This is a genomic window from Pseudomonas oryziphila (assembly GCF_003940825.1).
Lineage (GTDB): Bacteria > Pseudomonadota > Gammaproteobacteria > Pseudomonadales > Pseudomonadaceae > Aquipseudomonas > Aquipseudomonas sichuanensis.
In genome coordinates, this window is the sequence record NZ_CP034338.1 from 5790781 (window position 1) to 6016972 (window position 226192).

Sequence of the window (226192 nt, forward strand, 5' to 3'; positions counted from 1 at the left end):
ATCCGGCATGGTAACGGAAGCCAAGCCCGGCGCTCTAGTGAAGTCTGTGTCAGGTGATGGATCAGCTCCCCCGGCGCGGGTAGAGTGGCCGAAAACACAGGGGACAACCTATGTGCCTGATCGTATTCGCCTGGCGGCCGGGTACCGCCCGGCCGCTGATCGTCGCGGCCAACCGTGACGAGTTCCATGCCCGCCCGACCCAGGCCCTGGCGGCCTGGGCGGATGCGCCGGGGGTGTACGCCGGGCGCGACCTGGAGGCCGGCGGCACCTGGCTTGGCGTAGGGCCGCAGGGGCGCTTCGCCGCGCTGACCAATATCCGCGACCCGCGCCAGGCGCTGGGGCCACGCTCGCGGGGCGAGCTGGTGGCGGCGTTTCTGCAGGGCGAACTGGGGGTAGAGGCGTATCTGGATCAGGTCGCCAGCCGTAGCGGGCAGTACTCCGGGTTCAACCTGCTGGTGGGGGATGCCGGGCAGCTGGGCTACCTGCATGCCCGGGATGCGGCGCCGCGCTTGCTGGAGCCGGGGGTCTACGGGCTGTCGAACGCCGGGCTGGACACGCCGTGGCCCAAGCTGGTCAAGGCGCGCAGCGGCCTTCAGCAGTTGCTTGAATCAGCTGAACCGGAACAACTGATGAGTTTGCTGGCCGACGGTGAGCCGGCCGCGGACAGCGAACTGCCGGAAACCGGCGTGGGGCTGGTCACCGAGCGGCTGCTGTCGAGCGTGTTCATCGCCAGCCAGAACTACGGGACGCGGGCGAGTACGGTGCTGATTGTCGATGACCGGGGGCGGCGGCGCATGGTGGAGCGCAGTTTCGGGCCGTTTGGGGGGCATCTGGGGGAGGTGAGCCTGGAGGTCTGAGTACAGTCTGTACCGGCCCCATCGCCGGCAAGCCGGCTCCCACAGGGTTCACACCAAACCTGTGGGAGCCGGCTTGCCGGCGATGGGGCCGGTGCAGGCAATCCCAAATTCAGAGGGTCTTGTTGGCCCCAGGCCCGATCATCCGCGCCAGCCCCAGGTTCTTCAGCGCCAGCTGCAGCGAGCTGTGGATAACCTGCGGGTTGTCATGGCTCATGGCATCGACCAGCAACTCCTTGGCCTTGCTCATGTTGATCTGGCGCAGCATCCATTTCACTTTCGGCAAGTTGGTGGCGTTCATCGACAGGCTGTCGAAGCCCATGGCCATCAACAGGATCGCCGCTGCCGGGTCGCCCGCCATTTCGCCACAGATGCTCACCGGCTTGCCTTCGCCATGGGCGTCGCGCACCACGGTGTTCAAGGCCTGCAACACGGCCGGGTGCAGGTAGTCGTAGAGGTCGGCGACCCGCGGGTTGTTGCGGTCGACCGCCAACAGGTACTGGGTAAGGTCGTTGGAACCGACCGACAGGAAGTCCACCTGCCGCGCCAGCTCCTTGGTCTGGTACACCGCCGCGGGGATTTCCACCATCACGCCCACCGGCGGCATCGGCACGTCGGTGCCCTCGTCGCGGACTTCGCCCCAGGCCCGGTGAATCAGGTGCAGTGCCTCCTCCAGCTCGTGGATGCCGGAAATCATCGGCAGCAGGATGCGCAGGTTGTTCAGGCCCTCGCTGGCCTTGAGCATGGCGCGGGTCTGCACCAGGAAGATTTCCGGGTGGTCGAGGGTGACACGGATGCCGCGCCAGCCGAGGAACGGGTTCTCTTCCTTGATCGGGAAGTACGACAGCGCCTTGTCGCCACCGATGTCGAGGGTGCGCATGGTCACCGGCAGCGGGTGGAACGCCTGCAGCTGCTCGCGGTAGATCGCCAGCTGCTCCTTCTCGCTGGGGAAGCGCTGGTTGATCATGAACGGCACTTCGGTGCGGTACAGGCCGACACCCTCGGCGCCACGCTGCTGGGCGCGCGCCACGTCGGCGAGCAGCCCGGTGTTGACCCACAGCGGCATGCGGTGGCCGTCCGGGGTGATGCACGGCAGCTCGCGCAGGGCGTCGAGCCCCTGGGCCAGCTGGCGCTCCTCCTCGACCACGTCGCGGTACTGCTTGCGCAGCACTTCGCCGGGGTTGGTGTACACCTCGCCCTTGTAGCCGTCGACGATCAACTCGATGCCGTCGACTTTCGAATACGGCAGGTCGACCAGGCCCATGACCGTGGGGATGCCCATGGCCCGGGCGAGAATCGCCACGTGCGAGTTGCCCGAGCCAAGCACCGAGACCAGGCCGACCAGCTTGCCTTCCGGCACCTCGCCAAGCATGGCGGGGGTCAGTTCTTCGCTGACCAGGATGGTGTTGTCCTGGTACACCAGCGACTGCGAACGGGCTTCCTGCAGGTAGGCGAGCAGGCGACGACCGAGGTCCTTGACGTCGGAGGCGCGCTCGCGCAGGTAGTCGTCGTCCATCAGTTCGAAGCGGTTGACGTGTTCGCCAACTACCTGGCGCAGCGCACCCTGGGCCCACTGGCCGGTCTTGATGACCTCGGTCACCTCGCCACCAAGGGCGGCGTCCTCGAGCATCATCAGGTAAACGTCGAACAGCGCGCGCTCTTCCGGGCGCAGCTGGGTGGCCAGCTTGGCCGACAGCTTGCGCATGTCTTCGCGCACGCCTTCGAGGGCGTTGTTGAACAGTTTGAGTTCGTTGTCGATGTCTTCGACGGTCTTGTCCGGCACCACTTCCAGATCAGCCGGCGGCAGCATCACCACGGCGCGGCCGACCGCGGCCCCTGGCGAGCCCGGCACACCGACGAAGCGCGCCTCCTGGATGCCCTTGCCCTGGCGGCCCAGGCCGCGGATCGAGCCGGTAGCCTCGGCATGGGCGATAACCCCGGCGAGCTGGGCACTCATGGTGACCAGGAAAGCTTCCTCGCCTTCATCGAACTGGCGGCGCTCTTTCTGCTGGATGACCAGCACCCCGACCACACGACGGTGATGGATGATCGGTGCACCGAGGAAGGAGGCGAATTTTTCTTCGCCGGTCTCGGCGAAGTAGCGGTAGCGGGGGTGGTCGGCGGCGTTTTCCAGGTTCAGCGGCTCTTCCCGGGTGCCGACCAGGCCGACCAGGCCCTCGTTGGGGGCCATGCTGACCTTGCCGATGGAGCGCTTGTTGAGGCCTTCACTGGCCATCAGCACGAAGCGATTGGTCTCAGGATCGAGCAGGTAGACCGAGCAGACTTGGCTGCCCATGGCTTCCTTGACGCGCAAGACAATGATACCCAACGCCGTCTTGAGATCTTTGGCGGAGTTCACTTCCTGGACGATCTTGCGCAGCGTATTGAGCATGGCTCGGGGTCGGACTCCGTCGTCAGTCGCGCGTCAGCAGGCGCGGGGCTAGCTCTTTCAGGGCGCGTCGGTAGACCTCGCGCTTGAATGTCACCACCTGGCCCAGCGGATACCAGTAGCTGACCCAACGCCAGCCGTCGAATTCCGGTTTGCCAGTCAGGTCCATGCGCACCCGTTGCTCATTGCTCACAAGGCGCAGCAGGAACCACTTTTGCTTCTGGCCGATGCACAGCGGCTGGCTGTGGGTGCGCACCAGGCGCTGGGGTAAACGATAACGCAACCAGCCACGGGTGCAGGCAAGAATTTCCACATCGTCGCGCTCAAGGCCGACTTCTTCATTCAGCTCGCGGTACAGGGCGTCTTCCGGCGTCTCGTCAGGGTTGATGCCACCCTGGGGGAACTGCCAGGCATCCTGGTTGATCCGCCGAGCCCATAGCACCTGCCCGGCATCATTCGTAAGAATGATCCCGACATTGGGGCGAAAACCATCGGGGTCGATCACGGCAGCAACCTCGCAAACGCATGTCGCGGCATTGTTCCACAAAGCTTGCGAGCGCAGCAACGCGCCCGCCAAGCTTATGTGCAGCGAGGTGAAAACTCCGTATTGTGCGGGGCTTCCCGAGGGCTTCTGCGAGACATTCCCATGCGCCTGGCTTTATTCGATCTGGACAATACCCTCCTCGGTGGCGACAGCGACCACGCCTGGGGTGACTACCTGTGCGAACGGGGCATCCTCGACCCGGTCGCGTACAAGGCACGCAACGATGCCTTCTATCAGGACTACCTGAGCGGCAGCCTGGACCTTCAGGCCTACCTGGCCTTCTCCATGGAGATCCTTGCCGCTACCGAACCTGCACAGCTTGCGCAATGGCACCGCGAGTTCATGCGCGACTGCATCGAACCGATGATCCTGCCCAAGGCCCTGGCGTTGCTGCAGCAGCACCGCGAGGCCGGCGACCAGCTGGTGATCATCACCGCCACCAACCGCTTCGTCACCGCGCCCATCGCCCGCCGCCTGGGCGTGCGCGTGCTGCTGGCGACCGAATGCGAAACGCAGGACGGGCGCTATACCGGGCGCAGTACCGATATACCCTGTTTCCGTGAAGGCAAGGTGACGCGGCTGAACCGCTGGATGCTGGAGAACGGCTTCGACCTGGAAGACAGCTGCTTCTATAGCGATTCGATGAACGACCTGCCGCTATTGGAGCAGGTGACCCATGCCGTGGCGGTGGACCCTGACCCGAAGCTGCGCGCCGAGGCGCAGCGGCGGGGGTGGCCGGTGATTTCGTTGAGGGCTTGAGAATGCCGGGGCCGCTTTGCGGCCCAATCGCCGGCAAGCCGGCTCCCACAGGGGAAGTGCAAACCCGATCCTTGTGGGAGCCGGCTTGCCGGCGATTGGGCTGCAAGGCAGCCCCAAAAGGGCCTAGACCGGTTTGGCGCCCATCAGCCCGGCGATGGACAGAAAGCACACACCGCTGAACACCGCCAGCGCCAGGGTGAACTTCAACCCCACCACTTCGGCCTTGCGCAGCCGGTTCAAGCGCACCAGCAGCCACCACAGCGCAAACGCGCCAACGGTATAGATGACGCTGGACGCCAGCACCCAGGTCTGCCCCAGCGGCCAACCCACCAGGTGCACCAGCCACCAGCCGGTGAACGGCATGCTCACCAGGCACAGGCCCATCAGCAGCCAGACGAACACCAGCGGCCGGCGCAGCAGTTTGGCGTAGGCCTCGGCATCGCCCTTGCGACGGGCGTAGCCGGTCCAGATTGCCAGGCCAAGCGCGCCGAGCAACAGCAGCGCGGTGGCGAGGATGTGCAGGGTCTTGAGGGTGGTCAGGTGTTCCATTTCAAAGGTGTCCTTCAGCAGGCCTTGTTGCGCCGCCCTCTTCGCGGGTAAACCCGCTCCCACAGTTTCAAGGATGGCCTGTGGGAGCGGGTTTACCCGCGAAGGGCTCCTACGCCCAGCTTAGCCAGTTACCCCAAAAACAGCCGGTAAGCCGGGTTCTCGGTCTCGTCCCAATACGGGTAGCCAATTTTGGCCAGCGCCGCCGGCACCAGGTGACGCTCGTCTTCCGGCACCTGCAGCCCCGCCACCACGCGGCCATCGGCGGCGCCGTGGTTACGGTAGTGGAACATCGAGATGTTCCAGCGCCCGCCCAGTTTGTTGAGGAAGTTGAACAGTGCACCCGGCCGCTCGGGGAATTCGAAACGCAGCACGATCTCGTCGCGGGCCCCGGCCGAGTGGCCGCCGACCATGTGGCGGATATGCAGCTTGGCCAGTTCGTTGTCGGTCAGGTCGATGACCGGGAAGCCTTGCTCGGTCAACTGCTGCACCAGTGCCGCACGCGGGTCGGTGTCCGGATGGGTCTGCACGCCAACGAAGATGTGCGCCTCGTCCGAGGTGTGCTTGCGATAGTTGAACTCGGTGATCTGGCGCTTGCCGATGGCCTCGCAGAAGGCCTTGAAGCTGCCCGGGCGCTCGGGGATGGTCACGGCAATGATCGCCTCGCGTTTCTCGCCCAGCTCGGCGCGCTCGGCGACATGGCGCAGGCGGTCGAAATTGACGTTGGCGCCGGAGTCGATGGCCACCAGGGTCTGCCCGGTCACGCCCTTGAGTTCGACGTACTTCTTGATCCCGGCCACGCCCAGTGCGCCGGCAGGTTCGGTGATCGAGCGGGTATCGTCGTAGATATCCTTGATTGCCGCACAGATCTCATCGGTGCTGACAGTAATCACTTCATCCACATGATGGCGGCAGATGTCGAAGGTGTGCTGACCGATCTGCGCCACCGCCACGCCGTCGGCGAACAGCCCGACCTGCGGCAGCACCACGCGTTCGCCGGCAGCCATGGCGGCCTGCAGGCAGTTGGAATCGTCCGGCTCGACGCCGATCACCTTGATCTCCGGGCGCAGGTACTTCACGTAGGCGGCGATGCCGGCGATCAGGCCGCCGCCGCCGACCGGCACGAAAATCGCGTCAAGCTGGCCCGGGTGCTGGCGCAGGATCTCCATGGCCACCGTGCCTTGGCCGGCGATGGTGTGCGGGTCGTCATAGGGATGGATATAGACAAAGCCCTTCTCGTCGACCAGCTTCAGCGAATAGGCCAGCGCCTCGGGGAAGGAGTCGCCATGCAGCACCACTTTGCCGCCGCGCGAGCGCACTCCCTCGATCTTGATCTCCGGGGTGGTCTTGGGCATCACGATGGTGGCCTTGATGCCCAGCTCACGGGCGGCCAGGGCCACGCCCTGAGCGTGGTTGCCGGCCGATGCGGTGACCACGCCACGGGCCAGTTCCTCCGCACTCAATTGCGCCAGCTTGTTGTACGCCCCGCGGATCTTGAACGAGAACACCGGCTGCAGGTCCTCGCGCTTGAGCAGCACCGTGTTGCCCAGGCGCTTGCTCAGCTGGCCGGCGCTGTGCAGCGGGGTTTCGACGGCAACGTCGTAGACGCGCGAGGTGAGGATCTTCTTGACGTACTGTTCGAGCATCGGGAAAGCATCACTGGGCCGCGGGACAAGGCCTGGGAGTCTACCGCAGCGCTACGTCGGGCGACCACAGCAAAGCCGCGCGAGCCGTTATACTAGGCCCCTTTCGATTTCCGCCCAGCCCCTCCCGGAGCCCGCATGACCCAGGACCAACTCAAACAGGCCGTTGCCCAGGCCGCCGTCGACCTCATCCTGCCGAAACTGGATGAAAAGAGCGTCGTCGGTGTCGGCACCGGCTCTACCGCCAACTTCTTCATCGATGCCCTGGCCCAGCACAAGACCGCCTTCGACGGCGCCGTCGCCAGCTCCGAGGCCACCGCGCAGCGCCTGAAGGGCCATGGCATCCCGGTCTATGAGCTGAACAGCGTCAGCGAGCTGGAGTTCTATGTGGATGGCGCCGACGAAAGCGACGCCCACCTCAACCTGATCAAGGGCGGCGGCGCGGCCCTGACCCGCGAGAAGATCGTTGCGGCCGTGGCCAAGACTTTCATCTGCATCGCCGACGCCAGCAAGCTGGTACCGGTACTGGGCGCCTTCCCGCTGCCGGTCGAAGTCATCCCCATGGCCCGCAGCCATGTGGCGCGCCAGCTGGTCAAGCTGGGCGGCGACCCGGTGTACCGCGAGGGCGTACTGACCGACAACGGCAACGTCATCCTCGATGTGCACAACCTGCAGATCACCGACCCGGTGGCGCTGGAAAGCCAGATCAACGCCATTGTCGGCGTGGTCACCAACGGTCTGTTCGCGGCGCGCCCGGCGGATGTGCTGTTGCTGGGTACCGCCGAAGGCGTGAAAACCCTCAAGGCCGAGTAAACCTCGCGAGGGCGATGCCCTCGAATCGCTGGCAAGCCAGCTCCCACAGAGGCCGCTACGAACCCTGTGGGAGCCGGCTTGCCGGCGGGATGTGCCGTTGCTGGGTACCGCTGAAGGCATGAAGACCCTCAAGGCCGATTAAACCTCGCGAGGGCTATGCCCTCGAATCGCTGGCAAGCCAGCTCCCACAAAGGCCGCTACGAACCCTGTGGGAGCCGGCTTGCCGGCGATGAGGCCGTCAGGGCATTCAGTTGGCCGACTGCTTGAACACATAGAACAGGTTCGGCTCACTGACCAGGTAAAGGGTCCCGGCGTCATCCATGGCGATCCCCTCTGCCTGGGGCACGGTCTGCTGCAAGCCCTGGAAGCCTTTGCGCAATGACATCGTGCTCAGCGGCCTGCCCTTCACGTCCAGTTCCAGCACCAGCCGCGACTCGTCCGACAGCGCCAGCAGATGCCCACTGCGTTCGTCGTACTGCAGGCTCGACAGATCCCTCACGAACAACCGCCGGTCACGCTTGCGGTCCTGCACCACATGCACGGCGTAGGGTTTGTCGGGGTTGTCATGGGGAAAGCCATGCACCTCGTAGATCACCATCGGGTCCCGCTCCTTGGCCACGAACAGGCGCTTGCCTGCCGAGTCATAGGCCAGCCCCTCGAAGCCCTTGTTGCCATTGAGGCCGATACCCAGGCTGAGCTGCTCGGCGTCGTTGGCATCGAGGAACAGGGTGTCGTCATCCAGGCGCACACGGATCAAGCGCTGCTGGCGCTCATCGGTGATCACGTAGGTGCTGGGGCCCACATACTCCACCGCTTCGGGATCACCGAAGCCGGTCAGCGGAATTCGGCGCAGGATGCGCCCGTCCAGCGACAACTCGATCAGCTCGGACTTGGCATTGGTGACGGTGAACAGGCTCTTGCGGTCGGGATCGTAGGTCAGCGCCGAGATATCGTCGTCCAGCCCGGCGACAGGCTGGGCCTCGAGCACCACCTGGTAACGGTCCAGGCCCATGCTCTGTTGCGCGGGCTGCCACCAGGTCTTGAGGTTGAACCAGCCGCGCTCGAACAGGCGGAACTCGTGCCCTGCCGCGCCGGCGAAAAGCAGTAGAACAGAGGCGGTGACAGCACAAATCAGACGGCGGCTAGGGCGCATGGGGGCAAACTCGGCAAAATGAGCACGAATCTAACCACTACCAACTGAAGCAAAGCTTAATGCCTGCTCAGGGTTCCCCTGAGCGGGCTTCAGTGCTTCTTGAAGCGATAGAACAGGTTGGGCTCGCTGACAAAATACAGGTTGCCCTGCTCGTCCATGGCCACGCCCTCTGCCCGGGGGATGCGGTCCTTGAGGCCATTGAAACCGCCGAGCAGGGTCATGAAGCTGACCTGCTCACCCTTTTCGTCGAGTTCAAGCAGCATGTTGGAGTCCGCCGACAGCACCAGCAGGTGGCCGGTGCGCGGGTCGACACCCAGCGCCGAGAGGTTGCGCAGGTCGAGCTCGTCACTGGCCAGCGGCTGCTTGTCACCCTTCAGCGGGCTGCGCCCATCGGTGCTCCAGATGTACAGCTGCGGCGGCCGCTCTTCGCCAATCACCAGGCGCTGGCGCATCGGGTCCCAGACCACCGCTTCGAAGCCCTTGTTGCCTTTGCCTTCATCGCCCAGGTCGTAACTGTGAAAGTCGGCGCGGTTCAGCGACGTGGTGCTGGCGTCCACCTTGACCAGGGTCAGGTCATGGTTGCGCTCGTCGACGATGGCGATCTGGCCATCCTCCAGCACGGCTACGCCTTCCGGGTTCGACCAACCTACCAGCGGCATCTTGCGCAGCACATCGCCTTCAAGCGTCAACTCGACCAGGAAGGGGTGCTTGCCCATCACCGCGAACAGGGTGCGGGTGTGCGGGCTGTACGCCAGGTCAGAAGCCTCGTCCCGCTCCATGCCCGGTAGCGGTTTGGCGTCGATGTCCACCACATAGTCCGGCAGCCAGATGCTTTCCTGGCGTTCAGCCTGGGTCTCGAAGCGTTCCTTTATCCACAGCAACCCTCGGTCATCCCAGTGCATGGCCACGGCCAGGCCATAGCCGATCAGCGCCAGGGCAGCGAGCCAGGCCGGCCAACGCAGCAGCACGTGACGTTTACGGGTGGGCGGAACAGGAGCGGTGGACGGGATAGCCATTGGCGGGGTCCTGATGATGAGCCGTGATGTCTTCCTTAACGTCGGCAAATGAACATGAAACTGCGCATTATCCGGATCGTTTGTGAAAAAAACGACAAATGCCATCAGGTGATGGCCACACGACGGCAGCAGGGCTGCCGTCGCGCCTACGCAGTCAGAGCACGCGGCCTTCGAACCGGCTGACACCCGGAAGTTCCAGGACCAGCTCGTCACCGACATTGAACGGCCCCACGCCCGCCGGGGTGCCGGTGAGAATCACGTCGCCCGCCTGCAGCGAGAAGTTCGCCGCCATGTGCTGGATCATCGGCACGATCGGGTTGAGCATCATCGCGCTGTTGCCGTCCTGGCGCACTTCGCCATTGATGGTCAGGCGGATACCGATGTCGGTGAGGTCCTCGAAGGTACCGGCCGAAACGAACGGCGGCAGTACGCAAGCGCCGTCGAAACTCTTGCACAGCTCCCACGGCAGGCCCTTTTCCTTCAACTTGGCCTGCAGGTCGCGCAGGGTCAGGTCCAGCGCCGGGGCGAAGCCGGAGATGGCGTCGAGCACTTCCTCTTCGGTTGGGTGGGGCGACAGCGACTTGCCCAGCAACACGGCGATTTCCGCCTCGTAGTGCACCGAACCGCGCTCGGTCGGGATCTTGAAACCGCCCTCGAGGGGCACCACGCAACTGCCCGGCTTGATGAACAGCAGCGGCTCGCTGGGGATTGGGTTGTCCAGTTCCTTGGCATGTTCGGCGTAGTTGCGGCCGATGCACACCACCTTGCCCAGCGGGAAGTGGATGCGCGTGCCGTCTACGTACTGGTGCTGGTAACTCATGGCCGACTCCTGTGAACACTGCTTTTTATTCGGGAGCGAAGATCTTACCCGGATTCATGATGCCGTTCGGGTCGAACACCGCCTTGATCGCCTTCATGCAGGCAATTTCATCCGGCGAGCGGCTGTAGCCCAGGTAATCACGCTTGGTCATGCCCACGCCGTGCTCGGCGGAGATCGAGCCGTGGTAGCGCTGGACGATCTCGAACACCCACTTGTTGACCTTGGCGCACGAGGCGAAGAAGTCGTCCTTGCTCATGTGCTCGGGCTTGAGGATGTTCAGGTGCAGGTTGCCGTCGCCGATATGGCCGTACCAGACCACTTCGTAATCCGGGTAGTGCTCGGCGACGATGGCATCGATATCGCGCAGGAACGCCGGCACCTTCGACACGGTGACCGAGATGTCGTTCTTGTACGGGGTCCAGTGGGAGATGGTCTCGGACAGGTATTCGCGCAGCTTCCACAGGTTCTTCAGCTGCGTCTCGCTCTGGCTCATCACCCCGTCCAGTACCCAGCCCTGCTCGACGCAGTGCTCGAAGGTGGCGAGCGCTTCGTTGGCCACCTGCTCGGTGCTGGCTTCGAACTCCAGCAAGGCATAGAACGGGCAGTCCGTCGCGAAGGGCGCGGGCACATCGCCACGGCCCATGATCTTGGCCAGGCCTTTATCGGAGAAAAACTCGAACGCGGTGAGGTCCAGCTTGCCCTGGAAGGCGTGCAGCACCGGCATGATCGCGTCGAAATCCGGCGTGCCCAGCACCATCGCCGTGAGGTTGCGCGGCGCGCGGTCCAGGCGCATGGTTGCCTCGACCACAAAGCCCAGCGTGCCTTCGGCGCCGATGAACAGCTGGCGCAGGTCGTAGCCGGTGGCGTTCTTGATCAGGTCTTTATTGAGCTCGAGCAGTTCGCCCTTGCCGGTGACCACCTTCAGCCCGGCGACCCAGTTGCGGGTCATGCCGTAGCGAATGACCTTGATGCCGCCGGCATTGGTGCCGATATTGCCGCCGATCTGGCTGGAGCCGCTGGAGGCGAAGTCCACCGGGTAGTACAGGCCCTGGTCCTCGGCGAACTGCTGCAACTGGCGGGTAATCACGCCTGGCTGGCAGACCACGGTGCGGTCGAACTCATTGAAGGCGAGGATCTGGTTCATGTTGTCGAAGGCCACCACCACTTCGCCGTTGGCAGCGACCGCGGCACCCGACAGGCCAGTGCGCCCGCCTGACGGCACCAGGGCGACCTTGTGCCGGTTGGCCCAGGCGACGATGGCCTGCACTTGCTCGGTAGTCTTGGGGAAAACGATGGCGCTCGGCGCGGGCGGGTAATGCTTGGTCCAGTCCTTGCCATAGGCGTCGAGCGAGGCCGGGTCGGTAAGCACCTTGCCTGGGTCGACCAGGGTCATCAGCTCTTCAATCAATGCAGGCTGGGTCATCGCTGGAACCCTCGACTTATTCATAGTCACCCTGAGTACTCTTCACCTGTCGGGATAAGCTCAGATTGAGTCGCGTATGCTAGCATAGCCCTCCCGCTGTTCGTGCTAAGGCCGACGCCGCGCCGCTTCACCCCCCTCGCCATTTTTCTCCGGGATACAGGTTTACGCAGATGAGCAAGACTTCTCTCGACAAGAGCAAGATCAGGTTCCTTCTTCTTGAAGGCGTCCACCAGAATGCGGTGGATACCCTCAAGGCTGCCGGGTACAGCAACATCGAATACCTCACCGGCTCGCTGCCGGACGCAGAACTGAAGGAAAAGATCGCCGATGCCCACTTCATCGGCATCCGCTCGCGCACCCAACTGACCGAAGAGGTCTTTGACTGCGCGAAGAAACTGGTCGCGGTCGGCTGTTTCTGCATCGGCACCAACCAGGTCGACCTGGGCGCAGCCCGCGAGCGCGGCATCGCGGTGTTCAACGCACCCTACTCCAACACCCGTTCGGTCGCCGAACTGGTGCTGGCCGAAGCCATCCTGCTGCTGCGCGGCATCCCTGAGAAGAACGCTTCCTGCCACCGTGGCGGCTGGATCAAGAGCGCGGCCAACTCCTTCGAGATCCGTGGCAAGAAGCTGGGCATCGTCGGCTACGGCTCGATCGGCACCCAGCTGTCGGTACTGGCCGAGAGCCTGGGCATGCAGGTCTACTTCTACGACCCGCTGACCAAGCTACCGCTGGGCAACGCCACCCAGATCACCAGCCTGAACGAACTGCTGGGCCTGGCCGACATCGTCTCGCTGCACGTTCCCGAGCTGCCATCCACCCAGTGGATGATCGGCGAGAAGGAAATCCGCGCGATGAAGAAGGGTTCGATCCTGATCAACGCCGCCCGTGGCACCGTGGTCGAGCTGGATCACCTGGCCGCCGCGATCAAGGACAAGCACTTGATCGGCGCCGCCATCGACGTGTTCCCGGTCGAGCCGCGCTCCAACGATGAAGAGTTCGAAAGCCCGCTGCGTGGCCTGGACAACGTGATCCTGACCCCGCACATCGGTGGTTCCACCGCCGAAGCCCAGGCCAACATCGGCCTGGAAGTGGCCGAGAAGCTGGTCAAGTACAGCGACAACGGTACTTCCGTGTCGTCGGTCAACTTCCCTGAAGTGGCCCTGCCGGCGCACCCAGGCAAGCACCGCCTGCTGCACATCCACGAGAACATCCCGGGCGTGCTCAGCGAAATCAACAAAGTGTTTGCCGAAAACGGTATCAACATCTCCGGTCAGTTCCTGCAGACCGACGAGAAAGTCGGTTACGTGGTTATCGACGTCGACGCCGAGTACTCGGACCTGGCCCAGGAAAAACTGCAGCACGTCAAAGGCACTATCCGCTCGCGCGTACTGTTCTAAGTTTGCTGGCTGCATGAAAAAGGGAGGCCCTGGTGGCCTCCCTTTTTTATTGGCGATTTGAACTCGATCCTGTGGGAGCGGCTTCAGCCGCGAAACCGGCAACGCGATTGATGGCACCCGCTTTGCGGGTGATCGCGGCTAAAGCCGCTCCTACAGGCCCGACGCCGGCCTTACTTGACGTTGACGGTAATCTTCTGCGACTCGACGCTCGGCTTGAACGGCACGTGGTACTTGTCGCCCAGCACCAGTTGCAGGGTGTGCTTGCCCGGAGTAAGGGTAATGGTCGCCTCGGTCTGCGCCTTGCCGAAGTGCAGCACCTGCGGGCCGGCCGGCAACGGAGCATTGTTCTCGGGCATCAGGCTGGTAGGCAGCGGCATGTCGGCCACCGGCGCCTTGTCGACATCCACCAGCAGGTGGTGATGGCCGCTGTGCGCGGTCTGGTCACCGGCAGGCTTGAGGGCAATACCCTCGATGCCGAATTTGACGGTGAAGGTCTTGTCGACCGTGGCGCCGTCGGCGGGGGAAACGATGAAGACCTTGGCGCCTTCCGGTGGCTGCTCACTCTTCAGTGCATCCGCGGCACTGGCGAGTACCGACGCCCCCATCAACAGCCCGGCAACGGCAGCACGCGAAAATAGGCTTTTCATTCACATCTCCTTTCATTCACTTCAATTGACCGCTATCACTAAAACGAAGCAAAGCGGTAATTCACCATAGTTCATCTGCGCCGGCGAAGGTTCAGAAAAACGCTACAGAAATAGTTGCAGTGGCGTTAAACATTACCCAGGTCCTGGGGTCATAGGCTGCGTTCGACCGGGCGAGGAACAAGCTGCGGCGAATGACATTCACCTGCCATACAAATAAGGGGCTTTCATGCGTTTGACCATTGGCGTACTGCTGGCAGTACTGTTCTGCCCACTGGCCCAGGCCGAACTGATCGACGAAATCAACGACCGCGGCGAACTGCGCATTGCCGTGCTGAGCGACACACCGCCCTATGTGCTTAAAGAAGACCAGCACCTGACCGGCTTCGAAATCGAACTGGGCCAGGCCCTGGCCAGAGAGCTGGATGTGCGCGCCGAGTTCGTGGAAGCCACGCCTGAAGATGTCTTGCCAGGTGTCGTCAGCGGCAAGTACGACATTGCCTTCAACAAGCCTCAGCCTGAACTGGACCCTGAACTGGTAACCAGCCAGCCTTTCAGTACCCCGCACCTGGTGATCCCCTTCCAGAAAGGCAACCCGGCCTTCGAAAGCGCCGTGAACAATGCCCTGAAGCGGATCGAGAGCGATGGCCGGCTGGCAGCGCTTGAACAGAAATGGCTGCAGAGCCAAGCGCAGAAGTGAGCCCCCGCTGACGCTGGCGCCTACAACAGGCTTGCCAGCGCCCGTTCGGCCTCGGCCAGCTCCAGCTCGCTGAACACCTGCACCCCATCACGGCGCAACAACGCCGTGGTGACGCCCTCGCCCGCTACTTTCACCCCGGTGAAAGTGCCGTCGTAGGTCTGCCGGTTGCCGCACGACGGGCTGCCGGACTTGAGCACCGCCACCCGGATGCCATGCCGGCGAACCAGCTCCAGCGCCCGCTGCGCCCCGGCCATGAAAGCCGCGCTGACATCCTCGCCGCTGGCCGTGCGCACCTGGGCCTGCCCGTCCAGCACCTGGCCACCCTGCCCGCCCGGGATCTCCGCCGCAGGGCGGGGTGTCGGCAGGCCGCCGGCCACTTCCGGGCACAGCGGCACTACCCGGCCTTCGGCCTGCCAGCACTGCAACATGTCAGGGTGGCCACTGGCACGCCCGTCGTAGCGCACCGGCTGGCCCAGCAGGCAGGCGCTGACCAGGACTTTCGGCAACTCAGAACGGGTCATTGCCACGGCGGCGGAACCAGCCCGTCAGCGACAGGCGCTCGCGCCCGGCCGGGAGGACTTCATGGGGAATGGCGCCAGAAAGGAACACCACCAGGCTGCCAGCGATCGGCTGCACGTCATGCTCGACATCGCCGTCGAGGAACATGCGCAGCTGCCCGCCATCGTCCGGCTGCCAGCCTTCATTGAGATAGAACACGGCAGAAACGGTACGCCGGTCGTCGTCGCGGAAGCGATCCAGATGGCGGCGGTAGAAGGCCCCCGGTGGGTACAGGGCAAAATGGCATTCGAAATCCTCGAGCCCGAGGAACAACCCCTGGTTGATGGCCTGGCGCAGGCTGTCCATGGCCCCCAGGTAATGGTCGCAGGCCTCGGATTCACCAGGGTCGATCCACTGGATCTGGTCGCCACGGATCGCCTCGCGCACTTCCTGCGCGGCGCCGCGCCCCACCCCGGCAGGGTTGAGTTCGCCTTCGGCATAACGGCGCCGGCACTCGAGCGCGAGCTCACGCGACAGCCCGTCGGGTAGAAAGAGGGTTTGCTGCGACCAGCCACGGGTGGCCAGGTCGTCGACGATTGCCGACAGCATCGGATGTTCGCAAGGATTGTGCATGGCGCATCATAGCCATTCAGCCTGCCCGCGCACAGCGCCACTTGGTCAGGAAGCGCCCCTGGCGACTCGACAAAGCCCCGCCATGCCAAGGACAATGGCGGCCTGACGACAGGAGTCCTGAATGCGCCGTCTGTTTTCCCTGCTTCTGCTGATGATCTGCACCATGCCTGTCTGGGCAGACAACCTCGATCAGCTGTACAAGGCCGCCGGCTGGCCCGACCAGCGCGCCCATTTCAACGATGCCGTGAGCGCCGCCCAACAGCGCTACCGCAACAGCTTGCCGCCTGCGGTTTACCAGGCGTTGGTCAACAACAGCAACCAGCGTTTCCAGGCCCAGGCCATGGACCGCCGCGCCCAGGCGCAGTTGCGCAGCACCCTCAAGAACCCGGCACCGGCCCTGGCCTTCTTCCAGTCGCCGCTGGGGCGCAAGGTGGTGGCCGCCGAGCTGCTGGCCACGCGCAAGGACCAGTTGGCCAAGAACGCCAAGGGCCTGCCGAAGATCCAGGCCAGCGACAATCGCCAGCTGATCATCGGCCACCTGGCGCAGGCGCTGCCCGCGCGCGAGGCCGGCGCGGAAGTCAGCCTGGCCATCGCCGGGGTGGCCGCCGACAGCCTCAGCTCGATGATCCCCGGCCTGTTCGGTGGCGGTCAGACCCAGAGCCTGCTCGACGGCCAACGCCAGCGCCTGATGAACCAGGTCGGCGAAGACCTCGACAACACCCTGCTGTATGTCTATCGCGACCTGTCGGACGCCGAGCTGGAACAGTTCTCCACCTTCGCCGAGTCACCGGACGGCCAGGCCTACTACAAAGCAGCGGTAAGCGCGGTGCGCGCCGCCCTCGCCGTGGGCCAGAACGCCAACGACCTGAACTGATCAGCCCAGGCGCTGGCCAATGAAGTCGAAATAGCGCTGACGGATGCCCGGCAGCTCGTTGGCCAGGTGGTGCCGGGCCTCGGGCAGCATCAGGATCTGCGGCTCGGCGAACTTGGCCTTGAGCACCTTGAGGTTGTACGGCCAATCCACCGTGGCATCCGCCTCCCCCTGCACGATCAATGGCCGCCGCGCGCTCTGCGGCGCGGCCTCGATGCGTCTTACCCATTTCATCAATGCCCCGACCCAGGCGGTCGGCAGACGCCGTGGCTGTAGCGGGTCGGCCTCCAGGAACGGCAGGAACGCCGGGTCGTTGGTGTTCTCGCTGAAGCGCCGCTCGATGCCGTTGACGAAGTGGCGCAGCACCCGGTAGCTCAGCTTCGACCAGCCCCAGGCGCGCGGGCGCACCAGTGGTGCCAGCAAGATCACCTCACCATCGGCCGGGCTCTGCCCGGCGCAATGCAACAGGTGATCGACCACGATCGCACCGCCCGTGCTTTGCCCGCACAGGTGCCAGGGGTGCGGCAGCTCGAGCTGGCGCGCCTGCTCGAACAGCGCGTCGAGGGCCTGCTGGTAGAGGGCGAAGTCATCAATGCTGGCCCGCTCGCCGCTGGACAGCCCATGCCCTGGCAGGTCACAGCTGATCACCACATAGCCCTGCGCCAATGCCCACGCGATGACATGCCGGTACAGGCCCATGTGGTCGTAGTAGCCGTGCAGCAGGAACAGCGTCGCCACCGGCTGCGCGGGCATCCAGACCTGGCCGACCAGCTCGAACCCCGCCGTGCAAAAGCCGCCAAGCCAACTCGGCACCCCCAGGTCCAGGCCGTAAAAGCGCTGGTAATCGCGGGCTTGAGCGGACAGCGGTTGACGTTCGGCAAGCGGCGCCAGGCTGGCGCGCAACAGGTCGGGCTGGAAAGCGGCAGGCATCGGTACATCCACAACGAGGCGAGTATTGATCTGGGATATTCAGGTCTGCTTGATGTCATGGCAAGCTGCAACACCATTCAACGGGCGGCATGCCTCCCTTGTGGGAGCGGGTTTACCCGCGAATGCACTGGTGCTGCCACTGCCGCATTCGCGGGTAAACCCGCTCCCACAGGCGGCATGCGTTGCTCATAAGCGCTGCAGACAGCCCATGCCCATCCCAAATTCCAAGTCATTGCTCGGCGCCCTCGCCGCCCTGCTCTGCGCCGCCGCCCTGTGGTGGGCCTACGACAGCTTCCAGGCCCGTTACCTGCGCCCCTTCGACAACCAGGCCACACTGTTCGACGGCAGCCAGCTGCGCCTGCCGCCCGAACTGGCCGGCCCCGGCCCGATCCGCGTGGTGCACTTCTGGGACCCGGCCTGCCCGTGCAACGTCGGTAACCAGCAGCACCTGGGCGAACTGGTCGAGCACTTCGTCCCGCAGGGGGTCAGCTTCCACGTGCTGCAACGGCCCGGCAGCCACGGCCAGCTACCCGCCAACCTCGCTGCGCTCAAACCCCTGGCCGGGCTGCCCGGCAGCGAACAACTGCCGGCCACCCCCGCCGTGGCGATCTGGGACCGCAACGGCGACCTGGCCTACTTCGGCCCCTACAGCGAAGGCGCGGTGTGCAATTCGAGCAACAGCTTCATCGAGCCGATCCTCAAGGCCCTGAATGAAGGGCGCCGGGTGCAGGCCAGCAATACCCTGGCCGTGGGCTGCTACTGCCCCTGGGCCGGCTGACGCACCCGCGCCGGGTTACCCACCACCACCGCCCCCGCCGGTACATCGCGGGTGACCACGCTGCCGGCGCCGACCACGGCGTTATCGCCAATGGTCACCCCCGGCAGGATGATCGCCCCGCCGCCGATCCATACATTGTCGCCAATGGTCACCGGCCGCCCGCTTTCCAGGCCGCTGCGGCGCAGATCAGGGTCGAGCGGGTGATCGGCGGTGTAGATCTGCACCGCCGGGCCGATCTGGCAGTCGGCGCCGATGCGCACCGGCAGCACGTCGAGGATCACGCAGTTGAAGTTCATGAAGGTATTGGCGCCAACACTGAGGTTGTAGCCGTAGTCGCAGTAGAACGGCGGGCGGATCACCACACCGTCGCCGACGTTGCCGAAGTGCTCGACCAGCAACCCGTGGCGGGCCTCGTTGAGCAGCTCGACGCTGGCGTTGTAGCGGTGCATCCAGTGCTTGTTGGCGATCTGCTCGGCCTGAAGTTCCGGGCAGCCAGCGTGGTAGAGCTGGCCTTGCAGCATTTTCTGTTTTTCGCTGAGGGACATGGAAACTCCTTGTTGGGGCTATGCTCAGTGCGCGAATCCGCCGATGATCGGACCACATTTTTCGCTCGAGTGCACAAGGAGTCTCGATGAAGCGCAGCCTGACCCTGCTGGCCGTGGTGATTGCCGTGGCCGCTGCCGGCGCCGGTTACTGGTATGTGCAGGGCAAGCAGCCCCAGCGCGATGGCGAACTGGCCCTCGCCGGGCTGCAAGCGCCGGTCACCGCCCGCTATGACGCGCGCGGCGTGCCGCACCTGCAGGCGCAGAACGAACAGGACCTGTACCGCGCCCTGGGTTACGTGCACGCCCAGGACCGCCTGTTCCAGATGGAGATCATGCGCCGCCTGGCCCGTGGCGAGCTGGCCGAGGTGCTGGGCGACAAGTTGCTGCCCACCGACACCCTGTTCCGCAGCCTGCGCATCCGCGAGCAGGCCGCGCTGATGGTGCAGCGCCAGGACCGCCAGGCCCCGGCCTGGATAGCCTTGCAGGCCTACCTCGATGGCGTGAACCAGTGGCAGGCCAGCCATCCCAAGCCAATGGAGTTCGACCTGCTCGGCATCACCCCGCGCCCATTTACCGCCGAGGACACCCTGAGCATCGCCGGCTACCTGGCCTACAGCTTCGCTGCAGCCTTTCGCACCGAGCCCGCGCTCACCTACATCCGCGACCAGCTCGGCGCCGATTACCTGAAGATCTTCGACCTCGACTGGCAGCCCGAGGGTGCCATCGCCACGCCGCTGGCGGCCGCCGACTGGCGCAGCCTGGAGCAGCTGGCACGGCTCAGCCACGAGGCCCTGGGTGATGCCGGCATCCCCCAGTTCGAGGGCAGCAATGCCTGGGCCGTGGCAGGCAGCCGCACCCGCAGCGGCCGCCCGTTGCTGGCGGGCGACCCGCACATCAGCTTCGCGGTGCCGGCGGTGTGGTACGAGGCCGAGCTGTCGGCGCCGGGCTTCAACCTGTACGGCTACTTCCAGGCGCTCAACCCGTTCGCCCTGCTTGGCCACAGCCGCGACTTCGGCTGGAGCCTGACCATGTTCCAGAACGACGACGTCGACCTGATCGCCGAAAAGACCAACCCGGCCAACCCCGAGCAGGTGATGGTCGATGGCCGCTGGCAGCCCCTGGAAAAAACCGAGCAGCAGATCGCCGTCAAAGGCGAGCAGCCGGTGCCCCTCACCCTGCGCCGCTCACCCCACGGCCCGATCGTCAACACGGTGCTGGGCAACAGCGCCGGCGCCGCGCCCATCGCCATGTGGTGGGCGTTCCTGGAAACCGACAACCCGATCCTTGAAGGCTTCTACCAGATCAACCGCGCCGACACCCTGGGCAAGATGCGCGAAGCGGCAGCCAAGGTGCAGGCGCCAGGGCTGAACCTGGTCTGGGCCAACGCCCGTGGCGATATCGGCTGGTGGGCGGCGGCGCGCCTGCCGATCCGCCCGGACGGGGTGAACCCGGCGTTCATCCTCGACGGCAGCAGCGGCCAGGCCGACAAGCCCGGCTTCTACCCATTCAGCGTCAACCCGCAGCAGGAGAACCCGGCCAGCGGCTACATCGTCTCGGCCAACTACCAGCCACCGGCGGTGGTGCCGGTGCCCGGCTACTACAACCTGGCCGACCGCGGCCGCCAGCTGGACCGCCACCTGAACAACCCGGACATCAAGTGGGACACCCAGAACAGCCAGGCCCTGCAGCTGGACACCAGCAGCGACTACGGCCCACGCACCCTGGCGCCGCTGCTGGGCACCTTGCGCAGCGTGGCCCAAGGCGACGAAGAGAAAGAGCTGGTGGAGCAGCTGGCCGCCTGGCGCGGCGACTACCCACTGGACTCCACCAGCGCCACGCTGTTCAACCAGTTCCTCTACGAACTGGCTTTCGCCGCGCTGCATGACGAGCTGGGCGATACCTGGTTCCCGATCCTGATCAGCACCCGTGCCATCGACGCGGCCCTGCCGCGGCTGGCCGCCGACCCAGCCTCACCCTGGTGGAACCTGCGCGGCGGCAATGAACACACCGACCGCCGCGCCATCGTGCGACTGGCCTGGCAGCGCAGCCTCAAGCACCTGGACGAGACCTTCGGCAAGGACCCGGCCAACTGGCAATGGGGCAAGGCCCACACCCTCACTCACAACCACCCGCTGGGGGTGAAAAAGCCGCTGAACCTGTTGTTCAACGTTGGCCCCTTCGCCGCCCCGGGCACCCACGAGGTGCCGAACAACCTTTCGGCGAAGATCGGCCCGGCGCCCTGGCCGGTCACCTATGGCCCCTCCACCCGGCGGGTGATCGACTTCGCCGACGCCGGCGCGGCCTTGACCATCAACCCGGTCGGGCAAAGCGGCGTGCCGTTCGACAAGCACTATGGCGACCAGGCAGAGGATTACATCGAGGGGCGCTACCACAAGGCGCGCATGGGGGTGATCCCGGCGCAGAGCACGTTGCGGTTGGTGCCTGGCAATTAACACCTAGGTCGGGCCGCTTTGCGCCCCATCGCTGGCAAGCCAGCTCCCACAGGTGTGCATGTCCCCTGTGGGAGCTGGCTTGCCAGCGATGGGCTGCTCAGCAGCCCCAATAGCAACCCATGAGATAACCCATGCAAAAACACTTCATCGAAATCGACGGCGCGCGCATGAGCTACGTCGACCAGGGCCAGGGCTTTCCCGTCCTGCTCGGCCATAGCTACCTGTGGTCGGCCGCCATGTGGCAACCGCAGATCGACGCGCTGTCGAAGCACTTCCGGGTCATCGTGCCCGAGCTGTGGGGCCACGGCGATTCCGCCGCGCCACCGGCCACCACCACCGACATGAGCGCCTTGAGCCGCCAGCATCTGGCCCTGCTCGATGCGCTGGATATCGCCAAGTGCCACCTGGTCGGCCTGTCGGTCGGCGGCATGTGGGGCGCGCAGTTGGCCATCGAACACCCGGAACGGGTCGATCGCCTGGTGCTGCTGGATACCTACCTGGGGGCGGAGCCAGAGGCCACCCGGCTGAAGTACTTCGGTTTGCTGGATGCCGCCAGCGCCGCCGGCACCTTCGTCGACCCGTTGCTGGATATCGTGGTGCCGATCTTCTTCCATGCCGGCGGGGAAACCGTGCCTGAGGTGCGCGAGCAGTTCCGCGCGGGGTTGAAGGCAAGCAGCGCCCAGACCATCCGCGAAAGCCTGGACCCGATGGGGCGGGTGATCTTCGGGCGGCCGGATCTGCTGGCGCGCCTCGGCGAGCTACCTGCGGATCGGACCATGGTGATCTGTGGTGACCAGGACATTCCCAGGCCGCCGGCGGAGTCGAACGAGATGGCGCGGTTGATTGGCTGCCTGGCGGCGCAGATTCCGTTTGCCGGGCATATCTCCAACCTGGAGAACCCAGGTGTGGTGAATGATTTCCTGCTGAACTGGTTGCCGCGCAATAGCTGATATCGCTGGGGCTGCTGCGCAGCCCTTTCGCCGGCAAGCCGGCTCCCACAGGTGAGGCGCATGGCTTGAGGCTGGCACTGACCATGTGGGAGCCGGCTTGCCGGCGATTGGGCCGCAGAGCGGCCCCAAGATCAGAGGATCAACCCTGCCACTTGCCCCCTTCGACAATCACGCTCTCGGGCTTGGTGTCGTCGCTCAACTCTTTGCGCACGTACTGGTCATACAGCTTGAGCAAGAACTTCTCCTCACCCAGCTTGGCCAGCTCGGCATTCACCCAGTCGCGCAGCTCGGCATTGCCCTTCTTCACCGCCGGGGCAATCGGTGCTTCCTCGCCCAGCAGTTGCGGCAGCACACGGTAGCCCGGGTTCTGTTTGGCCCAGCTGAACAGGATCAGGTTGTCCTGGGCATAGGCATCGCCACGACCATTGGCCAGGGCGGCCAGCGACTCGCTGTTCTTCTCGAACTTGAGCAGCTTCCAGTCCGGGTGGTGCTTGGTCAGCCAGATATCAGCGGTGGTGCCGGTGGTGACGATGATGGTCTTGTCGGCCAGCTCGTCGAGCTTCTGCACCGGGCTGCCGTCGGCAACGATGGCCTGCACGGCCACGCGCAGGTTGGGGTTGGTGAAGTCCACCGCCTCTTTGCGCTCGGGGGTGACCGTCATGTTGGCGAGGATCAGGTCGACCTTGTCGCTCTGCAGGAAGGGGATGCGGCTGGCGGGCTCGACGGCGACAAACTCGACCTTGTTCTCGTCGCCCAGCAAGTCCTTGGCGAAGCGCCGGCCGATGTCGGTGTCGAAGCCGACGTAGCGGCCGCTTTCATCGACGAAGCCGAACGGCGGCTTGTCGGTGAACACGCCGACGATCAGCTTGTCGCGGGCCTTGATGGTTTCCAGGTAGCTGGTGGCGGGCGAGGCGGCAGCGGGCTTGGCCGGCTCATCGGCCTTGTTGCAGCCGGCCAGCAGGGCCAGGCCAAGCAGTGGAGCGAGCAGTTTGGCAAAGGGTGCGGTGTTCATGACAGTTCCTTGTGCAGTGTCTTGGGCAGGCTTTCGACGAAAGAGAATTTCTCCAGGAACTGCTGCGCGCGTGCGGTCTGCGGTTGGGTGAAGAAGCGCTCGGGGTGGTTCTGTTCAAGGATCCTGCCGGCCTCCATGAACACGATGCGGTCGGCCACCGCGCGGGCGAAGGCCATTTCGTGGGTAACGATGAGCAGGGTCATGCCGTCGCGGGCCAGGCCCTGGATCACTTGCAGCACCTCCTTGACCATCTCGGGGTCGAGGGCTGCGGTGACTTCGTCGAACAGCATCACCTGCGGGTTCATGCACAGCGAGCGGACGATGGCGATGCGTTGCTGCTGGCCGCCGGACAGCTGCCGCGGGAAGGCATCGCGCTTGTCCAGCAAGCCCACCCGCGCCAGCAGCGCTTCGGCCTGGGCCTGGGCTTCGGCGCGCTCGCGCTTTTGCACCTTGAGCGGGCCCAGCAGCAGGTTGTCCAGCACGCTCATGTGGCCGAACAGGTGGTAGCTCTGGAACACCATGCCTACCCGCTGGCGCACCTGGCGCCAGTCGGTGCCTGGGGCCAGCAGCTCTTGCCCGTCCAGGCGCAGGCTGCCGCTGTGGGCCTGTTCCAGGCCATTGAGGCAGCGCAGCAGGGTGCTCTTGCCGCAGCCGCTGGGGCCGAGGATCACCACCACCTCGCCGGCGCGAACCTGCAGGTCGACGTTGGCGAGCACCTGCTGCTCGCCGAAGAATTTGTTGAAACCGTGGAATTCGATCAATGCGCTCATGAGTGGGCCCAGCGGCGTTCCAGCACGCGCGAGGCGGCGGAAAGCGGGTAGCAGACGAAAAAGAAGAACAGCAACAGCACGCCGTAGATCAGCGCCGACTCATAGGTACGTTCGATGATCTGCTGGCCGGCCTTGATCACCTCGACCACACCGATCAGCACCGCCAGCGAGCTGGTCTTGATGATCCGCGTATAGATGTTGATGGTCGGCGGGGTCATGCGTTTGAGCGCTTGCGGCAGCAGCACATGGGCGTACAGCTGCCAGCCGGACAGGCCGATCGACAGCCCGGCCTCGCGCTGGCCACGGGGCAGAGAACCGAGCGCGCCACGCACCACCTCGCCGACTTCGCTGGCGCCCCACAGGCCCAGTACCAGCACCGCGCACCAGAAGCTGGGGATGCTCAGGCCGAAGAAGATCGGCAAGCCGAAGAACACCAGGTACAACCAGACCAGTACCGGGATCGCCCGGAACAGCTCCAGGTAAACCTGCAACAGCGCGTTCAGCAGCCGGTTGCCGAGGGTGGCCAGCACGCCGTAGAGCACACCGCCGAGGGTGGCAAAGCCGATGCCCAATGCCGAAATCGCTACGGTCTGCACGGCGCCGGCAGCCAGTTGCGGCAGCGACACCTGCAGCAGTTCAAATGCCGAACTGGCCATGTTGCAGCCTCCTTTCCAGGCGACGCAGCAGCAGCGACAGCGGCAGGAAGACCAGCACGCATAGCAGAGTCAGTACCGCGAGCATCTCGTAGGTCTTGTAGTACAGGGCGATGTAATTCTTGGTGGTGTAGAGGATCTCCGGCACCGCCACCGCCGAGACCACGGTGGTCTCCTTGAGCAGGAACACGAAGTTGGCGAACAGTGCCGGCAGGCTGAGGATGCCCGCTTGCGGCAGGATCACATGGCGCAGCAACTGGCCTTCGGACAGGCCGATCGAACGCCCGGACTCCAGCTGTGCCCGCGGCACCGCTTCGACACCGGCGCGCAGCACTTCGGTGAGGTAGGCGCCGCCCATGAAGGTCATGGTGATGATCGCCGCGGCAAAGCCGGAAATCTTCACACCCACGCTCGGCAGGGCAAAGTAGACGAAGAACAGCTGGATCAGCAGCGGCGTGTTGCGTGCCAGCTCCACGTAGCCCTGCACCAGGCGCCACAGGTACGGCGTGCGAAAGACCAGGATGGCCGAGTTGAGGAGCGCCACCAGCATCGAGGTGGCGATGGCGATCAAGCCGACCTGCAAGGTCACCCCCAGCGCCTTGAAGAACGCCGGCAATGTGCTAAGCATGAAGGCGGTGTCGAAACTCATGGATAGGGCCTCGACACAAGGTTACGGAGGTACGGCATGGGCAGGTTCCAGGTCGGCACGAGGGTCGCTCGGCGTCGTTCAACACATAGTGGCGCTGTGCCGGTAGGCACGATTTATAGACTCTAAAGGTATAAAAATATTTTTATAAATACCTTTATTGCATATCTATATCACCGCTTGTTTCCCTCGGAAATTTCCTGCTTCAACTTGGGACCTTTCCCGCGATCCGCCCCTCAAACAGATTCCAAACTGTGACTTGCATGGCCCATCAACTTACAAGGACGAGAACGATGAACAGCCCCTGCTCACCTGCTGCGAATGAACAATTGCTGTGGCTGCTGGCCCTGCGCCGGGCGCTGGGTGGCCAACCCTGAACTGTTGGCGATACAGGCACCACGCGGCATGGCACCGGCTTCGCCGGTAATCGCCGGCAAGCCGGCTCCCACATGGATCGTACCGCTCTCCCCAAGGCAAACGATGTACCTGTGGGAGCCGGCTCGCCGGCGATGAGGCCAGAAAACCAACACCAGACAGCTGCTCCCGGCAAAAACAAAAACGCCGACGCAAGATGCGTCGGCGTTTTTCGTTTCAGGCTTGGCTGATGCCGCGTATCAGAACGCCGGCAGTACCGCGCCCTGGTACTTCTGAGCGATGAACGCCTTCACTTCCGGGCTGGTCAGCGCTTTGGCCAGTTTCTGGATGGCCTCGCTGTCCTTGTTGTCCGGGCGGGCCACCAGGAAGTTCACGTACGGCGAGTCGGCACCCTCGATCACCAGGGCATCCTTGGCCGGGTTCAGGCCGGCTTCCAGGGCGTAGTTGGTGTTGATCATGTCCAGGTCGACCTGGTCCAGTACGCGCGGCAGCATGGCCGATTCCAGCTCGCGGAACTTGAGCTTCTTCGGGTTCTCGGCGATGTCTTTCGGGGTCGCCAGGGCGTTCTTCGGGTCTTTCAGGGTGATCAGCCCAGCCTTCTGCAGCAGGAGCAGGGCGCGGCCGCTGTTGCTGCCTTCGTTGGGGATGGCGACGGTGGCGCCTTCCTTCAGCTCGGCCAGGGACTTGACCTTCTTCGAGTAGCCACCGAAGGGTTCGACGTGCACGCCGATGACAGTCTCCAGGTGCGTACCTTTGCCTTCGTTGAAGTTCTGCAGGTACGGCAGGGTCTGGAAGTAGTTGGCGTCCAGGCGCTTCTGGTCGACCTGCACGTTGGGCTGCACGTAGTCGGTGAACACTTTGATCTGCAGGTCGACGCCTTCTTTGGCCAGGGTCGGCTTGATCAGTTCGAGGATTTCAGCGTGGGGTACCGGCGTGGCGGCGACCACCAGTTTCTCGGCGGCAGAGGCCAGGCCTGCAAACGAAAGGGCGGCGGCCAGGGCGGTGGTCAGCAGGGTCTTTTTCATGGTGATCCTTGTTATCGAGCTGGGCCATCGCAGATGGCTACGTCAGGTGCCCACCCGTTCGGGTGGGCGTGAAACGGACGATACCGGGATTTTTTATTCCGGAACAATATCTTTTATTTAGCTGCTTATTCCAAAAACAAATGGCCATCAACGCCTTTACTTATGAGCCGCCAGGCGCTGCTCTAAGGTGCGGGCTCATCCACCTGCGCCAGGCTTTCGCTCAGCAGCTGGCGCAGGGCCCGGAGGGTCTGCGCCTCGCGGCTGCGGCCCAACTGCCCAAGCTGGCGGGCCAGGCTGGCCAGCGGAGTGGCGTCCGGCAGGTCAAGGTGCTCGGGGAGTATCTCCTCACCGTCACTGACCAGCAGGGCGAAGTGGATGACGTTCTCCAGCTCGCGGGTATTGCCCGGCCAGGCATGGGCCTCCAGCGCCTGCTGGGCGGCCTCGCTGATCAATGCCAGCGGCCGGTCCAGGCGCACGCTGTATATACCGACGAAGTACTCCGCTAACGGCAGGATGTCACCGACCCGCTCGCGCAGCGCCGGCAGCTCCAGCTCGCCCTCATGCAGGTAATGGTAGAGCCGCTCGTTGAAACGCCCGGCCTGCACCGCCTTGGCCAGATCGATACTGGAGGCGGCGACCAGGCGCACGTCCACCGGCTGCGGCTGGGCGGCACCGACACGGGTCACTTCGCGGTTTTCCAGCGCCGCCAGCAACTTGCCCTGGATCGCCAGCGGCAGGTCGGCGATTTCGTCCAGGTACAAGGTGCCGCCGTTGGCCGAGCCAAACCAGCCCGCGCGGCTGCTGGCGGTACCGCCCTGGCTACCGGCGCTGTAGCCGAACAGTTCGGCGTCGGCATAGGTCGGGCTGATGGCGGCGCAGTTGACCGAGACGAACAGCCCCGCGCGATCACTGGCGCGGTGAATCTGCCGCGCCAGCAGCTCCTTGCCGGTGCCGGTCTCGCCACGGATCAATACCGGCAGCGGTTGCGGTGCCAGGCGTTCGAGGGCCTGGCGCAGCGCCTGTGAGCGCGGGTCGACGAACACCAGCGCCTTGGCGCGGATGCTCAGCGGGCTCTTGTCCAGTTCGGGGAAGGTCAGCAATGGCTGGCCGAAAGGGGTGTGAAAGCTCATGGAAAACTCCCGCCCCGGTCGCATGCAGCCGGGGCTCAAGGCATTCGTGGAACGGCCGGCGGATCAGGCGCGCCGCAGCGCGCGCTGGTCGATCCGGGCCTGCAGGCGGAAAAGGTAGGCGAAGCCCTGTTCCCAGCGCTCATGGCCGGACTTGACGTTGATATGCCCGGCATTGGCCAGCAGCCCCGCCTCGGCATCCCAGGCGCGCGCCAGGTGCAGGGCCCGTGGCACGCTCACCGCAGGGTCGTTGTCAGAGCTGACCACCTGGCTTGGGAATGGCAGCGCCTGCAACGGGATCGGCGCAAAGTTGCGCAAGGCCGGCGCGCAGTTGGGCCGCTCGACATCGGCCGGCGCCACCAGCAGCGCGCCACGCACCCGCCGCAGCAGGCTCGGGCTAGCCTGGGCGGCCCAGTGGGCGACCGTGATGCAACCCAGGCTGTGGGCAATCAGAATCACCGGCGAGCTTTCGGCGGCGATCGCCTGCTCCAGTGCCTGCACCCAATCGCGCCGCTGCGGGGTGTGCCAGTCCTGCTGCTCGACCCGGGCGCTGTTGGGCAGGCTGCGCTGCCAGTGACTCTGCCAATGGTTGTCTGGCGATCCTTGCCAGCCCGGCACAATCAGGTAACGAATCGACTCATTGCGCATGGGGACGCCTCCGAAAGTTTGCGTGCTTGGGGTGCAAGTATAAGGAGGCAGTTATATCCGTAAAGGAATAAGAAGCTATTTATTAATAACCAAAATCACATCCCGCTAAACGACGCCCATAAAAAAGGGCCGTCGAAACGGCCCAAAATCCCTGCTATGGCTAAGAGCATTACAACGAGGATTCACTTAACGGTTGGGTTGCGGCGTCAGGCGCAGATAAGGTTTCACCGCCCGGTAACCTTTCGGGAAGCGCTGCTTGATTTCGTCCTCGTCCTTGAGCGACGGCACGATCACCACCTCATCACCGTCCTGCCAGTTGGCGGGGGTGGCGACCTTGTGGTTGTCGGTCAGTTGCAGCGAGTCGATAACCCGCAGGATCTCGTTGAAGTTGCGCCCGGTACTGGCTGGGTAGGTGATGGTCAGGCGCACCTTCTTGTTCGGGTCGATGACGAACAGCGAGCGCACCGTGAGGGTGTCGCTGGCGTTGGGGTGGATCAGGTCGTACAGGTCGGACACCTTGCGGTCGGCGTCGGCGATGATCGGGAAGTTGACCACGGTGTTCTGGGTTTCGTTGATGTCATCGATCCAGCGGTGGTGCGAATCGACCGGGTCGACCGACAGGGCGATGGCCTTGACCCCGCGCTTGGCGAAATCATCCTTGAGCTTGGCGGTCAGGCCCAGCTCGGTGGTGCACACCGGGGTGAAGTCGGCCGGGTGGGAGAACAGCACGCCCCAGCTGTTGCCCAACCATTCGTGGAAACGGATCTTGCCGGCGCTGGAATCCTGTTCGAAATCGGGGGCGATATCGCCGAGTTTGAGGCTCATGGAAGCGGCTCCTGTGCTGTGTCTGGCCTTGATGGGTTCAATGTGCCTGCATTCGAATCAAAATAAAAAGAATAAATATCGATTTATTTATAACCAGAACGCATACGAAATAGCAGGCACAAAAAAGCCTCGCACTAGGCGAGGCTTCTTCTGCTGCAGCTACGACTTACATGAAGGCGTAAGTGTAGTTGACGATGAAGCGAGTTTGATCCTGGTCTTTGGTGAACTCGCTGGTCGAACCACCGCTGCCACGGTACACGCCCTGACGCAGGCTGAAGCCCAGGCCCTTGAAGGTACCTTGCTGGATGGTGTAGTCGACGCGAGCGTCACGCTCCCACTCGTTGTAGGTGCCATGTCCGCTCTTGTAGCGAATGTCATCACCGCGCAGGTAGGAAACGGACGCCTTCAAGCCCGGTACGCCCAAGCCCGCGAAGTCATAGGAATACTGACCGAAGTTGGTATTTTCGCCAGCACGGGCGAACTGGTTGATCATGCTGTCGGTGAACAGGTAGAAGCTGGAGCCGCCAGCGCCTTCAGGACGGTTGTTGCCGTTGCGCACAGCGCCCTGGTTCAGCCAGACGAAACCACCGTCGTCGCCGACTTGCTGGCGACCCAGCATGAGCGCGTGGCCGCCCAGGGTGTAGGTGAACATGGCGGACCAGGTCTTGTTGTCGACCTTGCCGGTGTTCTTGGCGTAGCCGCCGTTGTTATCGAAGCCGTAGATGCCAACGTCGCCATTCTTGCCGTCGCTGCTGCTGTCGAAGTAGCGCAGGTCAGTCTTGAACGATTGGTTGTCAGCGATCTTGAAGACGTGGGTCGCACCGAGGAAGTGCTGCTTGTAGAAGTCTTCCAGGTTCGAGTAGTAGTACTGCAGGGTCAGGTCCGGAGTGAGCTTGTAGTCCAGACCGCCGAAGCGGAATTTGTTGCTGTCGGCGAAGGCGCCGGAGACGGACAGACCGGTACGGTTGCTCGAAGCACGGCCCATGGCGTGGGTCAGCTGACCGGCGTTGATGGTCAGGTTGTCGATTTCCTTCGACTGGATGGTGCCACCCTCGAAGGTCTGCGGCAGCAGACGACCATCGTTGGCGACCAGGATCGGCAGGTTAGGTGCCAACGCGCTACCGAAGTGCGCTTCGGTCTTGGAGAAACGAGCCTTGGCGTTGCCGCCGACGCGAGCCCACTGGCTTACCGAGGAGCCATCGCTGTCGTCTGGGAGGAAGCCAGCCTTGTGGTAGCCCTTGCCGCCATCCAGGTGGATACCCCACACGGCCTGGGCGTCAACGCCGAAGCCTACGGTGCCTTCAGTGAAGCCGGAGATGTAGTCGAGCTTGAAACCTTGACCGGTCTCACGCTGGTCAGGACGCTTTGCAGTCCCGGTAGCGTGGGCTTCGCGGTTGTTGTTGTCGAAATACATGGTGCGCGAGCTCAAGGACACTTTGCTGTCCTCGATGAAACCTGCAGCGCCTGCTTGTTGGGCGAGAACCCCCAGTGCCACGGCCAGGGCCAGGCTGGACTTGTACATGTTTTGCTCCTCTACGTTCTAATTTTTGTGCGTCACAAGCGGCAGGATCTTTTGCCCCACTCGCCCGGGATTGGCGATTTAGCACCAATGCGTGACCGCCAAGTCAATGCTCAACGGTCGATTCGCGACTTTGGTCTAAGCCGTCGTCCTGCGCTACAGGATAATGACAATCCTATAAATCCAAAATGACCGTTTTATGAATCTGTAAGACTTTTACGGAATAACATTGGAACCTTTACTGCGAAAGGTTGTATCGACGCCGTCAATCATACCTTTAGGTTATGTGCAAACGTTTGGCGACCCTCTGCCACTCAGCCCCCCGACCGGAGCCGAAAAAGGCTAGCAGCCCTTTTCCATTCCGCCAGCCGCAGCCCCCGCGCCCTTAAAGCGTTTGGCTCCTAAGCTAATGCAAAAAAGTTATTTATTTCTAATTTCTTAGATCATCTAGTCTTCTCGCCATCCATAACCCAATTGCCTGACGAGAGGTTCACCATGATCCCGCATGCCCCGCTGCGCCTGTTCGCTGCCCTGACCCTCGCCGGCACCAGCTGGCTGGCCCAGGCCGCCGACCTGACCGTCGCCTACCAGACCACCGTCGACCCGGCCAAGGTGGCCCAGGTGGACGGCGACTACGAGAAAGCCAGCAAGGCCAGCATCGACTGGCGCAAGTTCGACAACGGCGCCGACGTGATCACCGCCGTGGCCAGCGGCGACGTGCAGATCGGCTACCTCGGCTCGAGCCCCCTGGCCGCCGCCGCCACCCGCAAGCTGCCGGTCGAGACCTTCCTGATCGCCACCCAGATCGGTGCCGGCGAGGCGCTGGTCGCCCGTGACAGCATCAAGACCCCGCAGGACCTGGTGGGCAAGAAAGTCGCCGTGCCGTTCGTCTCCACCGGCCACTACAGCCTGCTGGCCGCGCTCAAGAGCTGGAACATCGACCCCACCAAGGTACAGATCCTCAACCTGGCGCCGCCGGCGATCATCGCCGCCTGGAAGCGCGGCGACATCGACGCCACCTACGTCTGGGACCCGGCACTGGGCGTGGCCAAGGAAAACGGCAAGGTGCTGATCACCTCCGGCGAGCTGGCCGAAAAAGGCGCGCCGACCTTCGACGCCTGGATCGTGCGCAAGGACTTCGCCGCCAAGCACCCAGACATCGTCAAGTCGTTCGCCAAGGTCACCCTCGACGCCTATGCCGACTACCGCAAAGACCCGAAAGCCTGGCTGGCCAACCCGGACAACGTCGCCAAGCTGGTCAAGCTGTCGGGTGCCAAGGCGGCGGATATCCCGGTACTGCTGCAAGGCAACGTCTACCCGCTGGCGGACGACCAGGCCAATGCCCTCGGCGCGCCGACCACCCAGGCGCTGACCGACACCGCCACCTTCCTCAAGCAACAAGGCAAGGTCGATGCGGTACTGCCGGACTACTCGCCCTACGTCAGCAAGCAATACCTGCCCAACTAAGACCGGAGCCCGTCATGGCCTTGCTTGAACTGGAGCGCATCAGCGCACAGTACCCCGGCGCCAGCACCCCGGTGCTGGCCGACATCAACCTGAGCCTGGGCCCACGCCAGCTGCTGGTGGCCCTTGGGCCATCCGGCAGCGGCAAGACCTCGCTGCTCAACCTGATCGCCGGTTTCGTCGCCCCCAGCGCCGGGCGCATCACCCTTGATGGTGCCGCGGTGCAAGGGCCAGGCGCCGACCGTGGCGTGGTGTTCCAGGACGACGCCCTGCTGCCGTGGCAGGACGTGCTGGCCAATGTCGCCTTCGGCCTGCAACTGGCCGGCGTACCCCGCGCGCAGCGTGAGGCCAAGGCCCGCGAGATGCTGGCGCTGGTCGACCTGGCCGGCTTCGGCGAGCGGCACATCTGGCAGTTGTCCGGCGGCCAGAAGCAACGCGTGGGCCTGGCCCGGGCGTTGGCCGCCGACCCTCGGGTGCTGCTGATGGACGAGCCATTCGGCGCCCTCGACGCCTTCACCCGCGAACAGATGCAGGAGCTGCTGCTGCAGGTCTGGCAGCGCACCGCCAAGCCGGTGTTCCTGATCACCCACGACATCGAAGAGGCAGTGTTCCTGGCCACCGAGCTGGTACTGCTGGCGCCCAACCCTGGGCGCGTGGTCGAACGCCTGCAGCTGGACTTCGGCCAGCGCTACGCCGCCGGCGAGCCGGCGCGGGCGATCAAGTCCGACCCACGTTTCATCGAAACCCGCGAGCACGTGTTGGCGCGGGTGTTCTCGCAACGCGAAACCGCCCGCCGAGAGGAGTCTGCATGAGCAGCCTGGACCTGCCCGTCGCGGCCAAACGTGACGCCAAACCTGCCCTTGGCAAAAGCCGCCAGCCCCTTTCCACCCGCTGGATCAGCACCCTGACCCTGGCCACCCTGCTGCTGGCCTGGTGGCTGGTGACGGCCGCCGGTTGGGTCGAGCCGCTGTTCCTGCCGCCGCCCGCCGACATCCTGGCCAAGGCCTGGACCCTGCTCACCCAGGGCTACATGGACGCCAGCCTGTGGCAGCACCTGGGCGCCAGCCTCGGCCGCATCGGCCTGGCACTGGCGGCTGCGACCCTGACCGCCATCCCGGTCGGCCTGGCCATCGGTTACAACCGCGTGGCCCGCGGCATCCTCGACCCATTGATCGAGTTCTACCGGCCGATCCCGCCGCTGGCCTACCTGCCATTGATCGTGATCTGGTGCGGCATCGGCGAGCTGTCCAAGGTGCTGCTGATCTACCTGGCGATCTTCGCCCCGATCGCCATCGCCACCGCCACCGGCGTGCGCACCGTCGACCCGACCAAGCTGCGCGCCGCGCAATCGCTGGGCGCGACCAAGGCCCAGCTGATCCGCCACGTGATCCTGCCCAGCGCCCTGCCCGACATCCTCACCGGCGTGCGCATCGGCCTGGGCGTGGGCTGGTCGACCCTGGTCGCCGCCGAGCTGATCGCCGCCACCAGCGGCCTGGGCTTCATGGTGCAGTCGGCGGCGCAGTTCCTGGTGACCGATGTGGTGGTGCTGGGGATCCTGTTGATCGCCCTGATCGCCTTCGCCCTGGAGATGGGCCTGCGCGCCCTACAACGCAAGCTGGTGCCCTGGCACGGGCAGAGCCATTGACCCCAAAGATCGCAACTGTGGGAGCGGGTTTACCCGCGAAGCAGGCGCCACGGTGGATGGCACCGGCTTCGCCGGTGTTCGCGGGTAAACCCGCTCCCACAGGTCCGCGCCATATCAGAAAAGACTGCCCCCGCCCCTGGGATACGACATCCAAGCGAGACCAACCATGAGCCTGACCATCACCCCTCTCAGCCCGGCCCTGGGCGCGCAGATCAGCGGCGTCGACATCAGCCGCGATATCACCAAAGAACAGCGCGACGCCATCGAGCAGGCGCTGCTCGAGCACCAGGTGCTGTTCTTCCGCGACCAGCCGATCAACCCTGAACAACAGGCGCGCTTCGCCGCCCACTTCGGCGACCTGCACATCCACCCGATCTACCCCAACGTGCCCCAAACCCCGCAGGTGCTGATCCTCGACACCGCCGTGACCGACGTACGCGACAACGCCGTGTGGCACACCGACGTGACCTTCCTGCCGACCCCGGCACTGGGCGCGGTGCTCAGCGCCAAGCAGCTGCCGGCCTACGGTGGCGACACCTTGTGGGCCAGTGGCATTGCCGCCTTCGAGGCACTGTCGGCGCCGTTGCGCGCGATGCTCGACGGCCTGACCGCCACCCATGACTTCACCAAATCCTTCCCGCTGGAGCGCTTCGGCACCACCCCCGAAGACCTGGCGCGCTGGGAAACCACCCGGCGCAACAACCCGCCGCTGTCGCACCCGGTGGTGCGCACCCACCCGGTCAGCGGGCGCAAGGCGCTGTTCGTCAACGAAGGCTTCACCACGCGCATCAACGAGCTGAACGAGTATGAAAGCGAGGCGCTGCTCAAGCTGCTGTTCGCCCATGCGACGCGGCCGGAGTTCAGCATTCGCTGGCGTTGGCAGGAGAACGACGTGGCGTTCTGGGATAACCGCGTGACCCAGCATTTTGCGGTGGATGACTACCGGCCCAATCGGCGGGTGATGCACCGGGCGACCATCCTCGGGGATGCGCCGTTCTGAGACCTGCCGGTGCAGAGCGTGGGAGCGGGCTTGCCCCGCGATGGCTGTGCTGAATCCACCATCGCAATCGCGGGGCAAGCCCGCTCCCACGAACCCTGAACCTGGATCTCAGCGAACCAGATGCAGGTACTGCATGTGCCGCTCGTACTGGTCGAGGATGTCGTTGATGATCTGCTCCTTGCTGTAGCCCACCAGGTCGTAGTTCTGGCTGCCCTCGCTCAGGTGCACCTCGGCCCGGTAATAACGGCGGTTCTTCAAGTCCTGCGTACCCAGCCCACCGAGGGCGAACGACGGGGTGAAATACCCACGCATCTGCACCTGGTAGATGAACGGCTGCTCATCGCCATGGCCGATCTTCAGGCTGACGTTGTCATGGCTCGGGTCGTCCTGGGTGATCAGCACCAGGCCCTTCTGCTCGAACACCTCGCGCACCTCGGCAATCGCCGGGCGCACCACGTCGTCCATGAAGCGGTACACCTCGTCACGCGACGGGAAATGCACGGCCTGGCTCAGGCGCTGGCGCCAGCCGCCACGGCCGCGCCGCGACTGGGCGAACGGGGCCAGCGAATGCATCTGCGCGATCTGCCGCTGGCTCTCCAGGTAGAAGGCTTTGTGCAGCCCCCACATCATGCACAACAGGATCAGCGAGAACGGCAGCGAGGTCAGCACCACCGCAGACTTGAGCGAGTCGATGCTGCCGGCGAACAGCAGGGCACTGGTGATCAGCGCAGTCATCGCACCCCAGAAGATCCGCAGCCAGTTCGGCCCGTCTTCGTCAGCGCCGCCGCCCTTGGCCGACAGCGTCGACAGCACCACCGTGCCGGAGTCGGCCGAGGTGACGAAGAACACGAAGCTGATGAACACCGTCACGGCGATCACCGTCTTGCTCCACGGGTAGGTTTCCAGCAGCAGGTACAGGCTCATCGACGGGTTATCCAGTGCCGACTGGCCCAGCGCGGTCATGCCGTGGTTGATCACCTGGTCCAGCGCGCTGTTGCCGAAGATCGACATCCACGCCAGGGTGAAGCCCAGCGGGATCAGCAGCACGCCGAAGACGAACTCGCGGATGGTGCGGCCGCGCGAAATACGCGCGATGAACAGGCCCACGAACGGCGCCCAGGCAATCCACCAGGCCCAGTAGAACACCGTCCAGCCACCCAGCCAGTCACGGTTTTCACCATAGGCGTACACGTCGAAACTCTTGCGAGGCAAGGCGCCGAGGTAGTCGCCGAGGTTCTGGATCAGGGTGTTGAACAGGTGCTGGGTGGGCCCGGCGAACAGCACGAACAGCAGCAGCGCGCAGGCCAGGAACAGGTTGATGTCGCTCATCACCCGCACGCCCTTCTCCACCCCGGCGACCGCCACGGCCACCGCCGCGCCCATCATCAGGGTGATCAGCAGCACCTGCACCCACTGGCTGTGGCTGATGCCGAACAGGTAGTCGAGCCCGGCGTTCAGGTGCAGCACGCCGAAGCCCATGTCGGCCCCCAGGCCGAACACCGTGGCGATGATGCCGAAGCCGTCCACCGCGTAGCCGATCGGGCCGTTGATGCGCTTGCCGATCAGCGGGTACAGCGCCGAACGCAGCGCCAGCGGCAGGTTGTGGCGGTAGGCGAAGTAGGCCAGCGCCATGCCGACGAAGGCGAACACGCCCCAGCCATGCAGGCCCCAGTGCAGGAACAGGATCTGCATCGCCTGGCGCCCGGCCTCGGCCGTGCCCGCCTCGCCCTGGGGCGGCTGGAGCATGTGGGTCAGGGGTTCGGAAACACAGAAGAAGAACAGCGTGATGCTGATACCGGCGGCGAACAGCATGCCCGCCCAGGACAGGTAGCTGAACTCGGGTTCGTCGTGGTCGGCGCCGAGCTTGATCTTGCCGTAGCCGGATACCGCAGTGACCACCACGAACACCAGGTACAGGGTCATGGCCAGCATGTAGTACCAGCCGACGGTGTTGGCCGCCCAGTTCTGCGCCGCCAGCAACCATTCGCCGGCCGCTTGCGGCATGGCGATGACCACCAGGCCGAACAGCAGGATGAAACTTGCCGCGAAGTAGAACACCGGGGGGTTCATGCGGATCTTGCCATTGGCAAGAGCAGGCGTTGGTGCACTCATCGGGCGTGCACCTCGTCAAAGGACGTGAGGTTCGGATTGTACGGGTTCAGCAAAGGAATCCTCCTGTTGAACACCGGCAATGGACCAGCGTTTTTTCATTGAACAAGCGTTCAAGTTAAACATGGATCGGATTTCAATGCGACCCGATGCCGCTGGGCGGGGTCCTTGTGAGGGACAACGTGGGAGCGGGCTTGCCCCGCGATTGCAAGGGTTGGCCGGACACTGCAATCGCGGGGCAAGCCCGCTCCCACGCGCCATACACACGATGCTAGAGGGCTTTCTTGCCTTCGCAATCCAACTGCAAATTGGCCTGGGTAATGTTGCTCTCGGCCGGCACGCTGCGGGTCAGCCACACGTTGCCGCCAATGGTCGAGCCCTTGCCGATGGTGATACGCCCCAGGATGGTCGCCCCGGCATAGATCACCACGTCGTCCTCGACGATCGGGTGGCGCGCCAGGCCTTTGTGCAGGGTCCCCGACTCGTCGCTGGGGAAGCGCTTGGCACCCAGGGTTACCGCCTGGTAAATGCGCACCCGCTCGCCAATGATCGCCGTCTCGCCGATGACCACGCCGGTGCCGTGGTCGATGAAGAAACTCGGGCCGATCTGCGCACCGGGGTGGATGTCGATGCCGGTGGCCGAGTGCGCCAGCTCCGAGCTGATCCGCGCCAGCAGCGGCAAGCCAGCCTGGTACAGGTGATGGGCCAGGCGGTGGTGGATGATCGCCAGGATGCCCGGGTAACACAGCAGCACCTCGTCGACGCTGCGCGCCGCCGGATCACCGTGGTAGGCGGCCAGCACATCGGTGTCGAGCAGCACGCGCAAGGCCGGCAGGGCGGCGGCGAAATCCTGGATCAGGCGCAGGGCGTGGGCGTCGACGTCGGTGACGTCGGTCTTGCCATGGCGCGCCGCGTAACGCAGTTCCAGGCGAGCCTGGGTCAGCAGCGCGGTCAGTGCGGCGTCGAGGGTATGGCCGACGTAGAAGTCCTCGCTTTCCTCGCGCAGGTCCACCGGGCCCAGGCGCATGGGGAACAGCGCGCCGCACAGTTGCTCGAGGATCTGGCGCAGCGCCTCGCGCGACGGCAGCTCGCGGCCACCCTGCTCGCCGCTGCTGCGGCCATTGCTGCTGCGCCATTGCTCACGGGCGCTGCGCAGGCCGCTGACGATGCCCTGCAGTTGCCAATGGGCTGTTGATGGTTGTTCGCTCACGGTTATCTCCTGGCGGGGCATTTCTCTTCTTGTTCATCAGTGCTGGCTGCTTCGCGGGTAAACCCGCTCCCACAGAGATTGTGTGGTACCTGTGGGAGCGGGTTTACCCGCGAAGGGGCCAGCACCGACTGAATGCCATCAACGATACGACAAATCCCCCCCTTGGAAAAAACAACGCTTTATTCCATCCTGCGCTAAGTCAGGCATAAGCAACGCTGACGGGGTGTCCATTCGTGGCTACCCTCAACCCTGCCATGGGATGGCAATGTGCAGCCATGGAATAACAACCGGCTTTTTTATTATTTCCAGGCCTATACGGCCCAGCTTTATATTTGCCACCCACTACTTCCACAACAAGCGCGGGGCCACACATGTCCAAATTCGCCAAACCCCTTCTCAATGCCAGCCTGGCGCTGCTGCTCGGCGCCGGCCTGCTCGGCCAGGCCTTCGCCGGCGAGCAACTGAAGACCATCCAGGAAAAAGGCGTGATCAACGTCGGCCTGGAAGGCACCTACCCTCCGTTCAGCTTCCAGGATGAAAACGGCAAGCTGGCCGGCTTCGAAGTGGAACTGTCGGAACTGCTGGCCAAGGAGCTGGGGGTCAAGGTCAAGCTGCAGCCGACCAAGTGGGACGGCATCCTCGCCGCGCTGGAGTCCAAACGTCTGGACGTGGTGATCAACCAGGTGACCATCTCCGAAGAGCGCAAGAAGAAGTACGACTTCACCGAGCCCTACACCGTCTCCGGTATCCAGGCGCTGATCCTGAAGAAGAAAGCCGAAACCCTGAACATCAAGACCGCGCAGGACCTTGCCGGCAAGAAGGTCGGCGTTGGCCTGGGCACCAACTACGAGCAATGGGTCAAGCAGGACGTGCCGAAAGCCGAAGTACGCACCTATGAAGACGACCCGAGCAAGTTCGCCGACCTGCGCAACGGCCGCATCGACGCCATCCTGATCGACCGCCTGGCCGCGCTGGAGTACGCGCAGAAAGCCAAGGACACCCAGCTCGCCGGCGACGCCTTCTCGCGCCTGGAAAGCGGCGTGGCCCTGCGCAAGGGTGAGCCCGAGCTGCTGGCCGCACTCAACAAGGCCATCGACAAGCTCAAGGCTGACGGCACCCTGGCCAAGCTGTCCGAGAAATACTTCGGTGCCGATGTCACCAAATGATTGCTGAAAGCCTGCAACTCGTTGCCGATTCCACGCCCTTCCTGTTGAAGGGCGCTGGCTACACGGTGCTGCTCAGTGTCGGCGGCATGTTCTTCGGCCTAGTGCTGGGCTTTGCCCTGGCACTGATGCGCCTGTCGAAGATCCTGCCGCTGGACTGGCTGGCACGCATCTACGTCTCGTTCTTCCGTGGCACGCCGCTGCTGGTACAGCTGTTCGTGATCTATTTCGGCATGCCGCAGATCGGTATCGAGCTCGACCCGATCCCGGCCTCGCTGATCGGTCTGTCGCTGAACATGGCGGCGTACATCTGCGAAATCCTGCGTGCGGCGATCTCCTCGATCGACCGTGGCCAGTGGGAGGCCGCTGCCTCCATCGGCATGACCCGCACCCAGGCCATGCGCCGGGCGATCCTGCCGCAGGCGCTGCGCACCGCGCTGCCGCCGCTGGGTAACAGTTTCATCTCGCTGGTCAAGGACACCGCCCTGGCGGCGACCATCCAGGTGCCCGAGCTGTTCCGTCAGGCGCAGCTGATCACTGCCCGCACCTTCGAAGTGTTCACCATGTACCTGGCGGTTGCGCTGATCTACTGGATCCTCTGCAGCATCCTCGCGCACTTCCAGAACCGCATGGAAGCGCGGGTCAACCAGCACGACCAGGAGCACTGACGATGATCGTAGTAGAAGGCCTGACCAAGCGGTTCAAGGGCCAGACCGTGCTCAACGGCATCGACCTCACCGTACAACCGGGCGAAGTGGTGGCCATCATCGGCCCCAGCGGCTCGGGCAAGACCACCTTCCTGCGCTGCCTCAACCTGCTGGAAACGCCCGACGCAGGGCGCATCCAGATCGGCGATATCAGCATCGACGCCAACCGCCCCCTGGGTGGCCAGCAAAGCGCGATTCGCCGCCTGCGCCAGCAGGCCGGCTTCGTGTTCCAGAACTTCAACCTGTTCCCTCACCGCACCGCGCTGGACAACGTCATCGAAGGGCCGGTGATCGTCAAGAAGACCCCTCGGGACAAGGCCATCGAGTTGGGCAAGCGCCTGCTGGCCAAGGTCGGCCTGGCCGGCAAGGAAGACGCCTACCCCCGGCGCCTGTCCGGTGGCCAGCAGCAGCGGGTGGCCATTGCCCGCGCCCTGGCCATGGAACCGGAGGTGATCCTGTTCGACGAGCCCACCTCGGCGCTCGACCCTGAACTGGTGGGTGAAGTGCTGGCGACCATCCGCGGCCTGGCCGAGGAAAAGCGCACCATGATCATCGTCACCCACGAGATGAGCTTTGCCCGCGATGTGGCCAACCGGGTGATTTTCTTCGACAAGGGCGTGATCGTGGAGCAGGGTGAGGCCAAGGCGCTGTTCGCCAACCCCAGAGAGGAGCGTACGCGGCAGTTCTTGCGCAAGTTCCTCGGCACGACTGCCGCACAGGATTGATCCACCGCAATCGCGGGGCAAGCCCGCTCCCACGCTTACTCTCAGGTATGGCGTGGGAGCGGGCTTGCCCCGCGATTTTTTTCGACCCTTGAGTTCTTCTATTGATATTCCCAAACGTTAGTTCATAAAGGTTTTACAAACGAATAGGGTATATAGACCGGACCACCGGACCAGCAAACGTCTGCCGACCTCACCCCGAGGCGGCACAGTCAACTTTTGTGAGGTAAGGAATGGTCAGGATCACAATCACCCCAGTGGCCAACGCCAGGGCATTGAGTGCAGCCAAGGAGCGGCACTGATGTCCAGCCAGCCAACTACCCAATCGCACAGCGACACCGACAGCTCGCCCCTGCTGCTGCCCGCCAAGGTGCTGCAGAGCGACCAGGAGGCCCTGCAGGCCGCCCGTGAACTGGCCGACCTGGCCCGCCACAACGCCGCCAGCCGCGACCAGCAGCGCAAGCTGCCGTGGGCCGAGATCGAACAGTTCACCCGCAGCGGCCTGGGCAGCATCAGCATCCCCAAGGCCTACGGCGGGCCGGAAGTATCGTTCGTGACCATCGCCGAAGTGTTCCGCCTGATCAGCGCCGCAGACCCGGCGCTGGGGCAGATCCCGCAGAACCAGTTCGGCATCCTGCAACTGGTGCGCCTGACCGCCACCGAGGCGCAGAAGCAGCGGATTTTCCGCGCCGTGCTCGACGGCTGGCGCATCGGCAATGCCGGGCCGGAGCGCGGCACCAAGGACACCCTGACGCTCAAGGCGCGCATCACCCGCAAGGGCGACGACTTCAGCATCAGCGGCGAAAAGTTCTACTCCACCGGCGCCCTGTACGCCCACTGGGTGGCGGTCAAGGCGCTGGACGACGAAGGCCGCCAGCGCCTGGCGTTCGTGCGCCGTGGCAGCCGCGGCCTGCGCATCATCGACGACTGGTCGGGCTTTGGCCAACGCACCACCGCCAGCGGCACCGTGCTGCTGGAACAGGTGCCGGTGGACGCCGACCTGGTTGTGGATAACTGGCGCCAGCGCGATGTACCGAACATCCAGGGCGCAGCCTCGCAACTGATCCAGGCGGCCATCGACGCCGGTATCGCCGAAGCGGCGATCGAGGACGCGATCACTTTCGTGCGCGAGAAGTCGCGGCCGTGGATCGAAGCCAAGGTCGAGCGCAACAGCGACGACCCTTATGTGATCGCCGACATCGGCCGCCTGAAGCTCGACCTGCATGCCGCCGAAGCGCTGCTGCGCCGGGCCGCCAAGGTGCTCGATGAAGTCAACGCCGGCCCCATCGACGATGCCGCTGCTGCGCGGGCCTCGATCGCGGTGGCCGAGGCCAAGGTGCTCACCACCGAGATCTCGCTGCAGGCCAGCGAGAAGCTGTTCGAGCTGGCCGGCAGCCGCGCAAGCCTGGCCGAGTACAACCTCGACCGGCACTGGCGCAATGCCCGGGTGCACACCCTGCACGACCCGGTGCGCTGGAAGTACCACGCGGTCGGCGCCTACTACCTCAACGGCACCCTGCCAGCCCGCCATTCCTGGATCTGATTTTCGGCCCATCGCGGGGCAAGCCCGCTCCCACGCTGGAACCGTGGGAGCGGGCTTGCCCCGCGATGGGCCCACGGAGAGCACCATGACTGCATCCCTCATCACCAGCGACGCCCAGGCCCTGGCCGTCGCCGAAGAACTCGCCCACCACCTGCGCCAGGACAGCGCCGTACGCGACCGCGAGCGCCGCCTGCCCCACGCCGAACTCGAACGCTTCGTGCACACCGGCCTATGGGGCATCAGCGTGCCCAAGGCCTTTGGCGGCGCCGGCGTGTCCAGTGCCACCCTGGCCAAGGTCGTGGCGCGCATCGCCCAGGCCGACGCCTCGATCGGGCAGATCCCGCAGAACCACTTCTACGCCCTGGAAGTGCTGCGGGTGAACGGCACCCCGGAGCAACAGAAACGGCTTTATGCCGAAGTGCTCGCTGGCCGGCGCTTCGGCAATGCCCTGGCCGAAATCGGCACCAAGAACGCCCACGAACGCACCACGCGCCTGACCCGCGATGGCGAGCACTACCGCATCAACGGCCGCAAGTTCTACTGCACCGGCGCCATTTATGCCCAACGCATCCCGACGCTGGTGATCGACGAACAGGACCTGCAGCACCTGGCGTTCGTGCCCGCCGACAGCCAGGGCATCGAAGTGATCGACGACTGGAGCGGCTTCGGCCAACGCACCACCGGCAGCGGCTCGGTGGTGTTCGACAACGTGCCGGTACGCGCCGAAGACGTGGTGCCGTTCGGCAGCGCCTTCGAGCGCCCGACCACGGTCGGCCCGCTGGCACAGATCCTCCACGCGGCCATCGACACCGGCATCGCCCGTGCCGCCTTCGAAGACGCCCTGCACTTCGTGCGCACCCGCAGCCGGCCGTGGGTCGACTCGGGTGTCGACAAGGCCAGCGACGACCCACTGACGCTGAAGAGCTTCGGCCACCTGGCGATCCGCCTGCACGCCGCCGAAGCGCTGCTGGAGCGCGCCGGCGAAATCCTCGACATCGCCCAGGCCGACAGCACCGCCGACACCCTCGCCGCAGCCTCGATTGCCGTGGCCGAGGCGCGGGCGATCAGCACCGAAATCTCGCTGGCCGCCGGCACCACCCTGTTCGAACTGGCCGGCAGCCAGGCCACCCTGGCCGAGCACAACCTCGATCGCCACTGGCGCAACGCCCGGGTGCACACCCTGCACGACCCGGTGCGCTGGAAGTACCACGCCATCGGCAACTTCTACCTCAACGATGAGAAGCCGCCGCGTCGGGGGACCATCTGATGGCCAAGCAGATCCTGCTCAACGCGTTCAACATGAACTGCATCGGGCACATCAACCACGGCCTGTGGACCCACCCGCGGGACACCTCGACCCAGTACAAGACCCTCGACTACTGGACCAACCTGGCCCGCCTGCTGGAGCGCGGGCTGTTCGACGGGCTGTTCATCGCCGATATCGTCGGCACCTACGACGTGTACGGCCAGTCGCTGGACGTGACACTCAAGGAGTCGATCCAGCTGCCGGTCAACGACCCGCTGCTGCTGGTTTCGGCCATGGCATCGGCAACCCGGCACCTGGGCTTCGGCCTTACCGCCAACCTCACCTACGAGGCGCCCTACCTGTTCGCCCGGCGCCTCTCCACCCTCGACCACCTGAGCAACGGCCGGGTCGGCTGGAACATCGTCACCGGCTACCTCGACAGCGCCGCCCGGGCCATGGGGCTGGAGCAGCAACTCGAGCACGACCGCCGTTACGACCAGGCCGACGAGTACCTGCAGGTGCTGTACAAACTGCTCGAAGGCAGCTGGGACGACGATGCCGTGGTCGCCGACCGCGCACAGCGTGTGTATGCGCGCCCGGACAAGGTGCACAAGGTCAGCCACCACGGTGAGTTCTACGACGTCGAGGGCTACCACCTGTGCGAACCCTCGCCGCAGCGCACCCCGGTGCTGTTCCAGGCCGGCAGTTCGGCGCGTGGCCTGGCCTTTGCCGGCAACCATGCCGAGTGCGTGTTCATCAGCGGCCAGGACAAGGCCGCCACCCGCGCCCAGGTCGACAAGGTGCGTGCAGCGGCGCAAGCCGCGGGTCGCGACCCGCAGGCGGTCAAGGTGTTCATGGGCATCAGCGTGATCGTTGCCGCAACCGAGGACGAAGCCCGCGCCCTGCACGCCGAGTACCTGCACTACGCCAGCCCCGAGGCCGGCGTGGCGCACTTCGCCAGCTCCACCGGTATCGACTTCTCGCGCTACGGGCTGGACGAGCCGATCGGCTTCGCCAAGGGCAATGCCATCCAGTCCGCCACCCGCCAGCTGCAGGACAGCGCCTGGACCCGCCGCCGCCTGCTGGAGCAACACGCCCTGGGCGGGCGCTACGTCACCCTGGTCGGCAACCCCGAACAGGTCGCCGAGCAACTGATCGGCTGGCTCGACGACACCGGCCTGGACGGTTTCAACCTGACCCGCACCGTCACCCCGGAAAGCTTCGAGGCCTTCATCGACCTGGTAGTACCCGAACTGCAGCGCCGTGGCCGCTACAAGACCGCGTACGCCGAAGGCACCCTGCGCGAGAAGCTGTTCGCCAGCGACCACCCGCACCTGCCCGCCGATCACCCCGGATCCACCTACCGCAACACCCATACCTCTGCCCCGACTGGAGCCCTGCACCATGCTTGAGAAACTGTTCCGGCCCGTCGCGGCCATCGCCCTGGGCCTCGGCCTGTCCGCCGCCGCCTTCGCCGCCGAGCCACTGAAGATCGGCACCACCGCCGCCTTCGCCATACCGCTGGAAGCGGCGGTGGCAGAAGCCCATAAACAAGGCCTGGAAGTGAAGCTGATCGAGTTCAGCGACTGGATCGCGCCCAATGTCAGCCTCAACAGCGGCGACATCGACGTGAACTACTTCCAGCACATCCCCTTCCTGGAAAACGCCAAGGCCGCCGCCGGCTTCAACCTGGTGCCCTACGCGCCGGGGATCATCAACAACGTCGGCCTGTACTCGAAAAAGTACAAGAGCTTTGCCGAGCTGCCCGAAGGCGCCAGCGTGGCTATCGCCAACGACCCGATCAACAGCGGGCGCGGCTTGCAGCTACTGGCCAAGGCCGGGCTGATCACCCTCAAGCCGGGCGTGGGCTACAAGGCCACCGAAGACGACATCATCGCCAACCCGAAGAAGATCAACATTCTCCAGGTCGAGGCCGTGCAACTGGTGCGCGCCTACGATGACGCCGATCTGGTACAGGGCTACCCGGCCTACATCCGCCTGGCCAACACCTTCGACGCCACCTCGGCGCTGCTGTTCGACGGCCTGGAAAACAAGGAATACGTGATCCAGTTCGTCATCCGCCCGCAGGAGAAGAACGACCCGCGCCTGGCCAAGTTCGTCGACATCTATCAACACTCGCCCGCCGTGCGCGCAGCCCTGGACAAGGCCCATGGCAAGCTGTACCAGGCCGGCTGGGAAGGCTGACATGAGCCAGGCCAGCGCCCTCAGGGCGCTTCCCACGCAGCCAGTGCCGCTCAAGGCACCTGAACAAGTGCTGCGCCCGGAGGTGAACCAGGCCCATGTGCGCTTCATCGGCCTGGGCAAGACCTACCCGGGCCAGGCGCAACCGGCGCTGCAAGGCATCGACCTGAACATCCGCCGTGGCGAGATCTTCGGCATCATCGGCCGCAGCGGCGCCGGCAAGTCGTCGCTGCTGCGCACCATCAACCGCCTGGAGCAGCCAAGCCAAGGCCGGGTGTTGATCGACCAGGTGGATATCGCGCCTTTCGACGAAGACCGCCTGGTGGCCCTGCGCCGACGCATCGGCATGATCTTCCAGCACTTCAACCTGATGTCGGCCAAGACTGTGTGGCAGAACGTCGAGCTGCCGTTGAAAGTGGCCGGCGTGAGCAAGCCCGAGCGCCAGCGCAAGGTGCGTGAGTTGCTGGAGCTGGTGGGGCTGGCGGAAAAACACCACGTCTACCCGGCGCAACTGTCCGGCGGGCAGAAGCAGCGGGTCGGCATCGCCCGGGCGCTGGTGCACGACCCCGAGATACTGCTGTGCGACGAGGCCACCTCGGCGCTCGACCCGGAAACCACCGCATCGATCCTCGAACTGCTGCGCGACATCAACCAGCGGCTGGGCCTGACCGTGGTGCTGATCACCCATGAGATGGCGGTGATCCGCGATATCTGCCAGCGCGTGGTGGTGCTCGAGCGCGGCGAAGTGGTCGAGCAGGGCGAGGTGTGGCAGGTGTTCGGTGCGCCGCGCCACGAGGTCACCCGCACCTTGCTCGCGCCCTTGCAGACGCGCCTGCCCGCCGCCTTGCAGGCCAGCCTGCGGGCCAACCCGGCCAGCCGCGATGCAGCCGTGGTGCTGCGCCTGCAGCTGGTCGGCGAACCGGAGCTGAGCACGCTGTTCAGCGACCTGGGGGGCCGGGTGCGCCTGCTCCAGGGCGGCGTCGAAACCATCGGCGAGCATGCCCTGGGCCAGTTGATCCTGGCCGTGCGCGGCTCACCGCTGGACACTCATCAATTGCTCGAACGCGCCCGCCGCTGGGCTGCGGATGTGGAGGTACTGGGCCATGTGGATTGATCGCCTGCTGCAAGGCTTGCTCGATACCCTGCTGATGGTCGGCGTGTCCTCGCTGGTGGCGCTGCTCGTGGGGGTGCCGATGGCGGTGCTGCTGGTCACCAGCGACAAGGGCGGGATCTTCGAGGCGCCGGCGCTAAATCGGGTGCTGGGTGCCATCGTCAACCTGTTCCGCTCGATCCCGTTCCTGATCCTGATGGTCGCGCTGATCCCCTTCACCCGCCTGGTGGTGGGCACCACCTACGGCGTGTGGGCGGCCGTGGTGCCGCTGACCATCGCCGCCACGCCGTTCTTCGCACGGATTGCCGAGGTCAGCCTGCGCGAGGTCGACCATGGCCTGATCGAAGCGGCCCAGGCCATGGGCTGCCGGCGCTGGCACATCGTCTGGCATGTGCTGCTGCCCGAGGCGCTGCCGGGGATCGTCGGCGGTTTCACCATCACCCTGGTGACGCTGATCAACTCGTCGGCCATGGCCGGGGCGATCGGTGCGGGGGGGCTGGGGGATATCGCCTACCGCTATGGCTATCAGCGCTTCGACAGCCAGATCATGCTGACGGTGATCGTCATGCTGGTGGCGCTGGTGGCGGTGATTCAGTTGGGTGGGGACAGGTTGGCCAGAGGCTTGAACAAGCGGTGACTGCTTCGCGGGTAAACCCGCTCCCACAGAGACTGCGCATAACCTGTGGGAGCGGCGGTTCGCCGCTGCGATTTACCCGCGAAGAGGCCATCAGCCCCAATGCAAATCATCAGCTGGCACCGGCCGCCCGAACCAGTACCCCTGCCCCAGCTGGCACTGCTGCTCCAGCAGGAAGCGCGCCTGCTCGGCCTGCTCGATGCCTTCGGCGTGCACCTGCATGCCCATGCTGCGCGCCAGGGCGATGATCACCCGCACAATGGCAATGTCGTCATCGTCGAAGGGCAGGCCCGCGACGAAGCCCTGGTCGATCTTCAGTTTCTGCACCGGCAGGCGTTTGAGGCGCAGCAACGAGGAGTAGCCGGTGCCGAAATCGTCGATGGCCAGGGTCAGCCCCAGCTCGCGCAGGCGGTGCAGCTGCTCCAGCGCCACTTCCGGGTCTTCCATCACCGCGCTTTCGGTGACTTCCAGCTCCAGCAACGACGGGTCGAGGCCGGTGTCGTGCAGCACATCGGCCACCTGCCGATACAGCTCGCGCTGGCTGAACAGGCGGCTGGAAATGTTGACTGCGACGAACGCCAGCACCCGGCCGTCCTGCTGCCACTGCACCATCTGCCGGCAGGCCTGGCGCAACACCCAGGCGTCGATCTCGGCGATCAGCCCGGTGCGCTCGGCAATCGGAATGAACTCCCCCGGCGGCACCAGGCCCCGCTGGGGATGCTGCCAGCGCACCAGCGCTTCGACGCCGATCATCTTCGCGTTGAACAGGTCGTACACCGGCTGGAAGAACACCCGCAGTTCCTCCTGTTCCAGCGCACGGCGCAACTCGCCGGCGGTCTCGACCCGGTGCTGGGCGTGGGCGGTCAGCTCCTCGGTGTACAGCGCGTAGCAGGCGCGGCCGCTGCTCTTGGCCTTGAACAGCGCCGAGTCGGCGTTGCGCAGCAGCTGTTCGGCGCTCAGCGCATCGCTGGGGAACAGGCTGATGCCAATGCTGGCACTGATGAACAGGCGGTGGTCGTCGAACGTGAAGGGCTCACGCAAGCGCTCGATGATGCTCTGCGCCAGCTTGCCGGCCTGGCCGACCTGCTGGCAGTTCTCGGCCAGCACGCCGAATTCGTCGCCGCCCAGGCGTGCCAGGGTGACGCCACTGCCCACCACTTCGCGCAGGCGTTCACCCACCAGCTTCAGCAGCTGGTCGCCGATGGTGTGGCCAAGGCCGTCGTTGATGCTCTGGAAATGATCGAGATCGAGCAACAGCAAGGCGCAACCGCGTTTGTTCAGTTGCGCGGCAGCCAGCGCCTGCTCGGCACGGTCGTTGAACAACAGACGGTTGGGCAGGCCGGTCAGCGGGTCGTGATGGGCAAGGTAGGCGAGCTCCTGCTCGGTGTGCTTGATCGCGCTGATGTCGCTGAACACCGCCACATAGTGGCTGAGCTCGCCGCTGTCGTCGCGAATGGCGCAGATGGTCTGCCATTGCGGGTAGATCTCGCCGCTTTTGCGGCGGTTCCAGATCTCGCCGCTCCACTCGCCCTTCGCGTTGAGCGCGGCGTAGATCTGTTGGTAGAACGGCGCGCCATGGCGGCCAGACTTGAACTTGCTCGGGCGCTGGCCGATGACCTCGTCCTGCTGATACCCGGTGATGCGCATGAAAGCCCGGTTAACGTGCACGATCAGGCCGTTGCGATCGGTCACCAGCACGCCTTCGAGGGTGCTGTCGAACACCGCCGCGGCCATGCGCAGGCGTTCGCGGTCTTCGCTGCGCAGGCGTGCACCGATGCCGATGAAGTTCAACAGCCGGGCGCGCGAGACGAAGATCAGCAAGGCACTGAGCAGCACCCAGACCACCACATTGATCTGCCGGCCCACGGTCAGCGCCAGCGGGTCCTCGGACATGCTCTGCAAGACCAGCTCCGACAACGCCAGCCAGAGGATCGAAAGCAGCAGGTAGAGCCCGGCCATACGCAAGGCGTCGCGAACGGAAACAGACATGTCGGGTCGGTGAGCCCATGGAAAATGAGGGGGCATTATAAAGGCTGAAACACCCTGTGACTTCCTATCAAAAAGGCCGACTGGTTTTATTTGCCTGCCAAGGGATAATGCCAGCGCTGTTCCCCTGTGTTTGCGAGGGTTTTTCCCGCTATGTGGTACTACGGTTTGCTCGATCTGTCGGCCTGGCAACTGGTCGCCGTCACCCTGCTGATGACCCATGTGACCATCGTCAGCGTCACCATCTACCTGCACCGCTACTCTGCGCACCGGGCGCTGGAGCTGAATGCAGGCCTCAAGCATTTCTTCCGTTTCTGGCTGTGGCTTACCACTGCGCAGAACACCCGCGAGTGGACCGCCATCCACCGCAAGCACCACGCCAAGTGCGAAACCCCTGACGACCCGCACAGCCCGCTGCACAAGGGCCTGGGCACCGTGCTGCGCAAGGGCGCCGAACTCTATCGCGAAGAGGCGCGCAACGAAGAGACGCTGCGCATCTATGGCAAGAACTGCCCGGACGACTGGATCGAGCGCAATCTCTACACGCGCTACAAGCTCGGCGGCATCGCCCTGATGGCGGTCATCGACCTGCTGCTGTTCGGCACCATCGGCATCACCATCTGGGCGGTGCAGATGATGTGGATTCCGTTCTGGGCCGCCGGCGTGGTCAACGGCCTCGGCCACGCGGTGGGCTACCGCAACTTCGAATGCCGCGACGCCGCCACCAACCTGGTGCCCTGGGGCATCATCATTGGCGGCGAGGAGCTGCACAACAATCACCACACCTACCCCAACTCGGCCAAGCTCTCGGTACGCCGCTGGGAGTTCGACATGGGCTGGATGTGGATCCGCCTGCTGAGCATGCTGCGCCTGGCCAAGGTGCAGCGGGTGGCGCCCATCGCCCATCGGGTCGAGGGCAAAGCATCGCTGGACATGGACACTGCCATGGCCATCCTCAACAACCGATTCCAGATCATGGCCCAGTACCGCAAGCTGGTGATCGGCCCCTTGGTCAAACAGGAACTGGAGAAGGTCGACGCCTCGGTGCGCCACCGCTTCCGCCGCGCCAAACGCCTGCTGTCGCGTGAGACCAGCTTGCTGCAGGACCGTCATCACGTGCGCATCGAATCGATGCTGGCGCACAGCCAGTCACTCAAGACCATCTACGAGAAACGCCTGGCACTGCAGCAGATCTGGGCGCGCACCAGCGCCAACGGCCACGACATGCTCGCTGCCATGAAGGACTGGGTGCACGAGGCCGAGGCCAGCGGTATTCAGTCACTGCGTGATTTCGCCGCCCAACTCAAGACCTACTCGCTGCGCCCCACAGGCACCTGATAGCCGTTGATCGGCATGCCCCGCAATGGGGCATGCCGCCCGGAACTTCCCTCCCCGATACCACTCCAACGCGGCACATCGTCCGCGTGGCGGGCCGGTTCGTGGCCGCACGCCCCACGTCGAGAACCGTTTCGTGCACATGGCCAAAGACCTCCCGCCCACGTTTACCGACCCTCCCCGCCCCGAAGCGGCCCAGACGCTGCTCGCCCTGCTGCATGCCCAAGGCGAAGTGGCCCGCCTGAGCGAGCGCGAGCAGCTCTATTCATCGCTGCTCGACAGCGTCAACGCCGTGCTCTGGGCCTTCGACTGGGAAACCCGCCAGGTGCTCTATGTCAGCCCGGCCTACGAACGCCTGTTCGGTCGCCCGGCCAGCCTGGTGCTGGCCGACTACAACGAGTGGCGCGACGCCATCTACCCGGACGACCTCGAATACGCCGAGCGCAGCCTGGCCCAGGTGCTGGTCAAGGGTACCGTCGAGGACCGCGAGTACCGCATCCTCAATGGCGCCGGTGAAGTGCGCTGGGTCAGCGACAAGTGCTACATCAATCAGCAGCGCGAGGGTGATCAGCGGGTGATCATCGTCGGCATCGCCGAGGACATCACCGAAAAGAAGCAGCTCGAAGGCGAGTTGCATCGCCTGGCCACCACCGATGTACTCACGCAAAGCAGCAACCGCCGGCACTTCTTCGAATGCGCCCAACAGGCGTTCGACAATGCCCGGATACATGGCACGCCGCTGGCATTCCTGCTGCTGGACATCGATGACTTCAAGCTGATCAACGACAGTTATGGGCACCAGGAAGGCGACCAGGTACTGCAGCGCATCGCCGACAGCGGCAAGGCCGTGCTAAGGCGTGGCGACCAGTTCGGGCGGATCGGTGGTGAGGAGTTCGCCGCAGTGTTCCCCGGCTGCACTGCGCAGATGGCCGAGCAGATCGCCGAGCGCCTGCAGCGGGAGATCCAGTGCCTGAGTTTCAGCCACGGGCAGCAGACTTACGGCGTGACCGTTAGCCAGGGGCTGACCGGGCTGACTGATGAGGACGAAACGCTCGACAGCCTGTTCGCCAGAGCTGACGCGGCGATGTACCGCGCCAAGCGGCAGGGCAAGAACCAGATCGTAAAAGGCTGACCGGTTACCCGCCCGTAATGTGCAGCAAGTAGCTCATTTCATTTCGTAACGGCTAAGAGCCACTCGTAATCGATCCGGCCGCTACGTGGCCCGGCCATCACACCTCCAGGCTCTTTCTCCCGGCCCTCCCTGAACGCGACATCGAGAATATGACGCTCCAGATCGGTGATTTCGCCCGCAAGGGCGTCAGCTTCGGCAGTGTATCGCTTGATCAATGCAGCCTTCCTGGAACTTGTTGAATAGTTCATGGGTACCTCTGATATCTGGATAGTGGTCTGTTCATCAATCGCCCCTAGCGGCTTCACAAGACGGCCGGCAGGATCACGCACGAAACCAAGGGATAAGTACAAAGATTCGACACCCGGGTCGGGTTGTTGAACCTCGATTCGCGAGTACCTGAGCATCCGTGCGTATTCAATAACGGCCAACACCAACAGCGAGGCCACCAGGCCTCTCAATGGATTCTTCGGGCCTGGTTTGCCCTCCAGCAGAATGATCTTGATGCAGTGATTGCTTCTGCGGGGGCTGGCGTAGCAGAGACCGCAGAGCACATGCTCAGACCACAACGAAACGTCGAATCCCTTGAGATCTCGATCAGCCCAGCGTGAAACCTCCTCCCAGGGAAAGTGGTGAGTCTGCTCGTCCCAGGACTGCAAAGCTTCGATCGCCATGCTTCCAATAGGCTCGAAACGCACCTTTTCAACGTCGAGCTCAGCACCAGGCGTGCAGAACCTATTGGAGAATGCTTCATGGGCGAGTATTCGCGCCCTGGAACGACAGACCTGATAGCGCAGTTCACGGTATCTGTACGTATTCATCCTCAGGCGCAACCTCCCTGCCATTCCGTTGGTGGAGTGGCTGGAAAACTACGCCTGAAGTACTTCCATGGATACGAACGGACGTCCGCAACACCTGTAGGACCGATCCCAAGCCTGATGCAACCGCTGCGCGGCTCAGGCCTGGCGATCGTCTCCGTCCACGGGCTCGGCATCTGCTGCGGGAGTTACCAGCAAATCAACCTCCGGCTCACTCTCGTCGGCTTGTGCGGCCTGGCGCTCCGCCTCCTCCCGGGCCACCGCTTCGGGGTCCACCTTGCGCAACCGCGTCAACTCCGGCAACCCCAGCTTGAGCAACCGTGCCGTCTTGCCGCTGGCGACCTTTTCCAGCCCTTCGCTGGGTCTGAGCCGCGCCAGCTGGCCGGCCAGGCTCATGGCCAGGATCTCCCGCGAGTAAACACCGCCGCCCAGCTGATACACCGCAGCGATCAGCTCGCGCAGGTTCAGCGGCAAGCGCCAGCGGGTGCGCAGCGCCGAGCCGAACGGCGCGCCGAATTCGTTGAGCGACAACTGAACCTGGTCTTCATCCAGTTCGCCGCCCGCCAAGCGCCACTCCTGCAAGGTGCGAAGCACCGCCAGATCACCCAGGCAATGCAACAGCCCCGCGCAGTAGCAACGGCCTTCGTCCACCTCGAGCATGCGTGCCAGGGTGCGGCCGTACTCGGCGGTGTGCAGGGAAAAGTCCCAGTAACGGGCAGCGTGCCGCGCCAGCAAGGGGTCGCTCAAGCGCGCACTGCGCTTGAGCGTCAGGCCCAGAATGAGGTTCATGCTCTGGGTGCTGCCGAGCTTGTTCAGCGCTTGCATCAACGTCTGCACCGGCGCATCGCGGTGCATCGCGGCACTGTTGGCGGCGGCGATCAGTACCCCGGTGATCTGCGGGTCGTTGCGCACCTCCTCCTCGAGCACCTTGAGGTTCAGGCCCTCGGGGTTGAGGGCGCGCTTGATCGCCACCTGCACGTCGGCGAACAGCGGGCCGCCGTCGGCAGTAGCACGGCGCTGTTCGAGGAAGGCCGACAGCTTGAGCCCCGGCGGCAGCGCCGGGACCGGGCAGGCAATCTGCTCGCCGACATGCACCAGCAGGTCTTCCAGGCGCTTGCGCAGGTTATCCAGGTCGAGCGGTTTGCTCAGGTAGGCGGTGGGGTGCAGTGGCAACGCCTCGCGCACACTGGCGGTATCGGTGCGGTTGCTCATGAGGATGAACGGCATACCCGACTGTTCGCCCTGCTTGCGTACCTTGCGCAGCAGGTCGAGGCCATCGAGCCCGGCGAGTTCGCGGGCAGCGATGATCAGGTCGGGCTTGGTTGCCAGCGCGCTCAGCGCCTGGGGGCCATCGGCACAGACGTGCAAGCGTGCATCGCAACGCACGCTGAGCAGCATTTCGCTGAGCATGTCACGCACCCAAGGGTCGCCCTCGGCAATCAAGACACAAGGGGGGATGGGGTCGGCGGCGCTCATGAGCGAGTCTCCTGGTAATGGCGCGCGATCCTTCGCAGCTTCCACGGAATCCTCGTACAACCTTAGCGCCTGAAGCCGACAAACGGCATAAAAAAAACCCGCCTAGGCGGGTTTTTTCTGAAGCGTGTCACACTCAGGCGAGTTCGGCGAAGCACTCTTCGATGATCGCCAGGCCTTTGTCCAGCAGTGCGTCTTCGGCGGTCAGCGGCACCAGGATGCGCAGGACGTTGCCGTAGGTACCGCAGGACAGCAGGATCAGGCCCTTGTCACGCGCCTTGGCGACAACCTGGCCAACGGCGGCAGCGTTCGGGGTGTGGGTACCCTTCTCGAACACTTCCACAGCGATCATCGAACCCAGACCGCGGACGTCGCCGATGATCGGGTACTTCTTCTGGATTTCACGCAGGCCAGCGGTCAGGCGCTCGCCGACAGCCTTGCTGCGATCCAGCAGTTTCTCTTCCTCGAACACTTCGATTACGGCCAGGGCCGCAGCGCAAGCGATCGGCGAACCGGCGTAGGTGCCGCCCAGGCCGCCTGGGGCGATGGCGTCCATGTACTCGGCCTTGCCGCACACACCGGCCAGCGGGAAGCCGCCAGCGATGGACTTGGCGAAGGTGGTCAGGTCAGGCGCAACGCCCATCTGCTCCATGGCGAAGAAGGTGCCGGTACGGCCAGCGCCGGTCTGCACTTCGTCGGCGATCAGCAGGATGCCGTGCTGGTCGCACAGGGCGCGCAGGCGCTTCATCAGCTCTTTCGGCGCTGGCAGGAAGCCGCCTTCGCCTTGTACCGGCTCGAGGATGATCGCGGCGATGTCGCGCGGCTCGGCGTCGTTCTTGAAGATGCGCTCGACCGAAGCGATGGCGTCGTCAACGCTGACACCGTGCAGCTCGCTCGGGAACAGGGCGCGGAAGATGCCGCCCGGCATCAGGCCCATGCCAGCGGAGTACGGCACAACCTTGCCGGTCAGGCCCAGGGTCATCATGGTACGGCCGTGGTAACCACCGGTGAAGGCGATCACGCCAGCGCGGCCGGTGGCGGCACGGGCGATCTTGACGGCGTTCTCGACAGCTTCGGAGCCGGTGGTGACCAGCAGGGTCTTCTTGTCGAAGTCACCTGGGACCAGCTTGTTGATCTTCTCGCACAGCTCGACGTAAGGCTCGTAGGCCAGCACCTGGAAGCAGGTGTGGCTGACCTTGGTCAGTTGCTCTTGCACGGCCGCGACCACTTTCGGGTGCAGGTGGCCGGTGTTCAGTACTGCGATGCCGCCGGCGAAGTCGATCAGTTCGCGGCCTTCAACGTCGATCACCGTCGAGTTCTTCGCGGTATCGACGAAGATCGGGTGAATCTGGCCAACGCCACGTGGGACGGCGGCGACACGGCGTTGCATCAAGGATTCGTTGGTCTTGCTCATAATGCCCTCATTCGCGCCGACTCTGACGGCGCTGTTATTCGGGGGTGGCTGGGTGTGTTCACGTTCAGTATTCGTTGATCGACTGTCGTGAACGCCCTGGCCACCAGGTACTGCGGTGTCAAAAAGACCAGCGAGGCGTCGCTCTCGCGCCCCGCTGGCAGAGGTAAATACTGCTCTGTCAGTCAGCGATCAGACGCTGATGCACAGGTATTTGATTTCGAGGTAGTCCTCGATGCCGTACTTGGAACCTTCGCGGCCCAGGCCCGAGGCCTTGATACCGCCGAACGGCGCGACTTCGTTGGAGATCAGGCCGGTGTTGATACCAACCATGCCGTATTCCAGGGCCTCGGCAACACGGAACACACGGCTCATGTCGCGGGCGTAGAAGTACGAGGCAAGGCCGAACTCGGTGTCGTTGGACATGGCGATGACTTCGGCCTCGTCCTTGAAGCGGAACAGCGGCGCCAGCGGGCCGAAGGTCTCTTCTTTAGCGACAGCGGCGCTCGATGGCACGTCGACCAGGATGGTCGGTTCGAAGAAGTTGCCTTCGATCAGCTTGCCACCGGACAGCACCTTGGCACCTTTGGAGACGGCGTCTTCGATGTGTTCCTGGACCTTGGCGACAGCCTTGCCGTCGATCAGCGGGCCAGTGGTGGTGCCTTCTTCCAGGCCGTTACCGATCTTCAGCTTGGCCACGGCGGCCTTGAGCTTCTCGGCGAACGCCTCGTAGACGCCGTCCTGCACGTAGATACGGTTGGCGCAGACGCAGGTCTGGCCGTTGTTGCGGTACTTGGAGATGATCGCGCCCTCGACCGCCTTGTCCAGGTCGGCGTCGTCGAACACGATGAACGGCGCGTTGCCGCCCAGCTCCAGGGAAACCTTCTTGATGTCCTTGGCGCATTCTTCCATCAGCTGGCGACCGATTTCGGTCGAGCCGGTGAAGGACAGCTTGCGTACCAGGGAGTTGCCGGTCAGCTCGGAGCCGACTTCGCCGGCGCTGCCGGTGATCACGCTGAGCACGCCAGCCGGGATGCCGGCACGGGTGGCCAGCTCGACCAGGGCCAGGGCGGAGTAAGGGGTCTGCGAAGCAGGCTTGAGCACCATGGTGCAACCGGCGGCCAGGGCCGGGCCGGCTTTACGGGTGATCATCGCGGCCGGGAAGTTCCACGGGGTGATGGCCGCGGTAACGCCGATCGGCTGCTTGATGACGATCAGGCGCTTGTCTGGCTGGTGGCCTGGGATGACATCGCCGTAGACACGCTTGGCTTCTTCGGCGAACCACTCGATGAACGAAGCGGCATAGGCGATTTCGCCCTTGGCTTCGGCCAGCGGCTTGCCCTGCTCGGTGGTCATCAGGCGGGCCAGGTCGTCCTGGTGCTCGATCATCAGCTCGAACCAGCGGCGCAGCTTGCCGGCACGCTCTTTGGCGGTCAGTGCGCGCCAGGCCGGCAGCGCCTTGTCGGCGGCCTCGATGGCGCGGCGGGTTTCAGCGGCGCCCATCTTCGGCACGGTACCGATCACTTCGCCGGTGGCCGGGTTGGTCACCTTGATGGTCTGACCGCTGTCCGCATCCAGCCATTCACCGTTGATGAAGGCTTGCTGGCGGAACAACTGAGCGTCTTTGAGCTGCATGTCGGCTTCCCTTAACTGCGCTGCGGCACGGCGCGGCGCGAATTATTGATTGTTGAAAAGGCGCCCCCATGCGGGGGCGGCCGTCAGGAATTCGTGTACCCGGGTGTTCGACGCCTGGGTGCTGAGCGTTTGAAATCTCAAACGGAATGCTAAGCGGGGGCTGGGGTGTTGGACAATAGGCTGTTCGAAAAAAAGAACGAATGGTCGGAATTCAGATCAGCGGAAACGCATCGCGGGGCAAGCCCGCTCCCACGCAGTCTGTGCAATGACTGCGTGGGAGCGGGCTTGCCCCGCGATTAGGGCCCCGAAAGGTTAGCCCGTCAGAACGCCTTGTCGAGATCGATCACCAACGCCCGATAACCCACACTCCCCGGCTGGCGGCTGTGCACTTTCAACTCCACCACCACCTCCTGGCTCCCTCGGCGCACTTCATTGAGCACCGTGGTGGTGAGCTTCTCGGGCGTCAGGTAATTCACCGACGCGGAATAGATGAACTGGGTGTCGGTGTCCGCCCGGTAGGCCACCACCGAAGTGATCGGGCTGTACCACTCATCCCCTCGCTCCTTGCCGTACTGCCACACCTGCTCGACCGTGCCCTTGGCCTCGTCGACCTTGTACTCCACCGCCCGGCTGTAGTTGCCGCTGAGTTTGGTCGAGGCAAAATCCCGGCCCCAGCCATTGTCGAACACGGTCAGCGTGCCGTAGCCGGTCAGCCAGGCGGTGTGCTGGGTCCACGACCATTCGAAGCCCTCGCCCACCGGCTTGAGCACTTTGTCCTGCAAATGCGCAGGCCAGCCCTGGGGCGCGGCGAGAATCCACTTCACCTGCTTGTCGCGGCCGATCTTCACTACACCCTGGTGCCGTGCTGAAACGATGATGCTGTCGTCATCGGCGTCGTAGTCGATGGCATTGACGTGCGCCCAGTTGCGCCCGGTGCCCACCCCCGGGGTGTCGCCGAACGGCAGGTCGCCCTCGGCCAGCTCGTTGGCCAGACGGTCGTCCTGTTTCTGCACGCCATCCGGCAGCTGGATCGCCGCTTTGCCCAGGGTTTCCAGCAGCTCGCCGCGGTAGGGGTCGAGGATCTGGTTGAGGTCCCAGAAGTCCAGCACGTCACCGGCCTCGCTGACCTCGATGATGTGGTCGCGGATCGAGCGCACGCGCTTGCCGTCCGGGCGCCGGTAGTCGCTGGTACCTACCCGCAGCAAGTAGGTGCCGTTGGGTGTCTCGCGGATCTCGTGGGAGAAGTCGGCGAACTTGTCCGGCAAGTTGCGCTGCCAGACGCGCCGGCCGAGCAGGTCGTACTTGGAGTAGGTCTGGCCCTGGCCCCAGATCAGTTTGCCGTCGCGGGTCTGGTGGAAGCCCATGGTGCCGCCCAGGCCATCGCGGTGGTTGGAGTCGTGGATCTGCTCGATGTCCAGATACCAGCGCACATCGCCGTTGCTGTCGGCGATCCAGTTGTTGCCCACCGAATCCCACTCGGCAGCGCCGCCCAGGCCGTTCCACTTGAAGGCGCGCCCGCCGGGGATGTCCGCCAGCAGGTGGTTGAACAGGTACAGGCGCTGTTCGAAGCCTGGGGCGACCGTGACCGGCTCGACCTCGGGCAGGGCTGCCGTCTGCTTGGCCACCACCGGCAGGCGCACTGCCGGGGCATAGATTTCATAGCGTTCGCGGATGCGCTCACCGTCGAGCTTGTAGCTCACCTCCACTTGGTTGACGTGGTCGGGGTACAGGCCGAACACCGGGATGCCGCCGTAGGTCCACAGCGAGCGCTCGGACACGTCGTAGCTGATGGCCACACCGCGCTCGCCACGCCCCAGCACGCGCACATGGGCGGCGCTCAGGCTGCGGCCACCGTCGCGGATGATCGCGGTCAGCGGCGCCAGGCGGTAGGGGTTGACCACCACGTCGCCGAGCAAGGCTTGGTTGCGCTCGGGCACCTTGGCGGTCAGGCAGGCGCCTTCAGGCAGGTCGTGCGGTTGGGTCTTGGCATTCATGGCAAAGCTCCTTGTGCTCAGAAGTCGTAACGGGCGGTGGCGCCCACGGTGCGCGGGGTGCCCAGCACGCCGGCATAGCCGCCATTGGCGGAGTTCCACAGGCTGGTGAAGTAGGTCTTGTCGCCGGCGTTCTTCACCCACAGCGACAGGTCGAGCACGCCGTCGCCCTGGTCCAGGCGCACGCCGGTGGAGAGGTTGACGATGCCGTAGCTGGGGATCTGCCCGTAGTCGGAGTCGTCGATGGTGCCCACCGCTTTCGAGCGGAAGGCGTAGCTGGCGGTGACGTAGGGTTCGATCCGCTCGCCGAGCTGCCACTTGTACTGGCCGTTGAGGTTGGCGATGTACTTGGAGGCGCCGACCACCTGGTGGCCGGACAGATCGCAGGTGGCCGTGGCGCTGGCCAGGCTCACCTCCGGCGGGCACGGGGCATCGTCGTACTCGGTGTAGCGCACGTCGTTCCACGAACCGTTGACGTTGAGCGTCAGGCCGCGCACCGTCAGGGCCGTGGCTTCGAACTCCAGGCCCCGCGAGCGCACGCTGCCGGCGTTGGCCAGGTACTGCACGCGGTTGATCTGGTCGTAGACGTTGGCCTGGTAGCCGTGCACCTCGGTCCAGAACAGGTTGCTGTTGAGCTGCAGGCGGCCGTCCAGCAGGGTGCTCTTGACCCCCAGTTCGGCGTTGTTGGCGCGCTCGGTGCCCACCAGCAGCGAATCGGTGCCCAGCCGTGGCGCCGCGCCGACGGTGAGGTTGACCCCGCCGGACTTCTCGCCGTGGGACAGGCTGGCATAGCCGAGCACTTGATCATTGAAGCGATAGCTCAGGCTGAGCAACCCGGAAGGGGCAAAGCTGTACTGGTTGAGGTCACCCGAGTCATAGGCGCCCACCCTGCCCTGACGGGCTGCGGCCGCCGCACCGGTGACTGCCGCGCCCCCGAAGGGTGCATCGCGGGTCACCCAGGCGCTCTTCTCTTCATAGGTGCCGCGCACCCCGGCGGTGAAGTCCAGGCGCTCGGTGAGGTGCCAGGTGCCCTGGGCAAACAGGGCGTAGCTGTCGGTGTCGATATGGCCGTTGCCGATCGTGGTGACGTTGGCCAGGGCGCCGGCCGGGGTCAGGTTCCAGATATCCGCCTGCGGGCCGTTGTAGGTGAACGACTTGTTGTCCAGGTCCTGCTTGAAGTAATAGGCACCGAGCACGTAGTCGAAGAACTCCCCCGTTGGCGAGGCCAGGCGGATTTCCTGCGAGTACTGCTTGTCGCGCACCGACACCCCGGCGTTGTAGAACACCGGCACATTCAGGCCGTCATCGTTGCGCGGGGTGAAGTCCCACCAGCGGTAGGCGCTGATGGAGGTCAGGGTGAAGTCGTTGGGCAAGGTCCAGTTGGCCTCCACCGAGGTGCCGCCCTGGAACACCTTGACCATCTGGTCGGCGTCGAAATTGACCTTGCGGTCCTTGCCCGATACCAGCGTGGCGCCGGCCTGGCGGGCCAGGCTTTCGTAGCGGTTCACCCCATTGATGGTCGGCCCGGTGCTGTACAGGCTGAGCACGCCGTTGTCGGAGTCCTCTTCGTTGTACTCGCCGATCCAGCGCAGGTTGAAGGTTTCGCTGGGCTTGAACAGCAGCTGGGTACGAAAGCCCTGGCGCTTGCCGCCGTTGAGGTCGTGGCCGTTGTAGATGTTCTTCACATAGCCGTCGTCCTCGGTGTGGTAGGCGCTGATACGCCCGGCGAGGGTGTCGGTCAGCGGCCCGGAGAAACTGCCCTGGGTCTGCCAGTAGCCGTCCTCGCCCAGCGACGACTGCACGCTGCCCTCCTGGTGGAAGGTCGGCTTGCGGGTGGTGATGTTCAACACCCCGGCGGTGGTGTTCTTGCCGAACAGCGTGCCCTGTGGGCCACGCAGGACCTCCAGTTGCTCCACATCGAGCAGGTCGAACACCGCCATGCCCGGGCGCCCCAGGTAGACGTTGTCCAGGTACACGCCGACGCTGCCTTCCAGGCCATCGCTGGCCGGGTTGTTGCCCAGCCCACGGATCGAGATGCTCGACTGGCGCGCATGTACATAAGACACGTTGGTGCTCGGCACCAGTTGCTGGATGTCCTGCACCCGATAGATACGCTGGGTTTCCAGGGTTTCGCTGCTCAGCACGCTGATCGGCGTGGGTACGCTCTGCGCGCTCTCTTCGCGGCGGCGGGCATTGACGGTCACGGTGCCAAGCTTGGCGTCCTGCTGGGCGACGGGGGTGGCCGCGGCCGGCTCTTCGGCAAAGCTGCTGCCGGCAGCGGCCAGCAGCAGGCCGGCGGCCAGGGGTTGCAGGGCGAACAGCGACGCGCGTAACGGCCTTGGGGAAAGTCGGGACATGCAAATGCTCCTGGAGGCATGGGCCCTGGCGAGCATTTCCGTTGGCGGAACCGAATCGCGGTCAGAGGGGCTTTATTCTTTTAGGTGATATAAATATTTGTAATTCATATTTTGTGGAATAAGTGACTCCCTTTATAAGGTTCACAACCCTTCCCAGCAATTGCATTCCACCGAAAGTTTCCATGTAGAAAATGCATATCGACCTGCGCCAACTCCGCCACTACATCGCCCTTGTCGAGCACCGCAGCTTCGTCGCCGCGGCGGCCGCGGTGAACCTCTCGCAATCGGCCTTCAGCCGCAGCATCCAGACGCTCGAACATAACGTCGGCTGCCGCCTGGTCGACCGCGCCAGCAAGGAGCTGGCACCGACTCGCCAGGGCCTGCTGGTGCTGGAGCACTCACGGCGGCTGGTGCACGGCGCGCACAACCTGGTCAACGAGATCAATCAGTTCAATGGCGCCACCACGGGCGTGGTGCGCTTCGGCTCGGGGCCGGCGCCGGCGGGCGGGCTGGTGCCCCGGGCGGTGGCGCGCTTCGTCGCCGAATACCCGGCGGCGCGCACCTGCTTTCAGGTGGACAACTGGCAGGCATTGAACCGCCGCCTGATGGCCGAGGAAATCGAGTTCTTCGTCGCCGATACCCGCCAGTTCGAAGCAGACCCGGATTACCAGGTGCACAAACTGACGCCGCAACGCTGGCATTTCTGCTGCCGCGCCGGGCACCCGCTGACCGCGCAGGCCGAGGTGCGTGCGCGGGACCTGTTCGACTACCCGCTGGCGACGACTTTCCGCCCGCCCAACATCCGCAAGATCCTCAGCGACCTCAGCGGTCGGCAGGATTTTTTACCCAGCGTGGAATGCGAGCATGGCTACGCGCTGCTCAACGTGGTGCAGCACTCGAACACCATCGGGATCGCCTGCAGCGCCAACCTGCAGCCATACCAGCGCGAGGGGGGGCTGGTGGCGCTGAAACTGTCGGACCTGGCGCCCGAGCAGGAAGAGGCATGCTACACCCGCTATGGGGTGGTCAGCCGGGTGGGGTATGGTTTGTCACAACTGGCGCAGGGGCTGGTCAGGCAACTGATCGCCTGCGACAGCGCCATGTGATCAGCGCTTGGCCAAACGGCCGAGGATTCGATCCAGCGCGTTGGCAAACGCCTGCTTTTCCCGCTCGCCATAAGGTGCCTGGCCACCGCCCACCTGCCCCTGCTCGCGCAGCTCGGTGAACAGGTTGCGCACCGCCAGCCGGTCGCCCATGTTGCGCTCGTCGAACTCGCGCCCGCGCGGGTCCAGCGCCGCCACGCCCTTCTTGATCAGGCGATCGGCCAATGGCACGTCGCTGCAGATCACCAGCTCGCCGGGCACGGCATTGTCCACCAGATAATCGTCGGCCGCGTCCATGCCGCTGGGTACCACGATCAGCCGCACGCAGGCGAAGGCCGGCTTGATCTGCGGCTGCCCGGCCACCATCACCACCTCCAGCTTGCGCTTGAGGGCGAACTTGACGATCAGGTCCTTGGCCGCCTTGGGGCAGGCGTCGGCATCGATCCATATACGCATTTGGTTTGTTCCTGTGTGTCTCGAACGGCCATTGTCGCAGGTCTGGCCCCATCGCTGGCAAGCCAGCTCCCACAGGGTTCAGCGCTGACCCTGTGGGAGCTGGCTTGCCAGCGATGGGGCCAACACCTATGCCGCCGCCCGGCGCTTCTCGGCCAGCCGGCTACGCCCATACAGGAACACGATCGCCAGCAACGCCAGCGCCTGTGCGCCCAGCGAGTAGGCATCGGCATGAATGCCCAGCCAGTCGAACTCGAAGAACGCCACCGGCCGTGTACCCAGCACGCCGGCCTCCTGCAGCGCCTTGACGCCATGCCCGGCAAAAATCACCGACAACGCGCACAGCAAGGCCGCGTTGATGCTGAAGAACAGCGCCAACGGCAATTTCGCCGAGCCGCGCAGGATCACCCAGGCCAGGCCCACCAGCAGCACCAGCGCCGTGGCACCGCCCGCCAGCACCGCCTGGTGCCCGGCAGGTCCCGCCTGCAGCCACAGGGTTTCGTAGAACAGGATCACTTCGAACAGCTCGCGGTACACCGAGAAGAACGCCAGCAGGGCAAAACCGAAGCGCCCGCCACCGCTGACCAGGCTGCTCTTGATGTAGTTCTGCCAGGCGGCGGCGTGGCGGCGGTCGTGCATCCACACGCCCAGCCACAACACCATCACCGAGGCGAACAGCGCCGTGCAGCCTTCAAGCAGCTCGCGCTGGGCACCGCCCACGTTGATCACATAGGCCGCCAGGGCCCAGGTGGCGAAGCCGGCCACCAGCGCCAGGCCCCAGCCGATGTTGACGCTGCGCACCGCCGACTGCTGGCCGGTGTTACGCAGGAAGGCCAGCAGCGCCGCCAGCACCAGGATCGCTTCCAGGCCCTCGCGCAGCAGGATCAGCAGGCCGGAGATGTAACTCAGCGACCAGCTCAGGCCATCGCTGCCCAGCAGTTTGGAGGCTTGCTTGAGTTTGGCCTTCGCGGCATCCAGGCGTTGTTCGGCCTGGGCCAGCGGCAAGCCGTCCTGCAGCGACTGACGGTAGGCCATCAGCGACTTCTCGGTGTCCTTGCGCACCTGCGCGTCGATATTGTCGAGGGAGCTTTCGACCAGCTCGAAGCCTTCCAGGTAGGCCGCCACCGACAGGTCGTAGGCCTGGTCGTGGTCGCCGGCGCGGTAGGCCGCCAGGCTCTTGTCCAGGGTGCTGGCGGTGTAGTCGAGCAACTGCGCCGGGCCACGCTTGGCCTGCGGCGGCTTGGCACGCTGGGCACGGAAGGCCGCCACGGCATCGGGGCCCTCTTTTTCAGCCACTTCGGCGGGCGTCTGGCGGGCCAGGTCGGCAATGTTCCAGGCCTTGTCGCCCATGGCCACCTGCGGGTCGGCGCTGAAGCTGGCGATATAGGCCGCCACGTCCCAGCGCTGACGCTCGTCGAGCTGGTCGGCGAACGATGGCATCTCGGTGCCTTCGATCCCCAGGCCAAGGGTGTTGTACAGGTCGTACAGGCTCAGTTGGTCCAGCCGCGCAACGTTGCGCAGGTTGGCCGGTGCCGGCTCCAGGCCCAGGCCGGCCGGGCCGTCACCCAGCCCGGTATCACCGTGGCAGATCGAGCAGTTCTGCGCGTACAGCGCCGCACCGCGGGCCGGGTCGGGGGTGATGATCGGCGCCTGGCTGACCTCGTAGGCCACCGCCAGGCGGGCACCCAGCTGGCGGGCCTGGCGGGCGACACCAGCACCCTCCTGGCGCTGCTCGATGGCCTGGCGCAGCCCCAGCACACCCTGTTCCAGCGCCGCGCGCTCGGGGTTGTCCGGCAGGCCCTTGACCAGTTCGGCCAGTACCCCGCTGAACTCCTGCTGCTCGCGGTATTCGCTGGTGTCCACCACCTTGCCGTCACGCACCGTCGGTGGGTAATCGGCGCCAATGTAGTCCAGCAGATGCAGGGCCTTGGTCGCATCGGCGGGGGCCTCTGCCTGCGCCAGGGCGCTGCACAGCAGCAGCACCGGGGCGAGCAGCACGGCAAGCAGGCGGGAACGGGAATTCATGGCCAGTCTCGATGTAAATACGAAAGCGAACATTGTTCACTTCCACTCTGTATCCCTCAAGCTTCAGGGGCAGATTTCATGAAAAATCTTGCTACAAAATCTCGCGGCATCCTCGCCGTCCTCGCCAGGATCTTTACGACGGCGGGCCTGTCACAAGAGCAGTAAAGGCACATGGCCATTAAAACGCCGCCACTTTGCGTATAATGCCGCCCATTCGTAATAGCCATTGGCAATCAATGTGCCTTTACCCAAAGGATCTGGCCCGGCCAGAGGGCCCCGCCGCCCCGCTACAGCGGCTGCAACATGCTCCAGGGAATGAAAACCTCCGATGGCACCCCGCGTCCTGATCCTGGCAACCCTCTTCACCCTCCTGCAACTCAGCGGCTGCTCGGTGTTTCGCAGCTACGACAGCGAAATGCAGGCAACCAACCAGCAACTGGCCGCGGGCAATGTCGACGCCGCGCTGGCCCTGCTGGAAAGCCACAACACCCGCGAACAGAAGGACCTGCTCTACTACCTGGAGAAAGGTGAACTGCTGCGCTCGAAGGGCGACCTGGCAGGCAGCCAGGCAGCCTGGCGCTCGGCCGACAGCGTGGTAGTGCAGTGGGAAGAGGCTGTGCGCCTGGACACCGACAAGTACCTCAGCCAGTTCGGCAGCTACGTGGTCAACGACAAGGTCCGCCGCTACGAAGGCTACGACTACGAAAAAGTCATGCTGACCACGCAGATGGCCCTGAACCTGCTGGCCCAGAACGACTTCGACGGTGCCCGCGTGGCGATCCGCAAGAGCCACGAACGCGAAGCGATCATCGCCGAGCTGCGCGACAAGGCGTACCTCAAGCGCGAAGAGCAGGCACAGGAAGACGGCATCAAGACCGAAGTCGCCGACCTCAAGGGCTATCCGGTCGCCACCCTCGACGCCCCCGAGGTGGTCAACCTCAAGAACAGCTACCAGAGCGCCTTCAGCCACTATCTGGCCGGCTTCGTCTACGAGGCCCTGGGCGAAAAAGGGCTGGCCGCGCCGGGATACCGCATGGCCGCCGAGCTACGCCCGAAAACACCCCTGCTGGAGCAGGCCCTGCTGCAACTGGACGGCAACAGCGCCACCCCGGCAGAGAGCGACGTGCTGTTCGTGGTGCAGAGCGGCCTGGCGCCAGCACGCGATTCCATGAGCATCCCCCTGCCCCTGGTGATCGATGAAAACCTGGTGATTACCCCGCTGTCGTTCCCGATCATTCGCGAAGACCGCTCCACCGCGCACCTGGATGCCCTGCAGCTCGACGGCAGGCCCCTGGCCCTGACCTTGCTCAACAGCACCAGCGCCATGTCGCGCCGGGCCTTGCGCGATGACATGCCCGGCATCATCCTGCGCACCAGCGCGCGCGCCGTCTCGCGCACCTTGGCGCAGAAGAAGCTGAACGAGAAGGACCCGCTGGCCGGCCTGATCTTCGGCATCGCGTCGATGGTGCTGGAGAATGCCGATACCCGCACCTGGCGCACCCTGCCCGACCAGACCCAAGTGGCCCGCCTGCGGCTGAAGCCCGGCGAGCACCAACTGAGCCTGCCGGCCGTACTGGGCGGGGCCTCGATCAACGTGAAGATCGACCGCCCCTATCAAGTGGTCAGCCTGCGCGTGGTCGGCAACCAGGTGTTCGCCAGCGGCCCGGCCGTCCAGGTCGCGCCCACCACCACGGCCGCCACCGTGGTCAGCCTCAAGTAACCTCAAGGATCGAACATGCGCAGAACCTGCCTCGCCCTGCTCACCGCCGCCTTGCTGGCCGGTTGCTCCAACACCGAAACCGCCGCCAGCAAGGTCGTGACCATGGGCCAGCTGGACGATATCGAAGTCCATCAGATGCGGGTCGCCCGCGAGAATGGCTTCCTCACCGTCAACGTGGCGCTGAACAACACCAGCCGCAGCAACCAGACCCTGTTCTATCGCTTCGCCTGGCTGGACGACAGCGGCTTCCCCGTGGCCGACGAAGAAAGCTGGAAGGCCCTGCCGCTGTATGGCAAGCAGGCCAAGTTCCTGCCCGCCATCGCGCCGACCCCCAAGGCCACCGACTTCCGCTTCGAAGCCCACACCCGGTAACCCCTTTCAGGAGCACCCTGCATGTTTGCACGCCTTTCCCTCGCCGCCGTCGCCATCGCCCTGGTCAGCGGCTGCAGCACCCCGTCGCCGGTCCTCGGCGGCAAGAACATCAGCTACGGCGACAGCAAGGCGGTCGAGCTGATCACCAACGAGTTCGGCTCCACCGACCTGCAGATGATCGCCGAGAGCATGACCCGTTCCCTGGCCCAGTCCGGCGTGCTGCGCGGCCGCCCGGTGGTGCAGGTGTACGACGTGAAGAACAAGACCAGCGAGTACATCGATACCCGCGAGATCACCACCACCATCAAGACCCAGCTGATGAAGTCCGGCACCGCCCGCTTCGCCAGCGACAACACCGACATGCAGAGCCAGGTCGACCAGCTCAAGCTGCAGAACCAGAGCGGCCTGTACAAGAAGAACACGGTGGCCAAGACCGGCAACATGATCGCCGCCCGGTATCGCCTGGAAGGCTCGATCAGCTCCATCGTCAAGCGCAGCAGTGACTACAAGGACGTGTTCTACAAGTTCAGCCTGCAGCTGGTCGACGTGGAAAGCGGCCTGGCCGAGTGGATGGACGAAAAAGAAATCCGCAAGACCACGGAGCGCTGACCGATGCGTGCATGGATGGCAGTCATTGGCCTGGCTTGCGCCTTCGGCGCGCAGGCGGCCCCCAAGGTGGCGGTGACCGACCTGGCCTACGAGGCGCAGGTGGAGGAGTACATCCACAGCGTCAACGCCCAGAACAGCGGGCAGTCGAGCATGTACAACGCCAGCCAGTCGTCGAGCTACAGCGAGTACGAAAGCAGCAAGAGTTACATCCAGCAGACCGAGCTGCGCAGGTTTGGCGGCGACATCAAGGGTGAAATCCTCAAGACCGGCATGTTCGAGCTGATCCAGGGCAAGCCCTACACCGCCGAGGCCGAGGAAGACGTGTACGACGTGATCCGCCGGATCAAGAACGGCGCGTTTGCAGGCGCCGACTATGTGCTGTTCGGTACCCTGTCGGACATCGACTTCCAGGAGGACGTCAACGCCCTGGACCACACCGACAGTTATTCGAAGGTGCTGGGGCTGAGCGTGACCGCCGACTTCAGCCTGATCGATACCCGCACCTTGCAGATCACCTCGGCGTTCACCGCCATGGGTGAGGGGCAGGACATCAAGCTGATGAAAAGCCAGGACCGCCGCGTGAGCCTGAACCGCCCGAAGGTGGTGCGCGAAGTGTCGAAGGCGCTGGGGGAAGATGTGGCGCAGCAGTTGGCCGATCAGTTGGGCGGTGTCGGGCCAGGCCAGCCACGCCCGCCACGGTTGCGGGACAAGCTGCCGCCGGATGAGCCGGCGCGGATCTTGAACTGAGCCCTCTGTTAGCGTGAACCAAGCGCCCGGCGCCTTACGGCCCCGGGCGTTTTTTCTGCGCGCTGGCTCATCGAAACATGATGAAACTGCTCAATAGTTACTCAAATGTCAGAAACTCAACTATGCTTCTGACATTCTGCCGTTAGGTTGGCAATGTCGCTCATGAAGAAACTCCCCAAACAGATCCTCGAATTCAGCCAGGCATCACCAGAGGGTGAACTGATCTCGCCTAAACAATTTCTGCATGCGGGCAGCCGCGCCGCTATCGACCAGGCACTATCCCGCCTGGCCAAAGCCGGCCTGCTGATGCGGGTATCCCGGGGCCTGTACGTGGCCCCGGTGAAGAGCCGCTTCGGGACTCGGGCACCAGAGCCGGAACAGGTGATCGACTCGCTGGGCAGGCGGCTCAATGAAGTACTCACGCCCAGCGGTGCCGGTGCAGCCAATGCCCTCGGGCTCACCCAGCAGGTCCCCGTGCGCCAGGTGTTCTTGACCAATGGTCGCCAAAGGACCCTGACGATAGGAAATGCCAAAGTTGCCATTACCCACGCACCGCGCTGGGCAACGAGCCTGGGCGCAACCGCAGCGGGTGATGCTGTTCGGGCCCTGGCTTGGTTGGGAGAGTCGCAGGCCGCCCCGGCTGTCTCCCAACTGCATGAGCAGCTGGCGCACAGCGACTGGCAGCAACTGGTCTGCGCCATCCCTTCCCTGCCTTGCTGGATGGCCGCCTTGATCGGCAAGGAGGCGGCACTTGGCTGAGCACTTCTTCAGCCTTGCAGCGGCAGACCAGAGGGACGCGCTGTTGCAAGCTGCCTCCGATCTGGGTCGCCCTGCCTATTTGCTTGAAAGGATGTATGGGTTGTCTGGGCACTCCACGCACTGTTCGCGTCCGATTCCGGTCAGCACCTGACCTTCAAGGGCGGCACCTCGCTTTCCAAGGTGTACCGCCTGATCGACCGTTTTTCCGAGGATATCGACCTTACCTACGACATCCGCCAGATCATGGATGGGCAAGCGCAAGATGAGCTTCCGGCCAGCCGCGCGCAGGCCAGGCGTTGGAGTGATATTGCACGCGAGCGCCTGCCAGAGCACCTGGCTGCCGTTGTCTGCCCAATGCTCAGGCAGGCCATTGAACGCGATGGCGTACAAGCCGAACTCGTCCACGATGGCGACAGGATCTACCTCAACTATGTAACGCGCACACCTGCAAACATGTATATCCAGCCCCGGGTGATGCTTGAGTTCGGCGCACGTTCCAGCGGCGAGCCAAATGACATGCACACCGTAACCTGCGACATGGCGATTGCCCTGCAAGGTCTGGCGTTCCCTCAAGCAAAGCCTCGCGTAATGAACGTCGCCAGGACCTTCTGGGAGAAGGCAACAGCTGCCCATGTTTACTGCGCACAAGCGCGCCTGAAAGGTGAGCGCTTTGCCCGTCACTGGCATGATCTTGCAGCCATTGCCCGCAGCAGCCATTTCGAAGGAGTCGCCACCAATCGCGAGGTAGCGCAACGTGTTGCCGACCACAAACAGTGGTTCTTCCGAGAGCGCTCGCAGGCCATGGAGTGGATCGACTATCGAACAGCCGTGCAGGGAAACCTGCGTCTGGTTCCCGAAGGTGACGCACGGCTCCAGTTGCAAGACGACTACGGGCGAATGCTTGAAGGCGGCATGTTCGACAGTGAACCAATGGCCTTCGATGCGCTGATGGACGCCTGTGCAGCACTCGAGGCACGCCTGAATGCCACACAGGTTTGAACCATCATTACTGAAGGGCTGAGTGAGGCACTTCAGCTGCCTTTGCCAACACTGATCAGCCAGACCTGTTCACCCCCAGCTCTAGATCGTTGATCAGCGCCTTGGCCATATCGCTCAAGATACGGGCCGCACTTCCCGCCAGCAGGTCCCCTTCCATTTCCGCCTCGGTGGACAGGTGGCGGATACAGCCGAGCAACACCGAGACCTCATCCAGCACCCGCACCAGCGGAATGCCCGGCTGCACGCGGAACAGCTCCAGGCAGGTTTCGCGGCCCTCGGTGATGCAGGTTTTCAGGTCGTCGCTCATGGGCGTGGCTCCTGGGCGCCGTCGCAACGGGCCATCGTGTGTTCGATCAGGGCACGGACCATATCGGTGGCGTAGGCAGCGTTGCTCAGCATGTGCAGGCCCAGGTCGCCGGCGTGCAGTCGGCAGTGTTCGTCCAGGGTTTCGCTCACGCCGCGCAGCAGCTGGCTGGCGTGGGCCAGGGCGTCGGGGGTGGGCAAGTTGGATTGGAGGGTGAAATAGGGGATGAAGCGGGGTGGGTCGGGGACGTGTTTTTTCATGACGAATCTCCGTATGACGTAGTCAGGACTGCCGTCCTCCTCGTCTCACGGATTTGGGTGGCAGTCGTACACGGGGTGAGACCCGGGGCATACGGAAAACCCGGCCAGGCATAGCCTGCCCGTGCACGACCACCATCAAGCGGTGCTTCCGTATGCCAGCCGGGTGTCTCACGCCCGATCGCCGAAAAGCGACCCGAGGACGTTATTCCTGAGGCATTCCACCGACAACATCGAAGCTTCCGCAAGGCGCGTAGGATACGTCCCAAGCCATGCGGAGCTGTAGGATTTGGTTTCATTTTCGGAAATGTCGCACGGGTTTCTGGCAATTCCTCGCGCTGGACCGCATCAAGGCCACCAGGTGTTCGCCACAACCCTTGCAGCGCCTATCAGATCGAGCGCCGCCCGCGCGGCGCTTCGCGGGTAAACCCGCTCCCACAGTTTGTTTCGGGCCAGTCTCTCCTGGGCCATTACCTGGTCCGCCTTGTTGGCACGACGCGGTTTCAGCGTGTGCGTTGCCGCCGCCCCACATGGCTCAAGACATGCACCAAGGCAGGTGGCGGTACTTTCACAGGAATAATTGGCCCGAAACAAACTGTGGGAGCGGGTTTACCCGCGAAGCGCCGCGCGGGCGGCGCTCGATCTCATAAGCGCTGCAAGGGTTGTGGCGAGCACCTGTATGCCCTGATGCAATCAACAGCCAGGCACCTGGCGGCCCTGATGCAACCATCGGCCAGACATCTACCCACGCAGCCTACCTACATCAGTTGGTTGAGGCTTTCTCTAGAGGCTTGGCACTACCCTTCCACCCCCCACCCAACGCCAGAAACACCCCAATCTGACCCATCGCCACCTGGCTGTTCGCCGCCGCCAACTGCGCCCGCACATCGGTATAGGTCCGCGTCGCCTGCAGATCAGCCAGGAACGACTCACGCCCCACCTGGTAACGCAGATGCGTCTGGTCCGCCGACTCTTTCGCCGAACGCTCAGCCTCAGCCAGCGCATCACGCCGATCGAGCAAGGCGCTGTACTGCGCCAGCCGCGTCTGTGTCTCACGAATGGCGTTCAGCACCACCCCATCGAACTGCGCCAGCGCCGCCTGAGTCGAGGCTTCCGCCATGCGAATACGCGCACGGGTGCCGTTGGTGGGAATATTCCAACTGATCTGCGGGCCAAAACCCCAACGGTTGGTGGAAGGCTCACCGAGGTTTTCAAGAATACCGATGGTCCCCACCTGTGCCCCAATGCTGATGTCCGGATAAAGCGCACCAGTGGCCACGCCGATATTCGCGGTCGCAGCCGCCAACTGGCGCTCGGCCTGGCGCACATCGGGGCGGCGTTTGAGCAAGGCGGCGCCATCACCCACCGGGATCAGCTGCGCAAGGTGCGGCAGCTCGGCGCAATCGGCAGTACCCGCCGGCAACTGCTCGACCGGCCTGGCCAGCAACGCGGCCAGGGTGTACAGGCCCGTTTCGCGCTCGGCCTTGAAGCGCGGCAGTTCCGCCCGCAGCGACTTGAACTGGGTCTGCGAGCGGGTGACCTGGGTCTCGTCGCCACGGCCAGCGTCGCGCAAGCGCTGTGTCAGCTGCACGCCCTGCTGCTGCAGGTCCAGCGACTCACGGGCAATGTGGTACTCCTCGTTCGCCGAACACACCTGGGTGTAGGCCTTGACCACATCGGCCACCAGGGTGATGCGCGCGGTGTCGGCAGCGGCCTGCACCGCGTCGGCGTTGGCCTTGGCGGCCTCGGTGCCGCGCTTGAAGGTGCCCCACAGGTCGAACTGGTAGCTGACGCTCAGCAGCGCCTCGCCGATATTGGCCACCGGCACTTTCTCCGGCAGCAGGAAGGCTTCGCCGGACTCCTGCAAGCGCTGGGCACCGGCCTTGATGCCGCCATTGAAACCGCCCTGGGACTCGGCCACTTCCACCTGGGCACGGGCCTTGGCGATGTTGGCGGCGGCCACGCGCAATTCGGTGTTGGCGCTCAGGGCCTGGCGCACCAGTTCGTTGAGGCGTTGATCCTGGTACAGCTGCCACCAGTCCTCGGGCACCGGTGCCGACACCACGCTGTCGGCATCCTGGCGCAACGGGCCGTTGAGGTCGCTGCGCTGCACGGCGGCGTCCTTGGGCACTTGGTAGTTGGGTCCGACCATCATGCAGGCGCCGAGGGACAGGCTAAGCCCCACCAGGATCAGCTGTTTCATGGGCGCTGGCCCTCGATGATCGACACCGTGGCAGTGCGCCCGGCAATCATGCGGAAGTCCGCCGGCACCTCGTCGAAGGTGATGCGCACCGGAATCCGCTGGGCCAGGCGCACCCAGCTGAACGCCGGGTTGACGTTGGGCAGCAGGTTGGCGCCGCTGCTGCGGTCGCGGTCTTCGATGCCGGCGGACAGGCTTTCGACACGGCCGCGCAGGCGGGTGTTGTCGCCCATCACGCGGATGTCCACGGCATCGCCGATATGGATGCCGCCGAGCTTGGTCTCTTCGAAATAGCCATCGACGTGGTACGAGGCGCTGTCGACCACCGACAGCACCGGGCGGCCGGCGCTGACGAACTCGTGGGCGCGCGGGGCGCGGTCGTTGAGGTAACCGTCCACCGGGCTGCGCACCACCGAACGGTCGAGGTTGAGCTGGGCCAGGTCCACCTGCACCTGGGCCTGATTGACCGCCGAGCGGGCGCGGGCCTCGCGCGACTGGCTCTCTTCCAACTGCTCGGCCGCCACCAGGTTGCCCAGCTTGCGGTTGCGCTGCGCCTCGCGGGAGGCCTGGGCCAGGGTTTCCTGGCGCTCGGCCAGGGTCGCCTTGGCCTGGCGCAGGGCCAGGCTGAAGCGGTCCTGGTCGATGGTGAACAGCACGTCGCCGCGCTTGATGGTCTGGTTGTCGCGCACCTCGACCTTCTGGATCAGCCCGGACACATCCGGGGCGATCTGGATCACGTCGGCACGGATATGCCCGTCGCGGGTCCAGGGGGCGAACATGTAGTACACCACCATCTGCCACACGAGCACGGCGGCGAAGGTCACTACCAGCAAGGTCAGGACCACGCGGCCCAGGGTCAGCAAAGGTTTTTTCATGGCAGCATCAGGCTTCGGCAAAAGTGGTCGACCGCGCCCAGCAGCACGGCATACAGGGCAACGTTGAACAGCGCCCGGTGCCAGACCAGGCGGTAGAAATGCACGCGCACCAGCAGCGCGTGCACCCCCAGGAACAACAGGTAGGTCGCAAACATCATCACCAGCAGCGTGGGCAGGAACACCCCGCTGATATCCAGTTCACCTATCACAGGGGCGCTCCATCGAGGCCGGGGGGCAGTTGCGTTTGTTCAGTGGGTTCGAGCATCACCTCCACCCCCGGCAACAGGGCCAGGCGCAGGCCACTCAGGGCGTGCAGCAGGTGGGTGCGGGCATCGCCGCGCTCGTACAGTTCGTCCAGGTTCAGCGCCAGGCGCGCCCGCTCCATGTTGCGCAGCAGCGCTGCCGGGGCATGCAGGCGTTCGCCGGCGCGCAGGCAGGTGGCGTAGTGGCCGCCGACCTCTTCGATCACCGTCTGCAGGCGCTCGCGGGCCTGGCTGCCTGCGCGCGGCAGGTAGGCCAGCAGGTCGAGCAGGTTCAGCCCCACGCGCAGGTCGCGCAGCGCCACGCCGCTGTCCTGGCCGGTCTGTGACAGGCGCGGCAGGTGCTGCATCAGGCGGTCGAGCATCTGCACGCCGACCTGGCGGTGTTCGGCGAGGGTGGCCGGCGCGGTCATCTCGACGATGTCGCGCCAGGCGAAGCGGGTCATGCGCTTGGCCGCCAGCTCCACGCCGAACGGGCGCACCACGATGGTCCAGAGGAAGGCGAACAGCAGCCCCACCGGCCCCGCCAGGTTGGCGTTGAGGAAGGTGAAGAAGTCGGCGTCGTAGGCGCCCTGGATGCTGATGAAGGTCGAGGTGTTGACGATGGTCAGCAAGGTGCCCAGGTAGAAACGCGGCTGCACGGTGAGGGTGCCGACGCAGATGAACGGCACGGCAAAGGCCAGCACCAGCATGGCGAAGTCATGCAGGTTGGGCAGTACCAGGAACAGGTACAGGCTGGAGAAGATCACCGACATCAAGGTCCAGAAGAAGAACCGGTAGATCTGCGGCGCCGGGTCGTCCATGGCGGCGAAGAAACTGCACGACACGGCGGCGAGGATCACCGCGCTGGCGCCGTCGTTCCAGCCCAGGCCGATCCACAGGCCGCAGGCGACGACGATGGCGGTGACGGTGGAGAACACCGAGTAGAGCATCAGGCCACGGTCAAAGAAGGGGGTCAGCCGGCCCAGCCGCCAGTGCCGATACACCGCCCGCCAGGGCTTGGCGTCGTCGCTGCGCAGGGCGTGCTGCAGGGTGCAGCAGTCCTGCCACAGGTCGGCCCACTCGGTCAGGCGGAAGAGCGCATTGGACAACAGCAGCTCGGCGCGCTGGTCGAGGGCGGCGGCGCCGGGTTGCAGGCGATCGATCTGCTCGTGCAGGGCGGTCCAGCGGGCCACCGAGGCGCTGTCGGCGGTGCCCTTGAGCCATTCGCGGGCGGCCGTCAGCACCGGCTGCAACTGGGCGAACTGCACAGGGGCGCGGCCTTCAAGGGCGATCAGGGCGTCGTCGAGGGCATCGATCACCGGCAGCAGGTGGATCATCCGCCCGCGCAGTTCGCGGGCGTTCTTCAAGGTGTGCGGGCCGGCGCCTTCGTGGCCGAGCTGGCCGATCATCAGCTCCAGCGAGTTGAAGGTGGCGACCATCGCCCCGCGCATGCCGCCGACCTTGTCGGCGCTGGCTTCTCGGGCCAGGTAGGTATCGCTGTAGCGGATCGCCTCGCTGAACCAGCTGCCGGTCGCGCCGACCACCACCGGCGCCAGCCGGCGCGGCCAGAACACCGCGCCGACCACCGCCGCGCAGACGATGCCCAGGCAGATTTCCTGGGCCCGGGACGAGGCCACGTCGAACACCGCCAGCGGGTTGTCGACCACGGCCAGGGCGATCATCGGCATCGTGTAGCCGGCCAGCATCAGCACGTAGTTGTTGGCGGTGCGCAGGTTCAGCGAGAGGAACAGCAGGGTGCCGGTCCACAGCGCGACGGCGATGCTCAGCAGCAACGGCGACTGCACCAGCAGCGGCACGAAAAAGATCGCCGCACCCGCGCCCAGCAGTGTGCCGAGTGCACGGTACAGCGCCTTGGAGGTGGTGGGGCCGAGGAATGGGCTGGAGACGATGTACACCGTGGCCATCGCCCAGTACGGGCGCGGCAACTGCATCAGCAGGGCGATGTACAGGGCGATCATGGACGCGGCGAAGGTGCGCACGCCGTAGAACCAGTCGCGGGCCGGGGGCACCGAGCTGAAGAAGCCGTTCATGGGGTGAGGCCCGCGTCTTCGAACACGCGGATCACCCGCAGGGTGGCTTCCAGGTCGGCCTGGTCGATGCCCTGCAGCAACTCGCGGCGCAGGCGCACCAGTTCGCCTTCGATCGACTCGGCCAGGGCGCGGCCCGTGGCGGTCAGGCTCAGGGCCTTGGCGCGGCGGTCCAGCGGGTCCTCGCTGCGCAGCACCAGGCCCGCCTTGCACAGCTGGTCGAGCAGGCGCACCAGCGACGGGCTTTCCAGGCCGGCGGCCTGGGCCACCGCCACCTGGTGCACGCCATCGCCCAGGCGCACGATCATCAGCAACGGCACGGCGCAGGCTTCGGAGATGCCATAGCCGGTCAAGGCGCCCTGGCACAGGCGACGCCAATGCCGGGCGGCCACGACCATGCCGCTGCTGATTTTCATGTGCAGAGCGTCAAGTGACATAGGAGGAACCGAGGATATTCATAGTTTGCTAACTATCAATATACGCCCTGCCCTCCCCCTGCCGTCAACCGGGCCTGACCGCAGGCGAAGATGAAAAGTTGTTCATCCTCGCGCCAGACCCGCGCCGTCAGGCCATGTCGCTGGTGGCGAATTCCTCGGCCAGGTGGTCGATCAGCGCGCGCACCGACGGCAACAACCCGCGCCGTGACGGGAAGATCGCATGGACGATGCCGCAGCGCGGGTGCCATTGCGGCAGCAGCTCCACCAGCCTGCCCGCGGCCAGGTCCTCACGCACCGCCACCCGTGGCAGGTGGGCGATGCCCACCCCGGCCACCACGAAATGGCGCAGGGCAAACAGGTCGTCGCTGACCATGCGCGGCGTATGCGGGATGACCAGGCTGTGCTGCTGGTCCTCGCCCTGGAACAGCTCCCACTGGTATTCGCGCTGGGCGCCGCCCCAGTGCAGGCTGGGCAGCGTGCCCAGTTGCTGCGGGTCGAAGCCCGCCGGCAGTTGTTCGAGGAACGCGGGGTGCCCGACCAGGCACTGGGTGCTGTTGCTCAGCACCTTCATCACCATGTCGGTGTTCTCCAGCGGCGGGAAGCGCACCCGCAGCGCCAGGTCGAAGCCTTCGTGCAGCAGGTCGACGCGGCGGTTGGTGCTCTCGATGAACAGCTCCACCTGCGGGTACTTGAGCATGTAGCGGGTGAGCATCGGCCCGACCCAGGAATTGAGCAGGGTGGTCGGGCAACTGATGCGCACCAGCCCGCGCGGCTCGCTGCGGTTGCGCTCGATGATTTCGGCGGCGCCCTCGGCCTCCACGCGCATGGCCAGGCAACGGTTGTAGTAGGCCTGGCCGATCTCGGTCAGCGAACAGTGCCGGCTGGTGCGGTGCAGCAGGCGCACGCCCAGGCGCTCCTCCAGGTCGGCGATGCGCCGGCTGAGCTTGGACTTGGGCATGTCCAGCGCCCGCCCGGCCGGGGCGAAGCCGCCGTGCTCCACCACCTGGGTGAAGTAGTACAGGGAGTTGAGGTCTTCCATTGATCGTTCACCAAATAGAACGCTAGAGGCAATTTTTGCAGTCTACCGCGCCAAAGGTGATGAATCTAATCTTTGCTCATCAACGCGAAACACCCCACCCAGTGAACGACACACCCTAAGGAGCACGACCATGGCTAACTTCAAATACAACCGCCTGAACAAAGACGACGCCGCCGTACTGCTGGTGGATCACCAGGCTGGCCTGCTGTCGCTGGTGCGCGACATCGAGCCGGACCGCTTCAAGAACAACGTGCTGGCCCTGGCCGACCTGGCCAAGTACTTCAACCTGCCGACCATCCTCACCACCAGCTTCGAGCAAGGCCCCAACGGCCCGCTGGTACCGGAACTCAAGGCCCTGTTCCCCGACGCGCCGTACATCGCCCGCCCAGGCCAGATCAACGCCTGGGACAACGAAGACTTCGTCAAGGCCGTGAAAGCCACCGGCAAGAAGCAACTGATCATCGCCGGCGTGGTAACCGAGGTATGCGTGGCCTTCCCGGCGCTGGCGGCCCTGGAAGAAGAGTTCGAAGTGTTCGTGGTGACCGACGCCTCCGGCACCTTCAACGAAATGACCCGCGACGCGGCGCACGACCGCATGAGCCAGGCCGGCGCGCAACTGATGACCTGGTTCGGCGTGGCCTGTGAGCTGCACCGCGACTGGCGCAACGACGTCGAAGGCCTGGCCGCGCTGTTCAGCAACCACATCCCTGACTACCGCAACCTGATGACCAGCTACAACACCCTGACCGCCGGCAAGTAACCCGCCAGCCGCCTGGCGCCCTCGAGGCGCCAGGCGGCCCGGCACACCCCGTCAACGCAGCTCACGCCAGGGCCCGCCGATGAACACTCCGCACAACCGCAACGTCGTCACGCTGGTGATCCAGCACAAGGTCCGCGCCCAGGCGCTGGCGCCCTACGAGGCTTGGCTCAAGCATGCGGTGAGCACCGCACGCCAGCAGCCGGGCCACCTGGACGTCAACGTGATCCGCCCGGACGACGGTGGCCGGCAGTTCACCACCATCGTGCGGTTCGCCGACGCCGACCTGCTGCAGGCCTGGGTCAATTCGGCCGAGCGCCAGGCGCTGGTCAGTGAAGTACTGCCACTGCTTGAAGATGGCGACCAGACCCAGGTGCATGACGATCCGGAGTTCTGGTTCACCCCGCCCAGCACCCGCGCCGCGCCACCGCCGCGCTGGAAGCAGGCCGTGCTTACCTACCTGGTGATCTGCCCCATGACCCTGCTGATCCCGCAACTGCTGGCGCCGCTGTTCGCCCGCTACCCGCTGCTGGCTGGCCCTATCAGCGGCAACCTGATCACCAACCTGTTCGTCATCCTGCCCGTGGTGTTCTACATCATGCCCTGGGTGACCCGCCGCTGCGCCGCCTGGCTGCGTGGCTGAAAGTTTTCTCACTGCCTCACTCGAATTTCAGGAGATACCGACATGAGCACACTCGTTACCCGCGATGGCACCTCGATCCACTACAAGGACTGGGGCAGTGGCAAACCCGTCCTGTTCAGCCACGGCTGGCCACTGGACGCCGACATGTGGGATTCGCAGATGGAGTACCTGGCCAGCCGCGGCTACCGCACCATCGCGTTCGACCGCCGGGGTTTCGGGCGCTCCAGCCAGCCTTGGACTGGCTACGACTACGACACCTTCGCCGATGACATCGCCCAGTTGATCGAACACCTCGACCTGCGCGAGGTGACCTTGGTGGGCTTCTCCATGGGCGGTGGCGACGTCAGCCGTTATATCGCCAGGCACGGCAGCGAGCGCATCGCCGGCCTGGTGTTGCTGGGTGCGGTAACGCCGGTGTTCGGCAAGCGCGACGACAACCCGGACGGCGTCGACAGTGCGGTATTCGACGGCATCAAGGCCGGCCTGCGGGCAGACCGGGCACAGTTCATCGCCGACTTCGCCACGCCCTTCTATGGCATCAACCATGGCCAGCAGGTGTCCCAGGGCGTGCAGACCCAGACCTTGAACATTGCGTTGCTGGCGTCGATCAAGGGCACCCTGGACTGCGTGAGCGCTTTCTCCGAAACCGATTTCCGCCCGGACATGGCCAAGATCGATGTGCCGACCCTGGTCATCCACGGTGACGACGACCAGATCGTGCCGTTCGAGAGCACTGGCAGGAAAGCTGCAGAGCTGATCCGCGGTGCCGAGCTGAAGGTGTACGCAGGGGCGCCCCATGGCTTTGCCGTGACCCATGCGCAGCAGCTCAATGAAGACCTGCTGGCCTTCCTGAGTCGCTGAAAAGCGGGGGCCGCTTTGCGGCCCATCGCCGGCAAGCCGGCTCCCACAGGGGCTGCGCAGACTTGTGGGAGCCGGCTTGCCGGCGATGGGCCGGAGCAGGCAGCACAAAACCTGATCAAGGCTAACCTTCACCCGCCTGCCGCAGCCCGATGGAGAACACCATGTCCCAGGACCCTAACGACAAGAGCCGCCGCCAGTTCCTCGCCACCAGCACCGTGCTCGGCGCCGCTGGCGCACTCTGGTCGGCCCTGCCCTTCAGCGGCTACGCCACTGCATCCACCCAAGGAGGCTCCATGACCGCCGACCTCATCCTGTTCAACGGCAAACTGCACACCGTCGACCGTGAAAACCCCACTGCCACCGCCGTCGCCATCAAGGACGGCAAGTTCATCGCGGTGGGCAACGATGCCCAGGCCATGGCCCACAAAGGCGCCACCACGCAGATCATCGACCTCAAACAGCGCACGGTGATCCCGGGGCTCAATGACTCGCACCTGCACCTGATCCGCGGCGGCCTCAACTACAACCTGGAACTGCGCTGGGAAGGCGTGCCATCGGTGGCCGACGCCCTGCGCATGCTCAAGGACCAGGCGGCCCGCACGCCGACCCCGCAGTGGGTACGGGTGGTCGGCGGCTGGAACGAATTCCAGTTCGCCGAAAAGCGCATGCCCACCCTGGAAGAAATCAACCAGGCCGCCCCCGACACCCCGGTGTTCCTGCTGCACCTGTATGACCGTGCCCTGCTCAACCGCGCCGCGCTCAAGGCGGTGGGCTACAGCAAGGACACGCCCAACCCGCCGGGTGGCGAGATCCAGCGCGACAAGTTCGGCAACCCGACCGGCATGCTCATCGCCCGGCCCAACGCGATGATCCTCTACGCCACCCTGGCCAAGGGGCCGAAGCTGCCGCTGGAGTACCAGGTCAACTCGACCCGCCAGTTCATGCGCGAGCTCAACCGCCTGGGCCTGACCAGCGCCATCGATGCCGGCGGCGGTTATCAGAACTTCCCCGACGACTACTCGGTGATCCAGGAGCTGGCCGACAACAACCAGCTGACCGTGCGCATCGCCTACAACCTGTTCACCCAGAAGCCCAAGGAAGAGCTGGACGATTTCAAGAAGTGGACCGCCAGCGTCAAGCTGCACAGCGGCACCGACTTCCTGCGCCACAACGGTGCCGGCGAGATGCTGGTGTTCTCCGCCGCCGACTTCGAGGACTTCCTCGAACCGCGCCCGGACCTGCCGCAGACCATGGAAGAAGAGCTGGAACCTGTGGTGCGCCACCTGGTGGAACAACGCTGGCCGTTCCGCCTGCACGCCACCTACAACGAATCGATCACGCGCATGCTCGACGTGTTCGAGAAGGTCAACCGCGACATCCCGTTCAATGGCCTGCCGTGGTTCTTCGATCACGCCGAGACCATCACCCCGCAGAACATCGAGCGTGTTCGAGCGCTGGGCGGCGGCATCGCCATCCAGGACCGCATGGCCTTCCAGGGCGAATACTTCGTCGAGCGCTATGGCGCCAAGGCGGCCGAGCAGACCCCACCAATCCAGCGCATGCTCGACATGGGCGTGCCAGTGGGTGCCGGTACCGACGCCACCCGCGTGTCCAGCTACAACCCGTGGACCTCGCTGTACTGGCTGGTCAGCGCCAAGACCGTGGGCGGCATGGCGCTTTACCCCGAAGGCCTGAGCCGCGACACCGCGCTGCAGCTGTTCACCCAGGGCAGCGCCTGGTTCTCCAGCGAGCAGGGCAAGAAAGGCCAGATCAAGGTGGGCCAGCTGGCGGACCTGGCGGCGTTGTCGCTGGATTTCTTCAGCGTTGATGAAGAGGCCATCAAGGGCATCGAGTCGGTGCTGACGGTGGTCGATGGCAAGGTGGTGTACGGCGCTGCCGAGTTCGACAAGCTGGGCCCGCCACAGGTACCGGTGCTGCCCGAGTGGTCACCTGTGGCCAAGGTGCCGGGGCACTGGCGCGTGGGTACGCCATCGCTGGCGGCCGTCGTGCACCAGTGTTCAGGGCCATGCGGGGTGCATGCGCACAGCCATGAACAGGCGCGCCACTCCAAGGTGCCGATCAGCGACTTCCAGGGGTTCTGGGGGGCATTGGGTTGTTCGTGCTTTGCGTTCTGAGGTGACGGGATGCTCAGTTGAGCGATTTTGGGCCGCGCTGCGGCCCTTTCGCCGGCAAGCCGGCTCCCACAGGTACAGCGCATGCCTCAAGTTTGACGCGATTCCTGTGGGAGCTGGCTTGCCAGCGATGGGCTGCACCCATGCCCTCAACGCTGAACCTGGTCTTCCAGTTTCATGGTCAGCGCCAGGGTGCTGCCCAGCTGGATCGCCTGGTCACGCCAGCTCTGATAGCGCGCCGTGTCGCGGCTGCTGAAGTGCACCGCCAGTTCCTCGGCGGCCTGCATCACCCCGGTGGCCGCTGCCAGCTCCAGCCAGTACAGGGCAGCCCTGGTATCCGCTGCCACGTACAGCCCATGCAGCAAGCGATAACCCACCTCGAAACGGCAACGCGTCTCGCCGCGTTGTGCCCCGCGCAGGAACCAGTGGTAAGCCTCGAGCGGGTCCACCTGCCATGGCGGCTCACCGTCGCACACCTCTTCTTCGTACAGGTCGCCCAGCGCCGCCGCCGCATGCAGCATGCCGCGCTCGAAGGCATGGCGGTAATACTCGGCGGCGTTGGTATAAGACACTTCCACGCCCTTGCCGAAATAGTGCTGCTGGCCCAGGTTGAACCAGGCAACGGCATTGCCCTGCAAAGCCGCCATGCGCAGCAGGTGCCCGGCCAGCACGGTATCGCCGCGCCAATACTTGCCGTTGAGCCAGATCCAGCCCAGGTCGTTGAGCGCCGCCACGTTGCCGAGCAGCGCCTGGCTGCACAGGTCGGCGTACACCGCCTGCAGGTCGGCAGCTTCATCCAGCCGGTCGATCAGGCCGAAGCGCTCACCGCCCTGCAGTGCCTGGCTCGGCATGCCGACCCCGACGAACAGCCGCTGGCGCTGGCCCGGCAATGCCGGTACCGGCGCGATGCGCTCGGGCAGCAGCCGCGCGAGCAGCGAATGGATATTGCTGGCAGCAGACATGTTCATCCTCATTGAACGGCGCACAGCTCCGGGCTTTGCCGTGATGGGGCGTGATTCTGCGCGACGACACGACAAAACCTGTCGCGAACGATCCAGCGCCAGGCAACCAATTGTCTGTTCCTTGATCTGAGCAGGCCGTGGCCAATTGCCATGACCTGCCCGTGCCGCCATTCTATGGCGGCAAGCCTAGACAAGGACGTTTCCTTTGCCGTTCGCCACCACCCGCGCCACCCTTAGCCGCCAATGGGCACTTCTGCGCCAGTTGCCCAGCCGCTCCCCCGGGACCACCAGCGCAGAACTGGTGTGGCGCCTGCGTGACGTGGGCTTCAACGTCAGCAAGCGCACCGTCGAGCGCGACCTCAACGAGCTGTCGCTGATCTTCCCGCTGGAACGCAACGACAAGAGCATCCCGTTTGGCTGGCACTGGTCGGCCAATGCCGGCAGCGAGCTGCGCGGCAATTTCGATCTGCAGGGGTATTTGCGCAGCGATACGTTGCAACCGGCCCAGGATGAGGGCGTGGAACTGCAAGCCTGGGTCAGCGACCCGCTGGCGCGGCAACTGCGCGAAGCGCCGCTGACCGGCGATATGCAACTGACGGCGCTGGAGCAGGGGCACCGGCTAAGGGCAACGGTGATCGATGGCTGGCCGTTGCGCTGGTGGCTGCTGAGCCAGGGGGAAGGGTTGGTGGTGGAGTTGCCACTGGCGTTGCGTGAGGAAATTGGCCGGACCCTGGCCAATGCGGCGGCGCAGTACCAGGTGTAGTGGCCTGTAGCGGCCCTATCGCGGGGCAAGCCCGCTCCCACGGTATTCGTAGGAGCGGGCTTGCCTCGCGATAGGGCCGGCCCAGGACGACTACCGCTGCATGCCCCAACGCCGCACGGTCAGCCGCTCCAGGGTATTGAACACCAGCCCTTCCACCAGCAACCCGATCAGGATCACCACCGCCAACCCGGCGAACACCTTGTCGGTATACAGCTCGTTGCGGTTCTGGAAGATGTACCAGCCCAGCCCGCCCTTGCCGCTGCTGGCGCCAAACACCAACTCGGCGGCGATCAAGGTGCGCCAGGCGAAGGCCCAGCCGATCTTCAGCCCCGACAGGATCGACGGCAGCGCCGCCGGCACCAGGATATGCAGCACCAGGCGCAAGCCGCGCAGGCCGTAATTGCGCCCAGCCATGCGCAGGGTTTCGGACACGCCGAGAAAGCCCGCGTAAGTGTTCAGTGCCAGCGCCCACAGCACCGAATGCACCAGCACGAAGATCAGGCTGTTGTCGCCCAGCCCGAACCACAGCAACGCCAGCGGCAGCAGGGCGATGGCCGGCAGCGGGTTGAACATCGAGGTCAGGGTGCCCAGCAAGTCGCGCCCCAGTTGGGTCGACACCGCCAGGCTGGTCAGGCCGAAGGCCAGGACGATCCCCAGTACGTAGCCCTTGAGCAGCACCACCAGCGACACGCCGACCTTGGTGAATATCTCGCCGCTGAGCAGCCCCTCCGCCAACGCCGTAGCCGTCTGCACAAAGCTTGGCAACAGCAGGTCGTTGTCGGTGAAGCGCGCCACCAGTTCCCACACCCCGGCCAGCAGCACCAGGATCATCGCCTTGCGCAGCCAGCCTTGCTGCCACAGGCGCTGGGCCAGCGGCAGATCACGTTCCAGCGGCACCCCGGGCAGGGGCTGCAACTGCACTTCGTATTCCTGGCGAACAGCTGTCGTCGTCATGCCAAGGCTCCTGTCAGTAGGCGATGCGGATGTCGTTGAAGCCAAGGTCGCTGGCCTGTGCCGGCGCCTCGTCTTCGTCGAACAGCAAGCGGTGGATGCGCCGGGCACTGGCCTGGAAGTCGCTGCCGCCCAGGCTGCCGAGATCGTACTGGTGGCTGTGCACTTCGGCCCGCACCCGGCCCGGGTGCGGCGACAGCAGCAGGATGCGGTTGCCCACCACCAGCGCTTCTTCGATGGAGTGGGTGACGAACAGCAAGGTGAAGCGCACTTCCTCCCACAGCAGCAGCAACTCTTCCTGCATCTTGCGCCGGGTCAGGGCATCGAGCGCGGCAAAGGGCTCGTCCATCAGCAGGATCTTCGGCTGGGTCGCCAGCGCCCGGGCAATCGCCACCCGGGCCTTCATGCCGCCGGACAGGGTGTGTGGATAGGCATCGGCGAACGCCGCCAGGCCGACCTTTTCCAGATAGTGCAAGGCGCGCTCCTCGGCCTCGGCGCGCTTGAGCTGGCCGGACACCAGCAGCGGGAACATCACGTTCTGCTTCACCGTCTTCCACGGCGGCAGCTGATCAAACTCCTGGAACACCACGATACGGTCCGGCCCGGGGCCGCGTACCGGCTGGCCTTGCAAAAGGATCTGCCCTTCACGGGGCTCGATGAACCCGGCCACGGCCTTGAGCAAGGTGGACTTGCCGCAGCCGGAGGGGCCGAGCAGCACGAAGCGGTCGGCGCGGTCGACTTCGAAACTGACCTGGTGGGTGGCCCGCACCACGCGCTGCGCGGTGCGGTATTCGAGGCTCAGGTTGTCCACCGCCAGCAGCGGTGGGGTGGCGACACGGCTCAGGTTGCTGGCCGTGTGGCCTGGCAATGGGGCGGTCATGGTCGGTCAGCTCCCCTGCAACGGGCGTTCATCCTGGAAGAAGTAGTCCTTCCACGACGCCGGCTTGTTCTTGATCGCACCGACGCGGTAGAGGAAGTCGGCCAGCTTGTAGGTGTTCTTCGGGGTCACGGTGAATTCGTACTGCGGGTTGTCGATCAGCTTGATCAGCGCGTCGCGGTCGATTTTGGCCTTGGTCACGCGGATGTAGGTGTCGGCGGCGGCCGCCTTGTCCTTCTGGGCAAAGTCGGCGGCTTCGGCCAGGGCATCGACGAAGGCTTTGTAGGTCTTGGGGTTGTCCTTGCGGAATTTCTCGGTAGCGAACAGCAGGGTCGGCGAGTTGGGGCCGAGCAGGTCATAGCTGTTGAGCACCACGTGGACATTCTTGTTGGCCAGCACCTGGTCCTGGAACGGCGGGTTAGAGAAGTGCCCGTTGAGCTCGGTGCCGCCAGCCAGCAATGCGGCGGTGGCATCCGGGTGCGGCACGGCCAGGGTGTACTTGTCGAGGCGGTTGTACTCCTTGTCGCCCCACTGCTGCGCGGCGGCATATTGCAGGAAGCGCGATTGCACCGAAACACCCACCGCCGGCACGGCGATACGGTCCTTTTCGCTGATGTCGGCGATGGTCTTCACGTTGGGGTTGCTGCTGACCAGGTAGTACGGGAAGTTGCCCAGCGAGGCCACGGCCTTGACGTTCTGCCGGCCTTTGGTGCGGTCCCACACGGTGAGCAGCGGGCCGACGCCGGCGCCGGCGATATCCACCGAGCCGGACAGCAATGCGTCGTTGATCGCCGCGCCGCCCGAGAGCTGGGCCCAATCGACGGCGATGTCGATGCCCTGCTCCTTGCCGTGCTTTTCGATCAGTTGCTGGTCACGTACCACGTTGAGCAGCAGGTAGACGATGCCGAACTGCTCGGCGATGCGGATCTTGCCCTCGGCGTGGGCCACGGTCGGCGCCGCGAGGCTGCCTACAACCAGACTGGCGCCCAGGCCGATGCTTGCCGCCAGGCGGCTGATGGATTTGCGCATGATGTTTTTCCTCAGTCGTCAGTACGGGGCGTCGCCCTGGATGGTGGTGCGGTACAGCTTGCGCCGCAGGTGCGCGGGGCAGCCGGTGGCCAGGTGGATCAGCGAGCGGTTGTCCCAGAACACCAGGTCATGGGGCTGCCACTGATGGCGGTAGATGTTCTGTTCGAGCACGCTCAGGGCGTACAGCTGCTGCAGCACGTCGCGGCTTTCGTCATCGGGCAGGCCGACGATGCGGGTGGTGAAGCCTTCGCTGACGAACAGCGCCTGGCGCCCGTTCTCCGGGTGGGTGCGCACCACCGGGTGGATGACTTCCTGCACCTGGGCCAACTGCTCGGCGCTCAAGGTCGGGCGCCAGTTGCCTTCGAACTTGGTCTCGGCATAACGCGCGGTGTAGGAGTGGGCGGCGTCACGGCCCTTGATGACCTTGCGCAGGGCATCGGGCACGGCGTCCCAGGCCTTGTGCATGTCGGCGAACAGGGTGTCGCCGCCCTCGCTGGGCAGCTCCTGGGCATGCAGCATCGAACCCAGGCTCGGCAGTTCCTTGTACGACAGGTCCGAATGCCAGAACTTGCCGGCATCGCCCAGGCCGATGTTGGCACCGCCCTCGATGATGTTGGACACGATCAGGATCTCGGGGTGGCCGGCCAGCAGGAACTGTTTGAGCACGTGGATCTGCAGTTCGCCGAAGCGGCGGCTGAAGGCGATCTGTTGCTCGGGGGTGATGCGCTGGTCGCGGAACACCAGTACGTGGTGGTCCAGGTGGGCGCGATGGATTCGGTTGAAATCCTCGGCGTTGACCGGTCGGGTCAGGTCGAGGCCGACGATCTCGGCGCCGACGGCACCTGTGAACGGGCGGATTTCGAAGGTTTGCGGCAAGGCGCTGTCGATGGTCGACAAGGCGTTCGAGGCGGCTGGCATTGTTCACTCCCACGCAAGTGCGCGACTTCCAAGGCGCGCAACGATCAGAAACGCACGGGGATTGCCCGTGTGGGTTCGAGTCGTGCGGCGCGCCGATTGGTCGGCAGGTACGCAGTGGCAGTGACTATAAAGTCATAAGAACAATAATTTAAATACCTTTAATGCATATGCATATGAGGCTGTGCCGTGCCCGCGGGCCAACACGCCCGGCGAACTTTGCCTATGCTGCTGGCTACCCAAAGGAATCTTGATGACGAGGGACGACGCCATGTTCTACGTGCAACGCGACGCCGACGGCCAGTTGCTGCGGGTAGAAGCAGCCCCCTATCACGGCTACACGGAAATGCTGTCCGCCGACCAGGCGGAAGTCCAGGCATGGCTCGCCGAGGACGCCGTCGAGAACAGCCTGCAGCAGCTCAAGCAGAGCGACCTGGACATGATCCGGGTGCTGGAGGACCTGATCGAGGTGCTGACCGCCAAGGGCGTGTTCAGCATCACCGACCTGCCCCCAGGCGCCCAGGCCAAGCTGCTGAGCCGCTCCAGCGCGCGCAAGGCCCTGGGTGGCCTGAACAACCTGATCGAGGAGGATGAGCACGGCGGGCTGATCTGAGGCTTGCCAGCGCCCTGCCCGGCGCTGGGCTCAACGCCAGGGCGCCGGCCGCCCCACCCGTTGCCCCTGAATGCCCTGTACGCCCATCTCGCACAGCACCTTCAACTCCCCCTGGGTTTCCACCTGTTCGGCTATCAGTGGCAGGTCGATGCTGTGTGCCGCCCGTTGGATGGCCTCGATGAACAGGCGCTTGTGCTGCTCGTGGTCGATGTTGCGGATGTAACCACCGTCGACCTTGAGATAGGCCAGGCCCAGGTTGGCCAGGTTGCCGATCATGCTGAAGCGCCCGCCAAAACGCTGCAGGGCCAGGCTGAAACCCAGGCCGTGCAGGCGCCGGGTGAACTGCTCCAGCACGGCCTGTTCGGGCAACTGCTCTTCGCCAATTTCGAAGGTCAGCCGCGGCCCCAGTGCGCGGTGCTGGCCCAACAGCGCGTAGACGCGCTGCAAGGCCTGGGCATCGGCCAGGGTCGCGGCTGACAGGTTCAGCGCCAGCGCCGCGTGGTGCCGTGGCAGATGCTTGAGTACCCGCTCCAGCATCAGCGCATCGAGCCGCGCCATCCAGCCGAAGCGCTCCAGCCAGGGCAGGAAGCACCCGGCGGCCAACGGCTCGCCCTGGCCGTCCTGCAGCCGTGAGGTCACTTTGAAATGCAGGATGCGTTGCGGTGCCTGGCAGTCCACCACAGGCTGGAAGAACAGCTCGAACTGCCCTTTGCTCAGGGCCTGGTCGAGGCGGCTGTGCCAGGCTTGCTGGCTGCCGACGGTCTGGGCTGCCGGCCCCTGTTCCAGGCATATCCAGCTCGGCGTGGCTTGGCTCTCGGCCCGGGCAAGGGCCTCATCGGCCTGGGTGAGCAGGGCCTGTGGCTCATCACCCGGGGCATAGCTGACCAGGCCGATACAGGCCACCGGGGCAACATCGCTGGCACCGGTCTCGTGCAGGCTTTGCAGGCTGGCTTCCAGGGCCTGGGCCAGCTCGATCGCCTCGTCATGCACCAGGCCCGGCGCCAGCACGGCGAACTCGCCCCCGCGGCTGCGGGCGATCAGGTCATGGGTTTGCGGGTAGCGGGCGCAGGCCCGACGCAGCTGTTCGCCCACCGCCTGCAGCAACTGGTCGCTGCGCTGGCCACCCAGGCGCGCGTTGAGGCCGGTGAGATCCTGCACGCGCAACAGCAGCAGGTAACCGGCGCGGGCCTCCTCCAGGTTGCTGACCTGGGCACTGAGCTGCATCTCGAAGTATTGGCGGTTGGCCAGGCCCGTGAGGCTGTCCTGGTAAGCCTCATTGCGCAACTGCTCGCTGCGCTCGGCCTGCTCGCGGAACAAGGCTTCGAGCTTTTCGACCATCTGGTTCATCGCCTGCACCACCCGGCGCAGCTCAGGCGTGCGCGGCAGTTCTGGCAGGCTGAGGAATTCGCGCCGGGCAATGGCGTGGGACTGCGCCACCATGTAATCCAGCGGCCGCAGCTGGCGGCGCAGCAGCAGCGCGCCAAGCACCGCACTCAGCACGCCGCACAGCAACAGCCAGCCCAGGCTGCCCAGGGCGCTCTGCCAGAGCTTGGCCAGGGCGAACATCGGATGGCTGATCACCTCGACCCGCGCCGCCTGCTGCCAGCCACGGCTGACGATCGCATCGCCACCGGCCGGTTCCAGGTTGGCCAGCCGGATGAACCAGGCCGGCACACCTGCGCTGTCGGGTACGGCGTGGCGCTCGACCAGCACGGCGTTGGTGCCCTGCTCGATGACCTTGATGCTGGCGTAATAACCGCTGTCGAAGATCGAACTGACCATCAGCTCGACCATTGCCGGGTCGTCGATGTTCGGCGTCAGCGCCAGCGCCAAGGCGGTCGCGGCATCCTGGGCATGGGCGCGCAGCTGGTTGATGTACTGGCTGCGCGAGCTCTCCAGGCTGACCATGAAACTGCCGCTGAAGGCGACCACCAGGAGCAGGCAAATGGCAAGCAGCAATTGTTTGAACAGTGACATCTGTGCTCCTTCAGTAGACCGGCTCGGCCGGGAAGCCCTCGGCCTGCATTTTCTTCAGCAACCCCTGCCAGCGCGACAGGCGCTTGGTATCGCCGACCTTCTTGTTGCCGCCCGCCCCCGTCAGCCACAAGCCCTCGCCGTTGAAAGCGTACACCGGCAACAGGTCAGTACGCTGGCTGGCCGGCTTGATCGCGTCCATCAGGCTGTCGAGCACCAGTGGCTGGGCCTGTGGGCTTGAATAATAGGTCAGGACCATGTGTGCCCGGTTCTGCCGCAGGGCCTTGACGTAAGTGATGCGCAGTTTGTCGGCGGGAATGCCCAGGCGCCGCAGGCTGAAGTACTTGGCGATGGCGTAGTCCTCGCAGTCGCCGGCCCCCTTGATCAGCGACTGGACCGGCGTGGCCCAATAGTCGATTTCGCGCCACAGGTCGATGTCCTCGACATAGCGCAGCTGCGTGTTGAAGAACAGGTTGACCGCTTGTAGCTGGCTCAACTCGCTGCCCTGCTGGTGGCTCGCCAGCAGGCGCTGCCAGGCGTCGATGCGCCCCTTGCCGGCGCCAAGGGGCCCGTAGAGGGCCTGGGCACGGCTGCTGATCTGCGCGAAGTCCCAGTCCGCCTGCGTAGCGCCCAGCAACAGGCAGCCCAGCAGTGCGGCAGCACCGATTCGGCGTACAGTCCTTGTAATGGCCCAAGGTATCGCCACTGCGAACACCCGTTCAGAATCAGTTGGAAGCCGCGATGGTGCGGGCAGGTATGGCAAAAGACAATGGCAGGTTGTGGCCCGTTTGCCAGCCGTCGGCAAACAGGCTTCGTACGGGCTGCGGTCTTTTCGCCGACTTCCCAAGGCCTGCGACTTGCTTCACGATAGCCGCGTTTCTTCACCGGCTGCAGGCCTCGCCAAGCAAGCGGTTTGACAAGACCCCCGTTCCCTCACTAGGGTTATTGGATCCAATTTTCATGTTGCCGAGGCAAAACCCGCGTGGCTGAGAAACCCAAACTCCTGAGCACCGTGCTGGGCAGCGAGCAAGTCCCTGCGCACCTGGCCCGCAGTGTGATCGAAGAACGCCTGCGCAGCGCCATCCTCGATGGCCGCCTGCCCCCAGGCACCGCCTTGCGCCAACAGGAACTGGCCTCGTTGTTCGGCGTCAGCCGAATGCCGGTACGCGAAGCCTTGCGCCAGCTCGAAGCGCAGTCGCTGCTGCAGGTGGTGATGCACAAGGGCGCGGTGGTCGCACCGCTGATCGGCGAGGACGCCGTGGACACCTATGCCCTGCGCGTCATCCTCGAGACCGAGGCCCTGCGCCAGTCGATCCCGCGGCTCGACGCCGATGACATTGCCCTGGCCCGCAGTTACATCCAACAGCTGGAAAACGAAGCCCGCCACGCCGAGATCGGCCGCCTCAACCGGCTGTTCCACATGACGCTCTACAGCAAGGCGGGGAACCAGAAGCTGCTGCGCCTGATTGAAATCGAGCTCAATGAAGAAGAACGCTTCCTGCGCTTCCACCTGTCGTCCATGGGGCTCGGCAAGCTCACCCAGGACGACCACATCGCCCTGACCGATGCCGCCAGCGACAAACTGGTGGACGAAGCCGTCAGGCTGCTGGAAGCGCACCTGAACAATGCCGCCCGGACCATCAGGAAATACCTCGACAGGCAAACTGCCGGCTGATCCAGCGGCAGGTGTCCGGCAAGAGGAACGCCCGTGCACGAGCACACTCCACAGGCAGGGACTCCTGCGCAACTGCCCAGCATTCGCCTGATCTGCCTGGCCAGCGATCGCCAGCAGCTTATCCAGTACCGCACCTGGTCCCGTGCCTTGAGCGACCCCATCGAACTGGTCGCCGTCGACATCAGCGCCACCGTGCCCGCTGATGAACTGGCCGCCCCACAGTCCCTCCCTTCGCTGGCCCGGACCCTGGCCAGCCGCCTGCAACCCTTCCTGGCTCACCCCCACGCCCTGTTTGCCCAGGATCACGCCGCACACCTGGCGCTGGCCCTGACCTACCTGGCACAGCGCAGCAACCCTGGGCAAACCCGACGTTTGTTTGTTTCCAGCTGTGACAGCCCTGACGCCACCGAAGGTGGCCTGACCGAGCACCTCCAGGTGCCGGTGACCGCGTTCTATCCCCCCGACACGCTGACCGCCATGCTTGGCTGGCAGCGCCTTGCCCGCCGGGAGCTCGAGCTTGTCGAGCTGCCGGCCCACAGCCGGCCTGGCGAGCAACGCCTGATCAGCATCCTCAATGCCCACCTTGGGCTTCTCTGTTTCGCCTGACCCCACCTGTTTTCACGCCCGTTATCACGGCACCTGCAGCGCCCGGTCCATCGCAGACCATGGCGGTGCCAGCCTTTTGAGCACACTCTACACACTGCAGCGGCCGCTGATCTTCAGCGGACCTGGCCGTCTGCAGCCACTTCCACCCGCAGAAGGAGCCTGCCACCGGGGCCAGGACCGCAGCACGATCAGCCGCCCCTTAACAGTTCAACGTCTTCAACACCCATTCATCAGTGCTCCGAGTGAAGCATTCACTCCTTGTTTGTTTTTCTGATAGTTAATTATCGGAAGGAGCACCTTATTGCCAAATTAAAACTTTCAAATAAGTTTTAACGCACTCGCTCAACTTGCAAATAATCAAACTTTAAAATAATTAAAAAAACAATTGCAGCAAACTTTGTCATTGCTTTAAGTTCTGTCTCACCCCGTGCAACAGTGCGGCGGAAACCGTGAACAGAAGCCCGCAACACCCCATGCGGCCTAGGCTTATTGATCTGCAGCGAAACTTTATTCGGGGCACTTGCTCGCCCTGAATATAGTGAGCACGGACAACTTGCCACACTTAAACCAACATCCAATGGAGCCTCCATGAGCACATTGAAGCGCACACTCGACCATAAAAAACATGCACTTTCCCAGCACCCGCTGTTTTCTGAAATCGACTCGCTGGCAACCTTGCGACGGTTCATGGAAACCCATGTATTCGCGGTATGGGACTTCATGTCGCTGACCAAGCGCCTGCAGCAGGAACTGACCTGCGTCAGCCTGCCCTGGCTCCCCCCTGCCGACCCGGCCGCTGCACGGCTGATCAACGAGATCGTGCTCGGCGAGGAGTCGGACGACCGCCTCGACCACGGCCACTACAGCCATTTCGAGCTGTACCTGGACGCCATGCGCGAAGTCGGCGCCAGCACCCAGGCCATCGAGCGCTTCATCAGCCTGCAACAGCAAGGCGTCGATGCGCTCAGCGCCCTGGTGCGTTGCGAAGCCAGCGACGCCGCGCAGCGCTTCGTCCGCGATACCCTCGAAGTGGCCCTGCATGCGCCTGCCCACCGCGTGGCCGCGGCCTTCCTGCATGGCCGGGAAAGCGTCATCCCGACCATGTTCCAGCAGATCCTCGACGAGTGGGGCATCGGCAGCGAACAGGCCCCGACCTTCCGTTACTACCTGCAGCGCCATATCGAAGTCGACTCCGAGGACCATGGCCCCGCCGCAGAGCAGTTACTGGCCCGCCTGGTCGAGCATGACCCGGTGCGCCAGGAGGAGGTGCATGCCGCCGCCATCGCCGCCGTGGACAGCCGCATGGCCCTGTGGGATCGCCTGCGCGCCGCGCTGCAGGCGCCGGTCGCCGAGGTCAACCCATGAACGCCGTGGACTACCGCTCCTTCGCCGACGCCTGGGAGGCACGCGCAACCATCCGCACCCGCCCCCGGCGCCGGCTGGAGGACGACCAGCGGTTGATCTACCCGCTGAGCCGCCAGCCGCTGGTGCTGGGTGCCACCTTCCAGCGCGAATGCCCGCAGCTGCGCGACTTCGTGCTGGTGCAGAGCCTCTACAAGTTCATCAACGACGTGGTGATCTTCGAGACCGAGATCGTCGACCGGACCGCCCGGCGCATCGCCAAGGATCGCTTCGCCGTGCGCTTCCCGTTCGCCTGCCGCTACGACGCGATGACCGTGGTGGTCGACGAGGACTACCACGCCCTGGTGGCCATGGACTTCCTGCAGCAGACCATCGCCCTGACCGGCATCGCACCGATCGCCCTGCCCCAGGAGATCGAACTCAGCCGGGCGATCCCGGCGGCGCTGGAGCAGGTGCCCGAAGCGCTGCGCGACGCGTTGGAGCTGGTGTGCGTGGGCATCGCCGAGAACACCCTGACCGACGATGTCGCGGCGTTCGCCCGGGATGATTCGGTCAAGCCGTCGGTCAAGGGGCTGATGGCCGACCACCTGCTCGACGAAGGCCGCCATTCGAGCTTCTGGGCCCGCCTCACGCGGATCTACTGGCAGGCCGCGCCAGAGGCCGAACGGCAAGCGATCTCCAAGGTGCTGCCGGTGTTCCTCGGCCAGTACCTGACCAACGACATCCAGCAGGCCTTCGACTTCGCCCTGATCGCCGCGCTGCCGGTGGACGAGGCGGTGCGCGAGGCCCTGCGCGAGGAGGCTCGGGGCCTGGCCTACCCGATCAACCACCAGCACCCGCTGCTGGGCAACATCCTGCGTTTCCTGCGCAGCAGCTCGATGCTCGAATCGGCCTGCGTGCAGGACGCGCTGCGCGACTACCTGCCCTGAGGAACCGATCATGAGACGCCTCGACATACTCCTGGTGGGCACCAGCCCCGCCATCGGCGCCTTTGCCCGCCTGCTCGACGAACATGGCCATGGCACCACCACGGCGGACAGCCCGCAGGCCCTGCGCCAGCAACTGTCGCCCGCCACCGGGCTGGTGGTGGAGGACGGCAGCCTGGCCCTGGCCAGCGGCGACTGGCAGGCGCTGGGCAGCACGCCATTGCTCAGGCTGCGCCTGGGCGCCCGCTTGGGCGAAACCTTGCCGCACCTGGAAACCCTGTGCTGGTGCGGCAGTGCCAGCGCCCAACGCCTGATCGAGCGGCTGCCGGTGCCAGCGCCGGAATCGGGCAATGGCCAGCAACTGTACCAAGACAGCTTGCAGGCCTTGTGCGATCAACTGGCCCTGCACGTCACCCGCTTTGCCCGCAACCCGCAGCACCTGCAGGAGGCGCCGGCGGTCAGCCCCGGCGCCAGCGAACACGAGCACGGCCTGGGCTGGCTGGAGGCGTTGGCCTACCGGCATCCGTTCAACCGTGCGCTGCGTGCCGACCTGCTGGAGCAGGCCCAGGGCAGCCTGGTCGGGCAGCTGGAGCGGAGCCTGCGCCGGCACGCCGCATCCCCGGCATTGCATGACGCTGGCCAGCGCCATAGCTATCGCCAGCTGCACGCCCGCACAGCCGCCATCCAGCAAGCCCTGCTACCGCTGCTGGCCGGCGCCCACGCGTCCCCGCCGGTGGTGGCGGTCTGCATGGGCAAGTCGCCCGAGCTCTACGCCAGCCTGCTGGCGGTGCTGGGTTGCGCCGCCATCTACCTGCCGCTGGACCCGGCCACGCCAGCGGCGCGGCGCCAACGCATCCTCGACGATGCCGGCGCCTGCGTGCTGCTGCATGACGGCCAACTGCCTGCCGCCATCGCCCACCTGGACGTGCGTGACATAGCGCCCTTGGAGGGCCCTGAGCTGCCAAGCCTGGTACTGGGCGAAGCGCACGTCGGGCAACCCTGCGTGGCGATCTACACCTCCGGCACCACCGGCCAGCCGAAGGGCGTGCTGCTCAGCCAGGGCAACCTGACGCATTTCATGGCCTGGTACCGCGAGCACGTGGCGCTGGATCGGCACAGCCGGGTACTGCAGTTTTCCACCATCGGCTTCGACGCCTCCTTGCTGGACATCCTGCCGACCTTCGCCTGCGGTGCCGAACTGGTGCTGCCTGGCGAAGACCAGCGCCGCGACCCGCGGCAACTGCTGGCACTTATCCACAGCCAGGAAATCACCCATGCGTTCCTGCCGCCGGCCCTGCTGAGCATCCTGCCGCGCGACGAACACCTGGGCCTGCAGCACCTGATCACCGGGGGCGATGTCTGCGAACCTGAGGTGATCGCACGGCTGGCCGGGCAATGCCGGCTGCACAACATCTACGGCCCGACGGAAACCACGGTGCTGGCCACCACCCGGGTGATGGCGGCGGATGACAGCAACCGCAACCTCGGGCTGCCGATCGCCAACACCCAGGTGCTGATCCTCGATGAAGCCCTGCGCCCGGTGCTGGAGCAGGCCCCCGGCGAGCTGTACATCGCCGGGCCCGGCGTTGGCTTGGGTTACCTGAACAATCCGCTGCTGACGGCCGAGCGCTTTGTCGAGCTGGGCCTGCCCGATGGCCGCTCGCTCAGGGCCTACCGGACCGGCGATATCGGCAAATGGACCGCCCAGGGCATCGAGCTGTGCGGGCGACGCGACAACCAGGTGAAGATCCGCGGCTTTCGCGTGGAGCCCGAGGAGATCGAGCACTGCCTGCGCGACGCCCGCCTGTTCGCCCAGGTGGCGGTGGTGATCGACCCCCAGCGGCGGGTGCTGGCCTTCCTCGCCCACCCGCAAAGCGCCGAGGCCCTGGCGCTGCTGCGCGAGCACGCCGAAAGCAGCCTGCCCGACTACATGCGCCCGATGTTCTACCAGGTGCTGGAGCAGATGCCCTACACCGCCAATGGCAAGGTTGACCGCCAGGCGCTGCTGCTGCGGCCACTGGCCTTGCCGGCGCAGCAGCGCCTGCAACCGCAGACCGCCACCGAGCATCAGTTGCGCGAGGCGTGGAGCGAATTGCTGGAACTGCCCGAGGCCGATATCGCCATCGACGACAGCTTCTTCAACCTGGGGGGCCACTCGATCCTGCTGTCGCGCCTGCTGCTGGAAGTGCGTGAACGCTTCGGCCAGGGGGTGGCGATCAACCGCTTCATCGAGCAACCGACCGTGCAACGCCTGGGCGCGCTGCTCGACGGTGTCGAGGCCGTGCAGCAGGACCCTCTGGCCCGCCCTGAACAGGACGCGCAGCGCGAACTGGGCCTGCGGGTGCTGCCGGTGGAACGACTGGGCGATGTGCACAAGGTGATCGTCACCGGCGCCAACAGCTTCGTCGGCGTGCACCTGGTCGAGGCGCTGCTGGACTGGGGCGCCAGCGAAGTGGCCTGCCTGGTACGCAGCGCCAGCGGCCTCACGGCTAGCGAACGCTTCGCCCAGGCGCTGCGCGACAACCAGCTGGAGCTGGACATGGCCCGCGTGCGGGTGTTCGAAGCCGACCTGCGCCAGCCGCGCCTGGGGCTGGCCCAGGCCGACTACGACTACCTGGACCAACACTACGGCGCGCTGCTGCACAACGCAGCGCAGGTCAACCATGTGCTCGACTACCAGGCGCTGGCCGCCGACAACATCGAGCCGCTGTTCGAGTGCCTGCAGTTGTGCGAGGGCCGGCGCAAGAAAATCTTCAACTTCGTCTCGACCCTGTCCGCCTGCAGCGCAGTGGACAGCGCCGGCCAGGTGCTGGAGGCCGAGCCTGCGGCGACTCCGCCGCTGTACATCCGCAACGGCTACAACCTGAGCAAATGGGTCGGCGAGCGCATCCTGCAGCGCGCCCGCGCGCAAGGGGTGTGGGTCAACCTGTTCCGCCCCGGCAACATCACCTTCGACAGCCGCACCGGCGTCTGCCAGCCCCACAGCAACCGCCTGATGCTGATGCTCAAGGGCTCGCTGCAGTTGGGCCAGGTGCCGCGTCTGGAGATCGATTTCGACCTGATGCCGGTGGACTTCCTCGCCCGTTTCATCGCCTTCCACAGCAGCCGCCACCAGCCCGGCGAATGCGTGTTCAACCTGCACAACCCCGAGCCGCTGCGCTGGAGCGATTACCTGGCGTCGTTCCGCGAGCAGGGCCATGCCTTCGAGCTGGTCAGCGTCGAGCACTGGCAACAGCGCCTGCGCCGGATCGACCGCGACAACGCGCTGTATGACGTCCTCGGTTTCTACCTGGACGGCTTCGGCGAAGACATCGGCGACATCGGCGGCATTGCCCACGACAACGCCCGCGCCGGCGTGCGGCGCATGGGCAGCCATTACCCGAGCAAGAGCCCGGCGCTGCTGCGCCGGGGCTGCCGCTACCTGGCCGACATCGGCTTCATCTGACCTTTATCCACAACCGGAGCAACACGACATGCAAGCACTCAAGCCCGATACCCTGATCCGCAACCCCGAAGGCTGCCGCGTGGTGTCCAGCGTGGACATCGCCGCGCCCGCCGCCAGCGTCTGGAACATCGTCGGCAACTTCGCCGGCTTCCCGGTGTTCATCCCGGCACTGGCGCACATCGACATGACCGGCAGCGGCGTGCGTTCGGTGCGCAAGAAGCTGTTCAAGGACGGCAACGTGGTGATCGAACAGCTCAACGCCCGTGATGAGCAGGCCATGCACATGACCTGGAGCCTGATCTACACCAGCCTGAACATTGGCAACCTGTGGGCGGCGATGGCCGTGGAGGCGCTCGATGCCGGCCACAGCCGCGCCACCTGGACCATCCAGGCCGAACCCCAGCAAGGCGGTCCCGAGGCGCTGCCAGGCTTCCAGGCGTTCCTGCAGGGCTTTGCCGATGAGGCGATGAGCAATGTGAAAAACCTGCTCAGCTGACCCCGCCCAACGACAAAAAGCCGCGTCCCCTGGGGGCGCGGCTTTTTGTCGTTGGGCAACCCTGCCGGCGGCTTACAGCACCACGCGCAGGCACTGCCCGGCGTGATACAGCGAGAACCCCGACTCATAGAACGCCGTGCGCAACGATGGCGCACTCACCCCTTTCATCGGCGAGAACGGGATCGGCAGGCTGTCCGGATCGTCCTTGAGCAGGAACTCGGCGAACGCCCGGCCAATCACCGTGCCGGTGGTGTTGCCACGGCCGTTGTAGCCAGTCACCGCCACCAGCCCCGGCGCCGGCTCGAACAGGCGCATCAGGTGGTCGGGGGTGAAGTCGATGCAGCCGGTCCAGTGCATTTCCCACTCGACCTTGCCCAGCTCCGGGTAGTAGTGGCTCTGGATGCGGTCGGCCCAGCTGCGCACGAACCACGCAGGCTTGTTGTCGACCCGGCCCAGGCTGCCAAGCAGCAGGCGGCCCTGGTCGTCGCGGCGGATGCTGCTGAGCACGGTGCGGGTGTCCCACGAGCCCTGGCCATGGGGCAGGACCTTGTCGGCGGCCGCGCCCTGCAAGGGCTTGGAGGCCACCTGGTAGTAGTAGCCACGGAAGAACTGCTTCTGCAGGTTGCTCCAGTCGCCTTCGGTGTAGGCGCCGGTGGAGATCACCACTTTGTCGGCGCGCACCGCGCCGCGCGCGGTCTTCACCCGCCAGGCAGCGCCGTCGCGCTCCAGGCCCTCGACAGCGGATTGCTGGAACAGCTTGCCGCCCAGGCGGGCCACGGCGCCCGCCAGGCCCTGGGTGTAGCCCATGGGGTTGATGGTGCCGGCGCGGCGGTCGAGCAGCGCGGCGGAAATCTTGTCGGTACCGCAGTATTCCTGGCATTGCGCGCCGGTAAGCAGCTCGACATCGGCGCCACGGCGCGACCATTGCTGGTGGCGGGCTTCGAGGTCGGCGATGCCGGTGGCGTTGTGCGCCATGTGCAGGGTGCCTTTGTGCTGCGCCTGGCAGTCGATGCCTAGACGCTCGATCATGGCGAACACCTCGCCCGGCGCCTCGCCCAGCACCTTGTTCAGGCGGCTGCCTTGCTTGTGGCCGAGGGTGGCCTCGACATCATCGGGGCGGATCCAGGTGCCGGCGTTGACCAGGCCGACGTTGCGCCCGGAACCACCGTGGCCGATCTTCCAGGCCTCCAGCAGGATCACCGACTTGCCTTGCTCCAGCAGGTGGATCGCCGCGGACAGCCCGGTGATGCCGCCGCCGATCACGCAGACATCGGCCTTGTGCTCGCCGGCCAGGGCCTGGGCGGCGACGGTTGGCTGGGTGACGTGTTCCCACAGACATTCTTGACGCAGTTCGGACATGGCCCGGCTCCAGCAAAATTTTATTCTTGTTGCGGCCCTATCGCCGGCAAGCCGGCTCCCACAGGAATCGACGCGGTCCCTGTGGGAGCCGGCTTGCCGGCGATCCGGGGGCGACGCCCCCGGCCATACAGCATCAGTCGAACACAATACCCTGCGCCAGCGGCAGCTCGCGCGAGTAGTTCACGGTGTTGGTCTGGCGACGCATGTAGCCTTTCCAGGCATCGGAGCCGGACTCTCGGCCACCGCCGGTCTCTTTCTCGCCACCGAACGCCCCGCCGATCTCGGCGCCGCTGGTGCCGATGTTGACGTTGGCGATGCCGCAGTCGCTGCCCGAAGCACTCTGGAAGCGCTCGGCCTCACGAATGTCAGTGGTGAAGATGCACGACGACAGGCCCTGTGGCACTTCGTTGTTCAGGCGCAGGGCCTCTTCGAAGTCGTCGTAGGCCAGCACGTAGAGGATCGGCGCGAAGGTTTCGTGGCGCACCACGTCGCTCTGGGCCGGCATCTCGGCGATGGCAGGGGTCACGTAGTAGGCGTTCGGGTACTGCTCGGCCAACTGACGCTCGCCACCGAATACCTGGCCGCCCTCATCGCGAGCCTTGGCCAGCGCGCCTTGCATGGCGTCGAACGACAGCTTGTCGATCAGCGGGCCGACCAGGTTGTCCTTGCGTGGGTCGCCGATGCGCACCTTGGCGTAGGCGGCCTTGACCCGGGCAACCACTTCATCCTTGATCGAACGGTGCACGATCAGGCGGCGCAGGGTGGTGCAGCGCTGGCCGGCGGTGCCGACGGCGGAGAACAGGATGCCGCGCACGGCCAGGTCCAGGTCTGCGCTCGGGGCGAGGATCATGGCGTTGTTGCCACCCAGTTCGAGGATGCTGCGGCCAAAGCGTGCCGCCACCCGTGGGCCCACTTCACGGCCCATGCGGGTGCTGCCGGTGGCGCTGACCAGCGGCACGCGCGGGTCGTCGACCAGGGCTTCACCGGCTTCGCGGCCGCCGATCACCAGCTGGCTCAGGCCGGCCGGCGCATCACCGAAGGCTTTCAGGGCTTTTTCGAACAGCGCCTGGCAGGCCAGGGCGGTGAGCGGGGTCTTCTCGGACGGCTTCCACACCACCGAGTTGCCGGCCACCAGGGCCAGCGCGGTGTTCCACGCCCACACGGCGACCGGGAAGTTGAAGGCGCTGATCACGCCGACCACGCCCAGCGGGTGCCAGGATTCACGCATGTGGTGGCCCGGGCGCTCGGAGGCGATGGTCAGGCCGTACAGCTGGCGCGAAAGGCCGACGGCGAAGTCGCAGATGTCGATCATTTCCTGCACTTCGCCCAGGCCTTCCTGGGTGATCTTGCCGGCTTCGATCGAGACCAGCTCGCCAAGGTCGGCCTTGTGTTCGCGCAGCACTTCACCGAACAGGCGCACCAGCTCGCCACGGCGCGGGGCCGGCACGCTGCGCCAGGCTTCGAAGGCCTGCTGGGCCTGGTCGATGCGGGCGATGGTGTCGGCCTTGCCGAGCAGTTTCACCGAGGCGATCTGGCTGCCGTCGATCGGGGTGTGAACAGGGTAGTCGCCCTGGGTGTAAGCCGTGGCGGCAACGCCAAGGCGCTCGAGCAATCCAGCAACCATTGTGCTTCTCCTACATCGGGTGAAGGGTTGGAAAATGACGTGGGTCAGTATTAATCCGATTACACAAGTGCAACAAACGACCTTTATTCCGCATATCATTCCGGCAGGTAATGATTCGAGACGCAGAGACCGCTATGTCCAAACGCCTGGTACCGTCCATGACCGCCCTGCAGTGCTTCGAGGCTGCGGCGCGCCACCTGAGCTTCACCCGCGCCGCCGAAGAGCTGCACCTGACCCAGAGCGCGGTCAGCAAGCAGGTCGCGCAACTGGAGGAGATGCTGCGCCACCACCTGTTCCTGCGCATCCGCCGGCGCCTGCAGCTCACCCCCGCAGGCTCGTTGTACCTGGCCGAGGTCAACAAGATCCTCACCCAGGTCGACATGTCCAGCCGCTACGTGCAGACCTACGGCACGCAGACCGAAGTACTCAAGGTAGCCACTCAACCGAGTTTTGGCGTGCGCTGGCTGATCCCGCACCTGAAAGGCTTCGGCAAGCGCCACCCGAACATCCACCTGGACATCCGCAACGAGATGGAGCCGTTCGCCCTGCTGCAAGGGTCGGCGGACGTGGTGTTCTTCTACGGCCAGGGCACCTGGCCGGGGGCGACCTGCGTGGAGCTGTTCGGCGAGGAGGTGGTGCCGGTGTGCGCGCCGGAGTTGCTGCAGGGGCGCACGCTGGCGGACGCCGGTGCGCTGGCAGAGCTGGTGCTGCTGCAGAGCGCCTCACGCCCGGAGGCGTGGCATGAGTGGTTCCTGGAACAGGGGCTGCACACCGACAACAGCTACCACGGGCCGCGTTTCGATACGTTCTATATGGCCTTGAGCGCGGCACAGTCGGGGTGCGGGGTGGCGCTGGTGCCGCGCTATCTGGTGGCCAGGGAGCTGGCCGAGGGCAGCCTGGTGATGGCCTGGGACCACGCGATGAAGAGCAATGGCGCGCATTACCTGGCGTATGCCGAGCATGCGGCGGAGGTGCCGAAGGTGCGGGCGTTGGTCGAATGGGTTCGCGAGCAACTCTGAAGCCATCGCGGGGCAAGCCCGCTCCCACGCTATGTCAGACCGTGGGAGCGGGCTTGCCCCGCGATGGGGCCCTCAAGGTCGATCAAAAAAGGAATGAAACACTCACTTTTTTTCGCTTGTACGGCAACTCCATTCCCAGCTTTCATGTAAGCGTCCGAACCTAACCAGGAAGCTTGCGATGCCCGCCCACGATTTCGTCAGCCCCGACAGCATCCGCGCGCAGTTCTCTGCCGCCATGTCGCTCATGTACAAACAGGAAGTGCCCCTGTACGGCACGCTGCTTGAGCTGGTGAGCGAGATCAACCAGCAAGTCATGGCCGAGCAGCCCAAGGTGGCCGAGGCCTTGCGCTGGACCGGCGAGATCGAGCGCCTCGACCAGGAGCGCCATGGCGCCATCCGCGTCGGCACCGCCGAAGAACTCGCCACCATCGCCCGGCTGTTCGCGGTGATGGGCATGCACCCGGTCGGCTACTACGACCTCAGTTCGGCCGGCGTGCCGGTGCATTCCACCGCCTTTCGCGCGGTGCACGAACAGTCGCTGCACGTCAGCCCGTTCCGCGTATTCACCTCGCTGCTGCGCCTGGAGCTGATCGACAACCCGCAATTGCGCGAACTGGCCCAGGGCATCCTCAAGCAACGGCAGATCTTCACCCCGCGAGCGCTGGAGCTGATTGCCCAGTGCGAACGCGACGGTGGCCTGAACGCGAGCGACGCCGAGCACTTCGTCAACGAAGCCCTGCACACCTTCCGCTGGCACCAGGACGCCACGGTCACCGCCAAGCAGTACCAGCAGTTGCACGATCAGCACCGTCTGATCGCCGACGTGGTGGCGTTCAAGGGCCCGCACATCAACCACCTGACCCCACGCACCCTGGACATCGACGCGATCCAGGTCGGCATGCCGGCCAAAGGCATCCCGCCCAAAGCCGTGGTCGAAGGCCCGCCCACCCGTCGCCACCCGATCCTGCTGCGCCAGACCAGCTTCAAGGCATTGCAGGAAAAGGTCGCCTTCAGCGATGCCCAGGGCAGCCACACGGCGCGCTTCGGCGAGATCGAACAGCGCGGCGCGGCGCTGACGCCCAAGGGCCGCCAGCTGTACGACCGCCTGCTCGACGCCACCCGCGCCGCCCTGGGCGGCGTGCCGGCCGAGGCCAATGCCGAACGCTACAAAGCGCTGCTGGAGGCGCAGTTCGCCGAGTTCCCCGATGACCTGGCGCAGATGCGCGAACAGGGGCTGGCATATTTCCGCTACTTCGCGACCGATAAGGGGCTGGCCGCGCGCGGCCAGGCGGATCGCCCGACCACCCTGCAAGGGCTGATCGACGCTGGCCACGTGCATTACGAGGCGCTGGTGTACGAGGATTTCCTGCCGGTGAGTGCGGCGGGGATCTTCCAGTCCAACCTGGGCGACGAAGGCCAGGCCGAGTACGGCAGCAATGCCAACCGCGAGGCATTCGAGGCGGCGCTGGGGCTGGCCGTGCAGGATGAGCTGGGGTTGTATGCGCAGAGCGAACGGCGGTCGTTGCAGGCGTGTGCGCAGGCGCTGGATCTGGGCTCGATGTAAAGCTTCAGAATGCATCGCGGGGCAAGCCCGCTCCCACAAGTGCACTCAGGCCTGTGGACTACCCCCCAAGGGTTGGATTGGTGTCCAACTTCATGGGGGCAGTCCACTGCGTGGGAGCGGGCTTGCCCCGCGATGGCTTCAGCGCCCTACGCGGAACCGATCCACTTCCTGGCGCAACTGCCCCGCCAACCCTTCCAGCTCGCGGGCGGTATTGGCCAGTTCATTGGCCACATCACGCTGCTCACTGTTGGCCTGGGCAATGCTCTGCAGATTCCGGCTAAGCACCGTCGCGGTGCTGCTCTGCTCCTGGGTCGCCGTGCTGATCACCGCGAACTGCTCACCCGCCGTGCGGCTCTGCTCGTCGATGCGCGCCAGGGCCTCGGCCACCTTGTCGTTGCGCGCCAGACCTTCCTGCATCAGCTGGTTGCCCTGCTCCAGGGTGCTGATGGCATGGCCGGTCTGCTGCTGGATGCTGGCGATCATCCCGGAGATCTCATCGGTGGCCTGGCGGGTGCGCGCGGCCAGGCCACGTACCTCGTCGGCCACCACGGCAAAGCCACGGCCCTGCTCGCCGGCACGGGCCGCCTCGATGGCGGCGTTGAGCGCCAGCAGGTTGGTCTGTTCGGCGATCGCGGTAATCACCCCGACGATGCCGCCGATCTCCTGCGAACGGGCACCCAGGGTGTCCATTACCGTCGCGGTACCGCCCAACGCCTGGGCAATCTGCTTGAGCGAAGCCGAGGCTTCATCCATGGCATTGCGGCCGATGCGGGTCTGCTGGGCGTTGTCGCGGGCCATGCGTTCGGTGCCGGCCATGTTGTCGGCGATGTTCATCGAGGTGGCGCTGAACTCTTCCACCGCGCCGGCCATGCTGGTGATCTCGCCGGACTGCTGCTCCATGCCCTCGCAGGCACCGGATGACAGGCCCGACAGCGAACGGGCGCGGCCGCTGACTTGCTCCGAGGCCTCGCGGATATGCTCGACCATGGTCGCCAGGGCATCGGCCATCTGGTTGAACCCGCGCGCCAGCTGGCCGATCTCGTCATGGCTGGTGACGCTCAGGCGGGCATCGAGGTTGCCGGCCCCCAGCGCCTCGGCCTGGCGCACCAGGTCGCCCAGCGGGCGCAGCTTGCGGCGTAGCAGCCAGAGTGTGGCGACCACGGCCAGCAGCATGGCCAGCAGGCTGCCGATGGCCAGGCGCAGGCCGACACTCCAGGTCACCTCACGGATTTCTGCCTGCGGCATGCTCGCCACCACGGTCCATGGGCCCTCGGCGAACGGCATGGCGACACTGAACTGCGGCACGCCGGCGCTCTCCCAGAAGCGCCCCTCGCCGGCCTTGAGGCCTTTGATGGCTTGGGCCGCGGCCTCGCCGTCACGCACCTCGGCCGGCGGCACCAGCCACTTGCCCTGCTCGTCGAGCAGCGCCAGCGAGCCGGTCTGGCCGATACGGAAGCGCTTGAGGTTGGCGAACTGGGCGTTCTGCGCGTCGGTGTAGTCGAAGCCGACGAACAGCACCGCGATCACCCGGCCGCTGCCGTCACTGACCGGCACGTAGCGGGTCATGTAGTTGCGCTCGAACAGCACGGCGCGGCCGACGTAGGTCTGCCCGGCCATCAGCTTGGCGTAGGCCGGGTGCTGGCGATCGAGCTGGGTGCCGATGGCGCGGCTACCGTCCTGTTTGGTCAGCGAGGTGCTGATGCGCACGAAGTCGTCGCCGCTGCGCACGAACAGGGTGGCGACCCCGGCGGTCATCTGCTGGAACTCGTCGACCTGGCGGAAATCGTTGTTCAGCAGGTGTTCGCCCAGGTACAGCGCCGGGGTGGCGACCCCGGCCACGCTGACCGTCTCGCCCGCATGCAGGGCCAGGCCGGTGGCGAAGCGGCGCTCGAACAGCCCGCTGAGGCGCTGGGTGTTGTCCCTGAGCGAACCGTGGAAGGTGTCCAGCTGGTCGGCCAGCAGCCGCGCTTCGCTGCCCAGGTGGGCCTGGCGGGTGGTGAGGTTGGCGTCGTCCAGCGAACGCAGGGCGAACAGGGTACTGCCGGTGATCACCAGCGCCAGCACGATGGCGAGGGCGATACCGAGCTGCGAGGCGATACGGGCACGCGGTTGAGACATGGGAGAGCTCCTGGCAAGAGGCCGGGATCATCCTGATCACGCTGACCACCCGCTTCCTATCGACGGGGAATCGCGCCCTCTTCCGGGACGCTGGTGCCAGTGGATCGGCGTCGCGGGGGAATACTTGAGTGTCGGGCCGGGGTATTCGCAAACCTTTGCGTTCGGTGTCGGCCCCTTCGCGGGTAAACCCGCTCCCACAGGGCTTTCGCCTATTCCTGTGGGAGCGGGTTTACCCGCGAAGAGGGCCGGCCTAGGCACTCAGGTCGTCGAGAGGATGTGAACATCCGGCAAATCCATCGCAGCCGCTTCTTCCTGCAGGAACGCACTCAACCGCCGCAAACGCTCCCCGCCCGGCCGAGTACGCGGCCACACCAGGTAATAATCCAGCCCGCTGGCCACCGCCGTCGGCCAGGGCAGGCTCAGGCGCCGCTGGGCCACATCCTCGGCCACCATCAGCAGGTCGCCCATGGAGATCCCGTACCCACGGGCAGCGGCGATCATGCCCAGCTCCAGGGTGTCGAATACCTGCCCACCCTTGAGCGACACCTTGTCGGTGAGCCCCATGCGCGCCAGCCAGGCGCGCCAGTCACGTTTGTCGGGGGTGGGGTGCAGCAGTTCGATGCCGGCCAGCCGCCGCTCATCCCAGGGCGCATCGTCGAGCAGGTCCGGCGCACCCACCGGGATCAGCAGCTCGCTGAACAGCCGGCGGACCTCCCAGTCGGCCGGGAAGTTGCCGTCGCTGAGCAGCACCGCACAGTCGAACGGTTCCTGGTTGAAATCCACGTGATCGACGTCCATCCAGGCGCTGGTCAGCTGCACTTCGTTGCCCGGCTGCAGGTGGCGAAAGCGGCTCAGGCGCGCCAGCAGCCAGCGCATGGTCAGGGTGGACGGCGCCTTCATGCGCAGGATGTCGTCTTCGCCGCGCAAGGTCTCGCAGGCTCGCTCCAGCGCGGCGAAGCCGTCGCGCACGCCGGGCAGCAGCACCCGCGCGGCCTCGGTCAGTTGCAGGCTGCGGCCGCTGCGCACGAACAGGCGGCAGGCGAAGTGCTCTTCCAGCGTGCGGATATGCCGGCTGACCGCGCTCTGGGTGATCGACAGTTCGACACCGGCGCGGGTGAAGGAGCTCAGCCGCGCGGCGGCTTCAAATGCGCGCAGCGCATACAGCGGGGGGAGCTGGCGGGACATGGCGTACCTGGCATGCGGGGCCGTGGAGGCAGTGCACTGGATCATACATGCATGAGTCAGACTCATGGCAGTGATCGCATTTATCCTTTTGTGCAAAGCTGACCGAAGCCTCAGAATCGACCGCTCGCTCATTGCCCCACCCACAAGGACAAGCCCATGCACGTCGCGCCCACTACCGAACTGAAGGCTTTGCTGCGCCTGGCCGGGCCGCTGATCGCCTCGCAGTTGGCGCACATGCTGATGGTGCTCACCGACACCCTGATGATGGCCCGCATCAGCCCGCAGGCGCTGGCCGGTGGCGGGTTGGGGGCGGCGAGCTATTCGTTCGTATCGATCTTCTGCCTGGGGATAATCGCCGCGGTCGGCACACTGGTGGCGATCCGCAAGGGCGCCAACGACATCGAAGGCGCCACCCGCCTGGCCCAGAGCGGCCTGTGGCTGGCCTGGGGCCTGGCGCTGGCGGCAGCGCTGGTGCTGTGGAACCTCAAGCCGGCGCTGCTGCTGTTCGGCCAGCAGCCGGAGAACGTCGACGCGGCCATGCAGTTCCTCACCCTGCTGCCGCTGGCCCTGCCCGGCTACCTGACGTTCATGGCCCTGCGCGGCTTCACCAGTGCACTGGGGCGCTCCACGCCGGTGATGGTCATCAGCCTGGTGGGCACCGTGCTCAACTACCTGCTCAACCATGCGCTGATCGAGGGCATGTTCGGCCTGCCCAAGCTGGGCCTGATGGGCATCGGCCTGGTCACCGCGGTGGTGTCGATGGGCATGGCCATCGCCTTGGCGCTGTACATCCGCTGGCACAAGGCCTATGCCGCCTACCCACTGCGCAAGGGCCTGATGCGCCCTTCGCTGCCGGCGCTGCGCGAGCTGTGGCGCCTGGGCCTGCCGATCGGCGGTACCTACATGGTCGAGGTCGGGCTGTTCGCCTTCGCCGCGCTGTGCATGGGCGTGCTTGGCAGCACGGAACTCGCGGCGCACCAGATCGCCCTGCAGATCGTCTCGACCGCGTTCATGGTGCCGACCGGGCTTTCGTATGCGGTGACCATGCGCGTCGGCCTGTACTACGGCGCCGGCAACTTGCTGGCGGCGCGCAGTGCCGGGCGTGTCGGGATCGGTTTCGGTGCCACGCTGATGCTTGGCTTTGCCGCGCTGTTCCTGTTGCTGCCGGACAACCTGGTGGGCTTGCTGGTGAACCGTGACGACCCGGCCTTTGCGCCGATCTTCCAGCTGGCGGTGCAACTGGTGATGGTGGCGGCCTGGTTCGAGCTGTTCGACGGCGTGCAGACCATCGCCATGGGCTCGATCCGTGGCTTGAAGGATGCCCGCACCACCTTCCTGATCGGCGCGGTGTGCTACTGGCTGGTGGGCGCGCCGAGTGCCTGGTTGTTCGCCTTCACCCTCGGCGGTGGGGCGCCGGGGATCTGGTGGGGGCTGGCGCTGGGGTTGGCCTGTGCCTCGGTGGCGCTGACGTTTGCCTTTGAGTGGCGGATGAAGCGGATGATTGGCAAGGCGGGGATGGTGCAGAAGGCTACCGTCTCGGCCTGATCTTGCGGCCTCTTCGCGGCGGTGCGGCGAAGAGGCCTTAGAGGACTTCCGCCAACTTGGGCTCCGAGGCCTGCAACAGGTACTCGATCAACTCCGCCACCGGCAGCGGCCGGCTGACCAGGAAGCCTTGCACCTGGTCACAGCCGAACTCACGCAGCAATGCCATCTGCTCCTCGCTCTCGACCCCTTCGGCCACCACTTCCAGGTTGAGGTTGTGCGCCAGGTTGATCATCGCGTGCACCAACTTGCGATTCTCTTCGCGCTGCTCCATGCCGCCGACGAAACTGCGGTCGACCTTGAGCAGGGTGATCGGCAGGCTGTTGAGGTGCACGAACGAGGAGAAGCCCGTGCCGAAGTCATCCAGCGAGAAACGCACACCGAGGCGCCCGAGGGCATCCATGGTCTGGCGCACCAGCTCATTGCGGCGCATCACCGCCGTTTCGGTCAGCTCGAACTCCAGCCAGCGCGCATCGACGCCATGCTCGACGATCAGCCGGCTCAGGGTGGCCAGCAACTGGCTGTCCTGGAACTGACGGAAGCTCAGGTTGACCGCCATGTGCAGCGGCGCCAGGCCGCGTTCGCGCAAGGCCTGCATATCGCTAAGGGCACGGGAGATCACCCAGTAGCCCAGCGGCACGATCAGCCCGCTCTGCTCGGCCAGCGGCACGAACTCGCTGGGCGGCAGCAGGCCGCGCTCCGGGTGGTTCCAGCGCACCAGGGCCTCAAGGCCGACGATACGGCCGTCGGTGAGGTTCAGACGTGGCTGGTAGTGCAGCTCCAGCTCGTCGCGGCGCAGGGCGCGGCGCAGCTCGCTTTCCAGGTCGGCGAGGCTGCGGGCGTTGCGGTTGATGCGCTCGTTGAACACATGGAAGGTGCAACCCTGGCTGCCCTTGGCCTGGCGCATGGCGATGTGCGCATGCCACATCAGCGGGTCGGCGCCGGCCTGGGCGCGGGCGTGGGCAATGCCCAGGCTGCAGCCGAGCAGCAGGCTTTCGCCGTCGATCCAGTACGGTTCGGTCAGGGCCTCGGTGATGCGTTCGGCGATCCATTCGGCGCGGTTGGCGTCACGCCGGGTGTCGATCAGCAGGGCGAACTCGTCACTGCCCAGGCGCGCCAGCTGGTCGGTGGCTTCGAGCTGGCTCTTGAGCCGTGCCACCACCTGCAGGATCAGGCGATCGCCGCCCTGGTGGCCGAGGGCATCGTTGACGTGGCGGAAGTTGTCGAGGTCGAGGTGGCCCAGGGCCAGGCCGCGGCCTTCGTTTTCGGCCAGGCGCGTGGTCAGCAAGGCCTGGAAGCCCTGGCGGTTGGCAATGCCGGTCAGCGGGTCCTGCTCGGCCAGACGTTGCAGGGTGGCGACCAGTACGCCGCGCTCGCGCACATGGCGCAGGGAGCGACGCAGGGTGTCGGTGCCCAGTTGCGCCAGCACCAGCCAGTCGCTGACGCCCACCGGTGTAGCCGCAGGCTCCTGCTCTAGCAGCAGGATGGTCGGCAGCTCGCAGCGCCCGGGGGCTGGCTGCAGCTCGGGGGTGGCCAGCACCACGGCCTGGCGGTCGTTGGCGAACAGGCTGTCGACCGCCGCCCAGTTCGGCGCGGTCAGCAGCACCGCACTCCCACCCAGAGGCTGCAGGCATTCGCGCAAGCGTGCGGCCCATTCCGGCTCATCGGCCAACAGCAGCAAACGCAGGGGTTCGGCGGGCGTGGACAAGCGGGCTCCTTAGGCGTGGACGGTGGAACGGCGGGGGGCGGTGTATCCTACCGCAACAAATGAAAATGATTTTCACTTTTAGTCATGGCCGTCCTTGACCAGTGCCCCGTCGCATTTTGACGTGCATCCTGCGCGAAACCCGCGCAACCGGCAAACAGGATTTCGGGGATTTACATGGCGGTTGGCAGTATCGCCCTGCCAAGCCGTGAAAAACCCCGCCCGGCGGGCGGTAAAAGGTTGACTCACACGTCAGACGGTCGCGCCACAAACCCTGGATGCCTGTTAGAATGCGCGGCTATTTTCTGGCGACCCCCGGTTTCTAGCATGTCCCGACTCAATCCCCGGCAACAGGAAGCCCGAGACTACGTTGGCGGCCCTCTTTTGGTGCTCGCTGGTGCAGGCTCCGGCAAGACCAGCGTGATCACGCGCAAGATTGCCCACCTCATCCAGAACTGCGGCATCCGTGCCCAGTACATCGTGGCGATGACCTTTACCAACAAGGCCGCCCGCGAGATGAAGGAACGGGTCGGCACCCTGCTGCGTCCAGGGGAAGGCCGAGGGCTTACGGTGTGCACCTTCCACAACCTGGGCCTGAACATCATCCGCAAGGAGCACGAGCGCCTGGGCTACAAGCCGGGGTTCTCGATCTTCGACGAGTCCGACATCAAGGCGTTGCTGTCGGACATCATGCAGAAGGAATACGCAGGCGACGACGGCATCGACGAGATCAAGAACATGATCGGTGCCTGGAAGAACGACCTGATCCTGCCGCCCGAGGCCCTGGAAAAGGCGCGCAACCCGCGCGAGCAGACCGCCGCCATCGTCTACACCCACTACCAGCGCACGCTCAAGGCGTTCAACGCGGTGGACTTCGACGACCTGATCCTGCAACCGGTCAAGCTGTTCCAGGAGCACCCCGAAGTGCTCGAGCGCTGGCAGAACCGCGTGCGCTACCTGCTGGTGGACGAATACCAGGACACCAACGCCAGCCAGTACCTGCTGGTGAAGATGCTGATCGGCATGCGCAACCAGTTCACCGTGGTGGGCGACGACGACCAGTCGATCTATGCCTGGCGTGGCGCGCGGCCGGAGAACCTGATGCTGCTCAAGGAGGACTACCCCTCCCTGAAGATCGTCATGCTCGAGCAGAACTACCGCTCCACCAGCCGCATCCTGCGCTGCGCCAACGTGCTGATCGCCAACAACCCCCATGCGTTCGAGAAACAGCTGTGGAGCGAGATGGGCGTGGGCGACGAAATCCGCGTGATCCGCTGCAAGAACGAGGAAGCCGAGGCCGAACGCGTGGCCATGGAAATCCTCACCCTGCACCTGCGCACCAACCGCCCGTACAGCGACTTCGCCATCCTCTACCGCGGCAACTACCAGGCCAAGCTGATCGAACTGAAGCTGCAGCACCACCAGGTGCCGTATCGCCTGTCCGGCGGCAACAGCTTCTTCGGCCGCCAGGAGGTCAAGGACCTGATGGCCTACCTGCGCCTGCTGGTGAACCCGGATGACGACAACGCCTACCTGCGGGTGATCAACGTGCCGCGCCGCGAGATCGGCTCGACCACCCTGGAAAAGCTCGGCAACTACGCCACCGAGCGCGGCGTGTCGATGTATGCCGCCAGCGAGGAGCTGGGCCTGGGCGAGCACCTGGATGCGCGCTATACCGAGCGCCTGCAGCGCTTCAAGCACTGGCTCGACGGGGTGCGCCACAAGGTGGCGCTGGAAGACCCGATTGCCGCGCTGCACGAGATGATCCGCGACATCGACTACGAGAACTGGATCCGCCAGCAGACCGCCAGCGACAAGGCGGCGGAGTTCCGCATCAGCAACGTCTGGTTCCTGGTCGAAGCGCTGAAGAACACCCTCGAGAAGGACGAAGAGGGTGACATGACCATCGAGGACGCCATCGGCAAGCTGGTGCTGCGCGACATGCTCGAGCGCCAGCAGGAAGAGGAAGAGAACGCCGAGGGTGTGCAGATGATGACCCTGCATGCCTCCAAGGGCCTGGAATTCCCCTACGTGTTCATCATGGGCATGGAGGAGGAGATCCTCCCCCACCGCTCGAGCATCGAGGCCGACACCATCGAAGAGGAACGCCGCCTGGCCTACGTGGGCATCACCCGCGCGCGCCAGACCCTGGCCTTCACCTTCGCCGCCAAGCGCAAGCAGTACGGCGAAATCATCGACTGCACGCCGAGCCGGTTCCTCGATGAACTGCCGCCGGACGACCTGGCCTGGGAAGGCCTGGACGATGCGCCGGTCGAAGTCAAAGCCGCGCGGGGCAACAACGCGCTGGCCGATATCCGGGCCATGCTCAAACGCTGATCAACCATTACTCTTTAACTTTGCCGCTATTTGCGGCCACCTTTGCTACATCGAGGAAAACAAAGTGGAAGCACTGCATCAGAAGATTCGCGAAGAAGGCATCGTGCTTTCCGATCAGGTTCTCAAAGTCGACGCGTTTCTCAACCACCAGATCGACCCGGCGCTGATGCAGCTGATCGGTGACGAGTTCGCCCGCCTGTTCGCCGACTCGGGCGTGACCAAGATCGTCACCATCGAAGCCAGCGGCATCGCCCCGGCGGTGATGACCGGCCTGAAGCTCGGCGTGCCGGTGATCTTCGCCCGCAAGCACCAGTCGCTGACCCTGACCGAGAACCTGCTGACCGCCTCGGTGTACTCCTTCACCAAGCAGACCGAGAACACCGTGGCCGTCTCGCCGCGCCACCTCAACAGCAGCGACCGCGTGCTGGTGATCGACGATTTCCTGGCCAACGGCAAGGCGTCCCAGGCGCTGATCTCGATCATCAAGCAGGCCGGCGCCACCGTGGCGGGCCTTGGCATCGTCATCGAGAAGTCGTTCCAGGGCGGCCGTGCCGAGCTGGACAGCCAGGGCTACCGCGTTGAATCGCTGGCGCGGGTTAAGTCGCTGGAAGGCGGTGTGGTTTCGTTCATCGAGTAAGGCCACACACCTATCCTGTGGGATCGGGTTTACCCGCGAATATGATGTCGGATCCACCATCGCATTCGCGGGTAAACCCGATCCCACAGGGTTCCGTGCAGCCCGGCATCATCGAGTCGCCGCCAACCCCGCCAGCAACAACCGCTGGTACAGCTCTTCCTTCAGCCCCTTCGGCTGATCCAGTTGCATGCGCACCAGGTGCGCCTCATACCCCTCGGGCCCTGGCGCATCCAGTGCCGCCTTGCCCAGCTCCAGCACCTCGCTCAGCTTGAACTTGCTCTTCAACCAGTTCAGCGCCCGCAGCAGGTCGCGCTCCTGGGCCGTGAAGTCGCTGCCCAGCGGGTACTCCGGGAACAACCGCCCATGCCGCGCACGGATCGCCTCCAGGCGCTCGGGGGTGTTGTCGCGGTAGCGCTGGTCGAGCTCGAAGCCCTTTGCCAGCTTGCCCGCCGCCTTGGCCTGCGCCATCAGCTCAGCCTGGAAGCGTGAATCACTGATCGCCAGCAACCGCGCAATCACCTCGCTGTCGGTTTGCCCGCGCAGGTCGGCGATGCCGTATTCAGTGATCACGATATCGCGCAGGTGCCGGGGAATCGTGCAGTGGCCGTAGGTCCAGTACAGGTTGGAGCTGACCTCCCCACCCGCCTCGCGCCAGCTGCGCAGCAGCAGGATCGAGCGCCCGCCCTGCAGCGCATGGCCCTGGGCGACGAAGTTGTACTGCCCGCCCACACCGCTGAGCACCCGGCCATCCTCCAGCTGGTCGGCCACACCGGCGCCGAGCAGGGTCATGCCGAACGCGGTGTTGATGAAGCGTGCGTCGCGGCGCTGGCGGCGCTTCAGGTCTTCCTGGCCGTACAGCTCATTGATGAAGCTGATGCGGGTCATGGCGAACTGCGCGCGCTGCGCCAGCAGCATCTCGCGCAGGCGCTGGTAGAACGCCTGCGGGCCGAGGAAGAAACCGCCATGCACCAGCACGCCCTGCTCGTCCGCCGGGCGGCGCACCACACCGGCCTCGGCAAGGGCCAGCAGGCCGTTGACGAACATCTCGCTGCAGCCGTACAGGCCCTGGGCGAAGCTATCCAGGCCCCCTTCCCGTTCGATCAGTACCTGCCACGGGCCGATATCCAACGCCTCGAGCAGGGCCCGGTATCCGTCGTTGTCACCCTGGCGGGCCAGCAAGGCGGCGGCCACGGCATCGCCCATGGCGCCGATGCCGATCTGCAGGGTGCCACCGTCGCGCACCAGGCTGCTGGCGTGCAGGCCGATGCAGTGGTCCTGGGTGGAGACCGGCATGTTCGGCGTGGAGAACAGCCGGCGTTGCTCGGGTTCGTCGATCAGCAGGTCGAAGTCGGTAATGGCCAGCTCCGAGTCGCCGGGCATGTAAGGCAGTTCGCTGTGCACCTGGCCGAGCAGCAGGATGGTTTCGCCGGCCGCGCGGCGCTTTTCGATCATCGGCAGCAGGTCGAGGGTGATGTCGGGATTGCAGGCCAGGCTGAGGTGATCCGGGCGTTCAGGCGTGGCCGCCACCAGCTGCGCAACCAGGTTCAGGCCCTTGGCGTTGATGTCGCGGGCGGCGTGGCTGTAGTTGCTGCTGATGTAGTCTTGCTGTGCCGAGACGCTGTGCAGCAGGCTGCCCGGCTGCATGAAGAACTGCTCGACACGGATGTTCGGCGGGAGGCTGTCGGCGCGCAGGTCGGCGACGTAGGTGAGCTCTTCGTAATCGGCGAACACGCGCTCGACGAAGGGTTCGAGGAAGCGCCGTTGCAGGCCATCGCCCAGGGGTGGGCGGCCGAGGGACAGGGCGGTGTAGATGGTCAGGCGGCGCTGGGGCAACTCGCGGATGCGGGCGTAGAGGGCGTTGACGAAGGCGTTGGGTTTGCCAAGGCCCAGGGGCAGGCCCATGTGGATATGACTGGGCAGGCGCTTCAGGACTTCGTCCACGGCCTGGTCGATGGGGCAGCGCTGCATCGGGGCCTCCAGCGAGATCTGCGGGTTCAGGGGTTGGACATGAACCTTAGACCATGGGACTGTCAGATTTTTTGTGTGCGGGCCGGTAACGGCCTGCCGTTAGGCAGGCCCTGATTTTCACCAGGCTGGCCTGATGAACCGATCTCCGTACAGAATCGCAAATTGATTCATCGCGCTTTTCCAGTCATGGGCCGGTTTTCCCCAATTGGCTGTGATGTTGCGCAATCCCAGCCAAATCAGTTTGGTCGCTGCATCATCATTCGGGAAATGTCCGCGAGTCTTGATGACCTTGCGTAGCTGGGCATTGATGCTCTCGATGGCGTTGGTGGTATAGATCACCTTTCGGATGGCGGGCGGGAAAACAAAGAATGGAATCACGCGATCCCAAGCCCGTCGCCAAGCAGCCACCACCGTCGGATATTTCTCGCCCCACGGCCCGTTCTCAAACTCATCGAGTGCTTGCTCAGCCGCTTCGGCATTGATGGCTTGGTAAATCGGCTTCAGCTCCTTGGCCAGAGCCCGCCGCTTGTCCCAGGCCGCGTAGTCGAGGCTGTTGCGGATCAGGTGCACGATGCACGTTTGCAACGTCGTCTCTGGAAACACGGCACTGAGAGCCTCTGGCATACCTTTGAGGCCATCGGTCACGGCAATCAGCACATCTTCAACACCGCGCGTCTTGAGATCGTTAAAGACCTTCATCCAAAACTTCGCACCCTCGGTGTTCTCGATCCAGATGCCCAGGATATCGCGCGTACCGTCGGGGAGAACGCCCAGGGCCAAGTAAATGGCCTTGTTGCGAACCAGGCCTTCTTCGCGGATCTTCACCCGCAGTGCATCGAAGAAAATGACCGGGTACATCGGCTCCAGTGGCCGCTGTTGCCACGCGCCAATCTCTTCCATGACCTCGTCTGTCACAGAGCTGATGAAATCGGGTGAAACGTCGGTTCCATACTGCTCGGACAGGAAGGCCCGGATCTCTCTGACCGTCATTCCACGGGCGTACATGGCGATGATTTTGTCATCGAATCCGGTGTAACGGCGCTCATGCTTGGGGATCAGAATGGGCGAGAAGCTGCCGTCACGGTCCCGAGGGATATCCAGCCGTAGCGGGCCATCGCCTGTCAGCACTGTCTTGCCACTCGTGCCATTGCGCTGGTTGGTCTCATCCTCTGGGCGCTGCGCGCCCGGAGGATAGCCCAGGTGATGGCCAAGTTCGGCGTTCAGGGCCCGCTCGATCAGCGCTTTCTTGAAGGCGGCAGAGGCCTCTTCGATAGCCTCTGCGGTCATCAGTGGGGTTGCGGAAAACTGTTCAAGCAGCTCTTTCGGGACCTTCGGTAACTCTCGAAGCGGTTTCTTTTTGGTTGGCATACATGCACCTCTTACTCATGTTATGCCCGAACACAAAATTTCTGACACCCTCTAGACCATTGGTTGCCTGCACCGGCCTCTTCGCGGGTAAACCCGCTCCCACAGGACCTCCGCTCAACCTGTGGGAGCGGGTTTACCCGCGAAGAGGCCGGTGCAGACGACACAAAAACAAAAGCCCGCCATCGGAGGCGGGCTTTACGCGGATCAGTCAGGCCTACAGCCCGGACATCTTCTTGATCGCACCTTTGAGGTCATCATCCGAGCAATCCGCGCAGGTGCCTTTCGGTGGCATGGCGTTGATCCCGGTAATGGCCTTGGCCAGGATGCCGTCGAGGCCGCCCTGGTGGTCGGCGCGTTCTTTCCAGGCCGCGGTGTCGCCGATCTTCGGCGCACCCAAAAGGCCGCTGCCATGGCAGGCGTTGCAGTGCTTGGCGATGATGTCGTCCGGCGTCTTGGCACCGCCGCCGCCAGCGCTGGCGACCACTTCCATGCCCTTGCATTCCTGGCCCTGAACGCAGACTTGCCCAACCGGCGCCAGGCGCTTGGCGATATCGTCGTTGGTCGCAGCGGTAGCGCTCATTGCCCAAAGGGCGAATACGGCTGCTGGTACGGCCAGCATCTTCTTGATTTGGTTCACACGTACACCCTCATGGTGGCTAATCACGCTCGCGGCCACGGTATAGCGAGCGTTGAAAAGTATAGCGGCACTCCTGAAAGCGTGGAACGACCACACCCGGGGAAAGGGTATTGGCGAATCAATGCACTGCGCTGGATCAAAAGTTCGACGGGGTGGCCGCGCTGATCAACCGGGCAGGCTCTGCGAACGGGTTGCGGAAACGGTGCGGGCGGGTGCTTTCGAAGTAGTAGCTGTCGCCGGCTTCGAGGATGAAGATCTCGGTGCCGACCACCAGTTCCAGGCGGCCTTCCAGGAGGATGCCGGTCTCTTCGCCGTCATGGGTGAGCATCTCTTCGCCGGTATCGGCGCCGGGCGGGTAGACCTCGTTGAGGAAGGCGATGGCACGGTTGGGGTGCGACTTGCCGACCAGCTTCATGGTCACCGCGCCGTCGGAGATGTCGATCAGCTCGTGGGCCTTGTAGACGATCTGCGTCGGGCTTTCCGGGGCCAGTTCGACCGAAAAGAACTCGACCATGGACATGGGGATGCCACTGAGCACTTTGCGCAGGGAGCTGATGGAGGGGCTCACGCTGTTTTTCTCGATCATCGAGATGGTGCTGTTGGTCACCCCGGCGCGTTTGGCGAGTTCGCGCTGGGACAGGCCCTTGAGCTTGCGGATGGCTTGCAGTCGTTCACCGACGTCCAAAGCGTGGGCCTCCAGGAAGGGGTCAGGTGGGGAAATGTGTGAACGATATGATGGCAATGCCGTTCAGTATTTACAACACACCGCCCCGCAGCCTGTCCGCTTCGGCGCCTTATTCGCCGATATAGTCCCGCGGCACGCGCTTCAAGTTGCAGAAGATTTGATAAGGGATGGTACCGGCCTGCAGCGCCACGTCACTGGCCAGCACCTGTTTGCCCCACAGCTCGACCGGGCTGCCGACGGTGGCCTCGGGCACCTCGGTGAGGTCGATGCAGAGCATGTCCATCGACACCCGGCCGATCAGCTGGGCGCGCTTGCCGGCGACCACCACGGGCGTGCCGGTGGGGGCCTGGCGCGGATAGCCGTCGGCATAGCCCATGGCGACTACGCCGACCCGGGTCGGGCGAGGGCTGACGAATTTGGCGCCATAGCCCACCGGCTCACCGGCCGGCAGTTCGCGCACGCTGATCACCCGCGATTGCAGGGTCATCACCGGTTGCAGGCGGGCGGCCTGGGCCTGCTCCACCTCGAACGGGGTGGCGCCATACAGCATGATGCCCGGGCGCACCCAGTCGCTCTTGATGCTCGGCCAGCCCAGCACTGCCGGCGAGTTGCGCAGGCTGCACTCGGCGCTGAGGCCCTGGCGGGCAGCTTCGAACACCGCCACCTGCTGCTCGGTGGCCGTGGCGTCGAGTTCGTCGGCACGGGCGAAGTGGCTCATCAGCACGATGCGCGACACCTTGCCGCTGGCCAGCAGGCGCTGGTAGGCGTTGTGGTAGTCCTTGGGATGCACGCCGACGCGGTGCATGCCGGTGTCCATCTTCAGCCAGATGGTCAGCGGCTTGTGCACCTGGGTCTGTTCCAGCGCTTCGAGTTGCCACAGCGAATGCACCACGCACCACAGGTCGTGCTCGGCGATCAGTGCCAGCTCGCTGGCCTCGAAGAACCCTTCGAGCAGCAGCACCGGCGCCTTGATGCCGGCCGCGCGCAGCTCCAGGGCTTCCTCGATACAGGCCACGGCAAAACCGTCGGCCTCGGTTTCCAGGGCCAGGGCGCAACGCACCGCGCCATGGCCATAGGCGTCGGCCTTGACCACGGCCAGGGCCTTGGCACCGGTCAGCTCACGGGCCAGGCGGTAGTTGTGACGGAGGGCTTGGAGGTCGATCAGGGCACGGGCGGGACGCATGGCGGCAGCCTTCTGGCAGTTCTGGTTATGTAGAAATCCCCGGCGCGGCAGATGGGGGTAGGTACCCACCGCGCCGGGGTGAGGGAACAGGTCGATCAGTGTTTGCCCCTTCGCGGCTGAAGCCGCTCCCACAGAAATCGCGCTATCTGTGGGAGCGGCTTTAGCCGCGAAGAGGCCGGTACAGGCGCCCGCTTACTGGTGCGCCGGCGCCGGCTGGCCCTGGCTGGCTGCTTCGCGGCTGTTGCCGTAGCGCGAGATGTCCAGGCCTTCGGCGCTGATCTGCGGCTTCTTGCGGGCAATCAGGTCGGCCAGCAGGCGGCCGGAACCGCACGCCATGGTCCAGCCCAGGGTGCCGTGACCGGTGTTGAGGAACAGGTTACGGAACTTGGTGGCACCGACGATCGGCGTGCCGTCCGGGGTGGCCGGGCGCAGGCCGGTCCAGAAACTCGCCTGGCTCAGGTCGCCGCCGCGAGGATAAAGGTCGTTGACGATCATCTCCAGCGTTTCGCGTCGACGCGGGTTCAGCGACAGGTCAAAACCGGCGATCTCAGCCATGCCGCCAACACGGATGCGGTTGTCGAAACGGGTGATCGCCACCTTGTAGGTTTCGTCGAGGATGGTCGAGGTCGGCGCCATGTCGCCATCGGTGATCGGCACGGTCAGCGAGTAGCCCTTGAGCGGGTAAACCGGGGCCTTGATGCCCAGCGGCTTGAGCAGTTGCGGCGAGTAGCTGCCCAGGGCCAGCACGTAGCGGTCGGCGGTTTCCAGCTTGCCGTCGATCCACACGCCGTTGATGCGGTCACCGGCGAAGTCCAGGCGTTGGATGTCCTGGCCGAAGCGGAACTCGACGCCAAGCTTGACGGCCATGTCGGCCAGCTTGGTGGTGAACAGCTGGCAGTCGCCGGTCTGGTCGTTGGGCAGACGCAGGGCGCCAGCGAGGATATCCTTCACGCCGGCCAGGGCCGGCTCGACGCGGGCGATGCCGTCGCGGTCGAGCAGCTCGTAAGGCACGCCGGACTGCTTCAGCACGGCGATGTCCTTGGCCGCGGCATCCACCTGGGCCTGGGTGCGGAACAGCTGGGTGGTGCCCAGGCTGCGGTTCTCGTAAGCGATGCCGGTTTCGGCGCGCAGCTCGTCGAGGCAGTCGCGGCTGTACTCGGACAGGCGCACCATGCGCTCCTTGTTCACCGCGTAGCGGCTGGCGGTGCAGTTGCGCAGCATCTGCGCCATCCACAGGTACTGGTCGACGTCGCCGGTGAGCTTGATGGCCAGTGGGGCGTGGCGCTCCAGCAGCCACTTGATGGCCTTGAGCGGCACGCCTGGCGCGGCCCACGGCGAGGCATAGCCGGGCGAGATCTGGCCTGCGTTGGCGAAGCTGGTTTCCATGGCCACCGCCGGCTGGCGGTCGACCACCGTGACTTCGAAACCTTGCCGGGCCAGATAGTAGGCACTGGCGGTTCCGATCACACCGCTACCTAGTACCAGTACTCGCATTGTTCATCCCTCGCACGCGGCTCGCCGCAGTCTTTTGTTGATATGGCATGGATGCGCGCATTGTATGAAGGAGAGCCCAGTGCAATTCACTATATAAACGCCTATATTTGGCGAGAATTCTCGGCAAAATCGCCTTTGACGGAGGGGCATCCCCTATGAGAACCCAGCACCAGAGCAAGCGTGAACTGGACAAGATCGACCGCAATATCCTGCGCATCCTGCAGAATGACGGCCGTATCTCGTTCACCGAACTGGGCGAGAAAGTCGGGCTGTCGACCACCCCCTGCACAGAGCGCGTGCGCCGCCTGGAGCGCGAGGGGATCATCATGGGCTACAACGCCCGGCTCAATCCGCAGCACCTCAAGGGCAGCCTGCTGGTGTTCGTCGAGATCAGCCTGGACTACAAGTCCGGCGACACCTTCGAGGAGTTCCGCCGCGCCGTGCTCAAGCTGCCCCACGTGTTGGAGTGCCACCTGGTGTCGGGCGATTTCGACTACCTGGTGAAGGCGCGCATCTCGGAAATGGCCTCGTACCGCAAGCTGCTGGGCGACATCCTGCTGAAGCTGCCGCACGTGCGCGAGTCGAAGAGCTACATCGTGATGGAAGAAGTGAAAGAGAGCCTGTGCCTGCCGATTCCGGACTGAGGCGTCAGACCAGCACCTGGCGGGTGCTGGCGATATAGCTGTGAACCAGTTGTTCGGCCGCCGGGTCGATCGGCTGCTCAGGCCCGCGGCCACGCGGGCAGGCCAGGCGCGGGGTGGTGCCGAACAGGCGGCAGATCATCGGGCGTTCTTCGTAGACGGTGCAGCCGTCGGGGCCCAGGTGCACGCAGTTCAGGTGCTCCAGGGCCACTTCCTGTTCGGCCGGGGTCTTGCGCGGCAGGCGGGCCATTTCTTCAGTTGAAGTGGTGACCGGGCCGCAGCAATCGTGGCAGCCGGGTACGCACTCGAACGAGGGAATGAGTTCGCGCAGGAAGTGGATCTTGTGGCGGTTGCAGGACATGGGCGGCGTATCTGTAGGGTGTGCGGCGGATTATAGGGCCAATCGCCGGCAAGCCGGCTCCCACAGGGATCAGTGGTGGCCTGTGGGAGCCGGCTTGCCGGCGATGAGGCCAGTTGCCTATCCTCCCCCCTTTCGCCTCAGCCCCGGGAATCGACAGATGATCCACAGCGCGCAACACGCCGCCTCCTACTACGCCGCCAGTAGCGCGCCACACCCCGACCATCCCTACCTGCAGGGCGAGCACAGCGCCGACGTGTGCATCGTTGGTGGTGGCTATTCGGGCCTGAACACTGCCATCGAACTGGCCGAGCGCGGCCTGTCGGTGATCCTCCTGGAAGCCCGCAAGCTGGGCTGGGGCGCCAGCGGGCGCAACGGCGGGCAACTGATTCGCGGGGTCGGCCATGGCCTGGAGCAGTTCCTCCCGGTGATCGGCGAGGACGGTGTGCGCAGCATGCGCCTGATGGGCCTGGAGGCCGTGGAGATCGTCCGTGAGCGGGTCGAGCGCCACGCCATCGACTGCGACCTGACCTGGGGCTACTGCGACCTGGCCAACAAACCCGCCGAGCTTGCGGGCTTTGCCGAGGACGCCGAAGAACTGCGCAGCCTGGGCTATCGCCATGAACTGCGCCTGGTACAGCCCGGCGACATGCATTCGGTGGTCGGCTCCGACCGCTATGTCGGCGGCCTGATCGACATGGGCTCAGGGCACCTGCACCCGCTCAACCTGGCGCTCGGCGAAGCAGCTGCCGCCAGCCGCCTGGGCGTGCAGTTGTTCGAGCAATCGGAAGTCACCCGCATCGAATACGGCCCTGAAGTGAAAGTGCACACTGCCCAGGGCCGGGTCCGCGCCAAGACCCTGGTGCTGTGCTGCAACGCCTACCACAACGACCTCAACCGCGAACTGGGCGGCAAGGTGCTGCCGGCCGGTAGCTACATCATCGCCACCGAGCCGCTGGGCGAGGAGCGTGCACGCCAGTTGCTGCCACAGAACATGGCGGTGTGCGACCAGCGCGTGGCCCTGGACTACTACCGGTTGTCCGCCGACCATCGCCTGCTGTTCGGCGGTGCCTGCCACTACTCCGGGCGCGACCCGCAGGACATCGCCGCCTACATGCGGCCGAAGATGCTCAAGGTGTTCCCGCAACTGGCGGACGTGCGCATCGACTACCAGTGGGGCGGGATGATCGGCATCGGCGCCAACCGCCTGCCGCAGATCGGCCGCCTGGCCGGGCAGCCGAACGTCTATTACGCCCAGGCCTACTCCGGGCATGGGGTGAACGCCACCCACCTGGCCGGGCGTCTGCTCGGCGAAGCCATCAGCGGCCAGCAGAGCGGGCGTTTCGACCTGTTCGCCAAGGTGCCGCACCCGACCTTCCCCGGCGGCAAGCTGATGCGCTCGCCGCTGTTGGCATTGGGGATGTTGTGGTACAGGCTCAAAGAGCTGGTGTGATCGGGTATCGGGCCCTATCGCCGGCTTGCCGGCGATAGGGCCAACCCTGCCAACCAAATACCTTGATCCCTCAATCCCTCCAGAACGGCTTGCGCGCCTCGTGGCACGCCTGCTCCCAGGTCAGCCCGATATCGCGCAGCTGGTAGTCCTCCAGCTGCAGCAAGGCCCTGCGGGTGCGCCAACGATGCAGCATGAGCCCCCAGCGCCCGAGCCCCGCCGGAGCGCTGTAAACCTTGGGCCGCTGCCCCGCCTCCAGTTCCGTGGCCAACAGTTGCAACCGTACATCGCTCATGCCACCCATTACCGCACCCTCCAGATCACGTCATAGCGTGCAGAAAGCATGCGCGTGCGGGCCATGAGCAATACAGATCCAACACAGATTTATTATTTCCATACAGAATTGGCGGCAGGCCGGCTGAATGGAGTATTTTCCTACAATCTGTATCGGTCCCGCCCCACAAGATATTCAGGAGTATGCCGTGACCCTCTACCTCAACCTGGCCGAACTGCTCGGGTCGCGCATCGAGCAGGGCCTGTACCGGCCGGGCCAACGCCTGCCCTCGGTCCGCGCCCTGAGCACCGAGCACGGGGTCAGCCTGAGTACCGTGCAACAGGCCTATCGCCTGCTGGAGGACAACGGCCTGGTGTCGCCACGGCCCAAGTCCGGCTACTTCGTCGCCGAGGACCGCAACCTCCCTGCCCTGCCCGACATCAGCCGCCCGGCGCAACGGCCTGTGGATATCTCCCAGTGGGAACAGGTGCTGGAACTGATACGCGCCACCCCGCGCCCGGACGTGATCCAGCTGGGCCGCGGCATGCCGGATGTCGACAGCCCCACGCTCAAGCCGCTGCTACGCAGCCTGGCGCAGCTCAGCCGGCGCCAGGACATGCCCGGCCTGTACTACGACAACATCCACGGCAATGCCCAACTGCGCGAGCAGATCGCCCGGCTGATGCTCGATTCCGGCTGCCGCCTGGGCCCCGCCGACCTGGTGGTGACCACCGGCTGCCACGAGGCGCTGTCGTGCAGCATCCGCGCAGTGTGCCAACCTGGGGACATCGTCGCGGTTGACTCGCCGAGCTTCCACGGCGCCATGCAGACCCTCAAGGGCCTGGGCATGAAGGCGCTGGAAATCCCCACCGACCCGATCACCGGCATCAGCCTCGAAGCGCTGGAGCTGGCCCTCGAGCAGTGGCCGATCAAGCTCATCCAGATCACCCCCAACTGCAACAACCCGCTGGGCTACATCATGCCCGAGGCGCGCAAGAAGGCCTTGCTCACCCTCGCCCAGCGCTACGACGTGGCGATCCTCGAAGACGATGTGTATGGCGACCTGGCCTACACCTACCCGCGCCCGCCCACCATCAAGTCGTTCGACGACGATGGCCGGGTGCTGCTGTGCAGTTCGTTCTCCAAGACCCTGGCACCGGGCCTGCGTATCGGCTGGGTAGCGCCGGGGCGCTACCTGGAGCGGGTGCTGCACATGAAGTACATCAGCACCGGCAGCACCGCCTGCCAGCCGCAACTGGCCATTGCCGACTTCATCGCCGAGGGCCACTACCAGCCCCACCTGCGGCGCATGCGCAGCCAGTACCAGCGTGGCCGCGACCAGATGTGCGACTGGGTGACCCGTTATTTCCCGCCGGGCACCCGCGCCAGCCGGCCCCAAGGCGGCTTCATGCTGTGGGTGGAGCTACCGGAAAGTTTCGATACGTTGCGCCTGAACCGGGCTTTACTGGAGCAGGGCGTGCAGATCGCCGTGGGCAGCATCTTCTCGGCCTCGGGCAAGTACCGCAATTGCCTGCGCATGAACTTCGCCGCGCGGCCGACGCCGCAGATCGAAGCCGCGGTGCGCAAGGTGGGGGAAACCGCCCATCGTCTACTGGCGGCCGAACAGGCTGCCGGGTAACGTTGCGCCGCCCGCCACTGTCCAACCCCATAAGCCCCTGTCGCACAGGACCATTCACCCTTGAGACGCCAGCCAGCCCTGCCCCTGCTGCTGGTGCTGCTGCTCGGCCTGTCAGGCTGCGCCAGCACCGGTACACCCCGTGATGTCAGCCAAGCGCTGCCGGCCAGTGAATCGGCGTTCGGCCGCTCGGTGCAGCGCCAGGCCGCGCCCTACGAGGGGCGTTCGGGCTTTCGCCTGCTGCCCAACAGCAATGAGGCCTTCCGCGCCCGCGCCGAGCTGATCCGCAACGCCCAGGCCAGCATCGACCTGCAGTACTACATCGTCCACGACGGCCTCAGTACCCGCGCACTGGTGCACGAACTGCTGCGCGCCGCCGACCGCGGCGTGCGCGTGCGCATCCTGCTCGACGACACCACCAGCGACGGCCTGGACACCATCATGGGCACCCTGGATGCCCATCCGAACATCCAGATCCGCGTGTTCAACCCGCTGCACCTGGGCCGCAGCACCGGCGTGACCCGCGCCGCGGGCCGGCTGTTCAACCTGTCACGCCAGCATCGACGCATGCACAACAAGCTGTTCCTGGTGGACAACAGCATGGCCATCGTCGGCGGGCGCAACCTGGGCGACGAATACTTCGACGCCGAGCCCAACCTCAACTTCACCGACATCGACCTGTTGGGGGTAGGCCCGGTGGCCGAGCAACTCGGGCACGGCTTCGACCAGTACTGGAACAGTGCGCTGAGCCGGCCCATCGGCGATTACCTGTGGTGGCAGCCCGATGCCGAAGACCTGCGTGCCAGCCGCCAGCGCCTTGAGGTGTCCCTGGCCGAGGCACGCATCAAGCGCAAAGCCCTTTACGACCGGCTGATGGCCTACCAGGCACAGCCACGTCTGGAGGTATGGCGCAACGAGCTGATCTGGGCGCACAGCCAGGCGCTGTGGGACGCGCCGAGCAAAGTGCTGGCCGATGACGAACCCGACCCACAACTGCTGATGAGCCAGCAACTGGCGCCGGACCTGAACAGCGTGCGGCACGAGCTGATCCTGGTGTCGGCCTACTTCGTGCCGGGTGAGCCGGGCTTGCTGTACCTGACCAGCCGTGCGGACGCCGGCACCTCGGTCAAGCTGCTGACCAATTCGCTGGAGGCCACCGACGTACCGGCGGTACACGGCGGTTACGCGCCCTACCGCCGCGCCCTGCTCGAACATGGCGTGCAGTTGTACGAGCTGCGCCGCCAGCCCGGCGACCGCAGTACCCGGCGCGTCCTGAGCCTGCACGGCAGCTCCGACTCGAGCCTGCACAGCAAGGCGATGGTGTTCGACAGGCGCAAGACGTTCATCGGCTCGTTCAACTTCGACCCGCGTTCGGTGCTGTGGAACACCGAGGTCGGCGTGCTGGTGGACAGCCCGGAGTTGGCCGAGTACACCCGCGACCTGGCGGTACAAGGCATGGCGCCGGCGTTGAGCTACCAGCCAAAGCTGGTGGGCGGCAAGCTGGTGTGGGTCACCGAGGACAATGGCCAGCGGCATATGCTGCTGACCGAGCCTGGGGGGATATGGCGACGCTTCAACGCCTGGATCAGCAAGGCGGTGGGGCTAGAGAAGATGTTGTAGTTGAGGGCCTTATCGCCGGCAAGCCGGCTCCCACAGGAAACCGTACACCCTGTGGGAGCCGGCTTGCCGGCGATAAGGCTGCGCAGCAGCCGCACAATCGATCAGGCAGAAGCTGGCTCGAAGGCATCCTTGCGCCGGGTCAGCACCACCAACCCCGCGGCCCCCACCGCCATCAGCAGCAGCAACGCATGCCCACTGACCCACTGGCTACCCGCCCCGGCCAGCAGCGGCCCGAGCAGGCAACCGATGCCCCACAGCTGCGCCACGTGGGCATTGGCCCGCACCAGCTCATCATCGCGATAGCGCTCGCCGATCAAGACCAGCGATAGAGTGAACAACCCTCCCGCACTGGCCCCGAACAGCACCCACAAGGGCCAGATCAGCGGCGTGTGCAGCAGCAGCGGAATGGCCAGGCTCGAGACCAGCAGGGTCAGCGCACAGCCACTGAACAACGTGCGTCGCGACATGCGATCAGCCAGCGCCCCGATCGGCAACTGCAGCACCGCATCGCCCACCACCACGGTGCTGACCATGAACAGCGCCACTTCCGTGGTGAAACCCTGCTGCAGGCAATACACCGGCAGCAGGGTAAGGATCATGGCCTCGAAAGCGGCGAACAGGGCGATGGCCCAGGCAATGACCGGCAGCCGTCGGCAGAAGGCGAACAGGTCGAGGAAGGTAACGCTGCACGCCTCGGTGCTGGGTGCGCCGCTACGGCCCAGGAGGATCAGCGGGGCAACCAGCAGCAGCCCGGTCGCCGCCCAGAAACCGAAGTCATCGTTGGAACCGAGAAAACCCAGCACCATCGGCCCGGCCAGCTGGCTCAGGGCGTAGCTGCTGCCATACAGCGCCACCAGCCGCCCGCGCCATTGCTCGACCACCAACTGGTTGATCCAGCTTTCGCCGAGGATGAACACCACGGTCAGCGACATGCCGATCAGCAGGCGCAGCGCCAGCCACAGCGGGTAGCTGGGCAGCAAAGCCACCAGGCCGATCGACAGCGCCCCGCCCCACAGGCACAGGCGCATGGCGGCCGGTACGCCAACCCAACCGGCCAAGCGGCTGGCCACGGCGGCGCCGACCAACACGCCCAGCGCCGGCATTGCCGCCATCACGCCGATGGCGAACCCGCCGTAACCCCAGCCCTCCAGGCGCAAGGACACCAGCGGCATGCTCACGCCGAGCGCGAGCCCGACACTGAGCACCGACGCCAGCACGGCAAAATAGGTTCCCCAACGCATGGTGGCCTCCCGGGCAGTTGAATCAGGCAGAAAGCATCGCGGGGCAAGCCCGCTCCCACGTAACCAGGCGCTGATGATGCATCATCAAACCCTGGCGGCGTGGGAGCGGGCTTGCCCCGCGAAAAGGCGTTACCGGATTACAGCTTGATCCAGGTCGCCTTCAGCTCGGTGTACTTCTCCAGCGCGTGCAGCGACTTGTCACGGCCGTTGCCCGACTGCTTGAAGCCACCGAACGGCGCGGTCATGTCGCCGCCGTCGTACTGGTTGACCCAGACGCTGCCGGCACGCACGGCGCGGGCGGTCTTGTGGGCCTTGGAGATGTCCGAGGTCCAGATGCCGGCTGCCAGGCCGTATGGGGTGTCGTTGGCGATGGCGATGGCTTCTTCGGCGGTGTCGAAGGTGATAACCGACAGTACCGGGCCGAAGATTTCTTCCTGGGCGATCTTCATGGCGTTGGTCACGCCGTCGAAGATGGTCGGCTCGACGTAGGTGCCGCCGGTCTCTTCGAGGATGCGCTTGCCGCCAGCCAGCAGCTTGGCGCCGTCCTGGTGACCGGCGTCGATGTACGACAGCACGGTGTTCATCTGCTGGGTATCGACCAGCGCACCGACGGTGGTTGCCGGGTCCAGCGGGTTGCCCGGTTTCCAGGCCTTGAGGGCCTCGACCACCATGGGCAGGAACTTGTCCTTGATCGAACGCTCCACCAGCAGGCGCGAACCTGCGGTGCAGACCTCACCCTGGTTGAAGGCGATGGCGCTGGCTGCGGCCTCGGCGGCGGCTTGCAGGTCCGGGGCGTCGGCGAAGACGATGTTCGGGCTCTTGCCACCAGCTTCCAGCCATACGCGCTTCATGTTCGACTCGCCGGCGTAAATCATCAGCTGCTTGGCGATCTTGGTCGAACCGGTGAACACCAGGGTGTCGACATCCATGTGCAGGGCCAGGGCCTTGCCCACGGTGTGGCCATAGCCTGGCAGCACGTTGAGCACGCCCGCCGGGATACCGGCTTCGATCGCCAGCTGGGCGATGCGGATGGCGGTCAGCGGCGATTTTTCCGACGGCTTGAGGACGATGGAGTTACCGGTGGCCAGGGCCGGGCCGAGTTTCCAGCAGGCCATCAGCAGCGGGAAGTTCCACGGTACGATGGCACCGACCACACCCACCGGCTCACGGGTAACCAGGCCGAGCTGGTCGTGCGGGGTTGGCGCGACTTCGTCGTAGACTTTGTCGATGGCTTCGGCGTTCCAGTGCAGGGCACTGGCCGCACCTGGCACGTCGATGCTGGAGGAGTCGCCGATCGGCTTGCCCATGTCGAGGGTTTCGAGCAGGGCCAGCTCTTCGACGTGCTTGCGCAGCAGGTCGGCGAAGCGGATCAGCTTGGCCTTGCGCTTGGCCGGAGCCAGGCGCGACCAGACGCCGGATTCGAACACGGCGCGGGCATTTTCGACAGCGCGGTTGGCATCGGCCAGGTCGCAGCTGGCAACCTTGGCCAGGAAGCGTCCGTCCACCGGGCTCAGGCAGTCGAAGGTTTCACCGGATGCGGCATCGGTGTATTCGCCGTTGATGAAGGCGCGGCCTTCGATCTTCAGTTGCTGGGCACGCTGTTCCCAGTCCGCACGAGTCAGGGTGGTCATAGGAAACTCCTCTCTTGTTAAGGTGCAACGCCGCACTGAGGACTCACGGGCGCTGTCAGAAATTCTGGCCGGGTGACGAGGCACACGGGCACCTGCCACCCTAAACCAGGGCGGGGAAACTATCAATATATTTGACACGAACGGCTCAAATGCCTACTGATGTTCATTTTATTAAACAACAACAGGGTAACCACCATGAGTATCGCCAGCATCGTCGACTTCGCCCAGGTTCTGACCGAGGCCGAACGCTACCGCCCGGCGGCGGAGAAAATCCTCAAGGGCGAGCCTGACCAGGCTGTTTACAACCACTATTCCAGCCCGTGCGGGCAGTTCGCCGCAGGCGTCTGGGAAGGTGAAGTGGGCCAGTGGACGGTGAACTACACCGAGCATGAATACTGCGAGATCGTGCAAGGTGTGTCGGTGCTGCGCGACCAGGAAGGCAATGCCAAGACCCTGCGTGCCGGCGATCGCTTCGTCATCCCGGCGGGCTTCAAGGGCACCTGGGAGGTGCTGGAGCCGTGCCGCAAGATCTATGTGATGTTCGAGCAGAAGTAACGGACACCTGCTCCGACCTCATCGCCGGCAAGCCGACTCCCACTGACCCTGTGGGAGCCGGCTTGCCGGCGATGAGGCCAGTACAGGACACGAGGCTTGCAGCTTTGTCGCAGGCATAAAAAAACCCGCCACCTTACGGTTGCGGGTTTTTTCAGGTTGCCGATCAATTACTTGATCTTGGCTTCCTTGTACACCACGTGCTTGCGGACGACCGGATCGTATTTCTTGATCTCGATCTTGTCCGGAGTGGTGCGCTTGTTCTTGTCGGTGGTGTAGAAGTGGCCGGTACCGGCACTCGAAACCAGACGGATCAATTCACGCATGATGTTCTCCCTTAAACCTTGGCGCCAGCTTTGCGGATGTCGACCAGAACGGCATCGATGCCGCGCTTGTCGATGATACGCATGCCTTTGGCGGAAACGCGCAGACGCACGAAACGCTTCTCGGATTCAACCCAGAAACGGTGGTGCTGCAGGTTTGGCAGGAAACGACGACGGGTTTTGTTGTTTGCGTGGGAAATGTTATTCCCGGTTACTGGACCCTTACCAGTAACTTGACAGACTCTCGACATGCCTCAGCCCTCTAAAACCACATGCCCAACCCGGCATGGGTTGGCCGCTTAATCTCTCAGTCATTGGCGCCAGGCGCCGTGTTTCCGAGGGTCTTATCGACCGGAAGCGCTTACGCGACAGGCCGAGCCCCTAGAAAAGAGCGCTGCTTTATACCAGAAAGACTCAGCCGCAACAACAGAAGATGTGTCTTCAGGTCGTGCCGAGTGCGCCCGGGCAGCATAACGACTGGGGCGCCAAGGTGTCGACCGCCCGTCGCCGAATTAATGCGAAAGGGTGTGGTCATTTGCCCGTGCCCACACTAGGGTAGGACTTTTCCAGACTGCACCGGCAGATGGTGCCACAAACCCGCCAAGGAGCCACCATGCGTGCCGCCGCCCTTTCCCTGTTGTTCACCACGCTGTGCGCCGCCGGCCTCGCCCAGGCCGCGCCGCTGTCGGTGTGCACCGAAGCCAGCCCGGAAGGCTTCGACGTGGTCCAGTACAACTCGCTGACCACCACCAATGCCTCGGCCGATGTGCTGATGAACCGCCTGGTCGAGTTCGATGCAGGGCTTGGCAAGGTCGTGCCCAGCCTGGCCGAGCGCTGGACGGTGTCGCCGGACGGCCTGATCTACGACTTCACCCTGCGCCAGGGCGTCAAATTCCACACCACGCCCTACTTCAAGCCCAGCCGCGAGCTGGACGCCGAAGACGTGCTGTTCAGTTTCCAGCGCATGCTCTACCCCGCCCACCCGTGGCACAAGACCGCTGCGGGCGGCTACCCGCATGCCCAGTCGCTGCAGCTGGGCAGCCTGATCAAGTCGATCGAGGCCCCACAGCCCAATACCGTGCGCTTCACCCTCTCGCACCCGGATGCCACCTTCCTGGCCACCCTGAGCATGGGCTTCGCCTCGATCTACTCCGCCGAGTACGCCGACAAGCTGCTCAAGGCCGAGACCCCGGACAAGCTCAACAGCCAGCCTGTGGGTACCGGGCCGTTCGTCTTCCAGCGTTTCCAGAAGGACGCCGTGGTGCGCTACCGCGCCAACCCCGACTACTTCGCCGGCAAACCGTCGGTCGACCCGCTGATCTTCGCCATCACCACCGACGCCAACGTGCGCCTGCAGAAGCTCAAGCGCGGCGAATGCCAGGTGGCCCTGTCGCCCAAGCCGCTGGACATCGCCGAGGCCGGCAAGGACGGCAACCTCAAGGTGGCGACCACCCCGGCGTTCATGACCGCGTTCGTCGCCATCAACAGCCAGCACCCGCCGCTGGACAAACCCGAGGTGCGCCAGGCGATCAACCTGGCCTTCGACAAGCCGGCCTACCTGAAGGCCGTGTTCGAAAACACCGCCACCGCCGCCAACGGCCCTTACCCGCCGAACACCTGGAGCTACGCCAAGGACCTGCCGGGCTACACCATGGACCAGAAGAAGGCCAAGACGCTGCTGGCCAAGGCCGGCCTGGCAGATGGTTTTGCCACCACGATCTGGACCCGCCCGTCGGGCAGCCTGCTCAACCCCAACCCCAGCCTGGGCGCGCAGATGCTTCAGGCAGACCTGGCCAAGGTCGGCATCAAGGCCGAGATTCGTACCATCGAGTGGGGCGAGTTGATCCGCCGCGCCAAGGCGGGCGAGCACGACCTGCTGTTCATGGGCTGGGCGGGTGACAACGGCGACCCGGACAACTTCCTCAGCCCGCAATTCTCGTGCGCGGCGGTCAAGTCCGGGACCAACTTCGCGCGGTTCTGCGACAGCCGCCTGGACCAGCTGATCAATGCCGGGCGCACCACCAACGACCAGAGCGTGCGCAGCCGTCTGTACCAACAGGCCCAGGCACTGATCCAGCAGCAGGCGCTCTGGCTGCCGCTGGCGCATCCGACGGCGGCGACGTTGCTGCACAAGGGCGTCGAGGGGTATCAGGTGAGCCCGTTCGGGCGGTTGGATTTCAGCAAGGTCGCCGTAAACCGTTGAGGCCTCATCGCGGGGCAAGCCCGCTCCCACGATACCGTCGTGGGAGCGGGCTTGCCCCGCGATTGCTGTCAGCCTGCCAGCCACCCATGCTCGGCCATGGACAGTGGCTCGCCATCACCGACGATGACATGGTCCATCACCCGTACATCGATCAGCGCCAGCGAGCGCTTGAGCATCTGCGTGAGGTGCACGTCGTCCTGGCTGGGTTGGCAATGGCCTGACGGGTGGTTATGGCACAGGATCAGCGCCGCCGCGTTGTGCAGCAAGGCCCGGCGCACCACCTCCCGCGGGTAGATGCTCGCGCGGTCGATGGTGCCGCGAAACAGGATCTCGAACGCCAACGGCCGGTGCTTGGTATCCAGGAACAGGCAACCGAATACCTCGCTGGCCTCATGGCGCAGCATCGACTTCAGATAGCGCCGCACCGATGTCGGCGACTCCAGCGCCGACGCACGCTCGATGCCCTCATCCAGATACCGCCTGCCGATCTCCAGCAACGCCTGCAGCTGGGCGTATTTCACCGGCCCCAGGCCCGGCTCACGCATCAATCTGGCGCGATCGGCCTCGAGGAACGGCCTGAGCCCGCCAAACTTCGCCAGCAGCCCGCGCGCCAGGTCCAGCACATTACGCCCAGCGACCCCCGACCCCAGCAACACCGCCACCAGCTCGGCATCCGACAGCACCGCCGCGCCACGCTGCAACAACTTCTCCCTCGGCCGCTCGTCGGCCGGCCACTCCCTGATGTTCATCCCCCCTCCTCGCCTGCCACTACGGCCCGTTTGGGCGCTGTGTTAATCTAGTTCGCTTCGAAAATGCGACGATCTGCCGCAGGCAGTCACCGTCGCCGCCCGCTTTCACTGGAATAAGGCAAGGCCTATGCAGCGGTTGTATCGCAAGCGCATCGTTCTCGGCGTGGGTGGCGGCATCGCCGCCTACAAGAGCGCCGAGCTGATTCGCCGACTCCTGGAACACGGCGCGCAGGTGCGCGTGGTCATGACCCGTGGTGGTGCCGAATTCATCACCCCGCTCACCCTGCAGGCGCTGTCCGGCCACCCCGTGCACATGGACTTGCTCGACCCCGCCGCCGAAGCGGCCATGGGCCATATCGAACTGGCCAAATGGGCCGACCTGGTGCTGATTGCCCCGGCCACCGCCGACCTGATGGCGCGCATGGCCCAGGGCATGGCCGACGACCTGCTGACTACGCTGGTGCTGGCCACCGACGCTACCGTCGCCGTGGCGCCAGCGATGAACCAGGCCATGTGGCGCGACCCGGCAACCCAGGACAACCTCGAACTGCTCAAGCGCCGTGGTATCCAGGTGTTCGGCCCGGCCTCCGGCAGCCAGGCCTGTGGCGACGTGGGCCTGGGCCGCATGCTCGAAGCCACCGACCTGGCCTGGTGCGCCGCCGAGAGTTTCAAGCGCCAGGCACTGACCGGCAAGCACGTGCTGATTACCGCCGGGCCGACCCAGGAGAACATCGACCCGGTGCGCTACATCACCAACCATAGTTCAGGGAAAATGGGCTTTGCCCTGGCCGAGGCGGCCGCCGAAGCCGGGGCCCGGGTGACCCTGGTCACCGGCCCGGTACACTTGCCGACCCCGGACCGGGTCAGCCGCATCGACGTGGTCAGCGCGCGGGACATGCTCGCGGCCTGTGAAGCAGCCATGCCCTGTGACCTGTTCATCGCCTCGGCCGCGGTCGCGGACTACCGCCCGGAAGTCGTCGCCGCACAGAAGCTCAAGAAGGATCCCACCACCGGCGACGGCATGCTGCTGCAGATGGTGCGCAATCCCGATATCCTTGCGACCATTGCCGGCCGCGCCGATCGCCCGTTCAGCGTGGGCTTTGCCGCCGAGACCGAGCACCTGCTCGACTACGCCACGCGCAAGCTCAAGGACAAGAACCTCGACCTGATCGTCGCCAATGATGTGGCCAACCCCAGCATCGGCTTCAACAGCGAGGAAAACGCCCTGACCGTGATCGACCGGCAGCAGCATCAAACCCTCTTCGCGCAGACCAGCAAAGGCAAGATCGCCCGCCAGCTGGTTGCCTTCATCGCCGAACGGCTCAACCAGGTTCAATAAGTTACATGCACGCTCTTCAAGCCAAGATCCTCGACCCACGCCTGGGCACCGAATTCCCCCTGCCGCAGTACGCCACCCCCGGCTCTGCCGGCCTGGACCTGCGCGCCCTGCTCAAGGAGGACACCGTCCTCGAGCCTGGCCAGACCCTGCTGATCCCCACCGGCCTGTCGGTGTACATCGGCGACCCGGGCCTGGCGGCGATGATCCTGCCGCGCTCGGGCCTGGGCCATAAGCACGGCATCGTGCTGGGCAACCTGGTCGGCCTGATCGACTCGGACTACCAGGGCGAGCTGATGGTCAGCTGCTGGAACCGCGGCAGCACGCCGTTCACCATCACCGTCGGCGAGCGCATCGCGCAGCTGATCCTGGTGCCGGTGGTGCAGGCGCATTTCGACATCGTCGAGCAGTTCGACGAGACCCAGCGCGGCGCTGGCGGCTTCGGCCACTCAGGCACTCGCTGAGGCAACAGCAGACCGTTCGGGCCATGGATGGCGAACTCTCTGGCGAAACCGCCGTCCAAGCGTTCAGTTTGCGCCTGCCCAGAAGCCTTTGACTTATGGAGTCCCCAGAGATGAACGACATGGCCCACCTGGTCCCCGCACTGCCCGACAGCATCTTCCGCGCCTATGACATCCGCGGCGTGGTCGGCAAGACCCTGCACGCCGAAACGGCCTACTGGATCGGCCGCGCCATCGGCGCCCAAACCCTCGCCCAGGGCGAACCACAGATCTCGGTAGGCCGTGACGGCCGCCTGTCCGGCCCGATGCTGGTCGAGCAACTGATCAAGGGCCTGGTCGAGGCCGGTTGCCAGGTCAGCGATGTCGGCCTGGTGCCGACCCCGGCGCTGTACTACGCCGCCAACGTGCTGGCCGGCAAGTCGGGGGTGATGCTCACCGGCAGCCACAACCCGTCGGACTACAACGGCTTCAAGATCGTCATCGCCGGCGACACCCTGGCCAACGAACAGATCCAGGCCCTGCTGACCCGCCTGAAGACCAACGACCTGACCCGTGGCGATGGCCATGTGGAAAAAGTCGAGATCCTCGAGCGTTACTACCAGCAGATCGTCGACGACGTGAAGCTGGCCAAGCGCCTGAAGGTGGTGGTCGACTGCGGCAACGGCGCCGCTGGCGTGATCGCCCCGCAATTGATCGAGGCGTTGAACTGTGAGGTGATCCCACTGTTCTGCGAGGTCGACGGCAACTTCCCCAACCACCACCCGGACCCGGGCAAGCCTGAGAACCTGGAAGACCTGATCGCCAAGGTGAAAGAGACCGGCGCCGATATCGGCCTGGCCTTCGACGGCGACGGCGACCGCGTGGGCGTGGTGACCAACACCGGCAGCATCGTCTACCCCGACCGCCTGCTGATGCTGTTCGCCCAGGACGTGCTGTCGCGCAACCCGGGCGCCGAGATCATCTTCGACGTCAAATGCACCCGCCGCCTGACCCCGCTGATCGAACAGCACGGTGGCCGCGCGCTAATGTGGAAGACCGGCCACTCGTTGATCAAGAAGAAGATGAAACAGACCGGCTCCTTGCTGGCCGGCGAGATGAGCGGTCACATCTTCATCAAGGAACGCTGGTACGGTTTCGACGACGGTATCTACAGCGCCGCGCGCCTGCTGGAGATTCTCAGCAAGGCCGGGCAAAGCGCCGAAGACCTGTTTGCCGCGTTCCCCGATGATATTTCCACGCCGGAAATCAACATTGATGTGACCGACGAGGGTAAATTCAGCATCATTGATGCTCTGCAACGCGACGCCGACTGGGGCGATGCCAACCTGACCACCATCGACGGTGTGCGGGTCGACTACGCCCACGGCTGGGGCCTGGTTCGCGCCTCCAACACCACACCGGTGCTGGTGCTGCGCTTCGAGGCCGACAGCGCGGCAGAACTCGACCGTATCAAGGCTGTATTCCGCACGCAGTTGCTGCGGGTCCAACCAGGCCTGCAACTGCCGTTCTGACGACTATCCGTTCCTTACCTGGAGCCCTGCATGACCCTCGATCGCGATGCCGCTTCCCATGTAGCCGAGGTTTTGTCCGAAGCACTGCCTTACATTCGCCGCTTCGTCGGCAAGACCCTGGTGATCAAGTACGGCGGCAACGCGATGGAAAGCGAGGAGCTCAAGACGGGCTTCGCCCGTGACATCGTGCTGATGAAAGCCGTGGGCATCAACCCGGTGGTCGTGCATGGCGGCGGCCCGCAGATCGGCGACCTGCTCAAGCGCCTGTCGATCGAGAGCCACTTCATCGACGGCATGCGCGTCACCGACTCGGCGACCATGGACGTGGTGGAAATGGTCCTGGGCGGCCAGGTCAACAAGGACATCGTCAACCTGATCAACCGCCACGGCGGCAGCGCCATCGGCCTGACCGGCAAGGACGCCGAGCTGATCCGTGCGCGCAAGCTCACCGTCAGCCGCCAGACCCCTGAGATGACCCAACCGGAAATCATCGACATCGGCCATGTAGGCGAGGTCGAGAGCGTCAACACCGACCTGCTGAACATGCTGGTCAAAGGCGACTTCATCCCGGTGATCGCGCCGATCGGCGTGGGCAAGAACGGCGAGTCGTACAACATCAACGCCGACCTGGTCGCCGGCAAGGTCGCTGAAGCGCTGAAGGCCGAGAAGCTGATGCTGCTGACCAACATCGCCGGCCTGATGGACAAGCAAGGCCAGGTACTGACCGGCCTGACCACCGAACAGGTCAACGAACTGATCGCCGACGGCACCATCTACGGTGGCATGCTGCCGAAGATCAAGTGCGCGCTGGAGGCGGTGCAGGGCGGTGTGAACAGCTCGCACATCATCGATGGCCGCGTGCCCAACGCGGTACTGCTGGAGATCTTCACCGACAGCGGCGTGGGCACCTTGATCACCAATCGCAAGCGTCACTGATCCAGCTGTAACCCTGTTGCGGGGCAAGCTCGCTCCCACCTTGGCACCTCAAGGTGAGAGCAGGCTTGCCCCGCGATGCTTTTACTGGCCATCGCGGCCGGATCGCTACACCGCCCGCAGTGCATTCGATCGGATATACAAAAAAGATGGCCTTGAGCCATCTTTTTTCATTTTTCGCCATCAATTTACTGGTTAAGCTGTCGCATCAACGTGGCAGAATGCAGCCCTGTTGCAAATAGTTTTTATTTACCTGGAGAACACGCGTGAAATACGCATCACATGGACTCGTGCTGGCAGCCGCCCTGGCTGTCGGGTCCCTCGCCGGCTGTGCCACTGAAACCTCCACCGCTGTTGCCGTGCAACAGGTCGAAAGCGTCAACCGCCCTTACAGCGGCGTGCGCACCCCGATTGCCGTGGGCAAGTTCGACAACCGCTCCAGCTACATGCGCGGCATCTTCTCCGACGGCGTCGATCGCCTGGGTGGCCAGGCCAAGACCATCCTCATCACCCACCTGCAGCAGACCAACCGTTTCAACGTGCTGGACCGCGACAACATGGGCGAGATCCAGCAGGAAGCTGCCATCAAGGGCCAGGCTCAGCGCTTGAAAGGCGCCGACTTCGTGGTCACCGGCGACGTCACCGAATTCGGCCGCAAGGAAGTCGGTGATCACCAGCTGTTCGGCATCCTCGGCCGCGGCAAAACCCAGATCGCCTACGCCAAGGTTGCACTGAACATCGTCAATATCAGCACCTCGGAAGTGGTCTACTCCAGCCAGGGCGCGGGTGAATACGCCCTCTCCAACCGCGAGATCATCGGCTTCGGCGGCACCGCCAGCTATGACTCGACCCTCAACGGCAAGGTCCTCGACCTGGCCATGCGCGAAGCGGTCAACAAGCTGGTTGGCGCCGTCGAAGGCGGCCAGTGGAAGCCACAAGCCCAGTAACACCTGGATTGCGACAAGGAAGACGTACGATGAGCATCATCCCCCAAGGCCGGCGCACCGTCGCCGCCCTGCTGCTGGGCAGCGCGCTGCTGGCCGGCTGCAACTCGCACAAAACGCTGTATCAGTGGGAAAGCTATCAGCCCCAGGTGTACAGCTACCTCAAAGGTGACGCCAAGGAAGAGCAAATCACCGCCCTGGAGCGTGATCTGGAGAAGATCAAGGCCAAGAACGGCGCGGTACCGCCGGGTTACCACGCACAGCTGGGCTTGCTGTATTCCAGCCTCGGCAAGGATGACCAGATGATTCAGCAGTTCCGCACCGAGAAGGCGCTGTTCCCTGAATCGACGGCCTACATGGACTTCCTGATGAAAAACGCCAGCAAAGGGGCCAAACAGTGATCAAGCGCCTGACCCAACTGATCGTCGGTGCCTGTGTGCTGGCGTTGTTCGCTGGTTGTGCCGAGCGCAAGACCATCGACTATTCGGCTTACAAGCAGAGCCGTCCAAAATCGATCCTGATCCTGCCGCCGCTGAATGAATCGCCTGACGTGAAGGCGACTTACAGCATGCTCTCCCAGGTCACCTACCCACTGGCCGAAGCGGGTTACTACGTGATGCCGGTGGCACTGGTGGACGAAACTTTCCGCCAGAACGGCATGACCACGCCGGCCGACATCCACCAGTTGCCGACCGGCAAGCTGCACGAGATCTTCGGTGCCGACGCGGGCTTGTATGTCACCGTCAGCGACTACGGTACCCGCTACATGATCCTCAGCAGCGCGACCATCGTCACCGCCAACGCCAAGCTGGTCGACCTCAAGACCGGCGCCACCCTGTGGACCGGCAGCGCCACCGCGTCGAGCGAGGAAGGCCGGCAGAACCAGGGCGGCCTGATCGGCATGCTGGTGGCTGCGGCGGTCAACCAGATCATCAGCAGCGTGCAGGATGACGCCGGTTACCCGATTGCCGGCATGACCAGCGCGCGCCTGCTGTCGCCTGGTCCTAACGGCGGGATCCTGTACGGGCCTCGTTCGCCAAAGTACGGTACGGATTGACACAGTAAAGGCGACCCAAGGGTCGCCTTTTTCATCTCTGTGTAGCGCGCTGTTCAGCGGGAAAAGTCCTACTAAAACGACGGACGCATACTACAACCGCTGTCTTTATCGGCTGCCTATCATTGCCGCTTCCAACAAAGGAGATGCAGCTATGACGCAGAAAGCCCTGGTCAAATACGGCAGCGATGTATCCGCCGGCACGTACTCGTGCGCAGATTGCGGCCACAAATACTCCAACCAGAGCAAGACCTCGCTTCCACCTTGCCCCCACTTCAAGCCTGCTACCCACCCACTGCGTGGCTGGAAGATCTTGAGCGGCCAGGGCGACGCGGTGCAGGACCCTTACCCGAACGGCCGTTGAATGCGCGGAAATAAAAAAGGCGACCCTGAGGTCGCCTTTTCTTTGCACGTTCGCGTCAGATGCCGTACTTGGCGCGATACGCCTCGACCGCCGGCAAGTGCTGCTTGAGTTGCGGATCGTCGGCCAGGAACTCCAGCACCTGGGTCAGCGACACGATGCTGACTACCGGAATGCCAAAGTCGCGCTCGACTTCCTGAATCGCCGACAGCTCGCCGTTGCCGCGCTCTTCGCGGTTCAGTGCGATCAGCACGCCAGCGGCCTTGGCCTGCTGGGCGTTGATGATCTGCATCACTTCACGGATGGCGGTACCGGCGGTGATCACGTCGTCGATGATCAGCACGTCACCGGCCAGCGGGGCGCCAACCAGGCTGCCACCTTCGCCGTGGTCCTTGGCTTCCTTGCGGTTGAAGCACCATGGCACGTCGAGCTGGTGGTGCTCGGCCAGTTGCACCGCCGTGGCCGCCGCCAGAGGGATGCCCTTGTACGCCGGGCCGAACAGCACGTCGAACGGGATCTTGCTGTCGACGATGGCCGCCGCGTAGCAACGCCCCAGCTGCGCCAGGGCGGAAGCTGTGTTGAACAGGCCGGCATTGAAGAAGTACGGGCTGGTACGCCCCGATTTCAGGGTGAATTCACCGAAGCGCAGAACGCCGCGATCGATGGCAAAACGAATGAAGTCGCGCTGATACGGCTGCATAAAAGGTCCCGGACACCACGGATTTAGCTAAATGTGTTGAGCTCGGGTATCATACACGCACGAGATTTTTGGGGCCATTTATGCGGATCATCAGTGTGAACGTGAATGGCATTCAGGCTGCAGCCGAGCGTGGATTGCTCAGCTGGCTGCAAGCCCAGAATGCCGACGTCATCTGTCTTCAGGATACCCGCGCCTCGGCCTTTGAACTCGACGACCCAGCTTTCCAGCTCGATGGCTATTTCCTTTACGCCTGCGACGCGGAGGTGCCCACCCAAGGTGGCGTGGCACTGTACTCGCGCATGCAGCCCAAGGCAGTCATCACCGGCCTGGGCTTCGAGACAGTTGACCGTTACGGGCGCTACCTGCAGGCAGATTTCGACAAGGTAAGTATTGCCACGCTGCTCCTGCCTTCGGGCATGAACGGCGATGAAGACTTGAACCAGAAGTTCAAGTTGATGGACGACTTCGCCAAGTACCTGGACAAACAGCGTCGCAAGCGTCGCGAATACATCTATTGCGGCTCGTTCTACGTGGCGCAGCAGAAGCTCGACATCAAGAACTGGCGCGACAGCCAGCAGTCGGTCGGCTTCCTGCCGCCAGAGCGCGCCTGGATGGACGCGATCACCGGCGAGATGGGCTACGTCGATGCACTGCGCGAAGTCAGCCGTGAAGGCGACCAGTACAGCTGGTGGCCGGACAACGAGCAGGCCGAGATGCTCAACCTGGGTTACCGGTTCGATTACCAGATCCTCACCCCAGGCCTGCGCCGCTTCGTGCGCAATGCACGCCTGCCGCGCCAGCCACGCTTCTCCCGGCACGCGCCGCTGATCGTGGATTACGACTGGACGTTGACCATCTAATAAACCAATGGGGCCGCTTCGCGCCCCATCGCCGGCAAGCCGGCTCCCACAGCGACTGCGTAGACCTTAAGTCATGCGCCGTACCTGTGGGAGCTGGCTTGCCAGCGATGGGCCGCAAAGCGGCCCCACTTGCTATCTGTCAGTCGGCCAGTGCGGCGTTCTGCAGCTCGAAGATCTCGCCCATGCCTTTTTGCGCCAGCGCCAGCATGGCGTTGAAGTCTTCCGGCTGGAACGGCGCACCTTCAGCGGTGCCCTGCACTTCGATGAAGCCACCGGCGCTGGTCATGACCACGTTGAGGTCGGTCTCGGCGGCGGAGTCTTCCAGGTAGTCGAGGTCGAGCACCGCTTCGCCCTGGTACATGCCCACCGATACGGCGGCGATCATGTGCTTGAGCGGGTTACCGCCCTTCAGGCCGCCACGCTTCTTGATCACGGCCAGGGCATCGCACAGGGCGACCATGGCACCGGTGATCGAGGCGGTACGGGTACCGCCGTCGGCCTGGATCACGTCGCAGTCGACGTACAGGGTGATATCGCCGAGCTTGCTCATGTCCAGCGCAGCGCGCAGGGAGCGGCCGATCAGGCGCTGGATTTCCAGGGTGCGGCCACCTTGCTTGCCACGGCTGGCTTCACGCTGGTTACGCTCGCCGGTGGAGCGCGGCAGCATGCCGTACTCGGCAGTCAGCCAACCTTGGCCCTGGCCTTTGAGGAAGCGGGGAACACCATTTTCGACGCTGACCGTGCAGATGACCTTGGTGTCACCGAACTCGACCAGTACCGACCCCTCGGCGTGCTTGGTGTAGTTGCGGGTGATGCGGATCGAGCGGAGCTGATCGGCGGCGCGACCACTTGGACGTTTCATCTGGGATACCTGTACTGGGACTTTAAATCTGCCGAGCATTATAGAGCCCGTCGCCCCGCGAAGACATGCCTATCGTCGCACCCGGCGCAGCCTGTCGCCTTTTCCGACCACGGCGGCGGGGCAGCGGTAGCATGGCCGGATTGGGCGCCCGGGCCGCACTGCGCTACAATCCTGCGCCTTGCAGCCGTAAGGCTCCCCCGTTCACCCGATTACGCGAGGTACTCCCCATGGTGCACAGCATGACCGCCTTTGCCCGCGCCGAACGCGCCGGCAGCCAAGGCACCCTGGTCTGGGAGCTGCGCTCGGTCAACCATCGCTATCTCGAACCCCACCTGCGCCTGCCCGAAGCCCTGCGCGACCTCGAAGGCGCAGTGCGCGAAGGCCTGCGCCAAGGGCTGTCGCGGGGCAAGGTCGAATGCACCCTGCGCCTGAACGAAGACAGCACCGGCAAGCCGCTGCAGGTTGACCGTGAACGCGCCGCGCAACTGGTCGCCGCCGCCGAGACCGTCGCCAGCCTGATCAAGCAACCGGCGCCGCTCAACCCGCTGGAAGTCCTGGCCTGGCCGGGCGTGCTGGTGGCCGACGCCAGCGACCCCCAGGCCCTCAACGCCGAAGCCATCGCCCTGTTCGACGAAGCGCTGGCCGAACTCAAGGCCGGACGCCTGCGTGAAGGTGCCGAGCTGGCCCGGCTGATCAACGAGCGCCTGGACAGCATGGCCAGCGAAGTGGCCACCCTGCGCACCCAGGTGCCACAGATGCTGGCCGTGCAGCGGCAGAAGATCCTCGACCGTTTCGGCGACATGCAGGCTGAGCTCGACCCGCAGCGCCTGGAGCAGGAGATGGTGCTGCTGGCACAGAAGAGCGACGTTGCCGAAGAGCTCGACCGCCTCAGCACCCACGTCACCGAAGTGCGCCGGGTGCTCAAGTCCGGCGGTGCCGCCGGCCGGCGCCTGGACTTCCTGATGCAGGAGCTCAACCGCGAAGCCAACACCCTGGGCTCCAAGGCCTTTGACCCACGCAGCACGCAGGCGGCGGTCAACCTGAAGGTGTTGATCGAGCAGATGCGTGAACAAGTACAGAACATCGAGTAAGGCCACCCCCGACCATGAACCACAGCAGCGGCACCCTCTACATCGTTTCGGCACCGTCCGGCGCCGGCAAGACCAGCCTGGTCACCGAGCTGATCAAGCAGGATCCACACGTTCGCGTGTCGGTCTCGCACACCACCCGCGCCATGCGCCCGGGTGAGGCGCACGGGGTGAACTACCACTTCGTCGTCCACGAGGAATTCAAGGCACTGATCGCCCAAGGCGACTTCCTCGAGCACGCCGAGGTGTTCGGCAACTTCTACGGCACGTCGCGCAGCGCCCTGCAGGAAACCCTCGACCAGGGCTTCGACCTGATCCTCGAGATCGACTGGCAAGGTGCCCAGCAGGTACGCAAGCTGATGCCCGAAGCGCGCTCGATCTTCATCCTGCCGCCCAGCCAGCAAGCCCTGCGCCAGCGCCTGGACGGCCGCGGTCAGGACAGCGAAGAGATCATTGCCGGGCGCATGAAGGAAGCGGTCAGCGAGATGGAGCACTACGACGAATACGAGTACGTCATCATCAATGACGAGTTCGACGTGGCGCTGGATGATCTGAAAGCAGTGTTCCGCTCGAACCGGCTTCTGCTCAAGAAACAGCAACAGCGCCATGAGGCGCTGCTGAAACAGCTGATCGGCTGAAGATAGCCGGGGCCTCTGCGAGGCCCTATCGCTGGCAAGCCAGCTCCCACAGGGTTAATGCTGCTTTTGTGGGAGCCGGCTTGCCGGCGATGGGCTGCAAAGCAGCCCTGTCCTTATTCCTGCAACTGAATGGTCGCCTGCTGACGCAGGGTGGCCCCCAGGAAGTACGCCGGCGCCCGCAACCGCGAGAGCAGCATCAGCACGATGCCCAGCGCCGAGATGATCGCTGCGATCACGAACACCAGGCCCAACCCGCCGACATGCGAGCCGCTGCCGAAGTCCGGCGAAGCGCTGTCGATCGCGGTGCGCGCGAAGATCACCGACAGGATCACCCCACCCAACAGCGGGCACACGCCGCGCATGAAGAAGTGGCGCACGCTGGTGAACAGGCTGTGGCGGAAGTACCACACGCAGGCGAACGCGGTCAGCGAGTAGTAGAAGCAGATCATCATGCCCAGGGCGGTGATGGTGTCAGCCAGCACGTTCTCGCTCAGGGTGCGCATGGTCACGTAGAACAAGGCCGCGGCCACGCCGGCGCAGATGGTGGCGTAACGCGGGGTCTGCGAACGCGGGCAGACGCTGGCGAAGCGCTGTGGCACGGCGCCGTAGTAACCCATGGCAAGCAGGGTGCGCGCCGGCGACACGAAGGTCGACTGCAACGATGCGGCAGTACTGGCCAGCACCGCGATGGACATCAGGATTGCCAGCGGGCCCATCACCGGGCCGGCCAGGTGGGCAAACACGTTCTCCTGGATACGCGGGTTACCCAGGCCCAGGCCAGTGTCGCTGATCCCGGCGAACTGCAGGGTGGCGATGGCAGTGAGCAGGTACAGCATCAGGATCAGCAATACGGTCCAGGTGGCCGCCTTGCCCGGCACCTCGTCACTGCCGACGGACTCTTCGCTGACGGTCAGGCACACGTCCCAGCCCCAGAAAATGAAGATCGACAACGACAGGCCGGCGGCGAACGCCGAGAACGACTCGACCCCGAACGGGTTGAACCAGGCCAGGTCGAAGGCCAGCGGCGGAGGTGCCGTGGATTCGCTGAACGCGGCGAAGGCAAAGCCGATCAGCACCATCAGTTGCAGGGCCACCAGGCCATACTGCACCGTCATGGTCGTCGCCATGCCGCGACAACAGATCCACACCGCCAGGGCGATGAACACGCAACAGGTGGTGACGTTGATCAGCAGGTTGTCTGCCAGGGCCGCCAGCTCCTGGGTGCCGGTGATCTGGGCCAGGAACAGGTAGAAGAAGTCGACGGCCACGCCCGCCAGGTTGGACAGCACGATGGTGGTGGCGACCACCAGCCCCCAGCCGCCGATCCAGCCGATCATCGGGCCGAACGCCCGCGCCGACCAGGTGAAGGAGGTGCCGCTGTCCGGCTCCGCCGAGTTCAGCTCGCGGTAGCCCAGGGCCACCAGCAGCATCGGCAGGAAGCCGACGATGAACACCGCCGGCAGGTGGGCGCCGACTTCGCGCACGGTCGGGCCGAGGGCGCCGGTCAGGGTATAGACCGGGGCAATGGTGGAGATGCCCAGCACCACGCTGGCCAAAAGGCCCAGGCGGCCCTTGGCCAGGCCTTTGCTGGCGCCTTGGGTGTTGTTGCCCGAGTCGGCTGCCACATCAGGTGGGCGGCCGGCTTCTGTGTAATTGCTCATGAGTATTTGCCGTAACTATTGGAATTGTTCTCACAGGCCCGCCGTAGAGGGCCCGCTTTCACTCATTGAAAGCTTGCGGTGGGGGCACGGTCATCCTCGACCTTCGGCTAACGCCCGAATGTTTTCGAGCGCACACCCTCCCGTGCAGCGTGGGCAATGCAGGCCTCGCGGAACGCCTCGAACAGGCGCAGCGAAACCGGGTTTTCGGCGTAACGCCATTCCGGGTGCCACTGCACACCGAGCACCAGGCCCGGCGCGCCCGGCATCGACACCGCTTCGATCAGGCCATCCGGGGCCCGTGCCTCGACACGCAGGCCAGGGGCCAGACGGTCGATGCCCTGGCTGTGCAGCGAGTTGACCTCGAACTGCGCCGCCAGGCCCAGGCGCTCGAACAACCCGCCTGGTGCAACAGCGACGGGGTGACGAGGGCCGTATTGCACCTCCAGGGGTGCGTCCTCAGGTTCACGGTGGTCCAGGTAGCCGGGCAGTTCCTGCACCCGCTGGTGCAAGGTGCCGCCAAGGGCCACGTTCAATTCCTGGAAGCCACGACAAATGCAGAACACCGGTACCCCGGCGGCAATCGCCGCCTGCAGCAACGGCAAGGTCAGGCGGTCACGCGCAAGGTCGTGGCGGGTGCCTGCCGCGCTGGGCGCGCCATTGTAATGATGCGGCTCGATATTGGAAGGCGAGCCGGTAAACAGAATGCCGTCGAGTTGCGCCAGCAGCGCCTGCGTGTCGCTGCCGCCATCACGGGCCGGCAGGATCAGCGGCAGGCCGGCAAAGCCTGCGGCCTCGACATACTTGTCGCCCACCGTGTGCGACGAGTTCTTCCCCACCTGCTGACGGCAGGCGCTGACACCGATCAAGGGGACCGCAATTGCGCTCATGGGCTTACACCGTGTGCAGGTACCAGTTGTACTCGAGGTCGGAGATCGACACTTCGAACTCGGCCAGCTCGCTCTCTTTGCAGGCCACGAAGATATCGATGTAGTCCGGGCTGATGTATTGGTTGAGCACTTCACTGTCGTCCAGCGCGCGCAGGGCATCGCGCAGGTTGTTCGGCAGGCTTTGCTCCAGTTGCTCGTAGGAGTTGCCCTCGATCGGCGCGCCCGGCTCGACCTTGTTGGTCAGGCCATGGTGGATACCGGACAGGATCGCGGCGAGCATCAGGTACGGGTTGGCATCGGCGCCGGCCACGCGGTGCTCGATACGCACGTTGTCGCGGTTGTCGTTCGGCACGCGCACCGCCACCGTGCGGTTGTCCACACCCCAGCTCGGCGCATTGGGCACGTAGAACTGGGCACCGAAGCGGCGGTACGAGTTGATGTTCGGGCAGAGGAATGCCATCGACGCCGGCATGGTTTCCAGCACGCCGCCGACGGCGTGGCGCAGGGTGTCGCTTTCGAGCGGGTCGTCACTGGCGAAGATGTTCTTGCCGGTCTTCTTGTCGAGCAGCGAGATGTGCACGTGCAGGCCGTTGCCCGCCTGGCCCGGGTAGGGCTTGGCCATGAAGGTGGTGTCCATTTCATGGTCGTAGGCGACGTTCTTGATCAGGCGCTTGAGCAGGATCGCGTAGTCACAGGCCTTCAGCGGATCGGCGACGTGATGCAGGTTCACTTCGAACTGCGCCGGGGCGCTTTCCTTGACGATCGCGTCAGCAGGCAGGCCCTGCTCCTTGGCGGCTTCGAGCATGTCCTGCAGGCAGTCGGCGTACTCGTCGAGGTCGTCGATCAGGTACACCTGGGTCGATTGCGGGCGCTTGCCGGAGATTGGCGAACGCGGCGGCTGCGGGCGGCCGTTGAGGTTGTCCTGGTCGATCAGGTAGAACTCCAGCTCGAACGCGGCGCAGATATCCAGGCCCAGGTCGTCGAACTTGCTCACCACCTGGCGCAGCACTTCCCGCGGGTCGGCGAAGAATGGCGCACCGTCCAGCTCATGCATGGTCATCAGCAACTGGGCGGTCGGGCGCTTCTGCCACGGCTCGTCGGACAGCGTGCCGGGGATCGGGAAGCAGATGCGGTCGGCGTCGCCGATGTCCAGGCCAAGGCCGGTGCTTTCGACGGTCGAACCGTTGATGTCGAGGGCGAACAACGAGGCCGGCAGGTTGATGCCTTTCTCGTACACCTTGTGCAGGCTGGCGCGCTCGATGCGCTTGCCGCGCACCACGCCGTTCATGTCGGAGATCAGCAGATCGACGTACTGGGTGTCCGGATGGGCTTCCAGGAATTCATTCATCTCGCGGGAAGAACTGGCGCACGGGGAGACCGACGTCATGGCTGTACATCCTTTGATTCGGAGCGGCGATGTGGGGATACGGCTGACGCCTGCTAAGGCGACGATGGAATTACTGTTGTTCTTTTCACTGGCCCATCGTTGGGGGCTGGTTGCCGACCGGGTGCATTGATTCCTGGCGGCGGTTTCACTATAAAATGGCTTCAGCGCAACTAGACATTGGCAATTCGGCAAGCAGAGCGTGCACCAATGCAATATCAGATCAACCATGCGGACCTCTCACTGGTCCTGGCCCTGGAACGCGGCCGCTCCCTGGCAAAGGCTGCCGAACTGCTGAAGGTCGATGTTTCGACGGTGTTCCGCTCGATTCGCCGGCTGGAATCGGCGCTGGGCACCGCGCTGTTCGTCAAGAGCCGCAAGGGCTACCTGCCCACCGACACCGCCCAGGCCCTGGCCGAGCAGGCCGAGCGCGCCGAACAGGCGCTGGATGCCGCGCGCATCGCCCTGACCAGCGGCGAACAGGTGGTCAGCGGTACGGTGCGCCTGACCTGCACCGAGGCGGTACTGCACAGCTTGCTGCTGCCGGCACTGGCCGAGTTCATGCCCAACTACCCGGCGCTTTCGCTGGAAATGGGCACCTCCAACACCTTCGCCAACCTCAGCCGACGCGACGCCGACATTGCCCTGCGCCTGACCAACACACCGCCGGAGCACCTGGTCGGTCGCTGCCTGGGCTCGACCAGCTACGTGATCTGCGGCCGCCCCGAGCTGCGCGAGCGCCTCGACAGCTCGCCCACCAGCGTGCCGTGGATCGCCCCGGACGACTCCATGCAGGACCACGCCACCGTGGTCTGGCGCAACCAGCAGTACCCGGGGCTGAGCCCGCGCTACCAGTGCAGCGGCATGTCGACCATTGCCCAGCTGGTGAGCACCGGCCTGGGCGTGGCGGCACTGCCCGACTACATGGTCCACGCCCTGCCCGGCGTCGATGCGCTGAGCGGCCCGCTGCCCGGCTGCGATACCCAGCTATGGCTGCTGACCCGCCCGGATTGCCGCGCATTGCGCTCGGTGCAGACCCTGTTCGAGGAGCTGACCCCGCGGCTGCGCGACGCGATGCTGTGAGGCTGTTGTGTTCGTGGGCTGGGTGACGTTATTGTCAGCCTCCGGCTTGATGCTGTCTGTTCCGGCGCTTTCGCGGGACAAGCCCGCTCCCACGGGTGCTTGCGATAGGTCTCCAGAGAAAACAGTCCTTCCCTATTGGCTGGTGATTTTTTAAACTATCGAGTCCGCCTGCCCATTCATGGGCGCACGCCTACCGCATTTGCTACTGAGGAAGACCATGGCCCGCGTAACTGTTGAAGACTGCCTGGAACACGTGGATAACCGCTTTGAGCTGGTCATGCTCTCGACCAAGCGCGCCCGCCAGCTGGCTACCGGCGGCAAAGAGCCACGCGTAGCGTGGGAAAACGACAAGCCAACCGTTGTCGCCCTGCGTGAAATCGCCGAAGGCATCGTCACCAACGAATTCATCGCCGCCGAAGAAATCGTCACCGAGGATCCGGTATTCGCCGCGTTCGAGGACGAGAACAACGAGGCCGTCTGATTGATGCCCAGTCGACACCGTGCGGCGCAAGGCCCTCTTCTTTCGCAAGAGGTGAAACCATGCCGGGTATAGAAGCCCTCGCCGAACGGCTGTCGACTTATCTAGGCCCCGAACAGGTCAACCTGGTTCGCCGGGCCTACTTCTACGCCGAACAAGCCCACGACGGCCAACGCCGCCGCAGCGGCGAACCCTATGTGACGCACCCGCTGGCGGTCGCCAGCATCCTCGCCGACATGCACATGGACCATCAGAGCCTGATGGCGGCCATGCTGCACGACGTGATCGAAGACACCGGCATCGCCAAGGAAGCCTTGAGCCAGCAGTTCGGCGAAACCGTCGCCGAGCTGGTCGACGGGGTCAGCAAGCTGACCCAGATGAACTTCGAGACCAAGGCCGAAGCGCAAGCGGAAAACTTCCAGAAAATGGCCATGGCCATGGCCCGCGACATTCGCGTGATCCTGGTCAAGCTGGCCGACCGCCTGCACAACATGCGCACGCTGGAAGTGCTGTCCGGCGAAAAACGCCGGCGCATCGCCAAGGAAACCCTCGAGATCTACGCCCCCATCGCCAACCGCCTGGGCATGCACACCGTGCGCGTGGAGTTCGAGGACCTGGGCTTCAAGGCCATGCACCCGATGCGCTCCTCGCTGATCCACCGGGCGGTGAAAAGCGCCCGTGGCAACCGCAAGGAGATCGTCGCCAAGATCGAAACCTCGCTGGCCAACTGCCTGGCTGCCGACGGTATCGAAGGCGAGGTCAGCGGACGGCAGAAACACCTCTATGGCATCTACAAGAAGATGCGTGGCAAGCGCCGCGCCTTCACCGAAATCATGGACGTGTATGCCTTCCGCATCGTCGTCGACAAGGTCGACACCTGCTACCGCGTGCTGGGCGCCGTGCACAACCTGTACAAGCCGCTGCCGGGGCGCTTCAAGGATTACATCGCGATCCCCAAGGCCAACGGCTACCAGTCGCTGCACACCACCCTGTTCGGCATGCACGGCGTGCCCATCGAAATCCAGATCCGCACCCGCGAAATGGAAGAGATGGCCAACAACGGCATCGCCGCGCACTGGCTGTACAAGTCCAACGAGGAAGAGCAGCCCAAGGGCAGCCACGCCCGCGCCCGCCAGTGGGTCAAGGGCATCCTCGAACTGCAGCAGCGCGCCGGCAACTCGCTGGAATTCATCGAGAGCGTGAAGATCGACCTGTTCCCGGACGAGGTCTACGTCTTCACCCCCAAAGGCCGGATCATGGAGCTGCCCAAAGGCTCCACCGCCGTCGACTTCGCCTACGCGGTGCACACCGACGTCGGCAACAGTTGCATCGCCTGCCGAATCAACCGCCGCCTGGCGCCGCTGTCCGAACCGCTGCAAAGCGGCTCGACCGTGGAGATCGTCAGCGCCCCGGGCGCCCGCCCGAACCCGGCCTGGCTCAACTTCGTGGTGACCGGCAAGGCCCGCACGCACATCCGCCATGCCCTCAAGCAGCAGCGCCGCTCCGAGTCCATCAGCCTCGGCGAACGCCTGCTGAACAAGGTGCTGACCGGCTTCGACAGCAGCCTGGAGAAGATCCCCCAGGAGCGCATCCAGGCGATTCTCGCCGAGTACCGCCTGGAGCTGATCGAAGACCTGCTCGAAGACATCGGCCTGGGCAACCGCATGGCCTATGTGGTCGCCCGCCGCCTGCTGTCCGCCGACGGCGAGGAGCTGCCGGCACCGGAAGGCCCGCTGACGATCCGCGGCACCGAGGGCCTGGTACTCAGCTACGCCAAGTGCTGCACGCCAATCCCGGGCGACCCGATCGTCGGCCACCTGTCGGCGGGCAAGGGCATGGTCGTGCACCTGGAAGACTGCCGCAACATCAGTGAAATCCGCCATAACCCAGAGAAGTGCCTGCAGCTCTCCTGGGCCAAGGATGTCGCTGGCGAGTTCAATGTCGAGCTGCGCGTCGAGCTGGAACACCAGCGCGGCCTGATCGCCCTCTTGGCCAGCAGCGTCAACGCCGCCGACGGCAACATCGAAAAAATCAGCATGGACGAACGCGACGGCCGTATCAGCGTGGTCCAACTGGTGGTCAGCGTGCGCGACCGCGTGCACCTGGCCCGCGTGATCAAGAAGCTGCGCACCTTGACCGGGGTGGTCCGCATCACCCGGACGCGTGCGTAGTCCGCCAACCGCAAGGAGTCATCATGAGCAAGACTGTCATCACCAGCGACAAGGCCCCTGCCGCCATCGGTACTTACTCCCAGGCGATCAAGGCCGGCAACACTGTGTACATGTCGGGCCAGATCCCGCTCGATCCGAAAACCATGGAACTGGTTGAAGGCTTCGAAGCCCAGACCGTCCAGGTGTTCGAAAACCTGAAGTCGGTCGCCGAGGCCGCTGGCGGTTCGTTCAAGGACATCGTCAAGCTGAACATCTTCCTCACCGACCTGAGCCACTTCGCCAAGGTCAACGAGGTCATGGGCCGTTACTTCGAACAGCCCTACCCTGCCCGCGCCGCCATCGGCGTGGCCGCGCTGCCAAAAGGCGCCCAGGTTGAAATGGACGCCATTCTGGTCCTCGAGTAATACCCCCGGGTGACGGGCACCACGCCCGTCACCGCCCCTCCTGCCCCAAGGTTCTCCCCATGCGCCACGCATTGCCTCTGGCTTTGGCAGCCCTGCTACTGGGCGGCTGCGCCAGCCACAAACCCGAAGATTTCAACGGCACCTGGATCAACCAGGACGCCATCGACGCAGTCGTCAAAAGCGGCCGTGTGAGTGAGCCGCTGAACAAAAATGGCATCGAGCTCGAGTGGAAGCTGGATGTCGCCAGCCAGAAAGCCAGCTTCAGCAATGGCTTCGAAGCGGTCGACGGCCAACTCAGCGCCAACAAGAACAACTGGCAAGTCAGCTTTGCAGGTGGCCAGACCGAACAGTTGGTGCTGGATGGCGACGAACTTCGGGTCATCAACCCGGCAGGCGCAGAGCAGCACTTCGTACGCAGCGAAGCGGCAAGCAACACCCCGCTGGGTGGCAGCTTCGAAAAGGCGCTGTACAAAGCCTTCCTCGGCGGTGAATGGAAGATAGTCGAGGGCCAGGGCCAAGGCACTACCGTGCGCTTCAGTGACACCGGCAACGTCACCGGGTTGCCTGGGGTTGACCGCTTCGCCGTGTGCCTGGCAGGCGATTGCGCGACAATGGGCGGCGGCAACGACAGCATGTGGCTGGAACGCAACCAGCGCGGTGCGCCGTGGATCTTCAAGCGCGATGGCGACACCCTGGAGATCTTCCGGGCGGTAAACCGCGCCCAGTCGGACGAGATGCCCGAGCTGGCTGCCGGCGCCCGGCAGTGGGTGCTGGAGAAGAACTAACGCTCATCGCGGGGCAAGCCCGCTCCCACGGGCTTGCCTCAAGGGTTGGACTGGTGCCCAACTTCTGGGGGGGCAGTCCAGCCCGTGGGAGCGGGCTTGCCCCGCGATCAGGCCGGAAAATTCAATCGCGCCCTTGCAGGATCGCCGCATACCCTTCTTTGTAACTCGGATACTGCGGTACCCACCCCAACGCCTTCGCCCGCGCATTGCTGCAGCGCTTGCTGCCGGTACGCCGCACCCGCTGGTCATCCGACCATTCGGTGACGCCCATGTACTCACGCAGCCAGGCCACCACATCGGCCAAAGGCGCCGGGTCGTCGTCGACACCGATATAGCAGTCGTCCAGCACCACGCCACGGGCATCGGCCTGCAGCAGGTACGCCAGCAGGCTCGCCGCATCCTCGGCATGGATCCGGTTGCCATATAGAGGTGGTTCCTCGGCGACGCGATAGCCCTGCCGCACCTGGCTCAACAACCACTCACGCCCTGGGCCATAGATACCCGTCAGGCGCACGACACTGGCGGGGATGCCGCTGCCCAGGGCGAGCTGCTCGGCTTCAAGCATCACCTTGCCGGAATAGCCCTCGGGCTCGGTACTGGCAGTCTCGTCGATCCACTCGCCGTCCTTCTGCGCGAAAACGCTGCTGCTGGACACGAACAGCAGCCGCCGAGGCAGTTTGCCGCCGCGCTGCAGCCAGGCCAGTACATGCCGCAAGCCCGCGACGTAGGCCGCCTGATAGCCGGCTTCGTCATGCTGGCTGGCCGCCACGCAGTACACCAGGTAGTCCGGGTTGCGCTCGGGCCAGTCAGCCGGCATACGCTGGTCGGACAGGTCGGCGGCGATGGGTTCGACCCCTTTGGGCAACTGCTGGACCGAGCGCCGCAAGCCGCTGACCTGCCAGCCGAGGGCCAGCAGTTGGCGGGCCAGACGACTGCCGACATCACCACAACCTACGATCAAAGCAGATACGTCTGACATGCCAAAACTCCTATTCCTAAAGGGGCAGGCTATAGCGTTCTGGCGATAAACGGCTATACCAAGGTCAAAAAAAGCAATCACATTACTTTTGTTAACAAGAATTAATTGCAATAATGGCCGCCTTGTCTGTTCTCGGCCTGTTTCGAGGCCCTGGAGAACTCAATCTTTTCCTCTTCATCAGGTCCGGCCAGCATGACACGCACTCAACCTTCCGCTTCGCCAACCACGTCGCGCGCCTGGCGCGCCATTGCCGCGCTGATGTTCAGCCTGGTGCTGGCACCCGTGGCAATGGCCGATGAGCCAACCGCCACTGCCGCCACCCCGGCCGCCGCCACCGCCCCGGCTGCGCCAGCCGCTGAAGGCCAGGCACCGGTAGGCGCAACCGCGCCGGTTGACGCCCAGGCTCCGGTCGAAGAGAACGTGCAGCCGCTGGTCGAAGACACCTCGCTGGGCATGGCCCACGACCTGTCCCCATGGGGCATGTACAAGAACGCCGACGTGGTGGTGAAGGCCGTGATGATCGGCCTGGCCATCGCCTCGATCATCACCTGGACCATCTGGATCGCCAAAGGCTTCGAGCTGATGGGCGCCAAGCGTCGCCTGCGTGGTGAAATCGCGGCCCTGAAGCGCTCGGTGAGCCTCAAGGAAGCCAGCGAAGTCTCCAACAAGGAAGGCACCCTGGCCCACACCCTGGTGCACGACGCCCTTGAAGAGATGCGCCTGTCGGCCAACGCCCGCGAAAAGGAAGGCATCAAGGAGCGTGTCAGCTTCCGCCTCGAGCGCCTGGTGGCCGCCAGCGGCCGCACCATGAGCAGCGGCACCGGCGTGCTGGCCACCATCGGTTCCACCGCGCCGTTCGTCGGCCTGTTCGGTACCGTGTGGGGCATCATGAACAGCTTCATCGGCATCGCCAAGACCCAGACCACCAACCTTGCCGTGGTTGCCCCGGGTATCGCCGAAGCCCTGCTGGCCACGGCCCTGGGCCTGGTTGCAGCGATCCCCGCAGTGGTCATCTACAACGTCTTTGCCCGCTCTATCGCCGGCTACAAGGCGCAAGTATCCGATGCCTCCGCTCAGGTACTGCTGCTGGTCAGCCGTGACCTGGACCACCAAGGTGGCGAACGCGCCACCCCGCACATGGTGAAAGTGGGGTAAGCCATGGGCCTGCATCTGAACGAAGGTGGCGACGACCTCGCCGAGAACCACGAAATCAACGTCACGCCGTTCATCGACGTGATGCTGGTGCTGCTGATCATCTTCATGGTCGCCGCCCCCCTGGCCACGGTCGACATCAAGGTCGACCTGCCCGCCTCGACCGCCAAGCCGGCGCCAAGGCCGGAGAAGCCGGTGTTCGTCAGCGTCAAGGCCGACAAGAAGCTGTACCTCGGCGATGACCTGGTGGCCCAGCAGGACCAGCTTGGCGCGATGCTCGACGCCAAGACCAAGGGTGACAAGGAAACCACCATCTTCTTCCAGGCTGACAAAGGCGTCGATTACGGCGACCTGATGGAAGTGATGAACACCATGCGCGCCGCCGGCTACCTCAAGGTTGGCCTGGTCGGGCTCGAGACGGCAGCCAAGAAATGACGAAAACGCGCTCAAACATGGCGCGCTACGGCATCGGCCTGGCCATCGTGCTGGCCGTGCACGTGGTCGCCGTGGTGCTGACGCTCAACTGGTCGGTGCCCCAGGCCATCGAGCTGCCACCAGCAGCCATGATGGTCGAACTGGCACCGCTGCCCGAGCCCGCACCGCCGCCACCGCCGAAGGCCGCACCGAAACCGCCGACCCCGGTCGAGGAACCGCCACTGCCGAAACTGGCAGAAGCGCCAAAACCGAAAATCGCCATCCCCAAGCCGCCCAAGCCCAAGGCCAAGCCGCAGCCGCCCCAGCCTGAGAAAAAGCTTGAGCCGCCCAAGGACGAACCGCCGGCCAAGGACGACGTCGCGGATACCCCGCCGAGCAATTCGCCACCGCAGAAGTCGGCGGCACCGGCACCGAGCATCGCCTCGAACAGCAATGCCCTGCCGAGCTGGCAAAGCGACCTGCTGCGCCACCTGGCGAAGTACAAGAAGTACCCCGAGGACGCTCGCCGTCGCGGCTTGCAGGGCATCAACCGCCTGCGTTTCGTCGTCGACGCCGAAGGCAAGGTGGTCTCGTACTCGATGGCGGGTGGGTCGGGCAGCGCGGCGCTGGACCGGGCGACAATGGAAATGATCCGCCGGGCCGGCACGGTACCCAAGCCTCCGGCTGAGCTGCTGACCAATGGCACGATCGAAGTCGTTGCACCGTTCGTCTACTCGCTGGACCGACGCTGACGCTTTTGTTTCTGTCACAAAACGGCAAGTCTGATAACGTGCGTCTATCAATTGCAGCCGCTATGCTGGGGCCGCAACTTCATGGACGCACGTTATGACCCTCACCGAACTTCGCTACATCGTCACCCTCGCCCAGGAGCAGCACTTCGGCCACGCCGCCGAGCGTTGCCACGTCAGCCAGCCCACCCTGTCGGTCGGGGTGAAGAAGCTCGAGGACGAGCTCGGCGTGCTGATCTTCGAACGCAGCAAGAGCGCGGTGCGCCTCACGCCGGTCGGCGAGAGCATCGTCGCCCAGGCGCAGAAGGTCCTGGAACAGGCCCAAGGTATCCGCGAACTGGCCCAGGCCGGCAAGAACCAGCTGACTGCCCCGCTCAAGGTTGGCGCCATCTATACCGTCGGCCCCTACCTGTTCCCGCACCTGATCCCGCAACTGCACCGCGTGGCGCCGCAGATGCCGCTGTACATCGAAGAGAACTTCACCCACGTGCTGCGCGAAAAGTTGCGCAATGGCGAGCTTGACGCGGTGATCGTCGCCCTGCCGTTCAATGAAGCCGACGTGCTGACGATGCCGCTGTACGACGAGCCCTTCTGCGCGCTGATGCCGGCCGATCACCCGTGGACCGCGAAGAAGACCATCGACACCGCCATGCTCAACGACAAGAGCCTGCTGCTGCTGGGCGAAGGCCACTGCTTCCGCGACCAGGTACTGGAAGCCTGCCCCACCCTCAATAAGGGCGGCGAAGGCGCCAAGCACACCACGGTCGAGTCCAGCTCGCTGGAAACCATCCGCCACATGGTCGCCTCCGGCCTGGGCGTATCGATTCTTCCGCTGTCGGCGGTGCACAGCCACCACTACGCGCCCGGTGTCATCGAGGTTCGCCCGCTGACCTCGCCGGCGCCGTTCCGCACCGTGGCCATCGCCTGGCGCGCCAGCTTCCCGCGGCCCAAGGCCATCGAAATTCTTGCCGACTCGGTCCGCCTCTGCTCGGTGGCCAAGGCGCCCGTGGCACAACCGGCCTGACCCCATGACCGAGCTGTCGAATGTGCCGGTCACCGCGCTCAAGGGCGTTGGCGATGCCATGGCGGAGAAACTCGCCAAGGTAGGCCTGGAGAACCTGCAGGACCTGCTGTTCCACCTGCCCCTGCGCTACCAGGACCGCACCCGCGTGGTCCCCATCGGCCAACTGCGGCCAGGGCAGGACGCGGTGATCGAAGGTGTGGTCAGCGGCGCCGACGTGACCATGGGCAAGCGCCGCAGCCTGGTCGTGCGCCTGGGCGACGGCACCGGTGTGCTGAGCCTGCGCTTCTATCACTTCAGCAATGCGCAGAAGGAAGGCCTCAAGCGCGGCACCCACGTGCGCTGCTATGGCGAGGCCCGCCCCGGCGCCTCGGGGCTGGAGATCTACCACCCCGAGTACCGTGCACTGAACGGCGACGAGCCGGCAGCGCCGGTGGAACAGACCCTGACACCGATCTACCCGACCACCGAAGGCCTCACACAGCAGCGCTTGCGCCTGCTGTGCCAGCAGAGCCTCGGTCAGCTCGGGCCGCGCAGCCTGCCCGACTGGCTGCCCGACGAGCTGGCCCGTGACTACCAGTTGGCGCCACTGAGCGACGCCATCCGCTACCTGCACAATCCACCGGCTGACGCCGATGTCGATGAGCTCGCCGAAGGCCAGCACTGGGCCCAGCACCGCCTGGCCTTCGAAGAGTTGCTGACCCACCAGCTGTCCCAGCAGCGCCTGCGTGAAAGCCTGCGCAGCCTGCGCGCGCCGGTGCTGCCCAAGGCCACTCGCCTGCCCGCGCAGTACCTGGCCAATCTGGGCTTCAACCCCACGGGCGCCCAGCAGCGGGTCGGCAACGAAATCGCCTACGACCTCAGCCAGCCCGAACCGATGATGCGCCTGGTACAGGGCGACGTCGGCGCCGGCAAGACCGTGGTTGCCGCCCTCGCCGCGCTGCAGGCGCTGGAGGCCGGTTATCAGGTCGCGCTGATGGCGCCCACCGAGATCCTCGCCGAACAGCACTTCATCACCTTCAAGCGCTGGCTCGAACCGTTGGGCATCGAAGTCGCCTGGCTGGCCGGCAAGCTCAAGGGCAAGGCCCGCGCCAACGCCCTGGAGCAGATCGCCGGCGGTGCGCCGATGGTGGTCGGTACCCATGCGCTGTTCCAGGAAGAGGTGCGCTTCAAGCACCTGGCCCTGGCGATCATCGACGAACAGCATCGCTTCGGCGTGCAGCAACGCCTGGCCCTGCGCAAGAAGGGCGTCAACGGCGAGCTGTGCCCACACCAGCTGATCATGACCGCCACCCCGATCCCGCGCACCCTGGCCATGAGTGCCTACGCCGACCTGGACACCTCGATCCTCGACGAGCTGCCGCCCGGGCGCACGCCGGTCAATACCGTGCTGGTGGCCGACAGCCGCCGCTTCGAAGTGGTCGAACGGGTCCGCGCCGCGTGCGCCGAGGGGCGCCAGGCCTATTGGGTATGCACGCTGATCGAAGAGTCCGAAGAACTGACCTGCCAGGCGGCCGAAAGCACTTTTGAAGACCTCGGCAGTGCCTTGGGCGAATTGCGCGTGGGCCTGATCCACGGGCGCATGAAGCCCGCGGAGAAGGCTGCGGTGATGGCTGAATTCAAGGCTGGCAACCTGCAGTTGCTGGTGGCCACCACGGTCATCGAGGTCGGCGTGGACGTACCCAATGCCAGCCTGATGATCATCGAGAACCCCGAGCGCCTGGGCCTGGCCCAACTGCACCAGTTGCGCGGCCGGGTTGGCCGGGGCAGCGCCGTGAGCCACTGCGTGCTGCTGTACCACCCACCGCTGTCGCAGATCGGCCGCGAGCGCCTGGGCATCATGCGCGAAACCAACGACGGCTTCATCATCGCCGAAAAGGACCTGGAACTGCGCGGCCCCGGCGAGATGCTCGGGACCCGCCAGACCGGCCTGCTACAGTTCAAGGTCGCCGACCTGATGCGCGACGCCGACCTGCTGCCGGCCGTGCGCGATGCCGCCCAGGCCTTGCTGGCGCGCTGGCCACACCACGTCAGCCCGCTGCTCGACCGCTGGCTACGCCACGGCCAACAATATGGCCAAGTGTGACGGCCGTCCCAATACAGAACCAGCTTGCCGATCAGGCTGGTTATACTTCGCGTTCAAAGGAATTAGTGGATACAGGCCATGACTGAAGTTGCTCTGGATATCGCAACCCCACACGCACCGTCTGTCATCCGGCTGTTGCTCGAAAAACTCGGCGTACCCTATGTCGAAGTGCCAGAAAGCCCGAAGCAACTGCCCGCATCGAAGGTTCAGGCCATCCTGCTCGATGACGAAGTCGGTGCCCTGCTGGTGCTGTACCCGCAGAGCAAGCTGCTGGACCTCAACCGCCTCGAGGAGCTGACAGGCCGCAAGCTCAAGGCCGTGCCGTTGCCGCGCCTCAAGCAGATGCTCGACAAGCACCACCTCAAGACCCTGCCGGCCATTCCGGCACTCACCAGCTCGCCTTGCCTGTATGAAGGCAAGCTGCTCGAGCAGGAGCACCTGCTGATCCAGTCGGGCGAGTTGGGCATCCTGCTGTCGATCAAGCGCGACGACTTCAAGCGCATGTTGCACAAGTCCAGCGCAGGAAGCTTTGGCCAGCCGGTCCGCGAGATTCGCCCCAACCTCGACCGCCCGAACGACGACTCCAAGGAGATCACCCAGGCTGTCCAGGCTTTCACCGCTCGACGTATCCAGAAGCGCCTGGAAGAAACCATCGAGATCCCGCCACTGGCCGATACCGCGCAAAAAATCATCAAGCTGCGGGTCGACCCCAATGCCAGCACCGATGACGTCACCGGCGTGGTGGAAACCGACCCCGCCCTGGCCGCCCAGGTAGTCAGCTGGGCGGCATCGCCCTACTACGCCTCGCCAGGCAAGATCCGCTCGGTGGAAGACGCGATCGTGCGGGTGCTGGGCTTCGACCTGGTGATCAACCTGGCCCTCGGCCTGGCCCTGGGCAAGACCCTGAGCCTGCCCAAGGACCATCCGCAACAGGCCACCCCCTACTGGCAGCAGTCGATCTATACCGCTGCGGTCATCGAGGGCCTGACCCGTGCCATGCCACGCCCGGAGCGCCCGGAAGCCGGCCTGACCTACCTCGCCGGCCTGCTGCACAATTTCGGTTATCTGCTGCTGGCGCACGTGTTCCCGCCGCACTTCTCGCTGATCTGCCGCCATCTGGAGGTCAATCCGCACCTGTGCCACAGCTATGTGGAGCAGCACCTGCTGGGGATCAGTCGCGAGCAGATCGGCGCCTGGCTGATGAAGCTGTGGGACATGCCCGAAGAGCTGTCCACCGCGCTGCGCTTCCAGCACGACCCATCGTACGACGGCGAGCACTCGGCCTTCCCCAACCTGGTCTGCCTGTCGGTGCGCCTGCTGCGTTCGCGGGGTATCGGTTCGGGCCCGCAGGACGAAATCCCGGATGCCCTGCTCGATCGCCTGGGGCTGACCCGGGACAAGGCCGAGGAAGTGGTGAACAAGGTGCTGGAGGCGGAAGCATTGCTGCGTGAGCTGGCATCGCAGTTCCACGCGCCGCACTGATTTAGCCGGGCGCCTGTCCTGTGGGAGCGGGTTTACCCGCGAATGCGGTGGTAAATCCACAAGCGTATTCGCGGGTAAACCCGCTCCCACAGGTGCATTGTTCTGTGTTGTATATCAGCCCTTCTTCTTCGGCTTCAGGTATTTCATCAAGCCCTGGAACCAGATCACCAGCGCCGGGTTGCCCTTGATCTGGATGCTCTTGTCCTGAATGCCCTGCATGAACGCCAGCTGCTTGTTGCCCGCCTGCAGGGTGGCGAAGCCGTAGCCGGCATCCTTGAAGGCAATGGCGAACGCCGGTTGCGGGTGCAGGCCGCCCTTGCTGCTGATGCGTTGATCTTTGACCACGAAATGACGGGCCACCTTGCCGTCCAGCGTCTGCATCTGGAACACCAGGTCCTTGTCCTGCAGCTGCTGCTGGAACGCCGGGTTGTTGCGGCTGGCCTTGGCCATCAGCAGCCCCATGGCCCAGAGAAGAAAGCGAAACTTCATCAACGCGCCTCGATTGAAAAATGACTGAGTCGCGCAGTTTATCCGCTTCCTGGGCGGTTTATGCAAGTTCGCTGCATTTTCACCGCAGAAACACAACGGGCGCCTCAAGGGCGCCCGTTCGAATGACCGTTGTCGTTGCCGATCACTTCTTCTTGGCAGGCTTGGCCGGTACGTTGACGCTGTCGCGCAGGTTCTTGCCTGGCTTGAAGGCGACGGTGTTGCTGGCCTTGATCTTGACCGGCTCGCCGGTTTGCGGGTTCTTGCCGGTGCGGGCGCCACGGTGACGCTTTTCGAAGGTGCCGAAACCGACCAGGGTGACGGTGTCCTTGTCGAGTGCGCCGGTGATGCTGTCGAGAATCGCGTTCAAGACCTGATTGGCCTTTTCCTTGGTCAGATCGGCCTTGTCGGCGATGACGGCGGCGAGTTCTGGTTTACGCATAGTGAAGCCTCTTTGACGGAATTTCTTGTTGTTATGCCGTGCTGCCAAGGGCGGCAGCGTTCAAGGCACCGCAGGCTCTAGGCTGCGGTAGACGCCAGTGAGAATGGCACGCCGTCCGGGGCCGCGCCAGTACCTGGGCGGCCATTGTCGCGGCAAGAACAGGAGAAATCCGACAGAACGCCCGCCATTTACGCCATCAGCGGCGGTAACTGGCGATTCAGCGCCAGTTTCTCCATGACGGCCGCGCCCGTGAGGGCGTAGCCCAGCAGCTGGCCGTCAGCCCCGTGGCACAGCACTTTGAGGTCGGCGCCGCTGCCTTCCACCTGCCAGCTACCTTCCATGCCGGCGGGTGGCGGTGACACCACCAACGGGCAGGCTGGGGTCTTCACGGTGACGGGCATCGGCCCATAGGCGACCGCCGTGGGGTTGCCGGCCAAGGTCTGGGCCAGGGCACGGGCGCAGGTCATCAGGGGCATGACGTACAGCAGGTTGATGCCATCGACTTCGGCGCAATCGCCCAAGGCGAAGATATTGGCGTGGGAGGTGCGCAGTTGGCGATCGACCACCACGCCACGGTTCACCTGCAAACCGGCGGCGGCCGCCAGATCGGTGCGTGGGCGCAGGCCAATGGCTGAAACCACCAGGTCGCAGGGGATCACGCTGCCGTCGGACAGGTGCGCTTCAAGGGCCGCGCCTGCCTGCTGCAGGCGGGTCAGCACCGGCCCCAGGTGGAAGCGCACGCCCAGGCCCTCGAGGCCCGCCTGCACGGCGCTGGCGGCGGCGGGGTGCAGCAGGGTCGGCATCACCTGCTCGCAGGGGGCGACCACGTTGCACTGGTAGCCACCCAGAGTCATGTCGTTGGCGAACTCGCAGCCGATCAGGCCGGCGCCGAGGATCAGCACCCGCTGCTTGCCGGCAGCGGCAGCACGGAAGCGCGCGTAGTCCTCGAGGTCGTTGATCGGGAACACCTGATCGCCGGCATCGCCTTCAACCGGCACCTGCACGGTCTGCGCGCCCCAGGCCAGGATCAGGTCGCGGTACTCCACCGCTTCTTCACCGATCCACAGGCGTTTGTGCCCTGGGTCGATACCGCTGATCCGGGTATGGGTGCGAACTTCGGCCTTGAGCTGCTCGGCCATGGCGCCGGGCTCGGCCATGCACAGGCCATCGGCGTCCTTGCCCTTGGCGAAACCGGTGGAGAGCATCGGCTTGGAGTAGGAGCGGCCGTCGTCGGCGGTAATCAGCAGCAGCGGCGTTTCGCTGTCGAGCTTGCGAAACTCGCGGGCCAGGTTGTAGCCGGCAAGGCCGGTGCCGATGATCACCACGGGGGACGTCATGCAGGTGCTTCCTCTTCCAGTAGGGTTGCGATCAGCCGATGGCGATCATTTCGAAATCGCTCTTGCCCACGCCGCAGTCGGGGCACAGCCAGTCTTGCGGCACGTCTTCCCAACGGGTGCCCGGGGCGATGCCGTCATCCGGCCAGCCTTCGGCTTCGTCGTAGATCAGGCCACAGACAATACATTGCCACTTCTTCATGGGGGGTCGTTCCTCGGTCAGGCTTGATGTGTCGCTGCTGATGGCCTCTATCGCGGGGCAAGCCCGCTCCCACAACGCCAGTGGGAGCGGACTTGCCCCGCGATAGAGGCACCGCGCAATCTCGTCCGGGCTTTGTACTGTATGCAAGCCGCCAGGGCAATCATGCTAAGCTCGCCGCCTCTCTGGCTGTCACAAGCATACCGACGTGTCGTACGAAACCCCGCAAGCAGCCGCTGTCGCGTGGCTGCCGTATCCACAACTGGCGAGCGCGCTCGACCAGCCGACCCTCGACTGGCTGTTCGACCAAGGCTCCCTGACCCGCCGCCTGACCCAACTGTCCCACGACCACTTCAGCGTCACGCCCTTGTTCGAAGGCTGGCAACCGCTGCGCGATGACGAATGCGCAGCGCTCGGCCTTGCGCCTGGCGAAGAGGGCTGGGTGCGTGAGGTCTACCTGCGCGGCCATGGCCAGCCCTGGGTGTTCGCCCGCAGCGTGGCCGGGCGCAGTGTGCTGGAACGCGGCGGCCTGGACCTGGAAACCCTGGGCACCCGCTCGCTCGGCGAGTTGCTGTTCTGCGACCAGGCGTTCGTCCGCCACCCCATCGAGGTGTGCAGTTATCCACAGGCCTGGTTGCCTGCCGAGGCCGCCCATGCCGGGCTGTGGGGGCGGCGTTCGCGCTTCGAGCGTGCCGGCCTCGACCTGCTGGTGGCAGAGATTTTCCTGCCGGCACTGTGGCAAGCGGCCAAGGAGGCAACCTGCTGATGTACCTGCAACTGCTCAAATCGCTCAACCGCCTGCACCCACGGGCCTGGGACTTCGTCCAGCTGAGCCGCATGGACCGCCCGATCGGCATCTACCTGCTGCTGTGGCCGACGCTGATGGCCGTGTGGATCGCCGGCAATGGCGCACCCAGCGTGGCCAACGTGCTGATCTTCGGCCTGGGGGTGGTGCTGATGCGTGCCGCCGGCTGCTGCATCAACGACTTCGCCGACCGCAAGGTGGACGGCCACGTCAAACGCACCGCCGACCGGCCGCTGGCCAGTGGCCGGGTCAAGCCACGCGAAGCCTTGCTGCTGTTCGCCGTGCTGGTGGGGGTGAGCTTCCTGCTGGTGCTGTGCACCAACGCCCGGACCGTCTGGCTGTCGTTCGGCGCCGTGGCCCTGGCGTTCTGCTACCCGTTCATGAAGCGCTACACCTATTACCCGCAGGTGGTGCTGGGTGCCGCGTACTCCTGGGGCATCCCCATGGCCTTCACCGCCGCCGGCGGCGAGCTGCCGGCCGCCGCCTGGCTGTTGTACATCGCCAACCTGCTGTGGACGGTGGGCTATGACACCTACTACGCCATGGTCGACCGTGACGACGACCTGAAGATCGGGGTGAAATCCACCGCCATCCTGTTCGGCGAGGCCGACCGGGTGATCATCCTCAGCCTGCAGCTGCTGTCGCTGGGCTGCCTGCTGCTGGCCGGCAGCCGTTTCGAGCTGGGGGGCTGGTTCCATCTGGGGTTGCTGGCGGCAGCGGTGTGCTTCGCCTGGGAGTTCTGGTCGACGCGCAGGCTGGACCGGGACGCCTGCTTCAAGGCGTTCCTGCACAACCACTGGGCGGGGATGCTGATCTTTATCGGGGTGGTGCTGGATTACGCGTTGCGTTGAGAGTCAAAGCCCCTGTGGGAGCGGGTTTACCCGCGAATGCGTCGGTGAGCCCACCATGGCATTCGCGGGTAAACCCGCTCCCACAGGTTACAAGTCGCTCTTAAGGCTTGGCCACGTGCCAGACATCCTTCATGCCATCGCCGGTCATGTCCCCGGCTTTCTTGTCCTTGACGAAGGTGTACAGCGGCTTGCCATCGTAAGCCCACTGCATCGACCCGTCGTCACGCTTGATCTGCGTCCACTTGTCCTTTGGCGCCTCGTCGTCCTGCTTCACCATCAAAGGCGGCCAGTTCTTCGCACAATCACCGTTGCACATCGACTTGCCGCCTGCATCCTTGTCGAAGGTGTACAGGGTCATGTCGTTGTGGTCGACCCACATGCCATCCTTCTCCATGGCGTGATGAGCCGACGCCACCCCCGGCACTGCCAGCGCAGCGCAAAGGGCCATCCAGCTCAGCGTATGTCGTGTCATTGGAATCACCATCGTTTCGGGGGGTGGAAGGGTTCTGGTAGCCGCTGCAGCGGCCCTGTGAAGCCTAGCCCAGTCATGCAATGTCGCCAGAACTGCCCATGCCCTGTCACACAGCTGCAATAATTCCGTTATCTAATGCGGGCCAAGACACCGTTCCCGGGAGAGGTAATTGAGCATGGTTGGCAGAAACATTCTGATCGTCGACGACGAAGCGCCTATCCGCGAGATGATCGCCGTTGCATTGGAAATGGCTGGCTATGACTGCCTTGAGGCGGAGAACTCGCAACAGGCCCACGCCATCATCGTCGACCGCAAGCCGGACCTGATCCTGCTCGACTGGATGCTGCCGGGCACCTCGGGCATTGAACTGGCACGCCGCCTCAAGCGCGATGAACTGACCGGCGATATCCCGATCATCATGCTCACCGCCAAGGGCGAAGAGGACAACAAGATCCAGGGCCTCGAAGTGGGCGCCGACGACTACATCACCAAGCCGTTCTCACCGCGCGAGCTGGTGGCGCGCCTCAAGGCCGTGCTGCGCCGCACCGGCCCGAGCGACAGCGAAGCCCCCATCGAAGTGGGCGGCCTGCTGCTCGACCCGATCAGCCACCGAGTGACCATCGACGGCAGGCCTGCCGAGATGGGCCCCACCGAATACCGCCTGCTGCAGTTCTTCATGACCCACCAGGAGCGCGCCTACACCCGCGGCCAGCTGCTCGACCAGGTCTGGGGCGGCAACGTCTACGTAGAGGAGCGCACGGTCGACGTGCACATCCGCCGCCTGCGCAAGGCGCTGGGTGAAGCCTACGAAAATTTGGTACAAACCGTCCGCGGCACTGGCTATCGGTTCTCGACCAAGAGCTAGCTGCAAGCTGCAAGCTGCAAGAAAGAGCCTACAGCGCTTGGCTCGAAATAATGGACTAACCGCATCACCGATCCGCTTCTTCTTGTAGCTTGCCGCTTGCAGCTTGGAGCTCGGTCCGAAGGATCCGTCAATTGAACCAGAACTGGCACGCAACCCTGATTCGCCACATGTTGCTGCTGATCACCGTCTGCCTGATCGGCGGCCTGGTCAGCGGTTTCTACGGCTGGAGCCTGGCCATCGGCCTGGCGTTCTACCTGGGCTGGACGCTCAAGCAGCTGCTGCGCCTGCACGACTGGCTGCGCCACCACCAGCCCGATGAGGCACCGCCAGACGGCTATGGCCTGTGGGGCGAGGTGTTCGACAGCATCTATCACCTGCAGCGCCGCGACCAGCGCGTGCGTGGCCGCCTGCAGGCGGTGATCGACCGGGTGCAGGAGTCCACCGCCGCACTGCGTGACGCGGTGATCATGCTCGACAGCGAAGGCAACCTGGAGTGGTGGAACCGCGCCGCCGAAACCCTGCTGGGCTTCAAGACCCCGCAGGACGGCGGCCAACCGGTGACCAACCTGGTGCGCCACCCGCGCTTCAAGGAGTACTTCGAAGCGGAAAACTATGCCGAACCGCTCGAGATCCCCTCACCGATCAACGACCGCCTGCGCGTGCAACTGCAACTCACCCGCTACGGCAACAACGAGCACCTGATGCTGGTACGCGACGTGACCCGCATCCATCAGCTCGAACAGATGCGCAAGGACTTCGTCGCCAACGTCAGCCACGAGCTGCGTACGCCGCTGACGGTGATCACCGGCTACCTGGAAACCCTGCTGGACAACGTCGAAGGCGTGAACCCGCGCTGGGGCCGTGCGCTGCAACAGATGAGCGCGCAAGGCTCGCGCATGCAGACCCTGCTCAACGACCTGCTGCTGCTGGCCAAGCTCGAAGCCACCGACTACCCCTCGGACAACCAGCCGGTGCTGGTCGACGCCCTGCTCACTGCCATCAACAACGATGCCCAGGCGCTGTCCGGCCCGCGCAACCAGCGCATCACCCTGGAGGCCACACCCGGCATCCGTTTGAAGGGCAGCGAGTCGGAACTGCGCAGCGCGTTTTCCAACCTGGTGTTCAACGCCGTCAAGTACACCCAGGATGAGGGCACCATCCGCATTCGCTGGTGGGCCGATGACCAGGGCGCGCACCTGTCGGTGCAGGACTCGGGCGTCGGCATCGAGGCCAAGCACCTGCCGCGCCTGACCGAACGCTTCTACCGCGTCGACTCCAGCCGCGCCTCCAACACCGGCGGGACCGGGTTGGGCCTGGCGATCGTCAAGCATGTGCTGATGCGCCATCGCGGGCGCCTGGAAATCAGCAGCGTGCCGGGGCATGGCAGCACCTTCACCTGTCATTTTGCGCCGGCACAATTGGTGGCAAACAAAGCGTGACATCAACGAGGGCTGCTTTGCAGCCCTTTCGCCGGCAAGCCGGCTCCCACCCCGACCGTGCTGCTCTCAAGCCATGCGCTGTATCTGTGGGAGCCGGCTTGCCGGCGATGGGGCGTGTAGCGGCCCTTTGCTTTTGCGGCTTCAGCCGCTACATTGGATCCCCTGTGCCAGCAAAAGCTGGCACTTTTTTCTTACTTTTCAGCAGACGGACCCCGTAAAACTCCATCATGGACCCTTCCCCTGGTATCAGCCTCACCTCGTTGTTCGCCGATTTCGGCATGATTCTCTTTGCCTTGTTCCTGGTGCTGCTCAACGGCTTCTTCGTTGCCGCCGAGTTCGCCATGGTCAAGCTGCGCTCCACCCGCGTCGAATCCATCGCCGAGCTGCATGGCTGGCGTGGCAGCATCCTGCGCAAGGTACACAACCAGCTCGACGCCTATCTTTCAGCCTGCCAGCTGGGCATCACCCTGGCTTCGCTGGGCCTGGGCTGGGTCGGCGAGCCGGCGTTCGCCCACCTGCTCGAACCGCTGCTGGCCTATTTCGGCGTCGACTCTCCCGAACTGATCAAGGGCATCTCGTTCTTCGTCGCGTTCTTCGTCATCTCCTACCTGCACATCGTGGTCGGCGAGCTGGCGCCCAAGTCCTGGGCGATCCGCAAACCCGAGCTGCTGTCGCTGTGGACGGCGGTGCCGCTGTACCTGTTCTACTGGGCGATGTACCCGGCCATCTACCTGCTCAACGCCAGCGCCAACACCATCCTGCGCATCGCCGGGCAAGGCGAGCCCGGCCCGCACCACGAGCACCACTACAGCCGCGAGGAGCTCAAGCTGATCCTGCACTCCAGCCGCGGCCAGGACCCGAGCGACCAGGGCATGCGCGTGCTGGCCTCGGCAGTGGAGATGGGCGAGCTGGAAGTGGTCGACTGGGCCAACTCGCGCGAGGACATGGTCAGCATCGACGCCCATGCCCCGCTCAAGGACATCCTCGCGCTGCTGCGCCGGCACAAGTTCAGCCGCTACCCGGTGTATGACGCCGAGCGCGAAGAGTTCACCGGCCTGCTGCACATCAAGGACCTGCTGCTGGAGCTGGCCGAACTGGACCACCTACCGCAGACCATCGACCTGGACGACCTGGCCCGGCCACTGGAGCGGGTGTCCCGACACATGCCGCTGTCGCAACTGCTCGAGCAGTTCCGCAAAGGCGGCGCGCACTTCGTGCTGGTCGAAGAGGCCGACGGCAAGGTGATCGGCTACCTGACCATGGAAGACGTGCTGGAAGTGCTGGTGGGCGACATTCAGGACGAACACCGCAAGACCGAACGCGGCATCCTCGCCTACCAGCCCGGAAAGCTGCTGGTACGGGGCGATACGCCGCTGTTCAAGGTCGAGCGGTTGCTGGGGATCGACCTCGATCACATCGAGGCGGAAACCCTTGCCGGCTTGATCTACGAAACCCTCAAGCGCGTGCCTGAGGAAGAGGAAGTGCTGGAGGTCGAAGGCCTGCGCATCATCATCAAGAAGATGAAAGGGCCGAAGATCGTGTTGGCCAAGGTGCTCAAGCTGGATTGATCAGCATCTGCAACCTATCGCGGGGCAAGCCCGCTCCCACGCTGCTAGTGGTGCAGGCGTGGGAGCGGGCTTGCCCCGCGATGTTTTTCAGGGGTTGCCGGCAGTGAAATCCGGCATCCCGCCAATCGGCCGGTCGAACTGATAGGGGATCGACTCCAGCGCCAGCCCCACGTTGCGCTGCACCACGAAATGCAGATGCGGCCCACTGCTGTTGCCGGTATTGCCCGACTTGGCCAGCGCCTGCCCCACCACCACCTGCTGCCCCTCCGCCACCACCACCGAACCGCGCATCAGGTGCAGGTAGACGCCCATGGTGCCGTCCGGGTGCAGGATGCGCACGAAGTTGCCCGCCGGGTTGCTACCACGCCCGGTCTGGCTGTTCTCGATCCTGACCACCACCCCGCCCCTGGCGGCGATGATCGGCGTGCCCTCGGGCATGGCGATATCGATGGCGTAGCGCCCCTTCGGGCCGAAATGGCTGAAGCGGCCATTGGGCCCCTGGCTGATGCGAAACGGCCCGCCCTTCCATGGGAAGGGGTAGCGATAGCCCTGGGTACGCTGGATGGGATCGCCCATGGCGTATTCGAACTTGCTGACGTATTTCAACGGCCCGCTGGGCGCGGCCAGTATGACGCTGAGCACCTGGGTCGAACGCGCGGGCACCACACGCCTGACCAGGCGCGGGGCATTGCCGCCGAAGGCATTGGCCAGGCCATTGAGGCGCAGTTCGACCTCCATGGGCACATGCAGCTCGTTACGCGCCACGAAACGCACGCCGCCACGGAATGCCTCGGTCTGCAGGCGCACCTGGCCGTCGAGACGCTCGACCATGGGCTCGTGAACGATCAAGGGTTTTGCCCCTGGGCTGGGGCTTTCGGAATAGGAGGCCACACCGAAATCGTCGGTGGTTTTGTAGATGGTCATGCCCAGGCTCGACGCCGAGGCCGTGAGCAAGGCACAGAACAGCAGCAGGCGGGCGGGCGGCATGATAGTGGCTTTTTGACAGTTGAGTTCTGTCGAAGCCTAGCAGCCGATTTCAAGACGAGTTGCTACAGCTGGTCGGAAGACATGAGCTCACACCGACCTGCAGGAGCGGCCTTGTGCCGCGAAAGGGCTGCGCAGCAGCCCCAGATCTTGACCAGTGGCAAAGATCATTGGGGCCGCTTTGCGGCCCTTTCGCGACGCAAGGCCGCTCCTACAAAGGCAAGCCCTGCGCCTCAGGCGCCGGGCGTGAAGTGCTTCTGCGCAGTGCCACGGGCAATCAGCCGCGACAGGTAATCGAGCTTCTGCGCATCCTGATCGACGAACTTGAAGTTCAATTGCAGCCAGTCGCTGTCCGGCTTCGGTTCCAGCGCCGCAACGGCGTGCAGGTAGCCGTTCAGCCGCGCCACTTCGGCGTTATCACCTTGCTCAAGATCGAGCACCGCGCCTTCGAGCACCTGCGGCAGGTTGGCGCTGCGACGCACCACCAGCAACGCCTCCTTCAGGCTCAGGGCCTTGATCACGCAAGGTTGCGGACCGCTGGCCAGACGCAGCTGACCCTGCCCGCGGCCAGTCGGTGCTGCAGCTGCGGCCGCTTTCGGCGCAGGCGCATTGATCAACGGCTTGGCGGCCGTTGCTGCTGGCGCGGCAGGGGCGGCTACCTTGGCGGCTTCCGGGCGGCCCCCGGTCAGGGCGCTGAGCGAATCGTTGGCAAATGCCGAGTTTACCCGCGCCGGCCCACTCGCCATCAGGCTGTCGAGTTTGCCGATCTTGGTCAGCGACTTTTTCACCTTGGTCAGCAGCTGTTCGTTGGTGAACGGCTTGCCGACAAAATCGGAGACGCCGGCCTGGATGGCCTGGATCACGTTCTCCTTGTCACCACGGCTGGTCACCATGATGAACTGCATGGTCTTCATTTCTTCCTGCTGGCGGCACCAGCTCAGCAGCTCGAGGCCGGACATCTCCGGCATCTCCCAGTCGCACAGGACCAGGTCGAAACGCTCCTTGCTGAGCATGGCCATGGCTTTGCGGCCGTTGACCGCATCTTCGATTACCATGCCCGGGAAGGCATTACGCAGGCACTTCTTTACCAGATCGCGGATGAACGGGGCATCGTCCACGACCAGCACATTGACTTTACTCATCGATACTCCTCTTGAATCCCGACTAGCATACCGCCGACTGATGGCCATTTGCCAAAACACGGGTCACGCCGGGACTTCTCTTCACGTTCGCGGCTGCCTGCAGGGTGCTCGACCGCAAACGAAAACGCCCGGCGGATGCCGGGCGTTGTTGCTCGGGAGCAATTCTATTTATCGTCCGGTTCAGCCGGAACATTAGCGATTTCGCCCTCATCGAAGGCCTCGCCCTGCACTTCCGCTTTCATGCGCTTGAGGCCCATGTGACGCACGTCGGTCCCGCGTACCAGGTAGATCACCAGCTCCGAAATGTTGCGCGCGTGGTCGCCGATCCGCTCGAGCGAGCGCAGGGCCCAGATCACGCTGAGCACGCGAGTGATCGAACGCGGATCTTCCATCATGTAGGTGACCAGTTCGCGCAACGCGGTCTTGTACTCGCGGTCGATGGTCTTGTCGTACTGGGCCACCGACAGCGCCAGGTCGGCGTCGAAACGGGCGAAGGCATCCAGTGCGTCACGCACCATGTTGCGCACCTGGTCGCCGATGTGGCGCACCTCGACATAACCCCGTGGCGACACCCCTTCCTCGCACAGCTGGATAGCGCGACGGGCGATCTTGGTGGACTCGTCACCGATGCGCTCCAGGTCGATCACCGACTTGGAAATGCTGATGATCAGACGCAGGTCGGAGGCCGCCGGCTGGCGGCGGGCGAGGATGCGCACGCATTCCTCGTCGATGTTGCGCTCCATCTGGTTGATCTGTTCGTCGACTTCACGCACTTGCTGGGCCAGGCCCGAGTCGGCCTCGATCAGCGCGGTGACGGCGTCGTTGACCTGCTTCTCGACCAGCCCGCCCATGGCCAGGAGGTGGCTGCGCACCTCTTCGAGCTCGGCGTTGAACTGCTGGGAGATGTGATGGGTAAGGCTTTCTTTGTTGATCATGCTGTCGCTCCGCGAAGTTGCTAGCTATAAGCTGCAAGCTTCAAGTGGTTCGTGTCGTTCCCTGGCTCCGCGCTAACCGCTTTATCTTGCAGCTTGCAGCTCAAAGCTTGCAGCTGCGCCAACGGCGCCGTTAGCCGTAGCGACCGGTGATGTAGTCTTCGGTCTGCTTCTTCGCCGGGTTGGTGAACAGGGTGTCGGTATCACCGAATTCGACCAGTTTGCCCATGTACATGAACGCGGTGTAGTCCGAAACACGGGCCGCTTGCTGCATGTTGTGGGTAACGATGACGATGGTGTACTTGGATTTCAGTTCGTAGATCAGCTCTTCGACTTTCAGCGTCGAGATCGGGTCCAGTGCCGAGCACGGCTCGTCGAGCAGCAGCACTTCCGGCTCGACGGCGATGGTACGGGCAATCACCAGACGCTGCTGCTGGCCACCGGACAGGCCCAGCGCCGATTCGTGCAGGCGGTCCTTGACCTCATCCCACAGGGCCGCGCCCTTCAGCGCCCATTCCACGGCTTCGTCGAGGGTGCGCTTCTTGTTGATGCCCTGGATGCGCAGGCCGTAGACCACGTTCTCGTAGATGGTCTTGGGGAAGGGGTTGGGCTTCTGGAACACCATGCCCACGCGGCGGCGCAGCTCGGCCACGTCCTCGCCCTTGCGGTAGATGTTGTTGCCGTACAGGTTGATGGCGCCCTCAACGCGGCAGCCGTCAACCAGGTCGTTCATGCGGTTGAAGGTGCGCAGCAGGGTCGATTTGCCGCAGCCGGACGGGCCGATGAAGGCGGTCACGCGCTGCTTGGGGATATTCATGCTGACGTCGAACAGCGCCTGCTTGTCGCCGTAGAACAGGGACAGGCCGGGCACTTCGATGGCCACGGTCTCTTCAGCCAGGCGCAGGCTCTGCTTGTCGCGGCCCAGGGCCGACATGTCGATACCGTGGGTATGAGCTTCGTGTTGCATGTTCTTACTCCATTTGAAGCTGCAAGCTTCAAGCTGCTAGCTGCAAGTTTGGACAGAGCGGCAATCTGCTTGGAGCTTGCCGCTTGTGGCTTAAAGCTGAACTCAGCTGTCGAGGGCCTTGTACTTCTCGCGCAGGTGGTTACGCATCCACACCGCCGAGAGGTTGAGGGTGGCGATCACCAGCACCAGCAGCAACGCGGTGGCATACACCAGCGGCCGCGCGGCCTCGACGTTGGGGCTCTGGAAGCCGACGTCGTAGATGTGGAAGCCCAGGTGCATGATCTTCTGGTCCAGGTGCAGGTACGGGTAGTTGCCGTCCACCGGCAGCGATGGTGCCAGCTTCACCACACCCACCAGCATCAGCGGGGCCACTTCACCGGCGGCGCGGGCCACGGCGAGGATCATGCCGGTCATCATGGCCGGGCTGGCCATCGGCAGGACGATCTTCCACAGGGTCTCGGCCTTGGTCGCACCCAGGGCCAGCGAGCCCTCACGCACGGTGCGTGGGATGCGCGCCAGGCCTTCCTCGGTGGCCACGATCACCACCGGCACCGCCAGCAGCGCCAGGGTCAGCGAAGCCCACAGCAGGCCAGGCGTACCCAGGGTAGGCGCCGGCAGCGACTCGGGGAAGAACAGGCGGTCGATCGAGCCGCCCAGCACATAGACGAAGAAGCCCAGGCCGAACACACCGTAAACGATCGCCGGTACACCGGCCAGGTTGTTCACGGCGATGCGGATCAAGCGGGTCACCGGGCCCTGCTTGGCGTACTCGCGCAGGTAGACTGCGGCCAGAACGCCGAACGGGGTGACGATCACGGCCATGATCAGGGTCATCATCACGGTGCCGAAGATGGCCGGGAAGATACCGCCTTCGGTGTTGGCCTCACGCGGGTCATCACTGAGGAACTCCCACACCTTGGCGAAGTAGGCGCCCATCTTGGTCAGGCCAGACATGGCGTTCGGCTGGATCGCGTGGACCACCTTGCTCAGGTTGATCTCCACTTCGCGGCCGTTGCCGTCGCGGGCCACCAGGCTGTCGCGGGCGAAGGCCTGGTGCAGGCCGCTCAGGCGCTCTTCGATGGCCTTGTAGCGGTTGTTCAGCTCGGCGCGCTCGGCGTCCATGTCGGCCTGGGCGGCGGCATCGAGCTTGCCGTCCAGTTCCAGCTTGCGGCCATGCAGGCGCAGGCGCTCCAGGCCATGGTTGATGGCGCCGATGTCTTTCTTCTCGAGCTTCACCAGTTGGTCGTTGAGTTCGCTGGCGCGCTTGAGGCGGGCCTGCAGCTCGTTCCAGGCCTCGGGGCCCTGGGCAACCACCCGCCCTTCTTCCTTGACGCTGACCAGGTAGCCGTAGAAGTTGCCCCACTCGCGGCGCTCCAGGGCGATCAGCTCGGCGGGCTTCTGTTGGTCCACCAGCCACTCGCCGACCACCCAGGTGAAGTCGCTGCCGTTGAGGTCGCGGTTACCGATCTTGATCAGCTCGCGGGTCATGAACTCCGGGCCCTGGTCGGGCACCGGCAGGCCGGCACCCTTGAGGCGTTCGCGCGGTACTTCTTCCTTCTGTACCACTTCACCGATGATCACGTGGTCAGCCTGGCCAGGCACCTTGTAGGTGGCCTGAACCAGGTCGGCCGGCCAGAAGTGGCCCAAACCACGCACGGCGATCACGGCCAGCAGGCCGACGGTCATGATGACCGCCATGGCTACCGCGCCACCGCTGATCCAGACGCCGGGGGCGCCGCTCTTGAACCAGCCTTTGAGGGAATCCTTTTTCACGGATCTCTACCTTTCTATCAAAGCGACGAGTATTTCTTGCGCAGGCGCTGGCGAATCAGCTCGGCCAAGGTGTTCATGATGAACGTGAACATCAGCAGCACGAGGGCGGCGAGGAACAGCACACGATAGTGGCTGCCACCGACTTCCGATTCCGGCATTTCCACGGCCACGTTGGCGGCCAGGGTGCGCATGCCCTCGAACAGGTTCATTTCCATCACCGGGGTGTTGCCGGTGGCCATGAGCACGATCATGGTCTCGCCCACCGCACGGCCCATGCCGATCATCAGCGCCGAGAAGATACCCGGGCTGGCGGTGAGGATGACCACGCGGGTCAGGGTCTGCCATGGCGTGGCGCCCAGGGCCAGCGAGCCCAGGGTGAGGCTGCGCGGCACGCTGAACACGGCGTCTTCGGCGATGGAGTAGATGTTCGGGATGACCGCAAAGCCCATGGCGATACCGACTACCAGGGCGTTGCGCTGGTCGTAGGTGATGCCCAGGTCGTTGCTGATCCACAGGCGCATGTCGCCACCGAAGAACCAGCTTTCCATGAACGGGCTCATGTACAGCGCGAACCAGCCGATCGCCAGGATCACCGGGATCAGGATCGCCGCTTCCCAGCCATCCGGGATACGCAGGCGGATCGACTCCGGCAGGCGGCTCCAGGCAAAACCTGCGACCAGGATGCCCACCGGCAGGATCAGCAGCAGGCTGAACACGCCCGGCAGGTGGCCTTCAAGGTACGGCGCGAGGAACAGGCCGGCGAAGAAGCCGAGGATCACCGTCGGCATCGCTTCCATCAGCTCGATCACCGGCTTGACCTTGCGGCGCATGCCCGGGGCCATGAAGTAGGCGGTGTAGATGGCAGCGGCGATGGCCAGCGGGGCAGCCAGGATCATCGCGTAGAACGCGGCCTTGAGCGTACCGAAGGTCAGCGGCGACAGGCTCAGCTTGGGTTCGAAGTCGGTGTTCGAGGCGGTCGACTGCCAGACGTATTTAGGCTCGTCGTAGTTCTCGTACCAGACCTTGCCCCACAGCGCGCTGAAGGAAATCTCCGGGTGCGGGTTGCGCAGGCTCAGTGGCAGCAGCTTGCCGCCTTCTTCGATGATGATGCGGTTGGCGCGCGGCGACAGGGCCAGGATGCCCGCGCCTTCGGCGACCGGCTCGACCAGCAGGGTACGGTGCGCGGTGCTGTGGAACACGCCCAGCTTGCCGGCGCTGTCGAGGGCGATGAAGCCCTTGCGGCGCTCTTCGGCGTCGATCTGCACCACCGGGGCGTTGCCCAGCTGGAAGCTGCGGATCAGTTTCAGGCGCGACTCGCCATCCGGGTCGCGGGCCATGAACCACTGGCTCAGGCCGCCCTTGGAGTCACCGAAGATCAGCGAGATGCCGCCGACCAGTTGGCCGCTGGCGGTGATTTCGGCGTTGCCGTCCTCGAGCAGCTTGTAGCGGCCGTTGAGGCTCTTCTCGCGCAGGCTGAAGACGTCGGCGGTGGCACGGCCGTTGACCACGTACAGCCACTGCTGACGCGGGTCGATGAAGATGTTCTTCACCGTCTCGGTCATTTGCGGCAGCTCGATGCGGTTCTGCTCGACAGTGACCTCGTCGGTCATCATGTTCTCGGTGCGCGACAGTTCGATCACCTGCAGGTGTGCACCGGTGGAGCCGGCCAGCAAAAGGGTGTCGCCATTGACGTTGACGCTTACGTGTTCCAGCGCGCGGCCCTGGTCATCCAGGGTGAACAGGTCCTGACCATAGGGGTAGTCGATGCCCGCCTCGATGGTCTTCTTGTTGTCCGGATAGGTGATCTTGTAGGTGTGGTGGAACACCAGCGCCTGGCCGTTGGACAGGCCCAGCACCACCAGCGGGCTGCCCGGCTGATCGGTGCTGATCGAGCTGACCTGGGTGCCAGCGGGCACTGGCAGGTCGACGCGTTTGAGTTCGTTACCGGTCTTGGTATCGAAGAACAGGGCCTGGCCCTTGTCGGAAACGCGCATGCCCACGAGGTTCTGTTCCTCGAGGGCGATCATCAGCGGCTTGCCGGCATCCTGCTGCAGCCAGGTCGGCTCCAGCGCTTTCTTGCTGGTCAGCGTGGCGCCCTGGAACAGCGGCAGCACCACGTAGGCCAGATAGAAGAAGATCAGGGTAATGGCAGCCAGCACGGCCAGCCCGCCCACCAGGACGTACCAGCGGGTCAGGCGGTCCTTGAGGGCGCGCATGCGGCGCTTGCGTTGCAGCTCGGGCGTATTGAAATCAATGCGCACCGGCGGGGAATTTTGGGTCATGGTGGAGTTGGCCAGATCATTCATGCGCACACCCTAGCGGTCCCGTATGACAAAAACATGACAATGCAGTGACGCAAGAAAGCCCGCCGCGCAGGAACCCTGGCTTCGGACTGAGAGATTCGTGGACAAGGCCGGGCATCAGCACCGGCCTCATCCTCAGTTACTTACTTCTTTGCGACGTTACCGGCGTGGGACAGGCCCAGATCAGCCAGGGTCTTGTCGACCACTTTGGCCGGCAGCGGGATGTAGCCATCCTTCACCACGACCTGCTGGCCAGCCTGCGACAGCACCAGCTTGACGAACTCGGCTTCCAGCGGGGCCAGAGGCTTGTTCGGGGCCTTGTTGACGTAGACGTAGAGGAAGCGCGACAGCGGGTACGAACCGTTCAGGGCGTTGGCTTCGTTGTCTTCGATGAACTCGCCGCCTTCCTTCTTGGCCAGGGCCACGGTCTTCACGCTGGCGGTCTTGTAGCCGATGCCCGAGTAGCCGATGCCGTTCAGCGAGGAGCTGATCGACTGCACGACCGAAGCCGAGCCAGGCTGTTCGTTGACGTTAGGCTTGAAGTCGCCTTTGCACAGGGCTTCTTCCTTGAAGTAGCCGTAGGTGCCCGATACCGAGTTACGGCCGAACAGCTGGATTGGCTTGTTGGCCAGGTCGCCGGTCACACCGATGTCACCCCAGGTCTTCACGTCAGCCTTGCCGCCGCACAGGCGGGTAGACGAGAAGATGGCGTCGACCTGAGCCATGGTCAGGCCCTTGATCGGGTTGTCCTTGTGCACGAATACGGCCAGGGCGTCGACGGCAACCGGGATGGCGGTTGGCTTGTAGCCGTACTTCTGCTCGAAGGCCTGCAGCTCGACGTCCTTCATCTTGCGGCTCATCGGGCCCAGGTTGGCGGTGCCTTCGGTCAGCGCGGGTGGCGCGGTGGAGGAGCCGGCGGCCTGGATCTGGATGTTTACGTTCGGATATTCCTTCTTGTAAGCCTCGGCCCACAGGGTCATCAGGTTGGCGAGGGTGTCCGAACCGACGCTGGAGAGGTTACCCGATACACCGGTGGTCTTGGTGTAGGTCGGGATGGCTGGGTCGACAGCGGCGACCGCATTGGCGGTGGCAACGCCAGCGGCGGCAAAGGTCAGGGCCGCCATCAAACGCTTCAGTTTCATGCCTTGCTCCTAGCAGGAATATCGTAGGGGTTGTGATGGAACGGGCCCAAGTATCTGCAGGCCGCATGAACACGATATGACTCCAATATGACAATTGGATGAAAGGCCATCACCGGTTGCCCGGGATGGCCTTTCAAGATGTTTCAAGAAGGGTTCGAGCAGGTCCGTCCTCTTCGCGGGTAAACCCGCTCCCACAAGGCTTGCGCCCTGCCAGTGGGAGCGGGCTTACCCGCGAAGAGGCCAGCAGTGCCAGCCGCTTAGCGCTTGTTGGCGAGCAAGTAGAGACCCACGGCCAGACCAACGGCACACAGGCACGCCACGTAGTAAGCCGGTGCCATCGGGCTGAACTTGAGCAGCGCGGTCACCACCATCGGCGTCAAACCGCCGAAGATGGCGTAGGCCAGGTTGTAGGAGAACGACAGCCCACTGAAGCGCACCACCGGCGGGAACGCCTTGACCATCACGTACGGCACGGCGCCAACGATACCCACGCACAGCCCGGTCAAGGCATACAGCGGAAACAACAGGTCCGGGCGGGTCGGCAGGCTGTGGTAGAAGGCCCAGGACGAGGCCAGCAGCGCCAGGCTGCCGATCACGAACACGCGCCCGGCGCCGAAACGGTCGGCCAGGCTACCGGCGGCGACACAGCCCAGGCTGAGCAGCACGATGGCCAGGCTGTTGGCCTTGAGCGAATCGGTGGGGCTGACGTGGTAGAGGCTCTGCAGCAGGGCCGGGGTCATCAGGATGATCACCACGATGCCGGCCGACAGCAGCCAGGTGAGCAGCATCGACAGGATGATCGCGCCGCGGTGGTCGCGCAGCACCGCGCGCAGTGGCAGCTCCTCGGCCAGGGCCTTGCGCGCCTGCATCTCGGCGAACACCGGGGTTTCATGCAGCCAGCGGCGCAGGTAGACCGCGAAGAAGCCGAACACCCCACCCAGCAGGAACGGGATGCGCCAGGCGTAGTCCGCCACTTCTTCCGGGCTGTAGATCGTGTTGATCAGCGTCGCCACCAGCGAGCCAAGCAGGATGCCCGAGGTCAGGCCAGCCGTCAGGGTGCCGCAGGCATAGCCGGTGTTGCGCGCCGGCACGTGCTCGGAGACGAATACCCAGGCACCCGGCACTTCACCACCGATGGCCGCACCTTGGATGACACGCATCAACAGCAGCAGGATCGGTGCCCACAGGCCGATCTGTGCATAAGTTGGCAGCAGGCCCATGATCAGGGTCGGCAGCGCCATCATGAAGATGCTCAGGGTGAACATCTTCTTGCGCCCGAGCAGGTCACCGAAGTGGGCCATGACGATGCCACCCAGCGGCCGTGCCAGGTAGCCGGCGGCGAAGATGCCGAAGGTTTGCATCAGGCGCAACCATTCGGGCATGTCGGCGGGGAAGAACAGCTTGCCCACCACCGTGGCGAAGAACACGAAGATGATGAAGTCGTAGAACTCCAGGGCACCACCGAGGGCGGACAGAGAGAGGGTCTTGTAGTCGCTGCGGGTCAGCGGCCTGGAAGGCTGCTCGATACTGCTCGGCACGGAGGTCATCGCTGCTTGTTCTCTTGTAGTGTGCAGGCCGCTTGGCATGCGGCTTCTGGATTGGCTGGCGGGTGAAGATAACAAATTGCCGAGCAGCGCTCATAGCGGTACAAAATCCGTACAGATATTCATGAATGTGACGTCGTCGCTGGCTGTAAGGGTCTATATACTGCCCGCTCGTAGGAAAAGGTTGATTCTGGTGCGGGATGTTGTGCGAAAACGTCGGTCTCTATTGTCAGACTGTTTCGCAGAGTCTCCCCTTTGGCCGCCCCCGAAGCGAAATCAGCGTAGTATGCGAGCAGCTGAATCGTTTTTACGGCGTCCTTCACTGCGCCACCCACGAAGCGTCACGGGTCAGAGGCCCCACGGCATGATTGAGCTCGAACAAGAAGATCCTATCCCGCAGGGCGATCTGGCCTTGCAGATCACCGCGCTGCCGCGCGAAACCAACGGTTTTGGCGACATCTTCGGCGGCTGGCTGGTCGCGCAGATGGACCTGGCCGGTACCGCCATGGCCAGCCGCGTTGCCGGTGGCCGCGTGGCCACGGTGGCCATCGACCGCATGGCCTTCCTGGTGCCGGTGGCCGTGGGCGCGCAGCTCTCCTTTTATACCCAGACCCTGGAAATCGGCCGCAGCTCGATCCAGATGATGGTCGAAGTGTGGAGCGACGATCCGTTGTCCAGCGAATGGCGCAAGGTCACCGAAGCGGTGTTCGTGTTCGTCGCCATCGACGGCAGCGGTCGCACCCGCTCGGTGCCTCGTCGCTGAGCCAGGCGAGCGGTAAACTCATTGCAGGCTAACGGGTCCAACGGCCCGACAGGCATTCAATGAGACGAGCGCAATGGCTACCTATCAGGTCGACACCGAGCAACACGGCGAACTCAACTGCTGGCGCATCACCAGCGACCGTGCAGAACTTCTGATCGCCCAGCAGGGCGCGCAGGTCCTCAGCTACCAGCGCATCGGCGAGCCGCCTCTGCTGTGGCTGAGCGACCAGGCCATCTTCCGTCAGGGCAAGTCAGTGCGTGCCGGGGTACCGGTGTGCTGGCCCTGGTTCGGCAATCTGCAGCGCAACCCGCAATCGGTCCAGGACATGTTCCAGGGCGAACAGGCACCGGCCCACGGCTTGGCCCGTGGCCGCGACTGGCAGTTGCTCGGCATGGAAGAGTCCGGCAACAACCTGCTTATCGAATTCACCCTGCCCGAAGCCCAGGGCGAACTGCCAGGCTGGCCCCATGACGTCGAGCTCAAACTGCGGGTGGAGCTGGGCGATCAGTTGCAACTGACCCTCACCAGCTACAACCTCGGCAATACCAACCTCACCCTCAGCCAGGCCCTGCACAGTTACTTCGCCGTGAGCGATGTGCGCCAGGTGCAGGTGGAAGGCGTCGATGGCCTGGGCTATATCGAAACCCTGGCCGACTGGGAGCAGCGCCAGCAGCAGGGCAACCTGGCGTTCACCGGCGAGACCGACCGCATCTACCTGAATGCACCCCAACAGCTGGCCATCGTCGACCAGCACTGGAACCGGCGCATCACCCTGCAGGCCAGCGGTTCACGCAGTGCGGTGATCTGGAACCCTTGGACCGACCGCGCCCAGGAGCTGCCGGACATGGCCGACGATGGCTGGCAGCGCATGCTGTGCATCGAGACGGCGAATGTGTGGGATGACGTGGTGGAGCTCAAGCCTGGGGCGAGTCATTCGCTGAGCGTAGTGATCGGTAGCGAAGCGCTCTGATCTGAAATTTTCAAAGTCAGTGCCGGCCTCTTCGCGGGTAAATCGCAGCGGCGAACCGCCGCTCCCACAGGTTATGCGGCGGCCTGTGGGAGCGGGTTTACCCGCGAAGAGGCCGGCCCAGGCAAGTCAAAGATCGGCATCCTCCACCACCCTCACCTTACCGGCATCCAGCGCATAGGCCGCATCGGCCAGGTCATTGCTGACCTTCTCCACCTTCAACTGTCCAGTCACCCACAGCGGTGTGTAGATATCGTCGATTTTCAACCCTTTCGGATACCGCACCAACACCAGCTGGTTCGGCGGCGGCGGCGGCACATGGATGCAGGCGCCGGGGTACGGCACCAGGAAGAACAAGGTGCTGTTGCCCTTGGCATCGCTCTCCAGCGGCACCGGATAGCCGCCCAGGCGGATCTGCTTGCCGTTCATGGCGGCCACGGTCTTGGTCGAGTACATCACCGCCGGCAGGCCCTTGCTCTGCTTCAGGCCACCCTTGGCAGTGAACACGCCCTGGGCTTCGGGGGAGTTGTGGTCGATCTCGGGCATCTGCTCGAGGGCCTTCTGGTCCGACTTGGGCATCAGCTCCAGCCAGTCGGTCTCGGGCAATTCGGCATGGGCCAGGGTGCTGGCAAGCAGCAGGGGGATGAGGAAAAACGCACGCATGGAAATGCTCGGCAACTCAGGTTTGAATTGCCGAGCATTCTAGCCTGTGTTCAGTTCTTCTTGATGAAGCCGTAGATCACCAGAAGGATGATGGCGCCGACCAGGGCCCCGAAGAAGCCCGCGGCCTGCCCGGCCTGGTAGATGCCCAGGGCTTGCCCGCCATAGGTGGCGGCCAGGGAACCGGCGATGCCGAGGAGGATGGTCATGATCCAGCCCATGCTGTCGTCCCCAGGTTTCAGGAAGCGCGCCAGCAGGCCGACGATCAGGCCGATGAAGATGGTTCCAATGATGCCCATGGCAATCCCTCTAAGGTGAAAGTGGAACAAGCCAAAGCCTAGTCAGCGCTTTGGCTTGTTGCCATCTCAGAGGGTCGGTTGCCTCAGGAAGTTCGCTCAGCCAGCGATCAATGCCTCTACTTCGGCGATCTTGGCCTTGAGCGTGGCCATGTCGGCGCAACGCAGGGTGGCGTGGCCGACCTTGCGCCCGACCTTGAAGGCCTTGCCGTAGTGGTGCAGGTGGCAATCGTCGATGGCGACAACCTTGTCCACTGCCGGCACTTCGCCGATGAAGTTGAGCATGGCGCTCTCACCGACCTTGGCGGTCGAGCCCAGCGGCAGGCCGGCAACGGCACGCAGGTGGTTCTCGAACTGGCTGCACTCGGCGCCTTCGATGGTCCAGTGCCCGGAGTTGTGCACGCGCGGGGCGATTTCGTTGGCCTTCAGGCCACCGTCGACCTCGAAGAACTCGAAGGCCATCACGCCGACGTAGTCCAGCTGCTTGAGCACGCGGCCGACGTAGTCTTCGGCCAAGGCTTGCAGCGGGTGCGCGTCGCTGGCCACCGACAGCTTCAGGATGCCGCTGTCGTGGGTGTTGTGCACCAGCGGGTAGAAGCGGGTTTCGCCATCACGGGCGCGCACGGCCACCAGCGACACTTCGCCGGTGAACGGCACGAAGCCTTCCAGCAGGCACGGCACGCTGCCCAGCTCGGCGAAGGTGTCGATTACGTCTTCGGGTTTACGCAGGACCTTCTGGCCCTTGCCGTCATAACCCAGGGTACGGGTCTTGAGCACGGCCGGCAGGCCGATGCTGGCCACGGCGGCGTCGAGGTCGGCTTGCGAGAGGATGTCGGCGAAGGCTGGGGTGGGGATCCCCAGGTCACGGAACATGCTCTTCTCGAACAGGCGGTCACGGGCGATGCGCAGGGCTTCGGCGCTCGGGTACACCGGCACGAACTGCGACAGGAAGGCGACGGTTTCCGCCGGCACGCTTTCGAACTCGAAGGTCACCAGGTCGACTTCGTCGGCCAGCTGGCGCAGGTGGTCCTGGTCGCCGTAGTCGGCGCGCAGGTGCTCGCCCAAGGGGGCGGCGCAGGCGTCCGGGGCCGGGTCGAGGAAAGCGAAGTTCATGCCCAGCGGGGTGCCCGCCAGGGCCAGCATGCGGCCCAGCTGGCCGCCACCGATTACACCGATCTTCATATCGTCAGCCTCAAGCCTGGCGCGGGTCTGGATTGTCCAGCACGGTGTCGGTCTGCTCCGTGCGGAACTGCTTGAGCGCCGCGTGGAACTGCGGGTGCTTGGCACCGAGGATGCTCGCCGACAGCAGGGCCGCGTTGATCGCGCCGGCCTTGCCGATGGCCAGGGTGGCCACCGGGATACCGGCCGGCATCTGCACGATCGACAGCAGCGAATCGACGCCCGAGAGCATCGACGACTGCACCGGCACGCCCAGCACCGGCAGATGAGTCTTGGCGGCGCACATGCCCGGCAGGTGGGCGGCGCCACCGGCACCGGCGATGATCACCTCGATGCCACGGCCTTCGGCCTCATCGGCATACTGGAACAGCAGATCCGGGGTGCGGTGGGCGGAAACCACCTTCACTTCGTAGGGAATGCCGAGTTTTTCCAGCATATCGGCGGTGTGGCTAAGGGTGGACCAATCGGACTTGGAGCCCATGATCACGCCAACCAGTGCACTCATCGTCGAGCCTCTTCGCTTGTGCGCCCGCAGGCGCGTCAAAAAACAACAAGCCACGCGGGACGACCGGCGTGGCTTGTTTGCTGATCTGGACCGGAGCTATCCGGTCGAAAGGCCGCGCAGTATAACGTAACGCAGGCCCATCACGGCACCCCCGGCGACCAACTGTCGCCCTTATTTTTCGGGGCTTTGGCTGACTTTCGGGTCAACTGAACCGCCTTCCAGCTTGCGCCATAGCAAACGCACGTTGGCCTTGCGCACCAGGGCACAGCGATAGAGGCGGATTTCCAGCGGTACATGCCACTGGCTGGCGCCACAGACCACCAGCTCGCCACGCTCCAGCTCGCCGCGCATGGACAATTTGGGCACCCAGGCGATGCCCATGCCTTCCAGCGCCATGCTTTTGAGACTGTCGGCCATGGCCGTTTCATACACCGTGGTATAGCGCAGGTTGCGTTGGCGCAGCAGCAGGTTGACCGAGCGGCCGAGGAAAGCACCGGCGCTGTAGGCCAACAACGGCACGCTGCCCTCGCCTTCCAGGTCGAACAACGGCTTGCCATCGGGGCCCACCGCACACACCGGGAGCATTTCGGTGTTGCCCATGTGCAATGAAGGGAAGATTTCGGCGTCCATCTGCAGCGCGGCGTCCGGGTCGTAGAACGCCAGCATCAAATCGCAGCCGCCCTCGCGCAATGCATGCACCGCATCACCCACGTTGGTGGCCACCAGACGGGTGGCGATGTTCAAACCGTCGTTGCGCAACTGGGCTACCCAACGCGGGAAAAACCCCGAAGCCAGCGAGTGCGCCGCCGCCACCTGGATCACCTCGCCCTGCCCGCCTTCAAGATGATGCAAATGCCGAAGAACTTCGCTCAACTGGTCGACAACAGTACGCGCGGTGACGAGAAACAGCTGCCCGGCCTCGGTCAGTTCGATGGGGGTGCGGGAACGATTCACCAAGGTCAGCCCCAAGGCCGCTTCCAGGCTGCGGATGCGCCGGCTGAAAGCTGGCTGGGTGACGAAGCGGCGCTCGGCCGCTTGCGAGAAACTGCGGGTTGAGGCCAGGGCACTGAAGTCCTCCAGCCATTTGCTTTCGAGGTTCATCGACTACTCCGCAACGCGTGCACCAAAATGGAACACGCTCGATTGTCAATCGGCGTCACATCAAACCGTATGCCGTTTGTGCATAGGTTAGCGTGCAACAGCATTGGCCGCCAAATCTGCCCAGCCCTAGCATTGGCGGCATTCCGGCAGGTGCCGGGTCAAAATCGAGATGATATCCATCATGTCCTCCGCTGCATCGTTCCGCGTCGAAAAAGATCTGCTTGGTACCCTTGAAGTCCCTGCCGATGCCTACTACGGCATCCAGACTCTGCGCGCTGCCAACAACTTCCACCTCTCCGGTGTTCCGCTGTCCCACTACCCGAAACTGGTAGTCGGCCTGGCGATGGTCAAGCAGGCAGCTGCTGACGCCAACCGTGAGCTGGGGCACCTGAGCGATGCCAAGCACGCCGCGATCAGCGCAGCCTGCGCACGACTGATCAAGGGCGACTACCACGAGCAGTTCGTGGTGGACATGATTCAAGGCGGTGCTGGTACTTCCACCAACATGAACGCCAACGAAGTCATCGCCAACATCGCGCTGGAGGCCATGGGCCACCAGAAGGGTGAGTACCAGTACCTGCACCCGAACAACGATGTGAACATGGCGCAGTCGACCAACGACGCCTACCCGACCGCGATCCGTCTGGGTCTGCTGCTGGGCCACGACGCCCTGCTGGCCAGCCTCGACAGCCTGATCCAGGCCTTCGCTGCCAAAGGTAAAGAATTCGACCACGTACTGAAGATGGGCCGCACCCAGCTGCAGGACGCCGTGCCTATGACCCTGGGCCAGGAATTCCGCGCCTTCGCCACCACCATGACCGAAGACCTGCAGCGCCTGCGCTCGCTGGCTCCGGAACTGCTGACCGAAATCAACCTGGGCGGTACCGCCATCGGTACCGGCATCAACGCCGACCCGGGCTACCAGGCCCTGGCCGTACAGCGCCTGGCAACCATCAGCGGCCAGCCGCTGGTTCCGGCTGCCGACCTGATCGAAGCCACCTCCGACATGGGCGCCTTCGTGCTGTTCTCCGGCATGCTCAAGCGCACCGCGGTCAAGCTGTCGAAGATCTGCAACGACCTGCGCCTGCTGTCCAGCGGCCCACGCACCGGCATCAACGAGATCAACCTGCCGGCGCGCCAGCCAGGCAGCTCGATCATGCCAGGCAAGGTCAACCCGGTTATCCCGGAAGCCGTCAACCAAGTCGCCTTCGCCATCATGGGCAACGACCTGGCCCTGACCGTTGCTGCCGAAGGTGGCCAGCTGCAGCTGAACGTGATGGAGCCGCTGATCGCCTACAAGATCTTCGACTCGATCCGCCTGCTGCAACGCGCCATGGACATGCTGCGCGAGCACTGCGTCGTCGGCATCACCGCCAACGAACAGCGCTGCCGTGAACTGGTCGAGCACTCGATCGGCCTGGTCACCGCCCTGAACCCTTACATCGGCTACGAAAACGCCACCCGTATCGCCCGCGTTGCCCTGGAAACCGGCCGCGGCGTACTGGAACTGGTGCGCGAAGAGAAGCTGCTGGACGAAGCGATGCTCAACGACATCCTGCGTCCGGAAAACATGATCGCTCCACGTCTGGTTCCGCTGAAGGCGTAACCCGACCGTAGCAAACAGTCTCACCAGGTCGAGGGACTAGACACCTCTCAACCTTTCAAGGGCCCGAGCGCACGCATCGGGCCCTTTTTTTATGCGAGTTTCACCCCCTTTGTGGGAGCGGCTTCAGCCGCGAAGCAGGCGACGCAGTACATGGCACCGGCTGCGCCGGTGTTCGCGGCTAAAGCCGCTCCCACAGTGGGCAACACTCTCCGGCACACAACTTGCTCCATAATGCCCCTCAGCCCCACGGGACACCGAGCATGCTGCATAGCCACCTCACCACCCTCAATGCCGTTTCGCTGATCCTCCAGGTGTTCCAGGAACAAGACGTGGACGCGCAGCTGCTGCTTGCCGGCAGCGGCATTGGCCTGGCAGACCTTGAGCACCCGGACGCGCGCATCACCACCCAGCAAGAACTGCAGGTGTGCGCCAACGCCCTGGCCCGGCGCGAGGACATCGGCCTGGAACTGGGCCGGCGCATGCATGTGTCGTGCTACGGCATGCTCGGTTACGCGCTGCTCTCCAGTGCCACTTTGGGTGACGCCCTGCGCCTGGCGCTGAGCTTTCCGGCACTGCTGGGAACAGTATTCCAGTTGCGCCTGGTGGATGATGGCCAGCGTGTCTGGCTCAGCGCCAGCGACCACTACGACGCGCCAGGGCTGGCTGCCTTCAATGCCGAGTTCTGCCTGGTGTCGCTGAAAGTGATCTGCGACGACCTGCTCGGCCGCCCGCTGCCCTTGCTGGCGGCACGCTTCGAACACCCCCGCCCCGGTTACCACGCGCTCTACGCCGGTGCATTCGCCTGCCCGCAGGGTTTCGATGCGGGCGACAACGCCTTCGCCTTCGAACGCCGCTGGCTGGACATGCCACTGCCGCTGGCCGACCCGATCACCCACAAGGCGATGAGCGAGCGCTGCCGGCGTTTGAACCTGGAATTCACCGGGCGCCAGGCCTGGCTGGGGCGGATTCGCCAGCTGCTGCTCCAGCAGCTGGATGCGGCGCCCGGGCTGGAGGGCCTGGCGCGGCAGATGAACTGTTCGTCGCGCACCTTGCGCCGGCACTTGCAGGCGCTGGGCAGCAGTTATCAACAGCTGCTCGACGAGCTGCGCTTCGAGCGGGCCAAGCAATTGCTGGCCGAGGACCAGATGCCGATCTATCGGATTGCCGAAACGTTGGGGTTCAGTGAGACCGCGAGTTTCAGGCATGCCTTCCAGCGTTGGAGCGGCGTGGCGCCGAGCCATTTTCGCGGTTGACCTGTACTGGCCTCTTCGCGGGTAAACCCGCTCCCACATGGACCGCGCTAACCTCGAGGCAAGCATCGTACCTGTGGGAGCTGGCTTGCCAGCGATGAGGCCAGCACTGACAACATAAGACAGTTGCTCCCACAGGATCACCGCAGGTCTCGAGGCCTGCATCACCCTGTGGGAGCGGGTTTACCCGCGAAAGGGCCGGGTCAGGATGACTTGGCCACATTGATCCCCTTTTGGCCGTTTGCAACGTCCCCCGGTCTGCCGGCCGCCCACCAGAATGGGCCCACGCCAGTGATTACCCGGAGAACAACAAATGCTGACGATCTATTCCGATGACCATCGCCTGCACCACGGCCGCTGCGAGCTGATCGACGGCAAGCTGATGCCCTGCTTCGAGATGCCCTCGCGCGCCGACCATGTGCTGGAGCAGGTGAAAAAGCGCAACCTTGGCGACGTCCAGGGCCCGACCGACTTCGGCCGCGCCCCGCTGCAGCGCATCCACAGCGCCGACTACCTGAATTTCTTCGAAGGCGCCTGGGCACGCTGGGCCGCGCTCGGCCACGACGGCGACCTGCTGCCCTTCACCTGGCCGGCACGCACCCTGCGCCAGGTCAAACCCACCGGCCTGCATGGCGAGCTCGGTTACTACAGCTTCGACGCCGGCGCACCGATCACCGCCGGTACCTGGCAGGCCGCCTACAGCGCCGCGCAAGTCGCGCTCACCGCCCAGGCGGCGATCCAGCAAGGCGCCCACTCGGCCTTCGCCCTGTGCCGCCCACCAGGGCACCACGCCGCCGCCGAAGTGATGGGAGGCTATTGCTACCTGAACAACGCCGCCATCGCCGCCCAGGCCTTCCTCGACCAGGGCCGGCGCAAAGTGGCCATCCTCGATGTCGACTACCACCACGGCAACGGCACCCAGGACATCTTCTACCAGCGCAACGACGTGTTCTTCGCCTCGATCCACGGCGACCCGCAGGACGAGTTCCCGTTCTTCCTCGGCTATGCCGACGAGACCGGCGAAGGTGCAGGCGTTGGCTGCAACATCAATTACCCACTGCCCGCCGGCAGCGACTGGGCGGCCTGGAGCGCCGCGCTGGAAGCGGCCTGCCAGCGCATCGCCGAGTACGACGCCGACGTACTGGTGATCTCCCTTGGCGTGGACACCTTCAAGGACGACCCGATCTCGCAGTTCAAGCTGGACAGCCCGGACTACCTGGAAATGGGCAAACGCATCGGCCAACTCGGCAAGCCGACCCTGTTCGTGATGGAAGGTGGCTACGCTGTGGAGGAAATCGGCATCAACGCGGTCAATGTGCTGGAAGGCTTCCAGCGCGCCCAGCCAGGAGCCTGAACATGGTCCGACTCAAGCGTCTGCTCGCCCCACTCATCGCCGCCAGCCTGTTCACCGGCGCCCTGCAGGCCAACGCCGCGCCGGGCACCCTGCGGGTGTACAACTGGTTCGACTACATCACCCCGCAAACCCTCGTCGATTTCCAGAAGGACAGCGGGGTCAAGCTGATCTACGACATCTTCGACACCAACGAGGCGCTGGAAGCCAAGCTGCTGACCGGCAACTCCGGCTATGACGTGGTGGTGCCGTCCAACGTGTTCCTTGCCAAGCAGATCGAGGCCGGGGTGTTCCAACCCCTGGACCGCAGCAAGCTGCCCAACTGGCAGCACCTGGACCCGGCGCTGATGAAGCTGATCGAAGCCAACGACCCGGGCAACAAATTCGCCGTGCCTTACATGTACGGCACCGTGCTGATCGGTTTCAACCCGGCCAAGGTCAAGGCGGTACTCGGTGACAACGCGCCGGTGGACAGCTGGGACCTGATCTTCAAGGAAGAGAACATCGCCAAGCTCAAACAGTGCGGCGTGGCGCTGCTCGACTCGCCGTCGGAGATTATGCCGTTGGCGCTGTCGTACCTGGGCCTGGACCCCAACAGCGGCAAGCCAGCGGACTACCAGAAGGCCCAGGACCTGCTGCTGAAGATCCGCCCGCACGTGACCTATTTCCACTCCTCCAAGTACATGGCCGACATCGCCAATGGCGACATCTGCGTGGCGGTGGGCTATTCCGGCAGCTTCTCCCAGGCTGCCAACCGTGCGCGCGAAGCCAAGAACGGCGTGGTGGTGGACATGCGCCTGCCGAAGGAAGGCGCACCGATCTGGTTCGACATGCTGGCGATCCCGAAGAACGCGGCCAACCCGGAAGATGCCCACACCTTCATCAACTACCTGCTGCGGCCTGAGGTGATTGCACCGATCAGTGATTTCGTCGGCTACCCGAACCCGAACAAGGATGCGACCGACAAGGTCAGCCCGGCGATCCGCAACAACCCCAACCTGTATCCGACGGCCGAGGCGATGGCCAAGCTGTATACCCTCAAGCCGCTGCCACGGGATGCCGAGCGGGCAAGGACCAGGGCCTGGACCAAGATCAAATCCGGCACTTGATCATGTAGACATCGGGGCTGTGTTGCAGCCCATCGCCGGCAAGCCGGCTCCCACACCGATCGCATTAGTCCAAGTTATGCGCTAACCCTGTGGGAGCCGGCTTGCCGGCGATGGGCCGCAGAGCGGCCCCAGCTATCGCCAGGCCTTGCGCAGGCGCATCAATGCATCCGCAATCTGCGCCTCCGGCACTGCCGCAAACCCCAGCACCAGCCCCGCGCGCTTATCCACAGGCACCTCGCTGTCTTCCAGCCAATACCCACTCAGCGGATTGACCTCCACCCCCACCGCCTCGGCCCGGGCAACCAACGCTTGTTCCCGCGCAAAGTTATCCACAGCCACTTTCACATGCAGCCCCGCCGCCACTTCCGGCATTGCCCCCAGCCCCGGTACATCCACCGGCCAGCCAGCCTTCAACACATTCCTGCGCGCCAACGCCGCCCGGCGCATGCGGCGGATATGCCGCTGGAAATGCCCCTGGGCCATGAACTGCGCCATGACACACTGGCTACCCACTTCCGAATGGCGCACCGCCAGCGCCTTGGCCTGGCTGAACACTTGCACCAGAGATTTGGGCAGCACCAGGTAGCCCATCCGTAGCGCCGGGAAAGCGATCTTGCCGAAGGTGCCGACGTACAACACCCGACCCTGCCGATCCAACGCAGCCAGCGGTGCCAGGGGCGCGCCGCTGTAGCGGTACTCGCCGTCGTAGTCGTCCTCGACGATCCACCCGCCCTGGCGCTCAGCCCAGGCCAGCAACGACAGGCGCCGGGCCAGGCTCATGGTGACGCCGGTCGGGTACTGGTGGGCTGGGGTCACATAGGCCAGCCGACAGTCCGCCAGCTCGGTCAGGCGCGCGCAGTCCATGCCCTCTTCATCCACCGGCACGCCGCTGACCCTTGCCCCCGTCAGGGCGAAGGCGTGCCCGGCGGCGCGATAGCCTGGGTTTTCCACAGCCACCCCGTCACCGGGCTGTAACAACAGCTGTGCACAAAGGCTGATCGCCTGCTGTGCGCCACTGGTGATCACAATTTGTTCAGCCGTGCAGGAAAGCCCCCGCGAGCGACGCAGATAGGTGGCGATCAGCTCACGCAACTGCACTTCTCCCGCCGGGTCGCCATAACCGAGCAGCGCCGGGTCGGGATTTCGCCAGAAACCCGCTTGCAGCTTGGCCCAAACCTCGAAAGGAAAGAGGTCGAAGGCGGGCAGGCCGACCCTGAAAGCCTTCGGCGAGCCGCTTCTGGGAGGCGGCAGGTGGTGATTTTTCAGACGCTGCAATGGTTCGCTACACGCGATGAAACTGGATGAATCCTCAGTGTCAGATGCCTGAAATGTGGATAACCCTGTTGATAAACCCCGGGATAACCCTGTGGACAGTTGTGTGGATAGTTTTCCCAGCCGGCTCACGTAAGTGCCATCGCCTACCCGGCTTTCGATGAAGCCTTCGGCATACAGCTGGTCATAGGCGCGCACCACGCTGTTGCGCGACAACGCCAGCATCGCCGCCAGGTCGCGGGTAGCCGGCAGCCGTGTGCCGCCTTCCAGGCGCCCATCCAGCACGCGGGCGCGCAATGCCTGATAGAGCTGCTGGCTGAGCCCGCGGCGGCTGCGGTCGAGAACGATGCCGGCCGGGTCGAAAGGCAACGCGTGGGTACGTTCGCTCATGGTATTGGACCTATCAAAACAGTCATTAATGGCTCTTACACAGAGCCAATAGCCTGCCTAGGATGAAGCCACAGCACAAGGATCCCCCGGCATGTACAACAGCAAACCGCACCAGGAACACGACCTCGGCCGCCTGCACCAGCACATGCTGCAAACCCGCCTGGCCACACTGGTCAGCCACGGCGAACAGGGGCTGCTGGCCAGCCACTTGCCGGTGCTGGTCGCCACCGACGAGGGCGAGTTCGGTACGGTCTATGCCCACCTCGCCCGGGCCAACCCGCAATGGCAGGACCTGGCGCAAGGCGCCGAAGCGTTGCTGGTATTCCCCGGCGCCGACGCCTATGTGAGCCCTGGGTTCTACCCGAGCAAGGCCGACAATCCCAAGGTGGTGCCCACCTGGAACTACACGGCGGTGCATGCCTGGGGCCCGGCGACGGTTATCCACGAGCCCGCCTCCTTGCTCGACATCGTCAGCCGCCTGACCGACCGCCATGAGCAAAGCCGCGCAGCGCCGTGGCGGGTGGCCGATGCCCCTGCGGACTACCTCGACAGCATGCTCCGCGCCATCGTTGGCATCCGCCTGCCCATCAGCCGTTTGCAGGGCGCACGCAAACTCAGCCAGAACCGCTCGGCACAAGACATCGCCGGGGTACGCGAAGGCCTGGCCGCCAGCGCCGACCCTGCGGATAACCAACTCGCCGCGCACATGCGCGACCTCTGAAGGAAAAGGCCCATGACCAGCATCACCCTGCGCCCGGTGGGCGCCAACGACCACGCCGCCTGGCTGCCCCTGTGGCAGGCCTACCTGCGCTTCTATGAAACCGAACTGCCCGAAGCGGTCAGCGCCAGCACCTGGCAACGCCTGCTGGACGGGCACGAGCCGACTCATTCGGCGCTGGCCTGGGTCGATGGCAAGGCGGTGGGGATGGTCAACTTCATCTACCATCGCTCCAACTGGAGCATCGAGTCTTCCTGCTACCTGCAAGACCTCTACGTGGACAGCGCAGTGCGCGGCCTGGGCATCGGCCGGCAGCTGATCGAGCATGTCTACGCCACGGCCAAGGCCGACGGCTGCGCCAAGGTGCACTGGCTGACCCACGAAACCAACGCCACCGCCATCAGCCTGTACGAGCAGGTTGCCGAGCGCCCCGGCTTCATCCAATTTCGCAAAGTACTGTAGGCCGCCCATGACCGACGCATTGAACTGGAAACCCGCCGGTACGCCCAAGGCCGCCCCCCTCGAGGGCCGTTTCATCCGCCTGGAGAAGCTCGACCCGGCGCGCCATGGCGCCGACCTCTGGGACGTGCTGCAAGGGCCAGGCTCGGACCCGGTGCTGTGGGACTACCTGCCCTATGGCCCGTTCGTCGAACGCGCCAGCTTCGACCGTTGGCTCGACGGCAACGCCGCCAGCCGCGACCCGCTGTTCTACAGCGTGATCGACCGCGCCAGCGGCCAGGTGCAGGGCATCCTCAGCTACATGTCGATCGTGCCGGAACAGGGCCGCTTCGAGATCGGCCATATCGCCTTCGGCGCCGCCATGCAGCGCACGCCCAAGGGCACCGAGGCGGTCTACCTGCTGAGCAAGCTGGGCTTCGCCCTGGGCAACCGCCGCCTGGAGTGGAAGTGCAACAACGCCAATGCTCGCTCCAAGCGTGCGGCGCTGCGGTTCGGCTTTGTGTTTGAAGGGGTGTTCCGTAACCACATGGTGGTCAAGGACCGCAATCGGGATACGGCCTGGTACTCGATCACAGATGCCGAGTGGCCGGCCGTGGCGGCGGGGTTCGAGCGTTGGTTGAGTGAGGAAAACCAGCAGCCTCAGGGGCAGGTGCGAACGCTCGAGGCATGTCGCCTGGGTTGAAGCAGTCGCGGGGCAAGTCGCATCGGCGCCCCGCGATGCAGTCAACCGATCTGCCGGTTACGACTGACCACGCCCATCTTCAACCCGAACGGCTTGAACACTGCATTCAGCGACTTGAGCGTGGGGTTGCCTTCCCCCTGCTCGATCTGAATCAGCGTGCGAACCGAAATCTTGCACATCTTCGCAAACTGCGCCTGCTGCATCTTGGCCACCTCGACACGCAAGCGTCGCACTGCCGCGCCGAGTTCCAGGCTGCCGTCGGCGATACCTTCGCGCACAGCATCGATCAACAAGCCGCGCACATCGATGGAAACTGTCATGCCAGCCCCCAGGCGGTCAGCCGCCGTTGCAGTGAGCCGAGGGCAATGGCCGGATGGTTCATTACCGCATCAGAGAGCCCCATACCGGACAGGATGTCCGGCAATGCCTGCAGGTTGCCGGCATCCTGGCGCAGGCGCTGGAAGGCCTGCTCCGGATCCATCAGGGGCGCCAAGGCATCACAGGCCGCCCGCCAGTCGATTTCGCCAGCACGCTCGATGGGTGTCGGCCATTTGGTCGTCCGAGTTATTCCTTCCTGGTCCATCACCATTGGCGCCAAGTCATAGATAGGCGCCAGGCGTACCGCATCACGCGTGCGGATGATTGCCGTGTTGCGCCCATGGTTATCAGCGTTGCCCAGAATCTTGTTGATCAGGTCTCGACGTAAATAATCCGCAATCATTTCAGGCACTTCACCTTTCTGCCCTGCTTCTTTCCACAGCCCGACCAGGGCCGCTATCACCTCCAGATGCCCCATTCGGCTACCGGCTTCGGTCACGCCGCACAATGAATACACCGACTCCACCGCGAACCGCTCTACCCCTTGGGCTGTGACCTGGCGGTCGAAGCGTTCCATCCACAGGCTGGGCTTGCTGCCTTCTTCCAGCGCCATGTGCGAGCTGGCCACCGTTTCCAGGCCAAGCTGTTGCAAGGCTTTGTAGTACAAGTGCTCAGCACGCAGGATTTCCTGGTCGTTGGCCAAGGCCTGATTTCTGGCGAACTTGATGAACCAGTGACGCTGGGCGCGTTCATCGGCAAGCACCGCATCCGGATAAAGCCGGCCATCAGCGTCTTCGGTCATCAACAGCTTTGGCGCTTCCCCGCCGGCACCTGTTGCGCCGCCGATCGCCGCTCCCTGCTCATAGGCGTACTCCAGAAAGCGTTGATCCCGCGTGACAACGTCCTCCCGGGTAAAGCCCAAGGGATCTGCCAGATCCAGCTGCTCGATCGACTCCTTGATACGCAAGTTGCCAACTGGTGCGGGAGTACAGCGCCCCAACAGAAAAAGGTCATCGCCGATATCTGCCGGTTTCTCACGGCCTATGTGCTTGAGCAGAAAGCGCTTGGCCGCGCCCGCAGGGGCGATGTCATGTAGGAATGCAGGGGCGTGTGCCAGCCGATGAGCACCAAAATCGACGGGTAGCCTGGCGCTTACCGCTTGGCAGAACAGGCTGTCGTAGGCGTCTGTATGGTTTTTTACGTAATCGGAGGTGTAGGCGAACTCGCAGGGGCTGAGCAAACTTTGCTCAGGCGCAGCAAAATTCAAAGCCATGGCGTCATGCCATTGGCCGTTGGTGTATAGCTGGAGCGTCAGTCTGCTCATTGAACACCTGCAATTTACTGCACTTTTTGCATCGAGACCTGGAAATGTCTGCAGTATAGTGCAGATTCCGACGACTACATCGTTCTAATCTGCATTTAAATACACTTATCGGTCGAGCGATGACAAAAAACTGCAGTAAAGTGCAGTTTAAAAAGCATGGGGATACTTGTCCCATTGGCCCGTCCTTAGCGGCAGGCCACGATCTACCTGGTCAAACCAGCTTCGCCTTGAGCTCGGCAATGTGCTCCGGGCCGATCCCGCAGCAACCGCCGAGCAAGCTGGCACCGCGCTGGCGCCAGTTCTGTGCCCAACTCAGGTAGCCCGGTGGGTCGAGGTCTTCACGCAGCTCGTCCAGGCCATCATTGGCCGTTGCATCCTTGGGCTGGGGCGGGAAGGCGTTGGCGTAGGCACCGATGGCGATATCAGCCCCCAGGCGCTCGAATGCTGCCTTGGCGGCATCGATGGCATCACCGATCACTTCGGGCTGGCTGCAGTTGAACAGCAACACCTGCGCACCCAGTGCGGCAACGGCTTCGGCGGCTTGCGCGACCGGTTCACCCGAGCGCAACCGTGGCACGTCATCGACGTCTTCATCGCGCAGGGTGAACGACACCCAGAACGGCTTGCCATCGCGCGGCAGCTGCGCGTGGATGGCTTGCACTTCCGCGATCGAACTCTGGGTTTCCGCCAGCCACAGGTCGACATGCTCCGCCAGGCCTTCAAGCAACGGCGTCAGCACTGCGGCGACCTGTTGCGGCTGGAACAGGTCCGGGCGATAGGAACCGAACAGCGGCGGCAAGGAACCGGCAACCCGCACCTTACCCCCGGCAGCATCGGCAGCCGCCCGTGCCAATTGCCCTGCGGTTTGTGCCAGGGCGTAACCTTCTTTGGCAAAGCGCGCTTCGCCGATATGAAAGGGCACCACCGCATAGCTGTTGCTGGTGATCACTTCGGCACCCGCCGCGATGTAGGCGGCATGGACGGCCACCACGGCCTCCGGCGCTTCGCTCAGCGCCAGCGCCGACCACTCCGGCTGACGAAACGGCGCACCCCGGCGCTGCAATTCCCGCCCCATGCCGCCATCCAGAATAACCAACGACCGTTCGCCCATATGCCATTCACTTATATTGATATGAATAAAATTCACTAGTTAGTACATGCTTATAACTATTAAATATCAAACATCCTTTATTCAAGCACTTTTTCAGGTATCTCCATGCGTATACCAACCTTGCTGGGCGCCGGTCTCCTTGCCCTGAGCGCTGCCACTCAAGCCTTCGCAGGCGCCACGCTGGAACGTGTGGAAACCCGCAAGGAACTGGTCAATGTGCTGATGGAGAGCTACCCGCCGTTCTCTTTCCTCAACGAGCAGAATCAACTCGACGGCTTCGATGTGGACGTGGCCAAGGCAGTCGCCGAAAAACTGGGCGTGAAGCTGCGCCTGGAAACACCCTCCTGGGACGTGATCGCTGCTGGCCGCTGGAGCGGCCGCTACGACATCTGCATCTGCTCGATGACACCGAGCAAGGCGCGCGCCGAAGTGTTCGACTTCCCGGTGGAGTACTACGCCTCGCCGGCGGTGATCGTGGTCAATGCCAAGGACGAGCGCATCCACTCGGCCAAGGGCCTGGACGGCCGCAAGGTCGGCCTGACCAGTGCCTCCAGCTACGAGAGCTACCTGAACAAGAACCTGGTGATCGAAGGCGCCGAAGACCGCAAGATCGACTACCCCTTCGACTTCGTCCAGGCCGCCCCGTACGACACCGACAACGTTGCCTTCCAGGACCTCGGCCTGGGCGCCGGCGTGCGCCTGGATGCAATCCTGACCAACCTGGTGACCGCGCAACCCCGCCTGGACCAGGACAAGCGTTTCAAGCTGGCCGGAGCGCCGTTGTATGAAGAGCCAAACTCGGTGGCCATCGAAAAAGGCGACCCAGAATGGGATGCCAAGGTGCGCCAGGTGTTCGCCGAGCTGAAAGCCGAGGGTACGCTGGCGAAGCTTTCGCAGAAGTGGATCGGCGCCGACATCAGTAAATGAGTGCACATCAAACTGCTCCCAAACCCGTCGCCACAACGACGGGCTCGCGCCTGCTGGGCTTTCGCAGCCGGCTGTACCTGACGTGGCTGGTATTGTTGCTGCTGTTCGTGGGCTTTTTCTTAAACTTTGATCTGAAATTTTCGATCATCGTGGAGAAATTCCCCAACCTTGCAGGCTTCCGGCTTGGCCCCAACGGCTTTTTGCAAGGCGCCGCGCTGACCCTGTTCCTGTGCATCTGCTCGATGTTCACCTCGGTGCTGCTGGGCTTTGCCGCCGCCTTGGCAAGGCTGTCCAGCAGTGCGGTGCTGTTTGGCGTGGCGAGTTTCTACACCTCGTTCTTTCGCGGCACACCGCTGTTGATCCAGATTCTGCTGATCTACCTGGGCCTGCCACAGCTGGGCCTGGTGCCGGGCGCCATCGCCGCCGGGATCATCGCCCTGTCATTGAACTACGGCGCCTACCTGAGCGAGATCTTCCGCGCCGGCATCATCGGCGTCGCCGTCGGCCAGCGCCAGGCGGCCCTGGCCCTGGGCATGCGCCCGGCAGCGATCTTCTGGCACATCACCCTGCCCCAGGCCATGCGCACCATCATCCCGCCGAGCGCCAACCAGTTCATCTCGATGCTCAAGGACTCGTCGCTGATTTCGGTGATGGGGGTCTGGGAAGTGATGTTCCTGGCCCAATCCTACGGCCGCTCGAGCTATCGCTACCTGGAGATGCTGACCACCGCGGCGGTGATCTACTGGGTGCTGTCGATCCTGCTGGAGCTGGTGCAGGCCCGGCTGGAGCGGCATTTCGGCAAGGGTTACCAACGCTGAACGGCAGGCGAAAAAAAGGGGAGCATTCGCTCCCCAGAGGTTAACCGCTTGTAGATGAAGGCTTATCTCAGCCTTCGATCTCGATCAGGATCTCGCCCGGGGTGACCCGGTCGCCCTTGGCCACATGGATGGCCACGACCTTGCCGGCGATCGCCGCCTGCACTTCGGTCTCCATCTTCATGGCTTCGGTGATCAGCACCGCTTGACCGGCCTTGACCACGTCACCTTCCTTGACCAGCACATCGACGATGTTGCCCGGCATGGTGGTGCTGACGTGGCCAGGGGCGCTGGCCTGCTTGCGCTTGCTGCTGCCACCGCCGACGAACTCGTTGAGTGGCTCGAACACCACTTCTTCCGGCATGCCGTCGATGGACAGGTAGAAGTGACGCTTGCCTTCGGCCTTGACGCCCACGCCGGTGATATCGACGCGGTAGGTTTCGCCGTGCACGTCGATAACGAACTCGGTCGGCACGCCCTCACCGCCCACCGAGCCCACCGCGCCGGCTTCCGGAATCGGCAGCAGGGCTTCGGGGGTGAGGGTGCCGGCTTCGCGCTCTTCGAGGAACTTGCGCCCGATATCCGGGAACATGGCGAAGGTCAGCACGTCTTCTTCACTGCGCGCCAGGGCGCCGATGTCACTGCGCAGCTTGGCCATTTCCGGCTTGAGCAGGTCGGCCGGGCGCACGTCGATCACTTCTTCGCTGCCGATGGCCTGGCGGCGCAGCTGCTCGTTGACCACGCCCGGGGCCTTGCCGTAGCCGCCCTGCAGGTACAGCTTCACTTCGTTGGTGATGGTCTTGTAGCGCTCGCCGGCCAGCACGTTGAAGAACGCCTGGGTGCCAACGATCTGCGAGGTCGGGGTGACCAGCGGCGGGAAGCCGAGGTCTTCGCGCACCCGTGGGATCTCTGCCAGCACTTCGCCCATGCGGTTGAGCGCACCTTGCTCCTTGAGCTGGTTGGCCAGGTTGGAAATCATCCCGCCCGGGACCTGGTTGACCTGCACGCGGGTATCCACGGCGGTGAACTCGCTCTCGAACTGGTGGTACTTCTTGCGCACGGCATAGAAATACAGGCCGATTTCCTGCAGCAGCTCCAGGTCCAGGCCGGTGTCGAACTCGCTGCCCTTGAGCGCGGCGACCATCGATTCGGTGCCCGGGTGGCTGGTGCCCCAGGCGAAGCTGGAAATGGCGGTATCGATGTGATCGACACCGTTTTCAACGGCCTTGAGCTGGCACATTGCGGCCAGGCCGGCGGTGTCGTGGGAGTGGATGAACACCGGCAGCGACTGCTCGGCCTTGAGTGCCTTGACCAGCTCGCCGGTGGCGAACGGGGTCAGCAGGCCGGCCATGTCCTTGATCGCCACCGAGTCGCAACCCATGGCTTCCATCTGCTGGGCCTGCTTCACGAAGGCATCGATGGTGTGCACGGGGCTGGTGGTGTAGGCGATGGTGCCCTGGGCGTGCTTGCCGGCGGCCTTGACCGCCTCGATGGCCACGCGCAGGTTACGCACGTCGTTCATGGCATCGAAGATGCGGAACACGTCGATACCGTTGACCGCAGCCTTGGCGACGAAGGCTTTGACCACGTCGTCGCTGTAATGGCGGTAGCCCAGCAGGTTCTGGCCGCGCAGGAGCATCTGCAGGCGGGTGTTGGGCAGTGCGCTGCGCAGCTTGCGCAGGCGCTCCCACGGGTCTTCTTTCAAGAAGCGCACGCAGGCGTCGAAGGTGGCGCCGCCCCAGACTTCCAGCGACCAGTAGCCGACTTTGTCGAGCTTGTCGCAGATCGGCAGCATGTCTTCGGTGCGCATGCGGGTGGCCAGCAGGGACTGGTGGGCGTCGCGCAGGATCGTGTCGGTAACAAAGATTTTCTTGGACATTATTCTCTCCTCGTAGCGACAAGCTTCAAGCTACAAGCCGCAAGAAAAAGCCGATCCGCTTTTACTTGCAGCTTGCCGCTGACAGCTTGCAGCTGCATTCAAAGGCCTGCGTGGGCGGCGATGGCAGCGGCGATGGCCAGGGCCAGCTCTTCGGGTTTGCGCTTGATCGAGTAGTTGGTCAGTTCGGGGTGGCTTTCGACGAAGCTGGTGTTGAACTGGCCGCTACGGAATTCGGGGTTGCGCAGGATTTCCTGGTAATACGCGGCGGTGGTCTTCACCCCCTGCACACGCATGTCGTCCAGAGCCCGCAGGCCGCGGTCCATGGCTTCTTCCCAACTCAGCGCCCAGACCACCAGTTTCAGGCACATGGAGTCGTAGAACGGTGGAATGGTGTAGCCGGTGTAGATCGCCGTGTCAGTGCGCACGCCCGGGCCGCCGGGGGCGTAGTAACGGGTGATCTTGCCGAAGCTGGGCAGGAAGTTGTTCTTCGGGTCTTCGGCGTTGATGCGGAACTGCAGGGCGAAGCCGCGGTGCTGGATGTCTTCCTGCTTGATCGACAGCGGCAGGCCCGAGGCGATGCGGATCTGCTCGCGGACGATATCGATGCCGGTGATTTCCTCGGTGATGGTGTGTTCCACCTGCACCCGGGTGTTCATTTCCATGAAGTACACCTCGCCCTCGGCGAGCAGGAACTCCACGGTACCGGCGTTCTCGTAGTTCACCGCCTTGGCCGCGCGCACGGCCAGGTCGCCGATGTAGGCGCGCTGCTCAGGGGTGAGCTGCGGGCTGGGGGCGATCTCGATGAGCTTCTGGTTGCGGCGCTGGATCGAGCAGTCGCGCTCGAACAGGTGCACCACGTTGCCGAAGCTGTCACCGAGGATCTGCGCCTCGATGTGCTTGGGGTTGACGATGCATTTTTCCAGGAACACTTCTGCCGAGCCGAAGGCCTTGGTGGCTTCGGAAATGACCCGGGGGAAGTTCTGTTCCAGCTCTTCACGGCTGTTGCAGCGGCGAATGCCTCGCCCGCCACCGCCGGAAGTGGCCTTGAGCATCACCGGATAACCGATGCGGTCGCCTTCCTGCAGAGCTTCATGGATGTCGGCAACGTTGCCTTCAGTGCCCGGGGTCACCGGCACACCGGCCTGGATCATGGTGCGGCGCGCTTCGGTCTTGTCGCCCATGCGGCGAATCACGTCAGCGGCCGGGCCGATGAACTTGACCCCGCGTTCGGCGCAGATCTCCGCCAGCTCGGCGTTTTCCGACAGGAAACCGTAGCCCGGGTGCAGGGCATCACAGCCGGTTTCCACAGCCAGGTTGACCAGCTTGCGCGGGTTCAGATAACCGGCCAGGGGCTCGGCACCAATGCTGTAGGCCTCATCGGCGCGCTTGACGTGCAAGGCGTGACGGTCGGCGTCGGAGTAGATCGCCACAGAGCGAATGCCCATCTCGGCGCAAGCGCGCACGATTCGAACTGCGATTTCACCCCGGTTGGCGATCAGGATTTTTTTTATCACTGGAGTCTTCCCAAAGCCGTAGGAACAGACGATCCGGTTTCACCGGTCGGCGCGTGACCAGACGTCGCTGGCCAGTCGCACAATCACCCTAGCGTTGTAGGTCGATAAACAAAAATCAATATTTGTTAGGGCCAGTATTAGCAAAGGCTTATAGTTCGGTAACAAGGTTTTGCCAAAACAGGTGAAAAAATGCGTAAGTCATTGATGCGTATGACATTGCGTCAATTGCAGATCTTCAATGAAGTGTGTGATTTGCGCTCCTACAGCCGGGCGGCCGAGGAAATGGCACTGACGCAACCCGCCGTAAGTCTACAAATACGTCAGCTCGAAGAACTGGTGGGCCAGCCGCTGTTCGAGTACGTCGGCAAGAAGCTCTACCTGACCGAGGCCGCCGAAGCGTTGCAACGCGCCAGCCGGGATATCTTCGGGCGCCTGGAGAACCTCGACATGCAGCTGTCGGACATGCAGGGCTCACTGCAGGGTCAGCTGAAACTGGCGATCGAATCCAGCGCCAAGTACTTCGTGCCACACCTGTTCGCCGCCTTCAAGCAGCGCCACCCGGAGGTCAACCTGACCTTGACGGTGGTCAACCGGGCCCAGGCGATCAGGCGCCTGTCGGACAACCGCGACGACCTGATCATCATGTCCATGGTGCCCCAGGACATGGGGCTGGAGTTCCTGCCCTTCCTCAACAACCCGATCGTCGCCGTGGCGCCGCCGGACCACCCGCTGTGCAAGCTCGAGAGCCTGCGCCTGCAGGACCTTGAACCTCATACCCTGCTGGTCCGCGAGCAAGGCTCGGGCACGCGCAAGGCCTGCGAGGAGTTCTTCAAGGACAAGCGCGTGCACTTCACCCAGACCCTGGAGGTAGCCTCCACCGATTCGCAGCGTGAATGCGTGGTGGCGGGCCTCGGCATAGCCCTGCTGACCCGCCATGCGGTCAACCTGGAACTGGCCACCGGCCTGCTCAAGGAGCTGCCGGTCGAGGAGCTGCCGCTGTACCGCAGCTGGTGCATCGTGCAGGCTAAAGCCAAGCGCCAGTCACCGGTGGCCTTGGCGTTCCAGGCATTCATCCGCGGCGAACGTGCGCAGATCAGCGCGCTTGTTGAGCGTTTTTCGGGGAAGTTGCCGCCGATACCTGCCACACCGTGATGTCCTGCAGCTCGGGGTAGTCGGCCAGCGAGCGCAGCAGCTCGCGGCGGTCGCAGTAGCTTTCGATCGCGCGGCGGAACTCCATGCGGCGCTGGTCCTTTTCCTGCTGCTTGCGAGCCTTGGCGTTGGGTTGGTACGAACCGTCGTGTTCACGTGCCATTGCCTGTCTCCCAGATAGGATGGGGGGAGTTTCAGACTGGCGCTGCAGGTTTACCGTTTGGCGGTGGAAGGGTGACAGATTTATGAATCTTCGCTGTCTTTACCGACCATATCGCAGGCTTTGACCGCTCCCACAGGCCTGGCGCCTATCCTGTGGGAGCGGCTTTAGCCGCGAAGCAAGCGACAGGGTGCATGGCACCGGCTACGCCGGTGTTCGCGGCTGAAGCCGCTCCCACAGAGCCGGTGTCGCTTCAGAGGTTGGCGATGTGGCCCGTGCAGGTCAGTCGTCTGTAGCCTTGATCGACTTGGGCGACAAACGCAGGCTGCGCAAGCTGCGCTTCACGCTCTTGAGGTGGTTGACCAGGCTCGGGCCACGGGCCATGGCCACGCCCATGGCCAGCACGTCGATCACTACCAGGTGAGCAATGCGCGACGTCAGCGGGGTGTAGATTTCGGTGTCTTCGTGCACGTCGATCGCCAGGTTGACCGTCGACAGCTCGGCCAGCGGTGTCTGGCTGGGGCACAGGGTGATCAGGTTGGCACCGCTCTCGCGCACCAGGTTGGCGGTGATCAGCAGGTCCTTGGAACGCCCCGACTGCGAGATGCACACTGCCACATCACCCGGCTTCAAGGTAACCGCCGACATCGCCTGCATGTGCGGGTCGGAATAGGCCGCCGCAGTGAGCAGCAGACGGAAGAACTTGTGCTGGGCGTCGGCGGCCACCGCGCCGGACGCGCCAAAACCATAGAACTCTACGCGCTGCGCCTGGGCCATGGCACTCACCGCTTGCTGCAGGGCCTGCGGGTCGAGGTGCTCACGCACTTCCATCAGTGTGTGCAAGGTAGTGTCGAAGATCTTCAGGCTGTAGTCGGCAACCGAGTCGTCTTCATGGATGGCGAACTGGCCGAAACTGGCCCCGGCGGCCAGGCTCTGCGCCAGCTTGAGCTTGAGGTCCTGGAAGCCCGAACAACCGATCGCCCGGCAGAATCGCACGATGGTCGGCTCGCTGATCCCCACGTTGTGCGCCAGGTCGGCCATCGAACTGTGCATGACGGCAGCCGGATCGAGCAGCACGTGGTCGGCCACTTTGAGTTCCGATTTGCGCAACAGGTGGCGCGATTGGGCGATATGTTGCAACAGATTCACGGTCTGGACTCGGTTATGATCGGCTGGCCGGGATGTAGCTTTCTTGTAGTTATACTACATGCTCGCCAACCCGCCCAGTTAAACGAACGTGGAGAGTGGTGGTTTGACTATACCTTGCGACATCCTGGTCTTCGGCGGCACCGGCGATCTGGCCCTGCACAAGCTGCTTCCGGCGCTCTACCACCTGTATCGCGAGGCCCGCCTGCACAATGCCGTGCGGATCATCTCACTGGCCCGCCGCCCGTTGCCGCGCAACGACTACGTCAAGCTCGCCGAACGCCACTGCCGCGCACAGATCGCCCGCCAGGACTTCGACGAGGAGGTCTGGCAGCGCTTCTCGGCGCGCCTGGACTACTTCCCCATGGACGCCGCGCAAAGTGCCGACTTCGGCCGCCTGGCGCGCTACCTGGGCGAGCCCGGCGGGCTGACACGCATCTACTACCTGGCCACCGCGCCCCAGCTGTTCGTGCCCATCGCCAACCACCTGCGCATCGCCGGCCTGGCCGACAACGAGGCGCGCATCGTGCTGGAAAAGCCCATCGGCCATTCGCTGGAGTCGGCCACCGCGATCAACGAAGCGATCGGCGAAGTGTTCGACGAGTCCCAGGTATTCCGCATCGACCACTACCTGGGCAAGGAAACGGTGCAGAACCTCATGGCCCTGCGCTTCGCCAATGCCCTGCTGGAGCCGGTGTGGCGCAACAGCCAGGTGGACCATGTGCAGATCAGCGTCTGCGAAACCCTCGGCGTGGAGAGCCGCGGCGCCTACTACGACCGCGCCGGCGCCACCCGCGACATGTTGCAGAACCACCTGCTGCAGCTGCTGTGCCTGGTAGCCATGGAGCCGCCGGCGCAATTCGACGCCGAAGCCGTGCGGGACGAGAAGGTGAAGATCCTGCGCGCCCTCAAACCTATCACTGGCCAGGACGTGCAGGACAAGACGGTGCGCGGCCAGTATGGCGCCGGCAAGATCGGCGGCCAGGAAGTACCCGCCTACTACTTCGAGAAAGATGTCGACAACGACAGCGACACCGAGACCTTCGTCGCCGTCCAGGCGCACGTCGACAACTGGCGCTGGGCTGGGGTGCCGTTCTACCTGCGCACCGGCAAACGCATGGCGCGGCGCTCGTCGCAGATCGTCATCCAGTTCAAGCCGGTGCCCCACGAGCTGTTCAGTGGCGGCCAGGTCAACCAGTTGCTGATCCAGCTACAGCCGGACGAGCACATCAGCCTGCGCATGATGACCAAGAGCCCCGGCAAAGGCATGCGCCTGGCGCCCGTCGAGCTCGACCTCAACCTCGCCCAGGCGTTCGCCCAGACCCGCCGCTGGGACGCCTACGAGCGCTTGCTGCTGGATGTAATGGAAGGTGACTCCACGCTGTTCATGCGCCGAGACGAGGTGGAGGCCGCCTGGGCCTGGATCGACCCGATCCTGCAGGGCTGGGAAGAACACTTCCAGGCACCACGCCCTTACCCCGCTGGCAGCAACGGACCGGAGCAGGCCAACAGCCTGCTCGCGCGCCATGGCCAGGCCTGGCACCTGTAACGGCGCTGCAATCGCCTGGACAACGGCAGCGCCGCTCCCAGGCTAGCGCAACAGGTCGGCGGTCGGACGCTCAAGCAATGCCTGGAACGAGGCCGCGTCCACCGGCCGGCTGATCAGGTAGCCCTGCACCTCGTCGCAACCCTGCTCGCGCAGGAACTGCAGCTGCTCGGGGGTTTCCACACCCTCGGCCACCACTTGCAGTTGCAGGCTCTTGGCCATGGCAATGATCGCCCGGGTGATCGCCGCATCCTGGTTGCCGTCGTGCAGGCCACGGATGAATGCCTGGTCGATCTTCACGTAGTCCACCGGGAAGCGTTTCAGGTAGCTGAGCGATGAATAGCCGGTGCCGAAGTCGTCGATGGCCAATTTCACCCCCAATTCATGGAGCTGCTCGAAAGTGGCGATGATGTGCTCGACGCTGTCCAGCAACTGGCTTTCGGTGAGTTCCAACTCCAGCAGGTGCGGCGCCAGCCCCGACTCCTGCAGCACCTGGCGCACCAGGCTGACCAGCTTGCCCTGGCGCAGCTGGTACACCGACAGGTTGACCGAGACCCGCACTTCCAGCCCCTGGCGCAACCACTCACAGGCCTGCCAGCAGGCCTGGCGCAACACGAATTCGCCCATCGGCGCGATCAGCCCGGTCTCTTCCGCCAAACCGATGAATTCGCCCGGCGGCACCATGCCCCACTCCGGGTGCTGCCAGCGCACCAGCGCCTCGGCAGCATGCAGCTGGCCGGTGCGCAGGCACAATTTTGGCTGGTAGTAGACCAGCAGTTGGCCTTCGTCGATGGCCTTGCGCAGCTGGTTCTCCAGTTGCAGGCGCTCCAGGGTGCTGGCGCGCAGGCTCTCGGTGTAGAACTGGAAATTGTCGCCGCCCAGGTGCTTGGCGTGCTGCTTGGCCATGTCGGCCTGGCTGACCAGCGCATTGAGGTCGAAGGTGGCGTCCGATAGCACGCTGATACCCACCGACGCGCTGATCACTACTTCATGCCCACCCAAGCGCTGCGGCACCCGCAGCTTGTCGAGCAGGCGCGTGGTGACCCGCACCAGGCTGGAAAGGTTGGTGTAACCGTCGAACAGGATGGCGAACTCGTCACCCGACAGCCGCGCCACGGTATCGGCCTCCGGTACCGCGTTGGCGATCCGCTGGGCCGTCTTCTTGAGTAACTGGTCGGCCAGCTCATGGCCGAGGCTCTCGTTGAGCAGCTTGAAGCGATCCAGGTCGATGTGCAGCAAGGCCAGGCTGCGCCCATTCAAGCGGATGCGCTGGGCGGCCTCGTGCAGGCGCAGGCGGAACAACGCCCGGTTGGCAAGCCCGGTCAGATCGTCGTAGTGCGCCAGGTAGCGCAAGCGCTCCTCTGACTCGCGGCGGGCCGATAGATCGGTATAGAAGCCGACGATGTTGGCGATGCGGCCGCGCGCATCACGCACGCTGTTGAGCTGCAACCACTGCGGGTAGAGCTCGCCGCTCTTGCGCGCCTCGACCAGTTCGCCCTGCCAGCGCCCCTGCTGCTCCAGCGCCTGATCGATGGCCTGGCTGTGCCGCCGCGCATCGCGACTGCAGGGCAGTTCCAGGGCGTTGCGGGCGATCAGCTCGGCACGGCCGTAGCCGGTAACGTCGCAGAACGCCTGGTTGACCGCCAACAACTGGAAGCTTGCGTCGAGGATCGCGATGCCTTCGCTGGCGGCCTCGAATACTGTGGCGGCCAGGCGTTGCTGTTCTTCCTGCTCCTTGTGCGCGGAGATATCACGACGGGTGCCAAGCATGCGCACCACCTTGCCGTCGACATCGCGCTCTACCGCCCGGCCGCGGTCCTCGATCCAGCACCAGTGGCCCTGCGCATGGCGTACCCGGTACTCGACCCGGTAGTCCTCGGTGCGCCCTTTGAGATGCTCGACCAAGGTGCGCCGCAGCAGCGGCAGGTCATCGGGATGCAGCCGGGGCTTGAGGTCGGCGCGTACCGAGCGGACCTGGTCGCCATCGAGGCCGAACAGGGCGTGCAACTGGGTGTGATGAACCTCGTCGCTTTCCAGGTTCCAGTCCCAAAGGCCCAGCTCGCTGGCCTGCAGCGCCAGGGCCAGGCGTTGCTCGCTCTTGCTCAGCGCCTGGTTGGCCAGGTCCAGCTCATGGCTGCGCTGGGCCACGCGCTGTTCGAGGCCGTCATGGGCCAGGCGCAACTCGTCCTCGGCCTGGCGGCGTTGGCGAACTTCGGCGCTGAGCTGGTGGTTGAGGTCCTCGGCGTGGCGCTGGGTGCTTTGCAGGTGCTCGATCAATGCCTGGTTCTGAAAGCGCCGCAGCAGGCCGCGCTCGATCAGCCGATTGACCTGCCAGGCCACCACCATCAGGGCGCCCAGCAGAATCAGCCCCAGCCAACCCCAGCCACGCTGGTGGCCGGCGTCATAAGCGAACAGGAAAAGGGTCGGCGGCAACAGGCACGGCAAGGCGAAACTCAGAAATGCCGGCAGGCTGACGGCATAAGCAACGCTGGCCGACAACACCGCAGTGCCCAGCAGGCCGAACACCCAGGCCTGTTGCTCGAAGTTGTCCACAGGCACCAGGGCAATCGCCGCGCTGGCCAGCGTCAGCCCGCTGAAGGCGGACCCGGCGAGGAACATGCGTCGCCAGTTTGGCCTGGCCTGGCGCGAGGGGGTCGCCGCCTCGAACGCCGCCACCTGGATCACCCGCAGGGCGACCAGCGCCAGCAGCCAGGCCAGCCATACGCTCACCAGCAGATAGCGCGCAGGGCTCCACAACAACCAGGCGCAGAGCGTACCGGTCAGCAGCATGAACAGCGTGGGCAACAGGGAGCCCTGGTACAGCAGGCGGGTGCGCTCGATAGACAGCTGAGTGGCGAATTGCCTGCGAACGCTCCGTGTCGTCTCTGGCGATGCTCCGATCGCCATGCAATCCTGGGTCATAGGGCTGGTTTCTTGTTGTGTTTTTGTTATGGCAGACCACAAATGTGCAGGGAGAATACACAAGCGCCGCGCCGGACCAAACTGCTCCAGGTCATGATTTTGAAATTGTCCCGCCCGTCCAAATGCGACCGCTCAACCACGCAGGCTGGCGAGCCATGCCGATGAACGGTAAATCGCCCGCCTGGTGATTTGCGTCGGCGGCGTTTGCCCCTGCCCCCTGCCCGGCCCTAGAATGGCCGGATGCGCAATGATGACCTCTCCCTCCTGCTGAACTCCCTCAACGACGCTCAACGCCAGGCCGTAGCGGCCCAGGTCGGGCGGCAATTGGTCCTGGCCGGTGCCGGCTCGGGCAAGACCCGGGTGCTGGTGCACCGTATCGCCTGGCTGATCCAGGTCGTAGGGGCCTCCCCACATTCGATCCTGTCGGTGACCTTCACCAACAAGGCGGCGGCGGAAATGCGCCAGCGGATCGAGCAACTGCTGGGCATCAACCCGGCCGGCATGTGGGTCGGCACGTTCCACGGCCTGGCCCACCGCCTGTTGCGAGCGCACTGGCAGGAAGCGGGGCTGGTGCAGAACTTCCAGATTCTCGACAGCGACGACCAGCAGCGCCTGATCAAGCGGGTGATCCGCGAGCTCGGCTTCGACGAGCAGAAGTGGCCGGCGCGCCAGGTCCAGTGGTTCATCAACGGCCAGAAGGACGAGGGCTTGCGCCCACGCCACATCCAGGCGGGCGGCGACCTCTACCTGACCACCATGCGCGACATCTATAGCGCCTACGAACAGGCCTGCGAGCGCGCCGGGGTCATCGACTTCGCCGAGCTGCTGCTGCGCGCCCTCGACCTGTGGCGTGACCAGCCGGGCCTGCTCGAGCACTACCAGCGCCGCTTCCGGCACATCCTGGTGGACGAGTTCCAGGACACCAACGCCGTGCAGTACGCCTGGTTGCGCCTGCTCGGCGCCGGTGGCGACAGCCTGATGGCGGTGGGCGACGACGACCAGTCGATCTACGGCTGGCGCGGCGCGAAAATCGAGAACATCCACCAGTACACCAGCGACTTCCCTGACGCCGAGATGATCCGCCTGGAGCAGAACTACCGCTCCACCGGTGGCATCCTCAAGGCCGCCAACGCCCTGATCGCCAACAACAGCGGGCGCCTGGGCAAGGAGCTGTGGACCGACATGGGCGAGGGCGAGCCGATCACCCTCTACGCCGCGTACAACGAGCACGACGAAGCGCGCTACGTGGTCGAGACCATCGAAGGCCTGATCAAGCAGGGCAATGCGCGCAACGAAATCGCCATCCTGTACCGCTCCAACGCCCAGTCACGGGTGCTGGAAGAGGCCCTGCTGCGCGAACGTATTCCCTACCGCATCTACGGCGGCCAGCGCTTCTTCGAACGCGCCGAGATCAAGAACGCCATGGCCTACCTGCGCCTGCTCGAGGGCCGCGGCAACGACGCCGCCCTGGAACGGGTGATCAACGTGCCGCCGCGCGGCATCGGTGAAAAAACCGTCGAGGCCATCCGCGACCATGCCCGCCACAGCCAGGTGTCGATGTGGGAAGCGATGTGCCAGCTGCTCGCCGGCAAAGCGCTGAAGGGCCGCGCCGCCAGCGCCCTGGGCGCGTTCATCGAGCTGATCGAGCAGCTTGCCGCCAAGGTGCTGGACATGCCGCTGCACCTGATGACCCAGACGGTCATCGAGCAGTCCGGCTTGATCATCTATCACCAGGAAGAAAAAGGCGAAAAGGGCCAGGCACGGGTAGAAAACCTTGAAGAACTGGTCAGCGCCGCACGCAACTTCGAGACCAGCGACGAAGATGCCGACCTGACGCCGTTGTCGGCGTTCCTCGGCCACGCTTCGCTGGAGGCCGGCGACACCCAGGCCGACGAGCACGAGGACAGTGTCCAGCTGATGACCCTGCACAGTGCCAAGGGCCTGGAATTCCCCTACGTGTTCCTGGTGGGCATGGAAGAAGGGTTGTTCCCGCACAAGATGAGCCTGGAAGAGCCTGGCCGTCTGGAAGAGGAACGCCGCCTGGCTTACGTGGGCATCACCCGGGCCATGCGCCAGCTGATCATGACCTACGCCGAGACCCGTCGCCTGTACGGCAGCGAAACCTACAACAAAGTGTCGCGTTTCGTACGCGAAATTCCGGCCGGTCTGGTTCAGGAAGTACGCCTGTCGAACTCGGTCAGCCGCCCGTTCGGCGGCGCCAAGGCCCCGGCCAGCAACCTGTTCGCCAACGCCAGCATTCCCGAGACCGCCTTCAACCTCGGCCAGCGCGTGCAGCACGCGGTGTTCGGTGAGGGCGTGATCCTCAACTTCGAGGGCGCAGGCGCGCAGGCAAGGGTGCAGGTGAACTTCGCTGAAGGCAGCAAGTGGTTGATGCTGGGGTATGCGAAGCTCGAGGCTATCTGAGCCAGATCGCGGGGCAATCCAACTCCCATGAAAGCTCGTGGGAGCGGGCTTGCCCCGCGATGATCTAGCAGGCTTGGAACATCGAAACTCGATACCTGTCAGGCAAAAGCTCGAAACATCTTGTCGCTAGCCATGTCCACAGCTTCATGTGCACCATGACGCGCGTGCAATCCACAAAATGGGAACCCCCAACTTATGCAACGTTTTCTTAGCATCGCTCTGGCGCTCTGCGTCGGCTTGACGCTGAGCCTCGACGCCAACGCCAAGCGCTTCGGCGGCGGCAAGAGCTCGGGCGCAGCGCCCATGCACCAGACTCGCCAGGCCGCACCGACCACACCTGCCGCCGCACCGACCGCTCCAGGCCGTGCACCGGCCGCCGCCAGCGGCGCTTCGCGCTGGCTGGGCCCTCTGGCCGGCCTCGCCGCCGGTGGCCTGCTGGCTTCCATGTTCATGGGTGACGGTTTCCAGGGCATGCAGATCATGGACTTCCTGATCATGGGCCTGATCGCCTTCCTGGTGTTCCGCTTCATCGCCGCGCGCCGTCGCCAGCAACAGCCGCAACACGCTGCTGCCGGCCACGCCCCGTACCAGCGCGAAGCCCAGCCGCAGGCCGCCCCGCAGTCGATCTTCGGCGGTTCCGCCGCGCCAGCCGCTGCCGCGCCGACCATCAACGCCCCGGCCTGGTTCAACGAAGCCAGCTTCCTCGCCGCCGCCCGTTCGCACTTCCAGTCGCTGCAGCAGCACTGGGACGCCAACGAGATGGACAAGATCGCCGAGTTCGTCACCCCGCAAATGCTCGACTTCCTCAAGCGTGAGCGCGCCGAACAGGGTGAAGGCTTCCAGTCCACCTACATCGACGACCTCGATGTACAGCTGGAAGGCGTCGACGACCGCGCCGACAAGACCATCGCCACTCTGACCTTCCGTGGCGTGTCGAAGACCTCGCGCTTCGACCAGGGCGAGGCTTTCAACGAGAGCTGGCACATGGAACGCGCCCAGGGCGAAAACCAGCCTTGGATGCTCGCCGGTATCCGCCAAAACGGTTAACCCGCGCACGTTGCAACAAAAACCCCGGGCCTGTCCCGGGGTTTTTGCTTTTGCCGGAGTCGACTACTAGGGTATAACGCGCAGCGTTGTCATAAAGGTCAGAGGATGTGAACCGTGGAAGAAGTGATCGAACAACTGCGTGAAGCCAACGAGCCGGTACCGGTGCCGCTGGAGCTGCCCGACGAAGACCAACTGGTCGAAATCGAGGAACAGCTGTTCATCAACATCCCATTCGTGTTCAAGGAGTTCCTGCTGACCGTAAGCGATGTCGTGTACGGCTCGCTGGAACCTGTGACCGTCACCGACCCGCAGTCCCACACCTACCTGCCGGACGTTGCCTCCAATGCCTGGGACGCCGGTGTACCGCGTGACCTGATCCCACTGTGCCAGGACGGCGACGACTACTACTGCGTCGAGGAAGACGGCACTGTTGTGCTGTGGTCCGCCGAAGAAGAAATCGTCACCGAAGAGAGCTGGGAATCAGTGTGGCACTGGGCACGGGATGTCTGGCTGGAAAGCTGAATGAGAAATACCCGCATAAAGTAATGGCTCATGGCCATTGAATACCCGTAAAATCGCCAGGCTTTCTGCGCCTGGCGACATCGCTACCGCTCCATCCCCTCGGACGACGATGAAATCTCGCGCAGAGAGCGTTCCCTCGCTCAGTGCGAATGATCGCGGTTGTTCTCCAGCGTCTCCAGCAAGGCGATCTGCATCCGCGTATGAACGCGGATGAACCAGCGCCACAGCAACGCCACCACCCCCGCCGCCACCACCGCAATGATCAGCAGTAGCTCGCTGGTTGGCAGGATGCTTGCCGACAGTGCCGACAGCAGCAGGAAAATCACCAGCAACGACAGCAACGGGATCACTTCGGCGACCACCCTGCGCACACGTTGCGTGTGCCGCCCGGCCATTTCCGGCTTGACCCCCATCTCCGCCAGCAACATCGACAGCGCCTTGAGCTTGCGGTACGCCGCAATCAGGAACGGCAGCGACAACAGCAGCGCCGCCCCCCAGATCAGTGCCTTCTGCTGGCTGACATCCGCCACCCACTCGCTGAGCCATTCGCCGATGCGCCCGGCGAAATAACCGCCACTGAAGAAGATCGCGATCACCAGCGCCAGGTTGACCCCTACCTGCAACAGGATCCGCCGAATCATCGCCGCCAGCATCGCGCCCTCGCCCTGGGGCTGGATGCTGCGCAACCACTCGCCATACAGCGACAGCACCCGTGACAGGCGGCTCGGCATCACCTTGCCCAACTTGATCGACAGCGGGTCGGCCGCGCGGATCAGGTAGGGCGTGAGCAGCGTAGTGATGGCCGACACCGCCACCGCGACCGGATACAGGAAGTCACTGGTGACCTGCAGGGTCATGCCCAGCGCCGCGATGATGAAGGAGAACTCTCCGATCTGCGAAAGGCCCATGCCCACCCGCAGCGAAGTGCGCCCGTCATTGCCGGCGATGAATGCGCCCATGCCGCAGGAGAGCATCTTGCCCAGTACCACTGCCAGGGTGATCACCACGATAGGCCAGGCGTACTCGAGCAGAATCGAGGGGTCGATCATCAGGCCGATGGCAACGAAGAAGATGGCGCTGAACAGGTCGCGAACCGGCTCAATCAGCCGCTCGATCTTCAGCAACTGGCGCGATTCGGCCATGATTGCGCCGATCAGGAAGGCCCCCAGCACCATGCTGTACTCAAGCTTCACCACCAGCAGGCAGAAACCGAAGCACAGCCCCAGCACGGTGATCAGCAGCATTTCGTTGCTTTCGAATTTCGCCACATAGGCCAGCAGCCGCGGCACCAGCAGGATGCCGATGACCAGCGCGACGATCATGAACAGCGACAGCTTGCCCACCGTCGAGAACACTTCCCCGGAACTGACCGAGCCACTGACGGCGATGCCCGACAGCAACGCGATGATGCCGATGCCCAGGATGTCCTCGACGATCAGCACGCCGAAGATCAGCTGGGCGAAGCGCTCGTTCTTCATCTTCAGGTCGTTGAGCGCCTTGACGATGATGGTGGTCGAGGAAATGGCCAGGATGGCGCCGAGGAACAGCGAATCCATGGTGTTCCAGCCAAACCAGCGGCCGATCTCGAAGCCGATCCAGATCATCAGCACGATTTCCAGGAACGCGGCTATGAACGCCGTGGCCCCGACCTTGAACAGCTTGCGCAGGCTGAACTCAAGGCCCAGGCAGAACATCAGAAAGATCACCCCCAGTTCAGCGAGGGTCTTGATGGTGTCTTCGTCGTGGATCAGGCCGAAGGGAGGCGTGTGCGGGCCGATGATGAAGCCGGCAACGATGTAGCCCAGCACCACGGGCTGCTTGAGACGATGGAAGAGGATGGTCACCACCCCGGCGACCAGCATGATCACCGCCAGATCCTGGATGAAGCTGATGGCATGCATGGCGCGAGTACTCCTTGTGTCAATGCACGTGGCGGACCACTCCTCCGTCGGAAACGTCTGACGCAGAAAGCAGGCACATACTGTTGTAATAGATGGAAAAGCCCACGTTGCATGGGCCCCGTCAGGTTAACATCGCGCCTTGCCGCAAAATGCCGATGCAATATGCAGAAACAGATCGGCCGAACCGGCGCCGCTGATGGCAAGATCGGCGTGACGATGGAGCGTCAGCCGACGTCCCGTACCAGGATGGGAAACCTCTATGAGGGGAACAGAAGTGTCAGCAGATACCAGCCCCGCTTCAGCGCAACTTCACCGTGAGCTCACTATGGAACCTGGAAACGCCCAGTTGACTATGACTGTCCTGATGACACCGGACATGGCCAACTTCTCTGGCAACGTACACGGCGGCACCCTGCTCAAGTACCTCGACGAAGTCGCCTACGCCTGCGCCAGCCGTTATGCCGGCACCTACGTGGTCACCTTGTCGGTGGACCAGGTGATTTTCCGCGAGCCGGTGCACGTCGGTGAGCTGGTGACCTTCCTGGCGTCGGTCAACTACACCGGCAATACCTCGATGGAGGTGGGCATCAAGGTGGTCACCGAGAACATTCGCGAGCGTTCGGTGCGCCATTCCAACAGCTGCTTCTTCACCATGGTCGCCGTGGACGATGATCGCCGCCCGGTGAAGGTGCCGCCGCGCCAGCCGCTCAACAGCGAAGAGAAGCGCCGCTTCCTGCAGGGCCAGCAGCGCCGCCAGATCCGCCAGGAGCTGGAGCAGCGCTATCAGGACCTGAAGACCGACGCCAACTAATAAGCCAGGCGCTGCGCCTCGAAGCGCACGCGCGGGTGAGCAATGCGGTCCTGGGCCCGCACCAGCTGCAGTTCGTAGCTGGCGCAGGCCTGGGTTTCCAGCAGCACCTCATGCACCGCGGCCGCTGCGAACTCGAACGCCTGCACCCAGCTGTCGCCAAGCAGCACCCGAGCCAGGAACAGCCCTGAGGTGAGGTCGCCCACCCCCACCGGCTGACGCGGGAAGGCCAGCAGCGGGCGACGCAGGTGCCAGCTTTCCTTGGCCGTCACCAACAGCATCTCGAACGCATCCTCCGCGCGCCCCGGGTAACTCAGGTGCTTGACCAGCACCACCTGCGGCCCACGCTCCAGCAGCCCACGGGCCATGCCGACGCAATCTTCAAGGGACTGCGCCTTGCGCCCGCAGAAGCTGTCCAGCTCCAGCTGGTTGGGGCAGAGGATGTCGGCCTGGGCGGCGGCCTGCTCGAGCAGGAATTCGCTCACCTCGGCGGGCACGATGCAGCCTTTCTCGGCGTGGCCCATGACCGGGTCGCACAGGTACAGCGCCTTGGGGTTGACCGCCTTGATCCGCGCGACACCGGCCAGGATTGCCCGCCCTTGCTCGGCACTGCCCAGGTAACCCGACAGCACCGCATCGCAATGGCCCAGTTCGCCGATGTTGGAAATGCCTTCCACCAACGCAGGAATTTGCGCTGGAGCAAGCACTTCCCCCGACCACTGTCCATACTGAGTGTGATTGGAGAACTGCACGGTGTTGAGTGGCCAGACGTTGACCCCGACCCGTTGCATCGGAAACACCGCGGCGCTGTTGCCGGCATGTCCAAAGACCACGTGGGACTGAATGGCGAGCAGATGCGGTGTACGTTTCATGCAGGACGATTCCGAAACTGTGTGAACAAATGTGCGGCCCGCAGTATGAACCCGAATGCCATCTGTACGACAGGCCAGCGGCACAGTTAAGCTGGCTCGACCTGTCTGGAGCTTACGCAAATGCTGACCCTCGAAAACGTCTTCGTCCTGATGCTGGTGGCGACCGCCGGCGCCTGGCTGTGGCACAACCACGGGCTGCGCGAAAAAGCCCTGGCCCGGGTCAAGCAGCATTGCGCAAAGCTCGACCTGGAGCTGCTGGACGACGCCGTGGCGCTCAAACGCATCGCATTCGTGCGTGACGCCAATGGCCGCAAGCGCCTGGCACGCATCTACAACTTCGAGTTCACCGTCACCGGCGAGCAACGCCACCCGGGTACCGTCACACAGTTCGGCGCGCACAGCGTACAGATCGAGCTGGCGCCCTACCCCTTCGAGATCAAGACCCCGCCACGCACCGATAACGTCATCGAGATGCAGCAGTGGCGCCAGGAGCACAACCGCTGGCACAACTGATCAGCCATCCAGGCGGCACGCCGCCAGCGCGGCCTGCAGCTCGGCCAATGGCTGGGCCTCGGCGAAGATCAACTCCAGGCGTGAATCCCTGCGCCACTCGCTTGGCTGCCACTCGGGCTCGTGGCCTTCAAGGCCGTTGAATGACTGCCAGCCCTGTGGGCTGTGGATAACCCCTTTGGCCCGGCGCCATGGCCAGGCATGCAAAAAGGCGTTCAACTGCGCGGGCTCGAAACGCTGACTGGGGTGCCAGCGCCATCCCACGCTCCAACCCCCTTCACTCTCACTGGCCTGGCAGATCGGCTCGGATGGATCTGTCCACAGCGCTGACGCTGCGGCGATAGAGTTGCCCACAGCCAGCCGCTGCAAAGCCGCGTCGACGTCAGCGACTGTGGACAAACCTGGCAGGCGGTCCAACGGCAATGCCCCATGATCCGTCCAGACTGCAGGCAACCCGGGGAATCGCGCAGTTATCAACAGGCGCTTGGCTTCATCCACAGATGCCGACTTGTTGAAAACTAAAAGTGCAGTTGCCGATAAAGCCGCCTGCTGCGCTTCAGGCAGCAGTTCTTCCCTGGCCAGTGCCTGGGCATCCAGCACCATCAGCAGCGGCTGCACGGCCAGCACAGCCTGCCACGGCGCCTGCCCCAGTTGCTGCAGCAATTGCCGGGGATGGCCCAGCCCAGAGGGCTCGATGAACAGCCGGTCCGGGCGCGCCTTGCGCAGCAAGCGGCCAAGACCAACCTGGAACGGCATGCCGTTGACACAACACAGGCAACCCCCCGCCACTTCACCAATGGCAATGCCATCGTCATCACGCGCCAGCAGTGCCGCGTCCAGGCCGATCTGCCCGAACTCGTTGACCAGCACCGCCCAGCGCTCGTTGGCCGGGCGCTGCGCCAGCAGCTGGCGGATCAGGCTGGTCTTGCCGGCGCCCAGCGGGCCTGCGATTACATGGGTGGGAATGTTCTGCAACATAGGTAGGTATCGAGCAAGTGCGTGGCCCACTATGCCCCGTCAGGCCAGCCAGTCAAGGCTGAGCAGCAGGCGTCGCTCGCCGGGCGCCGTCAGCGGCGAGCGGTGGATAAGGCCTGCACCTTCATTGCCAATCCATTTCTCGCCCTTGAGCAGCGCTACGTCACCCGCCGCCAGCTGGCGGATGTTATCCACAGCAGGTTGATCGAGCTGCAACCTTGAACGGTCTATCACACCCTCCTCCAGCCATTGACTGCCGCTACCGGCATAGGTGGTGAGCAGGCGCACCGGCACGTTATCCACATGGAAGCGCGGGCACATCGCGCCATCCAGTACCCGCAGGCGCAAACCGATGCGCCGTGCACCGAGCAGGCAGGTGTAGGCCGCCACCAGCCACGCCACATCGGCGACGAAACCTTCGTAGCCATGCAGATCGGCCGCTTCCCTGAGCAGCCCCGGCAGCTGTGGCGGATGCTGCTCGTCGACATCGATCACCCGCTCGTCCGCCAGTGTCTGGCCAAGGCTCAGCACCAGCGCGCAGAAATCCTCGACCTGGGCGGGTAACTGGCGCTGCCAGACGGCCAGGTTGACGCCATCCTTGAGCATGTCGGTCATCACCTTGGGTGACGGCCCGAAGACCTGGCAGATATCCACAACCTGGGGCGCCAGCTTCATGCCGCCTGCTCCTCGATCCAAGGGCCGAACGGATCTTCCAACCGTAGCCAGCCCATGGGCCCCAAGGCCATTTCTTCCTCACTCAGCAGGCAGGCGTCCAACGCTGTGGATAACTGCGCAAAGTCGATGTTCTGCCCGATGAATACCAGCTCCTGACGGCAGTCACCGGTGTCCACCGACCATTGCTTGAGGATCGCCGCCATATCCGCTTCGTCTTGCGGCCATTGCTCGCGCGGGACGAAACGCCACCAGCGCCCGGCCAGGCCATGGCGCATCATGCCGCCCGCCTGTGACCAGCTACCGGCCTCCTGGTACTTGCTGGCCAGCCAGAAAAAACCTTTTGAGCGCAGCAGCCGGCCATTGCTCCAGGGCGTGTGGATAAAGTCGAAGAAGCGCTGCGGGTGAAACGGCCGGCGGGCCTGCCAGGTGGTCGCGGCGATGCCGTACTCCTCGGTTTCCGGCACGTGTTCACCACGCAGCTCCTGCAGCCAGCCCGGCGCTTGCGCCGCCTGGTCGAAGTCGAACAGGCCGGTATCGAGGATTCGCGACAACGCAACCTGGCCCATGACCATCGGCACGATCTGCGCCCGGGCATTGAGGCTGCGCAGGATGGCGATCAACTCTTCACGTTCGTGCTGGCCGATCAGGTCGATCTTGCTCAGCAGCAACACGTCGGCGAACTCGACCTGCTCGATCAGCAGGTCGCTGATCGAACGTTCATCCTCTTCACCGAGGGTCTCGCCGCGGCTGGCCAGGCTGTCGGCAGCCTGGTAATCACGCAGGAAGTTGAGCCCGTCGACCACGGTGACCATGGTGTCCAACCGCGCCATGTCCGACAGGCTGCGCCCTTGTTCGTCACGGAAGGTGAAGGTCTCGGCTACCGGCAGCGGTTCGGAGATCCCGGTCGACTCGATCAAGAGGTAATCGAAGCGGCCCTCACGCGCCAGGCGCGCAACCTCTTCCAGCAGGTCTTCGCGCAGGGTGCAGCAGATGCAGCCGTTGCTCATCTCCACCAGTTTTTCTTCCGCGCGGTTGAGGCTGACGTTGCGCTGTACTTCGCTGGCATCGATGTTGATTTCGCTCATGTCGTTGACGATCACGGCAACCCGCAGATTGTCGCGGTTGCGCAAAACGTGATTGAGCAGCGTGCTCTTGCCGGCGCCGAGGAAGCCGGACAGCACGGTGACAGGAAGACGGTTGGGCATGACGGACCTCATCGGGCAGGCGCATTCGAAACGATGCATTGCGTCACGTTATATTATAACAATACAATTTCGCCAAGCCGTCTCGACCGAAGGGTTGCCTGGAGTGCCTCATCGATGAAATTGCCCCGCGCCAGCGCATTGCTGCTGATTGCCCTGCCGACCTCTTTGCTGGCCATGCCCCGCACCGACCTGGCGCTGTGTACTCGCAGCGCCACGCTATTGGCCTGCCAGGACAGCAAGGGCAACTACTACAGCGTGCGCAGCGCAGGCAGCACCTTCTACCTGCGCGGTTACGAAGTGCAGGGCAAACGGTTGTGGGCACAAACCAACAGCCGCTACGGCGCGCTCACCTTCTTCACTGGCCTGGCCAGCGATGGCGAAGCCTGGGTCGGTTACAGCCGGCGTATCGGCTGGACCACCCTCAATCGCGTCTCGAGCTCCAGCGGCCAGCGCTTCGATCTGCACTGCAGCCTGCTCGGTGGTTGCCGTTGAGCCCTACTTTTTCAGGACACCATTCATGACCAGCCTTAGCCTTTCCCTGCCCGACATCGCCACGCAAAGCAGCCAACACAGCTTGCCGCTGGACTGGGTAGGCATGTGCGGTATCGCCCTGCCGCTGCAGGTGGAAGGTCGCAATCTGAGCGCCCATGCCAGCGCAGGCGTCAGCCTGGACGAAGGTGCTGCGCGTGGTATTCACATGTCGCGCTTGTACCTGGCGCTGGAAGCACTCGAACACCAGCCCTTGAGCCTGCCGCTGATGCGCCAGACCCTCGATCAGTTTCTCTCCAGCCACCAGGGCCTTTCCAGAGCCGCATACCTGCGGCTGGAATTCGATCATCTGCTCAAACGCCCAGCCTTGATCAGCCCTCTGGCCGGATGGAAACGCTACCCGGTGCGGCTCGATGCACAGCTGAAAGATGAAATGTTCCACGTGGAACTATCCGTGGATATTCCCTATTCCTCCACGTGCCCCTGCTCGGCCGCACTGGCCAGGCAACTCATCCAGGCGCAGTTCGACCAGGATTTCGTCAGCCAAGCGCTGGACCGGGACAGCGTGCGCCAATGGCTGGGCAGCAGCAGTGGCATCGTCGCCACACCTCACAGCCAACGGAGCATGGCCAAGCTACAGGTGCGGCCAGGCACTGATGCGTGGCCACTGACTGAATTGATCGACCAGGCTGAGCAAGCCTTGGGAACCGCCGTGCAAACCGCCGTGAAGCGTGCCGACGAACAGGCCTTCGCCCTGGCGAACGGGCAGAACCTGATGTTCTGTGAGGACGCCGCGCGGCGCCTGCACCTGGCGTTGCGCCAGTTGCCGTGGGTGAGCGCGTTCAGCGTGCGCGTGGAACATGCAGAGAGCCTGCATGCCCACGACGCAGTCGCCGTCAGCCGCTGGCGGTGGTAATCAGCTGCGGGGTTTCACGGTGCCGCAGTCGTTGCCCAACCATACCGCCCGTGTGTCCATGCTGCCCTGCTGCTGCACACCCGATGCGTTGAAGGTGCCGTTGACCTTGGTCAGGAACTCTTTGTCGCTGAGGAAGGTGGCCTGGCCCTGCCCCTGGGCTTTCGGGCAGCTGAACTGGAACTTCCAGACATTGCCGGTGCGGTCGGTGATCTTCTGGGTGCAGCCCGATTGAGGGTCTTGCAGCGGGATGTCGTTGGTCTTGACCTGCTCCGGGGTCAGGCATGAACGCACGCCCTTGCCACCCACGCTGATACCTTGCTTGGCCAAGGCGCCTTCCATCATCGCCCGCTGCTCCGGCGGCAGATTCTTCAACTGGCCGAGCATGAACTGCATGTCGGGTAACGGCTTGCCATCGACCTGCATGTTGCTGGTGGTCAGCTCCCACAGGCCGGGTTGCAGCATCTGCGCGTGAACCAACGGGCTACCCAGGCCCACGACCAGGGCAAGCAGTGGCAGACGAATCTTCATGGATGAAAGCTCCTCGAATTACCGGCTCTGGCCGGACTGTGCCGTTAGACGTCATTTTCCCTTGCAGGTTGCAGCCACCCCCACGAACGTGGTCTGTTAGCGACAGTGCTAACGGCAAGCAGGATGCGTATGGATTACCACAGCCCCTACTTCTTCGGTTACGTGCTCGGCCTGATTCATCTGCTCGGCATCATCGCGGCGCTGCATGCCGTGTTCACCGTGCGTACAGCCCAAGGTGCGATCGCCTGGGCCATGCCCCTGTTCTTCATCCCCTACTTTGCGCTCATCCCCTACCTGATCTTCGGTGCCCGTTCGTTCTATGCGTACATCAACGCGCGCCGGCATGCCAACCAGGAGATGCACGTGGCCATGGCCAATCTCAACTGGCGGCCGTGGGTGGAGGAAGCCCTGACCGCCCGCGAGTCCGACAGCTATGCGGCGCTGCGCGCCATGCCCAAGCTGGGGCGCATGCCATGTCTGGCCAACAACGAGGTGAAGCTGCTGATCGATGGCGAAGCCACCTTCAAGGCGATCTTCGCTGCCATCGACAAGGCCCGTGACACCGTACTGGTGCAGTTCTTCATCATCCACGACGACGTGCTCGGCCGAGAGCTCCAGCAGTTGCTGTTGCGCAAGGCGGCGGAAGGCGTAAGGGTCTTCGTGCTTTACGACCGGGTCGGCAGCCACGCATTGCCGGCCAGCTACAGCCAGGTGCTGCGCGACGGCGGTGTGCAGATACAGGCATTCGCCACCCGCCGCGGCTTGTTCAACCGCTTCCAGGTCAACTTTCGCAACCACCGCAAGATCGTCGTGGTGGATGGGCTGCTGGGCTTTCTCGGTGGGCACAACGTGGGCGACGAGTACCTCGGCGCGCACCCGCGCCTGTCGCCGTGGCGCGACACCCATGTGCAGATCAGCGGCCCGGTACTGGCTTGCCTGCAGGAATCGTTCGCCGAGGACTGGTACTGGGCCACGCGCCAGCTGCCTCCGCTGATCCTGCCCGACACCTACCCTGAAGATGGCGTGCTGTGCCAGGCCCTGGCCAGTGGCCCGGCCGACCCCCAGGAAACCTGCGCGCTGTTCTTCCTCGAAGCCATCCACTCGGCCACTCGCCGGGTCTGGATCACCAGCCCGTATTTCATCCCCGACGAAGCGATCTTTGCCGCCTTGCGCCTGGCCGTGCTGCGCGGCGTCGATGTACGCATCCTCATCCCCGCACGCCCCGACCACCGTATCGTCTACGCCGCCTCCAGCCTGTTTGCCTTCGAGGCGGTGCGCGCGGGCGTGCGGATGTTCCGCTATCAGCCGGGGTTCCTGCATCAGAAAGTGGTGCTGGTGGATGATGAGGTCACGGCCATTGGCAGCGCCAACCTGGATAACCGTTCCTTCCGCCTGAACTTCGAGATTACCCTGCTCACCGTGGACCGCGCCTTCGCCGACCAGGTCGAGCAGATGCTGGTGAACGACTTCGAACAGGCCAGGGAGATCACCGCCGAGGACAGCCGCGACACCCATCGCCTGCAGCAACTGGGGATGCGTATTGCGCGTTTGATATCGCCGATCCTGTAGCGCCTCGACGTGCCCCACAGGGGCACGCCGGGCAGCCCGTCAGCGATAGAGGTCCTCACGCGTCCACGGCAGGTCGTGATGGCCATCGGCGAAAGGTTTCACGGCGAGGATCTGGTGCAGGTTCATCCAGCCCTTGCTGAAGGCATAGGCGCAGCCGGCCAGGTACAGGCGCCAGATCCGCAGGGTCTTCTCCGGCACCAGCGCGGCGGCGCGGTGCAGCTGGTTCTCAAGGTTCTCGCTCCAGTGGTTGAGGGTCTTGGCGTAGTGCAGGCGCAGGCTCTCCACGTCCACCACCTCCAGCCCCGCTTCACAGATGCGCGCGCTGATCATCGAGATGTGCGGCAGCTCGCCGTGGGGGAATACGTAGCGGTCGATGAACGCACCCGCGCCACGGCCCACCGGGCGACCGTCCACGTGCTTGGCGGTGATGCCGTGATTCATCACCAGCCCGCCTTCGCGCACCGCACTGAACAGCTTGCGGCAATAGAGTTCGAGGTTGGCGTGGCCGACGTGCTCGAACATGCCGACGCTGACCACCTTGTCGAAGCGGCCATCCTCGGGCAGGTCACGGTAATCGAGAATGTGCAGGTCGACCTTGTCGGCCAGCCCCTCCTCCTTGACCCGCTGTCGGCCAAGTTTCAGCTGCTCTTTGCTCAGGGTGATGCCGTACACCTTGGCGCCGTACTCACGGGCGGCAAAACGCGCCAGCCCGCCCCAACCGCAACCAACGTCCAGCAGGTAGTCACCGCCCTGCAGGCGCAACTTGCGGCACAGGTGATCGAACTTGTCCTGCTGGGCCTGGGCCAGGGTGTTGTCCGGCTCTTTGAAATAGGCACAGGAATAGACCATGTCCGGGTCCAGCCACAGTTGGTAGAACGCATTGGACAGGTCGTAGTGGTAGGAGATGGCTTCGGCGTCGGTGCTCTTGTCGTGAGAGGTGCGCTGCGGCAGCACGTCGTCCTCGTCCTTGAGCAGCGTTTGGCTAAGCTCGTCACACACCCGGATGACTTCACCGATATCGCCTTCGAGCTCCAGTTTGCCTTCGACGAAAGCCGAACCCAGTGCTTCCAGGTTGGGGTGGGTCAACTGGGCGATCAGCTGGGGGTCCTTGACCACGATGGTGACCTGCGGACTGGGCCCCAGATCGAACTGGTTACCGTCCCACAGCTTGACCCGCAACGGTATGTCCAGGCTCTGCAAAACGGGTGGAAGTTGCGCAAGCATTCATGACCCTCCCTTTCACGGATTCGGAACGCCACGTCTTATCAAGTCGGACGCTACCGCATGAGGGTAGTTCATTCGTGCGAAGTTTCCGTTAACCGCGACCATGGTCTAGAACTATCTGGCACGGCCAACGCAGCAGATTGTATACAATCCTCCGCGCTCAGACTAACCTTATGCCCCTCTTCGCTTCCTCACCCTTGGAGTAACTAACCCATGAAATCCTATGACGTGGTGATCATCGGCGGCGGCCCCGGCGGCTACAACGCAGCTATCCGGGCCGGCCAGCTGGGCATGAGCGTGGCCTGCGTGGAAGGCCGATCGACCCTCGGCGGCACCTGCCTGAACGTCGGTTGCATGCCCTCCAAGGCATTGCTGCACGCCTCCGAACTGTTCGAGGCGGCCAGCGGTGACGAGTTCGCGCACCTGGGCATCGAGGTCAAGCCGAGCCTGAACCTGGCGCAGATGATGAAACAGAAGGATGAAAGCGTGACCGGCCTGACCAAGGGCATCGAGTACCTGTTCCGCAAGAACAAGGTCGACTGGG

At 64.4% G+C, this 226192-nt stretch carries 209 protein-coding genes and 2 pseudogenes (1 of these 211 cut by a window edge); 103 read left to right on the forward strand and 108 right to left on the reverse strand.

Annotated features, from left to right (window positions below; translation table 11 throughout):
• Positions 1 to 110 precede the first annotated feature (110 nt).
• A complete protein-coding gene (locus tag EJA05_RS26890; protein ID WP_125860962.1) occupies positions 111 to 857 on the forward strand; it encodes an NRDE family protein in 747 nt (248 codons plus the stop codon).
• A gap of 109 nt (positions 858 to 966) precedes the next feature.
• Here the strand turns inward: EJA05_RS26890 and ptsP are convergent, their stop codons facing one another.
• The gene (ptsP, locus tag EJA05_RS26895) at positions 967 to 3246 is read right to left on the reverse strand and encodes a phosphoenolpyruvate--protein phosphotransferase (protein ID WP_110992113.1); all 2280 of its coding nucleotides are present in this window, start codon (positions 3244 to 3246) and stop codon (positions 967 to 969) included.
• Between the two features lie 22 nt (positions 3247 to 3268).
• Positions 3269 to 3748 carry an RNA pyrophosphohydrolase gene (locus EJA05_RS26900; protein ID WP_003249017.1) on the reverse strand — a complete coding sequence of 160 codons (480 nt, stop codon included), beginning with the start codon at positions 3746 to 3748 and terminating at the stop codon, positions 3269 to 3271.
• 141 nt (positions 3749 to 3889) lie between these two features.
• Here EJA05_RS26900 and EJA05_RS26905 point away from each other — a divergent pair, with 141 nt between their 5' ends.
• Positions 3890 to 4546, forward strand: coding sequence for a histidinol-phosphatase (locus EJA05_RS26905; RefSeq protein ID WP_125860964.1), 657 nt, complete (start codon positions 3890 to 3892; stop codon positions 4544 to 4546).
• 123 nt (positions 4547 to 4669) lie between these two features.
• Here the strand turns inward: EJA05_RS26905 and EJA05_RS26910 are convergent, their stop codons facing one another.
• Positions 4670 to 5095 carry a DUF2269 family protein gene (locus EJA05_RS26910; RefSeq protein WP_125465966.1) on the reverse strand — a complete coding sequence of 142 codons (426 nt, stop codon included), beginning with the start codon at positions 5093 to 5095 and terminating at the stop codon, positions 4670 to 4672.
• Between the two features lie 128 nt (positions 5096 to 5223).
• A complete protein-coding gene (gene ilvA, locus EJA05_RS26915; protein WP_125860966.1) occupies positions 5224 to 6738 on the reverse strand; it encodes a threonine ammonia-lyase, biosynthetic in 1515 nt (504 codons plus the stop codon).
• 135 nt (positions 6739 to 6873) lie between these two features.
• Here ilvA and rpiA point away from each other — a divergent pair, with 135 nt between their 5' ends.
• Positions 6874 to 7548: a ribose-5-phosphate isomerase RpiA gene (gene rpiA, locus EJA05_RS26920; RefSeq protein ID WP_110992109.1), complete on the forward strand. Its 675-nt coding sequence runs from the start codon at positions 6874 to 6876 to the stop codon at positions 7546 to 7548.
• Between the two features lie 247 nt (positions 7549 to 7795).
• Here the strand turns inward: rpiA and EJA05_RS26925 are convergent, their stop codons facing one another.
• The 4 genes from EJA05_RS26925 to EJA05_RS26940 form a co-directional block, all read right to left on the reverse strand.
• Positions 7796 to 8701, reverse strand: a complete 906-nt coding sequence (locus tag EJA05_RS26925) for an SdiA-regulated domain-containing protein (RefSeq protein ID WP_125860968.1) — start codon at positions 8699 to 8701, stop codon at positions 7796 to 7798.
• An 89-nt stretch (positions 8702 to 8790) separates the two neighbouring features.
• Positions 8791 to 9717 (reverse strand): SdiA-regulated domain-containing protein, encoded by a 927-nt coding sequence (locus tag EJA05_RS26930; RefSeq protein ID WP_407692086.1) that lies wholly within the window; start codon positions 9715 to 9717, stop codon positions 8791 to 8793.
• Between the two features lie 154 nt (positions 9718 to 9871).
• Positions 9872 to 10537 (reverse strand): fumarylacetoacetate hydrolase family protein, encoded by a 666-nt coding sequence (locus EJA05_RS26935; protein ID WP_125860970.1) that lies wholly within the window; start codon positions 10535 to 10537, stop codon positions 9872 to 9874.
• Between the two features lie 25 nt (positions 10538 to 10562).
• On the reverse strand, positions 10563 to 11960 hold the full coding sequence (locus tag EJA05_RS26940) for an FAD-binding oxidoreductase (RefSeq protein ID WP_125860972.1): 1398 nt from the start codon (positions 11958 to 11960) through the stop codon (positions 10563 to 10565).
• Positions 11961 to 12130: 170 nt separating this feature from the next.
• Here EJA05_RS26940 and serA point away from each other — a divergent pair, with 170 nt between their 5' ends.
• Positions 12131 to 13360 carry a phosphoglycerate dehydrogenase gene (gene serA, locus EJA05_RS26945; RefSeq protein WP_110992105.1) on the forward strand — a complete coding sequence of 410 codons (1230 nt, stop codon included), beginning with the start codon at positions 12131 to 12133 and terminating at the stop codon, positions 13358 to 13360.
• A 170-nt stretch (positions 13361 to 13530) separates the two neighbouring features.
• Here serA and EJA05_RS26950 read toward each other — a convergent pair whose 3' ends face one another.
• Positions 13531 to 14007: a DUF4399 domain-containing protein gene (locus EJA05_RS26950; RefSeq protein ID WP_125860974.1), complete on the reverse strand. Its 477-nt coding sequence runs from the start codon at positions 14005 to 14007 to the stop codon at positions 13531 to 13533.
• Between the two features lie 226 nt (positions 14008 to 14233).
• Here EJA05_RS26950 and EJA05_RS26955 point away from each other — a divergent pair, with 226 nt between their 5' ends.
• Positions 14234 to 14704 (forward strand): transporter substrate-binding domain-containing protein, encoded by a 471-nt coding sequence (locus EJA05_RS26955; RefSeq protein ID WP_125860976.1) that lies wholly within the window; start codon positions 14234 to 14236, stop codon positions 14702 to 14704.
• Positions 14705 to 14724: 20 nt separating this feature from the next.
• Here the strand turns inward: EJA05_RS26955 and EJA05_RS26960 are convergent, their stop codons facing one another.
• Both EJA05_RS26960 and EJA05_RS26965 read right to left on the reverse strand, forming a co-directional pair.
• On the reverse strand, positions 14725 to 15225 hold the full coding sequence (locus EJA05_RS26960; RefSeq protein WP_125860978.1) for a DUF523 domain-containing protein: 501 nt from the start codon (positions 15223 to 15225) through the stop codon (positions 14725 to 14727).
• A complete protein-coding gene (locus EJA05_RS26965; protein WP_125465974.1) occupies positions 15212 to 15835 on the reverse strand; it encodes a 2OG-Fe(II) oxygenase in 624 nt (207 codons plus the stop codon). The genes EJA05_RS26960 and EJA05_RS26965 overlap by 14 nt, the downstream gene beginning before the upstream one ends.
• Before the next feature lie 121 nt (positions 15836 to 15956).
• Here EJA05_RS26965 and EJA05_RS26970 point away from each other — a divergent pair, with 121 nt between their 5' ends.
• Positions 15957 to 16709 carry a DUF2059 domain-containing protein gene (locus tag EJA05_RS26970; protein WP_110992100.1) on the forward strand — a complete coding sequence of 251 codons (753 nt, stop codon included), beginning with the start codon at positions 15957 to 15959 and terminating at the stop codon, positions 16707 to 16709.
• Here EJA05_RS26970 and EJA05_RS26975 read toward each other — a convergent pair whose 3' ends face one another.
• Entirely contained in the window at positions 16710 to 17636 is a 927-nt protein-coding gene (locus EJA05_RS26975) for a phospholipase BipL (RefSeq protein ID WP_125860980.1), read from the reverse strand. It lies immediately after the preceding gene.
• A gap of 208 nt (positions 17637 to 17844) precedes the next feature.
• On the opposite strand from EJA05_RS26975, the gene EJA05_RS26980 reads away from it, so the two are divergent.
• Positions 17845 to 18414: a DUF6436 domain-containing protein gene (locus EJA05_RS26980; protein ID WP_125860982.1), complete on the forward strand. Its 570-nt coding sequence runs from the start codon at positions 17845 to 17847 to the stop codon at positions 18412 to 18414.
• Here the strand turns inward: EJA05_RS26980 and EJA05_RS26985 are convergent.
• Positions 18393 to 18959, reverse strand: coding sequence for a sugar O-acetyltransferase (locus tag EJA05_RS26985; protein WP_125465977.1), 567 nt, complete (start codon positions 18957 to 18959; stop codon positions 18393 to 18395). The two genes, EJA05_RS26980 and EJA05_RS26985, sit on opposite strands and share 22 nt — an antisense overlap.
• A gap of 86 nt (positions 18960 to 19045) precedes the next feature.
• Between EJA05_RS26985 and EJA05_RS26990 the strand changes: the two genes are divergently transcribed.
• Together EJA05_RS26990 and EJA05_RS26995 are read left to right on the forward strand one after the other, a co-directional pair.
• Positions 19046 to 21412, forward strand: a complete 2367-nt coding sequence (locus tag EJA05_RS26990) for a penicillin acylase family protein (protein WP_125860984.1) — start codon at positions 19046 to 19048, stop codon at positions 21410 to 21412.
• A 131-nt stretch (positions 21413 to 21543) separates the two neighbouring features.
• Positions 21544 to 22362, forward strand: a complete 819-nt coding sequence (locus tag EJA05_RS26995) for an alpha/beta fold hydrolase (protein ID WP_125860986.1) — start codon at positions 21544 to 21546, stop codon at positions 22360 to 22362.
• Between the two features lie 139 nt (positions 22363 to 22501).
• Here EJA05_RS26995 and EJA05_RS27000 read toward each other — a convergent pair whose 3' ends face one another.
• From EJA05_RS27000 to EJA05_RS27040, 9 genes are all read right to left on the reverse strand, one after another.
• Positions 22502 to 23374 carry a transporter substrate-binding domain-containing protein gene (locus tag EJA05_RS27000; RefSeq protein ID WP_110992094.1) on the reverse strand — a complete coding sequence of 291 codons (873 nt, stop codon included), beginning with the start codon at positions 23372 to 23374 and terminating at the stop codon, positions 22502 to 22504.
• The gene (locus tag EJA05_RS27005) at positions 23371 to 24144 is read right to left on the reverse strand and encodes an amino acid ABC transporter ATP-binding protein (RefSeq protein WP_125860988.1); all 774 of its coding nucleotides are present in this window, start codon (positions 24142 to 24144) and stop codon (positions 23371 to 23373) included. The genes EJA05_RS27000 and EJA05_RS27005 overlap by 4 nt, the downstream gene beginning before the upstream one ends.
• Positions 24141 to 24800 (reverse strand): amino acid ABC transporter permease, encoded by a 660-nt coding sequence (locus tag EJA05_RS27010; RefSeq protein WP_125860990.1) that lies wholly within the window; start codon positions 24798 to 24800, stop codon positions 24141 to 24143. Before EJA05_RS27010 ends, EJA05_RS27005 begins: the two co-directional genes overlap by 4 nt.
• The gene (locus EJA05_RS27015; protein WP_125860992.1) at positions 24781 to 25446 is read right to left on the reverse strand and encodes an amino acid ABC transporter permease; all 666 of its coding nucleotides are present in this window, start codon (positions 25444 to 25446) and stop codon (positions 24781 to 24783) included. Before EJA05_RS27015 ends, EJA05_RS27010 begins: the two co-directional genes overlap by 20 nt.
• A 611-nt stretch (positions 25447 to 26057) precedes the next feature.
• Positions 26058 to 26843: a MetQ/NlpA family ABC transporter substrate-binding protein gene (locus EJA05_RS27020; RefSeq protein ID WP_125465983.1), complete on the reverse strand. Its 786-nt coding sequence runs from the start codon at positions 26841 to 26843 to the stop codon at positions 26058 to 26060.
• A gap of 182 nt (positions 26844 to 27025) precedes the next feature.
• Entirely contained in the window at positions 27026 to 27973 is a 948-nt protein-coding gene (locus tag EJA05_RS27025; protein WP_125860994.1) for a sigma 54-interacting transcriptional regulator, read from the reverse strand.
• 63 nt (positions 27974 to 28036) lie between these two features.
• The gene (locus EJA05_RS27030; RefSeq protein WP_125860996.1) at positions 28037 to 28618 is read right to left on the reverse strand and encodes an alpha/beta hydrolase; all 582 of its coding nucleotides are present in this window, start codon (positions 28616 to 28618) and stop codon (positions 28037 to 28039) included.
• 186 nt (positions 28619 to 28804) lie between these two features.
• On the reverse strand, positions 28805 to 29443 hold the full coding sequence (locus EJA05_RS27035; RefSeq protein ID WP_125465985.1) for a peroxiredoxin: 639 nt from the start codon (positions 29441 to 29443) through the stop codon (positions 28805 to 28807).
• A gap of 166 nt (positions 29444 to 29609) precedes the next feature.
• On the reverse strand, positions 29610 to 30965 hold the full coding sequence (locus EJA05_RS27040) for an OprD family porin (protein WP_125860998.1): 1356 nt from the start codon (positions 30963 to 30965) through the stop codon (positions 29610 to 29612).
• Between the two features lie 492 nt (positions 30966 to 31457).
• Between EJA05_RS27040 and tauA the strand changes: the two genes are divergently transcribed.
• The 4 genes from tauA to tauD all read left to right on the forward strand — a co-directional run bounded on the left by tauA (position 31458) and on the right by tauD (position 35071).
• On the forward strand, positions 31458 to 32429 hold the full coding sequence (tauA, locus tag EJA05_RS27045) for a taurine ABC transporter substrate-binding protein (RefSeq protein WP_125465987.1): 972 nt from the start codon (positions 31458 to 31460) through the stop codon (positions 32427 to 32429).
• 14 nt (positions 32430 to 32443) lie between these two features.
• Positions 32444 to 33238: a taurine ABC transporter ATP-binding subunit gene (tauB, locus tag EJA05_RS27050; protein ID WP_125860999.1), complete on the forward strand. Its 795-nt coding sequence runs from the start codon at positions 32444 to 32446 to the stop codon at positions 33236 to 33238.
• Positions 33235 to 34071, forward strand: coding sequence for a taurine ABC transporter permease TauC (gene tauC, locus EJA05_RS27055; RefSeq protein WP_125861001.1), 837 nt, complete (start codon positions 33235 to 33237; stop codon positions 34069 to 34071). The genes tauB and tauC overlap by 4 nt, the downstream gene beginning before the upstream one ends.
• 166 nt (positions 34072 to 34237) lie before the next feature.
• Positions 34238 to 35071 carry a taurine dioxygenase gene (tauD, locus tag EJA05_RS27065; RefSeq protein ID WP_125465990.1) on the forward strand — a complete coding sequence of 278 codons (834 nt, stop codon included), beginning with the start codon at positions 34238 to 34240 and terminating at the stop codon, positions 35069 to 35071.
• 108 nt (positions 35072 to 35179) lie between these two features.
• Here the strand turns inward: tauD and betT are convergent, their stop codons facing one another.
• Both betT and epsC read right to left on the reverse strand, forming a co-directional pair.
• Positions 35180 to 37141: a choline transporter BetT gene (gene betT, locus EJA05_RS27070; protein WP_167409787.1), complete on the reverse strand. Its 1962-nt coding sequence runs from the start codon at positions 37139 to 37141 to the stop codon at positions 35180 to 35182.
• 310 nt (positions 37142 to 37451) lie between these two features.
• On the reverse strand, positions 37452 to 38390 hold the full coding sequence (gene epsC, locus EJA05_RS27075; RefSeq protein ID WP_125861005.1) for a serine O-acetyltransferase EpsC: 939 nt from the start codon (positions 38388 to 38390) through the stop codon (positions 37452 to 37454).
• A gap of 371 nt (positions 38391 to 38761) precedes the next feature.
• Between epsC and tcyJ the strand changes: the two genes are divergently transcribed.
• From tcyJ to EJA05_RS27120, 9 genes are all read left to right on the forward strand, one after another.
• On the forward strand, positions 38762 to 39556 hold the full coding sequence (gene tcyJ / locus EJA05_RS27080; RefSeq protein ID WP_125861007.1) for a cystine ABC transporter substrate-binding protein: 795 nt from the start codon (positions 38762 to 38764) through the stop codon (positions 39554 to 39556).
• The gene (gene tcyL / locus EJA05_RS27085; RefSeq protein WP_125465993.1) at positions 39553 to 40221 is read left to right on the forward strand and encodes a cystine ABC transporter permease; all 669 of its coding nucleotides are present in this window, start codon (positions 39553 to 39555) and stop codon (positions 40219 to 40221) included. Before tcyJ ends, tcyL begins: the two co-directional genes overlap by 4 nt.
• A gap of 2 nt (positions 40222 to 40223) precedes the next feature.
• Positions 40224 to 40985: an L-cystine ABC transporter ATP-binding protein TcyN gene (gene tcyN / locus EJA05_RS27090; protein ID WP_125465994.1), complete on the forward strand. Its 762-nt coding sequence runs from the start codon at positions 40224 to 40226 to the stop codon at positions 40983 to 40985.
• Between the two features lie 298 nt (positions 40986 to 41283).
• The gene (locus EJA05_RS27095; RefSeq protein WP_125861009.1) at positions 41284 to 42525 is read left to right on the forward strand and encodes an SfnB family sulfur acquisition oxidoreductase; all 1242 of its coding nucleotides are present in this window, start codon (positions 41284 to 41286) and stop codon (positions 42523 to 42525) included.
• 85 nt (positions 42526 to 42610) lie between these two features.
• Complete coding sequence (locus EJA05_RS27100; protein ID WP_125861011.1) at positions 42611 to 43792, forward strand: SfnB family sulfur acquisition oxidoreductase; 1182 nt, start codon at positions 42611 to 42613, stop codon at positions 43790 to 43792.
• Positions 43792 to 45183: an LLM class flavin-dependent oxidoreductase gene (locus EJA05_RS27105; RefSeq protein ID WP_125861013.1), complete on the forward strand. Its 1392-nt coding sequence runs from the start codon at positions 43792 to 43794 to the stop codon at positions 45181 to 45183. Before EJA05_RS27100 ends, EJA05_RS27105 begins: the two co-directional genes overlap by 1 nt.
• Complete coding sequence (locus tag EJA05_RS27110) at positions 45176 to 45976, forward strand: MetQ/NlpA family ABC transporter substrate-binding protein (RefSeq protein ID WP_125861015.1); 801 nt, start codon at positions 45176 to 45178, stop codon at positions 45974 to 45976. Before EJA05_RS27105 ends, EJA05_RS27110 begins: the two co-directional genes overlap by 8 nt.
• A 1-nt stretch (position 45977) precedes the next feature.
• Complete coding sequence (locus tag EJA05_RS27115; RefSeq protein ID WP_125861017.1) at positions 45978 to 47087, forward strand: methionine ABC transporter ATP-binding protein; 1110 nt, start codon at positions 45978 to 45980, stop codon at positions 47085 to 47087.
• Positions 47077 to 47721 (forward strand): methionine ABC transporter permease, encoded by a 645-nt coding sequence (locus EJA05_RS27120; RefSeq protein ID WP_125861019.1) that lies wholly within the window; start codon positions 47077 to 47079, stop codon positions 47719 to 47721. Before EJA05_RS27115 ends, EJA05_RS27120 begins: the two co-directional genes overlap by 11 nt.
• Positions 47722 to 47811: 90 nt before the next feature.
• Here EJA05_RS27120 and dibA read toward each other — a convergent pair whose 3' ends face one another.
• The gene (dibA, locus tag EJA05_RS27125; RefSeq protein ID WP_125861021.1) at positions 47812 to 49707 is read right to left on the reverse strand and encodes a phosphodiesterase DibA; all 1896 of its coding nucleotides are present in this window, start codon (positions 49705 to 49707) and stop codon (positions 47812 to 47814) included.
• A 150-nt stretch (positions 49708 to 49857) separates the two neighbouring features.
• Between dibA and desA the strand changes: the two genes are divergently transcribed.
• The gene (gene desA / locus EJA05_RS27130) at positions 49858 to 51042 is read left to right on the forward strand and encodes a delta-9 fatty acid desaturase DesA (protein WP_125861023.1); all 1185 of its coding nucleotides are present in this window, start codon (positions 49858 to 49860) and stop codon (positions 51040 to 51042) included.
• A gap of 139 nt (positions 51043 to 51181) precedes the next feature.
• The gene (locus tag EJA05_RS27135) at positions 51182 to 52171 is read left to right on the forward strand and encodes a GGDEF domain-containing protein (RefSeq protein ID WP_125861025.1); all 990 of its coding nucleotides are present in this window, start codon (positions 51182 to 51184) and stop codon (positions 52169 to 52171) included.
• Between the two features lie 38 nt (positions 52172 to 52209).
• Here the strand turns inward: EJA05_RS27135 and EJA05_RS27140 are convergent, their stop codons facing one another.
• The 6 genes from EJA05_RS27140 to EJA05_RS27165 form a co-directional block, all read right to left on the reverse strand.
• Positions 52210 to 52989 carry a hypothetical protein gene (locus EJA05_RS27140; protein ID WP_125861028.1) on the reverse strand — a complete coding sequence of 260 codons (780 nt, stop codon included), beginning with the start codon at positions 52987 to 52989 and terminating at the stop codon, positions 52210 to 52212.
• A 135-nt stretch (positions 52990 to 53124) separates the two neighbouring features.
• Positions 53125 to 54462, reverse strand: coding sequence for a response regulator (locus tag EJA05_RS27145; RefSeq protein ID WP_125861030.1), 1338 nt, complete (start codon positions 54460 to 54462; stop codon positions 53125 to 53127).
• Between the two features lie 133 nt (positions 54463 to 54595).
• Positions 54596 to 55873 carry a 4-aminobutyrate--2-oxoglutarate transaminase gene (gene gabT / locus EJA05_RS27150; protein ID WP_125466006.1) on the reverse strand — a complete coding sequence of 426 codons (1278 nt, stop codon included), beginning with the start codon at positions 55871 to 55873 and terminating at the stop codon, positions 54596 to 54598.
• 189 nt (positions 55874 to 56062) lie between these two features.
• Positions 56063 to 57505 (reverse strand): NADP-dependent succinate-semialdehyde dehydrogenase, encoded by a 1443-nt coding sequence (gene gabD / locus EJA05_RS27155; protein ID WP_125466007.1) that lies wholly within the window; start codon positions 57503 to 57505, stop codon positions 56063 to 56065.
• Positions 57506 to 57825: 320 nt separating this feature from the next.
• Positions 57826 to 59499, reverse strand: coding sequence for an aryl-sulfate sulfotransferase (locus EJA05_RS27160; RefSeq protein ID WP_125861032.1), 1674 nt, complete (start codon positions 59497 to 59499; stop codon positions 57826 to 57828).
• A gap of 17 nt (positions 59500 to 59516) precedes the next feature.
• Positions 59517 to 61889, reverse strand: a complete 2373-nt coding sequence (locus EJA05_RS27165; protein WP_407692087.1) for a TonB-dependent receptor — start codon at positions 61887 to 61889, stop codon at positions 59517 to 59519.
• Positions 61890 to 62044: 155 nt separating this feature from the next.
• On the opposite strand from EJA05_RS27165, the gene EJA05_RS27170 reads away from it, so the two are divergent.
• Positions 62045 to 62959, forward strand: a complete 915-nt coding sequence (locus EJA05_RS27170; RefSeq protein WP_110992061.1) for a LysR family transcriptional regulator — start codon at positions 62045 to 62047, stop codon at positions 62957 to 62959.
• On the opposite strand, the gene EJA05_RS27175 is transcribed toward EJA05_RS27170, so the two are convergent.
• Together EJA05_RS27175 and EJA05_RS27180 are read right to left on the reverse strand one after the other, a co-directional pair.
• Positions 62960 to 63412 (reverse strand): YaiI/YqxD family protein, encoded by a 453-nt coding sequence (locus EJA05_RS27175; RefSeq protein ID WP_110992060.1) that lies wholly within the window; start codon positions 63410 to 63412, stop codon positions 62960 to 62962.
• 126 nt (positions 63413 to 63538) lie between these two features.
• Positions 63539 to 65467, reverse strand: coding sequence for a cytochrome c/FTR1 family iron permease (locus tag EJA05_RS27180; protein WP_125861036.1), 1929 nt, complete (start codon positions 65465 to 65467; stop codon positions 63539 to 63541).
• 295 nt (positions 65468 to 65762) lie between these two features.
• On the opposite strand from EJA05_RS27180, the gene EJA05_RS27185 reads away from it, so the two are divergent.
• The 6 genes from EJA05_RS27185 (at position 65763) to EJA05_RS27210 (ending at position 70640) form a co-directional block, all read left to right on the forward strand.
• Entirely contained in the window at positions 65763 to 67154 is a 1392-nt protein-coding gene (locus EJA05_RS27185) for a COG3014 family protein (RefSeq protein WP_125861038.1), read from the forward strand.
• A gap of 15 nt (positions 67155 to 67169) precedes the next feature.
• On the forward strand, positions 67170 to 67526 hold the full coding sequence (locus EJA05_RS27190; protein WP_125861040.1) for a YcfL family protein: 357 nt from the start codon (positions 67170 to 67172) through the stop codon (positions 67524 to 67526).
• 21 nt (positions 67527 to 67547) lie between these two features.
• Positions 67548 to 68135: a penicillin-binding protein activator LpoB gene (gene lpoB, locus EJA05_RS27195; RefSeq protein WP_125466012.1), complete on the forward strand. Its 588-nt coding sequence runs from the start codon at positions 67548 to 67550 to the stop codon at positions 68133 to 68135.
• A 3-nt stretch (positions 68136 to 68138) separates the two neighbouring features.
• Complete coding sequence (locus EJA05_RS27200) at positions 68139 to 68882, forward strand: penicillin-binding protein activator LpoB (protein WP_125861042.1); 744 nt, start codon at positions 68139 to 68141, stop codon at positions 68880 to 68882.
• A gap of 162 nt (positions 68883 to 69044) precedes the next feature.
• Positions 69045 to 69641 carry a DUF6088 family protein gene (locus EJA05_RS27205; protein WP_125861044.1) on the forward strand — a complete coding sequence of 199 codons (597 nt, stop codon included), beginning with the start codon at positions 69045 to 69047 and terminating at the stop codon, positions 69639 to 69641.
• 147 nt (positions 69642 to 69788) lie between these two features.
• Positions 69789 to 70640: a nucleotidyl transferase AbiEii/AbiGii toxin family protein gene (locus EJA05_RS27210; protein ID WP_267285402.1), complete on the forward strand. Its 852-nt coding sequence runs from the start codon at positions 69789 to 69791 to the stop codon at positions 70638 to 70640.
• A gap of 55 nt (positions 70641 to 70695) precedes the next feature.
• Here EJA05_RS27210 and EJA05_RS27215 read toward each other — a convergent pair whose 3' ends face one another.
• The 8 genes from EJA05_RS27215 to EJA05_RS27250 all read right to left on the reverse strand — a co-directional run bounded on the left by EJA05_RS27215 (position 70696) and on the right by EJA05_RS27250 (position 78042).
• Positions 70696 to 70947, reverse strand: a complete 252-nt coding sequence (locus EJA05_RS27215) for a DUF3077 domain-containing protein (protein WP_125861046.1) — start codon at positions 70945 to 70947, stop codon at positions 70696 to 70698.
• Complete coding sequence (locus EJA05_RS27220; protein WP_125861048.1) at positions 70944 to 71204, reverse strand: hypothetical protein; 261 nt, start codon at positions 71202 to 71204, stop codon at positions 70944 to 70946. The genes EJA05_RS27215 and EJA05_RS27220 overlap by 4 nt, the downstream gene beginning before the upstream one ends.
• A gap of 760 nt (positions 71205 to 71964) precedes the next feature.
• A complete protein-coding gene (locus tag EJA05_RS27225) occupies positions 71965 to 73404 on the reverse strand; it encodes an efflux transporter outer membrane subunit (RefSeq protein ID WP_125861050.1) in 1440 nt (479 codons plus the stop codon).
• A complete protein-coding gene (locus EJA05_RS27230) occupies positions 73401 to 74276 on the reverse strand; it encodes an efflux RND transporter periplasmic adaptor subunit (protein ID WP_110992052.1) in 876 nt (291 codons plus the stop codon). The genes EJA05_RS27225 and EJA05_RS27230 overlap by 4 nt, the downstream gene beginning before the upstream one ends.
• Positions 74273 to 74485, reverse strand: a complete 213-nt coding sequence (locus EJA05_RS27235) for a DUF1656 domain-containing protein (protein WP_110992051.1) — start codon at positions 74483 to 74485, stop codon at positions 74273 to 74275. Before EJA05_RS27235 ends, EJA05_RS27230 begins: the two co-directional genes overlap by 4 nt.
• Complete coding sequence (locus EJA05_RS27240) at positions 74482 to 76569, reverse strand: FUSC family protein (RefSeq protein WP_125861052.1); 2088 nt, start codon at positions 76567 to 76569, stop codon at positions 74482 to 74484. The genes EJA05_RS27235 and EJA05_RS27240 overlap by 4 nt, the downstream gene beginning before the upstream one ends.
• Complete coding sequence (locus EJA05_RS27245; protein ID WP_125466017.1) at positions 76566 to 77003, reverse strand: MarR family winged helix-turn-helix transcriptional regulator; 438 nt, start codon at positions 77001 to 77003, stop codon at positions 76566 to 76568. Before EJA05_RS27245 ends, EJA05_RS27240 begins: the two co-directional genes overlap by 4 nt.
• 127 nt (positions 77004 to 77130) lie before the next feature.
• Positions 77131 to 78042 (reverse strand): LysR substrate-binding domain-containing protein, encoded by a 912-nt coding sequence (locus EJA05_RS27250; RefSeq protein WP_125861054.1) that lies wholly within the window; start codon positions 78040 to 78042, stop codon positions 77131 to 77133.
• A gap of 130 nt (positions 78043 to 78172) precedes the next feature.
• Between EJA05_RS27250 and ycaC the strand changes: the two genes are divergently transcribed.
• From ycaC to EJA05_RS27270, 4 genes are all read left to right on the forward strand, one after another.
• Entirely contained in the window at positions 78173 to 78802 is a 630-nt protein-coding gene (ycaC, locus tag EJA05_RS27255; RefSeq protein ID WP_110992047.1) for an isochorismate family cysteine hydrolase YcaC, read from the forward strand.
• A gap of 79 nt (positions 78803 to 78881) precedes the next feature.
• On the forward strand, positions 78882 to 79442 hold the full coding sequence (locus EJA05_RS27260) for an antibiotic biosynthesis monooxygenase (protein WP_125861055.1): 561 nt from the start codon (positions 78882 to 78884) through the stop codon (positions 79440 to 79442).
• A 42-nt stretch (positions 79443 to 79484) separates the two neighbouring features.
• Positions 79485 to 80303 carry an alpha/beta fold hydrolase gene (locus EJA05_RS27265; RefSeq protein ID WP_125861057.1) on the forward strand — a complete coding sequence of 273 codons (819 nt, stop codon included), beginning with the start codon at positions 79485 to 79487 and terminating at the stop codon, positions 80301 to 80303.
• A 161-nt stretch (positions 80304 to 80464) separates the two neighbouring features.
• Positions 80465 to 82438, forward strand: coding sequence for an amidohydrolase (locus EJA05_RS27270; RefSeq protein WP_125861059.1), 1974 nt, complete (start codon positions 80465 to 80467; stop codon positions 82436 to 82438).
• A gap of 146 nt (positions 82439 to 82584) precedes the next feature.
• On the opposite strand, the gene EJA05_RS27275 is transcribed toward EJA05_RS27270, so the two are convergent.
• Positions 82585 to 83397: a tetratricopeptide repeat protein gene (locus EJA05_RS27275; RefSeq protein WP_125861061.1), complete on the reverse strand. Its 813-nt coding sequence runs from the start codon at positions 83395 to 83397 to the stop codon at positions 82585 to 82587.
• A gap of 205 nt (positions 83398 to 83602) precedes the next feature.
• On the opposite strand from EJA05_RS27275, the gene EJA05_RS27280 reads away from it, so the two are divergent.
• Entirely contained in the window at positions 83603 to 84160 is a 558-nt protein-coding gene (locus EJA05_RS27280) for a WCX domain-containing protein (protein WP_125466023.1), read from the forward strand.
• 90 nt (positions 84161 to 84250) lie between these two features.
• Here EJA05_RS27280 and EJA05_RS27285 read toward each other — a convergent pair whose 3' ends face one another.
• From EJA05_RS27285 to EJA05_RS27300, 4 genes are read right to left on the reverse strand one after another with little or no spacing between them, the layout of a single operon-like run.
• The gene (locus EJA05_RS27285; RefSeq protein WP_125861063.1) at positions 84251 to 85114 is read right to left on the reverse strand and encodes an ABC transporter permease; all 864 of its coding nucleotides are present in this window, start codon (positions 85112 to 85114) and stop codon (positions 84251 to 84253) included.
• Positions 85115 to 85127: 13 nt separating this feature from the next.
• On the reverse strand, positions 85128 to 85991 hold the full coding sequence (locus EJA05_RS27290; RefSeq protein WP_125466025.1) for an ABC transporter ATP-binding protein: 864 nt from the start codon (positions 85989 to 85991) through the stop codon (positions 85128 to 85130).
• Between the two features lie 6 nt (positions 85992 to 85997).
• The gene (locus EJA05_RS27295) at positions 85998 to 87017 is read right to left on the reverse strand and encodes an ABC transporter substrate-binding protein (protein ID WP_125861065.1); all 1020 of its coding nucleotides are present in this window, start codon (positions 87015 to 87017) and stop codon (positions 85998 to 86000) included.
• A gap of 18 nt (positions 87018 to 87035) precedes the next feature.
• Positions 87036 to 87935: a TauD/TfdA dioxygenase family protein gene (locus tag EJA05_RS27300; RefSeq protein ID WP_125861067.1), complete on the reverse strand. Its 900-nt coding sequence runs from the start codon at positions 87933 to 87935 to the stop codon at positions 87036 to 87038.
• A 268-nt stretch (positions 87936 to 88203) separates the two neighbouring features.
• On the opposite strand from EJA05_RS27300, the gene EJA05_RS27305 reads away from it, so the two are divergent.
• Positions 88204 to 88545 (forward strand): tryptophan synthase subunit beta, encoded by a 342-nt coding sequence (locus EJA05_RS27305; RefSeq protein WP_110992037.1) that lies wholly within the window; start codon positions 88204 to 88206, stop codon positions 88543 to 88545.
• A gap of 30 nt (positions 88546 to 88575) precedes the next feature.
• Here the strand turns inward: EJA05_RS27305 and lapD are convergent, their stop codons facing one another.
• Both lapD and lapG read right to left on the reverse strand, forming a co-directional pair.
• Positions 88576 to 90522: a cyclic di-GMP receptor LapD gene (gene lapD / locus EJA05_RS27310; RefSeq protein ID WP_125861069.1), complete on the reverse strand. Its 1947-nt coding sequence runs from the start codon at positions 90520 to 90522 to the stop codon at positions 88576 to 88578.
• 10 nt (positions 90523 to 90532) lie between these two features.
• Positions 90533 to 91225 carry a cysteine protease LapG gene (gene lapG, locus EJA05_RS27315; protein ID WP_125466029.1) on the reverse strand — a complete coding sequence of 231 codons (693 nt, stop codon included), beginning with the start codon at positions 91223 to 91225 and terminating at the stop codon, positions 90533 to 90535.
• 276 nt (positions 91226 to 91501) lie between these two features.
• On the opposite strand from lapG, the gene EJA05_RS27320 reads away from it, so the two are divergent.
• Positions 91502 to 92194, forward strand: a complete 693-nt coding sequence (locus tag EJA05_RS27320; protein WP_125861071.1) for a GntR family transcriptional regulator — start codon at positions 91502 to 91504, stop codon at positions 92192 to 92194.
• A gap of 33 nt (positions 92195 to 92227) precedes the next feature.
• A complete protein-coding gene (locus tag EJA05_RS27325; protein WP_125861073.1) occupies positions 92228 to 92800 on the forward strand; it encodes a hypothetical protein in 573 nt (190 codons plus the stop codon).
• 329 nt (positions 92801 to 93129) lie between these two features.
• Here EJA05_RS27325 and EJA05_RS28310 read toward each other — a convergent pair whose 3' ends face one another.
• Positions 93130 to 93489 (reverse strand): hypothetical protein, encoded by a 360-nt coding sequence (locus EJA05_RS28310; RefSeq protein WP_190306098.1) that lies wholly within the window; start codon positions 93487 to 93489, stop codon positions 93130 to 93132.
• On the opposite strand from EJA05_RS28310, the gene EJA05_RS27330 reads away from it, so the two are divergent.
• From EJA05_RS27330 to EJA05_RS27345, 4 genes are read left to right on the forward strand one after another with little or no spacing between them, the layout of a single operon-like run.
• Positions 93389 to 94165: a DUF3050 domain-containing protein gene (locus EJA05_RS27330; protein WP_125861075.1), complete on the forward strand. Its 777-nt coding sequence runs from the start codon at positions 93389 to 93391 to the stop codon at positions 94163 to 94165. The two genes, EJA05_RS28310 and EJA05_RS27330, sit on opposite strands and share 101 nt — an antisense overlap.
• Positions 94162 to 95091 carry a diiron oxygenase gene (locus tag EJA05_RS27335; protein WP_125861077.1) on the forward strand — a complete coding sequence of 310 codons (930 nt, stop codon included), beginning with the start codon at positions 94162 to 94164 and terminating at the stop codon, positions 95089 to 95091. Before EJA05_RS27330 ends, EJA05_RS27335 begins: the two co-directional genes overlap by 4 nt.
• 10 nt (positions 95092 to 95101) lie before the next feature.
• Positions 95102 to 98533, forward strand: a complete 3432-nt coding sequence (locus EJA05_RS27340) for an amino acid adenylation domain-containing protein (RefSeq protein WP_125861079.1) — start codon at positions 95102 to 95104, stop codon at positions 98531 to 98533.
• A 28-nt stretch (positions 98534 to 98561) separates the two neighbouring features.
• Positions 98562 to 99029 (forward strand): SRPBCC family protein, encoded by a 468-nt coding sequence (locus tag EJA05_RS27345; protein WP_125861081.1) that lies wholly within the window; start codon positions 98562 to 98564, stop codon positions 99027 to 99029.
• A 72-nt stretch (positions 99030 to 99101) separates the two neighbouring features.
• Here EJA05_RS27345 and amaA read toward each other — a convergent pair whose 3' ends face one another.
• Together amaA and amaB are read right to left on the reverse strand one after the other, a co-directional pair.
• Entirely contained in the window at positions 99102 to 100388 is a 1287-nt protein-coding gene (gene amaA / locus EJA05_RS27350) for an L-pipecolate oxidase (protein WP_125466037.1), read from the reverse strand.
• Between the two features lie 133 nt (positions 100389 to 100521).
• The gene (gene amaB / locus EJA05_RS27355; RefSeq protein ID WP_110992028.1) at positions 100522 to 102012 is read right to left on the reverse strand and encodes an L-piperidine-6-carboxylate dehydrogenase; all 1491 of its coding nucleotides are present in this window, start codon (positions 102010 to 102012) and stop codon (positions 100522 to 100524) included.
• A gap of 134 nt (positions 102013 to 102146) precedes the next feature.
• Here amaB and EJA05_RS27360 point away from each other — a divergent pair, with 134 nt between their 5' ends.
• Positions 102147 to 103031: a LysR family transcriptional regulator gene (locus tag EJA05_RS27360; protein ID WP_125861083.1), complete on the forward strand. Its 885-nt coding sequence runs from the start codon at positions 102147 to 102149 to the stop codon at positions 103029 to 103031.
• A 178-nt stretch (positions 103032 to 103209) separates the two neighbouring features.
• On the forward strand, positions 103210 to 104595 hold the full coding sequence (gene hglS / locus EJA05_RS27365) for a 2-oxoadipate dioxygenase/decarboxylase HglS (RefSeq protein ID WP_125861085.1): 1386 nt from the start codon (positions 103210 to 103212) through the stop codon (positions 104593 to 104595).
• A gap of 138 nt (positions 104596 to 104733) precedes the next feature.
• Here hglS and EJA05_RS29010 read toward each other — a convergent pair whose 3' ends face one another.
• The 3 genes and pseudogenes from EJA05_RS29010 to EJA05_RS27375 all read right to left on the reverse strand — a co-directional run bounded on the left by EJA05_RS29010 (position 104734) and on the right by EJA05_RS27375 (position 107898).
• Positions 104734 to 105603 carry a methyl-accepting chemotaxis protein gene (locus EJA05_RS29010; RefSeq protein ID WP_394366673.1) on the reverse strand — a complete coding sequence of 290 codons (870 nt, stop codon included), beginning with the start codon at positions 105601 to 105603 and terminating at the stop codon, positions 104734 to 104736.
• Positions 105601 to 106713, reverse strand: a pseudogene (locus EJA05_RS29015) (Cache 3/Cache 2 fusion domain-containing protein); the annotation flags it as partial. The pseudogene EJA05_RS29015 and the gene EJA05_RS29010, both read right to left, overlap by 3 nt.
• 258 nt (positions 106714 to 106971) lie before the next feature.
• A complete protein-coding gene (locus EJA05_RS27375) occupies positions 106972 to 107898 on the reverse strand; it encodes a LysR substrate-binding domain-containing protein (protein ID WP_125466041.1) in 927 nt (308 codons plus the stop codon).
• Positions 107899 to 108054: 156 nt separating this feature from the next.
• Here EJA05_RS27375 and EJA05_RS27380 point away from each other — a divergent pair, with 156 nt between their 5' ends.
• Positions 108055 to 109443 (forward strand): NorM family multidrug efflux MATE transporter, encoded by a 1389-nt coding sequence (locus EJA05_RS27380; RefSeq protein ID WP_125861087.1) that lies wholly within the window; start codon positions 108055 to 108057, stop codon positions 109441 to 109443.
• A gap of 37 nt (positions 109444 to 109480) precedes the next feature.
• On the opposite strand, the gene EJA05_RS27385 is transcribed toward EJA05_RS27380, so the two are convergent.
• Positions 109481 to 111148 carry a putative bifunctional diguanylate cyclase/phosphodiesterase gene (locus tag EJA05_RS27385; RefSeq protein WP_125861089.1) on the reverse strand — a complete coding sequence of 556 codons (1668 nt, stop codon included), beginning with the start codon at positions 111146 to 111148 and terminating at the stop codon, positions 109481 to 109483.
• 324 nt (positions 111149 to 111472) lie between these two features.
• Here EJA05_RS27385 and rep point away from each other — a divergent pair, with 324 nt between their 5' ends.
• On the forward strand, positions 111473 to 113482 hold the full coding sequence (rep, locus tag EJA05_RS27390; protein WP_125861091.1) for a DNA helicase Rep: 2010 nt from the start codon (positions 111473 to 111475) through the stop codon (positions 113480 to 113482).
• A gap of 64 nt (positions 113483 to 113546) precedes the next feature.
• Positions 113547 to 114119, forward strand: a complete 573-nt coding sequence (gene xpt, locus EJA05_RS27395; RefSeq protein WP_125466045.1) for a xanthine phosphoribosyltransferase — start codon at positions 113547 to 113549, stop codon at positions 114117 to 114119.
• Positions 114120 to 114227: 108 nt separating this feature from the next.
• On the opposite strand, the gene EJA05_RS27400 is transcribed toward xpt, so the two are convergent.
• The 6 genes from EJA05_RS27400 to dadA form a co-directional block, all read right to left on the reverse strand.
• Positions 114228 to 116087: an acetyl-CoA hydrolase/transferase C-terminal domain-containing protein gene (locus EJA05_RS27400; RefSeq protein ID WP_125861093.1), complete on the reverse strand. Its 1860-nt coding sequence runs from the start codon at positions 116085 to 116087 to the stop codon at positions 114228 to 114230.
• 117 nt (positions 116088 to 116204) lie between these two features.
• On the reverse strand, positions 116205 to 117455 hold the full coding sequence (locus EJA05_RS27405) for an IS256 family transposase (RefSeq protein ID WP_125861095.1): 1251 nt from the start codon (positions 117453 to 117455) through the stop codon (positions 116205 to 116207).
• 214 nt (positions 117456 to 117669) lie between these two features.
• Positions 117670 to 118074: a c-type cytochrome gene (locus EJA05_RS27415; RefSeq protein WP_125861449.1), complete on the reverse strand. Its 405-nt coding sequence runs from the start codon at positions 118072 to 118074 to the stop codon at positions 117670 to 117672.
• A gap of 154 nt (positions 118075 to 118228) precedes the next feature.
• Positions 118229 to 118777 (reverse strand): cupin domain-containing protein, encoded by a 549-nt coding sequence (locus tag EJA05_RS27420; RefSeq protein WP_110992018.1) that lies wholly within the window; start codon positions 118775 to 118777, stop codon positions 118229 to 118231.
• A 109-nt stretch (positions 118778 to 118886) separates the two neighbouring features.
• Complete coding sequence (gene alr, locus EJA05_RS27425) at positions 118887 to 119960, reverse strand: alanine racemase (RefSeq protein WP_125466047.1); 1074 nt, start codon at positions 119958 to 119960, stop codon at positions 118887 to 118889.
• 192 nt (positions 119961 to 120152) lie between these two features.
• Positions 120153 to 121454, reverse strand: coding sequence for a D-amino acid dehydrogenase (gene dadA / locus EJA05_RS27430; RefSeq protein WP_125861097.1), 1302 nt, complete (start codon positions 121452 to 121454; stop codon positions 120153 to 120155).
• A 155-nt stretch (positions 121455 to 121609) separates the two neighbouring features.
• Here dadA and dadR point away from each other — a divergent pair, with 155 nt between their 5' ends.
• Positions 121610 to 122098, forward strand: coding sequence for a transcriptional regulator DadR (gene dadR / locus EJA05_RS27435; protein WP_003258963.1), 489 nt, complete (start codon positions 121610 to 121612; stop codon positions 122096 to 122098).
• 4 nt (positions 122099 to 122102) lie between these two features.
• Here dadR and EJA05_RS27440 read toward each other — a convergent pair whose 3' ends face one another.
• Positions 122103 to 122456 carry a YkgJ family cysteine cluster protein gene (locus tag EJA05_RS27440; protein WP_125861099.1) on the reverse strand — a complete coding sequence of 118 codons (354 nt, stop codon included), beginning with the start codon at positions 122454 to 122456 and terminating at the stop codon, positions 122103 to 122105.
• Positions 122457 to 122613: 157 nt separating this feature from the next.
• Between EJA05_RS27440 and EJA05_RS27445 the strand changes: the two genes are divergently transcribed.
• Positions 122614 to 123906, forward strand: coding sequence for an NAD(P)/FAD-dependent oxidoreductase (locus EJA05_RS27445; protein WP_125861101.1), 1293 nt, complete (start codon positions 122614 to 122616; stop codon positions 123904 to 123906).
• Positions 123907 to 123976: 70 nt separating this feature from the next.
• Here the strand turns inward: EJA05_RS27445 and EJA05_RS27450 are convergent, their stop codons facing one another.
• Complete coding sequence (locus tag EJA05_RS27450) at positions 123977 to 124207, reverse strand: DUF1127 domain-containing protein (protein WP_125861103.1); 231 nt, start codon at positions 124205 to 124207, stop codon at positions 123977 to 123979.
• A gap of 178 nt (positions 124208 to 124385) precedes the next feature.
• Here EJA05_RS27450 and EJA05_RS27455 point away from each other — a divergent pair, with 178 nt between their 5' ends.
• Both EJA05_RS27455 and EJA05_RS27460 read left to right on the forward strand, forming a co-directional pair.
• The gene (locus EJA05_RS27455) at positions 124386 to 125816 is read left to right on the forward strand and encodes an aminotransferase-like domain-containing protein (RefSeq protein ID WP_189654504.1); all 1431 of its coding nucleotides are present in this window, start codon (positions 124386 to 124388) and stop codon (positions 125814 to 125816) included.
• A 60-nt stretch (positions 125817 to 125876) separates the two neighbouring features.
• Entirely contained in the window at positions 125877 to 127433 is a 1557-nt protein-coding gene (locus EJA05_RS27460; RefSeq protein WP_125861107.1) for a phospholipase D family protein, read from the forward strand.
• A gap of 101 nt (positions 127434 to 127534) precedes the next feature.
• On the opposite strand, the gene EJA05_RS27465 is transcribed toward EJA05_RS27460, so the two are convergent.
• Positions 127535 to 128674, reverse strand: coding sequence for an MFS transporter (locus EJA05_RS27465; RefSeq protein WP_125861109.1), 1140 nt, complete (start codon positions 128672 to 128674; stop codon positions 127535 to 127537).
• Positions 128675 to 128811: 137 nt separating this feature from the next.
• Positions 128812 to 130305: an aldehyde dehydrogenase gene (locus EJA05_RS27470; protein WP_110992009.1), complete on the reverse strand. Its 1494-nt coding sequence runs from the start codon at positions 130303 to 130305 to the stop codon at positions 128812 to 128814.
• Between the two features lie 195 nt (positions 130306 to 130500).
• Between EJA05_RS27470 and EJA05_RS27475 the strand changes: the two genes are divergently transcribed.
• A complete protein-coding gene (locus EJA05_RS27475; protein WP_125466055.1) occupies positions 130501 to 130860 on the forward strand; it encodes a cupin domain-containing protein in 360 nt (119 codons plus the stop codon).
• Positions 130861 to 131027: 167 nt separating this feature from the next.
• Here EJA05_RS27475 and rpmG read toward each other — a convergent pair whose 3' ends face one another.
• Both rpmG and rpmB read right to left on the reverse strand, forming a co-directional pair.
• The gene (gene rpmG, locus EJA05_RS27480) at positions 131028 to 131183 is read right to left on the reverse strand and encodes a 50S ribosomal protein L33 (RefSeq protein ID WP_003253507.1); all 156 of its coding nucleotides are present in this window, start codon (positions 131181 to 131183) and stop codon (positions 131028 to 131030) included.
• Between the two features lie 11 nt (positions 131184 to 131194).
• Entirely contained in the window at positions 131195 to 131431 is a 237-nt protein-coding gene (gene rpmB, locus EJA05_RS27485) for a 50S ribosomal protein L28 (RefSeq protein WP_003253504.1), read from the reverse strand.
• Between the two features lie 362 nt (positions 131432 to 131793).
• Between rpmB and EJA05_RS27490 the strand changes: the two genes are divergently transcribed.
• Positions 131794 to 133383 carry an ABC transporter substrate-binding protein gene (locus tag EJA05_RS27490; RefSeq protein WP_125861111.1) on the forward strand — a complete coding sequence of 530 codons (1590 nt, stop codon included), beginning with the start codon at positions 131794 to 131796 and terminating at the stop codon, positions 133381 to 133383.
• A gap of 68 nt (positions 133384 to 133451) precedes the next feature.
• On the opposite strand, the gene radC is transcribed toward EJA05_RS27490, so the two are convergent.
• On the reverse strand, positions 133452 to 134132 hold the full coding sequence (radC, locus tag EJA05_RS27495; protein WP_125861113.1) for a RadC family protein: 681 nt from the start codon (positions 134130 to 134132) through the stop codon (positions 133452 to 133454).
• Positions 134133 to 134259: 127 nt separating this feature from the next.
• Between radC and coaBC the strand changes: the two genes are divergently transcribed.
• The 8 genes and pseudogenes from coaBC (at position 134260) to EJA05_RS27535 (ending at position 140735) form a co-directional block, all read left to right on the forward strand.
• The gene (gene coaBC / locus EJA05_RS27500) at positions 134260 to 135471 is read left to right on the forward strand and encodes a bifunctional phosphopantothenoylcysteine decarboxylase/phosphopantothenate--cysteine ligase CoaBC (RefSeq protein WP_110992005.1); all 1212 of its coding nucleotides are present in this window, start codon (positions 134260 to 134262) and stop codon (positions 135469 to 135471) included.
• A gap of 5 nt (positions 135472 to 135476) precedes the next feature.
• Positions 135477 to 135932 (forward strand): dUTP diphosphatase, encoded by a 456-nt coding sequence (gene dut, locus EJA05_RS27505; protein ID WP_102684802.1) that lies wholly within the window; start codon positions 135477 to 135479, stop codon positions 135930 to 135932.
• 134 nt (positions 135933 to 136066) lie between these two features.
• Positions 136067 to 137440 (forward strand): annotated as a pseudogene (locus tag EJA05_RS27510) (phosphomannomutase/phosphoglucomutase); the annotation flags it as partial.
• 30 nt (positions 137441 to 137470) lie between these two features.
• A complete protein-coding gene (gene argB / locus EJA05_RS27515; RefSeq protein ID WP_110992003.1) occupies positions 137471 to 138376 on the forward strand; it encodes an acetylglutamate kinase in 906 nt (301 codons plus the stop codon).
• A 263-nt stretch (positions 138377 to 138639) separates the two neighbouring features.
• On the forward strand, positions 138640 to 139320 hold the full coding sequence (locus EJA05_RS27520) for a CsgG/HfaB family protein (RefSeq protein ID WP_110992002.1): 681 nt from the start codon (positions 138640 to 138642) through the stop codon (positions 139318 to 139320).
• 29 nt (positions 139321 to 139349) lie between these two features.
• Positions 139350 to 139718 carry a DUF4810 domain-containing protein gene (locus EJA05_RS27525; RefSeq protein ID WP_125466059.1) on the forward strand — a complete coding sequence of 123 codons (369 nt, stop codon included), beginning with the start codon at positions 139350 to 139352 and terminating at the stop codon, positions 139716 to 139718.
• 8 nt (positions 139719 to 139726) lie between these two features.
• Positions 139727 to 140374: a DUF799 domain-containing protein gene (locus tag EJA05_RS27530; RefSeq protein ID WP_223277235.1), complete on the forward strand. Its 648-nt coding sequence runs from the start codon at positions 139727 to 139729 to the stop codon at positions 140372 to 140374.
• Between the two features lie 151 nt (positions 140375 to 140525).
• Positions 140526 to 140735: a hypothetical protein gene (locus EJA05_RS27535; RefSeq protein ID WP_110992000.1), complete on the forward strand. Its 210-nt coding sequence runs from the start codon at positions 140526 to 140528 to the stop codon at positions 140733 to 140735.
• A 55-nt stretch (positions 140736 to 140790) separates the two neighbouring features.
• Here EJA05_RS27535 and pyrE read toward each other — a convergent pair whose 3' ends face one another.
• The gene (pyrE, locus tag EJA05_RS27540) at positions 140791 to 141432 is read right to left on the reverse strand and encodes an orotate phosphoribosyltransferase (protein WP_125466060.1); all 642 of its coding nucleotides are present in this window, start codon (positions 141430 to 141432) and stop codon (positions 140791 to 140793) included.
• An 80-nt stretch (positions 141433 to 141512) separates the two neighbouring features.
• Between pyrE and EJA05_RS27545 the strand changes: the two genes are divergently transcribed.
• Complete coding sequence (locus tag EJA05_RS27545; protein ID WP_110991998.1) at positions 141513 to 142292, forward strand: exodeoxyribonuclease III; 780 nt, start codon at positions 141513 to 141515, stop codon at positions 142290 to 142292.
• 139 nt (positions 142293 to 142431) lie between these two features.
• Here the strand turns inward: EJA05_RS27545 and rph are convergent, their stop codons facing one another.
• The gene (gene rph / locus EJA05_RS27550) at positions 142432 to 143154 is read right to left on the reverse strand and encodes a ribonuclease PH (RefSeq protein WP_110991997.1); all 723 of its coding nucleotides are present in this window, start codon (positions 143152 to 143154) and stop codon (positions 142432 to 142434) included.
• A 227-nt stretch (positions 143155 to 143381) separates the two neighbouring features.
• On the opposite strand from rph, the gene EJA05_RS27555 reads away from it, so the two are divergent.
• Together EJA05_RS27555 and gmk are read left to right on the forward strand one after the other, a co-directional pair.
• Positions 143382 to 144245, forward strand: coding sequence for a YicC/YloC family endoribonuclease (locus EJA05_RS27555; RefSeq protein ID WP_125466061.1), 864 nt, complete (start codon positions 143382 to 143384; stop codon positions 144243 to 144245).
• A 14-nt stretch (positions 144246 to 144259) separates the two neighbouring features.
• The gene (gmk, locus tag EJA05_RS27560; RefSeq protein WP_125861117.1) at positions 144260 to 144880 is read left to right on the forward strand and encodes a guanylate kinase; all 621 of its coding nucleotides are present in this window, start codon (positions 144260 to 144262) and stop codon (positions 144878 to 144880) included.
• A gap of 113 nt (positions 144881 to 144993) precedes the next feature.
• Here the strand turns inward: gmk and EJA05_RS27565 are convergent, their stop codons facing one another.
• The 3 genes from EJA05_RS27565 to EJA05_RS27575 all read right to left on the reverse strand — a co-directional run bounded on the left by EJA05_RS27565 (position 144994) and on the right by EJA05_RS27575 (position 148815).
• Positions 144994 to 146541, reverse strand: a complete 1548-nt coding sequence (locus tag EJA05_RS27565) for an APC family permease (RefSeq protein ID WP_125861119.1) — start codon at positions 146539 to 146541, stop codon at positions 144994 to 144996.
• A gap of 107 nt (positions 146542 to 146648) precedes the next feature.
• Entirely contained in the window at positions 146649 to 147428 is a 780-nt protein-coding gene (locus EJA05_RS27570; RefSeq protein WP_125861121.1) for a gamma-glutamyl-gamma-aminobutyrate hydrolase family protein, read from the reverse strand.
• Positions 147429 to 147432: 4 nt separating this feature from the next.
• Positions 147433 to 148815, reverse strand: a complete 1383-nt coding sequence (locus EJA05_RS27575) for a glutamine synthetase family protein (protein WP_125466065.1) — start codon at positions 148813 to 148815, stop codon at positions 147433 to 147435.
• 207 nt (positions 148816 to 149022) lie between these two features.
• On the opposite strand from EJA05_RS27575, the gene EJA05_RS27580 reads away from it, so the two are divergent.
• The 5 genes from EJA05_RS27580 (at position 149023) to EJA05_RS27600 (ending at position 153733) form a co-directional block, all read left to right on the forward strand.
• Positions 149023 to 149895, forward strand: coding sequence for a LysR family transcriptional regulator (locus EJA05_RS27580; RefSeq protein WP_110991991.1), 873 nt, complete (start codon positions 149023 to 149025; stop codon positions 149893 to 149895).
• 217 nt (positions 149896 to 150112) lie between these two features.
• Positions 150113 to 150376, forward strand: coding sequence for a DNA-directed RNA polymerase subunit omega (gene rpoZ, locus EJA05_RS27585; RefSeq protein WP_003253383.1), 264 nt, complete (start codon positions 150113 to 150115; stop codon positions 150374 to 150376).
• A gap of 59 nt (positions 150377 to 150435) precedes the next feature.
• Positions 150436 to 152544, forward strand: coding sequence for a bifunctional GTP diphosphokinase/guanosine-3',5'-bis pyrophosphate 3'-pyrophosphohydrolase (gene spoT, locus EJA05_RS27590; RefSeq protein ID WP_110991990.1), 2109 nt, complete (start codon positions 150436 to 150438; stop codon positions 152542 to 152544).
• Between the two features lie 23 nt (positions 152545 to 152567).
• Entirely contained in the window at positions 152568 to 152948 is a 381-nt protein-coding gene (locus EJA05_RS27595; protein WP_110991989.1) for a RidA family protein, read from the forward strand.
• A gap of 59 nt (positions 152949 to 153007) precedes the next feature.
• Positions 153008 to 153733: a hypothetical protein gene (locus EJA05_RS27600; protein WP_125861123.1), complete on the forward strand. Its 726-nt coding sequence runs from the start codon at positions 153008 to 153010 to the stop codon at positions 153731 to 153733.
• A 121-nt stretch (positions 153734 to 153854) separates the two neighbouring features.
• Here EJA05_RS27600 and EJA05_RS27605 read toward each other — a convergent pair whose 3' ends face one another.
• Positions 153855 to 154712 (reverse strand): SDR family oxidoreductase, encoded by an 858-nt coding sequence (locus EJA05_RS27605; RefSeq protein WP_125861124.1) that lies wholly within the window; start codon positions 154710 to 154712, stop codon positions 153855 to 153857.
• A 192-nt stretch (positions 154713 to 154904) separates the two neighbouring features.
• On the opposite strand from EJA05_RS27605, the gene exbB reads away from it, so the two are divergent.
• The 6 genes from exbB to EJA05_RS27635 all read left to right on the forward strand — a co-directional run bounded on the left by exbB (position 154905) and on the right by EJA05_RS27635 (position 161616).
• Positions 154905 to 155867, forward strand: a complete 963-nt coding sequence (exbB, locus tag EJA05_RS27610) for a tonB-system energizer ExbB (protein WP_125861126.1) — start codon at positions 154905 to 154907, stop codon at positions 155865 to 155867.
• Positions 155868 to 155870: 3 nt separating this feature from the next.
• The gene (exbD, locus tag EJA05_RS27615; RefSeq protein ID WP_110991985.1) at positions 155871 to 156299 is read left to right on the forward strand and encodes a TonB system transport protein ExbD; all 429 of its coding nucleotides are present in this window, start codon (positions 155871 to 155873) and stop codon (positions 156297 to 156299) included.
• Positions 156296 to 157030: an energy transducer TonB gene (locus tag EJA05_RS27620; RefSeq protein ID WP_125861128.1), complete on the forward strand. Its 735-nt coding sequence runs from the start codon at positions 156296 to 156298 to the stop codon at positions 157028 to 157030. Before exbD ends, EJA05_RS27620 begins: the two co-directional genes overlap by 4 nt.
• Before the next feature lie 94 nt (positions 157031 to 157124).
• Positions 157125 to 158051 carry a hydrogen peroxide-inducible genes activator gene (locus EJA05_RS27625; protein ID WP_125466070.1) on the forward strand — a complete coding sequence of 309 codons (927 nt, stop codon included), beginning with the start codon at positions 157125 to 157127 and terminating at the stop codon, positions 158049 to 158051.
• A 4-nt stretch (positions 158052 to 158055) separates the two neighbouring features.
• Complete coding sequence (gene recG, locus EJA05_RS27630; RefSeq protein WP_125861130.1) at positions 158056 to 160134, forward strand: ATP-dependent DNA helicase RecG; 2079 nt, start codon at positions 158056 to 158058, stop codon at positions 160132 to 160134.
• Positions 160135 to 160212: 78 nt separating this feature from the next.
• A complete protein-coding gene (locus tag EJA05_RS27635) occupies positions 160213 to 161616 on the forward strand; it encodes an aminoacyl-tRNA deacylase and HDOD domain-containing protein (protein ID WP_125861132.1) in 1404 nt (467 codons plus the stop codon).
• Between the two features lie 114 nt (positions 161617 to 161730).
• Here EJA05_RS27635 and EJA05_RS27640 read toward each other — a convergent pair whose 3' ends face one another.
• The 4 genes from EJA05_RS27640 to EJA05_RS27655 form a co-directional block, all read right to left on the reverse strand.
• A complete protein-coding gene (locus tag EJA05_RS27640; protein WP_125466073.1) occupies positions 161731 to 162105 on the reverse strand; it encodes a helicase in 375 nt (124 codons plus the stop codon).
• A 142-nt stretch (positions 162106 to 162247) separates the two neighbouring features.
• Positions 162248 to 162544, reverse strand: a complete 297-nt coding sequence (locus EJA05_RS27645) for an HU family DNA-binding protein (protein ID WP_110991978.1) — start codon at positions 162542 to 162544, stop codon at positions 162248 to 162250.
• Between the two features lie 188 nt (positions 162545 to 162732).
• Entirely contained in the window at positions 162733 to 163881 is a 1149-nt protein-coding gene (locus EJA05_RS27650) for an NAD(P)/FAD-dependent oxidoreductase (RefSeq protein ID WP_125861134.1), read from the reverse strand.
• Positions 163882 to 163912: 31 nt separating this feature from the next.
• Positions 163913 to 164080, reverse strand: a complete 168-nt coding sequence (locus EJA05_RS27655; RefSeq protein WP_008091623.1) for a rubredoxin — start codon at positions 164078 to 164080, stop codon at positions 163913 to 163915.
• Between the two features lie 205 nt (positions 164081 to 164285).
• Here EJA05_RS27655 and EJA05_RS27660 point away from each other — a divergent pair, with 205 nt between their 5' ends.
• Complete coding sequence (locus EJA05_RS27660; protein WP_125861136.1) at positions 164286 to 164843, forward strand: chorismate--pyruvate lyase family protein; 558 nt, start codon at positions 164286 to 164288, stop codon at positions 164841 to 164843.
• Positions 164843 to 165733: a 4-hydroxybenzoate octaprenyltransferase gene (ubiA, locus tag EJA05_RS27665; protein ID WP_125861138.1), complete on the forward strand. Its 891-nt coding sequence runs from the start codon at positions 164843 to 164845 to the stop codon at positions 165731 to 165733. Before EJA05_RS27660 ends, ubiA begins: the two co-directional genes overlap by 1 nt.
• 100 nt (positions 165734 to 165833) lie before the next feature.
• Here the strand turns inward: ubiA and EJA05_RS27670 are convergent, their stop codons facing one another.
• On the reverse strand, positions 165834 to 166205 hold the full coding sequence (locus tag EJA05_RS27670) for a COG4315 family predicted lipoprotein (protein WP_125861140.1): 372 nt from the start codon (positions 166203 to 166205) through the stop codon (positions 165834 to 165836).
• A 175-nt stretch (positions 166206 to 166380) separates the two neighbouring features.
• Here EJA05_RS27670 and phoB point away from each other — a divergent pair, with 175 nt between their 5' ends.
• From phoB to EJA05_RS27685, 3 genes are all read left to right on the forward strand, one after another.
• Entirely contained in the window at positions 166381 to 167070 is a 690-nt protein-coding gene (gene phoB / locus EJA05_RS27675) for a phosphate regulon transcriptional regulator PhoB (protein WP_011536427.1), read from the forward strand.
• A 167-nt stretch (positions 167071 to 167237) separates the two neighbouring features.
• Entirely contained in the window at positions 167238 to 168509 is a 1272-nt protein-coding gene (phoR, locus tag EJA05_RS27680; protein WP_407692112.1) for a phosphate regulon sensor histidine kinase PhoR, read from the forward strand.
• A gap of 227 nt (positions 168510 to 168736) precedes the next feature.
• Positions 168737 to 170077 carry a hemolysin family protein gene (locus EJA05_RS27685; protein ID WP_125466079.1) on the forward strand — a complete coding sequence of 447 codons (1341 nt, stop codon included), beginning with the start codon at positions 168737 to 168739 and terminating at the stop codon, positions 170075 to 170077.
• Positions 170078 to 170164: 87 nt separating this feature from the next.
• On the opposite strand, the gene EJA05_RS27690 is transcribed toward EJA05_RS27685, so the two are convergent.
• The 8 genes from EJA05_RS27690 to EJA05_RS27725 all read right to left on the reverse strand — a co-directional run bounded on the left by EJA05_RS27690 (position 170165) and on the right by EJA05_RS27725 (position 180867).
• Positions 170165 to 171064, reverse strand: a complete 900-nt coding sequence (locus EJA05_RS27690) for a peptidoglycan DD-metalloendopeptidase family protein (RefSeq protein WP_125466080.1) — start codon at positions 171062 to 171064, stop codon at positions 170165 to 170167.
• Between the two features lie 230 nt (positions 171065 to 171294).
• Positions 171295 to 172203, reverse strand: a complete 909-nt coding sequence (locus EJA05_RS27695) for a response regulator (protein ID WP_125466081.1) — start codon at positions 172201 to 172203, stop codon at positions 171295 to 171297.
• Positions 172204 to 172367: 164 nt separating this feature from the next.
• Positions 172368 to 173138, reverse strand: a complete 771-nt coding sequence (gene phoU / locus EJA05_RS27700; protein ID WP_125466082.1) for a phosphate signaling complex protein PhoU — start codon at positions 173136 to 173138, stop codon at positions 172368 to 172370.
• A 130-nt stretch (positions 173139 to 173268) separates the two neighbouring features.
• Positions 173269 to 174102 carry a phosphate ABC transporter ATP-binding protein PstB gene (pstB, locus tag EJA05_RS27705; RefSeq protein ID WP_125466083.1) on the reverse strand — a complete coding sequence of 278 codons (834 nt, stop codon included), beginning with the start codon at positions 174100 to 174102 and terminating at the stop codon, positions 173269 to 173271.
• A gap of 102 nt (positions 174103 to 174204) precedes the next feature.
• Positions 174205 to 175875 (reverse strand): phosphate ABC transporter permease PstA, encoded by a 1671-nt coding sequence (gene pstA / locus EJA05_RS27710; RefSeq protein WP_125466084.1) that lies wholly within the window; start codon positions 175873 to 175875, stop codon positions 174205 to 174207.
• Positions 175876 to 175892: 17 nt separating this feature from the next.
• A complete protein-coding gene (locus EJA05_RS27715) occupies positions 175893 to 178181 on the reverse strand; it encodes an ABC transporter permease subunit (protein WP_125466085.1) in 2289 nt (762 codons plus the stop codon).
• 140 nt (positions 178182 to 178321) lie between these two features.
• On the reverse strand, positions 178322 to 179320 hold the full coding sequence (locus tag EJA05_RS27720) for a phosphate ABC transporter substrate-binding protein PstS (RefSeq protein ID WP_110991966.1): 999 nt from the start codon (positions 179318 to 179320) through the stop codon (positions 178322 to 178324).
• Between the two features lie 257 nt (positions 179321 to 179577).
• The gene (locus tag EJA05_RS27725) at positions 179578 to 180867 is read right to left on the reverse strand and encodes an MFS transporter (protein WP_125861144.1); all 1290 of its coding nucleotides are present in this window, start codon (positions 180865 to 180867) and stop codon (positions 179578 to 179580) included.
• Positions 180868 to 181228: 361 nt separating this feature from the next.
• Between EJA05_RS27725 and EJA05_RS27730 the strand changes: the two genes are divergently transcribed.
• Positions 181229 to 181627, forward strand: coding sequence for an acyl-CoA thioesterase (locus EJA05_RS27730; protein ID WP_003253317.1), 399 nt, complete (start codon positions 181229 to 181231; stop codon positions 181625 to 181627).
• A gap of 73 nt (positions 181628 to 181700) precedes the next feature.
• Positions 181701 to 182597, forward strand: coding sequence for a D-hexose-6-phosphate mutarotase (locus tag EJA05_RS27735; RefSeq protein WP_125861146.1), 897 nt, complete (start codon positions 181701 to 181703; stop codon positions 182595 to 182597).
• 126 nt (positions 182598 to 182723) lie between these two features.
• Here the strand turns inward: EJA05_RS27735 and EJA05_RS27740 are convergent, their stop codons facing one another.
• From EJA05_RS27740 to EJA05_RS27760, 5 genes are all read right to left on the reverse strand, one after another.
• Positions 182724 to 183257: a DUF3299 domain-containing protein gene (locus EJA05_RS27740; RefSeq protein WP_167409845.1), complete on the reverse strand. Its 534-nt coding sequence runs from the start codon at positions 183255 to 183257 to the stop codon at positions 182724 to 182726.
• 50 nt (positions 183258 to 183307) lie between these two features.
• Positions 183308 to 183553: a GlsB/YeaQ/YmgE family stress response membrane protein gene (locus EJA05_RS27745; protein ID WP_050707557.1), complete on the reverse strand. Its 246-nt coding sequence runs from the start codon at positions 183551 to 183553 to the stop codon at positions 183308 to 183310.
• Between the two features lie 96 nt (positions 183554 to 183649).
• Positions 183650 to 184732: a 5-(carboxyamino)imidazole ribonucleotide synthase gene (locus EJA05_RS27750; RefSeq protein WP_125466090.1), complete on the reverse strand. Its 1083-nt coding sequence runs from the start codon at positions 184730 to 184732 to the stop codon at positions 183650 to 183652.
• Between the two features lie 10 nt (positions 184733 to 184742).
• Positions 184743 to 185234, reverse strand: a complete 492-nt coding sequence (purE, locus tag EJA05_RS27755; protein ID WP_110995095.1) for a 5-(carboxyamino)imidazole ribonucleotide mutase — start codon at positions 185232 to 185234, stop codon at positions 184743 to 184745.
• A 171-nt stretch (positions 185235 to 185405) separates the two neighbouring features.
• The gene (locus tag EJA05_RS27760) at positions 185406 to 186335 is read right to left on the reverse strand and encodes a LysR substrate-binding domain-containing protein (protein WP_110995094.1); all 930 of its coding nucleotides are present in this window, start codon (positions 186333 to 186335) and stop codon (positions 185406 to 185408) included.
• A 181-nt stretch (positions 186336 to 186516) separates the two neighbouring features.
• Here EJA05_RS27760 and aspA point away from each other — a divergent pair, with 181 nt between their 5' ends.
• From aspA to EJA05_RS27785, 4 genes are all read left to right on the forward strand, one after another.
• Complete coding sequence (gene aspA, locus EJA05_RS27765) at positions 186517 to 187941, forward strand: aspartate ammonia-lyase (protein ID WP_125861148.1); 1425 nt, start codon at positions 186517 to 186519, stop codon at positions 187939 to 187941.
• 260 nt (positions 187942 to 188201) lie between these two features.
• A complete protein-coding gene (locus EJA05_RS27775) occupies positions 188202 to 189194 on the forward strand; it encodes an AraC family transcriptional regulator (protein WP_125861152.1) in 993 nt (330 codons plus the stop codon).
• A gap of 310 nt (positions 189195 to 189504) precedes the next feature.
• Positions 189505 to 190545, forward strand: coding sequence for a histone deacetylase family protein (locus EJA05_RS27780; protein WP_125861154.1), 1041 nt, complete (start codon positions 189505 to 189507; stop codon positions 190543 to 190545).
• Positions 190546 to 190547: 2 nt separating this feature from the next.
• The gene (locus EJA05_RS27785; protein WP_125861156.1) at positions 190548 to 191651 is read left to right on the forward strand and encodes a polyamine ABC transporter substrate-binding protein; all 1104 of its coding nucleotides are present in this window, start codon (positions 190548 to 190550) and stop codon (positions 191649 to 191651) included.
• Positions 191652 to 191783: 132 nt separating this feature from the next.
• Here the strand turns inward: EJA05_RS27785 and pdxR are convergent, their stop codons facing one another.
• Positions 191784 to 193313: a MocR-like pyridoxine biosynthesis transcription factor PdxR gene (gene pdxR / locus EJA05_RS27790; protein WP_125861158.1), complete on the reverse strand. Its 1530-nt coding sequence runs from the start codon at positions 193311 to 193313 to the stop codon at positions 191784 to 191786.
• Between the two features lie 91 nt (positions 193314 to 193404).
• Between pdxR and EJA05_RS27795 the strand changes: the two genes are divergently transcribed.
• Genes EJA05_RS27795 through EJA05_RS27805 form a run of 3 tightly spaced genes read left to right on the forward strand, consistent with a single transcriptional unit; the run spans position 193405 to position 195172 of the window.
• Complete coding sequence (locus tag EJA05_RS27795) at positions 193405 to 194034, forward strand: FMN-binding negative transcriptional regulator (protein ID WP_125861160.1); 630 nt, start codon at positions 193405 to 193407, stop codon at positions 194032 to 194034.
• 12 nt (positions 194035 to 194046) lie between these two features.
• Positions 194047 to 194493 (forward strand): GNAT family N-acetyltransferase, encoded by a 447-nt coding sequence (locus EJA05_RS27800; protein ID WP_125861161.1) that lies wholly within the window; start codon positions 194047 to 194049, stop codon positions 194491 to 194493.
• A gap of 7 nt (positions 194494 to 194500) precedes the next feature.
• Positions 194501 to 195172 carry a GNAT family N-acetyltransferase gene (locus EJA05_RS27805; RefSeq protein ID WP_125861163.1) on the forward strand — a complete coding sequence of 224 codons (672 nt, stop codon included), beginning with the start codon at positions 194501 to 194503 and terminating at the stop codon, positions 195170 to 195172.
• Between the two features lie 41 nt (positions 195173 to 195213).
• On the opposite strand, the gene EJA05_RS27810 is transcribed toward EJA05_RS27805, so the two are convergent.
• The 3 genes from EJA05_RS27810 to EJA05_RS27820 all read right to left on the reverse strand — a co-directional run bounded on the left by EJA05_RS27810 (position 195214) and on the right by EJA05_RS27820 (position 197925).
• Positions 195214 to 195492 (reverse strand): helix-turn-helix transcriptional regulator, encoded by a 279-nt coding sequence (locus tag EJA05_RS27810; protein ID WP_125861165.1) that lies wholly within the window; start codon positions 195490 to 195492, stop codon positions 195214 to 195216.
• A complete protein-coding gene (locus EJA05_RS27815; RefSeq protein WP_125861167.1) occupies positions 195489 to 196814 on the reverse strand; it encodes a type II toxin-antitoxin system HipA family toxin in 1326 nt (441 codons plus the stop codon). Before EJA05_RS27815 ends, EJA05_RS27810 begins: the two co-directional genes overlap by 4 nt.
• Before the next feature lie 211 nt (positions 196815 to 197025).
• On the reverse strand, positions 197026 to 197925 hold the full coding sequence (locus EJA05_RS27820) for a homocysteine S-methyltransferase family protein (RefSeq protein WP_125861169.1): 900 nt from the start codon (positions 197923 to 197925) through the stop codon (positions 197026 to 197028).
• Between the two features lie 105 nt (positions 197926 to 198030).
• On the opposite strand from EJA05_RS27820, the gene EJA05_RS27825 reads away from it, so the two are divergent.
• Together EJA05_RS27825 and EJA05_RS27830 are read left to right on the forward strand one after the other, a co-directional pair.
• Entirely contained in the window at positions 198031 to 198852 is an 822-nt protein-coding gene (locus tag EJA05_RS27825) for an ABC transporter substrate-binding protein (RefSeq protein ID WP_125861171.1), read from the forward strand.
• The gene (locus EJA05_RS27830; protein WP_125861173.1) at positions 198849 to 199670 is read left to right on the forward strand and encodes an amino acid ABC transporter permease; all 822 of its coding nucleotides are present in this window, start codon (positions 198849 to 198851) and stop codon (positions 199668 to 199670) included. Before EJA05_RS27825 ends, EJA05_RS27830 begins: the two co-directional genes overlap by 4 nt.
• 67 nt (positions 199671 to 199737) lie before the next feature.
• On the opposite strand, the gene oadA is transcribed toward EJA05_RS27830, so the two are convergent.
• Positions 199738 to 201546 carry a sodium-extruding oxaloacetate decarboxylase subunit alpha gene (gene oadA / locus EJA05_RS27835; protein ID WP_110995085.1) on the reverse strand — a complete coding sequence of 603 codons (1809 nt, stop codon included), beginning with the start codon at positions 201544 to 201546 and terminating at the stop codon, positions 199738 to 199740.
• A 98-nt stretch (positions 201547 to 201644) separates the two neighbouring features.
• Positions 201645 to 203060, reverse strand: coding sequence for an acetyl-CoA carboxylase biotin carboxylase subunit (locus EJA05_RS27840; protein ID WP_125466102.1), 1416 nt, complete (start codon positions 203058 to 203060; stop codon positions 201645 to 201647).
• Between the two features lie 204 nt (positions 203061 to 203264).
• Here EJA05_RS27840 and EJA05_RS27845 point away from each other — a divergent pair, with 204 nt between their 5' ends.
• Positions 203265 to 204212, forward strand: coding sequence for a LysR family transcriptional regulator (locus EJA05_RS27845; protein WP_190306097.1), 948 nt, complete (start codon positions 203265 to 203267; stop codon positions 204210 to 204212).
• On the opposite strand, the gene EJA05_RS27850 is transcribed toward EJA05_RS27845, so the two are convergent.
• Both EJA05_RS27850 and hexR read right to left on the reverse strand, forming a co-directional pair.
• On the reverse strand, positions 204154 to 204372 hold the full coding sequence (locus tag EJA05_RS27850) for a PA3496 family putative envelope integrity protein (protein ID WP_125861177.1): 219 nt from the start codon (positions 204370 to 204372) through the stop codon (positions 204154 to 204156). The two genes, EJA05_RS27845 and EJA05_RS27850, sit on opposite strands and share 59 nt — an antisense overlap.
• A gap of 279 nt (positions 204373 to 204651) precedes the next feature.
• Positions 204652 to 205518: a transcriptional regulator HexR gene (gene hexR / locus EJA05_RS27855; RefSeq protein ID WP_110995081.1), complete on the reverse strand. Its 867-nt coding sequence runs from the start codon at positions 205516 to 205518 to the stop codon at positions 204652 to 204654.
• Between the two features lie 103 nt (positions 205519 to 205621).
• Between hexR and zwf the strand changes: the two genes are divergently transcribed.
• Entirely contained in the window at positions 205622 to 207064 is a 1443-nt protein-coding gene (zwf, locus tag EJA05_RS27860) for a glucose-6-phosphate dehydrogenase (protein WP_125466104.1), read from the forward strand.
• A 42-nt stretch (positions 207065 to 207106) separates the two neighbouring features.
• Here zwf and EJA05_RS27865 read toward each other — a convergent pair whose 3' ends face one another.
• On the reverse strand, positions 207107 to 209983 hold the full coding sequence (locus tag EJA05_RS27865) for a putative bifunctional diguanylate cyclase/phosphodiesterase (protein ID WP_125861179.1): 2877 nt from the start codon (positions 209981 to 209983) through the stop codon (positions 207107 to 207109).
• 240 nt (positions 209984 to 210223) lie between these two features.
• Here EJA05_RS27865 and uvrD point away from each other — a divergent pair, with 240 nt between their 5' ends.
• The 3 genes from uvrD to EJA05_RS27880 all read left to right on the forward strand — a co-directional run bounded on the left by uvrD (position 210224) and on the right by EJA05_RS27880 (position 213976).
• Positions 210224 to 212407 (forward strand): DNA helicase II, encoded by a 2184-nt coding sequence (gene uvrD / locus EJA05_RS27870; RefSeq protein ID WP_125861181.1) that lies wholly within the window; start codon positions 210224 to 210226, stop codon positions 212405 to 212407.
• A 195-nt stretch (positions 212408 to 212602) separates the two neighbouring features.
• The gene (locus tag EJA05_RS27875) at positions 212603 to 213454 is read left to right on the forward strand and encodes a Tim44 domain-containing protein (protein ID WP_110995077.1); all 852 of its coding nucleotides are present in this window, start codon (positions 212603 to 212605) and stop codon (positions 213452 to 213454) included.
• 114 nt (positions 213455 to 213568) lie between these two features.
• Positions 213569 to 213976: an SMI1/KNR4 family protein gene (locus EJA05_RS27880; RefSeq protein WP_125466107.1), complete on the forward strand. Its 408-nt coding sequence runs from the start codon at positions 213569 to 213571 to the stop codon at positions 213974 to 213976.
• A gap of 140 nt (positions 213977 to 214116) precedes the next feature.
• Here EJA05_RS27880 and EJA05_RS27885 read toward each other — a convergent pair whose 3' ends face one another.
• Positions 214117 to 215877 carry a cation:proton antiporter gene (locus EJA05_RS27885; RefSeq protein ID WP_125861183.1) on the reverse strand — a complete coding sequence of 587 codons (1761 nt, stop codon included), beginning with the start codon at positions 215875 to 215877 and terminating at the stop codon, positions 214117 to 214119.
• Between the two features lie 325 nt (positions 215878 to 216202).
• On the opposite strand from EJA05_RS27885, the gene EJA05_RS27890 reads away from it, so the two are divergent.
• Complete coding sequence (locus EJA05_RS27890; protein WP_125861185.1) at positions 216203 to 216688, forward strand: acyl-CoA thioesterase; 486 nt, start codon at positions 216203 to 216205, stop codon at positions 216686 to 216688.
• On the opposite strand, the gene pdxY is transcribed toward EJA05_RS27890, so the two are convergent.
• Complete coding sequence (gene pdxY / locus EJA05_RS27895) at positions 216685 to 217557, reverse strand: pyridoxal kinase PdxY (protein WP_125861187.1); 873 nt, start codon at positions 217555 to 217557, stop codon at positions 216685 to 216687. The genes EJA05_RS27890 and pdxY overlap by 4 nt on opposite strands.
• A gap of 120 nt (positions 217558 to 217677) precedes the next feature.
• Between pdxY and EJA05_RS27900 the strand changes: the two genes are divergently transcribed.
• Entirely contained in the window at positions 217678 to 218070 is a 393-nt protein-coding gene (locus tag EJA05_RS27900; protein WP_125466109.1) for a DUF3301 domain-containing protein, read from the forward strand.
• On the opposite strand, the gene EJA05_RS27905 is transcribed toward EJA05_RS27900, so the two are convergent.
• The 3 genes from EJA05_RS27905 to zigA are packed head-to-tail and all read right to left on the reverse strand — an operon-like array spanning position 218071 to position 220922.
• Positions 218071 to 219045, reverse strand: coding sequence for a CobW family GTP-binding protein (locus EJA05_RS27905; protein ID WP_125861189.1), 975 nt, complete (start codon positions 219043 to 219045; stop codon positions 218071 to 218073).
• Between the two features lie 39 nt (positions 219046 to 219084).
• Positions 219085 to 219717 carry a DUF1826 domain-containing protein gene (locus EJA05_RS27910; protein WP_125466111.1) on the reverse strand — a complete coding sequence of 211 codons (633 nt, stop codon included), beginning with the start codon at positions 219715 to 219717 and terminating at the stop codon, positions 219085 to 219087.
• Entirely contained in the window at positions 219714 to 220922 is a 1209-nt protein-coding gene (gene zigA, locus EJA05_RS27915; RefSeq protein WP_125861191.1) for a zinc metallochaperone GTPase ZigA, read from the reverse strand. The genes EJA05_RS27910 and zigA overlap by 4 nt, the downstream gene beginning before the upstream one ends.
• Positions 220923 to 221036: 114 nt before the next feature.
• On the opposite strand from zigA, the gene EJA05_RS27920 reads away from it, so the two are divergent.
• The gene (locus EJA05_RS27920; protein WP_125466113.1) at positions 221037 to 221414 is read left to right on the forward strand and encodes a glutamine synthetase; all 378 of its coding nucleotides are present in this window, start codon (positions 221037 to 221039) and stop codon (positions 221412 to 221414) included.
• A 25-nt stretch (positions 221415 to 221439) separates the two neighbouring features.
• A complete protein-coding gene (gene folE2 / locus EJA05_RS27925) occupies positions 221440 to 222327 on the forward strand; it encodes a GTP cyclohydrolase FolE2 (RefSeq protein ID WP_125861193.1) in 888 nt (295 codons plus the stop codon).
• Here the strand turns inward: folE2 and EJA05_RS27930 are convergent, their stop codons facing one another.
• On the reverse strand, positions 222328 to 222855 hold the full coding sequence (locus EJA05_RS27930) for a DUF3617 domain-containing protein (RefSeq protein ID WP_125466115.1): 528 nt from the start codon (positions 222853 to 222855) through the stop codon (positions 222328 to 222330). It abuts the gene before it with no gap.
• Between the two features lie 129 nt (positions 222856 to 222984).
• On the opposite strand from EJA05_RS27930, the gene cls reads away from it, so the two are divergent.
• Positions 222985 to 224424 carry a cardiolipin synthase gene (cls, locus tag EJA05_RS27935; RefSeq protein WP_125861195.1) on the forward strand — a complete coding sequence of 480 codons (1440 nt, stop codon included), beginning with the start codon at positions 222985 to 222987 and terminating at the stop codon, positions 224422 to 224424.
• A gap of 39 nt (positions 224425 to 224463) precedes the next feature.
• Here the strand turns inward: cls and cfaB are convergent, their stop codons facing one another.
• Positions 224464 to 225648 carry a C17 cyclopropane fatty acid synthase CfaB gene (gene cfaB, locus EJA05_RS27940; RefSeq protein ID WP_125861196.1) on the reverse strand — a complete coding sequence of 395 codons (1185 nt, stop codon included), beginning with the start codon at positions 225646 to 225648 and terminating at the stop codon, positions 224464 to 224466.
• 213 nt (positions 225649 to 225861) lie between these two features.
• On the opposite strand from cfaB, the gene lpdA reads away from it, so the two are divergent.
• Positions 225862 to 226192, forward strand: partial view of a dihydrolipoyl dehydrogenase gene (gene lpdA, locus EJA05_RS27945; protein ID WP_125861198.1) — the 5' portion only. It continues 1070 nt past the right edge of the window; only the first 331 of its 1401 coding nucleotides appear in the window; its start codon is at positions 225862 to 225864; the stop codon falls past the right edge of the window.

Excerpts from the sequence above, each read along its gene's own strand:
- EJA05_RS27040 (WP_125860998.1), bottom strand. The coding sequence starts at position 30,965 with ATGTACAAGTCCAGCCTGGCCCTGGCCGTGGCACTGGGGGTTCTCGCC.
- alr (WP_125466047.1), bottom strand. The coding sequence starts at position 119,960 with ATGCGTCCCGCCCGTGCCCTGATCGACCTCCAAGCCCTCCGTCACAAC.
- EJA05_RS27775 (WP_125861152.1), top strand. The coding sequence starts at position 188,202 with ATGCTGCATAGCCACCTCACCACCCTCAATGCCGTTTCGCTGATCCTC.
- EJA05_RS27290 (WP_125466025.1), bottom strand. The coding sequence starts at position 85,991 with ATGACCGCCCCATTGCCAGGCCACACGGCCAGCAACCTGAGCCGTGTC.
- EJA05_RS29010 (WP_394366673.1), bottom strand. The coding sequence starts at position 105,603 with ATGGCCGATGCCCTGGCGACCATGGTCGAGCATATCCGCGAGGCCTCG.
- EJA05_RS27600 (WP_125861123.1), top strand. The coding sequence starts at position 153,008 with ATGCGCCACGCATTGCCTCTGGCTTTGGCAGCCCTGCTACTGGGCGGC.
- dibA (WP_125861021.1), bottom strand. The coding sequence starts at position 49,707 with ATGTCTGTTTCCGTTCGCGACGCCTTGCGTATGGCCGGGCTCTACCTG.
- EJA05_RS27690 (WP_125466080.1), bottom strand. The coding sequence starts at position 171,064 with ATGCCGCCCGCCCGCCTGCTGCTGTTCTGTGCCTTGCTCACGGCCTCG.
- rpmG (WP_003253507.1), bottom strand. The coding sequence starts at position 131,183 with ATGCGTGAATTGATCCGTCTGGTTTCGAGTGCCGGTACCGGCCACTTC.
- ptsP (WP_110992113.1), bottom strand. The coding sequence starts at position 3,246 with ATGCTCAATACGCTGCGCAAGATCGTCCAGGAAGTGAACTCCGCCAAA.
- argB (WP_110992003.1), top strand. The coding sequence starts at position 137,471 with ATGACCCTCGATCGCGATGCCGCTTCCCATGTAGCCGAGGTTTTGTCC.
- EJA05_RS26910 (WP_125465966.1), bottom strand. The coding sequence starts at position 5,095 with ATGGAACACCTGACCACCCTCAAGACCCTGCACATCCTCGCCACCGCG.
- EJA05_RS27025 (WP_125860994.1), bottom strand. The coding sequence starts at position 27,973 with ATGAGCTTTCACACCCCTTTCGGCCAGCCATTGCTGACCTTCCCCGAA.
- EJA05_RS27825 (WP_125861171.1), top strand. The coding sequence starts at position 198,031 with ATGCGTATACCAACCTTGCTGGGCGCCGGTCTCCTTGCCCTGAGCGCT.
- EJA05_RS27810 (WP_125861165.1), bottom strand. The coding sequence starts at position 195,492 with ATGACAGTTTCCATCGATGTGCGCGGCTTGTTGATCGATGCTGTGCGC.
- EJA05_RS27905 (WP_125861189.1), bottom strand. The coding sequence starts at position 219,045 with ATGTTGCAGAACATTCCCACCCATGTAATCGCAGGCCCGCTGGGCGCC.
- gabT (WP_125466006.1), bottom strand. The coding sequence starts at position 55,873 with ATGAGCAAGACCAACGAATCCTTGATGCAACGCCGTGTCGCCGCCGTC.
- tauA (WP_125465987.1), top strand. The coding sequence starts at position 31,458 with ATGATCCCGCATGCCCCGCTGCGCCTGTTCGCTGCCCTGACCCTCGCC.
- tcyL (WP_125465993.1), top strand. The coding sequence starts at position 39,553 with ATGATTGCTGAAAGCCTGCAACTCGTTGCCGATTCCACGCCCTTCCTG.
- hglS (WP_125861085.1), top strand. The coding sequence starts at position 103,210 with ATGCCCGCCCACGATTTCGTCAGCCCCGACAGCATCCGCGCGCAGTTC.
- EJA05_RS27180 (WP_125861036.1), bottom strand. The coding sequence starts at position 65,467 with ATGTTCGCTTTCGTATTTACATCGAGACTGGCCATGAATTCCCGTTCC.
- EJA05_RS26905 (WP_125860964.1), top strand. The coding sequence starts at position 3,890 with ATGCGCCTGGCTTTATTCGATCTGGACAATACCCTCCTCGGTGGCGAC.
- EJA05_RS27305 (WP_110992037.1), top strand. The coding sequence starts at position 88,204 with ATGTTCTACGTGCAACGCGACGCCGACGGCCAGTTGCTGCGGGTAGAA.
- rpoZ (WP_003253383.1), top strand. The coding sequence starts at position 150,113 with ATGGCCCGCGTAACTGTTGAAGACTGCCTGGAACACGTGGATAACCGC.
- rep (WP_125861091.1), top strand. The coding sequence starts at position 111,473 with ATGTCCCGACTCAATCCCCGGCAACAGGAAGCCCGAGACTACGTTGGC.
- tauD (WP_125465990.1), top strand. The coding sequence starts at position 34,238 with ATGAGCCTGACCATCACCCCTCTCAGCCCGGCCCTGGGCGCGCAGATC.
- EJA05_RS26965 (WP_125465974.1), bottom strand. The coding sequence starts at position 15,835 with ATGCACAATCCTTGCGAACATCCGATGCTGTCGGCAATCGTCGACGAC.
- EJA05_RS27735 (WP_125861146.1), top strand. The coding sequence starts at position 181,701 with ATGGCTACCTATCAGGTCGACACCGAGCAACACGGCGAACTCAACTGC.
- EJA05_RS27545 (WP_110991998.1), top strand. The coding sequence starts at position 141,513 with ATGCGGATCATCAGTGTGAACGTGAATGGCATTCAGGCTGCAGCCGAG.
- EJA05_RS27820 (WP_125861169.1), bottom strand. The coding sequence starts at position 197,925 with ATGGGCGAACGGTCGTTGGTTATTCTGGATGGCGGCATGGGGCGGGAA.
- EJA05_RS27580 (WP_110991991.1), top strand. The coding sequence starts at position 149,023 with ATGCAATATCAGATCAACCATGCGGACCTCTCACTGGTCCTGGCCCTG.
- tauC (WP_125861001.1), top strand. The coding sequence starts at position 33,235 with ATGAGCAGCCTGGACCTGCCCGTCGCGGCCAAACGTGACGCCAAACCT.
- EJA05_RS27910 (WP_125466111.1), bottom strand. The coding sequence starts at position 219,717 with ATGAAGCTGGCGCCCCAGGTTGTGGATATCTGCCAGGTCTTCGGGCCG.
- EJA05_RS27670 (WP_125861140.1), bottom strand. The coding sequence starts at position 166,205 with ATGACACGACATACGCTGAGCTGGATGGCCCTTTGCGCTGCGCTGGCA.
- EJA05_RS27030 (WP_125860996.1), bottom strand. The coding sequence starts at position 28,618 with ATGCGCAATGAGTCGATTCGTTACCTGATTGTGCCGGGCTGGCAAGGA.
- EJA05_RS27795 (WP_125861160.1), top strand. The coding sequence starts at position 193,405 with ATGTACAACAGCAAACCGCACCAGGAACACGACCTCGGCCGCCTGCAC.
- gmk (WP_125861117.1), top strand. The coding sequence starts at position 144,260 with ATGAACCACAGCAGCGGCACCCTCTACATCGTTTCGGCACCGTCCGGC.
- EJA05_RS27100 (WP_125861011.1), top strand. The coding sequence starts at position 42,611 with ATGACTGCATCCCTCATCACCAGCGACGCCCAGGCCCTGGCCGTCGCC.
- EJA05_RS27000 (WP_110992094.1), bottom strand. The coding sequence starts at position 23,374 with ATGAACACCGCACCCTTTGCCAAACTGCTCGCTCCACTGCTTGGCCTG.
- EJA05_RS27570 (WP_125861121.1), bottom strand. The coding sequence starts at position 147,428 with ATGAGCGCAATTGCGGTCCCCTTGATCGGTGTCAGCGCCTGCCGTCAG.
- EJA05_RS26980 (WP_125860982.1), top strand. The coding sequence starts at position 17,845 with ATGCCCATCCCAAATTCCAAGTCATTGCTCGGCGCCCTCGCCGCCCTG.
- EJA05_RS27865 (WP_125861179.1), bottom strand. The coding sequence starts at position 209,983 with ATGACCCAGGATTGCATGGCGATCGGAGCATCGCCAGAGACGACACGG.
- pstB (WP_125466083.1), bottom strand. The coding sequence starts at position 174,102 with ATGCAACACGAAGCTCATACCCACGGTATCGACATGTCGGCCCTGGGC.
- EJA05_RS27020 (WP_125465983.1), bottom strand. The coding sequence starts at position 26,843 with ATGAAAAAGACCCTGCTGACCACCGCCCTGGCCGCCGCCCTTTCGTTT.
- EJA05_RS26930 (WP_407692086.1), bottom strand. The coding sequence starts at position 9,717 with ATGGCTATCCCGTCCACCGCTCCTGTTCCGCCCACCCGTAAACGTCAC.
- phoB (WP_011536427.1), top strand. The coding sequence starts at position 166,381 with ATGGTTGGCAGAAACATTCTGATCGTCGACGACGAAGCGCCTATCCGC.
- desA (WP_125861023.1), top strand. The coding sequence starts at position 49,858 with ATGTGGTACTACGGTTTGCTCGATCTGTCGGCCTGGCAACTGGTCGCC.
- EJA05_RS27380 (WP_125861087.1), top strand. The coding sequence starts at position 108,055 with ATGCACGTCGCGCCCACTACCGAACTGAAGGCTTTGCTGCGCCTGGCC.
- EJA05_RS27330 (WP_125861075.1), top strand. The coding sequence starts at position 93,389 with ATGAGCACATTGAAGCGCACACTCGACCATAAAAAACATGCACTTTCC.
- EJA05_RS26970 (WP_110992100.1), top strand. The coding sequence starts at position 15,957 with ATGCGCCGTCTGTTTTCCCTGCTTCTGCTGATGATCTGCACCATGCCT.
- EJA05_RS27230 (WP_110992052.1), bottom strand. The coding sequence starts at position 74,276 with ATGAAAAAACCTTTGCTGACCCTGGGCCGCGTGGTCCTGACCTTGCTG.
- EJA05_RS27440 (WP_125861099.1), bottom strand. The coding sequence starts at position 122,456 with ATGTCCTGCAACCGCCACAAGATCCACTTCCTGCGCGAACTCATTCCC.
- EJA05_RS27140 (WP_125861028.1), bottom strand. The coding sequence starts at position 52,989 with ATGAATACGTACAGATACCGTGAACTGCGCTATCAGGTCTGTCGTTCC.
- phoU (WP_125466082.1), bottom strand. The coding sequence starts at position 173,138 with ATGATCAACAAAGAAAGCCTTACCCATCACATCTCCCAGCAGTTCAAC.
- EJA05_RS27875 (WP_110995077.1), top strand. The coding sequence starts at position 212,603 with ATGCAACGTTTTCTTAGCATCGCTCTGGCGCTCTGCGTCGGCTTGACG.
- EJA05_RS27740 (WP_167409845.1), bottom strand. The coding sequence starts at position 183,257 with ATGCGTGCGTTTTTCCTCATCCCCCTGCTGCTTGCCAGCACCCTGGCC.
- EJA05_RS27785 (WP_125861156.1), top strand. The coding sequence starts at position 190,548 with ATGGTCCGACTCAAGCGTCTGCTCGCCCCACTCATCGCCGCCAGCCTG.
- EJA05_RS26925 (WP_125860968.1), bottom strand. The coding sequence starts at position 8,701 with ATGCGCCCTAGCCGCCGTCTGATTTGTGCTGTCACCGCCTCTGTTCTA.
- EJA05_RS27015 (WP_125860992.1), bottom strand. The coding sequence starts at position 25,446 with ATGAGTTTCGACACCGCCTTCATGCTTAGCACATTGCCGGCGTTCTTC.
- EJA05_RS27930 (WP_125466115.1), bottom strand. The coding sequence starts at position 222,855 with ATGAAGATTCGTCTGCCACTGCTTGCCCTGGTCGTGGGCCTGGGTAGC.
- EJA05_RS27225 (WP_125861050.1), bottom strand. The coding sequence starts at position 73,404 with ATGAAACAGCTGATCCTGGTGGGGCTTAGCCTGTCCCTCGGCGCCTGC.
- EJA05_RS27620 (WP_125861128.1), top strand. The coding sequence starts at position 156,296 with ATGACGAAAACGCGCTCAAACATGGCGCGCTACGGCATCGGCCTGGCC.
- EJA05_RS27900 (WP_125466109.1), top strand. The coding sequence starts at position 217,678 with ATGCTGACCCTCGAAAACGTCTTCGTCCTGATGCTGGTGGCGACCGCC.
- spoT (WP_110991990.1), top strand. The coding sequence starts at position 150,436 with ATGCCGGGTATAGAAGCCCTCGCCGAACGGCTGTCGACTTATCTAGGC.
- EJA05_RS27465 (WP_125861109.1), bottom strand. The coding sequence starts at position 128,674 with ATGCGTTGGGGAACCTATTTTGCCGTGCTGGCGTCGGTGCTCAGTGTC.
- ilvA (WP_125860966.1), bottom strand. The coding sequence starts at position 6,738 with ATGCTCGAACAGTACGTCAAGAAGATCCTCACCTCGCGCGTCTACGAC.
- EJA05_RS27145 (WP_125861030.1), bottom strand. The coding sequence starts at position 54,462 with ATGAGCGCCGCCGACCCCATCCCCCCTTGTGTCTTGATTGCCGAGGGC.
- recG (WP_125861130.1), top strand. The coding sequence starts at position 158,056 with ATGACCGAGCTGTCGAATGTGCCGGTCACCGCGCTCAAGGGCGTTGGC.
- EJA05_RS27405 (WP_125861095.1), bottom strand. The coding sequence starts at position 117,455 with ATGCCAACCAAAAAGAAACCGCTTCGAGAGTTACCGAAGGTCCCGAAA.
- EJA05_RS27730 (WP_003253317.1), top strand. The coding sequence starts at position 181,229 with ATGATTGAGCTCGAACAAGAAGATCCTATCCCGCAGGGCGATCTGGCC.
- oadA (WP_110995085.1), bottom strand. The coding sequence starts at position 201,546 with ATGTCCAAGAAAATCTTTGTTACCGACACGATCCTGCGCGACGCCCAC.
- EJA05_RS27475 (WP_125466055.1), top strand. The coding sequence starts at position 130,501 with ATGAGTATCGCCAGCATCGTCGACTTCGCCCAGGTTCTGACCGAGGCC.
- EJA05_RS27800 (WP_125861161.1), top strand. The coding sequence starts at position 194,047 with ATGACCAGCATCACCCTGCGCCCGGTGGGCGCCAACGACCACGCCGCC.
- aspA (WP_125861148.1), top strand. The coding sequence starts at position 186,517 with ATGTCCTCCGCTGCATCGTTCCGCGTCGAAAAAGATCTGCTTGGTACC.
- gabD (WP_125466007.1), bottom strand. The coding sequence starts at position 57,505 with ATGCAGCTCAAAGACGCTCAGTTGTTCCGCCAGCAAGCCTTCATCAAC.
- zigA (WP_125861191.1), bottom strand. The coding sequence starts at position 220,922 with ATGCCCAACCGTCTTCCTGTCACCGTGCTGTCCGGCTTCCTCGGCGCC.
- rpmB (WP_003253504.1), bottom strand. The coding sequence starts at position 131,431 with ATGTCGAGAGTCTGTCAAGTTACTGGTAAGGGTCCAGTAACCGGGAAT.
- EJA05_RS27035 (WP_125465985.1), bottom strand. The coding sequence starts at position 29,443 with ATGAGCCTCAAACTCGGCGATATCGCCCCCGATTTCGAACAGGATTCC.
- EJA05_RS27285 (WP_125861063.1), bottom strand. The coding sequence starts at position 85,114 with ATGACGACGACAGCTGTTCGCCAGGAATACGAAGTGCAGTTGCAGCCC.
- EJA05_RS27920 (WP_125466113.1), top strand. The coding sequence starts at position 221,037 with ATGAAATTGCCCCGCGCCAGCGCATTGCTGCTGATTGCCCTGCCGACC.
- EJA05_RS27470 (WP_110992009.1), bottom strand. The coding sequence starts at position 130,305 with ATGACCACCCTGACTCGTGCGGACTGGGAACAGCGTGCCCAGCAACTG.
- EJA05_RS27555 (WP_125466061.1), top strand. The coding sequence starts at position 143,382 with ATGGTGCACAGCATGACCGCCTTTGCCCGCGCCGAACGCGCCGGCAGC.
- EJA05_RS27595 (WP_110991989.1), top strand. The coding sequence starts at position 152,568 with ATGAGCAAGACTGTCATCACCAGCGACAAGGCCCCTGCCGCCATCGGT.
- EJA05_RS28310 (WP_190306098.1), bottom strand. The coding sequence starts at position 93,489 with ATGAACCGTCGCAAGGTTGCCAGCGAGTCGATTTCAGAAAACAGCGGG.
- EJA05_RS27655 (WP_008091623.1), bottom strand. The coding sequence starts at position 164,080 with ATGAAGAAGTGGCAATGTATTGTCTGTGGCCTGATCTACGACGAAGCC.
- EJA05_RS27185 (WP_125861038.1), top strand. The coding sequence starts at position 65,763 with ATGGCACCCCGCGTCCTGATCCTGGCAACCCTCTTCACCCTCCTGCAA.
- tcyN (WP_125465994.1), top strand. The coding sequence starts at position 40,224 with ATGATCGTAGTAGAAGGCCTGACCAAGCGGTTCAAGGGCCAGACCGTG.
- EJA05_RS27685 (WP_125466079.1), top strand. The coding sequence starts at position 168,737 with ATGGACCCTTCCCCTGGTATCAGCCTCACCTCGTTGTTCGCCGATTTC.
- cls (WP_125861195.1), top strand. The coding sequence starts at position 222,985 with ATGGATTACCACAGCCCCTACTTCTTCGGTTACGTGCTCGGCCTGATT.
- EJA05_RS27340 (WP_125861079.1), top strand. The coding sequence starts at position 95,102 with ATGAGACGCCTCGACATACTCCTGGTGGGCACCAGCCCCGCCATCGGC.
- EJA05_RS27760 (WP_110995094.1), bottom strand. The coding sequence starts at position 186,335 with ATGAACCTCGAAAGCAAATGGCTGGAGGACTTCAGTGCCCTGGCCTCA.
- EJA05_RS27295 (WP_125861065.1), bottom strand. The coding sequence starts at position 87,017 with ATGCGCAAATCCATCAGCCGCCTGGCGGCAAGCATCGGCCTGGGCGCC.
- EJA05_RS27300 (WP_125861067.1), bottom strand. The coding sequence starts at position 87,935 with ATGCCAGCCGCCTCGAACGCCTTGTCGACCATCGACAGCGCCTTGCCG.
- EJA05_RS27445 (WP_125861101.1), top strand. The coding sequence starts at position 122,614 with ATGATCCACAGCGCGCAACACGCCGCCTCCTACTACGCCGCCAGTAGC.
- rph (WP_110991997.1), bottom strand. The coding sequence starts at position 143,154 with ATGAAACGTCCAAGTGGTCGCGCCGCCGATCAGCTCCGCTCGATCCGC.
- coaBC (WP_110992005.1), top strand. The coding sequence starts at position 134,260 with ATGCAGCGGTTGTATCGCAAGCGCATCGTTCTCGGCGTGGGTGGCGGC.
- EJA05_RS27105 (WP_125861013.1), top strand. The coding sequence starts at position 43,792 with ATGGCCAAGCAGATCCTGCTCAACGCGTTCAACATGAACTGCATCGGG.
- pdxR (WP_125861158.1), bottom strand. The coding sequence starts at position 193,313 with ATGAGCGAACGTACCCACGCGTTGCCTTTCGACCCGGCCGGCATCGTT.
- EJA05_RS27375 (WP_125466041.1), bottom strand. The coding sequence starts at position 107,898 with ATGTCCCGCCAGCTCCCCCCGCTGTATGCGCTGCGCGCATTTGAAGCC.
- EJA05_RS27220 (WP_125861048.1), bottom strand. The coding sequence starts at position 71,204 with ATGAAAAAACACGTCCCCGACCCACCCCGCTTCATCCCCTATTTCACC.
- EJA05_RS27160 (WP_125861032.1), bottom strand. The coding sequence starts at position 59,499 with ATGAATGCCAAGACCCAACCGCACGACCTGCCTGAAGGCGCCTGCCTG.
- dadR (WP_003258963.1), top strand. The coding sequence starts at position 121,610 with ATGAGAACCCAGCACCAGAGCAAGCGTGAACTGGACAAGATCGACCGC.
- EJA05_RS27575 (WP_125466065.1), bottom strand. The coding sequence starts at position 148,815 with ATGACGTCGGTCTCCCCGTGCGCCAGTTCTTCCCGCGAGATGAATGAA.
- EJA05_RS27260 (WP_125861055.1), top strand. The coding sequence starts at position 78,882 with ATGAACACTCCGCACAACCGCAACGTCGTCACGCTGGTGATCCAGCAC.
- dadA (WP_125861097.1), bottom strand. The coding sequence starts at position 121,454 with ATGCGAGTACTGGTACTAGGTAGCGGTGTGATCGGAACCGCCAGTGCC.
- EJA05_RS27190 (WP_125861040.1), top strand. The coding sequence starts at position 67,170 with ATGCGCAGAACCTGCCTCGCCCTGCTCACCGCCGCCTTGCTGGCCGGT.
- EJA05_RS27725 (WP_125861144.1), bottom strand. The coding sequence starts at position 180,867 with ATGACCTCCGTGCCGAGCAGTATCGAGCAGCCTTCCAGGCCGCTGACC.
- lpoB (WP_125466012.1), top strand. The coding sequence starts at position 67,548 with ATGTTTGCACGCCTTTCCCTCGCCGCCGTCGCCATCGCCCTGGTCAGC.
- EJA05_RS27345 (WP_125861081.1), top strand. The coding sequence starts at position 98,562 with ATGCAAGCACTCAAGCCCGATACCCTGATCCGCAACCCCGAAGGCTGC.
- EJA05_RS27815 (WP_125861167.1), bottom strand. The coding sequence starts at position 196,814 with ATGAGCAGACTGACGCTCCAGCTATACACCAACGGCCAATGGCATGAC.
- dut (WP_102684802.1), top strand. The coding sequence starts at position 135,477 with ATGCACGCTCTTCAAGCCAAGATCCTCGACCCACGCCTGGGCACCGAA.
- exbD (WP_110991985.1), top strand. The coding sequence starts at position 155,871 with ATGGGCCTGCATCTGAACGAAGGTGGCGACGACCTCGCCGAGAACCAC.
- EJA05_RS27780 (WP_125861154.1), top strand. The coding sequence starts at position 189,505 with ATGCTGACGATCTATTCCGATGACCATCGCCTGCACCACGGCCGCTGC.
- ycaC (WP_110992047.1), top strand. The coding sequence starts at position 78,173 with ATGGCTAACTTCAAATACAACCGCCTGAACAAAGACGACGCCGCCGTA.
- EJA05_RS27750 (WP_125466090.1), bottom strand. The coding sequence starts at position 184,732 with ATGAAGATCGGTGTAATCGGTGGCGGCCAGCTGGGCCGCATGCTGGCC.
- EJA05_RS26935 (WP_125860970.1), bottom strand. The coding sequence starts at position 10,537 with ATGAGTTACCAGCACCAGTACGTAGACGGCACGCGCATCCACTTCCCG.
- EJA05_RS26975 (WP_125860980.1), bottom strand. The coding sequence starts at position 17,636 with ATGCCTGCCGCTTTCCAGCCCGACCTGTTGCGCGCCAGCCTGGCGCCG.
- EJA05_RS26950 (WP_125860974.1), bottom strand. The coding sequence starts at position 14,007 with ATGAAAAGCCTATTTTCGCGTGCTGCCGTTGCCGGGCTGTTGATGGGG.
- EJA05_RS27115 (WP_125861017.1), top strand. The coding sequence starts at position 45,978 with ATGAGCCAGGCCAGCGCCCTCAGGGCGCTTCCCACGCAGCCAGTGCCG.
- betT (WP_167409787.1), bottom strand. The coding sequence starts at position 37,141 with ATGAACCCCCCGGTGTTCTACTTCGCGGCAAGTTTCATCCTGCTGTTC.
- EJA05_RS27885 (WP_125861183.1), bottom strand. The coding sequence starts at position 215,877 with ATGCATGCCATCAGCTTCATCCAGGATCTGGCGGTGATCATGCTGGTC.
- EJA05_RS27535 (WP_110992000.1), top strand. The coding sequence starts at position 140,526 with ATGACGCAGAAAGCCCTGGTCAAATACGGCAGCGATGTATCCGCCGGC.
- EJA05_RS26955 (WP_125860976.1), top strand. The coding sequence starts at position 14,234 with ATGCGTTTGACCATTGGCGTACTGCTGGCAGTACTGTTCTGCCCACTG.
- EJA05_RS27715 (WP_125466085.1), bottom strand. The coding sequence starts at position 178,181 with ATGAATGATCTGGCCAACTCCACCATGACCCAAAATTCCCCGCCGGTG.
- cfaB (WP_125861196.1), bottom strand. The coding sequence starts at position 225,648 with ATGCTTGCGCAACTTCCACCCGTTTTGCAGAGCCTGGACATACCGTTG.
- EJA05_RS26940 (WP_125860972.1), bottom strand. The coding sequence starts at position 11,960 with ATGACCCAGCCTGCATTGATTGAAGAGCTGATGACCCTGGTCGACCCA.
- EJA05_RS27605 (WP_125861124.1), bottom strand. The coding sequence starts at position 154,712 with ATGTCAGACGTATCTGCTTTGATCGTAGGTTGTGGTGATGTCGGCAGT.
- EJA05_RS27175 (WP_110992060.1), bottom strand. The coding sequence starts at position 63,412 with ATGCGTATATGGATCGATGCCGACGCCTGCCCCAAGGCGGCCAAGGAC.
- EJA05_RS27890 (WP_125861185.1), top strand. The coding sequence starts at position 216,203 with ATGGAACCTGGAAACGCCCAGTTGACTATGACTGTCCTGATGACACCG.
- EJA05_RS27240 (WP_125861052.1), bottom strand. The coding sequence starts at position 76,569 with ATGAACGGCTTCTTCAGCTCGGTGCCCCCGGCCCGCGACTGGTTCTAC.
- EJA05_RS26995 (WP_125860986.1), top strand. The coding sequence starts at position 21,544 with ATGCAAAAACACTTCATCGAAATCGACGGCGCGCGCATGAGCTACGTC.
- EJA05_RS27165 (WP_407692087.1), bottom strand. The coding sequence starts at position 61,889 with ATGCTCGCCAGGGCCCATGCCTCCAGGAGCATTTGCATGTCCCGACTT.
- EJA05_RS27415 (WP_125861449.1), bottom strand. The coding sequence starts at position 118,074 with ATGCTGGCCGTACCAGCAGCCGTATTCGCCCTTTGGGCAATGAGCGCT.
- EJA05_RS27270 (WP_125861059.1), top strand. The coding sequence starts at position 80,465 with ATGTCCCAGGACCCTAACGACAAGAGCCGCCGCCAGTTCCTCGCCACC.
- EJA05_RS27205 (WP_125861044.1), top strand. The coding sequence starts at position 69,045 with ATGAAGAAACTCCCCAAACAGATCCTCGAATTCAGCCAGGCATCACCA.
- amaA (WP_125466037.1), bottom strand. The coding sequence starts at position 100,388 with ATGTCCGAACTGCGTCAAGAATGTCTGTGGGAACACGTCACCCAGCCA.
- phoR (WP_407692112.1), top strand. The coding sequence starts at position 167,238 with ATGTTGCTGCTGATCACCGTCTGCCTGATCGGCGGCCTGGTCAGCGGT.
- EJA05_RS27640 (WP_125466073.1), bottom strand. The coding sequence starts at position 162,105 with ATGAAGTTTCGCTTTCTTCTCTGGGCCATGGGGCTGCTGATGGCCAAG.
- folE2 (WP_125861193.1), top strand. The coding sequence starts at position 221,440 with ATGACCAGCCTTAGCCTTTCCCTGCCCGACATCGCCACGCAAAGCAGC.
- EJA05_RS27565 (WP_125861119.1), bottom strand. The coding sequence starts at position 146,541 with ATGAGCAATTACACAGAAGCCGGCCGCCCACCTGATGTGGCAGCCGAC.
- EJA05_RS27805 (WP_125861163.1), top strand. The coding sequence starts at position 194,501 with ATGACCGACGCATTGAACTGGAAACCCGCCGGTACGCCCAAGGCCGCC.
- EJA05_RS27745 (WP_050707557.1), bottom strand. The coding sequence starts at position 183,553 with ATGGGCATCATTGGAACCATCTTCATCGGCCTGATCGTCGGCCTGCTG.
- EJA05_RS27275 (WP_125861061.1), bottom strand. The coding sequence starts at position 83,397 with ATGTCTGCTGCCAGCAATATCCATTCGCTGCTCGCGCGGCTGCTGCCC.
- EJA05_RS27695 (WP_125466081.1), bottom strand. The coding sequence starts at position 172,203 with ATGAGTAAAGTCAATGTGCTGGTCGTGGACGATGCCCCGTTCATCCGC.
- EJA05_RS27635 (WP_125861132.1), top strand. The coding sequence starts at position 160,213 with ATGACTGAAGTTGCTCTGGATATCGCAACCCCACACGCACCGTCTGTC.
- pyrE (WP_125466060.1), bottom strand. The coding sequence starts at position 141,432 with ATGCAGCCGTATCAGCGCGACTTCATTCGTTTTGCCATCGATCGCGGC.
- EJA05_RS27335 (WP_125861077.1), top strand. The coding sequence starts at position 94,162 with ATGAACGCCGTGGACTACCGCTCCTTCGCCGACGCCTGGGAGGCACGC.
- uvrD (WP_125861181.1), top strand. The coding sequence starts at position 210,224 with ATGCGCAATGATGACCTCTCCCTCCTGCTGAACTCCCTCAACGACGCT.
- EJA05_RS27215 (WP_125861046.1), bottom strand. The coding sequence starts at position 70,947 with ATGAGCGACGACCTGAAAACCTGCATCACCGAGGGCCGCGAAACCTGC.
- EJA05_RS27720 (WP_110991966.1), bottom strand. The coding sequence starts at position 179,320 with ATGAAACTGAAGCGTTTGATGGCGGCCCTGACCTTTGCCGCCGCTGGC.
- EJA05_RS27250 (WP_125861054.1), bottom strand. The coding sequence starts at position 78,042 with ATGGAAGACCTCAACTCCCTGTACTACTTCACCCAGGTGGTGGAGCAC.
- EJA05_RS26960 (WP_125860978.1), bottom strand. The coding sequence starts at position 15,225 with ATGACCCGTTCTGAGTTGCCGAAAGTCCTGGTCAGCGCCTGCCTGCTG.
- EJA05_RS27200 (WP_125861042.1), top strand. The coding sequence starts at position 68,139 with ATGCGTGCATGGATGGCAGTCATTGGCCTGGCTTGCGCCTTCGGCGCG.
- EJA05_RS27110 (WP_125861015.1), top strand. The coding sequence starts at position 45,176 with ATGCTTGAGAAACTGTTCCGGCCCGTCGCGGCCATCGCCCTGGGCCTC.
- lapD (WP_125861069.1), bottom strand. The coding sequence starts at position 90,522 with ATGTCACTGTTCAAACAATTGCTGCTTGCCATTTGCCTGCTCCTGGTG.
- EJA05_RS27245 (WP_125466017.1), bottom strand. The coding sequence starts at position 77,003 with ATGTCACTTGACGCTCTGCACATGAAAATCAGCAGCGGCATGGTCGTG.
- EJA05_RS27095 (WP_125861009.1), top strand. The coding sequence starts at position 41,284 with ATGTCCAGCCAGCCAACTACCCAATCGCACAGCGACACCGACAGCTCG.
- EJA05_RS27625 (WP_125466070.1), top strand. The coding sequence starts at position 157,125 with ATGACCCTCACCGAACTTCGCTACATCGTCACCCTCGCCCAGGAGCAG.
- EJA05_RS27120 (WP_125861019.1), top strand. The coding sequence starts at position 47,077 with ATGTGGATTGATCGCCTGCTGCAAGGCTTGCTCGATACCCTGCTGATG.
- EJA05_RS26890 (WP_125860962.1), top strand. The coding sequence starts at position 111 with ATGTGCCTGATCGTATTCGCCTGGCGGCCGGGTACCGCCCGGCCGCTG.
- EJA05_RS27005 (WP_125860988.1), bottom strand. The coding sequence starts at position 24,144 with ATGAGCGCATTGATCGAATTCCACGGTTTCAACAAATTCTTCGGCGAG.
- EJA05_RS27265 (WP_125861057.1), top strand. The coding sequence starts at position 79,485 with ATGAGCACACTCGTTACCCGCGATGGCACCTCGATCCACTACAAGGAC.
- tauB (WP_125860999.1), top strand. The coding sequence starts at position 32,444 with ATGGCCTTGCTTGAACTGGAGCGCATCAGCGCACAGTACCCCGGCGCC.
- EJA05_RS27645 (WP_110991978.1), bottom strand. The coding sequence starts at position 162,544 with ATGCGTAAACCAGAACTCGCCGCCGTCATCGCCGACAAGGCCGATCTG.
- EJA05_RS27170 (WP_110992061.1), top strand. The coding sequence starts at position 62,045 with ATGCATATCGACCTGCGCCAACTCCGCCACTACATCGCCCTTGTCGAG.
- EJA05_RS27490 (WP_125861111.1), top strand. The coding sequence starts at position 131,794 with ATGCGTGCCGCCGCCCTTTCCCTGTTGTTCACCACGCTGTGCGCCGCC.
- EJA05_RS27830 (WP_125861173.1), top strand. The coding sequence starts at position 198,849 with ATGAGTGCACATCAAACTGCTCCCAAACCCGTCGCCACAACGACGGGC.
- exbB (WP_125861126.1), top strand. The coding sequence starts at position 154,905 with ATGACACGCACTCAACCTTCCGCTTCGCCAACCACGTCGCGCGCCTGG.
- EJA05_RS27845 (WP_190306097.1), top strand. The coding sequence starts at position 203,265 with ATGCGTATGACATTGCGTCAATTGCAGATCTTCAATGAAGTGTGTGAT.
- amaB (WP_110992028.1), bottom strand. The coding sequence starts at position 102,012 with ATGGTTGCTGGATTGCTCGAGCGCCTTGGCGTTGCCGCCACGGCTTAC.
- EJA05_RS27650 (WP_125861134.1), bottom strand. The coding sequence starts at position 163,881 with ATGACGTCCCCCGTGGTGATCATCGGCACCGGCCTTGCCGGCTACAAC.
- purE (WP_110995095.1), bottom strand. The coding sequence starts at position 185,234 with ATGAGTGCACTGGTTGGCGTGATCATGGGCTCCAAGTCCGATTGGTCC.
- EJA05_RS27010 (WP_125860990.1), bottom strand. The coding sequence starts at position 24,800 with ATGGCCAGTTCGGCATTTGAACTGCTGCAGGTGTCGCTGCCGCAACTG.
- EJA05_RS26990 (WP_125860984.1), top strand. The coding sequence starts at position 19,046 with ATGAAGCGCAGCCTGACCCTGCTGGCCGTGGTGATTGCCGTGGCCGCT.
- EJA05_RS27360 (WP_125861083.1), top strand. The coding sequence starts at position 102,147 with ATGTCCAAACGCCTGGTACCGTCCATGACCGCCCTGCAGTGCTTCGAG.
- rpiA (WP_110992109.1), top strand. The coding sequence starts at position 6,874 with ATGACCCAGGACCAACTCAAACAGGCCGTTGCCCAGGCCGCCGTCGAC.
- ubiA (WP_125861138.1), top strand. The coding sequence starts at position 164,843 with ATGTACCTGCAACTGCTCAAATCGCTCAACCGCCTGCACCCACGGGCC.
- EJA05_RS27135 (WP_125861025.1), top strand. The coding sequence starts at position 51,182 with ATGGCCAAAGACCTCCCGCCCACGTTTACCGACCCTCCCCGCCCCGAA.
- EJA05_RS27400 (WP_125861093.1), bottom strand. The coding sequence starts at position 116,087 with ATGCAGCGCTGCCCCATCGACCAGGCCGTGGACGAAGTCCTGAAGCGC.
- EJA05_RS27850 (WP_125861177.1), bottom strand. The coding sequence starts at position 204,372 with ATGGCACGTGAACACGACGGTTCGTACCAACCCAACGCCAAGGCTCGC.
- tcyJ (WP_125861007.1), top strand. The coding sequence starts at position 38,762 with ATGTCCAAATTCGCCAAACCCCTTCTCAATGCCAGCCTGGCGCTGCTG.
- EJA05_RS27450 (WP_125861103.1), bottom strand. The coding sequence starts at position 124,207 with ATGGGTGGCATGAGCGATGTACGGTTGCAACTGTTGGCCACGGAACTG.
- serA (WP_110992105.1), top strand. The coding sequence starts at position 12,131 with ATGAGCAAGACTTCTCTCGACAAGAGCAAGATCAGGTTCCTTCTTCTT.
- EJA05_RS27525 (WP_125466059.1), top strand. The coding sequence starts at position 139,350 with ATGAGCATCATCCCCCAAGGCCGGCGCACCGTCGCCGCCCTGCTGCTG.
- pdxY (WP_125861187.1), bottom strand. The coding sequence starts at position 217,557 with ATGAAACGTACACCGCATCTGCTCGCCATTCAGTCCCACGTGGTCTTT.
- EJA05_RS26985 (WP_125465977.1), bottom strand. The coding sequence starts at position 18,959 with ATGTCCCTCAGCGAAAAACAGAAAATGCTGCAAGGCCAGCTCTACCAC.
- radC (WP_125861113.1), bottom strand. The coding sequence starts at position 134,132 with ATGAACATCAGGGAGTGGCCGGCCGACGAGCGGCCGAGGGAGAAGTTG.